This window comes from Pseudomonas sp. 1 R 17, from assembly GCF_900067035.1.
GTDB lineage: Bacteria > Pseudomonadota > Gammaproteobacteria > Pseudomonadales > Pseudomonadaceae > Aquipseudomonas > Aquipseudomonas marginalis.
In genome coordinates, this window is the sequence record NZ_FKLB01000066.1 from 1 (window position 1) to 165,630 (window position 165,630).

Below are 165,630 nucleotides of genomic sequence, written 5' to 3' on the forward strand. Positions count from 1 at the left end.
ACGCGCCTGCGCAACACCATCGCGCACCCGGCGCCGGCCAGCCTGCGCGCGCAGTTGCTGGCGTACCTGCGCCAGTTCGAAGAACGCGCCGAAGCCGCTGGCGTGGCCCGCAACGAGGTGCTGCTGGCGCGCTACGCGCTGTGCACCGCCCTCGATGAAGCGGTGTTGAGCACGCCGTGGGGCAGCACCAGCGATTGGGGCAAGCAGAGCCTGTTGATCACGGTGCACAACGAAGCCTGGGGGGGCGAAAAAGTCTTCCAGTTGCTCGACCACTGCCTGCAAAGTCCACGGGAGCGCCTGTACCTGCTGGAGCTGTTGTACCTGTGCATGTGCCTGGGGTTCGAAGGCCGTTACCGCGTGATGAACGACGGTCGCAGCCAATTGGAAGCCTTGCGTGAGCGCACGGCGGCGGCGATTCGCAGTGCTCGCGGTGACCACGAGCGCGAGCTGTCGCCCCATTGGCGCGGCGTCACCGTCGCGCGTGATCGGCTGGCGCAGTTCATGCCGCCGTGGATCGCCGTGGCGATTGGCCTGGCGTTGTTGCTGGCCTTGCTGTTCACCTTGCGCCTGCTGCTCGCGGCGCAGGCTGAACCGGTGTTCAAGAACATCCATGCCCTGGGCGAGATCCCGGTGCAGGCCATCGACCGTCCCGTGGCGCAACCCAAAGTGATCGAGCGTCCGCGTCTGGCCGGCTTCCTGGCGGAAGACATCAAGGCCGGTCGCGTCGCGGTGGAAGACAAGGTCGACCGCTCCGTGGTCACCATTCGTGGCGATGAGCTGTTTGCGTCCGCCAGTTCCAGCATCGTCGATGACTACCAGCCGCTGATGCTGCGCATCGCCGACGCCATCCGCAAGGTCAAGGGCCAGGTGCGCGTCACCGGGCACAGCGACAACCGCCCGATTGCCACGCTGCGTTTCCCATCCAACTGGGCGCTGTCCGAAGCTCGGGCCAAGTCGGTATTGGAGATCCTCGCGGCCAAGACCGGCCAGGCTGATCGCTTCAGTGCCGAGGGCCGCAGCGACACCGAGCCGTTGGCGACCAACGCAACTGCCGAAGGCCGTGCCCGCAATCGTCGGGTTGAAATCACCGTATTGGCGGAGGGCGTCGAGTGAAGGCGTTTTTCAGTTTCATGATTCGCTGGGTGATCCCCGTGCTGGGCCTGATCGCCCTGAGCCTGATCATCTGGTTTGTGGGGCCGTTGCTCGACGTGCTGGTGCCGGAAGGGCGCCGTTGGGCGCTGATCATCCTGGTGTTTGCGGTGTGGATCGCCTACCGCGTGTTCCGCATCATCCAGGCGCGGCGCCAAGCGGCCGAAGTGATGCGCAGCCTGGCGGCCGAAACCCCGGCCGACCCCAACAGCGTGGCGACCGCCGAAGAGCTCACCACCCTGCGCCAGCGCATGGACGAAGCCCTGGCGCTGCTGAAAAAGGCCAAGCTCGGTGGCGACGAACGCCGCAACCTCTACGAGCTGCCGTGGTACGTGATCATCGGCCCGCCGGGTTCGGGCAAGACCACGGCGCTGGTCAACTCCGGGCTGCACTTTCCGCTGGCGGCCCAGTTGGGCGCCGGGGCGGTGCGCGGTGTTGGCGGTACGCGTCACTGTGACTGGTGGTTTACCGACCAGGCGGTATTGCTCGACACCGCCGGCCGCTACACCACCCAGGACAGCAATTCCACGGTGGACAAAGCCGCCTGGCTGGGTTTTCTCGACCTGCTGAAAAAGCAGCGCTCGCGCCGCCCGATCGATGGCGCCTTTATCGCCATCAGCCTGTCGGACCTGCTGCTGGGCACCGATGCCGAACGCGCGGCCCACGCGGCGGCGATCCGCCTGCGTATCCAGGAGCTGTACACCCAATTGGGCGTGCGTTTCCCGATCTACCTGATGCTGACCAAGCTCGACCTGGTGCCGGGCTTCATGGAGTTCTTCGACAACCTGAGCAAGGAAGAGCGCGCCCAGGTCTGGGGCATGACCTTTGCCCTGGACGACGGCAAGAACAGCGACAGCCCCCTGGCGCACCTGCAAAGTGAATTCGCCGGCCTCGAGCAGCGCCTCAACGAACGCCTGGTGGAGCGCCTGCAACAGGAGCGCGACCCGGCGCGGCGCGACCTGATCTACGGTTTTCCGCAGCAGTTCGGCGCATTGAAGGACTGCCTGCAAAGCTTCCTCGAAGGCGTGTTCAAGCCCAATGCCTTTGAAGAGCGCGTGTTGCTGCGCGGCGTGTACTTCACCAGCGGCACCCAGGAAGGCAGCCCGATCGATCGCCTGATCGGCGCCATGGCCCAGAGCATGAACCTGGACCGCCAGCACCTGGCGCGCCAGAGCGGCACCGGGCGCAGTTACTTCATCGAAAAACTCTTCACCGCCGTGGCCTTTGCCGAACGAGGACTGGTGGGCGTTAACCCGAAAGTCGAGCGTCGGCGCACGTGGATCGCACGCGGTGTACTCGCGGCCACCGTGGCCTTGGTGATCGTGGTCAGCAGCCTGTGGTGGGTGAGTTATCGCGCCAACCAGGCGTATATCGCCCAGGTCGACCAAAGGGTCGCGCCACTGGGCCAGACCGTCCAGAACCTCAGCCCGGCGCAGCGTGAAGTGCTCGCGGTGCTGCCGCTGCTCAATGCGGTGAAGAACCTCGCGGGGGATTCGCCGAGCTGGTCCGAAGGCCTGGGGCTGTATCAGGGCGATATGCTCGAAGCCGAGTCCGCCAGCGTCTATCGCAAGCTGTTGATCGCCGTGTTCGCGCCGCGCCTGGTGACGCGCATCGAGGAGCAACTGCACGGCGGCGGCAACTCCGACTTCCTCTACGAAGGCCTCAAGGCCTACCTGATGCTCGCCGACAGCGAGCATTACGATCCGGACTTCATCAAGGCCTGGATCGCCCTCGACTGGGACCGTAACCTGCCGCGCGATCTGCCGGCCGATCAGCGCCAGGCGTTGACCGGGCACTTGCAGGCGCTGTTCGAGCGTCATCCGCCGAATGCGCGCCTTGACCCGCGCTTGATCGACGATCTGCGTCGCCAGTTGCAACAGCTGCCGGTGGCCCAGCGTGTCTACGACCGGGTCAAACGCCAGAAACTGCCTGAAGGTATCCCGGACTTCCGTATCAACGAAGCCGCTGGCCGCGATGCCGCGCTGGTGTTCAGCCGTAAAAGCGGCAAGCCGTTGGGCGAGCCGTTGAGTGGCTTTTTCACCGCCAAGGGCTATCGCCAGGCGTTTTTGCTCAGCAGCCTGAACCAGACCGGCACCCTGGCTGAAGAGCAATGGGTGCTGGGCCATGAGCAGGCCGATCAGCAGAACGTGGTCAGCCTGGCCGCCGATGTGCGTCGCCTGTATTTCCAGGACTATCAGCGCCAATGGGATGCGTTGCTCGCCGATATCGACTTTGTGCCCATCACCAGCGTGGCCCAGGCAGCCGATGTGCTGCGGGTGATTTCCGGCCCGAGTTCGCCGCTGAAAAAACTGCTGGTGGCAGTGGCCAAGGAAACCGATCTGCAAGCCGAAGAGCGCCAATTGGCCGCCAAAGGCGTGCCGGTGGAAGGTGGCGTCGACAAGCTCAAGGAGCGCCTCGGCAGCCTGCTCGGCCAGGAGCAACCGACGGCCAATGCGCCGGCTGCAGCGGATGATCCGGTGACCGCGCACTTTGCCGAACTCAACAGTATCGTCAGCAAGAACGAAGGCGAACCGGCGGCCATCGACGGCCTGTTGTCGGACATGAACGCGCTGTATGTGCAGGTCAGCGCCATGGTCGGGGCCAGCGGCGATGCCTTGCTTGGCGAGGCGAAGAACCAGGCGGCGGCTGCGGCCACACGGGTCAGCCTGAACGCCGAGCGCCAACCGCCGCTGGTGCAGGGCATGGTCAAGTCGGTGGTCAACTCCACCACCAACAGCATGATGGGCGGGGTGCGTAACCAACTGAACGCGGCGTGGGTCAGCGAAGTGGTCAACGTGTACCGCCAGTCCCTGGCCGGTCGTTACCCGATGTCGCCGGGCAGTGCGCGGGATGCGACCCTGGATGACTTCGGCCAGTTCTTCGGCGTGGGCGGGGTGATGGACAACTACTTCCGCAAATACCTGCAGCCGTACGTGGACACCTCGGCACAGACCTGGCGCTGGCAGCCGGGCGCGGCACAGAAACTCGGGATTGCGCCGGGCGTGCTGCAAACCTTCCAGCGCGCGGCGACGATCCGCGATGCGTTTTTCCGCTCCGGTGGCACCCAACCGATCGTGCGTTTTGAACTCAAACCGGTGTCGATGGACCCGACGATCACCCAGTTCCTGCTCGACCTCGACGGCCAGCAATTGAGCTACGACCACGGCCCCAGCCGCCCGGTGGCGATGCAATGGCCGAACCCCGGCAGCATTGGCGTGGTGCGTATCTCGATCATGCCGCCGTCGGCCAGTGGTCGCTCGGGCGTGACCCTCGACGGGCCGTGGGCCTGGTTCCGCCTGCTGGAGCAATCGGACCTCACCGCCGGCAACTCGCCGGACCGCTTCAACCTGCGCCTGCGGGTCGACGGTGCGAGCATCGCCTACGAGTTGCGTGCCAACAGCGCCTTCAACCCGTTCAAGAGCCGTGTGCTCAGTGGCTTCAGCCTGCCGGAGCGGCTATGACGACGCTGGGTTTCTACGGCAAGCTGGCCAGTCGCGGAGACTTCGTCAGCCGTGCCTTGCCCCAGAGCTTTATCGGCCCTTGGGACAGCTGGCTGGCGGCGGGGTTGCTCGCCAGCCAGAACAGCCTCGGCGCCGACTGGCTCAATGCGTACCTGGTCAGCCCTCTATGGCGCTTTGTGCTGGCGCCCGGCGTGTGCGGGCCGGATGCGGCGGCGGGCGTGGTGATGCCGAGCATTGACCGGGTCGGGCGCTATTTCCCGTTGGCGGTGGTCACCTTGCTCGATCACGACATCAACCCGGCGTCCCTGGTGGGCGGGCCGGACAGCTGGTTTGAGCAGGCCGAAGAGCTGTTGCTCAGCACCCTGGATGCCGGCGCCACGTTTGAACGCTTCAACGCTGGCCTCGATGACCTGGGCTTACCGGCGACCGAGCCGCGTGCGGTGGACAGCCGTTTCGCCGGCCTGCAGCGCGTGGCGGCCAGCGTGCCGCACCAGCGCATGACCGCGCTCGCCGAACAGGCCTGCGACGGTGCGAGCCTGTGGTGGGGGCGTGGTTCGCAGACGATTTCCCCTGGTTTATTGCGGTGTCAGGGCCTGCCTGCCGCCGGCGATTTTGCGCAGTTTCTGCTCGGACAAGAAGGTGTGGTGTAGATGGGGTCGACGTACAAATCCGCGAGCAAAAGCCATGTGGGCATGGTTCGCCAGGTCAACGAAGACGCGTGCCTGGACCTGCCGGAAAACCGCCTGTGGGTGGTGGCCGACGGCATGGGCGGGCACGCGGCGGGGGATTATGTCAGCAGCCTGATCGTCGACAGCCTGCGCAGCGTGCCGATGGGCCGTTCCCTCGACGAGTACTCGGCAGCCCTGCGCAATGACCTGACCCGCATCAACGCCGCCGTGCGTGAAGAAACCGCCAACCGTGGCGTGACCATGATGGGCAGCACGGTGGTGGTGCTCGCCGCGCGCGGTTTGCGCGGTGTGTGCCTGTGGGCCGGCGACAGCCGCCTGTACCGCCTGCGCGACGGCGTGCTCGAAGGCATCTCCCGCGACCACAGCTACGTCCAGGACCTGCAGGACAGCGGCCTGCTCAGCGAAGCCGATGCCCGCGTGCACCCGCGCGCCAACATCGTCACCCGCGCCATTGGCGTGGAAGCCCAGCTGGAACTGGCGGTGGTCGACCTGCTGATCGCCCCCGGCGACAGCTACCTGCTGTGCAGCGATGGCCTGAACAAGACCGTCGAAGACCATGAGATCCGCGAAGTGCTCAGCCACGACGCGCCGGATGAAATCGTGCGCAGCCTGGTGCACCTGGGGCTCAACCGTGGCGCGCCGGACAACATCACCGCCATCGTCGTGAAGGTATCGGCATGAACATTGTGATTCCGGGCTATGACATCGACGGCGAGATCGGCGAAGGCGCCATGGCCAGCGTGTACCTGGCGACCCAGCGCTCCCTGGAGCGCAAGGTGGCGCTGAAGGTGATGGCGGCGGCGCTGGCGGCCGACCCGAGCTTCTGCGAACGTTTCCTGCGCGAGGGCAAGACCCTGGCGCGGCTGTCCCACCCGCACACGGTGACCATCCATGACATCGGCAATGTCGGTGAGCTGTACTACATGGCCATGGAATACCTGCCCAACGGCACGCTCAAGGAGCGCATCGCCGCCGGCCTGACGCCGGAGCAGGGCATTACGCTGATCCGCCAGATCGCCTCGGCGCTGGGCTATGCCCATGCCCAGGGGCTGGTGCACCGCGACGTCAAGCCCGCAAACATCCTGTTCCGCGCCGATGGCACGGCGGTGCTGTCGGACTTTGGCATTGCCAAGTCCCTGGACGACCGCACCCAATTCACCCAGGCCGGTTTTGCCGTGGGCACGCCGAGCTACATGAGCCCGGAGCAGGCGCGGGGACAGGAGATCGATGGCCGTGCCGACCTCTACGCGCTGGGCGTGGTGCTGTATGAAATCCTCGTCGGCAAGCTGCCGTACAACGGCAACGATGCGCTGTCCACCGCGCTGGCGCACCTGACCGAACCCTTGCCGGAATTGCCGGTGCACCACGGGCGTTATCAGGGTGTGTTGCGCAAGCTGTTGGCCAAGGACCCGGCAGAGCGTTTCCCGGATGCGGCGGCGTTGCTGCAGGCGCTGGATAACCTGCCTGCGGAGTCGCCGGAGGCCACGCTGGTGCGGCCGTTGCCGATCCCGCTGAGTTTTGATCTGGCGGGCATGACCCCGGTCACCATCGACATCCCGACCGACAGACCCCAGCCGCAACCGGTGCGCCAGCCGGTGGTGACGCCGACCCAGCATAACGCCGTGTCCGAGCAGCGTCGTGGGCCGGTGCTGGCACTGGCCGCCGTGGCGGTGGCCGTCGCATTGGCCATTGGTGGCGGCAGTTACTGGTGGTTGAGCGGCAGTGATGAGCCGGCCAAGCCGCCGGCTGCCGTCGTGCCTCAGGCCAAGTCACCGGCGGCGGTCGCCGACGTGCCCCCGGCAACGCCCACTGCGGCCGCCGAAGTGGACGGCGGCCAACGGCCGTTGTTGATGGCCGGTAAGAAGACTTTGTTCCAGCGCGTGCTCAGCAAGCCCGGCGCCAAGCTGTCGGATGACGCCGGCAGCGCGCCTGGCAAGGCCCTGCCGGCGTTCTCCGTGCTGTATGTGTACCAGCGCAAAGACGTCGACGGCAGCCCGTGGGTGCGCGTCGGTGCCGCCACCGATGGCCGCAGCGACGGCTGGTTGCCGGCCGCCCAGGTCAGCGACTGGAAGCAAAGCCTCGTGCTCAAGTTCACCGAACGCTCCGGCCGGGCGCCGGTGATGTTCCTGCGCCAATCCGGCGAAGTGGAAAAGTTGCTCGCCGATCCAGCCGCCGCCAAAGGCGTGCTGGCCAAGGCGCAGAAGAACAGCGACGACAACGGCCAGGTCCTGGCCCTGGAGCCGGCCGCCAGCGCGGTGCCGCAGAACCAGTTCTACCTGTTGCCGATCTTCGACGCCAAGGAGAGCTTCGACGAAAACGGCCAGCCGGTGCAGTTGCTTAACGTCGCCTCCATCGACCCAGGCAGTAACGCGACGGCCAAGCCATCGACCCCGGTGATCAACGCCAATGCCGACGCCTTCCGCACTGCCGTGGTGCTGGTGGTGGACACCACGGTTTCCATGCAGCCCTACATCGACCAGATCCGCGATGTGGTGCACGAGCTGCAAACCCGTATCGCCGAGCGTGGCGAGCTGGACAGTGTCAGCTTCGGCATGGTCGGTTTCCGGAGCAGCATCAAGAAAACCCCAGGCCTGGAATACGTGGCCAAGACCCTGATCAGCCTCGACCAGGGCCGTGACCCGCAACGCTTCCTCGACATGGCGCGCCAGGTCAAGGCGTCCACCGTGTCCAGCCACTCCTTCAACGAGGACGCGTTTGCCGGGGTGATGCAGGCCGTGGACGGCATGGACTGGTCCGGCTACGGCGGTCGTATCATCCTGCTGGTCACCGATGCCGGGGCGTTGCGCAAGAACGACCCGTTTGCCGCCACCCAGATGAACGAAGCCGAAGTGCGCCAGGCCGCACTGGGCAAGCAGATCAAGATCTACGCGCTGCACCTGCGCACCGACGCCGGCAAGAAAACCCACGCCGGCGCCGAGAGCCAATACCGCACCCTCACCGCCGACGCCAACCCGCAGATCGGCGACCTGTACACGCCGGTGCCGGGTGGCGATGTGCGCAAGCTGGGCGAGCGTGTCGACGAGATCGGCAGCGTGTTCGCCAACCTCGTGCACCAGGTGCGCAGCAATACGCCGCAAGCGGTGCCGCTGCTGAGTGCCGCGCCGAGCCTGGCGGACAAATCCGCCGCGGTCGGCTATGCCATGCACATGGACTTCCTCGGTCGCCGGAACGCCAGCCAGGCGCCGCAACTGGTCAGTGCCTGGACCGCCGACCGCGACCTGACCAATCCCGCGCTGCCGGCGTTCCAGGTGTGCGTGATGCTGACCAAATTGCAGCTCAACGACCTGCAACAGTCGCTGAAACTGATCGTCGATGCGGCGCGCAAGACCCAGACCTCGCCCAAGGATTTCTTCCAGGAAATCGCCAGCGCCTCGGCCTATATGAGCCGCGACCCCCAAGCCCTGCGCAAGGGCGGCAACCTGGCCGACGGCGGCATTCTCGGCGAATACCTGGAAGGCCTGCCGTATCGCAGCAAGTCGCTGAACATGACCCAGGACCTGTGGTTGTCGTTGAGCGTGGCCGAGCAGGAAGACTTTATCGACGAGCTGGATTCGAAAATCCGCCTCTACGAAACCTTCCACAATGACCTGGCCAACTGGGTCCGTTTCGGCGATGCCGAACCGGGTGATGCGTTGTACCGCGTGCCGTTGTCGACACTGCCGTAATGCTGAACTTGAGCGCGGTGCACAAAAGCCGGGGTGTCGGCAGCCAGCGTTACAGCCTGGTGATCCCGGCGCTGCACCTGCGTGCCGGCGAGCAATTGGCAATTGTCGGGCCGAGCGGGTGCGGCAAGAGCACCTTGCTGGATCTGTTGGCGCTGGTACTGGCGCCGGATCAGGTGGGCCGGTTCGAATTCAACCGGCAGGACATTGGTGGACTGTGGCGCGCCGATCAGCAATCCACCCTGGCCGGGCTGCGCAGCCAGCACTTGGGCTATGTGCTGCAAACCGGCGGGCTGCTGGGCTTTCTGGATGTGCGCAGCAATATCGCGCTGTCCCGGCAACTGCTGGGGTTGAAAGACGATGGCAGCGTGACGCGCCTGGCGGAACAGCTGGAGATCAGCGACCAGTTGGCCAAGAAGCCGGCTGCGTTGTCGGTGGGCCAGCGCCAGCGTGTGAGCTGCGCCCGCGCCCTGGCCCATGCACCGCAACTGGTGCTGGCCGATGAACCGACGGCGTCCCTTGACCCGCTGAATGCCGAGCGCGTAATGCAGGCCCTGCTGGCCCAGGCCCGCGAGCACCGCGCCGGCTGTGTGATCGCCACCCATGACGAACCCTTGGCCCGTGCCAGTGGCTTGCAGGTGCGGCGCATCAGTTGCCGTCGCGATACCGATGGCGGCGTCACCGCGACCCTTGGGGAGGCGTGCTGATGCGCATCCCTTTGGTGGCGTCCCTGGCCTTTCAGGATTACCGCAACGATGCCTGGCTGTCGGCCTGTTCGGTGTTGGCGCTGGTGGCGGTGATTGCGCCGTTGCTGGTGTTGTTCGGCCTGAAATTTGGACTGGTTAGCAGTTTGACCGAACGTTTGGAGACCGATCCGGCCACCCGTGAAATTATTCCGCTGGGCGGTGGTCGATTCAGCAGCGCATTTGTCGAACAGCTCGGCCAGCGCAGCGATGTGGCGTTCGCCTTACCGCGCACGCGGCAGATTGCGGCGACGGCGCAGGTGGGCACGCTGACCCTGGAAATGCTGCCGACCGCTGCGGGTGATCCGCTGCTGAACGGCCTGCCGATGCCCAGGGGCCTGGACCGGATCGTGCTGAGCCACACCGCTGCCGAGAAGCTTGCGGCGCGGCCTGGGGATTGGCTGGAGACCCGCTTTGCGCGGCAAGTGGCGGGGCGTGTAGAAGCCCAGCGCACGCGCTTGCAGGTACTGGGGGTGCTGCCGCTGGAAGCCTTCGCCCGGGATGGGTTGTTTGCCGATTTGAGATTGCTGGAAGCGGCGGAAGATTACCGCGATGGCCGTGCGGTACCGGCGTTGGGTTGGGCCGGTGACGAGGTGGGTGTGAGCGAGCAGCGGGTGTATCCGGCGTTTCGCTTGTATGCGCGCAGCCTGGCCGATGTGGAGCCGCTGCGGGTATTTTTCGCCGGGCAGAATCTGTTGGTATCGACCCAGGCACAGACGATCGCCCAGGTGCAGTCGCTGAGTCGCAACCTGTCGATCGTCTTCTGGATCATCGCCGGGCTGGCCTTGGCGGGCGCGTTTGCGGCGATCTTCGCCGGGGCGTTGGCCGCTGTGGCACGCAAGCGCCGGGAATTGTCGGTGTTGCGTCTGTTGGGGTTTTCCACCGGCGCGCTGTTGCTGTTTGTGGTGCTGCAGGCGCTGTACAGCGCAGGGTTTGCCGCTTTACTCAGCGTTGGGCTGTATGGCCTGGCCGAGGCCGCGTTGAACAAGTTATTCGTGCAGGTGCCGGGCGAACACGCCAGCCACCTGCTGGCGCGTCACTATGGCCTGGCCCTGGTTGCAGTCCTTGGCGTCAGCGCCGTGGCGGCAGCCTGTGGTGGTTGGCGAGTGGCGCGTATCCAGGCTTCTGAAGGAATCAGAGATGTATAAGTTACTGGGCGCCGTTGTGGCGCTGAGCCTGGCCTCGCTGGCCATGGCCGATGAAGCGAGCGACAAGCTCGACAACCCCAAGCCGTTGCCCGACGACGTCAGCCTCCCGCTGCCGTGCGAAGGCACTATGGTGTTCCGCTACGCCTACGTGCTGGCCCAAGGGACCTTGGATGACCGCGAGATCAGTCTCGGCTACCCCTTCGCCGAAGGCGAGGCGGGTTACCAGCAGTCATTTATCTCCGGCTACCGCCGCGACTTTATCAACGGCCAGTTCACCCTCAAGGACTTGCCGAAAGACTGGAGCAAAGTCATTGCTCCGTTGATGCCGAAGACCGACGCCAAGACCCCGCTCAAGCCCATGCTGTACTTCATCGGCAAGTACGAAGTGACCGCCCGCCAGTACGCCCAGGTGATGGCCCAGGCGCAATCCCTGGCCAGTGGCGAACCGGCACCGGCGTGCGATGCGCCCACCGGCATGGCCGGGCGTTTGCCCAAGGTGAAGCTGTCGCGCTTTGAGGCTGAGCGCTTCTCGGCGGTGTACAGCGCCTGGCTGATGAAATACCACCGCGATTTGCTGCCGGTGAGCGGTCGTGGGTCGTCGGCGGAAGACGGCGGCCTGGGTTTCGTGCGCCTGCCCACTGAAGTGGAGTGGGAGTTCGCCGCACGCGGTGGCCAGGCGGTGAGTCGCCAGGACTTGGAAGGGCGCCTGTTTCCACGCCGCACCGAAGGCAGTGAAAGCGATGGCCCGCTGGGTGATTACGCGGTGTTCAACCAGGTCGCCGGCGGTACTGGCCAGGCCGCACGCTTGATGCCTATCGGTACCAAGCTGCCCAACCCCATCGGCATGTTCGACGTGATCGGCAACGCCGCGGAAATGGTCCAGGAGTCCTTCCAGCTGGTGCACGCCGGTCGTCGCCAGGGCACCTACGGCGGCTTTGTGGTCAAGGGCGGCAACTACCTCGAAGGCGAGGGCACGCTGTTTACCGGCATGCGCCGCGAATACCCGCTGTTCGCCGCCGACGGCACCGAGCAAAGCAACGAGACCACGGGATTCCGCGTGGCAATCGGGGCGTTGTCGGCGCCGCGCTCGCGTTACAAGGAGTTGTTTGCGCAGTGGCAGAAAGAAGGCCGCCTGGCCTCGCTGACCGACGCCATCGACGACGCCCAGGACCCGACCAAGCGCCTGGACAGCATCATCGCCGCCAGCGTCGACCCCAAGCTGCAGGCCGAGTTGGGGCTGGTCAATGAAGAACTCAAGCGCAATGTCTCGCTGATCGCCCAGCAACGCGAAGAAGCGGCGGGCAACCTGATTCAGTCGGCCGCGCTGGTGGCCGAGACCATCAGCAACTACAACATCCGCCTGGCCAACCTGCAGAAGAGTCGCCAGCAGGCCCTGGACAACAAGGAAGAGGCCAGCGCGGCACTGTTTGCCACGGCTATCGAGAACGGACGCAGCGCCCTCGATGGCGCGGTGGCGATCTATATCGACAACCTGGCCACCGGCACGCGTTACACCGATGCGGTGATCCAGGCGCAGTTTCAACGGATCAAGGAAGAGTTGGATCGCAAGCCCGTGCTCGGCAAGAGCCTGGTGACGCGCGCAACACTGTTCGTTCGCCATGTCGGCAACTACCGCAAGCAACAGCGGGCCGACCCGGCGACGATCTTGAAGGAATTGCTCGCAGCGAGCGGTCAGCGCTGATCGCTGGCTGTATGGCGAGCTTGGAAGGGACTCAGGCGGCAGTGGCCGCACTGGGCAAGTCAAACTTAGAAGAGAACACAACCTATGCTTTTTTCCCGTAAGGCGGTTTCCAAGCGTCACTTGCTGCTGATCGCGGCCGGTTTCAGCACTGTGCTGACCGGCTGCGCCACGTCGCCGGCCTCCAAGGTCGCGTCGAGCACCAAGGTCGAGTACTACCCCAACTGCTACGAGCCGGTGCAGCACTTGCGCGCCACCGATTCGAACATGACCAAGTCGGTGGTGACCGGTGCGGCCATCGGCGCGGCCGGCGGTGCCCTGCTCGGCGCCCTGACCGGCGACAAGGAAAAACGTGGCCGTAACGCCGCCATCGGCGCAGCGGGCGGGGCCCTGGCCGGCGGCGCAGCGGGGTACTACACCGAGCGTCAGAAGCAGATCGCCGACGACAACCAGCGCATTGCCTCGTATGCGGCTGACGTGAACAAAAGCGCCTCCGACATCGACCGCAGTACCGCGTACGCCAGGGCGTCCCAGCAGTGCTACCAGAGCGCATTCACCAAGTTGGTGGCTGATCGCAAAGCCAAGACCGTCAACGACACCGAAGGCCGCAAGCGCCTGGCGGAAATCGTCTCGGGCCTGAAGGAATCCAATGACCTGATCGTGGCGGTCAACGGCAAAGCCGCCGAAGACCTGAACAACTACACCCAGGCCTACGAGAAAGACCTGCAGCAGGTCGGCGTACAGCGTGCCGACGTGGTCACCGTGGCCAAGGCCGATGTAACGCCCGTTGTGACGCCGGGCAAGAAGAAAGGTACCGGCACCAAGCCACCGAAGAAGCCACCGCTTCCAACCGTACCAACAGAAGCCGTGAGCACCGAGAAAACCTTCCAGACCGCCCAGACCAAGCAGGATGAAAGCAAGAAGGTCGCCAGCGCCGGTAAAGCGCAGATCGAAGGCACTTGCCGCGATCCTAACCTGGTCGACTGGGCACCGGTGCCTTGCCCTAACGTTTAAGTAACATGCTGCTATAAGCGTCAAACGCCAGCCGATCTTCCGCTAATGCGCAAGATCGGTAGCGTTCTTTTTGCAATTGGTTAAACTGCTGCGGCCACTCAATAATTACACCGAGGCCGTGTGCATGAAATTTCGTCTTCTCCTGTGGGTGCTGGGCCTGATGATGGGCAAAGCCAGCCGCACCAATCCTGCCTTCCAGCAACAGCTGGGTGACAAAGACCTCGCGTTCCAGTTGCAGACCCTCGACGGCAAGGTTGCCCGTCACTTCATCGTCAAAGACCAACGCATCACCAGCCGCTCGGGCGTTCACCCGGCGCCGGCGTTCGCCATCGCGTTCAAGGATGCCGCCTACGGCTTCGCCACGATGCAGGCGAAGAACAAGCAACTGGCGTTCATGACGGGGATTCAGGACAAGTCGATCCAGATCAAGGGCAACCCGGCGCTGGTGATCTGGTTCCAGGGGTTGACCAAGTATTTGGGGCGTAAGCGCAGCTCCAAGCGATGAGCCACAAGCTGCAAGCTTGAAGCTGACTACTTGAAGCTTGCAGCTGCTGTTAAGCCTGGCTGAACTGCGAGGCCAATTCGCGCAACAGCACCTCGGCATCCAGCACCTTGGCCACGACTTCATCCGCTTTGTCACGGCTCAAGCCCAAACGCTCAAGCAGTTCGTCCGGGATGGTCTCGTCCGGCCCGGACCCAATCCCCCGGCTGCGCAGCAGGCGCACGGCCAGGCACACCAGGTTCGGGTATTCGGCGTATTGCCCATCGTAGGTCGGGTCGTGCTGGAAGCGCAGGGCAGTGGACAGCTCGTCCGGCATGTCCCAGTAGCGCATCAGCCAGGCGCCGATCTGCTCGCGGCTGATGCCCAGCAGGTGTTGCTCCACATAGCTGTGGCACAGGTGCGGGTTGACCTCCAGGTGGCGGCAGATCAGCGAGAAGTGCGGCGGGAACACATGGGCCAGCAACAGGTAGCCGAAGTTGTGCAGCAGGCCGGCGAGGTAGGTCAGGCCGGCTTCCGGGCGCTGAGCACGGGGCATGGCGCGGGTCAGGCCTTCGATCACGGCGGCGGTGTAGATGGACTGGTGCCAGTACGGTGTGGCCTGGTGCGGGTGGTCCTTGGGCAGGCTCAAGGTCTTGCCCAGGGCCAGGCCCAAGGCGAGGTTGATCACCAGGTCAAAACCCAGCACGCGCACGATGGCGTCTTCCACCGAGCGGATCTTGCCCGGCGATGCGTAGTACGGCGATGCGGCCCAGCTCACCACTTGGGCGGCCAGTGCCGGGTCGGTTTCGACCACGCCGGTGATGTCGTCGATGGTGGCATTGGGGTCGACGCGCAGCTTGATGATCTTCTGGGCGGTGTCGGCCAGCGGTGGAATCTCGATGGTCGCTTCCAGGCGTTGCTGGATGCGACGGGCGGTAAACGCCTGCATCGCCTGGGTGATTTCCTCACGGTCATCATTGGGGCGGTCGAGGTTCGGGCGGATGTTGCTCAGCGGTTCACCGAACTGGGCCGCGCTGGCCTTGGTGAGCATGGTCTTGAACGCGTCGCTGGCGATTTCCAGCAGCAGCCCGGCTTCGCCCGAATGCACCAGCAGGCTCGGCTCGTCGAGCAGGCTGCCTTCGTACAGGCACGGCGAACTGGTGAGTGCCGGCAGGCCCGGCAGCAGGCTCAGGTCGTGCTTGCCCAGCATGCGCGCGACGCGGTCCGGCGACACGGCCGTAAGGCGGCGACCCGTGAGTTCGGTAAGGCGGTTGAGGTCCAGCAGCTGGTTCTGCGGGAACAGCACCATCAGGGCGCCCACCGCGTCTTCCAGCAAGACGGCCTGGACTTTTTGCGCAGGATTCAGGCCCGGATGTTCGGTGACTTCCGTGTAGCTGATGGCGAGTTTTGCGAGCAAAGCCCGAATGACCGGTGGGGCGGTCAGTGGGGCTGTGGCGTGGGCAACTTCTGACATGGCCTGATCCAATTTCTTACAGTCACCGAAGTATAACCAGCTTGATACACCTGTAGGTCGGATAAGTGCGTCAGGCGTCACACTTGGCCGTATTGCTGCCCATGGCGCAGCCAGCGATCCAGCAGCGGGCTGACGTGATCCGGCCAGCGTTCCAGCAACGCCTGCGCCGCATCGCGTACGGCAGGCAGCAGGTCGGCGTCGCGCATCAGGTCGGCGACCTTGAACTGCAGCAGGCCGGTCTGGCGGGTGCCGAGCATTTCGCCGGGGCCGCGCAGTTCGAGGTCTTTCTCGGCGATGACAAAACCGTCGTTGGTCTCGCGCATGATGCCCAGGCGCTGGCGGCCGATCTGCGACAACGGAGGGTGGTAGAGCAGCACACAGTGACTGGCGGCGCTGCCTCGGCCCACACGGCCGCGCAATTGGTGCAGTTGCGCCAGGCCCAGGCGTTCGGGGTTTTCGATGATCATCAGGCTGGCGTTGGGCACGTCCACGCCCACTTCAATCACGGTGGTAGCGACCAGCAGCTGCAGGTTACCGGCCTTGAATTCAGCCATCACCGCGGCCTTTTCCGCGGGCTTCATGCGCCCATGGATCAGCCCGACCTTGAGTTCGCCCAGGGCGCTGGTGAGGTCTTCATAGGTGGTCTCGGCGGCCTGGCAGGTCAGCTCCTCGGACTCTTCGATCAGTGTGCACACCCAGTACGCCTGGCGGCCTTCGGCACAGGCGCCGCGCACACGTTCGATCACTTCGACGCGCCGGGTGTCGGTGACCAGCACGGTGTTGACCGGTGTGCGGCCGGGGGGCAGTTCGTCGAGGATCGAAGTGTCGAGGTCGGCGTAGGCGCTCATGGCCAGGGTGCGCGGGATCGGGGTGGCGGTCATGATCAACTGGTGCGGGTTCATGCGCCCGCCCACGCCTTTCTGGCGCAGGGCCAGGCGCTGTTGCACGCCGAAGCGGTGCTGTTCGTCGATGATCACCAGGGCCAGGTTCTTGAACTGCACTTCGTCCTGGAACAGCGCATGGGTACCCACCACCATCGGTGCACCGCCGGCGATCTGTTCCAGCGCGGCCGCGCGCGTCTTGCCCTTGAGCTTGCCGGCCAGCCACGCGACTTCCAGGCCCAGGGGCTCGAGCCAGCGCTTGAACGTGATGAAGTGCTGCTCGGCGAGGATCTCGGTGGGCGCCATCAGCGCCACCTGGTAACCGGCTTCCAGGGCTTGCAGAGCGGCGAGGGCGGCGACCACGGTCTTGCCCGCGCCCACGTCGCCCTGGATCAGGCGCAGCATCGGCTCGTGCTGGCTGAGGTCGTAGGCGATTTCATTGCCCACGCGCTGCTGGGCGCCGGTCGGCGCAAAGCCGAGGTTGGCCAGGTATTGCGCAGGCAAGCGCGTGGCCTTGGGCATGGCCGGCGCACGCAGGGAGCGCATGCTTTCGCGCAGGCGTTGCTGGGACAGTTGGTGAGTCAGCAGTTCTTCGAACGCCAGGCGGTGCTGGGCCCAGTGATGACCGAGGGCCAGTTCGTCGACATCGGCGTCCGCAGGGGGGTGATGCAGGTAGCGGATCGCATCGGCCAGTGGCGCCAGTTGGTAGTCGCGGGCCAGTTCCAGGGGCAGCCAGTCGGGCAGGCTCTGCGGGCCAAGCATGCTCAGGGTCTGCATGCACAATTGGCGCAGGCGCTGTTGGGTCAGGCCTTCGGTGAGCGGGTAGATCGGCGTGAGGGTGGTGTCCACCGGCGGCGGTTCGTCACCGGTAATGGCGCGGTATTCCGGGTGGTAGATCTCCAGGCCGGAGGCGCCGGGGCGCGCTTCGCCGTAGCAGCGCACGCGGGTGCCGCGCTTGAGGCCTTCTTTCTGTGCGTTACTGAAATGGTAGAAGCGCAGGCTCAGGCCGCCGGTGCCATCCTGCAGGCGCACCACCAGACTGCGGCGCTTGCCCATCACCACGTCGGCACCGCTGACGGTGCCTTCGACCACCGCATCCTGCCCAGGACGCAGTTGGCCGATGGGCACCACGCGAGTGCGATCCTGATAGCGCAGGGGCAGGTGGAACAGCACGTCCTGGAGGTTTTCCAGGCCGACCTTGGCCAGCTTCTCGGCCATGGCCTCGCCGACACCCTTGAGTGCCGTCACCGACACCTGCGACAGCTCAGTCATACGTTTACTTAGCTCGCAGCAGGCGGCTTGGCCACCGAACACAGGCGGATCGAATCGGCGAGGATCTCAATGGCTTTGGGCCGTGGGAAGCTGGCGCGCCAGGCAATCGCCACGGTACGGAACGGCACCGGTGGCGTGAGTGGGCGCACTTCGATCACGCCGGGGGCGTAGTGATGGCTGTCCACTGCCGACAGCGGCAGGATCGAGATGCCCAGGCCGGACGCGACCATATGCCGGATGGTTTCCAGGGAGCTGGATTCCACAGTGGTGTGCTTGGCGCCGTCGTTGCCTTTGGTCAGGGTCGGGCAGGCTTCCAGCACCTGGTCGCGGAAGCAGTGGCCTTCGCCGAGCAGCAGCAGGCTCTTGTCGTTGAGCAGGCCGGCGTCGATGGTGTCTTTTTGCGTCCACGGATGGGAGGCGGGCATCAGCACGTAGAACGGCTCGTCGTAGAGCGGCAGGGTCAACACATCCGCTTCGTTGAACGGCAGCGCGATGATGATCGCGTCCAGCTCGCCGTTGCGCAGTTTGTCGCGCAGCACGTGGGTAAAGTTTTCTTCGATATACAGCGGCATCTGCGGCGCGACGCGGTGCAGTTGCGGGATCAGGTGCGGGAACAGGTACGGGCCGACGGTATAGATGGCGCCGACTTTCAGCGGTGCGGTCAGCTGGTTCTTGCCGGCCTGGGCCAGTTCGCGAATGCTTTGCGCCTGTTCCAGCACCTTCTGGGCCTGGGCCACGATGCCTTCGCCCACCGGGGTGAGGCGCACGGCGCTTTTGCTGCGCTCGAAAATCAGCACACCGAGTTCGTCTTCAAGCTTCTTCACGCCCACCGACAGCGTCGGCTGGCTGACGTGGCAACGCTCGGCCGCGTGGCCAAAGTGTTGCTCTTGGGCGAGGGTGACGATGTAGCGTAATTCTGTAAGAGTCATAGCGGGCGTCCATGAGGTTGCGGGCCAAGCATACCGGCTGCAATCGATAGACGCACGTTATCAGAACTTTGCTGGGGATTGAGGGGGGAATGCGCGGGATTTTGCTGAGAGTGGCGAGGGGTGTCCCTCGCCATCATCATTTTCAGCGACGACGCTTCTCGATGTTGTACACGAACGGTGCAACGATCTCGATGCTGCCGCCCTTGAGCATATCGGCTGGCGGCTTGGGCAGCGGCTGGGCACGACGGATCATGTCCAGGGTGGCGCGGTCCAGGTCGGCGTTGCCGGAACGCCCCACCAACTCGTAGGACAGCACGTTACCGTCGCCATCCACCACGAACTTCAGGCGGTTCAGGCCTTCCTTGCCACGGGCCTGGGCACCTGGCGGGTACTTCTTGTACTTCTGCAAGTGTGCCAGCAGGGTGCCTTCCCAGGACGCTTTGGCGGCGATCTGTTGCGGCGACGGGCCAGGTACGGGCTGGGCCGATTTTTCAGCCGGTGCCTTGGTGGGCGGAGCGTCGCTCGGCGGGTCCTCGGAGGGTTTCTCCTTGGGCGGCTCGATCTTTTTCTCCACCGGCTTGGGCGGCTGCGGTTTAGGTTTTGGCTTGACCGGCTTGGGCACCTGGATCGTTGGCTTGGGAGCCTCGGCCAGTTTCGGCAGGGGCAGCTCTTCCACCGGTGCAGGCGGTTGCGGCGGCGTTACCACTTTCGGCGGCGCCGGAGGCGGCGGTGCTGGCATCGGGGCCAGGTCGATGACCATGGCTGCCGGCGGCAACTGCACCGTGCGCGGCGCTGACCAGTGGAGCGCGATGGCAATCGCGACGGCATGCACGCCCAGCACGACGGCGAGGCTGGTGCCATAACGCGTCAGTTTGTGGCGCGTCGTGATCATTTCTTGGCTGCCGTCTCAAGTCCGACCAGGCCTACCTTGAGGTAGCCGGCTGCCCGCAGGGCATCCATCACGCTCATCAGGTCGCCGTAGTCCACGCCCTTGTCGGCCTGGAAGAAGATCGTCGTGTCCTTCTTGCCTTGGGTCTTGGCATCGAGCACCGGCCCCAGGGTTTCGGTCTTGACCTCTTCTTCGCCCAGGAACAGGCGTTGGTCCGCCTTGACGCTGAGGAAGATCGGTTTCTCCGGCCGCGGCGCAGGCTTGGCGCTGGAGGCGGGCAGGTCAACCTTGATGTCCACGGTGGCCAATGGAGCGGCCACCATGAAGATGATCAGCAGCACGAGCATCACGTCGATAAACGGCGTGACGTTGATTTCGTGGTTCTCGACGAGTTCGTCGTCGCCTTGATTCAAATGCAGGCCCATGGCCGATTACCCCACTTTCACCATGTGCGGTTGCGAGCTGCGCTCGGTAGGCAGGTGATCGAGGTCGCGGCTGACCAGCAGCAGGACTTCTGCCGACGCGTCCGATACCTGGGCCTTGTAGCCGGCAATCGAACGGGCGAAGACGTTGTAGATCACTACCGCAGGAATCGCGGCGACCAGGCCCAGGGCGGTTGCCAGCAGGGCTTCGGCGATGCCGGGGGCGACGACGGCGAGGTTGGTGGTCTGGGTTTTGGCGATGCCGATGAAGCTGTTCATGATGCCCCAGACGGTACCGAACAGGCCGACGAACGGCGCGGTGGAGCCGATGGTCGCGAGCACGCCGGTGCCGCTGCTCATGTTACGGCCGCAGGCTGCAACCAGGCGTTCCAGGCGGAACGCCACGCGCTCCTTGATGCCTTCTTTTTCACGGGTGTTGGCCGACAGGCGCATTTCTTCCAGTGCGTCGTGCACCAGGGTGTTGGCCAGGGTGCCTTTCTTGGTCGCGCTTTCGCTGGCTTCCTTGAGGGTGGTGGCCTTCTTCAGGTGGACGATTTCAGTGCGCAGACGGCGCTTGGCACCCAGCAGCTCGAAGCCTTTGGCGATCCAGATGGTCCAGGTAATGATCGACGCGATGGCCAGGCCGATCATCACGGCTTTCACCACCACGTCAGCATTCTGGTACATGCCCCATGGCGACAGGTCGTGGGCCATGCCCAGGGTGTTGTCTTCTTCCAGCACGACACCGGTTTCGTCGGCGGCGGCTGGGACTGCAGCCTGGGCCGGGTCGGTGGCCGCAGCGGGTGCGGTTGGAGCCGCAGCATTGTGCTCGGCGGCGGCCGGGGTAGCCGGGGCGGTGGCATCAGCGAATGCGGCGGTCGGCGCCAGCAGTACGCTGAACAGCATCGCAGCAATCGCACGCCAGGCGCGGGATGGGCTGTGAAGCTTGGTTGGCGAAGCGGGGGTTGTATTACGTGTCATGCTGGCCGGACCTGAGAGAAGAAAATGACTGATCGTCCTTCCAGACCCAAAGGGGTCGAGGACAAATGGGCGGTTATTATTGCAAGTAATTCTTGTTAACAGAAGTAATACAGTAACTTTATTTGCCCTTTTTCTGGCCGCCGGTCTGCTGTGAGGGCTAATCTAGACCTTTAAGAACGGAGTTTTATGATGTCTGTGCCTTCGGTTGTGATTGCCGGATGTGGCGATGTGGGTAGTCGGCTGGCTAGCCAATTGCTGGCCTCGGAATGGGAGGTTCATGGCCTGCGGCGCGATATTTCACGCCTGCCCGACGGGGTGATCGGCATTGCCGGCGACCTGTTCAACAAGGATTGCCCTGACACCTGGCCGATCGGCGGGGTGGATTACCTGGTGTACTGCGCCGCCGCCACCGACCACGATGAGGCCGGTTATCGCGCCGCTTACGTGCAAGGGTTGCAGCATGTGCTGGAGTGGCTGAAGGATTATGGCCAGGAGCCCAGGCACCTGCTGTTTGTGTCCAGCAGCAGCGTATACGGGCAGCAGAATGGCGAGTGGGTCGACGAAACCTCCGAAACCCAGGCCAAGGGTTATTCCGGGCAAGTCATGCTGGAGGCCGAGCAGGTGGCACTTAACAGTGGCATTCCTGCGAGCGTCGTGCGGTTGACCGGCATTTACGGTCCTGGTCGCGAATGGCTGCTGACCCAGGTGCGCCAGGGGTACCGTGTAGCGCTTGATCCGCCTTTATACGGCAACCGTATACACGCCGATGATGCGGCGGGCTTGCTGGCATTTTTGCTACGCCACGTGGAGCAGGGCGGTTCGCTGGATAAGGTCTATATCGGCGTCGACGATGCACCGGCGCCCTTGGCCGAGGTGGTGGCCTGGCTGCGTGACTACCTGGGCGTCACTGAGTGGTCCGAGGACGCGAGTGTGCGGCGTGCGGGCAGCAAGCAATGCAGCAATGCCCGGATAAAGGCGCTGGGGTGGACGCCCACGTATGCGAGCTACCGCGAAGGGTACGCAGCCATTCTTAAAGGCTGAAATGCGGTTAAAGATGTGGGAGGGGGTAAGTCCCTCTCCCACATTTGGAGCTGGGTGATGACTGCTATTGTTTTTCAAGCAGCCATTGGCGCGGCCCGGGAGTGAACTGAGGCACTTCATCCGCTTGAGCGGTGTTGACCGCCTGGAAGATCTCCAACTGCTTGCCCTTGCGCACGAAGATCCACGGGTTACCCACGCCGTTGAGCTGCAGCCACATGCTGTCGTAGCCGCCGCTCATGGAGGCACAGTCACCGGCCAGGCACAGAGAGTACCGATCAACATTGGGCAAACCGGCGACCTTGCCGTCAGGCTGGAACTGGACAGTGGCACCGTTGCCGAAGCCGTCGGTGATCTTCCAGTCGCCGCCCATATAGGCTGCGTACAGGGCGCGTTCGAAGTTGGCACCCAGCGGCGCACCTTCCGGTGCAGGTTCCTTGGCGCGGGCAAAGAGCTGCTCGGGCTCGTTGTCGTTGGCCACTTGCAGCAGTTGCCTGCCTTTGCGCTTGAGTTCAGTGGCGGAGCTGCCGTAGAAGTCGACGCTCCAGGCGCCGGACTGTTCGCCGAGCAACTTGCCTTCCGCGACTTCAAAACCGTTGTAGTAACGTGCCTGCGAAGCCTTGGGGTTGACCTCCCATTCGAGGTTCGGGCCATAGCTTTGCAGCGCTTCACGCAAAGGGCCGCCCTTGGCTGCCGCATCGATGGCGACCTGGTTGATCCAGGTGCCGCTCACATCCTGGTTGGCAGGGTTGCTGGCGCAGCCGCCGAGCAACAGGGCGAGCAACGAAGAGGCTACAAGCGCTTTGCGCATCATGAAATCCTTTTAAAACGAAGTCGGCGCAGCCTATGGAGGCTGCGCCGGGTGTTTTACTCGATGACCAGAATTGCGTCCATCTCAACCTGTGCGCCCTTTGGCAGGGCGGCAACACCAATGGCGGCGCGGGCTGGGTAAGGTTGTTCGAAGTACTTGCCCATGATCTCGTTGACCTTGGCGAAGTGGCTCAGGTCGGTGAGGAAGATGTTCAGCTTGACGATGTCCTTGAACGAGCCGCCGGCAGCTTCGGCCACGGACTTTAGGTTTTCGAAGACCTGTACGGTCTGGGCTTCGAAGCCTTCCACCAGTTCCATGGTCTTTGGGTCCAGCGGGATCTGGCCGGACATGTAGACGGTGTTGCCCGCCTTGATGGCCTGGGAGTAAGTACCGATGGCGGCTGGGGCCTTGTCGCTGGTGATAACGGTCTTGGTCATGAATGACTCCTTGTAATGGATGGGCTACGCACGCATGCGGGTGATGCGGATCACACCGGTCAAGGCGCGCAGTTTCTTGATCACGCGGGCCAGGTGCACGCGGTCATGCACGCTGACCACCAGCTGGACCACGCTGATGCGACCATCGCGCTCGTCCATGCTGATTTTCTCGATATTGCCGTCGGCCGCGTTGACGCTGCTGGCCAGCAGGGCGATCAGGCCGCGCTGGTGTTCCAGCTCCACGCGCAGCTCGACGTTGAATTCGCCGGTGACATCCTTGGCCCACGAGAGCTGGATGCATTTTTCCGGGTTGTGACGGATCTCGGTGATGTTGCGGCAGTTGTCGAGGTGAACGACCATGCCCTTGCCAGCCGACAGGTGGCCGACAATCGGGTCGCCAGGGATCGGCGTGCAGCATTTGGCGTAGCTGAGCACCAGGCCCTCTGTGCCGCGAATCGCCAGCGGGCCTTCGGGGCTTGGCAACTGTTCGCCTTCGCCCAGCAGGCGGCGTGCGACCACGTAGGCCATGCGGTTGCCCAGGCCGATATCTTCCAGCAGGTCTTCGATGGTTTCCTGGCGGTACTCGTGGAGCATCGCTTGCACGCGCTCCTGCGCAATCTTGTCCAAGGCGCTGTCGAAGCCGTTGAGCACTTTGTTCAGCAGGCGTTCGCCCAGGCTGATGGACTCGGAGCGGCGCTGCAGTTTCAGCGCGTGGCGGATGTGTGTGCGGGCCTTGCCGGTGACCACGAAGTTGAGCCACGCCGGATTCGGGCGGGCTCCGGGTGCACTGACGATCTCGACCGTGGAGCCGCTTTGCAGCGGTTCGGACAGCGGCGCGAGACGGCGGTTGATCCGGCAGGCAATGCAGCTGTTGCCGACGTCGGTGTGCACCGCGTAGGCAAAGTCGACCGCAGTGGAGCCTTTGGGCAGCTCCATGATGCGGCCTTTGGGCGTGAATACGTAGACCTCGTCCGGGAACAGGTCGATCTTCACGCTTTCGATAAATTCCAGGGAGTTGCCGGCACGTTGCTGCATTTCCAGCACGCCCTTGACCCACTGGCGGGCGCGGGCATGGGTGCCTTTGGGCTGCTCGTCGCCGCTGGATTTGTACAGCCAATGGGCGGCGATGCCGTTGTTGGCCATCTCTTCCATTTCGCGGGTGCGGATCTGGATCTCGATCGGCACCCCGTGCATACCGAACAGTGTGGTATGCAGCGATTGATAGCCGTTGGCCTTGGGAATGGCGATGTAGTCCTTGAAGCGCCCCGGCAGGGGTTTGTACAAATTATGTACAGCACCGAGGACGCGGTAGCAGGTATCGACCTTGTCCACGATGATGCGGAACGCGTACACGTCCATGATCTCGTTGAAGGCCCGGCGCTTGCCGCGCATCTTCTTGTAGATGCCATAGATGTGCTTCTGCCGGCCGCTGACCTCGCCCTCGATCTCGTCGATCGCCAGGCAATGGCTCAGGGATTCTTCGATCTTGTTGACGATTTCCTTGCGGTTGCCCCGGGCGCGCTTGACGGCCTGGTAGATGCGCGCCGAACGCATCGGGTGCATGGCCTTGAAGCCGAGGTCTTCGAACTCGATACGAATGGCGTGCATACCCAGCCGGTTGGCAATGGGCGCGTAGATTTCCAGGGTTTCCTTGGCGATGCGCCGGCGTTTTTCGCCGGACAGCACTTCCAGCGTGCGCATGTTGTGCAGCCGGTCGGCCAGCTTGACCAGGATCACCCGGATGTCCCGGGCCATGGCCATGGCCATTTTCTGGAAGTTTTCCGCCTGGGCTTCGGCCTTGGTCTCGAAGTTCATCTGGGTCAGTTTGCTGACCCCGTCGACCAGTTCGGCCACGGTTTCGCCAAATTGCGCACTGAGCGCTTCCTTGGCAATGCCGGTGTCTTCGATCACGTCATGCAGCATCGCGGCCATCAGGCTCTGATGGTCCATGTGCATGTCGGCCAGGATATTCGCCACCGCAAGAGGATGGGTGACGTACGCCTCACCGCTTCGGCGGCGTTGCCCGTCGTGGGCCTGTTCGGCGTAGAAATACGCTCGGCGGACCAGGTTGACCTGGTCGGGGCCGAGGTAGGCCGATAAGCGATCGGCGAGGGCGTCTATGCTCGGCAAAGTGTGAACTCCTGCCGAAGGCTGTGACCCCGCGCCGTGCTACGTCGACCAGGCATAGGCTTAGACGGCCTCGTTGGACTCGTCCTCGAACGCTGCAAACAACGGTTCGTCTTCAACGATTTCAGCGTTGGCGATGAACTCGTAGCTCATCAGGCCTTCAGCGATTTCACGCAGGGCTACAACGGTAGGCTTGTCGTTTTCCCACTGGACCAGGGGCTCTTTGCCGCCAGTGGCCAGTTGACGGGCACGCTTGGTAGAGAGCATGACCAGCTCAAAGCGGTTTGCCACGTGGTCTAGGCAGTCTTCAACGGTTACGCGGGCCATGATATTCCTCGGAGCGAATGCAAGATGCGCGCTGCCCGGTTGGGCGAGCGGACTGAGCAGTTTAAAAAATCACCAGCGTTTAGGGAAGCGCTGATTTTTCGCAGGCTCTCGCAAAACCGCTGCAAGCGCCAATGTAAAGCCCTTGCAGCGGTTTTGGGAAGGGCCAATCAGCCGAGCAGTTCGGCTAGTAATTTGCCGAAACGCTGCTGTTGACGCTTTTGCTGGAGCTGATTGGCGCGGAAAATCGCCTTCAGGTCATCCAGCGCGTGGGAAAAATCGTCGTTAATGATCAGGTAGTCGTAGTCGACATAGTGGCTCATTTCGCTGACAGCTTCCCGCATGCGGCCTTCGATGATCTCGTCGCTGTCCTGGCCACGGTTGGTCAGGCGCTGGTGCAAGGCTTCGAGCGACGGCGGCAGGATAAAGATCGAGCGTGCCTTGGGCATCAGCTGGCGCACTTGCTCGGCGCCCTGCCAGTCGATTTCCAGGATCAGGTCGTGGCCTTCGTCCAGGGTCTGCTGCAGGTGGCTCTGCGAGGTGCCGTAGAGGTTGCCGAACACCTCGGCGCGCTCGAGGAAGTCGCCATGCTCGATCATCTTGACGAACTCGGTGCGCTCGACGAAGTGATAGTGCACGCCGTTCACCTCGCCCGGACGCATGGCGCGGGTGGTGTGGGAGATCGAGATGCGAATCTGCTCGTCAGCGTCGGTCAGGGCCTTGACCAGACTGCTCTTGCCCGCGCCCGAAGGGGCGGAAATGATGTACAGGGTGCCGGTGCTATGGGTCATGGAGGTTGCCTTACTCAATATTCTGTACTTGTTCGCGCATCTGCTCGATCAACACCTTGAGGTTGACCGCCGCCGTGGTGCTGCGCGGATCGAAAGCCTTGGAGCCCAGTGTATTGGCTTCGCGGTTGAGTTCCTGCATCAGGAAGTCCAGGCGCCGACCAGCGGCGCCGCCGGACTTGAGCACGCGGCGCACTTCGAGGATGTGGGTGTTCAGGCGATCCAGTTCTTCGGCGACATCGCTCTTCTGCGCGAGCAGCACCATTTCCTGCTCCAGGCGCACGGGGTCGAGGTCGGCCTTCATGTCGGTGAAGCGGTCGAGGACCTTCTGGCGTTGGGTGGCGAGCATCTGCGGTACCAGCTCGCGCAAGGTGACCACGTCTGCTTCGATCGACGTCAGGCGCTCGTTGATCAGTCGGGCCAGTTCGGCGCCTTCACGCTCGCGGCCAGCCTTGAGTTCCTTCAATCCCTGGGTGAACAGGGCGAGGGCTTCGGCGTTGAGGGCTTGCGGATCGGAGGCGTCGGCCACCAGCACACCGGGCCAGGCCAGTACTTCCAGAGGGTTCAGTGCGGCGGGCTGCTTGATCAGGCCGGCGACGGTTTCGGCCGCGGCGACCAGTTGCGCAGCGCGCTCGCGGTCTACCTGCAGCGGCTTGCCGGTGGTTTCTTCGGTAAAGCGCAGGGTGCATTCCAGCTTGCCGCGGGAGATGCCCTGGCGCAGTGCCTCACGCACGGCGCCTTCGAGGTCGCGGAAGGATTCCGGCAGGCGCAGGTGCGGCTCCAGGTAGCGGCTGTTGACCGAGCGCAGTTCCCAGCTCAGGGTGCCTTGGGCGCCGGCTTTTTCGACGCGGGCAAAGGCGGTCATGCTGTGCACCATGGAGGTACCTCGCGATGCAGTCCCGCGAAAGCGGGCTGATGGGTAAATTGAAGCCGACAGGCTGCGAAGGCGCGGGATTGTAGCGCAGTGGGGCGGGCGCGCCCAAACCCTGGGCATTCGTAACCAGATTTTTAGCAGTGCCCCGAATCGGCTCGCGGCTCTATAATGCTCGGCAGTTTTTCGTCCTCAGTACAGGTATCCCCTATGAAACGTCCAAGTGGTCGCGTTGCCGATCAGCTCCGCTCGATCCGCATCACCCGCAACTACACCAAACACGCCGAGGGATCCGTACTGGTCGAGTTTGGCGATACCAAGGTTATCTGCACCGTCAGCGTTGAAAATGGCGTGCCGCGCTTCCTCAAGGGCCAGGGCCAGGGTTGGCTGACCGCCGAATATGGCATGCTGCCACGCGCCACCGGCGAGCGTAACCAGCGTGAAGCCAGCCGTGGCAAGCAAGGCGGCCGTACCCTGGAAATCCAGCGCCTGATCGGGCGCTCCCTGCGTGCGGCCCTGGATATGACCAAGCTGGGCGACGTGACTCTCTACGTCGACTGCGACGTGATCCAGGCCGATGGCGGTACGCGCACCGCCTCCATCACCGGCGCCATGGTGGCGCTGGTCGACGCGCTTAAAGTCATCAAGAAGCGCGGCGGCCTGAAAGGCGGCGACCCACTGAAGCAGATGATCGCCGCCGTATCGGTGGGCATGTACCAGGGCGAGCCGGTGCTGGACCTGGATTACCTGGAAGACTCGGCTGCCGAGACCGATCTGAACGTAGTGATGACCAGCACCGGTGGTTTCATCGAAGTGCAGGGCACCGCCGAAGGTGCGCCATTCCAGCCGGCCGAGCTGAACGCCATGCTGGCCCTGGCCCAGAAAGGCATGACTGAGATCTTCGAACTGCAGAACGCCGCACTGGCTGACTGAGTACGCCTCAAGGAGAAGCGCCATGAATGACAGCCAAATGCCGGTGCCTACGCCTTCCTACGAGGTGCGTCAGGGGGCAATGTTGTGCCATCTTGCTGCGTTCCTGGGGTTTGTATTCCCCTTCGGCAGCGTCGTGGGGCCGCTGATCCTGTGGCAGATGAAAAAAGAAGTGGATCCGTTCATTGACGACCAGGGCAAGGAGGCACTGAATTTCCAGATCACCGTAGCCATCGCCTGGATCATTTGCATCGTGCTGGCCTTCGCGGTCATTGGGTTTTTCCTGATGACGGCCTTGGTCATCGCAAGCGTGGTGCTGACGATCATCGGCGCAATCAAAGCCAACAAAGGGATCGCCTATCGCTATCCCTTGACCTGGCGCCTGGTCAAATAATCGACACCCACAAAAAAACCGACAGCGATGTCGGTTTTTTTGTGCCTGGATAAAGACCCTAGATGGTCAGTGTCCAGTCGTAGTCCACGATCAGCGGCGCGTGCTGCGAGAAGCGCGGCTGGCGCGGCAGGCGTGCACTGCGAACGAACCGGCGCAGACCCGGGGTCAGCAACTGGTAGTCGAAGCGCCAGCCCAGGTTGAGCATCTCAGCCTGTTCATTGTCTGGCCACCAGCTGTACTGGTCACCTTCGCGGCTGACTTCGCGCAGCGCATCCACATAGCCCATGTTGCCGACAATCTCGTCCATCCAGGCCCGTTCCGGCGCCAGGAAGCCCGGGGATTGCTGGCTGTCACGCCAGTTCTTGATATCCAGCTTCTGTTGCGCCACGTACAGCGAGCCACAGTAAATGTACTCGCGACGTTTGCGTCGCTGTTTATCCAGGTAACGGGCGAAATCGTCCATTAGCTTGAACTTCTGGTTCAAGTCTTCATCGCCGTTCTGCCCCGAAGGAAGCAGCAAGGTCGCGATGCTGACCTTGTCGAAATCGGCTTGCAGGTAGCGCCCGTAGCGGTCGGCTGTCTCGAAGCCGAGGCCGCTGATGACCGCCTTGGGTTGCAACCGCGAGTACAAAGCCACGCCACCTTGGGTGGGCACTTCGGCATCGCAGGCATAAAGGAAGTAGCCATCCAGTTGGAAGGCTGGGTCGTCCAGTTCAAAGGCGGAGGCGCGGGTGTCCTGCAGGCAGATGACGTCGGCATTCTGAGCTTGCAGCCAACTGAGCAAACCACGCTCGACTGCAGCCTGAATACCATTAACGTTCACACTGATGATCCGCATAAATGGCCCCAAAAATCGCGTGCGTGTATGATACACGCCGTCTACCTAATTAGCTAAATCCGTGGTATCTGAGGCTTTTTTCATGCAGGCGTATCAACGCGATTTCATTCGTTTTGCCATCGATCGCGGGGTTTTGCGCTTCGGTGAGTTCACCCTCAAGTCCGGGCGCACCAGCCCGTATTTCTTCAATGCAGGCTTGTTCAACTCGGGCTCGGCCCTGGCTCAGTTGGGGCGCTTCTACGCGGCAGCCATCGTTGAAAGCGGTATTTCCTTCGACGTGCTGTTTGGCCCGGCCTACAAGGGCATCCCCCTGGCCGCTGCAACAGCCGTGGCCCTGGCGGAACATCATGGGCGCGATCTGCCATGGTGCTTCAACCGCAAGGAAGCCAAGGCCCATGGCGAAGGCGGCAGCCTGGTGGGCGCGCCGCTTACCGGCGATGTATTGATCATCGATGACGTGATCACGGCCGGTACGGCTATCCGTGAAGTGATGCAGATCATCGCGTCCCAGGACGGCGCCAAGGCCGCCGGTGTGCTGATCGCGCTGAACCGCCAGGAGCGTGGCAACGGTGAGTTGTCGGCGATCCAGGAAGTGGAGCGTGATTTCGGCATTCCAGTGGTCAGCATCGTGTCGTTGAACCAGGTGCTGCAGTTCCTGGAAGACGACCCGCAGCTCAAGCAGCACTTGCCGGCAGTTAAGGCGTATCGCGAGCAGTTCGGCGTTCAGTAATCGCCGAACCATAAAAAAGCCCCGCTCAACCAGGTTGAGCGGGGCTTTTTGTTTTCAGCGTTTTAAGGGCGCTTGCGATTACTGATCAGCGTGCCCACACCCGTATCGGTGAAGATTTCCAGCAGGATTGCATTCGGTACACGGCCATCCAGGATCAGCGAGCTGCCGACGCCGCCTTGCACCGCTTCCAGCGCGCAACGGATCTTCGGCAGCATGCCGCCGTAGATGGTGCCGTCGGCGATCAGTTCGTCCACTTGTTGAGTGGTCAAACCGGTCAGCACCTTGCCTTCCTTGTCCATCAGGCCGGCAATGTTGGTCAGCAGCATCAGCTTTTCAGCCTTCAATGCTTCGGCCACCTTGCCCGCCACCAGGTCGGCGTTGATGTTGTAGGACTCACCGTTGGCACCCACGCCGATCGGCGCGATCACCGGGATGAAGTCGCCCTTGACCAGCAGGTTCAGCAGGTCGGTGTTGATGCCGATCACTTCGCCTACCTGGCCGATATCGATGATTTCCGGCTGGGTCATTTCTGGCGTCTGACGGGTAACGGTCAGTTTTTTCGCGCGGATCAGCTCGGCGTCCTTGCCGGTCAGGCCAATGGCGCTGCCGCCATGACGGTTGATCAGGTTGACGATGTCTTTGTTCACCTGGCCGCCGAGGACCATCTCCACCACGTCCATGGTCTGCGCGTCAGTGACGCGCATGCCATCGATGAAGTGACTCTCGATCGACAAGCGCTTGAGCAGGTCGCCGATCTGCGGGCCGCCGCCGTGGACCACCACGGGGTTGATTCCCACGGCTTTCATCAACACGATGTCGCGGGCAAAGCCGGTTTTCAGCTCGTCGCTTTCCATGGCATTGCCGCCGTACTTGATCACCAGCGTCTTGCCGACGTAGCGTCGAATATAAGGCAACGCTTCGGACAGGACCTTGGCGGTGTTGGCAGCGGCTTCGCGTTCGAGGGTCATTCAGGGCTCCGGTAAAAATCAGAACGGTAATTGGAGATCAGGGGCAACACGTTTCAACTGGGCGTGGAACACGTCCTTGATGCGCTGCAACTCAGCCTCGGTATCCGCCTCGAAACGCAGCACCAGCACCGGTGTGGTGTTGGACGCGCGAACCAGGCCCCAGCCCTTGGCGTAATCGACTCGCACACCATCAATGGTGGTCAGGTGGGCGCCTTCACCCCATTGCGCATCGTGCAGTGCGTCAATGATGCTGAATTTGCTCTCCTCGGTCACATGGATATTGATCTCTGGCGTAGAAATATCATTCGGGAAGGTCTGAAACAGCGAATCGCAGGTGGATTTTTCCTTGCTGAGGATCTCCAGCAGACGGGCGGCGCTGTAAATGCCGTCGTCAAACCCGAACCAGCGCTCCTTGAAGAACACGTGGCCGCTCATTTCGCCGGCCAACAGCGCGCCGGTTTCCTTCATTTTCTTTTTGATCAACGAGTGACCGGTCTTCCACATTAGCGGACGGCCACCATATTCCTTGATCAGCGGGGTGAGGCGGCGGGTGCACTTCACGTCGAAAATGATCTCGGCACCCGGGTTGCGCGCCACCACATCGCGGGCGAACAGCATCAGCAGGCGGTCCGGGAATACGATCTCGCCGGTTTCGGTCACTACGCCTACACGGTCGCCGTCGCCGTCAAAGGCCAGGCCGACGTCAGCACCGGTTTCCTTGACCTTGGCGATCAGGTCCACCAGGTTTTCCGGTTTGCCTGGGTCCGGGTGGTGGTTGGGGAAGTTGCCGTCGACTTCGCAGAACAGCGGGATCACTTCGCAGTTCAAGGCTTCGAGCAGCTGCGGGGCGATCACGCCGGCCGCGCCGTTGCCGCAGTCCACCACCACTTTGAGGCGGCGTGCGAGTTTGACGTCGCCGGTGATTTCATCAGAGTAGCGCTGCAGGATGTCAACTTTGGTGATGCTGCCTTTGCCGCTGGTCAGGTCGTTGGTCTTCAGGCGGGTGTGCAGGGCCTGGATCTGTTCGTTGGCCAGGGTGTCGCCGGCGATGACGATCTTGAAGCCGTTGTAGTCCGACGGGTTATGGCTGCCGGTCAGCATTACCCCGGATTTGCCGGCCAGTACATTGGCGGCGTAGTACAGCGCGGGAGTGGGCACCAGGCCCACATCGCTGACATGGCAGCCGCTGTCGGCCAGGCCCTGGATCAGTTGTTCCACCAGTTCCGGACCGGACAGGCGACCGTCACGACCGACCGAGACGTTCGGCTCGTCCTGGGCCAGGCTCTGGGAACCAATGGCGCGGCCAATCCAGTAGGCGGTTTCGGCGGTCAGGGTCTTGGGGACTACGCCACGAATGTCATAGGCGCGAAAGATGCTGTCGGGGAATGTCGGGGCTACTCGGGCTGCGGTACTCATCGCGGGGGGAAACTCCATCTCAAGGGGGGCAAGGCTGGCCTTAATGTGGCTGACCGGCAGGCTCAAACTGAAGGGTATGACGGTGTTTTCGGCAGAGAGTTCGTGGTGCAAAAGTGCCATCGGAGCTTGGCCCCTGTCTTTATTCCTGCGTAATGCATTGATTTCAAATGGGAAATCTCGCTGATAAAGTCCGCGCATTCTTCATCCTGAAAAGCCTTGCGGGGGCATCGAGCCGGGCAAAAGCGCCCGGCCAGGTTCAGCGTAGTCAGTGACTGCCGGAATGCCCAAAACCGCCTGCGCCGCGTTGGGTTTCGTCGAAATCCTGCACCAGTTCGAAGCGCGCCTGCACCACCGGCACCAATACAAGCTGGGCAATGCGCTCGCCGACAACGATGTTGAACGCCGTCTGGCCACGATTCCAGCACGACACCATCAACTCGCCTTGGTAGTCCGAGTCGATCAGGCCTACCAGGTTACCCAGCACGATGCCGTGTTTGTGGCCCAGGCCGGAGCGCGGCAGGATCAGCGCGGCCAGGCCCGGGTCGCCGACATAGATCGACAGGCCGGTGGGAATCAGGACGGTCTGGCCCGGTTCAAGGACGGTGTCTTGCTTGAGCATGGCGCGCAGGTCCAGGCCGGCGGAACCTGGGGTGGCGTAGGCCGGCAGCGGGAATTCGGTGCCGATGCGGGGGTCGAGGATCTTGGCTTGCAAAGCGTGCATGGAAATTAAACCTGGTTCAGCCGTTGGGCGATAAAAGAGATCAGTTGGCGGGCAATCTTGCCTTTGCTGGTCTGGGCGAAAAGAGTGGCGTGCAGCTCGCGGTCGATCACGCTGCAGGCGTTTTCCTCGCTGTTGAAGCCGATGCTCGGGTTGGCGACATCATTGGCAACGATCAGGTCGAGGTTTTTGTCTTTCAGTTTGCGTGCGGCGTAGTCCAGCAGGTGCTCGGTCTCGGCGGCAAAGCCGACACTGAACGGGCGGTCCGGACGCGTGGCGATTGTGGCCAGGATGTCCGGGTTGCGCACCATTTGCAGGAGCAGCCCGTCACCGCTCGTAGGGTCTTTCTTGAGCTTTTGCGGGGCGACGACTTCAGGGCGGTAGTCTGCAACCGCTGCCGAAGCGATAAACAGGTCACAGGGAATGGCGGCCTCACAGGCGGCCAGCATGTCCCGGGCGCTGACTACGTCGATTCGCGTGACGCGATCGGGGGTCGGCAAGTGCACCGGACCGGTGATCAGGGTAACGCGTGCGCCTGCCTCGACCGCGGCTTCCGCCAAGGCAAAGCCCATTTTTCCTGAGCTATGGTTGGTGATGTAGCGTACCGGGTCGATGTTTTCCTGGGTCGGGCCGGCCGTAATCAGCACGTGCCGGCCGGTCAGGGCCAGGTGCTGGAAGCATTCGGCGGCGCACAATGCCAGGTCGGTGGCTTCGAGCATGCGGCCCATGCCGACATCGCCGCAGGCCTGGCTGCCGGAGGCCGGGCCGAACACCTTGAGGCCACGACTTTGCAGGAGCTGGGTGTTGGCCTGGGTCGCCGGGTCGCGCCACATGGCCTGATTCATGGCCGGGGCGATGGCGACGGTGGCGTCGGTGGCCAGTACCAGGGTGGTCAGCAGGTCATCGGCAATGCCTTGCGCCAGGCGCGCAATCAGGTCGGCGGTGGCTGGGGCGATCAGTACCAGGTCGGCCCACTTGGCAAGTTCGATATGACCCATGGCGGCTTCGGCTGCCGGGTCCAGCAGGTCCAGGTGAACCGGGTGTCCGGACAAGGCCTGCATGGTCAGCGGAGTAATGAACTCACTGCCGCCGCGGGTCATGACCACGCGCACTTCAGCGCCCTGGTCGAGAAGCCTGCGGACCAGCTCTGCGCTCTTGTAGGCGGCAATGCCGCCGCCGACGCCGAGAACGATGCGTTTCCGATACAGACGCTGCATTGGTTTGCCTTTCCAGTTCAGTGAAGCCAGTTCAGTGACGCCTGCGATGCCCCCTCCCCAGGTGAAATCGCACGCAAAAAAGAGGGCCTACGATAACACAGCGCCCGCCCCGCAACAGCGGCGCACATGCACAGGGAGGTGGAATGAGTATTCGTGATTGGCCGGCGGCAGAGCGGCCGCGAGAGAAGCTTTTGGAGTGGGGTGCTGCGAGTCTGTCCGATGCTGAATTGCTGGCGATCTTCCTGCGCACCGGGGTAACCGGCAGGAGCGCGGTGGACCTGGCGCGCCATCTGCTGGCGCAATTTGGCGGTTTGCGCCCGCTGCTGGAAGCCAGCCAGGCGGTGTTCAGCCAGCAATTGGGCTTGGGGCCGGCGAAGTTTGCGCAGTTGCAGGCGGTACTGGAAATGTCCCGGCGCCATATGGCCGAACGCCTGCGCAGCGATTCGGTGCTGGAAAGCCCGGTGGCCGTGCGCAATTACCTCAAGTCGCTGTTGCGCCATGAGCCCCATGAAGTTTTCGGCTGCCTGTTTCTCGATTCAAAGCATCGGGTGCTGGGGTTCGAAGTGTTGTCCGAGGGGACCATCGACGCTGCCGTGGTCTACCCGCGGCAAGTGGTCAAGCGCGCCCTGGCCTATAACGCGGCGGCGTTGATTCTGTGTCACAACCACCCTTCCGGGAGCGTGGAGCCCAGCGCGGCTGATCGAAAATTGACCAAGCTGCTGCAAAAGGCCCTGGAAGTGGTGGATGTGCGGGTACTGGATCACATCATCGTGGGGGACGGTGATCCGTTGTCGATGGCGGAATATGGCTGGATGTAAGCCCGCCCCCTGGGGGCGGGCCTGGTTCTCAGGGCTTGACGCTGACCTTCGAGAAATCCTGGCGCCCGAACGGGCTCACCTGGTAGCCCTCGACGCTCTTGCGCGCCAGGGCGAACGCCGTCGGGTGCGCCAGCGGCAACCACAGCGCCTGTTGCTGGATCTGCGCCTGGGCCTGCTGGTACAGCTTGCTGCGTACACCTTGTTCGCTGGTGGTCTTGCCGGCGCTGATCAGCTTGTCCAGCGTCGGGTCACAGTAGCGGGCGAAGTTGGTGCCGGATTTAACCGCCGCGCAGGAAAACTGTGGGGTCAGGAAGTTATCCGGGTCGCCGTTGTCGCCGGCCCAGCCCATGAACAGCAGGTCGTGTTCACCCGCTTTGGCGCGGCGAATCAGCTCGCCCCATTCGATCACGCGGATCTCGGCCTGGATGCCCACCTTGGCCAGGTCCGCCTGCAGCAGTTGCGCGCCGAGGTTCGGGTTAGGGTTCAGCAGGCTGCCGGTGGGGCGCGTCCAGAGGGTGGTCTTGAAGCCGTCCTTGAGGCCGGCACGGTCCAGCAAGGCCTTGGCCTTGGCGAGGTCCTGTGGATAACCCGGCAAGTCTTTGGCGTAGCTCCAGGTATTGGGCGGGTACGGGCCGTTGGCGGCTTCGGCGGTGCCTTCAAACACCGCCTTGAGGTAGCTGCCCTTGTCGAAGGCCAGGTTAATGGCCTGGCGCACCTCGGGCTTGTCCAACGGTGGGTGCTGGCTGTTGATGGCCACGAATGCGGTCATGAATGCTGCGGTTTTTTCTACCTTGAGTGCGGGGTCCTTTTCGGCCTCGCCCACATCCAGGGGCTTGGGCGACAGGGCGATCTGGCATTCGTTGCGATGCAGTTTCTGCAGGCGCACGTTGGCGTCCGGGGTAATGGCGAAGATCAAGTTATCCACAGCCGGTTTGCCGGCAAAATAGTCCGGGTTGGCCTTGTAGCGCACCACGGCATCTTTCTGGAAACGGCTGAAGATGAACGGCCCGGTGCCGATCGGCTGGCTGTTGAGCTTCTCCGGCGTGCCGGCCTTGAGCAGTTTGTCGGCGTATTCCGCCGGGTAGATCGAGGCAAAGCCCATGCTCAGGGCCGCGAGGAAGGTGGAGTCGGCGTGATCGAGGGTAAAGCGCACGGTCAGCGGGTCGAGGGCATCGATCTTCTTGACCAGCGTTGGCAATTGCAGGGACTGGGCGTGGGGGAAGCCGCTCTGGGCGATCTTGTGCCACGGGTTGGCCGGGTCGAGCATGCGTTCGAAGCTGAAGCGCACGTCTTCGGCGGTCAGGGTGCGGCTTGGGGTGAAATACTCGGTGCGATGGAATTTCACGTCCGGGTGCAGCTTGAAGGTATAGGTCAGGCCATCCGGCGAGACGTCCCAGCTGTCCGCCAGGCTGGGCACCAGTTTGCCGCTGGCCGCGTCGTAGTCCACCAGGCGATTCATCAGCACATCGGCCGAGGCGTTGGTGGTGGTCAGCGAGTTGTATTGCACCACATCGAACCCTTCGGGGCTGGCCTCGGTGCAGACGCTCAAGTTGCTGGCGGCAGAGGCCAGCGGCGCGATAAATAGAGGGGCTAGCAATAGCGGTAGGGCAGCGAGGCGCATGTTCGGTTTCCTTTGCAGATCGAAGGCCCATCTGCGAGTGCAGTCTGGAAAAGCCCTACCGTAGTGGTCTGGTTGATAAATGACTAGCCCATTTTTGCCTGTGCTTTTGCTTCAAATACTGTTTTGATGGCACCCCAGTGCGTTTCGCTGTGCGCTTTACTGCGCGCGCGAGTGCTGTAAATCATTCTGTGCGACGAGCGGTCGGCTGTTACAGCGGCCCCTCCTGGCAACGGTTCGGGCGTCTGTCGCCGAGATTTACGCCGGTAAAAATACACGGGCTGTTGTTGCACATGGGTCTTTCTGGTATAAAGCAGCGCTCTTTTCTAGGGGCCCGGTTCCTTCGCTTGTAGGTGTAGCCGGTAAGACCCTAAAGAAACGCGGCGCCTGGCGCCAAATGACTGAGAGATTAAGCGGCCAACCCATGCCGGGTTGGGCATGTGGTTTTAGAGGGCTGAGGCATGTCGAGAGTCTGTCAAGTTACCGGTAAGGGTCCGGTGACTGGGAATAACATTTCCCACGCAAATAACAAAACCCGTCGTCGTTTCCTGCCGAACCTGCAGCATCACCGCTTCTGGGTTGAAGAAGAGAAACGTTTTGTTCGCCTGCGTGTATCTGCCAAAGGCATGCGTATTATCGACAAGCGTGGCATCACTGTCGTGCTGGCCGAAATCCGCGCCGCTGGCAAGATCTAAGGAGCTCTATCATGCGTGAATTGATTCGAATGATCTCTAGCGCCGGTACTGGTCACTTCTACACTACCGACAAGAACAAGCGTACTACCCCGGACAAGCTCGAAAAGAAAATGTTCGACCCGCGCGTTCGCAAGCACGTGATCTACAAAGAAGGCAAAATCAAGTAATTGATTTTCCTCCTTGTGAAAAAAGCCCGTATCTCACGATACGGGCTTTTTTTTGCGTCGGATTTACTGATCAGGCCTTCTGCTCGAACACCACATAGATCTTGCGGCACGGCTCCAGCACTTCCCAGGTGCCGCTGAAGCCGGCGGGGATCACGAAGCGGTCGCCGGCACGCAAGGTCTTCGCATTGCCCTCGGCGTCGCGCAATACAGAGACGCCCTGCACGATCTCGCAATACTCATGCTCGCTGTAGTTGACCTGCCACTGCCCGACCTCACCTTCCCAGACCCCGGCGTTCATCTGGCCGCACGGGCTGTTGTAATGGTTGTACACCGTTTGTTCGGGATCGCCCTTGAGGATTTTTTCTGCGGCAGGGCGGTAGCGGTCTGGGGCGGTGTTGGCCTGGCTGAAGTCGACGATGTCCTGGATGCTCATGTGCGTGTCCCGTCTGGCCTGCGGTTGGAGAGCCCAAAGTCTATGTTTATTAAAATGAACATCGCAAGGGCGTTTACCGCGGTTATGTCAAATATATTGAAACATCCCTGGCCGCTGGTTTAGGGTGGCAGCTGCCTTTGAGCCGAACAGCTGGCTGGCGGGCAAGCATTCTTTGAGGCTGCCGGGGGACATCGCCTGGCCCTTGTATTCAATAAGAGGAGGACACTCGCATGACCACCCTGACCCGTGCCGACTGGGAACAACGCGCCAAGGATCTGAAGATCGAAGGCCGCGCCTACATCAATGGCGAATACACCGCTGCTGTTTCCGGCGACACCTTCGAATGCATCAGCCCGGTCGATGGCCGCCTGCTCACCAGCGTAGCCAGTTGTGACGCCGCCGACGCCCAGCGTGCTGTGGAAAACGCCCGCGCCACCTTCAGTTCCGGTGTCTGGTCGCGCCTGGCGCCGGCCAAACGCAAAGCCACCATGATCCGTTTCGCCGCGCTGCTCAAGGCCAATGCCGAAGAACTGGCGCTGCTCGAAACCCTGGACATGGGCAAGCCGATCAGTGACTCCCTGAACATTGACGTACCCGGCGCGGCAAATGCCCTGAGCTGGAGCGGCGAGGCAATCGACAAGATCTACGACGAAGTCGCAGCCACCCCGCACGATCAGTTGGGTCTGGTGACCCGCGAGCCGGTCGGCGTGGTGGGTGCCATCGTGCCGTGGAACTTCCCGCTGATGATGGCCTGCTGGAAACTCGGCCCGGCGCTGTCCACCGGTAACTCGGTGATCCTCAAGCCGTCCGAAAAATCTCCACTCACCGCCATCCGCATCGCGGCCCTGGCCGTTGAAGCCGGTATTCCGAAAGGCGTGTTCAACGTGCTGCCGGGCTACGGCCACACCGTCGGCAATGCGCTGGCGCTGCACATGGACGTCGACACACTGGTGTTCACCGGTTCGACCAAGATCGCCAAGCAACTGTTGATCCGCTCCGGCGAATCGAACATGAAGCGTGTATGGCTGGAAGCCGGCGGCAAGAGCCCGAACATCGTTTTTGCCGATGCTCCGAACCTGCAAGCCGCTGCCGAATCCGCTGCCAGCGCCATCGCCTTCAACCAGGGTGAAGTCTGCACTGCCGGTTCGCGCCTGCTGGTGGAACGTTCGATCAAGGACACCTTCCTGCCGCTGGTGATCGAGGCCCTCAAGGGCTGGAAGCCCGGCAACCCGCTGGACCCGGCGACCAACGTCGGTGCCCTGGTGGACACCCAGCAGATGAACACCGTGCTGTCGTACATCGAAGCCGGCCACACTGACGGCGCCAAGTTGGTGGCGGGTGGCAAGCGCATCCTGGAAGAGACGGGCGGCACCTACGTCGAGCCGACGATTTTCGACGGTGTAACCAACGCCATGAGAATCGCCCAGGAAGAGATCTTCGGCCCGGTGCTGTCGGTGATCACCTTTGACGGCGCCGAGGAAGCGATCAAGATCGCCAACGACACCCAATACGGCCTCGCCGCTGCGGTGTGGACGTCGGACATTTCCAAGGCGCACCTCACCGCCAAGGCTCTGCGTGCCGGTAGCGTGTGGGTCAACCAATACGACGGCGGCGACATGACCGCACCGTTTGGCGGCTTCAAGCAGTCGGGTAATGGTCGCGACAAGTCGCTGCATGCGTTCGACAAGTACACCGAGCTGAAGGCGACCTGGATCAAGCTGTAAGCAACACCGCAGGCAAATGTGGGAGGGGGCTTGCCCCGATAGCAGTGTGTCAGGCACTAACAGTGCTCAATGATCCACTGCAATCGGGAGCAAGCCCCCTCCCACACTGTTTTGTGTGAACCCATGATTATCCACAGGAGCGTGGCAATGCGTTGGGCGACCTATTTCGCCGTCCTGGCCTCGGTACTCAGTGTCGGCCTGGCCCTGGGTGTCAGCATGCCACTGGTCTCCCTGCGCCTTGAGGGCTGGGGCTACGGCAGTTTCGCGATTGGCGTTATGGCCGCCATGCCGGCCTTTGGCGTATTGCTCGGCGCCAAGGTCTCCAGCCGCCTGGCCGCCTGGCTCGGCACCGCGAATCTCATGCGTCTGTGCCTGTGGGCTGGCGCGGTGTCCATCGGTTTGCTGGCCATTCTGCCCAGCTACCCGATATGGCTGGCGTTGCGCCTGATGATCGGGGTGATCCTGACCATCGTGTTTATCCTCGGTGAAAGCTGGATCAACCAGTTGGTGGTGGAGCAGTGGCGTGGCCGGCTGGTGGCGCTGTATGGCTGCAGTTATGCCTTGAGCCAGCTCTCGGGCCCGTTGCTGCTGGGCCTGATCGGTACCGACCATGACTATGGTTTCTGGGTCGGCGTTGGCCTGCTGGTGGTGGCTCCGTTGGCATTGCTGGGTCGCTCTGGTGCGCCCAGTGCCGAATCGTTCAGCGTGACCTTCGCGGATTTGTGGCGCTTCTGCCTGAGCCTGCCGGCGATTGCCTGGGCGGTGGCGCTGTTCGCCGCGTTTGAGGCGATGATCCTGACGCTGCTGCCGGTGTATTGCCTGCAACAGGGCTTCACTGCCGAAATTGCCCTGGCGATGGTCAGCACGGTGGTGGTCGGGGACGCGCTGCTGCAACTGCCCATCGGGGCACTGGCGGATTATCTGCCACGACGCACGCTGTTTTTGAGTTGCGCACTGCTGTTGCTGGCATCGAGCCTGGCGGTTCCGTTGCTGATGCACACGCTGCTGATCTGGCCAATATGGGTGCTGTTCGGCGCCAGTGCCGGCGGGTTGTTCACGTTGTCGCTGATCCTGATCGGCGAGCGTTATCGTGACGATGCGCTGGTGCGTGCCAATGCCCACATCGCGCAGTTGTGGGGCATCGGTTGCCTGATCGGCCCGCTGGTGGCCGGCGCCGGCAGCCAATGGGTCAGCGGGCACGCGCTGCCGTGGCTGATGGCGGCCGGGGCATTGGGCTTGGTGGTGCTGTTGCTGCGCCAAGGCGCATTCGGTGCTGCTCAGCCGGCTTGATCCTCGCTGTTCCTAGAGCATGCGTTCCAGGCCGACCGAGGTGGCGAACCAGGCATTGAACCGTCGCCACCAACTGCCCGGTTCACGGGTCAGGGTGTGCAGTTGGCCGTTGTCCTCGGTCACCCATACCACGTTGCCGTCCTGCAGTTTCGCCTCGTAGCTCAGGGCCGGCGCCATGCCTTGCAGGGCGAGATTGCGCACGTGTTCCGCCAGTTCGGGGCTGTCCACCAGCACGCCGACCTCGGTGTTCCACAGCACGGAGCGCGGGTCGAAATTGAAAGAGCCGACAAACGATTTTTGCCGATCAAAGATCATCGCCTTGCTGTGCAGGCTCGAGTCCGAGCCGCGGAACGTGCCTCGACGAAACAGGTGCGGGCCGCTGCCGCCGCCGTCACCCGGTTGGCGGCGTAGCTCGTAGAGTTTTACCCCGTGCTCCAGCAGCGCCTTGCGGTACGGTGCATAGCCGCCATGTACGGCAGGCACGTCGGTGGCTTCAAGGGAGTTGGTCAACAAGCTCACCGATACGCCCGCGTCGGCGCGCCCCGTCAGGTACACCAGCCCGGGCTGTCCCGGCACGAAGTACGCCGAGATCATCATCAGTTCATGGTTGACGCCTTCCAGCTCCGGGGCCAGTTGCGTGGTCAGCAGCAGGTGCGGGTCCGGGTCGGCCTTGGACAGCACCTTGCTGGGTGCGTCCCACAACGCCTGGTTCCAGGCCCAGATCAGTTCGCGGCGCCAGATGTCCATGCGCGGCTGGGTCTGGTAGGTGCGCAGGCGCGCGTACAGCGCGTGCTTCTGCTGGCGCGATTCGGCCAGCGACGCCTCCAGGCTCAGGCGCGCGGCGGCCAGGTCACCTTTGGAGGGCGTATTGGAGACGAAATCATCAATGGGTTTGCTCAGGGCGCTGTTCCAGTACTGATCGAAACTGTGCCCGAGTTGCTCGGCCACCGGCCCCACGCTGAGCATGTCGATATCGGTGAAGTTCAGGTTGGGCTCGGCGTCGAAATACTCATCCCCCAGGTTGCGCCCACCGACGATGGCCACGCTGTTGTCCGCCAGCCACAGCTTGTTGTGCATGCGCCGGTGTTGCAGCGACAGGTTGAACAGGCGGCCCATGGCGCGCGTCACACCGGTGCTGCGTCCCAGGTGCAGGGGGTTGAACAGGCGAATCTCGATCTTGGGGTGGGCGGCGAGGGTGGCGATGATCTGGTCGAGGCCGTCGCTGGTGGTGTCATCCAGCAGGATGCGCACGCGCACGCCACGGTCGGCGGCCTTGAGCAGTTCATCCACCAGCATCCGCGTGCTGATGCCGTCGTGGACGATGTAGTACTGCAGGTCAAGGCTGGTCTGGGCATTGCGGATCAGCTCGGCGCGGGCCATGAAGGCTTCGCTGCTGTTGGGCAGCAGGCGAAAACCTGAACGGCCCTGGTAAGGCGCGGCCTGGGCCTGGATCGAGCGGCCGAACGACGATTGGGCGGCCGGCAGGGCATCGCTGGGTATGCGCGGGGTACTCACCGTGGCGCAGCCGCTCAGGGCCAGGGCTCCCAGCAGGAAAAACGGTAAAAGCCGTCGAATCATCAAGGGAGTCGTGTCCAGGTCAGGGCGGTTGTCGACATATGACGGCGATTTCTTGCGAAAGGTCAGTCCACCGTTTCGGCCAGCATCTTGATCGCGGCAGCGCCGACTGTGCGCACGGCCTCTTCAATCTGGGCGGTAGGCTTGGCAGCGTAGTTCATGCGCAGGCAGTTACGGTACTTGCCCGACGCGGAAAAGATGCTTCCCACAGCCACCTGTACGCCTTGTTCCACCAGTGCGCGGTTGAGCTTGAGGGTGTCGAAGCCTTCCGGCAGTTCTATCCACAGCATGAAGCTGCCTTGTGGGCGGCTGGCGCGGGTGCCGGCAGGGAAGTAGCGGCTGACCCAGTCGAGCATCAGGTCGCGATTACGCTGGTATTGTGTGCGCATCCGTCGCAAATGCGGTTCGAAATGACCCCCTTTGAGAAACTCGGCAATTGCGATCTGCGGCTGCGTGGCGGTGGAGCCGGTGCTGATGTACTTCATGTGCAGTACCCGCTCCAGGTACCGGCCCGGAGCGACCCAACCAATGCGCAGGCCTGGCGCCAGGGTCTTGGAGAACGAACTGCACAGCAGCACACGACCGTCTTCGTCGAAGGATTTGATGGTGCGCGGGCGTGGGTAGCTGTAGGCCAGTTCGCCATACACATCGTCTTCGATGATCGCGACGTCAAAGCGCTGGGCCAGGGTCAGCAATGCGCGTTTGCGCGCTTCCGGCATGATGTAGCCCAGCGGGTTATTGCAGTTGGGGGTCAGCTGGATGACCTTGATCGGCCACTGTTCCAGTGCCAGTTCCAGGGCTTCGAGGCTGATGCCGGTGATCGGGTCGGTGGGGATTTCCAGGGCTTTCATGCCCAGGCCCTTGAGGGTCTGCATGGCCCCGTGGAAGCTGGGCGAGTCCACCGCGACGATATCGCCCGGCTCGCAGATGGCGTGGATGCTGGCGGACAGCGCCTCGTGGCAGCCGGTGGTAACCACGATGTCCTCGGCCGTCAGTTGGCAGCCAGAATCCAATGACAGCCGGGCGATTTGCTCGCGTAGTTCCATACAGCCGAGAATATTGTCGTAATACAGCCCCGGCAGATCCTGGCGCCGGCTGACGCGGGCCAGGCTGCGCAGCAGGGGTTTGAGGGTGGGTGACAATACGTCCGGCATGCCGCGGCCCATCTGTATGACGTCTTTGCGCGGAACGGCGCGAATCAGTTCCAGCACCAGATCCCACTGGGAGATTTCCACCGGGCGCTGGGCCGGGCGGCCGACCTCGGGCAGCGCCGGCAACTCCCGGCCCACAGGTACAAAGTACCCAGACTTGGGCTTGGGCATCGCCAGGCCATTGTCTTCCAGCAACCGATACGCCTGCTGCACGGTGCTCAGGCTGACCCCGTGCTCCACGCTCAAGGCGCGTACGGACGGCAGTCGATCACCAGGGCGATAGAACCCCTGTTCGATGCGTGTGCCCAGCAATTCGGCGAGGTTGACGTAAAGCGTCATGGCGGTCGCTCCCAGGGGACCAGTACAGATAGGGGGAAAATACAGGATTCAGCCGCGCATAGGCAGTGTCTGTATGGATTTAATAAAGGTTGGTTGAATCTGTAATGGTTTTGTCTGCTCGCCCATTCTAGCCATTCATGGCAACAGGCAAATGAGGGGCAGCAAAATGAACGGCATGAGTGATGTGCGGCTGACGTTACACAGTCAGGAATTGCAGGCTGGGCAAGAGCGGGCGACGTCGCCGCGCGAGATCAGCCGCTGGAGCTTGTTCTGGCACCGCCGCCATACGCGCAAGGCCTTGCTGCACTTGACTCGCGAGCAATTGCGCGACGTTGGGTTGACCCTGGAGCAAGCCCGCCAGGAAGGCTTGAAACCCTTCTGGCGCGATTGATCAGACCAGCTCTTTGAGACGGTGCCAGAGCATTCCCAAGGCCAGCAGCGGCGAGCGCAGGTGCTTGCCGCCGGGGAAGGTGATGTGTGGCACCCGGGCGAACAGGTCGAAACGTCCCTGCTGCTGGCCGCTGATGGCTTCGGCCAGCAGTTTGCCCGCCAGGTGTGTGGCGTTGAGGCCGTGGCCTGCGTAGGCCTGGGCGTAATACACGTTGGGCTGATCCGCCAGGCGGCCGATCTGCGGCAGGCGGTTGGCGCCGATGCCGATCATGCCGCCCCATTGGTAATCGATCTTCACGTCGGCCAGCTGTGGGAACACCTGCAGCATCTTTGGCCGCATGTAGGCGCCGATGTCCTTGGGGTCGCGTCCGGAGTAGTGACAGGCGCCGCCGAATAACAGGCGACGGTCGGCGGACAGCCGGAAGTAATCCACCGTCACGCGCTGGTCACACACGGCCATGTTCTGCGGTAGCAGGTTGGCGGCTTGCGCCTGGCTCAACGGTTCGGTGGCGATGATGTAGCTGCCGGCGGGCAGCACCTTGCCGCTCAATTGCGGATTCAGTCCATTGAGATAGGCATTGCAAGCGAGTACCAGGGTCTTGCCGCGCACTGTGCCTTGGGCGGTGTGCACCTTGACCTCGGGGCCGTAGTCGATGCGCGTGACTTCCGACTGTTCGAACAACTGCACACCCCATTGCTGCGCGGCGGCGGCTTCGCCGAGAGCCAGGTTCAACGGGTGCAGGTGGCCGGAACCCATGTCGATCATGCCGCCCACATAGCGGTCGGAGCCGATGACGCTGCCCATGTCGCTCGCTTGCAGCAAGCGTACTTCGTGGCGATAGCCCAGGCTGCGCAGTTCTTCGGCGTCTTCGGCAAGGCCTTGCAGGTCGCGAGGCTTGTTGGCCAGGTCGCAGTAGCCCCAGGTCAGGTCGCAGGGGATCTGGTAGCGTTCGACACGTTCACGCACGATCTCCACGGCTTCCAGGCCCATCAGCTTCATCTGGCGCACGCCATCGGTGCCGATCACGTTGGTGAACTGCTCCAGGCCATGACCGACGCCGCGAATCAACTGGCCGCCATTGCGCCCGCTGGCGCCCCAGGCGATCTTGCGCGCCTCCAGCAGAACCACGCTGAAGCCGCGCTCAGCCAGCTCCAGGGCCGTGTTGAGCCCGGAGAAACCGCCGCCGATCACGCACACATCAGCGCCCACCTCGCCCGTCAACGCCGGGTAGTCGGGTTGCGGTACGCTGCTGGCGGCGTAGTAGGAAGCGGTGTGCCGGGCGCTGGCGGTCATGGGGAGCATCCCTGTTTGGAAAATTTGACGCAGGATACAGCGGTCGGACGAAGCTGTCTGCGCAGGGCGTTTTGCTTCAGAATCCACCTCTATTTGCCGTTCGGTACGTGTTTCGATGAGTTGCAACAGTCAGAAAATCAGCGCGCTGCGCCGTCAGATTCCTTCGTTCGAGTGCGTCCCCGGCTGCCACGACTGCTGTGGGCCGGTCACCACTTCGCCCGAGGAGATGTCGCGCCTGCCACGCAAGACCGCTGCCGAGCAGGACGCCGCAATGGACGAGCTGAACTGTGTGCACCTGGGCCCCCACGGCTGCACCGTGTATGACGAGCGGCCGCTGATCTGTCGGCTGTTCGGTACCACGAAGACCTTGCCATGCCCCAATGGGCGGGGGCCGGTGGAGCTGATTCATCCACGGGTGGAAAAGCAGATCCATGAATACATGGCGAGCACCCGGCAGGTGCTGGTTTAATCGGGAATAGGCAGGTTGAGGCTCTCCTTGACCTCTTCCATCACGATATAGCTCTTCGATTCCCGCACATGGGGCAACTTGAGCAGGATGTCGCCGAGCAATTTGCGGTACGAGGCCATCTCGGAAATCCGCGCTTTCACCAGGTAGTCGAAGTCCCCCGAGACCAGGTGGCATTCCAGCACATGGGGCAGTTTCAGCACGGCGCGGCGGAACTCTTCAAAGGTGTCGCCGGATTTGTAATCGAGGCTGATCTCGACAAATACCAGCAAACTTCCCTTCAAATGCTGGGGATTGAGCCGCGCGTTGTAACCCATGATGATCCCCTCGCGCTCCAGCCGTCGCACCCGCTCGGTACACGGCGTGGTGGAGAGCCCGACCTTTTCCCCCAGCTCGGTGAACGAAATTCGCCCATCGGTTTGCAGGATGCGCAGGATGTTGCGGTCGATCTTGTCCAGCTCCCGCTTGGTCTGGGTGTTGGTACGCATAGGGGATACGCCTCTGTAAAAAGGGTTTTTGCCGAGAATTGTCGCCAAATATAGGCATTTATATAGTGAAATGCACTGGCGATTGCTTTTTATACTGCGCCCATCATTGCTCGAATAACACACGTCAGCGGCCAAGCCCGCGATGAGGGTATAAAAATGCGCGTTCTGGTCTTGGGTAGCGGCGTCATTGGGGTGACCAGTGCCTACTATTTGGCGCGGGCTGGCTTTGAAGTGGTTGTGGTCGACCGTCAGCCGGCTGTTGCCATGGAAACCAGTTTCGCCAACGCCGGCCAGGTGTCCCCAGGCTACGCCTCGCCATGGGCTGCGCCGGGCGTGCCGCTCAAGGCCATCAAGTGGTTGCTGCAACGCCACGCGCCGTTGGCGATCAAGGCCACGGCGGATATTGACCAATACCTGTGGATGGCGCAGATGCTGCGCAACTGCACCGCCAGCCGTTATGCGGTGAACAAGGAGCGCATGGTGCGCCTGTCCGAGTACAGCCGTGACTGCCTCGACGAATTACGTGCGCAAACCGGTATCGCCTACGAAGGCCGCAGCCTCGGGACTACCCAGTTGTTCCGTACCCAGGCCCAGTTGGATGGCGCCGCCAAGGACATTGCCGTTTTGAAAGAGTCCGGTGTGCCGTTCGAGCTGCTCGACCGCGCCGGTATCGCCCGTGTTGAGCCGGCCCTGGCCAGCGTCACCGATATTCTCGCCGGTGCCCTGCGCCTGCCCAACGACCAGACCGGCGACTGCCAGATGTTCACCACCCGCCTTGCCGAGATGTGCAAGCAGTTGGGTGTGGAGTTTCGCTTCGAGCAGGACATCCAGCGTCTCGACTACGCCGGCGACCGCATCAACGGCGTATGGATCGACGGCAAGTTGGAAACCGCCGACCGCTACGTGCTGGCCCTCGGCAGCTACTCGCCGAAGCTGCTCAAGCCGCTGGGGATCAAGGCGCCGGTGTACCCGCTCAAGGGCTACTCGCTGACCGTGCCGATTACCAACTCGGCGATGGCGCCGACGTCGACCATTCTCGACGAGACCTACAAGGTCGCCATCACCCGTTTCGACAACCGCATCCGCGTCGGCGGCATGGCTGAAATAGCCGGTTTTGACCTGTCGCTTAACCCGCGTCGGCGTGAAACCCTGGAGATGATCGTCAACGACCTTTATCCTCAGGGCGGCGATCTGGCCGAAGCCACGTTCTGGACCGGCCTGCGCCCGACCACACCCGACGGCACGCCGATTGTCGGTGCCACGCCGTTCAAGAACCTGTTCCTCAACACCGGCCATGGCACTCTCGGTTGGACCATGGCGTGCGGCTCCGGTCGCCTGTTGGCCGACCTGATGGCGAAGAAAACGCCGCAGATCAGCGCCGAAGGCCTCGATATTTCCCGTTATGGCAACCACCAGGAGTCCGCAAAACATGTCAATCCAGCGCCAGCTCACCAATGAGCGCATGAGCCAGATCGTTGTTCACAGCGGTACCGTGTATCTGGCCGGGCAAGTCGGTGACGACATGAACGCCGGGATCGAACAGCAGACCCGTGAAACCCTGGCCAATATCGAACGTTTGCTGGACTTGGCCGGCACCGACAAAACCAAGCTGCTGTCGGTGACGATCTACCTGAAGGACATCGACGCCGATTTCGCCGGTATGAACGCGGTGTGGGACAAGTGGCTGCCCAAAGGCGTCGCCCCGGCCCGCGCCACGGTTGAAGCCAGGCTGTGCGAACCGGAAATCCTGGTAGAGCTGTCCGTCGTGGCCGCGCTGCCTTAAACAACGCTCCCTCTCCCGGTGCTGACGCTGTTGGTCGGCGCCGGTTTTTCTTCACTTTGCCGCCTAGAAGCCTGCCGCCATGCGTCCTGCCCGTGCCCTGATCGACCTCCAAGCCTTGCGCCATAACTACCAACTGGCCCGTGAAGTCACGGGGGCCAAGGCCCTCGCCGTGGTCAAGGCCGACGCCTACGGCCATGGTGCCGTACGCGTTGCCCAGGCGCTGGAAGCCGAGGCCGACGGGTTTGCCGTGGCGTGCATCGAGGAGGCGCTGGAGTTGCGCGCCGCTGGTATTCGCGCGCCAGTGCTGCTGCTGGAAGGCTTTTTCGAAGCCGACGAGTTGCCGCTGATCGTCGAGCATGATTTCTGGTGCGTGGTGCATTCGCTGTGGCAACTGGAGGCCATCGAACAGGCCCGGTTGAGCGCGCCGCTGACCATCTGGCTCAAGCTCGATTCGGGGATGCACCGCGTTGGCCTGCACCCCAAGGATTACCACGAGGCTTACCAGCGCCTGCTGGCCAGCGGCAAAGTCGCAAAGATTGTGTTGATGAGCCATTTTGCCCGTGCCGATGAACTCGATTGCGTCAGCAGCAACGAGCAAGTGGCGGTATTCGATGCGGCGCGCCAGGGCCTGGTGGCGGAGGTCAGCCTGCGCAACTCGCCGTCGGTCCTGGGCTGGCCGAGCGTATCCAGCGACTGGGTGCGTCCTGGCATTATGCTTTATGGCGCCACACCGTTTGGTGAGGACCAGGCCTTGGCCGCGCGTTTGCAGCCGGTGATGACCCTGGAATCGAAAGTGATCTGCGTGCGTGAACTGCCAGCCGGCGAGCCGGTGGGCTACGGCGCCCGGTTCATCACACCTAAACCGATGCGTATCGGCGTGGTTGCCACGGGCTATGCCGACGGCTACCCGCGCCATGCGCCCACCGGCACGCCGGTGCTGGTGGCGGGGCAGCGCAGCCAATTGCTGGGTCGCGTGTCCATGGACATGCTGTGTATCGACCTGACGGACGTCCCCGAGGCGGGTCTTGGTTCCACGGTGGAGCTGTGGGGCAAAAATATCCTCGCCAGTGACGTCGCCGCCGCTGCCGAGACCATCCCGTACCAGATCTTCTGCAACCTGCGTCGTGTGCCAAGGCTCTATTCCGGCGCTTGAGCGACAGGGACGAACACAGCTCCCTGGGATTTAGGCCCAAGTGTTGTAAATACTGAACGCTGTCGCCATGATAACGCTCAATTACAACAACGCCTGAATCCTAGGAGGCTCCCGCATTGGACGTCGGTGAACGACTGCAATCCATCCGTAAGCTGAAGGGTCTTTCCCAGCGTGAGCTCGCCAAGCGCGCGGGTGTCACCAACAGCACCATTTCGATGATCGAAAAAAACAGCGTCAGCCCCTCGATCAGTTCCTTGCGCAAGGTGCTGGGCGGCATCCCCATGTCCATGGTCGAGTTCTTTTCCGAGGAGATCCTCCAGGAAATACCGACGCAGATCGTCTATAAAGCCAATGAGCTGATCGACATCTCCGACGGCGCCGTCACCATGAAGCTGGTGGGCCGTGCGCACCCGAGCCGGGCAATTGCGTTTCTCAATGAAATCTACCCGCCTGGCGCCGATACAGGCGAAGAAATGCTCACCCACGAGGGCGAGGAAACCGGGATTCTGGTGGAAGGCCGTCTGGAGTTGGTGGTCGGTCTTGAAACTTTTGTGCTCGAAGCCGGCGATAGCTACTACTTTGAAAGCACCAAGCCTCATCGTTTCCGTAATCCGTTCGATGTGCCGGCGCGACTAATCAGCGCAGCCACACCCGCGAACTTTTAACAAAAGAGGCGTCCTGCCAGCGTTGCAGAGACCCCGAGCTGTATTCCGTGAGACCGAATCTCCCTTTATTTAATAGGGTTGTTTCGGCCAGGCGGGCTAACCGTTATACTTTCGCCGCCTGCGAAACCGTGGCCGCAGGCGTGAATAGCCACCATTGAGGGTGAACGCGTGAACCTAATTATGAAAATGCTGGCTGCACCAGCAACCGTACTGGCCCTATGGGCTGTGAGCGCACAAGCTGCGACCAATGATGACATTGCCAAGCGCCTGGAGCCCGTGGGCCAGGTCTGCGTCCAGGGCCAGGAATGCAAAGGCATGGAAGTCGCCGTGGCCGCAGGCGGCGGCGGCGGGGCGAAAACCCCTGACGAGATCATCGCCAAGCATTGCAACGCGTGCCATGGCACCGGCCTGCTGAACGCGCCGAAAATCGGCGACACCGCCGCCTGGAAAGAGCGCGCCGATCACCAGGGAGGCCTCGACGGCATCCTGGCCAAGGCGATCACCGGTATCAATGCCATGCCGCCAAAAGGCACCTGCGCAGATTGCTCGGATGACGACCTTAAAGGCGCGATTGAGAAAATGTCGGGATTGAAATAATAAATAGAAGGTTTATACGGAGGGGAAGGTCAATGAGTGAGCTACCCCTCGTATATTCGAAAGAGTGAATAATAGTAAGTCAAAGCAGAAAGGTCGCTAACAATCCGACAGCACCTAAAAGGAAACCTACTAGAGCCCCACGGCCTGGAAGTTCCTTTAGCATTGCGTAAATCACCAGCGGTTCCAGAACAAGCAGCAATGTCAGTGATGCTACTGTGACTACCCATATGTTTCCGGTTCCTTGGTAACCAAACCAATACGCAAATATCAGGCATATGCCAGCGACGCATATTAATATTATAGGCTTTACAAAAAGTTCAGGGTTTTGTATTGCCCTAGTGGAAAGTTTTGAGGCGTATATCTCGCTGTATATTGTTAGTATTTCGCCGAGTATCATGAGTACTATGGATAGGATTAAGTATTGGTTGCTTTTCATTTTTTAGCTCTTGTTATAATATCCAGTACTTCTTTCGCTGTAGATTCTGCAAAGTCGGTGCTGCCCAGTAGAAAGTGAGGGCCATCATGGTCGAGTAAAAATGTATTCTCGTATTGGCCACCTTCCAGCAGAATAAGATGTCTCAATGTGTTTTCAATTTTGTCAATGTCTGATAGGTGGTTTCGTCTTAGTAGTTTTACCGCGTTTGCAAAGTGCGTGGCCTCATCAGCGATTAGGTTGCTAATCCATGAATTAAATAGTGGGCTTCCAAATTCATTGTAGAAAGTGTCTTTTTTATAGGTTTTAACAGAGACGTACTCGTCGTAGGCGAATACGGTGAGCAAGTTTAACTCGTTTGAGAGCAATTGCTCAAATCGGTCAAAGTTGCTTGTTCTTGTTTTCAGTTTTTCTAAAATAGACTCTTCGCTCATATTGAATAAAAGTCGATTTAGCTCAAGGAAACCATCGGCATGGTTTTTTTCATCTGAAAACCAAAGATCTAGATATTGCACAAAATATGAGGATAGCTTTGGTCGCCTTTCATAAAGATAATGGTATAAATTTATCGAGTCATACTCTGCTAATAGATCGGCCCAGAAAAAATCTTTGTATTTTTCGTCTATGCCGGGGTTGATCCATCCGCTATTAGAGATCTCTTTGAAAATTGCCTTGGAACTCCAGTGCCGTTTATTAAGAAAAGTAGGTTTCATTTGTCGTATCCTCTAGTGAGATCAGTTGCGGTGTTAAGTTTTTTTATTATGGTTGGAATTATAGTTTTTTCGATATCTGTTCGGCTGATCGGATAGTCAAATGTGTTGTGGTCGAGCACAAAGGTTCCCGTGTAATGCTCTTTTTCGAAATCCAGCTCAAAAAGACTTTTTAGAATAGAAGGGGCCTCGAGGAGTCTGTGTGAGTACATTAGTTTGATTTTCTCTATGAATAGAAAAAAATGCTTGGATTCATCTTTCTTGGCTTTTCTGATCCATGTTGAAAGCTGTGGCGAATTAAAATGGTCATATTTTTTTATGCTGCGATGATAGACATGAGTGGTGATTATCTCGTCATAGGCAAGTAAAATTAATAGTTTCAATGGGTCGCTGATGAAAGAGTCTAGGCTGCTAAAGTCGGACTTTCGTGTTTCAACGCTCAAGGCAATTTCGTCAAGTGGCAAGCCTGTATAGGCTGAGTAAATTAAGGAGAACCCGTAGGCGTGATCAATTTCATCTTTGAGCCAAGGGTTTAGGGTGTCTTCTAGTTTTGTCATTAATTCTGGATTTTTAGCTTCTATACACCAATACAGTCGCCTTGCATCATATTCCGTGATTATTGAATCGAAGAATATAGCTTGCCATTCGGCCTTTTCTTCCTCGCTAAACTTTAGCGGTGGGAAGGAGAAGTCTTTGAGTATCTCAAAGGCATTGCTCGAATATTTTTTCATGTGATCGGTGTTTTCTACCAAAGCCATTATAAATTCCCCATTCGGATTTTTATTATGGAAAGTTAATTTCTGCTTATGAAATTTTTGAGTGATAGTGATCTGTCGGTATGGGAGGGCCTCCAATTTACCTGTTGCTTGACTATTGGCTCCCAATAGTCGGCAGTGAAGTCGTATATGTATTTCCAGTCCAAATTTTCAGACTCTACAATCCCCTCGCTTGGGGATTTTTCTGCCCACTTCATTCCCCCTATAATGCTGGACGCTACTTGAAGGCTTGTCGCATTATTGTATTTTGCTTGCTTTCTTGTTTTGCCAATTGATAAGTTTGAGCCAAGCCAGAACGCATCGTATTTGTTGCTGATAAGAAAGATGCCTAGTTCGTCCGCGCCAGATATGATTTCGTCTTTTAATATTGTTTTTTTAAAGTCATAATTTGTCTGGTGTTTGTCAAGAAGCATTATTGAAGCGAGTGTTTGATCGCAAGGTTCGTAAGCGTAATACACGGTTGGGCGGTACGTGGGGTTTTCGGGATCACCTAAGGTCAGGTATTCGGCAATTGAAAGTGCTTCGTTGTGAGTCAATAGAAAGGCGGAAAATTCTAAATAGTTAGGTGACCAGCTTTTTACTCTAACTTGATGTCCCGTCTCGCTCATTTCAATCGCGTAGCCGTTTTTTTTGGCTCCTAGGGGAAGCTCATTTTCATGGGTGCCCCAGCCTAGTTCTGCGGGCTGCCTGCACTCGGTAATTAGTCCGTCTGCAGACCATGTCGAGACAAAACCAAGAGGGTCGCGTGCTGTAGAGGTAGCCTGTGAGTCATGCTCGGAAATTTGTATAACTTGTATTTCAAGCTCTTTTGCCAGGCCTGCCCAATCTGCTTGGTGATTTGGCGCTGCCGATATATTGTTCAGGGCCGCCATCTCAAGAAGCGCTTTTTTTAAAAGTATTGAGATAAAACCTGGGTTTGCACCATGTGCCAAAATAGCCGTTGAGCCACTATTGCTTTGCTGGTGAGCCTTCATCGCTTCCCGTAACTCGAAGTTACTTGTGAGTGTTTTGTTATTTTTTGTTTCATAGCTCCAAGGTTCTATACATGTATCCAAGTAAAGTGAACCGTGCAGTTGTGCAAGACTCACGAGGGATAGACTCGATACAGACACCGCTAGATTAAGAAGAAAGACATTTTCATTAAGGTGTGGAGACAGCACATGGTCAAAATTTTTAGCAGTAATGTTCACGTTTTCCAAGCTTGCTAGAAATTCGTTGGCAATTTCTCTTTGAGAAGTTTGAAGGTTTTTTTCAAAAATAGTTACTGTTGCTTCAGCGTAATGTTTTGATAAAAGCGGCAGTAAGCCCTGAGCGATATTCCCAAAGCCTATGATGACTATATGATTTATTTTTTTCATGGGTTAGCCATATTTTTTATTGGTCATGAGGGTGGTGCAGCATTTTTATACTAGTCTGGGCGTTGGCTTTTTTTGTTTCTTGGATCCTAAAATGATGTAGGGCTCGATTCTATAACTCGTAGGCTTTTTCTTTTGATTTGTTTATTGAGTAAACTTTTTCAGTCTCTTTTTTATTAGTGGTTTTTTAAATTGAGGGCTGTTCTTTGCAGCAAACACCCGCCACTCTCTGTCCAACCCCTAATCACGGAATGTTCAGGAGGGTCGGATGGTGCAGTTGTGTTCAATCGAGCAAGCAGTTGACGACGTACTGGCGCGCTTGCCGGCGCATATCCACATGGGCATGCCCTTGGGGCTGGGCAAACCCAACCTGTTCGTCAATGCGCTGTACCGGCGCATCGCCAAGCTGCCGGAGCGGGCGCTGACGATCTACACCGCGCTCAGCCTGGGCCGCCCACCGCTGGGCGACGGCTTGCAGAAGCGTTTTCTCGAACCCTTTATCGCGCGGGTGTTTGGTGATTATCCCGAACTGGATTTCCTCGCCGACCTGCGCAAAGACAGCCTGCCAAAAAACATCCACGTGCAGCAGTTCTTCATGCAGCCCGGCAGCCTGCTCCATAGCACCTCGGCCCAGCAGGACTACGTGAGCAGCAACTACAGCCACGCCGCCCGCGATATCAATGCCGCCGGCCTGAACCTGGTGGCGCAACTGGTGGCCAGCAGCAGCGAACACCCCGATCGGCTGAGCCTGAGCTGCAACCCCGATATCACCCTCGACCTGTTGCCGATGATCGCCAAGCGCCGCGACGCGGGTGAAACCGTCCTGATCGTCGGCCAGGTTCACACCGATTTGCCCTACATGCCCGGCGATTCCGAGTTGGGCATGGACGCGTTCGACTACCTGATTGACGCAAAGGACAGCACCACACTGTTCTCCACACCGAACATGCCGGTGGGGTTCCAGGACCATTTCATCGGCTTGCATGCCAGCACCCTGGTGCGCGACGGGGGCACCTTGCAGATCGGCATCGGCTCCATGGGGGATGCGCTGACCGCCGCGTTGCTGGCGCGCCAGGCGGACAACGAAGCCTATCGACTGCTGCTGACGGACATCGATGTGTACCAGTGGGCCCCGCTGATCAGCCGGGAAGGCGGTGTCGAGCCCTTCGCCCGTGGCCTCTACGGTTGCAGCGAAATGTTCGTCAACGGCCTGTTGGTGCTGGCGGATGCGGGGATTATCCGGCGCAAGGTCTATCCGGATGTGGCTACCCAGGAGCAAGCCAATGCCGGTTTGCTGGACGATGCGGCGCAGCCCGACGGCGTTTCGATCCACGGCGGTTTCTTCCTGGGGCCGCGCAGTTTTTACCAGCGCCTGCAGGAGATGACCCACGCCAAGCGCCTGGAATTCAATATGACCCGCATCAGCTACATTAACGAGCTGTACGGCCAGGAAGAACTCAAGCGCCTGCAGCGCCAGGATGCACGGTTTATCAACAGCGCGATCACGGTGACGTTGCTGGGCGCAGGCGTGGCCGACCAGTTGGAGGACGGTCGCGTGCTCAGCGGCGTAGGCGGGCAATACAACTTTGTGGCTCAGGGGCATGCGCTGGAGGGCGCGCGCTCGATCCTGATCCTGCGCAGTTGGCGTGAGTCGGCGGGTGAGGTCAGTTCCACTATCGTCTGGGAGTATGGGCATTGCACCATTCCTCGGCACCTGCGGGACATCGTCATCACTGAGTACGGCATTGCCGACCTGCGTGGGCAGACGGATGCCAAGGTGATCGAGGCGTTGCTCAACATCACCGATTCACGCTTCCAGGCCGACTTGATCGAACAGGCGCAAAAGGCCGGCAAGTTGCCCAAGGATTTCCAGCTTGATCCCCGCTTCAGCGACAACACGCCGGAGCGGCTCCAGGGTATCCAGGCGCGGCATCGACGTTTGTTCCCGGAGTATCCGCTGGGCAGCGATTTCACGGACGAAGAGCGGGATCTGTTGCGCGCCTTGAACTGGCTCAAGAGCAAATTCAAGCTGACGGAGATTCTGGAGTTGGGCAAGGCGGCGCTGGATGCACCGGAGCCCCAGGCGTTTCCCGAGCATCTGAAGCGGATGGGGTTGGATTCGCCGGAGGGTTTGAAGGAGGATCTCTATCAGCGTCTATTGCTCGCTGGCTTACAAGCAACCGCACACTAAAAACCAACACAGATCAAAATGTGGGAGGGGGCTTGCCCCGATAGCGGTGTATCAGTCCCAAATGTGTTGGCTGACCCGCTGCTATCGGGGGCAAGCCCCCTCCCACCTGTTTAACCGCGTGCAGGCAACGATTATTCGATGAAGGTGACGACGCCACCTTCCAGCGACTTCACCCGCGCCAGCGACTCAACCCGATAACCCTGCGCATCCAACTCCGCACGGCCACCCTGGAACGACTTCTCGATCACAATCCCCAAGCCGGCAACGGTCGCACCGGCCTGCTTGATGATCGAAATCAGCGCCTGGGATGCCTTGCCGTTGGCCAGGAAGTCATCGATCACCAGTACGCGGTCGCTGCTGGTCAGGTGGCGCGGCGAGATCGCCACGGTGCTTTCGACTTTCTTGGTGAAGGAATACACCGTCGCCGACAGCAGGTTTTCGGTCAGGGTCAGGGACTGCTGCTTGCGGGCGAAAATCACCGGCACGCCGAGGTTCAGGCCCGTCATGATCGCCGGTGCGATGCCCGACGCTTCAATGGTGACGATCTTGGTGACGCCCGAGTCCTTGAACCGCGCGGCGAATTCGTCGCCGATCAGTTTCATCAGCGCCGGGTCGATCTGGTGATTCAGAAAGGCGTCGACCTTGAGTACCTGATCGGAAAGCACGATGCCTTCTTCGCGAATTTTCTTGTGCAGTGCTTCCACGGAAAGCTTCCTCTAATGGCGGGTTGTGCGCCGAAAGTAGATTGAAAAGTAGTCGATTCTAGCGCTTTAACATCGCGCGTATATCCGCCAGGGCGGTGTTGCCGCGAACGGCCTTCACCTCGGTCGGGGTGTCGTCATTGCCTTCCCAGGCCAGGTCATCCGGCGGCAGCTCGTCCAGGAAACGGCTGGGGGCACAATCGATGATTTCGCCGTATTGCTTGCGCTTGGCGGCAAAGGTGAAGGCCAGTGTCTGACGTGCGCGGGTAATGCCCACGTAGGCCAGGCGCCGTTCTTCCTCAATAGTGTCGGCTTCGATGCTGGAGCGGTGCGGGAGGATTTCCTCTTCCATGCCCATGATGAACACGTAGGGAAATTCCAGGCCCTTGGACGCATGCAAGGTCATCATCTGTACACCTTCGGCGCCGTCTTCCTCTTCCTGCTGACGCTCGAGCATGTCGCGCAGCACCAGCTTGCCGATGGCGTCCTCGACAGTCATTTCGCCGTCTTCGTCTTTTTCCAGGGTGTTCTTCAACGCTTCGATCAGGAACCAGACGTTGCCCATGCGGTAATCCGCGGCCTTGTCGCTGGAACTGTTGGTGCGCAGCCAGTTTTCATAGTCGATGTCCATGACCATGCTGCGCAGGGCGCTGATCGGGTCTTCGCCGGCGCACTGCTCACGTACCTTGTCCATGAAGCGCTTGAAGCGCGACAGGCGATCGGTGAAGCGCGTGTCCAGGTGTTCGCCCAGGCCGATTTCATCGGTGGCGGCGTACATCGAGATCTTGCGTTCGGTGGCGTAGTTGCCGAGCTTTTCCAGGGTGGTGGAACCAATCTCGCGGCGCGGCACGTTGATCACGCGCAGGAAGGCGTTGTCGTCGTCCGGGTTCACGATCAGGCGGAAGTAGGCCATCAGGTCCTTCACTTCCTGGCGTCCGAAAAAGCTGTTGCCGCCTGACAGCCGATACGGGACCTGGTGGTGCTGCAATTTCAGCTCGATCAGCTTGGCCTGGTAGTTGCCGCGATAAAGGATCGCGAAGTCGCTGTAGGGGCGGTCGGTGCGCAGGTGCAGGCTGAGGATTTCCACCGCCACGCGCTCGGCTTCGGCGTCTTCGTTGCGGCAGCGGATCACGCGGATCTCATCGCCGTGGCCCATCTCGCTCCACAGTTGTTTTTCAAACTCGTGGGGGTTGTTCGAGATCAGCACGTTGGCGCAACGCAGGATGCGGCTGGTGGAGCGGTAGTTCTGCTCCAGCATCACCACTTTCAGGGACGGGTAGTCGTCCTTGAGCAGCATCAGGTTTTCCGGGCGGGCGCCGCGCCAGGCGTAGATCGACTGGTCGTCGTCGCCCACCACGGTGAACTGGTTGCGCGTACCGATCAGCAACTTCACCAGCAGGTATTGGCTGGCGTTGGTGTCCTGGTATTCGTCCACCAGCAGGTAGCGCACCTTGTTCTGCCACTTTTCGAGGATGTCGGCGTGTTCCTGGAACAGCTTCACCGGCAGCAGGATCAGGTCGTCGAAGTCCACCGCGTTGAACGCCTTGAGCGTGCGCTGGTAGTGGGTGTAGACGATGGCGGCGGTCTGTTCCTTGGGGTTGCGCGCGTTTTCCAGGGCTTCGGGCGGCAGGATCAGGTCGTTTTTCCAGGCGCCGATCATGTTCTTGATCTCGTCGACGCCGTCGTCGCCTGCGTATTCCTTCTGCATGATGTCGGTCATCAGGGCCTTGACGTCGGTCTCGTCGAAGATCGAGAAGCCCGGCTTGTAGCCCAGCCGCACATGCTCCTTGCGGATGATGTTCAGGCCCAGGTTGTGGAAGGTACATACCGTGAGACCACGGCCTTCGCCACCCTTGAGCAGGGTGCCGACACGCTCTTTCATTTCCCGCGCGGCCTTGTTGGTAAAGGTCATGGCGACGATGTATTGGGCGCGGATGCCACAGTTCTGGATCAGGTGCGCGATCTTGCGGGTGATCACACTGGTCTTGCCGGAGCCTGCGCCGGCGAGCACCAATAGAGGGCCGCCGACGTAGTTCACGGCTTCTTGCTGCCGGGGATTGAGTCGGGACATACGGAATTCAGGGAGTCGTTGTTCAAAAGGGCGGGCATTTTAACAGGCTGGCAAGATTCTGCTGCCCTGGATCGACGGTGTGACGTACCACTCGATCTAAATTTGCCGGTTTTGCTACTTTGCCGCAGGATGTCTGGGTTTTTAAGACAATTGCTTACAGCCTGCGTATTTGATAACCACGATCATTGGTGATTATCAGGCCGCACGTCATAATGCCCGCCGCCAACGAATTTTTGCAGAGTCTAGGGAGCTAGCTTGTCTACGCCTGTCGAACCCTTGCGTTTGCTGCTACTGGCCGATACGCCTGAGTGGGCAGCGTTGTTGCGCGAGTGCCTGGCGCCGATGGGCGATGGGGCTGTGCTGATCAGCGCGCCAAACTGGGACTCGGTGAGTCGTCTGTTCGATGACGACGACAGCGCAGTGCTGTTGACCATGCCCAGCCTGCAACCCGGCCCTGGCCGTTGCAGCTTGCCGTGCGTGTTGTTGTTGGAGCAGGAGCCGCTGGTTCCGCCACTGGGCGTCAGTGACTGGCTGATCCGCAATGCGCTGGACGCCGACACGTTGCGTCGTTGCCTGCGCCATGTGCGTGAGCGGGGGGTGCTGGAAAACACCCTGCAACGCCTGGCCGAGCAGGACCCGCTCACCGGCATCGCCAACCGCCAGGGCTTCCAGACCCTGCTGGCCGCACGGTTGGCCGAGAACGAAGGTCGCGGCCTGGCCCTCGGTCACCTGGACCTCGATAATTTCCGCCATGCCAACGATGCCCTCGGCCACCAGGCCGGCGACCGCCTGATCCTGCAAGTGGTCTCGCGGCTCAAGAGCCAGCTGGAAGCCGGCGATCAACTGGCGCGCCTGGGCAGCGACGAATTCGCCCTGCTGATCGATACGCGCCGCGCGCCCCAGCGTGCGGAGTGGATGGCCGAGCGCATCACCGAAGCCATGGCCGAGCCGTATTGGGTGGATGGCGAAAGCCTGCTGATCGGCTGCAGCCTGGGCGTGGCCCATGCCCGCGCCCGTGCCGGCGCCGACCCGCTGATGTGGCACGCCCATATCGCCATGCAGCAAGCCAAGAGCACCCAGGGCTGTACCTTTCATATCTTCAACGAACGCATCAACCGCAACGCGCGCAGCCTGGCCGACCTGGAAAGCGAGCTGCGCCGTGCCTTGCGCCGTGATGAGCTGGAGCTGCATTACCAGCCGCGCCTCGACCTCGACGACGGGCATATCGTCGGCCTGGAAGCCCTGGTGCGCTGGCGCCACGGCGAGCGCGGCCTGTTGCCGCCGAGTGAATTCGTGCCCCTGGCCGAACAGAGCGGCCTGATTGTACCGTTGGGTTACTGGGTGATTTCCCGGGCCCTGCGTGACATGCAAGACCTGCGCGAACGCGGCCTGCCGCCGCTGCATATGGCGGTCAACCTGTCGTTTCGCCAGTTCCAGGACAGCCAGCTGCTTTCTACACTGAGCCGGCTGATCAGCGAGCGCGGCGTGGAAGCGCAATGGTTGGAGTTCGAACTGACCGAAACCGCCGTGATGCGCCGCAGTGACCTGGTCAAGCAGACCATGGACGCCCTTGGTCGCCTGGGTGTGCGGTTTTCCCTGGATGACTTCGGTACCGGTTTCTCGTCGTTTGTGCACCTCAACAGCCTGCCGATTGCCTTGTTGAAGATCGACAAAAGCTTTGTCGGCGGCATGGAGGAGCGCGAAGAGAACCGCAAACTGGTGCACGCGATGATCAACCTGGCGCACAACCTCAATCTGGAAGTGGTGGCCGAAGGTGTGGAAACCCCCGAGCAACTGGCGCTATTGCGGCTGTTCGGCTGCGACCAGGCCCAGGGTTACCTGATCAGCAAGCCGCTGCCGTTGCCGGAGCTGGTGGAATACCTGACCTTCGGCGACGGCAAGCACACCCGCGTGAGCGAGGGTCTCTAGTCGGCCTGTACCGCCTGAAAGCCGGTGTCGGCTTCGGGCGCCGGGCCTTCCCGGCGAATCATCCGCTTCATCTTCGCTTCAAACGCCCAGGTCAGGCTTATCGCGGCGCAGGCCAGTCCCAGTGCCAGGCCCCACCACACGCCGGTTGGCCCCCAGCCCAACGTGAAAGCCATCAGCCAGGCCGAGGGTGCGCCAATCAACCAGTAGCAGCCCGCACCGATCAGGAACGTGGTCTTGGCGTCCTTGAGCCCGCGAATGCAACCCATGGCGATGGTTTGCACGCCGTCGAACAGCTCGAACCACGCGGCGACGGCCAGCAGGCTCACGGCCAGGACGATCACGTCGTGGAACGCCGGGTTGTCGTGGTCGATCAGCAGTCCTATGAGCGGCTCGGAAAACAGCCACAGCACCGCCGCGAATCCCAGCATTATCGCCGCGCCAAAGCCTATGCCGACACGCCCGGCCATGCGTGCGTGCACCAACTGTCCGGCGCCATAATGCTGGCCGATGCGCATGGTCACCGCGTAGGACATCCCCGCCGGCACCATAAAGGCCACCGATACGATTTGCAGGGCGATCTGGTGCGCTGCCAACTGCGTGCTGCCCATGGTGCCCATGCACAGGGCTGCAAAGGCAAACAGCCCGACCTCCACCGCATAGGTGCCGCCGATCGGCAGGCCCAGGCGCCACAACTCGCGCAGATATTGGGTGTTGAGGTGCAGCAGCCCTGTACTCAGCGGGTAGGCGGCATAGGCCCGGTTGCTGCGGATGTACCACATCAACGCCAGCGCCATGCTGTTGGCGACAATCGCCGTGACCAGACCGATGCCCATCAAGCCGAGCTTGGGCAGGCCGAACATGCCTTCGATCAGTGCGTGGTTGAGCAGGTAGTTGACCACTGTACCGCCGAGGCTGATCACCATCACCGGAGTGGCTTTGCCGATGGCGCTGGTAAAGCCGCGCAGGGCCATGAAGCTCAGGTAGCCGGGCAGGGCAAACGGCAGCATGGTCAGAAATTGCCCGGCCGAATGTACGTTGGTCTCGGTCTGGCCGAACATCAGCAGCACCGGCTTGAGGTTCCACAGCAGCAGGGCCGCCGCCAGGGCCATCAGCCAGGCCAGCCACAGCCCGGCCTGGGTCAGGCGGGTGGCACCTTCGATATCGCCCGCGCCGTGGCGGATCGCAACCAAGGTGCCCACGGCGGCAATCACGCCGATACAGAAAATCGCGACGAACGAATAGCTTGCGGCACCCAGGCCGCCACCGGCCAGGGCTTCGGGGCTCAGGCGCGCCATCATCAGGGTGTCGGTCAACACCATCAGCATGTGCGCCAACTGCGAGGCAATCAACGGCCCTGACAGCCGCAGAATGGCCCAGAGTTCGGTACGTGCCGGATGCTGCATGATCATCACGCTCAAAAAGTCAGAGGGTTGGGGAAGGGCTGATTCTCGGCGCTCTCAGCCCATTGCACAAAGGGATAAATGCGATCGTTTGCATGATTAAAACTCATGCTTGATTGATTCTGGTAGGGTTTCAGTATTGCGCTGTCGGAGCTTTCCTCATGTCTCGTCGTCTTCCTCCTCTTTATGCCTTGCGCGCGTTTGAAGCGGCCTCCCGACACAGCTCTTTCACCCGCGCGGCCGAGGAGTTGTCGATCACCCAAAGTGCGGTGAGCCGACATATCCGCACGCTTGAAGAGCATTTCGCCTGCCGGCTGTTCCAGCGCAATGGCCGCACCTTGCAGCTCACTGAAGCGGCGCGTCTGTTGTTGCCCGGTGTGCGCGAAGGGTTCGCGGCGCTGGAGCGCGCCTGCCATACCTTGAATGCCGAAGATGACATCCTGCGCATGAAGGCCCCCTCCACATTGACCATGCGCTGGCTGCTGGCGCGACTCAGCCGCTTCCGGGCGCTGCAGCCGGGCAATGAGGTGCAACTGACCAGCGCCTGGATGAGCGTGGACGAGGTGGACTTCAACCAGGAGCCGTTCGATTGCGCGGTGTTATTGAGCTACGGGCATTTTCCAGCGGATTGGGAAGCCAGCTATCTGTTCCCCGAGCTGTTGATACCGGTGGGTGCACCGAACCTGTTGAACGACGGTCCTTGGGACGTGACCCGCCTAGCCGGCGCCGAGTTACTGCACCCCACACCCGACCGCCGGGACTGGCGCAATTGGCTGGAGCGCATGGGGCTATCGTCCCAGGTGTCGCTCAAAGGCGGGCAGGTGTTCGATACCTTGGAGCTGGGCATGATCGCCGCCGCCCGCGGTTATGGCGTGTCGATGGGCGACCTGCTGATGGTGGCCGAGGATGTGGCGCAGGGACGCTTGAGCTTGCCGTGGCCGACTGCGGTAGCGAGTGGGGAAAATTACTATTTGGTGTGGCCGAAAACCCGTCCAGGGGGTGAGCGCTTGCGGCGTCTGGCGGATTTCCTCCAGAGCGAGGTGCAGGCCATGGTTTTACCCGACGTCGAACGGCTCAATTGAGGGGTTTTGACTCAGCGACGCAACCGTTTGCGTGATACCCCTGCGATTCGCTCAAGTATTGCAAAACGCCGCCGAAGTAGGTGTGTTGGAACCATCGTGCACCAACGTTTCCCACCAGATAATTTGCCGAGCAGCGCTATGAGATCAGGATGATCCTGGCCTCGGCCAGGAGCTGTCATGTCTCAACCTCGCGCCCGGATTGCCTCCCAGTTAGGTCTCGCGTTAGCCGTGATTTTGGCTGTCGTCATCAGCGGCAGTACTGTTTTCGCCTTGCGTTCCCTCGATTCCGCCAACCTCGATACCCGCGAGGAGCACCTGGCCAGCGAGGCGCGCTTGCTTGCCGACCAACTCAATACCTTCCACAGCACGTTGCGCGAGAGCACCCAGCGTTTGAGCGGGCTGTTTGAAAAACGTTTCGGTGCCGGGTTGAGCGTGCATGTGGACCAACCCGTGAGCGTGGCCGGTGTTCAGACGCCCAGCCTGTACCTGGGCAACGAGGTGTTGAACAACAACTTTGATGAGGTGGACGAGTTCAAGCAAATGTCTGGCGGCGTGGCCACCGTATTTGTGCGCAGCGGCGACGACTTTATCCGTATCAGCACGTCCCTGACCAAGCAGGATGGCAACCGCGCCATCGGCACCGTCCTCGACCGTCAGGGCCCGGCCTACCAGCGCGTTGTGGGTGGGCAGACCTACATCGGCAGGGCGGTGTTGTTCGATCGTTCCTACATGACCCAGTACAGCCCGGTGCGTGACAGCGGCGGTAAGGTTATCGCCGTGCTGTTCATCGGTTTTGACTACACCGATGCGCAGAATGCCCAATTCGAAAACCTCAAGCGCTTCCGAATTGGCCAGACCGGCTCCCTTGCACTGCTGGATGAGCAAAAGCACTGGCTAGTGGCACCCGCCGGCGTGCAGGCGTTGGATCAATCGGTGCCGGTGATGCTGGACCTGGCCAAGACCCCGGGCAAAGGTCGCTTCTGGAGCGACAAGAACGAAGATTTCTATAGCGTTTCGGTACCGTTCGAAGGCGGCCCGTGGGCCGTGGTCGCGAGCATGCCGAAAGCTGAAATCCGCGCGGTGACCTGGGCCGTGGGGATTCGCCTGGTGATCGGCAGCGTGCTGGCGATGTTGCTGGCGGTGGGCGCCACGGTCTGGCTGCTGCGCAGCAAGCTGCAACCGCTGAGTGACTTGGTACACCAGGCCGAAGCCTTGGGTGCGGGCGACTTGAGCGCACGCCTCAACGTATCCAGCCATGACGAAATCGGCCAACTGGCGCGCAGCTTCAATCAGATGGGTGAAGCGCTGTCGACGATGGTTTCCCATATCCGCAAGGCGGCCGAGGAGGTCAATAGTCGGGCCCAGGCGTTGTCCGGTCTGTCCGGTGGGGCCTATGACGGCATGGAGCAGCAGTCCGGCGAAATCACCAGCATGGCCGGCGCGGTGGAAGAGTTCAGTGCCACCTCGCTGAACATTGCCGACAACATGGGCAACACCGAGCGCCTGGCCCAAGAAAATGCCCAGCAAACCCGCATTGGTCGCAATTCGATGCAGGAGGCGTCGTCGTCGCTGGAACATATCGCGACCGCGCTGAACAGCACGGCCACAGTGATCAATACCCTGGGCCAGCGCTCCCAGGAAATCGGCGGCATCGTCGGTGTGATCACGTCCATCGCCGAACAGACCAACCTGTTGGCGCTCAACGCGGCCATCGAGGCTGCACGCGCCGGTGAACAGGGCCGTGGGTTTGCCGTGGTGGCTGATGAAGTACGCAACCTGGCATCGCGCACCCGCGAAGCCACCGATGAAATTTCCGGGATGATCCAGAGCATCCAGCGGGAAACCGGTAACGCCATCAGCACTATGGAACACGGCAACACGCTGATGCAGGAAGGCTTGTCGCGCAACGCCGACGTGGCCTCGGCCCTGGCGCGCATTGATGAGCAGAGCCGATCGGCCGGCCAGCAATTCGCCGCGATCACCACCGCCACCCAAGAGCAGAGCAGCACCGCGACCTTGCTCAGCAGCAACTTGCAGAGCATCGCGCTGGCTAACAGCGAGCAGCGTGAGGTGGTGTCGAACCTGGCGATTACTGCCAAGGAACTGGAGACGTTGGCGGCGAGCCTGCGCCATGAGGTGGATCGCTTTCGCTGAGCCACCGTTTTCCAAGATGTGGGAGGCTTGCCCCTCCCACATTTGGCGCTGCGCCAAGCTTAAGTGATCGCCGCCGGGCGGTATTGCAGGGCCTCTTTCAGGTGGTCGCGGGTGATGGTCTCTACCTGATCCAGATCCGCCAGGGTGCGCGCCACCTTGAGCAGTCGATGGGCCGCGCGCAGCGATAGGGTCAGTCGTTCACAGGCCGTTTCCAGCCAGTTTTCATCCACCTTCGTGAGCTTGCAGTGCTCGCGCAGCCCCGGCAGATCAAGAAAGGCATTCGCACAGCCCTGGCGCTTTTGCTGATGCTCGCGAGCCTGGGCGACCCGCGCTGAGGCATGGGCGGTATCCTCGCCCGCCTGTTGGATCGGGTTCAGTGCCGTCGTTTCCCTCGCCACGGTCAGGTGCAAGTCAATCCGGTCCAGCAGCGGCCCCGAGAGCTTGTTGCGATACCGCTGAATCTGCTCCGGCGTACAACGACAGCGCCCGCTGGGTTCGCCCATATAGCCGCAAGGGCAGGGGTTCATCGCCGCCACCAGTTGAAAGCGTGCCGGGAAACTTACGCGGTCGCGGGCGCGGGAAATCACGATATGCCCCGACTCCAGCGGTTCGCGCAAAACCTCCAGCACCTTGCGATCAAACTCCGGCAGCTCATCCAGGAACAGCACGCCATGGTGAGCCAGGGTGATTTCCCCAGGCTGTGGTTTCGAGCCGCCGCCCACCAGCGCCGGCCCTGACGCAGAGTGGTGTGGCTGGCGAAACGGCCGGTGTGGCCAATGGCTCAGCGGCGCGAGGCTGACGACGGACTGGATCGCCGCCACCTCAAGAGCTTCCTGTTCGCTCAAGGGGGGCAACAGGCCGGGCAGGCGACTGGCGAGCAAGGTCTTGCCGGTGCCCGGTGGGCCGCTGAACAACAGGTTATGCGCACCCGCTGCGGCGATCAGCAGGGCGCGCTTTGCCGACAGTTGGCCCTGCACTTCGCTCAAGTCTGGGTAGGGTTTGTTCAGGTACAGCAAACCATCGGACTTGTAGGGCTCAATCGGCACGTGCCCATTGAGGTGCGCCACCACTTGCAACAAGTGGTCTACCGCAATCACCTTCAACCCCGACGCCAGGCACGCCTCCTCGGCATTCGCCCGAGGCACTATCACGGTGCGCCCGGCCTTGCGCGCCGCCAAAGCCGCCGGTAGCACGCCTTTCACCGCACGCACTTCACCGGACAACGCCAACTCACCCAGGCATTCAATGTCATCGAGCATCAACGCTGGCACCTGCACGCTGGCGGCGAGGATCCCCAGGGCAATCGCCAGGTCAAAACGCCCGCCGTCCTTGGGCAGGTCGGCGGGCGCGAGGTTGAGGGTGATGCGGCGCGCGGGGTATTGCAGGGCCGAGTTGAGGATGGCGCTGCGCACGCGGTCTTTGCTTTCCTTGACGGCGGTTTCGGGCAAACCCACCAGTGTGAGGGACGGCAAGCCATTGGCCATATGCACTTCAACGGTGACGGCATGGGCTTCGACGCCGATCTGGGCGCGGCTGTGGACGATGGCGAGGGACATGCTCGTTCCTTGAAATGGGCGGCCGCTTCCTGCGGTTTTTCAAGGGTAGACGAGGTAGGGAAGAGCGAGGCGGGGAGGTTTTACAGAACGTATCCAGAGCAAAAGGTAGAGCGAATGTGGGAGGGGGCTTGCTCCCGATAGCGGGGGGGGCAGTCAGCATTGATACCGGCTGATACACCGCCATCGGGAGCAAGCCCCCTCCCACACTGATCGCATTTATTCGGCTGGAGGGGTCAACCGCGCTTCCAGTTCTGCGACTTTCGCTTCCAGGCTCTCCAGCCGCGCACGGGTGCGGGCGAGCACCACCATCTGGCTATCAAACTCTTCCCGGCTCACCAGGTCGAGCTTGCTGAAACCGCTTTGCAGCAAGGCCTTGAACTGGCTTTCGATTTCATTGCGGGGCAGCGGGGTGTCGCCGCTGAACAGGCGAGAGGCGTGGCCGCTCAGGGCGTCGAGGAGGTCTTTGGGCGCGAGCATGGGAAATATTCCGGAAAACTGTTGGCGGGCAGTGTATCACGCAGCGTCTATAGTCTTTTTCACGGCCTGGGTCGCACGCTTTTCGCGCATCAGGCTGGGCGGCTATGCACCGTTTTCGTGCGCATTGCAGGCGCCGGATGGCCCCGTTGGTGGGCCTAGGTGAGCAAAGGACTGATTTCAGTGATTTTTACGGAGCTGGCAAGGTTTCTGCTTAGACGATCATGACCCATGCACTGATGCAGTCGCTGTGACGAATGCAGTGCGCCGACGGATCAGGGGTACAGGTTTCGTCACCAGTGGTTCGCTGGCGTCGCAATGGCAACTGCCCTTGCGACGATGCGTTACAAAGCCAGGCACTGCGCTTAGACTTGAGACGGGTTTGTTTTCCTGGGGCAAGTCCACCAATTCGGGAGAGAGTTTTCATGAAGCTAGTCACTGCCATCATCAAGCCGTTCAAGTTGGACGATGTACGCGAGTCGTTGTCCGAGATCGGCGTGCAGGGCATTACCGTTACTGAGGTCAAGGGCTTCGGTCGGCAGAAGGGTCACACCGAGCTGTATCGCGGCGCGGAATATGTAGTGGATTTCCTGCCGAAGGTGAAGATTGATGTCGCCATTGACGACAAGGATCTTGACCGGGTTATCGAGGCGATAACCAAGGCCGCCAACACCGGCAAGATCGGTGACGGCAAGATCTTCGTGGTCAATCTGGAACAGGCTATTCGCATCCGTACCGGCGAAACCGATACCGACGCAATCTAAGCCGCCAAACCCCAACGCCCCAGGAGAAAACAATATGACTCTGCGTAAATTCGCAGGGCTCGGAGCCCTGTTGTCCATCGTAATGCCAAGCCTGGCCATGGCGGCAGACGAAGTGGCTGCTCCAGTCCTCAACTCCGGTGACACCGCCTGGATGCTCACATCCACCGCGCTGGTGCTGTTCATGACCATTCCAGGCCTGGCGCTGTTCTACGGCGGCATGGTGCGCTCCAAAAATATTCTGTCGGTGATGATGCAGTGCTTCGCCATCACCGGCCTGATCAGCATCCTGTGGGTTGTCTACGGCTACAGCATCGCGTTCGATACCACCGGTATGGAACAGGGTGTGGTCAACTTCAACTCCTTCTTCGGCGGCATGGGCAAGGCGTTCCTGGCGGGTGTGACCCCGGCCAGCATCACCGGGCCGGCTGCGCTGTTCCCGGAAGCCGTGTTCATCACCTTCCAGATGACCTTCGCCATCATCACCCCGGCGCTGATCGTCGGTGCGTTCGCCGAACGCATGAAGTTCTCCGCCATGCTGATCTTCATGGCTATCTGGTTCACTCTGGTCTATGCGCCAATCGCCCACATGGTGTGGAGCGGCAACGGTGGCCTGCTGTGGGACTGGGGCGTGCTGGACTTCGCCGGCGGCACCGTGGTGCACATCAATGCCGGTGTCGCTGGCCTGGTGGCGTGCATCGTGCTCGGCAAGCGTAAAGGCTTCCCGACCACTCCAATGGCGCCTCACAACCTGGGTTACACCCTGGTGGGTGCGGCCATGCTGTGGGTCGGCTGGTTCGGCTTCAACGCCGGCTCTGCGGCTGCGGCCAACGGCACCGCCGGCATGGCGATGCTGGTGACTCAGATTGCTACCGCTGCTGCAGCCCTGGGCTGGATGTTCGCCGAGTGGATTACTCACGGTAAGCCAAGCGCACTGGGCATCGCCTCGGGTGTAGTGGCTGGCCTGGTCGCCGTTACACCGGCCGCCGGCACTGTTGGTCCGATGGGCGCCCTGGTGATCGGCCTGGTGGCCGGTGTGATCTGCTTCTTCTGCGCCACCAGCCTCAAGCGCAAGCTGGGCTACGACGACTCCCTGGACGCATTCGGCGTGCACGGTATCGGCGGTATCGTCGGTGCGATCCTCACCGGTGTGTTTGCAGCCCCTGCATTGGGCGGCTTCGGCACCGTGACTGACATCGCAGCTCAAGTCTGGATCCAGTGCAAAGGTGTCGGCTTCACCGTGATCTATACCGCCATCGTCACCTTCATCATCCTCAAGGTGCTGGACGCGGTCATGGGCCTGCGGGTTACCGAAGAGGAAGAGGCTGTCGGCCTCGACCTGGCGCAACACAACGAACGCGGCTACAACCTGTAAGTACGCGAAAAAAAGATGCCCGGCTTGCCGGGCATTTTTTTGCCTGGCGTTTGTCAGTCATAACAAGCTGTGCCGGTTTTTGCGCAGAGTTTGTCATGCACTTTCCAGCGTGCGAATGTCTTACAGGCACGTAGGCGTATTCGGCACTTTGTTTTTTCCCAGAGCGCGCTAGAATGCGCGCCGATGGGCGGAGAACTGTATGTGGCAACAGACCCTGATTACCCTGCGGGCCAAGCCCCGGGGCTTTCACCTGGTGACTGACGAGTTGCTTGCCGGCTTGCCTGAGCTGAAGGCCTGCCGCGTGGGCCTGTTGCACCTGTGGCTGCAGCACACCTCGGCCTCGTTGACGGTCAACGAGAATGCCGATCCGGCGGTTCGTCGTGACTTCGAGCGTTTTTTCAACTCGCTGGTGCCGCAAGGTTACGCCGGGTTCGAACACAACGACGAAGGTCCGGATGATCTGCCGGCGCACTTCAAGGCCAGTCTCCTGGGCTGCCAGCTGAGTTTGCCGGTCAAGGCCGGCCGCTTGGCGATGGGGACCTGGCAAGGTGTTTATCTGGGCGAGCACCGTGATCATGGCGGTGCTCGTAAAGTCCTCGCCACCTTGCACGGTGATGGGGCATAAGCCACTGGTTATCCGGTGGATGTGATTTTTTTCCGGCAACCTCGACAGAGGGCGAAGCTGGGCTATAACTAATCTGCTTTTCGCAAGTCATGAGGTAGAACATGAGCGACGATGATCTGGAAAACGACGAACTCGAAGTAGGTGACGAAGACGACACCGAAGAAGGTCTTGAAGCGGCGGCGGAAGACGTTGCTGAGGACGACGGTGGTGATGACGCTCCTGTTCCAGCTGCCAAGGGCAAAGCCAAGGCTGCTGTTTCGGTAGATGAATTGCCGAGCGTTGAGGCCAAGAACAAAGAGCGCGATGCCCTGGCCCGTGCGATGGAAGAGTTTCTTGCCAAAGGCGGCAAAGTGGTCGAAGTCGAGCCCAATGTGGTTGCTGACCCGCCCAAGAAGCCGGATAACAAGTACGGCAGCCGACCTATCTAAGGTCAGCCACCTGCTTGTAAGAAAAAGCCCGCCGTCGCTGCGGGTTTTTTCATGCCTGTAATAACCGGCTACAGGTTACCCCCAATCAAGTGTGGGAGGGGGCTTGCTCCCGATTACAGTAGGTCAGTCAATACATCTGGAGACTGGTACACCGCTATCGGGAGCAAGCCCCCTCCCACATTTTTCTCACCCGTGTTACTGCCAGCTGCGAAGTAACTCCGGCAACTCCGTCAGGCTGCGAATCTGTGCATCCGGGAGTTTATCCCCTTCCCACAACTTGCCCGACGGGTTGAACCACACGGCCCGCAGCCCCGCCTGCTGAGCCCCGGCAATGTCGTCCCCGGGGTGGTCGCCAACATGCACCGCCGCACTGGCATCTACTCCGCCGCGCTGCAGCGCTTCCTGGAACAGCCGCGCATCCGGCTTGGCGATGCCAATATCTTCAGCGCGTAGCGCAAAGTGAAAGTAGTCCGCCAGGCCAACACGCTGCACATCGGCATTGCCATTGGTGATCACACCCAGCAGAAAGTGCTGGCGCAGCGCTTGCAGCATCGGCTCGGCCTCAGGGAAAGGCGTGAGCTGATGGCGGGCGTGAATGAACGCTTCGAAACACACATCGGCCATTTCCGTGGCCTCAGGCTGTGGATAACCGGCCTCTTCAAACGCATGTATCAACACCCGATGGCGCAGGATACTGATGCGGTGTTTGAGTTCGGGATGCCGTTGCAGCACCTGTTGGCGCAGGCTGGCGAAATGCTCCAGGGGCAGGTCGCCCACCTTGGCGGCATGGGTGGCCAGCCATTCGCGCATCGACGCTTCGGCGCTGATGATGACGGGTACGTTGTCCCAGAGCGTGTCGTCCAGGTCGAAGGTGATCAGCTTGATGTTCATGAGTCGCCGTCCTTGATGCGTTTGGCCCGTGGATGGGCGCTGTCGTAGACCGTTGCCAGGTGCTGGAAGTCCAGATGGGTATAGATCTGCGTGGTCTTGATGTCGGAATGGCCAAGCAGTTCCTGCACGGCGCGCAGGTCCTGGGACGATTCCAGCATATGGCTGGCAAAGGAGTGCCGCAGCATATGTGGATGCAGGTTCTGCCCCAGCTCGCGCTCGCCGGCAGCCTTGACCCGTACCTGGATGGCGCGCGGCCCCAGGCGCCGCCCTTGCTGGCTGATAAACACCGCGTCGTCCACCGGGTTGGCCAGGGCGCGCAGCGGCAGCCACAGTTGCAGGGCTTCGCGGGCTTTCCTGCCTACCGGCAGCACCCGAGTCTTGCTGCCTTTGCCGAGCACTTGCACCAGGCCGTCGGCCAGGTCCAGTTGATCGAGGTTCAGGCCCGTCAGCTCCGATAGGCGCAGGCCTGAAGAGTAGAACAGTTCGAGGATCGCCTGGTCGCGATGGGCGAGGAAATCGTCCTCCACGGCGCCATCGAGCAATTGCAGGGCACGGTCGGTGTCCAGGGTCTTGGGCAGGCGTCGTTCGCCTTTCGGCGGGGACAGGCCGCTGGCCGGGTCGTGGTCGCAGAGGCCTTCGCGATTGAGGTAGTGATACAGGCCGCGCACCGCCGACAGCAGGCGCGACAGACTGCGCGAGGACTGGCCCGCCTGGTGCAGCCGTGCGATCAGGCTGCGCAGGCCCTGGATATCCAGGGTCTTCCAGCTGGTGACCTGCTGTTTTTCGCAATACGCCAGGACCTTGTTCAAGTCCCGTCGGTAAGCCTCCAGGGTATGGGGTGACACCTGGCGCTCGTTACGCAGGTGAGCGCAGTAAGCGTCCAGTTGCCGTTCCATGGCTAGCGCACCGCGCGCAGGGCGGTGGTGTGGCGCGGAAGGACGCGGCCCAGTACTTCGGCGATATAGGTGAGGAACAAAGTGCCCACCGAGCTCTTGTAGTGCGCGGGATCGCGGCTGGCGATGGCCAGGACGCCGTGCAGGCCTTGATGGCTGAGAGCGACGACGGCGGTAGAGCCGATCTGCTTGCGCTGTTCGGCGCCGAACAGGAAGTCCAGCTCGTGCTCGCGCAGGGTGCCGCTGATGGTCTTGCCTTCGGAAAGCAGGCCGCCGATCGCGGTTTGCGCGTCGCCGCCACTGACCCAGCGACCCACCGGCATCGGGTTGTCGCTGAACAGGATCAGGCTGACAAACGGCACCTGGAAGTCCTGGCGCAGGCTGTCTTCCACGGCAATCACCGTTTCTTCCAGGCTGCCGGCGTCCATCAGGGTAAGAATCAGGCGGCGGGTTTTCTCGAACAGACGGTCGTTGTCGCGGGCGACATCCATCAGGTGCGAGAGCTTGTGGCGCATTTCGATATTGCGCTCGCGCAGGATCTTCATCTGTCGCTCCACCAACGACACGGTGTCGCCGCGCTGGTGGGGGATGCGCAGGGCCGGGAGCAGTTCTTCGTGTTCGACGAAGAAGTCCGGATTAGCCTCAAGGTACGCCGCGACGGCAGCGGCCTCCAGACTTTCGCTCGGGGTAGTTGCTTGTGCGGGTACTTGAGGCTTATCGGTCATTGGCTTGGCTCACTCATAGACGGACCTGTCCTTCGTATACGCGCGAGGCCGGCCCGGTCATCATCACCGGGTGGCCAGGGCCTGCCCACTCGATGGACAGGCGTCCACCGGGCAGGTCGATCAACAGGGGCGAATCCATCCACCCCTGGCTGATCGCGGCCACGGCAGCGGCGCAAGCACCGGTACCGCAGGCCTGGGTTTCGCCGGCGCCGCGTTCCCACACGCGCAATTGCGCGCGGGAACGGTCGATCACCTGCAGGAAACCCACATTGACCCGCGCCGGAAAGCGCGGGTGGTGTTCGATCTTCGGCCCCAGTTCATGCACGGGGGCAGTGTTGATGTCGTTGACCCGTAGCACCGCATGGGGGTTGCCCATGGACACGGCAGCGATGTCGACGGTCTGGCCGTCAACGTCCAGCGGGTAGCTGGCGGCCTGCTCGGTCGCCTGGAACGGAATATCCGCCGGCACCAGGCGCGGCGCGCCCATGTTGACGCTGATCTGGCCGTCGCTGCGGATATCCAGCTCGATCACGCCGCTCTTGGTCTCGACGCGAATCTGCCGCTTGGCGGTCAGGCGCTTGTCCAGCACAAAGCGTGCAAAGCAGCGCGCACCGTTGCCGCACTGTTCCACTTCGGAGCCGTCGGAGTTGAAGATCCGATAACGGAAATCCACCTCCGGGTTGCTTGGCGCCTCGACGATCAGCAATTGGTCGAAGCCAATCCCGGTATGCCGGTCGCCCCACTGTTTAGCGTGCTTGGGCAGGATGTGCGCGTGCTGGCTGACCAGGTCGAGGACCATGAAATCATTGCCCAGCCCGTGCATCTTGGTAAAACGCAGCAGCATGGCTTACTCCGGCAGCAGGCTTTCGCCAGCATACAACTCGGCTACCGTCTCGCGGCGACGCACTTCCAACGCTTGATCACCGTCCACCAACACCTCGGCGGTACGTCCGCGGGTGTTGTAGTTGGAACTCATGACAAACCCGTAGGCACCGGCCGAATGCACGGCCAGCAGGTCGCCTTCTTCCAGGGCCAGTTGACGATCCTTGGCCAGGAAGTCGCCGGTCTCGCAGATCGGGCCGACGATGTCATAGGCGCGTGCTTCGCTGTTGCGAGGCGTCACCGCGGTGACATTCATCCAGGCCTGGTACAGCGCCGGGCGGATCAGGTCGTTCATCGCTGCATCGACGATGGCGAAGTCCTTGTGCTCGGTGTGCTTGAGGTACTCGACCTGGGTCAGCAGCACGCCGGCATTGGCGACGATATAGCGGCCCGGCTCGAACATCAGCGTCAGGTCGCGGCCTTCGATGCGCTCGCGCACGGCCTGGATATAGTCGGCGATCGCCGGTGGCTCTTCATCGCGATAACGCACGCCCACGCCACCACCGAGGTCGATGTGGTGCAGGTAGATGCCGCATTCGCCCAGGCGGTCGATCAATGCCAGCAGGCGGTCGAGGGCATCCAGGAACGGCGGCAGTGTGGTCAGTTGCGAGCCGATATGGCAGTCGACACCCAGCACTTCCAGGTTCGGCAGCTGGGCGGCACGGATGTACACGTCTTCGGCGTCGGCAATGGCGATGCCGAACTTGTTCTCTTTGAGACCGGTGGAAATGTACGGGTGGGTGCCGGCATCGACGTCCGGGTTGACGCGCAGTGAGATCGGCGCACGAACACCCATCTCGGCGGCGACGACTTGCAGGCGTTCCAGCTCGTCGGTGGACTCTACGTTGAAGCAATGTACGCCGACTTCCAGGGCTCGGCGCATGTCTTCGCGGCTCTTGCCTACGCCGGAGAACACGATCTTGTCAGCCTGGCCGCCGGCGGCCAGGACCCGTTCCAGCTCGCCACGGGAGACGATGTCGAAACCGGCGCCCAGACGCGCCAGGACATTCAGTACACCCAGGTTGGAGTTGGCCTTGACGGCGTAGCACACCAGGTGCGGTACGCCATCGAGAGGGTCGGTGAACGAGCGGTATTGGGCTTCGATATGCGCACGGGAGTACACGTAGGTCGGGGTACCAAAGCGCTGGGCAATCGCGGACAACGCCACGCCTTCCGCGAACAGCTCGCCGTCCCGGTAGTTAAAAGCGTCCATGGAGCTCCCTTATTCGTAGGTGTCGTGCTTATGCGCTTTGGAGGGCTTTTGCGACGATTGCGCCTGTTCATTCGGGTCTTTGCTGTCATCGGGCAGGTACAGCGGGCCTTTTTGACCACAGGCACTAACGAGGCAAGCGACCGCGACGAGCGCAGCAAGGGAAGAGATCAGGCGCTTCATGGCGAAATCCTTGAATATGCATTAATTGCGCCCGAGTATACCGACCACCCGCCAGCTTGCCTATGCGCTGAAATACCCGTCCGGCGGGGGTTTGCCGAGATGGTCGGGAAGCGGACTACGCTGGTTGAGGATATTTCACACCGTCAATCGTGTTGAAATCGGTATCCTTTGCAATCGGCGGGGCTCGCCCGTATCGTGCGGCGCTTGAGCAAAACCAGACACTTTCGAGGTTGCCACAATGAGTTTGACCGAAGCCCGTTTTCACGACCTGGTGGATGCCACCCAAGAGAAGCTGGAAGATATTTTCGACGACAGCGACCTGGATGTGGATCTGGAAAACTCGGCCGGTGTGCTGACCGTCAAGTTCGAGAGTGGCCAGCAACTGATCTTCAGCCGCCAGGAGCCGCTGCGTCAGCTGTGGCTGGCGGCGCGCTCCGGTGGCGTCCACTTCGACTACGACGAAGAAAGCGGCAAATGGCAGTGTGACAAGAGTGAAGAGTTGCTGGGCGAGATGCTCGCGCGCCTGGTCCACGAATATACCGGCGCCGAGCTGGATTTCGACGAGATCTGACCGTGACCCAGCCTGCGCCTGTACGCCCGCCCAAGCCGCTGTTCAGTAATGTCAGCCCGGCGGTGCCGTCACCTTGTATCAGTTTGTGTCGCCTGGACGAGCAAAAAGTCTGCCTCGGCTGCTTCCGCCATGTGGAAGACATCCGTGAATGGCGCTCCGCCGATGATCAGCGGCGCCGAGTGATCGTGGCCCAGGCCGAGCAACGCAAGGCCGCGCCTTGAGCCCGTCTTGTTTATTTACGGTGCTGTGGTAGTGTCCGGATACGCCTCAACTCATCGAGGCCCGTGAGAACCCCGCCTTTTCCTGGCGGGGTTTTGCTTTTTTGTGCAGAAAAAAGGAGTCTGCCTGAATCATGACCGCACCTTCCATCATCCTCACCCGTCTTGATGTGCAGCGTCTTGAGCAATTGATCGACCGTATGGACGAGACGCAGCCGGGCGTTATTGCACTGCAAGCCGAACTCGACCGCGCCGAAGAAGTGGTTGGCCACGATGAAGTGCCTGCAACGGTCGTGACCATGAACTCCAGTGTGCATTGCCGTGAGCAAGGCAGCGGCAAGGACTACCACCTGACCCTGGTCTACCCGAAAGATGCGAATGCCGATGAAGGCAAGATTTCGGTCCTGGCCCCGGTGGGCAGTGCCTTGCTTGGCCTGCAGGTAGGGCAGCACATCGATTGGCCGGCACCGGGCGGCAAGACCCTCAAGCTTGAGCTGCTCAGTGTTGAGGGTCAGCCCAAGGATGGCGGCGCCTTCCCTCTCTAGACCTGGCTCAGCGCCTCATTCAGCGCGAGCTCCAGCTCGGCCTTGTAGCGCAGGTACAAATTGCTTGGGCTTTGCACATCACCGAGCAGCCCCGACAGGTCGAGGTCGGTGATGTAGCAGCGGTAGCGCTCGGTTTCCCGGCGTTGCCCGACGATTTCCTGGGCGACCACTGCAAACAGTTGGTCGCCAAACTCCAGCTCGGAAAACTCCCGCTGATTGCAGTACAGGGTTATGCCCACCTGGCCCGGCGCCGCCTTGCCGATAATCGCCTGCACGTCATAAAACGGTTTGTTCGCGGGGTTCTGTGGGGCTGGCCGCGGCTCCACCCCACGCGCGCGCGTGCTGCCTGACGGCAGCAGTTGGTAGTACAAGATTTGCACCTCACCCAACGGTTGTTGCGTGTCCAGGGGCGACAGTGCTTCCCGGCGATAGATGATCGACTGCAAAAAGCGCTGCAACGGCGCCAACAGGCTCTGCTCATCATGAAACGGCAAGCGTTGCTGCCAGAGCGCGTTGAATTCATCCAGCACATACAGCTCGGCGAAGCCTTCGTTGACCCGGTAGAACACTTGCACGCAATCGGCCATGCCCATGGGCAGCAACAGCGCCAGGTCGTGGTCTTCCAGGGCCATGGCATCCAGGTGCAGCGGGCTGTAGCTGGCCAATTCTTCGCTGAGGTAGGCGACCAGCGCATCCTGGGTCGCCAGTGATACGTGGGAGGCCTGGCCGGGCATCAACTCCATCACGTGATAGTGCTGCTGTACCTGGAGCAAGTAGCGGTGATTGCCCTGACCCAGCAGCAGGTTCTGTGCGGTGTCGAAGATTTCTTCCACTCGCTGGGCAATGAACTGCGCGCGGTTGTGACAGAAGCAGCGCACCCGCAGCCGAGGCAGATGATCCGACGGCAGTTGATTGAGGTAGTCGCGCAGGCAATCGAGCAGGGCGTGGGGGCCGTCGTAGCGGCTGACCATCACCTCGTTCCAGCTGTTGAGCGTGACCTGATCGAGGGTCAGTACCAGGTTGTCTCGCACACCGGCATAGCTAAGGGAGTCGGTGCGCTCGGTGGTCATCAGGATATTCAGGTCGCGATGATGCTTGAGCGGGTCGACGCCGACGTTGATCAGCAGCAACACTTCCTCGGGCACCGCCGAGCGCAGCAGGCGCGCTTCATCAACGCTGGCCAGGGGTAGGGCGATAGCCTGCTGCAGGCTGCCCAGCAGGTTGAACAGCTCGAATTCGGTCATGTCGCTGGTGCCGGGGTGCAGCGCCAGGCGCGTGCTGCTGTCGATGACGCCGTTGCGGTGGCACCAGGTGAGCATTTCCAACAGGTCGCGGCTGCGCTTGATCGGCGCGAAGTGCTCCCATTCCAGGGCTGTGAGATTACCGTTGTACAGGCCCCAGTGGTGCTGGCCGGGCTCCTTGCGGTTGGGCGATTGCACCAGGGTCAGGGTGTCTTCGGCCAGGTCCGGGGCGATGCCGGGGTTGATGAATTCAACCTTGCCGGCCTTGCGTTCAAAGGCGGCATACAGGCGCCGTCCCAGCACATTGAGGTCGCGCTTGTTGATCAGGCTGACCGTCTGTTCGGTCCGGGCGAACTGGGTCAGGAAGCGATAGCTGTAGTTCAGCTCGCTGACCAGGGCACGGCGCTCGGAGGCCACCTGGCGTACTTTCCACTGGCTGCGGCTGTCCAGCAGCGCCAGTTGGCGTTGGTCCCAGCCCCACTCGTGGGCCAGGCGCTCCAGCAACAGCCGCTGCCAACTGGTGCTGCGCTGACCGGCGCTGAGCTTGCGGTTGACCTTCAGGTACAGGGCGCGACGCACCAGCTCCAGGCGCTCCGGCTCGTTGCGTGCCTTGAGATATTCCTCGATACGGCGGTACACCACGATGTACGGGTCCAGCTCATCCAGGTCCATCTGGTTGGCGAACACCGCGCGCTTGAAGCGCAGGCTCAGGCAGTGCACGTTCGGGTGCTCGCTGGCGTAGACCTCGGTCAATAGCAGCTTGAGCACCGACTTGTAGGGCGACTCGATGCCCTTGAACAGTTGCCACAGCCCGGCACCGATGAATTCACCGGGAGGGATACGCGCCAGGTGGCCGAGGTCGAGGGTTTCATCGGCGCGGATAAAACGCTTGGAGATCAGTGTGTGGGTGAATTCCGCATAGCGGGTCTCTTCATACACCGGCACCAGCCACCAGATCGGCGTACGCCCGGCCAGCCAGATGGCTGTGCGGTAAAACTCGTCCAGCAACAGGTAATGCTGGGTCGTGCCGCAGTCGTCGGAGCTGAGTTGGGTGTCGCGCTCGCCGAGTACAAAGCGCGTCGGCTCAATCAGGAAGAAGTGCGCTTCTGCGCCCATGCCCAGGGCCCAGGCTTCCAGCAGTTGGCATTTTTTACGCAGCTCCGCGAGCTCGTTTTCGCCCAGGTCGGGTGCGTGGCACACCCACACATCCATGTCGCTCTGGTCGGCCTGGGCGAGGGTGCCGAGGCTGCCCATCAGGAACAGACCGTGGATCGGTTTGGGTTGATTGACTGGACGCGGCTTATAAGAGAACGAGCGGGTCAGGCGCTGGGCTTCCGTGAGTGCCTGGGCGTCGGGCTCGAAGTTCGACAGCCCGGCCGGCGTACTGCCCGATACATACCCCGGCAACAGTGGGTGATTGACGTGAAAAAACAGCGGCAGCAGGGTCAGCACGCTTTGCTGGCGCGGCGTCAGCCCTTCGACGGCACGAGCCATGCGACCTTCATTGAGGGCCATGAAGCGCGCACGCAATTGGGCCAGCACCTTGCGGTCGATGCCTTCGTCCAGGTCAGGGCGGATTTCATGGGTGCGGGTCATGTCGAACTCGGTGGCTCGCAGGGCCCGACGCGGGCGGCCATGTAGGAGTTTACAGCCAGTCGCGTAGGAGGTTTAGAGGGAAATGGTTTTTGACGTCAAAAAGCGGGCCGTTGCACAACAGTGCCCTCGGAGTCCGCAAGAGCCGGACTCCATGGGCGGTATACGGATCAGGCGGCTTCTTTGGTGTTGGCGGTGCTCAGGATGGTCAGCAGGGTTTGGGCCTGCTCTGCAGCGTCCCGGCCAAGGCTGGTCAGGTAGCCTCCGTCCGGTTGATCGATAAGTCCTTTCGCATGGAGGCGCTTGGCAGCGGCGATGGCAGAGGGAGCGGCGGTCTGATGGACTTTCAGACCTTCCTTGGTGCTGTCCAAGGGGAAGAGTACAAGGATTTCCAGTTCGGCAACCAACTCAGGGGTATACGACATAAGGACTCCAGACTTTCTAAAATTTATTAGAGGCTAGCAGGCCATAAGGTGAACGCACTTTGCCGAACTGTCCAGCGTGTTGCGGTGTGCCGGGATTATTCCTTTTCGGGCGGCAGCTCAGGCAGTGCCCGCAGCGCTGTTTCATACCATTCGGTATTGAATGCGCGGTCATCATCCAGCATCGCGTCGATCTCGAAAGCCAACACATGAGCCATGAGATTCAGGATCTCTTCACGTTCATAGCCCACCAGGGTCAGTTTATTGAAAGTGGCCTTGGCTGCGGGCGGATTGTCGCTTTCGATCTGGTTTTCGATCGCTTCGATCAAGGTGTTTTCGGTGAACGCTTCTTCGTCGCTGTCGATATCGGTCGGCTCGCTCATGGCAGGCTCCTCAAGGAAAGGGCGCCAGTCTACCCCCATTCAGGCAGGTGATGCTGCTGGTCAGGACCGGCCCTGGGATCTATAACTCCTGCAGCCAACCCCGCACACGGCCTGGAGGCTTTGCGATGCTCAAGCTTTACGGATTCTCGGTCAGCAACTACTACAACATGGTGAAACTGGCACTGCTGGAGAAAGGCCTGGCTTTTGAGGAGGTGCCCTTTTATGCCGGGCAAACCCCTGAAGCCCTGGCGGTCAGCCCGCGTGGCAAGGTGCCGGTGCTGGGCGTGAAGCAGGGGTTTATCAACGAAACCAGTGTGATCCTCGAATACATCGAGCACTCCCAGGAAGGCCCGTCGCTGTTGCCGGCCGACCCGTTCCAGCGTGCCCAAGTGCTGGCGTTGTGCAGGGAAATCGAGCTGTACATCGAATTGCCCGCCCGCGCGTGTTTTGCCGAGGCGTTTTTCGGTATGCCGGTGCCGGAGGCGATCAAGGCGAAATCCAGGGCTGAGTTGCTGCTGGGGATCGGCTCTTTAGGCCGTCACGGCAAGTTCGCGCCTTATGTGGCGGGGGAGGGCTTTACGATTGCGGATCTGTATTTCATGTACAGCGTGAACCTCGCCTGTGCGGTGAGCGAGAAGCTGTTTGGCCTGGACCTGTTGGCTGAATTGCCGGCGGCCAGAGCGTTGCTGGAGCGACTGCATGCCATGCCTAATGCGCAGAAGGTGGCGGCGGACAGGGAGGCCGCGATGCCGGCGTTCATGGCGATGGTTGCGGCCAAAAAATGATCAAATGTGGGAGGGGGTTGCCCCCTCCCACCTTTTTCAGCGGCTGGCGAGCAGGGCCTGGCCGCGAGCGACTGCAGCCTTCACCTGTGCCGGCGCGGTACCGCCCACGTGGTTACGGGCATTCACCGAGCCTTCCAGGGTCAACACGGCAAACACGTCCTGTTCGATCTGGTCACTGAACTGGCGCAGCTCTTCCAGGCTCATTTCCGCCAGGTCCTTGCCGGTGTCGACGCCGTATTTCACCGCATGGCCAACGATCTCGTGACAGTCGCGGAACGGCAGGCCACGGCGTACCAGGTAGTCCGCCAGGTCAGTCGCCGTGGAGAAACCGCGCAGGGCCGCTTCACGCATGATCGCGTGCTTGGGCTTGATCGCCGGGATCATGTCGGCAAACGCGCGCAGCGAGTCGCGCAGGGTGTCGGCGGCATCGAACAGCGGTTCCTTGTCTTCCTGGTTGTCCTTGTTGTAGGCCAAAGGCTGGCCTTTCATCAGGGTCAGCAGGCCCATCAGTGCGCCGAATACACGGCCGCTCTTGCCACGCACCAGTTCGGGCACGTCGGGGTTTTTCTTTTGCGGCATGATCGAGCTGCCGGTGCAGAAGCGATCCGGCAGGTCGATGAACTGGAATTGCGCACTGGTCCACAGCACCAGCTCTTCGGAGAACCGCGACAGGTGCATCATCGCGATGCTGGCGGCGGCGCAGAATTCGATGGCGAAGTCGCGGTCGGACACGCCGTCCAGGGAATTGCCGCCGACGGCGTCGAAACCCAGCAGTTGTGCGGTGTACTCACGGTCGATCGGGTAGGTGGTGCCGGCCAGGGCTGCGCTGCCGAGCGGCATGCGGTTGGCGCGCTTGCGGCAATCCACCAGGCGCTCGTAGTCGCGGCTGAGCATCTCGAACCAGGCCAGCAGGTGGTGGCCGAAGGTCACGGGTTGTGCGGTTTGCAGGTGGGTGAAGCCAGGCATGATGGTGTCCGCCTCACGCTCGGCCTGCTCCAGCAAGCCTTTCTGCAAGCGGGTGATTTCGGCCAGGATCAGGTCGATTTCATCGCGCAGCCACAGGCGGATGTCGGTGGCCACCTGGTCGTTACGGCTACGACCGGTGTGCAGTTTCTTGCCGGTCACACCGATACGGTCGGTGAGACGGGCCTCGATGTTCATGTGCACGTCTTCCAGGTCGACACGCCAGTCGAACGTACCGGCTTCGATCTCACCACGGATGGTGGTCAGGCCATCGATGATGCTGTCGCGCTCGGCGTCGGTCAGCACGCCGACCTTGGCCAGCATTGTCGCGTGGGCTATGGAGCCCATGATGTCGTGGCGGTACAGGCGCTGGTCAAAGGTGACGGAGGCGGTGAAGCGGGCGACGAAGGCGTCGACGGGTTCACTGAAGCGGCCGCCCCAGGACTGGTTGGTCTTGTCGGTGCTCATGGGTTCGCTCGTGGTCTGCTTATTAAGAGGCATGAAAGTGTGCCGGCGATAATAACAGGGTTGCCCTTGGAGGCGGTGCCGCGGGTCGTCGGCATTTTTATTTGTGCAAAGGATGGCTAAGTGCCTTGCCGCCGACCGCGTCCGGGACGAGACTGGAGACAGGTGCTTATTGATACGATATTTGACGATTGAGCAATATCGTCTCGGCGAGCGTCTACAGTGGACTGATAGTGTGTGAATGCACCAAAGTCGGGTAATGCGGTCAGAGCCTGACTATCCATTTAAAAGGGGGGTATTCGGATTGTGTATCAGCAAACCCTACGACGATGCCCGAAGGCAGCAGGTCTTGGGCGCTATTGAACAGGTCCGGGTAAATATGGGTGCCGCTGTCAGGGCACTTTTTGCCGCTCGCGCTAGTCTTAGCGTGGATCGCTGTGACGCAAGTCACCGCACCTGTCTACGCTATCCTTGTGCGAGACTCACGCAGGAATCCAGCGCTATATGAATGTCCTGATCGTTGATGACGAACCCCAAGCCCGCGAGCGACTGAGCCGTTTGGTCAGTGAACTCGAGGGTTATACAGTCCTTGAACCGAGTGCCACCAGCGGCGAGGAGGCGTTGACGTTGATCGACAGCCTCAAGCCGGACGTGGTGTTGCTCGATATCCGCATGCCGGGCCTCGATGGCCTGCAAGTTGCTGCCCGCCTGAGTGAGCGCGAATCGCCACCTGCCGTGGTGTTGTGTGCCGCGCAAGAAGAGTTTGCCGCGCAGACACTGGAAGCCAGTGGTGTCAGCTTCGTAGTCAAGCCAGTGACTGCCGAGGCCTTGCTCAGGGCCCTGAAGAAAGCCGAACGTCCCAACCGCGCCCAACTCGCTGCCCTGACCCAGCCAGCCGCCCAAAGCGGCAACGGGCCGCGCAGCCATATCAGCGCCCGCACACGCAAAGGCATCGAGTTGATCCCCTTGGACCAGGTGGTCTACTTCATTGCCGATCACAAGTACGTGACCCTGCGGCATGAGGCTGGCGAAGTGTTGCTCGATGAGCCGCTCAAGGCCCTTGAGGATGAGTTCGGTGACCGCTTCGTGCGAATCCACCGGAACGCGCTGGTGGCCCGTGAGCGAATCGAGCGCCTGCAGCGCACGCCCCTCGGGCACTTTCAGTTATTCCTCAAAGGGCTTAACGGGGATGCGTTGATCGTCAGCCGGCGCCATGTCGCCGGCGTGCGCAAGATGATGCAGCAGCTTTAGCCCGAGGGTTTTGGCAAGCCTGCATTCATTATCCCGGTGCGACGTGGCCAGGGAGGCCCCGCACTTGCTGATTCAAATCAAAGCGTATTTGCCTGAGCTGTTATTATCTGCCGTATCTATTCAGTACGGATTGATCCATGTCCTCTCGCGAAATCCGCATCGCCACCCGTAAAAGCGCCCTGGCCTTGTGGCAGGCCGAATACGTCAAAGCACGCCTTGAACAGGCCCATCCCGGCCTCAAGGTGACCCTGGTGCCCATGGTCAGTCGCGGCGACAAGCTGCTCGACTCGCCGCTGTCGAAGATCGGCGGCAAGGGCCTGTTCGTCAAGGAACTGGAAACCGCGCTGCTGGAAAACGAAGCCGACATCGCTGTGCACTCAATGAAAGACGTGCCCATGGACTTCCCCGAAGGCCTGGGCCTGTTTTGCATCTGTGAGCGTGAAGACCCGCGTGACGCCTTCGTTTCCAATACCTTTGCGTCTTTGGATGACCTGCCCCTGGGCAGCATTGTCGGTACCTCCAGCCTGCGTCGCCAGGCACAGCTGTTGACCCGTCGTCCGGACCTGCAGATTCGCTTCCTGCGCGGCAACGTCAACACCCGCCTGGCCAAGCTCGATGCCGGTGAGTATGACGCGATCATCCTCGCCGCCGCCGGCCTGATCCGTTTGGGCTTCGAAGACCGCATCACCTCGGCCATCAGCGTCGAAGACAGCCTGCCTGCTGGCGGGCAAGGCGCCGTGGGCATCGAATGCCGCACTGCCGACCGTGAAATCCACGCGTTGCTCAACCCCCTGGATCACTACGAGACCGAAGTGCGTGTCACGGCCGAACGCGCCCTGAACAAGCACCTCAACGGTGGCTGCCAGGTGCCGATCGCCTGCTACGCCGTGCTCGAAGGTGAAAACCTGTGGCTGCGTGGCCTGGTTGGGGATCCGGATGGGGGCACTCTGCTGACTGCTGAAATCCGTGGTCCGCAGCGTGACGCCATCGCCCTGGGTGTCCAGGTGGCTGAAGAGCTGCTGGACAAGGGCGCTGGCGCCATTCTGCAAAAAGTCTACGGCGAGGCCGGCCCGCAGTGACCGGTTGGCGCGTGCTGCTGACACGGCCTGCCGAGGAGTCGGCGGCCCTGGCGGCGGCGTTGTCCGAAGCCGGTATCTTCAGCAGCAGCTTGCCTTTGCTGGACATCGAACCGTTACCCGTTACCCCCGAACAACAGGCCGTCTTCGGTGATCTTGGCCGCTACTGTGCAGTGATCGTGGTGAGCAAACCGGCCGCGCGGCTTGCCGTGCAGCAGTTGGATCAAGCCTGGCCGCAACTGCCGTGGTTCAGCGTCGGTGCGGCCACCGCGCAGGTCCTGGCTGATCACGGCCTTCCCGTTCACTATCCCCAAACCGGCGACGACAGCGAGGCCTTGCTTCAATTGCCTGCGTTGCGCGAGGCTATCGCACGGCCCGGTGCGCGGGTGTTGATCCTGCGCGGCGAGGGGGGGCGGGAGCTGCTGGCTGAGCGTTTGCGCGAGCAAGGTGCTAGTGTCGACTACTTGGAGTTGTATCGTCGTTTCCTTCCGGCCTACGACACCGGTGTACTGACCCGGCGCATCCAGTTGGAACGCTTGAACGGCCTGGTGGTCAGCAGTGGGCAGGGTTTTTTGCACCTGCAGGTCCTGGCCGGATCCGATTGGCCACAGGTGGCGCAGCTGCCGTTGTTCGTGCCCAGCCCGCGAGTCGCCGAGATGGCGCGGGCCGCTGGCGCAGAAAAAGTTGTGGATTGTCGCGGCGCGAGTGCCGCGGCTTTGTTAGTGGCGTTACGGAGTCATGCCGTTCCCACTCTCTGATACGCAAAGGACGGATACGTGAGCGAAACAGCCTTGCCTAAAGATGAAACCCAACCCGCACTTGATGCGCCGGTTGAGTCACCGGTCACCGCGCCGCGCCGCGGCAATGGCCTGGCAGTTGTCGCCCTGCTGCTTGGCGCTGCGGGTGTTGCCGCCGGCGGTTGGGGTCTCTGGCAGGTTCGTGCCCTGCAAGCCAGCAGCCAGCACCAACTGGGTCAAGTGCAGACCCTGGATGACCAATCCCAGGCCCTCAAGCAAAGCCAGCAACAACTGGCTGCACGCCTGGCGCAACTGCCGGGTGCGGATGAGCTTGAGGAGCGCCGTCGGCTGGTGGCCCAGTTGCAGGGTGACCAGCAGCGCTTGAGCCAGCGCCTGGAAACCGTGCTGGGTGCCAGCCGCAAGGATTGGCGCCTGGCTGAGGCCGAGCACCTGATTCGCCTGGCGAGTTTGCGCTTGTCTGCCTTGCAAGACATCAACAGCGCCCAGGCCCTCGTCCAGGGCGCCGACGAGATTCTTCGCGAGCAAAGCGATCCGGGCTCCTACGCTGCCCGCGAGCAGCTGGCCAAGAGCCTTGCCGCGTTGCGCAGTACTGAGCAGCCGGATCGCACCGGGCTGTATCTGCAATTGGCGGCCTTGCGTGATCAGGTCGTGCAACTGGCGGCCATTGCCCCTGAGTATCAACTGACCGAGCCCGCATCCCAGGGGCGTCCGAGCACCGATACGGACAGCCGTTGGAGCCAGTGGTGGGAGCAGATTTCCCGTTACTTCCGCATCGACTTCAACCCCGACGACAACATTCGTCCACTGCTCGCCGGTCAAGGCCTGAACCAGGTACGCCTGGCCCTCAGCCTGGCCCTGGAGCAAGCACAATGGGCGGCGCTCAATGGTGAATCGGCGGTGTACAGCCGCTCCCTGGGTGAGGCTCGCAGCGTGTTGCAGGACAACTTCAACCAGGACAACCCGCAGAGCAAGGCGATGCTGGCGCGTATCGCCGAGCTTGAGCCCAAGGCTGTCTCGGTGGTGACCCCGGACCTGGCGGCGAGCCTGGCTGCGGTGCAGGCGTACCTCGAACGTCGTCATCTGTCTGCTGACGAAGCCAAGGCGGCATCCACGCCGGCGGCCACGTCGGCGAAGCAGGAGTAGAGCCGATGAAGCGTTTCTATGTGATCCTGGTGCTGGCGATTGCAATCGCCCTGGCACTGGCCGTGGGCATTTCGAAACACACCGGCTACGTGCTGATTACCTATCCTCATGTGCTGCACTACGAGTCGAGCCTATGGGCTACCGTGGTGGCGGTGTTTGTCTTCGCCCTGGCTATCTACTTGATCCGCGTATTGCTGAGCCTGGTCACCACCTCGGGTGGCGTGGTCAACCCGTGGTCACGACGTAACCGCAGTCGCCGCGTGCAGATCGCCATTGAACAGGGCCAGATGGACCTCGCCGAAGGCCGTTGGGCCAGTGCCGAACGTCACCTGCACCGTGCCGCCGAAGCCGAGCGCCAGCCATTGCTGTACTACCTGGGCGCGGCCCGGGCGGCGAATGAGCAGGGCCGTTATGAAGAGTCGGACGGTTTGCTCGAGCGCGCCCTGGAGCGTCAGCCCCAGGCCGAGCTGGCGGTTGCCTTGAGCCATGCGCAGTTGCAATTGGACCGTGGCGATACTGACGGCGCGCTCACCACCTTGCAGGCCATGCACGAGCGTCATCCCCACAACGGCCAAGTGTTGCGCCAATTGCAGCGTCTGCACCAGCAGCGTGGCGACTGGTCGTCGGTAATCCGCCTGTTGCCGGAGCTGCGCAAGGATAAGGTACTGCCCGCCGGCGAATTGGCCGAATTGGAGCGGCGTGCCTGGGGGGAGAACCTGAGCCTGGCGGCCCAGCGCGAAGAGCAGGGCGAAGCCGGCCTGCAGTCTCTTGAGCGGGCCTGGCAACAGCTCACTTCCGCCCAGCGCCAGGAGCCGCAACTGGTCCTGGCCTATGCCGAGCAACTGCGTCAATTGGGCGCCGATGCCAAGGCGGAGGAGGCGTTGCGCGGTGCCATCAAGCGCGGCTACGACAGCCACCTGATTCGTCTCTACGGCCTGCTGCGCGGCAGTGATCCTGCCCGGCAATTGAAGTTTGCCGAGGGCTGGCTAAAGGACCACCCGGGCGATGCCAGCCTGTTGTTGACATTGGGTCGTCTGTGCCTGCAAAACAGCCTGTGGGGCAAGGCGCGTGATTACCTGGAAAGCAGCCTGCAGGTGCAACGTAATCCCGAGGCCTGTGCCGAACTGGCGCGGCTGTTGGCGCAGTTGGGCGACACCGAGCGCAGCAACCAGTTGTTCCAGGAAGGCCTGGGCTTATTGGATAACCGCTTGCTGGCGTCTCCGCTGCCAGTTCCTGCCCGAGTTTGATGCAGGAAGAAGTCTAGGGTTGGCTCAGATATTTCTGATGACCAGCCCTTCAATGCTGCGCATATGCCGGCCCTGAGGGGCTTTGAAGCAAACTCCTACGTTCATGCGCTTCAAGTCTTCCATTCTCTGACGGGATGTCCCTACGTTCTCACGGAATCGTCTGCTCTGGCGCGTATTGAAAGGGGTCAGGCCTTTCCTCTAACGTAACGACCTATCTCTCGCGATGCGGATAAAGCATGTCTTTGGCCCCTTCACGCTCCTTGTTTTTCCTTGCGTTCATGGCGGGTGCGCTGACGTTGGGTGCGTCCTTCTATCTTGAGTTCGGTGCCTCGTTACGCCCTTGTTTCCTGTGCCAGATGCAACGGGCCTTTCTGGCTGCCTTCACGCTGATCAATCTGGTCGCCGCTATCCACAACCCCAGGCGTTCCACTTTTTACTTGTACGGGTTTACGAGCATGGTCTGTGCGTTGCTGGGTGCCATCACCGCCGTACGCCAGGTGCTGCTGCAAAATGCCGCAGCGGATCAGGCCGCCGATTGCTGGCCCAGTCTCAGTCACATGCTCGAGAACCTGTCGCTGTGGCAGGCGTTGCAATTGACGGTCGAAGGCACGGTCGATTGTATGGAAATAAGCTGGACGCTATTTGACCTGAGCCTTCCCGAGTGGAGCCTGTTGTTCTTCCTGGGCATGTTGATCCTCGGTGTCATGCAGTTTTCCCGACTGTTCTTGAGCCGTCCGTTGCGCTCAGCGGGCCACTGATCGGAGGCCGCAGTTTGTAGGACGGGATTAAACACTTGTATGAACTTTCTCTCCTGCGTACCTTGAAGCCATAGTCATGGGGGCATAATCTGGCCCGCACGCGTTATTGAAACCGTTTGTCAGACGCGGCCTTGTCCCGCTGCTGTTTTATCCTTGAAGTGTTGCGCGGGCATCAGGCGGCAGCGCCCCTATAGGGAAGAGAGATCATCATGCTGGAAAGTTGTCAGAATGCTCAGGAACGCTGGGGTGGGGTGCACAAGCTGATCGACAGCTGGTTGAAGGCACGTCACGAACTGGTTCGCGCCTTTGATGCTCTCGGCGCCAAGCCCGAGGCCCTGGCTGAGAATCGCAAGCCGTTGCAGGAGTTCTGTGAAGTGTTGGTGGACTATGTGTCTGCTGGCCATTTCGGTGTCTACGAGCAGTTGACCAAAGAGGCGGAAGCCTTCGATGATAAGCGTGGTCTGGAACTGGCCGAGACCCTTTACCCGCGTATCGATGTCATCACTGAGAAACTGCTGGCGTTCACCGACCTGTGTGATGCCGGCCAGTGCGTTGCTGAGAAATTCAAGGAGTTGGGTGGCCTGCTCCATGAGCGTTTCGAACTGGAAGATTGCCTGATCGAAGTGCTCCACAACGCCCATAAGGAAGAAGCTGTCCCCCAGGCCTGACCTTTGCGGGCGAGATAAGAACGGTGCGCATGGCGCACCGTTTTTTATTGGCTCAATGACGGGTGCCGAGTAATTCGATCTCGAATACCAGTGGCGTATACGGCGGGATCAGCTCGCCGGCACCGTCGCCTCCATAGGCTTGGGCCGATGGGATCACGAGGCGCCATTTGGCCCCGACCGGCATCTGCTGCAACGCGCTGCTCCAGCCGCTGATCACACTGTCCAGGCGAAACCACTGGGGTTGTGTGCTCTGATCGAAGACCGTGCCATCGGGCAATCGTCCAACGTAGTTCACCTGGACCTGATCATTCGCGCCAGGCTTGTTACCAGTGCCGGGTGTCAGTTCCGTGAGCAGGATGCCATCGGCCAACTCGCGCACCCCTTTCACGGCTTTTTCCCTGGTTAAAAACTGCTGCTCGGCGGCGAGCGCCTTTTCGCTTTTAGGCGCTTGGGCGTCGGCTTCGGCCTGCGCTTCGTGCTCGGCAAGAATCTGTTCGATGCGCGTGTTATCCAACGCCAGCGGCTTGCCTTGATAGGCTTGCTTGAGGCCGTCGATCAAGGCCTGGATCTGCAGGTCCGGGACTTCCTGGCGCAGGCGCTCACCGAGGCTGGCGCCCAGGCTGTAGGCGAGGTCGTGCTGGTCTTGGGGCGTGGTTTTTGACGGTGATTGCTCGCTCGCATTGGCCGTGGAAATCGCCAGGCCCAGCACAAGGAAAAGGTAACGCGACATGGGCATTCTCCTGCCGAAAGTGCGACGGATTATGCCAGTGCGAGTGCGTAAAAAGTGCCGCGTGTTTTCGTTATATCGATAAGAATTTTCGCACGTTGCAACGCAACGCAAACGATACTGTCAACATGCCCTAGCGGCGGTAAGAGCAGAGGGCTAGTATGAGCCGCACCCACGTCAGCCAGGAGGTAAACCATGTCGGCCAAACAGAAGCCTGTAAATACCCCGTTGCATTTACTCCAACAATTGTCGGGCAGCTTGCTCGAACATCTGGAAAGCGCATGTTCCCAAGCGTTGGCCGATGCAGAAAAACTGCTCGCCAAGCTGGAAAAACAACGCGGTAAAGCGCAAGAAAAGCTGCACAAATCCCGCACCAAACTGCAAGACGCCGCCACTGCCGGCAAGGCCAAGGCACAAGCCAAAGCCAAAGACGCGGTAAAAGAACTCGAAGACCTGCTGGATGCTCTCAAGGATCGTCAAGCTGAAACCCGCACCTACATTTCCCAACTCAAAAAAGATGCTCAAGAAAGCCTGAAACTGGCCCAGGGCGTTGGTCGTGTGAAGGAAGCCGTAGCTAAAGTGCTGGGTGCCCGTGCTCCGGCTAAAGCGCCAGCCAAGCCAGCGGCTAAAACCGCTGTTGCAAAACCAGCCGTGAAGCCAGCGACCAAAACTGCTGCTGCAAAGCCAGCCGTGAAGCCAGCGACCAAAACTGCTGCTGCAAAGCCAGCCGCGAAGCCAGTTGCTAAAACCGCTGCTGCGAAACCAGCCGCGAAGCCAGTTGCTAAAACCGCTGCTGCGAAACCAGCCGCGAAGCCAGTTGCTAAAACCGCTGCTGCGAAACCAGCCGCGAAGCCAGCGGCTAAAACCGCTGCTGCGAAACCAGCCGCGAAGCCAGTTGCTAAAACCGCTGCTGCGAAACCAGCCGCGAAGCCAGCGGCTAAAACCGCTACTGCGAAACCAGCCGCGAAGCCAGTTGCTAAAACCACTGCCGCCAAACCAGCCGCCAAACCTACTGCTGCAAAACCGGCTGCAAAGCCAGCCGCCAAGCCAGTTGCAAAGCCTGCTGCTGCGAAACCAGCACCGGCCAAGCCAGCAGCACCTGCTGCCACCCCGGCAGCGACCACCGCTCCAACCGCATCGGCCAGCAGCACCCCTGCACCGGTAGCGCCAAGCACCACCCCAACCAGCGCTTCCTAAGTGCCGGTGATCATGACGCGCAGCTGCTGCAGCGCGTCATGGTCAAGGTTGGCGGCATCCTCAGCCGCCAGTCCTTCCAACCACCGCGGTTGAGTCATCTCCCCTTTCGGCCATGCCTGCGTCAACGCTTCCAGGCGCGTCAGCAATTGCCGTTCGGCATCCAGTTCCAGGGCTTTGACCCGCTCGCGCAGCGCCGCCAGTTGCTCATCCTGCTGCACCTTGGCACGCCATTGCACACGCAACTGCCGCAAGGGTTCGATCACCTGCGCCTGCCACGGCCGGGCCAGCTGTTGCAGGGTGCGCATACGCTCCGGCTCAAGTGCCACGCCCCGCTGTTCCAGCCACGCGCCGCAGAGCAACAGGCACACGTCCGCCCCTTGCTCCTGCAAGCGCAGGCAGGCGGCTTCGACGCCCGGACGGGCGTAAGTCGAGAGAGCAAAGCTCCACAGGTCAGCGTTCATATTCACACCCAAGCCAGCGGCCAACGAAGCTGGTAGACTCCGCCGCCATTATGATCCGACTTCAAAGCCTAACATTACAGCGTGGCCCGCAACGTCTTCTCGAAGACGCCGAGCTGACCCTGCACGCCGGTCACAAAGCCGGCCTGATCGGTGCCAACGGCGCCGGCAAATCCACGTTGTTCGCCCTGTTGCTGGGTGAGCTGACCCCGGATTCCGGGGACTGCTTGCTGCCGGCCGACTGGCGCATCGCCCATATGCGCCAGGAGATCGACACCCTGGACCGCATCGCGATCGACTACGTGCTCGATGGCGACCTGCGCCTGCGCCAGGTGCAGCACGACCTGGCCGAGGCCGAGAAAGCCCAGGACGGCGCCGCCCAGGCCCGCCTGCACGCGGAACTCGACAGCGCCGACGGCTACACCGCCGACGCCCGCGCCCGCAAGATGCTTGCCGGTCTTGGCTTCACCAACGAACAGATGGATCGTCCGGTCGCCGACTTCTCCGGTGGCTGGCGCATGCGCCTTAATCTGGCCCAGGCGCTGATGTGCCCCTCGGACCTGCTGCTGCTCGACGAACCGACCAACCACTTGGACCTCGATGCGATCCTGTGGCTGGAGGACTTCCTCAAGAGCTATCAGGGCACCTTGCTGCTGATTTCCCACGACCGGGACTTCCTCGACGCCGTGGTCGACAACATTGCCCACGTCGAACAGAAGAAGATCACGCTCTACCGTGGCGGCTACACCGCGTTCGAACGGGCGCGTGCCGAGCGCCTGGCCCAGCAGCAGCAGGCGTTCGAGAAGCAGCAGGCGCAGCGCGCGCACATGGAAAGCTACATCGCCCGGTTCAAGGCCCAGGCCACCAAGGCCCGCCAGGCCCAGAGCCGGATCAAGGCCCTGGAGCGCATGGAAGAACTGTCGGCGGCCCACGTCGATTCGCCGTTCGACTTTGTGTTCCGCGAATCGGTGAAAATCTCCAGCCCGTTGCTGGACCTCTCGGATGCCCGCCTGGGGTATGGCGAGAAAACCATCCTGGAGAAGGTCAAGCTGCAGCTCACCCCAGGTGCGCGCATCGGTTTGCTCGGCCCGAACGGCGCGGGCAAGTCGACGCTGATCAAGAACCTGTCGGGCGAGCTGCAACCCCTGGCCGGTCGTTTGACCCGTGGCGAGAACCTGGTGGTGGGCTACTTCGCCCAGCATCAGTTGGACTCCCTCGACGCCAAGGCCAGCCCGTTGCTGCACCTGCAACGCCTGGCGCCGACCGAGCGCGAGCAAACCCTGCGCGACTTCCTCGGTGGCTTTGACTTCCGTGGCGCGCGCATCGATGAGCCGGTGCTGAACTTCTCCGGCGGCGAAAAAGCCCGCCTGGCCCTGGCGTTGATTGCCTGGGACCGCCCGAACCTGCTGCTGCTCGACGAACCGACCAACCACCTCGACCTGGAAATGCGCCTGGCGCTGACCATGGCCTTGCAGGAGTTCAGCGGTGCGGTCCTGGTGGTGTCTCACGATCGCCACTTGCTCAAGAGCACCACCGACAACTTCCTGCTGGTAGCGGATGGCAAGGTCGAAGAGTTCGACGGCGACCTGGACGACTACGCCCGCTGGCTCACGGACTACCGCCTGCGCAATGCGCCGGTCAGCAACACCCCGGTCAACCCGGACAAGACCGATAAGAAAGCCCAGCGCCAGGCCGCTGCCGCACTGCGCCAGCAGTTGGCGCCGCACAAGCGCGAAGCCGACAAGCTTGAGGCCGAGTTGGGCAAAGTGCACGAGCGCCTGGCCAAGATCGAAGCCAGCCTGGGCGACAGCGCCGTGTACGAGGCTGCGCGCAAGGATGAGCTGCGCGACCTGCTGGCCGAACAGGCCAGGCTCAAGGTGCGCGAAGGGCAATTGGAGGAAACCTGGATGGAAGCCCTCGAACTGCTGGAAACCCTGCAAGCGGAGCTGGAGGCGCTGTCCTGATGGAAGCCTTGCAACTGCCGTTGCCTGCGCAATGGATCGAGCCTGTATGGATCGGCGTGCAAATCCTGCTGATCCTGCTGGCCGGCTACCTCGCCCAGCGGTTTGTCGCCAAGGGCCTGACGCGCCTGGGTGAGCGCTACCCGTTTCCGCCACAACTGCTGATGCCCCTGCGTGGCGGATTGCGCTGGTTGATCATGGGCAGTGCGTTGATCTTTGTGCTGGGCCGGCTGGGTGTGTCCGCCACGGTGTTGTGGACCGCGCTGTCGGGGTTTGTCGCAGTGGCGGCAGTGGCGTTCTTCGCCATGTGGTCGGTGTTGTCCAACCTGCTGTGTGCGATCCTGATCTTTACCGTCGGACCGTTTCGCCTCGGTGACATCGTCGAGTTGGTGGATACCGTCGACAAGCCCGGCGTGAAGGGCAGGGTAGTGGCGATCAACTTGCTCTACACCACACTGATCGAAGTGGAAGCGGCAGGCACCGACAGCGCCATCGTACAGGTGCCTAACAGCCTGTTCTTCCAGCGCTCGGTGCGGCGTTGGCCCGGCACCCATGTGTTCCCTGGCGACCGCTAGCATTTACCGCGTGTAAAAATCTATAGCCAGCCTCTGCTCGGCGGAGTTAGCTTAAGGCCCGACAATCGCTGACTCTTCCCCGAGGTGTGCTATGGCACTCGACACGTGGCTGGCCTTTTTCCTGGCCAGTTGGATCATCTCCCTTTCCCCTGGCGCCGGCGCCATCGCTTCGATGTCCAGCGGCCTGCAATACGGCTTCCTGCGCGGTTACTGGAACGCCATTGGCCTGCAACTGGGCCTGGCCATGCAGATTGCCGTGGTAGCGGGCGGTTTGGGTGCCATTCTGGCGGCGTCGTCGACCGCGTTCTATGCGATCAAGTGGTTTGGCGTGGCGTACCTGGTGTACCTGGCCGTCAAGCAATGGCGTGCCTTGCCCATGGACATGGCCGATGACGCGGCGATACGCCCGCTCGGCAAGCCAATGGCGATGATGTTCCGTGGTTTCCTGGTCAACGCCAGCAACCCCAAGGCCCTGGTGTTCATGCTGGCGGTGCTGCCGCAGTTCGTGAATCCCCAGGCGCCGTTGCTGGTCCAGTACCTGATCATCGGTGCGACGATGATCAGCGTCGATATGATCGTGATGGCGGGGTATACGGGGTTGGCGTCCAAAGTCCTGCGGCTGTTGCGCACGCCCAAGCAGCAGAAGCGCGTAAACCGTACGTTTGCCGGGTTGTTCGTGGGGGCTGCGGGTTTCCTGGCCAGCTTGCATCGCGCAACGGCGTAAACCTCGGTACCTCTGAAGAAACCGAGTTAAAAGTGTGGGAGGGGGCTTGCTCCCGATGGCGGTGTCTCAGTTACAGCTAAGCTGACTGACACCCTGCTATCGGGAGCAAGCCCCCTCCCACATGGGTTGTGTGTTTCCAAAGGATTACCCTTCAGCGCAGGATCTTCGGCGCTTCATCCCTTGGCAGGTTATTGCGCAACACCGGCTGGCCAGGCTCTTGATAGCCGCCGCCTAACTGTTCCGCCAGTTGCCGTGCCACGTCCTCACCCAGCGCCTTCGACACTTCCTTCACCACCCGCGGCCGGTTCAGGCTCACGCGTATGTCGCGGCTGTTCACCAGCTTGGTGTCCTGGCCTTCGCCCATGGCGGTAAACGCCGAGGTGATTTCGTAGGTGCGGGTGTTGATCAGGCTGAAATCCGCCACCAGCGTCAGGCCCAGCACCGCCGAGTAGCTGTTGGTGTGGTCCAGGGCGTTGATGTCCTGGGTGAAGTCGATGTCTGACAGCGTACCGAACAGCACATAGTCCGCGCCCTTGAAGTGACCGGCCTTTATGCGCTTGATCACGTCATAGACGTCACCCTTGGCATCGGCGGTGTAGGGCGTGCCCTGCACCAGCTGGAACTGGCGGGACTTGAGAATCTCCCCCTTGATATCACCGCTGAACTTGCGCAGCTCGGTTTGTTCGATGTAGCTGCTACGGCTCTCGTACTCGCTGTAGTTCGATGCACCGCTGGCGTTGTAGCTGCTTGCCTGGAAGTTGTTGCTGGCCGAAACCTGGTGGATGTACTCCTCGACCTGCGCCTGGTAGGCCAGGTCGGTCACCGCAATCTTGGGTGCAGCCGAGGCGCCAAAGGCGCACAACAGGCCGATCAAACCGATCCATGCACGCATTGCCTAGCGCTCCGTGGTCTTGCGGATTTCTTTTTCGTCCATCCATTCGGCCAGGCCGCTCTCGACGTCGATCAGCTGCAGGCTGAACTTGTAGAACACGTCCTTGTAGTCCGAGCTGCGCTTGACGATGGAACTGATGGAGCCTTCCAGGCGGTACTTGGCGGCGACCATGTTGCCGGTCTTGCTGACGCTGGACTTCTTGTACAAGCCGCTCTGGTTCTGCAGCTTGAGCTGGTCGACCTGGCTTTGCATGTCGGTGTTGTCACTGGCGAAGCGTGCGGTGCCGGTCTTCATCAGCTGGGTCTTGATCGACGTGGTGATCTCACGGGTGTCGATGTACTCGCTGGTCTTGTTCTTCACGTCATACACCTGCACCACCGGGCGGCCTTGCAGGATGCCGGACTGGGCGAGGGAGCGGGTCATGCTTTCGGCGATCATCTGCAGGTCGGTGGAGCCGAACTCGTTGGTCACCAGTTCCACGGCCTTGGTGTCGCCGTAGCTGATGTTTTTACCACCCAGTACCGGGGAGGTATTCGCGCAGCCGCTGGCCAGGACGGCAACCACGGCGAGAATCGAGAAGCGTGCAAGCATGGGGAAATCTCTCAGCAGCAAAAAGAATGAACGGCTCAAGGGGTTTTGACTTCAAGGCGGAAGTCCGCGGCCTGGGGCACATTGGCAATGGCGGGCAGGAAGGTCGCCTGGTTGGCGTACAGGTTCAGCACTTTCCAGGTCTCTTCATCGCCCACCGGGAAACCATCGGCGCCCAGCCAGGCGAAGCGGTAATACATCATCTGGTTACTGCTGGTGATATTGCTCAGTTGCACCTTGGCGGTGAGGAAGCCGTTCTCGCGGGCCACACGAATGGCGCCGACCGCGATGCCCTTGAACTTGCCCATCACCACGATCTTGCTCGCGGCGCTGCCAGGCTCCGGTGGTGGCGGGGTGGCGCAGCCGGCAAGCAGGACCAGCGCCAGTGCGCCGAGGATAAAGTGACGCATAGGGTGCTCCTTAAGGTTGTTTGAGGGCGATGGCCTGGGTTGTCGTGCCGGGCAGCACATGGGCGGCGAGGCCACCGGCGAACACTTGGTTGCCGACCACGCGCAGGGTGATCACCTGGTAGCGCTGGTCGGCCTTGATCGTTACCAGCGTGCCACCCAGGGCGTTGGGCAGGCTGACCTGGTGTTCACCACGCTTGAGGCGCAGACGCGTGACTTGGGTCATGTCCGGCAGGGTGCGCCAGGTGCGGGTGTCGGCGCCTTCGGTCACGGCCGAGGCGATACCCAGTACCAGGCCTGCCATGGGGTTGGTCTTGTTCAGGTTGTTCTGCGCCACACCACGGCTTACCGCACGCACGGTAGTGCGCAGGATGATGCCTGGCATGTCGTCACGCAGGGCGCGGCGGGACATGGCCGTGGTGCTGTTGAGCGCCGTGAGGTTCTGTTGCTGGCCGTCGACACCGATCTGGGCAAAGGTCGCTGTGGAGGTGTCGGCCTTGATCACCGGGAACGACAGCGGGGTGATCACCAGATTGCCATTGATCGGGATCGGCAGCGGCAGGCGTATCGAGTCGCGGGCGGGTGCGAGGCCGCTCTGCACTACGATCAGCACGTCGGTTTCGTCACTGCCGACCTTGGATTTATCCAGGTCGAGCAGCGCTTTTTCCAGCAGTGGTGTGTTAGGGCGCAGCTCGACGGCCTTGCGATAACCGGGGGCTGCCAGGTCTTTTTCGCCCAGGGCTTCGTAGACGAAGCCGGCCAGGTAATGGCTGAACGCACTCTGGTAGCTGTTCTTCAGGCCGACCACCTCCGGCGCGTCGAGGGCCTGCACCGGGTAGCCGTGCAGGTCCTTGATCTGGGTGGTCACGCCCTGTTGCTCGGCTTCGTCTTCGCGCTTGAGGTATTCCTTGTCGCGCAGGTCGGCGATCACCGCTTCGCGTTCGTGGGTCTTCTTGATTTCGGTGCGTGCACCGTCGAAGTCGTTCAAGGCCAGCAGGTTCAGGGCCATCTGCGTGGTCAGCATGACTTTTTCGTAGTCATAGCCTTCGTAGCGACGCACCTTGTCATTGGCCAGGAAGCTGCCGAACTGGGAAAGGTATTTTGCGCTGTCGAACTTGACCGACTCTTCCCACTTGTAGACTTGCAGGTCGGCGCTGCGCCAGGCGGTCTGGCTGCCGGTCAGGTCGCCCTTGGCCCGCAGCAACTCGCCCTTTTCGAAGAAATACAGCAGGTCTTTGTCTTCGCCGGTGTTGTTCTTTTCCAGCAGGGTCAGGGCGGCGTCGACATTGCCGGTGGCGAGTTGCTGGTTGGTGGCTTGCAGCTCGGCGTCGTAGCTGCGGAACATTGAACAGCCGCTGAGCAAAGTGACTGCCGCGAGCGCGAGCGGAGGTAAGGCGCGAAAAACCATGTCACTTCTTCCCTGAAAGTAGTCAACCAATATGGTTATTCCTCATAAAACCGAGGAACGAAATTCCCTTTCGCACTAACAGGGCGCGGCATTATAAGCATCGTTACTGGCAAAACAATGGCTTTTTGCCTCGATTGAGCTGACAGCGATGCCAGTAACCCATCTCCAAAATGCCCCGTCCGCCCACACGACAAATCACTAACGCCTTGAGTCAAACCCTTTAACGCTTAACAATGTGTTACTTCGTATTTCCACTTGAGATTCATTCATGACTGGCCCCTTCCGTTTTCTCGCCTGGCTGCTGTTGCCGGCATTGATGTCGTGCAGCTTCAACCTGCTGGCCGCGACTGCCGAGGGCGCTCCACAAGCCCTGCATCTGCTGGACTACATTGGCGCCGACTACCCACCGACGGTAGAGGCGGGCAAGGTGGTGGATGATTCGGAATACCGCGAGCAGGTGGAGTTTCTTGGGGTCTTGCAGGGGTTGGTGGCGGATTTGCCGCAAAAGCCTGAGCGCGCGGAACTGGTGAAGGGGGTCGAGGAACTGCTGGCGGCTGTCACCGCTCATGCAGACGGCGCGACCGTCGCTCGCCAGGCCCGCCAGTTGGGCGCCAAGCTGGCAGTCGCGTATGAAGTCAGCCAAGCCCCGGCCATCACGCCCGACCCGACGCGCGGCGCACCGCTCTACGCCCAGCACTGTTCGGTGTGCCACGGCACTGCCGGTGCCGGCGATGGTCCGGCCGGCGTGGGGATGACGCCGCCTCCGGCCAACTTGACGGATGCTGCGCGCCTGGATCGCCTGAGCCTTTACGCGATCTACAACACCCTGGGCCTGGGTGTCGAAGGCACTGACATGCCGTCCTTTGCTGACCAACTGGACGACCGCCAGCGTTGGGACCTGGCCACCTACATCGCCGGCTTCACCGCCGACCCGGCTGCGGCGAAAAGCGAGCAGCCCTTCAACCTCGCCGACCTGGCCCGCCAGACGCCTAATGAAGTGCTGGCCGCAAACGGCCCAACCGCTGCCGCGACCTTCCGCGCCCAGCGTGCGCAACCGCCGCAGGTCAAGCGTGGCCCGGCGCAGTTGCTCGATTACACCGCCAGCACCCTGGACAAGAGCCTCGCAGCGTTCCGTAACGGTGACCACGAGCAAGCCTATGATTTGTCGGTGGCGGCGTACCTGGAAGGCTTTGAGCTGGTGGAAAGCTCACTGGATAACGTCGATGCCAACGTGCGTAAGGACACCGAGAAGGCCCTGATGGCTTACCGGCAGTCGTTACAGGATGGTCTGCCGATCGAGCAGGTGCAGCAGCGCCTGGACGTGGCCAAGGGCAAGCTCACCGAGTCCGCAGGCTTGCTGGGCAGCGATGGCTTGAGCTGGTCGTTGAGCTACATTTCCGGTCTGCTGATCCTGCTGCGTGAAGGCCTGGAAGCCATCCTGGTGCTGGCGGCGATCCTGGCGTTCCTGCGCAACACCGGCCAGCAATCGGCGGTGCGCAGCGTCAACATCGGCTGGGGCCTGGCACTATTGGCCGGCTTGGCCACCTGGGCATTGGCGGCGTATGTGATTGATGTCAGCGGCGCCCAGCGCGAATTGCTCGAAGGCTGCACGGCGCTGTTCGCCAGTGTGATGGTGCTGTGGCTTGGCGTGTGGATGCACGACCGCCGCCATGCCGCGGCGTGGCAGGACTACATCAAGAGCAGCCTGGTGGGCGGCGGTGGGCGTTTCGGTTTTGCGATATTGGCGTTCTTCTCGGTCTACCGCGAGCTGTTCGAAGTGATCCTGTTCTACGAAACCCTGTGGCTGCAAGCGGGCCCGGCCGGGCACAACGCGGTGCTGGCGGGTGGTGCCACGGCGTTGGTGCTGCTGGTGGGCCTGGCCTGGGTGATCCTGCGCGGTTCGGCGAAACTGCCGCTGGCGCTGTTTTTCGGCATCAATGCGGGGCTGCTGTGCGCGTTGTCGGTGGTGTTCGCCGGGCATGGCGTCAAGGCGTTGCAGGAAGCCGGCATCTTCGGCACGCGGCCAGTGGCGTTCTTTGACTTCGACTGGCTGGGCATCCACGCCGATGCGTACTCGTTGAGCGCACAGGCCGTGGCGATCCTGGCCATTGTGGTGCTCTATGGCCGCAGCCGGCTGGCAGAAAAGCAGCGAGTGGCGGCATAACATGCGCGTATGGATCGATGCAGACGCCTGCCCCCGGGCCGCCAAGGAGCAGGTGGTGAAGTTCGCCCTCAAGCGCCAGTTCGAGGTCGTCCTGGTGGCCGGCCAAAGCCAGATCAAGCCGAGCTTCTCGTGCGTGAAGTTGATCGTGGTGCCCAGCGGCCCGGACGCAGCAGATGACTATCTGGTGGAGCACGCAGTGCCCGGCGAACTGGTGATCTGCAGCGATGTGCCCCTGGCCGACCGCCTGGTGAAGAAGGGCGTCACGGCCCTCGACCCTCGGGGCAAGGAGTTCAGCCCGGCGAACATGAGTGAGCGATTGGCGGTGCGCAACCTGTTTACCGACCTGCGCGAGCAGGGCCAGATGGGCGGTGGACCACCGCCCCATGGGGAGAAGGACAAGCAGGCATTTGCCAACTCACTCGACAGGATACTGACGCGGTTAATGCGCCAGTCCTGATCCGTTGGAGAGGGAGCCCGGCATCCCCACTAATCGTTCTCGTGGGTCAGCTCCAGCACCCGGTCCACCAGCTTGTTGATGCCTGAGGCCACTTCACTGATGCTCTTGCCGAGCATATAGGCGGGCGTACTGACCAACTTGCGTGCGGTGTCCTCGACAATGTCTTCCACGCTGCATTCCTGGTGGGTGGCGCCCATCTTGTCCAGGGCCGCGGCAGTGTCGGTGTCGTTGCCGATGGTGCAGGTCACGCCCGGGCCGTAGATCTTCGCGGCCAGGGCCGGCGAGATGCAGATCAGCCCCACCGGCTTGCCCGCTTCGGCAAAGGCTTCGGCCAGTTCCAGCACGTGCGGGTTGACGCTGCAACCCGCGCCCTCGACGGCAAAGTTGGACAAGTTCTTCGCCGCACCGAACCCACCGGGTACGATCAGCGCATCGAACTCGTCGGCGTTGGCGTCTCGAATATCCTTGATCTCGCCCCGGGCAATGCGGGCCGACTCCACGAGCACGTTGCGCGACTCGGGCATTTCCTCGCCGGTCAGATGGTTGATCACATGCAACTGGGCGATATCGGGTGCAAAACACTGGACCTGAGCACCGCGCTGATCCAGGCGCAGCAGGGTGATCACGCTTTCGTGGATCTCTGCGCCGTCGTACACGCCGCAGCCGGAAAGGATCACTGCAATCTTTTTGCTCATGGGCATTTCTCCTGGAGTCTTGGCGTTAAATGTCTACTAATTTGTCACCTGTTGCCAATGGGATCTCGCGCTGCTGCACCTAATCTTGATGTAACAAAAATAGACCGGACCAGACCATGGACTTCGTGCCTTACGCGGTACCGTTTTTCATTGCCTTGATTGTGGTGGAGCTGCTCGCCGACCGTTGGCGTGGCCAGCGCAACTACCGGGTGGCGGACGCCATCAACAGCCTCAGCACCGGCGTGCTGTCCACCACCACCGGGCTGTTGACCAAGGGTATGGGGCTGCTGACCTACGCGTTCGCCCTCAAGCACCTGGCGTTGATCGAACTGCCTGCCCACAGCGTCTGGACCTGGGTATTCGCCTTTGTGTTCTACGACTTCTGCTACTACTGGCTGCACCGGATGGGGCACGAGCGCAATATCCTGTGGGCCGCGCACTCGGTGCATCACCAGAGCGAGGACTACAACCTCAGCACCGCCCTGCGCCAGACCAGCACCGGCTTCCTGCTGAGCTGGATCTTCTACCTGCCCCTGGCCGTGCTTGGCGTGCCGCTGGTGGTGTTTATCAGCGTGGCGTCCCTCAACCTGTTGTATCAATTCTGGGTGCATACCCGGCACGTGCCCAAGCTTGGCTGGTTCGAGTGGTTTTTCGTCACGCCCTCCAATCATCGGGCCCACCATGCACAGAACGCTCTCTACATGGATCGCAACTACGGCGGTGTGTTCATTCTTTGGGACCGGCTGTTCGGCACCTTCCAGGAAGAGGACGACAACGAGCCGGTGATTTTCGGCGTGACCACACCCTTGGCCAGCTGGAATCCGTTATGGGCCAACCTGCAGTTTTATGCACAGCTTTGGCGTGATGCACGGCGTACCGAAAGTAAGTGGGACAAGCTGCGCATCTGGTTCATGCGCACCGGTTGGCGCCCGGCGGACGTGAAGGCCAAATACCCCGTGGCCAAGCCGGATTTGAGCCAGTTCCGCAAATTCGACGTGCCGCTGGGCGCGCGCCAACAGGTCTACATCGCCCTGCAGTTCGCGGCGTATGTGGGGTTTGGCAGCTATTTGATGAATGTCGGCGAGGGTCTGCCCAGCGCAGCGCTGATTGTCGGCTGGGGGGCGATGGCGCTTGGATTGTTCACCCTGGGGGTAGCCCTGGAGAATCGCCCGTGGGCGTTAAAGGCAGAGCTGATACGCCTGGCGCTGAATGTGCCGTTGGTGTGGCTGGCGCCGGTGGTCGGGCTGTGGCCGGCCAGCAACCTGGGCTGGCTGGGCCTGGTGAGCTACAGCCTGCTCAGCGTGATTGGCCTCTACTGTTGCAGGGGCCGGCTTACTCGACTGGTGTCTTAGGCGCTTCTACCGGGACGGGCTCGGTGGCGGCGAGCCGCGCCTTGGCATCGGCACAGGCCTGGCGGGCGATACGGGCGTTCTTGAAGCGGCGGCGCAGCCACAGGCCAAAGCCCAGCAGCAGCAAGGCGCCCAGTACCCATAGCTCGTATTTCTTGACGCTGCCCAGCATGCCTTCCAGTACCGCGCCGAAATGATAAGCCGCAGCGCCCAGGGCCGCCGCCCAGATTGCAGCACCTATACCGTTGAGGATCAGGTAGCGCAGTGGCGGGTAGCCTGACAGACCGATCGCAACAGGCATTACCGTGCGTAAGCCGTAGACAAAGCGGAAGCTCAGCACCCAGATATCCGGGTGCTTACGGATATGTTCCAGGGCCTTGTCGCCCATCAATTGCCAGCGCGGCTTGCGCGCCAACAGTTTGCGGCCGTGCTTGCGCCCCATGTAATACCAAAGCTGGTCGCCGGCGTAGCTGCCGAAGAAGGCAACGACCACCACCAGGTTGATATCCATGTACCCACGGAACGCCAGGAAGCCTGCGAGAACCAGGATGGTTTCGCCTTCGAAGAACGTGCCTAGGAAGAGGGCAAAGTAGCCGAAGTCATGCAGAAATTGTTGAAGCATGGTCTGGGTGCTGGCGAAATGAACGCGCAGCCTACGCCTTCGTGAACATTCATGAAAGTATCGAGATGTGTCACGAAGTGAACAATTCCTACATTAACCGACGAATGCGACTACAGGTCGCATCGTTAAGCACAACTGTCATACCTTCGTCATAATGCCCGCTTATAACTGCAACGCTCGCCCGTGAACCCGGGCTCAGGAGTCTGTCGTGAGCTTTACCCCTGCCAATCGCCTGTTCCCTGCTACCCGCCTGCGCCGTAATCGCCGTGATGATTTTTCTCGCCGCCTGGTTCGTGAAAACGTACTGACGACGGATGATCTGATCCTGCCGGTGTTTGTACTCGACGGTGAAAATCGCCGGGAATCGGTAGCGTCGATGCCGGGTGTAGAGCGTCTGACCATTGATCTGCTGCTTGAAGAGGCGGCGGGCTGGGTCGACCTGGGGATTCCGGCGTTGGCGTTGTTTCCGGTCACGCCGTCTGAACTCAAGTCCCTTGATGCTGCCGAAGCCTGGAACCCGGACGGTATCGCCCAGCGCGCCACCCGCGCCCTGCGCGAGCGTTTCCCGGAGCTGGGGGTGATCACCGACGTGGCGTTGGACCCGTTCACCACCCACGGGCAGGATGGCATTCTTGACGAAGACGGCTATGTTCAGAACGACATTACCGTCGACGCGCTGGTCAAGCAGGCCTTGTCCCATGCGGCAGCAGGCGCCCAGGTGGTTGCGCCGTCGGACATGATGGATGGCCGCATCCAGGCGATTCGCGAAGCCCTGGAACTGGCCGGCCACGTCAATGTGCGGATCATGGCCTACTCGGCCAAGTACGCCAGCGCCTACTACGGCCCGTTTCGCGATGCGGTGGGCTCGGCGCTGAACCTGGGCAAGGCCAACAAGGCTTCGTACCAGATGGACCCGGCCAACAGCCATGAAGCCTTGCACGAAGTGGCGGCGGATTTGGCCGAAGGTGCCGACATGGTGATGGTCAAGCCGGGGATGCCGTACCTGGACATCCTTTACCGAGTCAAAGAGGAATTCAAAGTGCCGACCTTTGTGTATCAGGTCAGTGGCGAATACGCCATGCACATGGCTGCAATCCAAAATGGCTGGTTGAGTGAAGGGGTAATCCTAGAATCCTTGACGGCCTTTAAACGTGCCGGGGCTGATGGCATCCTGACCTATTTCGCCGCCCGCGCCGCCCAATTGCTTAGAGAGCAACAATAGCCCTCACAGGAACATTCGATGAATACCGAAGGACTCTCCGAAGTTGCCGTAAAAGACGCTCACCCGGTGGTGGAACAAGTCACCGAGACCCCGCCGGAGCACGAGCCGGCCGCGCCTGTGGTGGTAGCCGAAGCGCCAGCCCCGGCCCCGGTGGCCGCCGTAGTGACCAATCTGGATGACAGCAGCCTGTACATCCACCGCGAGCTGTCACAACTGCAATTCAACATCCGCGTGCTTGAACAGGCACTGGATGAGTCCTACCCGTTGCTGGAACGCCTGAAGTTCCTGCTGATTTTCTCCAGCAACCTGGATGAATTCTTCGAGATCCGCGTCGCCGGCCTCAAGAAACAGATCACCTTCGCCCGTGAACAAGCTGGCGCGGACGGCCTGCAGCCGCACCAGGCGCTGGCGCGCATCAGCGAGCTGGTGCACGGTCATGTGGATCGCCAGTACGCGATCCTCAATGACATCCTGTTGCCGGAACTGGAAAAGCATCAGGTTCGCTTCATCCGTCGCCGCCACTGGACTACCAAGATCAAGACCTGGGTGCGTCGCTACTTCCGCGACGAAATCGCGCCGATCATCACCCCGATCGGCCTGGACCCGACGCACCCGTTCCCACTGCTGGTGAACAAGAGCCTGAACTTTATCGTCGAGCTGGAAGGTATCGACGCTTTCGGTCGCGATTCGGGCCTGGCGATCATCCCGGCGCCGCGCTTGCTGCCACGGATCATCAAGGTACCCGAAGAGGTGGGGGGCGCTGGCGACAACTATGTATTCCTGTCGTCGATGATCCATGCCCACGCCGATGACCTGTTCCAAGGCATGAAGGTCAAGGGCTGCTACCAGTTCCGCCTGACCCGTAACGCCGATCTGGCGCTGGATTCCGAAGACGTCGAAGACTTGGCCCGCGCCCTGCGCGGCGAGCTGTTCTCGCGGCGCTACGGTGATGCGGTGCGCCTGGAAGTGGCCGACACCTGCCCGAAACACCTGTCGGACTACCTGCTCAAGCAGTTCAACCTGGGCGAGACCGAGCTGTACCAGGTCAATGGCCCGGTGAACCTCACGCGCCTGTTCAGCATCACTGGCCTGGACAGCCATCCGGAGCTGCAATACACCCCGTTCACCCCGCAGATCCCGAAACTGCTGCAAAACAGCGAGAACATCTTCAGCGTCGTGAGCAAGCAGGACATCCTGCTGCTGCACCCGTTCGAGTCCTTCACCCCGGTGGTCGACCTGCTGCGCCAGGCTGCCAAGGACCCGCACGTATTGGCCGTGCGCCAGACCCTGTACCGTTCCGGTGCCAACTCGGAAATCGTCGACGCGCTGGTAGACGCCGCGCGCAACGGCAAGGAAGTCACTGCGGTGATCGAGTTGCGCGCGCGCTTTGACGAAGAGTCGAACCTGCAATTGGCCAGCCGCCTGCAAGCGGCCGGCGCGGTAGTGATCTACGGCGTGGTGGGCTTCAAGACCCACGCCAAGATGATGCTGATCCTGCGCCGTGAAGCCGGTGAAATCGTGCGTTACGCCCACCTGGGCACCGGCAACTACCACGCCGGCAACGCCAAGCTCTATACCGACTACAGCCTGCTGACTTCCGACGACGCCTTGTGTGAAGACGTCGGCAAGTTGTTCAGCCAGTTGATCGGCATGGGCAAGACGTTGCGCATGAAGAAGCTGCTGCACGCGCCGTTCACCCTCAAGAAGGGCATGCTCGACATGATTGCCCGCGAGACCCAGTTCGCCCTCGAGGGCAAACCGGCGCACATCATCGCCAAGTTCAACTCGCTGACCGATCCGAAGATCATCCGCGCGCTGTACAAGGCCAGCCAGTCCGGGGTGCGTATCGACCTGGTGGTGCGTGGCATGTGCTGCCTGCGTCCGGGCATTGTCGGCGTGTCGCATAACATCCATGTGCGCTCGATCATCGGCCGCTTCCTGGAACACACGCGGGTGTTCTACTTCCTTAACGGCGGCGAGGAGCAGATGTTCCTCTCCAGTGCCGACTGGATGGAGCGCAACCTCGACAAGCGTGTGGAGACCTGCTTCCCGGTCGAGGGCAAGAAGCTGATCATGCGGGTCAAGAAGGAGCTGGAAAGCTACCTCACCGATAACACCCACAGCTGGAGCCTGCAGTCGGATGGCCGTTACGTGCGTAACACGCCGACTGGCAACCAGAATCCGCGCAGCGCCCAGGCGACGTTGCTGGAAAAGTTGGGTAGCCCGATTCTGTCGGTGAACTAACAGACAACACGCTCTGAAAATGTGGGAGGGGCGGTGCGACGACTCGACTTGCTCCCGATTGCGGTGGTTCAGTCAAAGTATTCGCGACTGACACACCGTAATCGGGAGCAAGTCGAGTCGTCGCACCGCCCCTCCCACATTTGTTTTTGCAGTGTTCATGAGATCGGGTTAGCGCAGGTTCAGGCTGAACCCCACCCGCGTCAGCCACTCCGCTTCCTGGGCGAAGTCCGCCTGGGTCAGCTGGTTCTCATCCAGCCAGCCTTTGGGGAATACGACATCCAGGCTGTCGCCATTGGCACGCAGGGTTACCTGGGGCATCTGCTGGGTGCCACGAATGTGGTGGAACAGGATCGCGAAGCGCAGCAGCACGCACAGGCGGATCAGCTTGATGCCTTCATCGCCGAACTCGGCAAACTTGTCCTTGGGAATATTGCGACGATGGCCGCGCACCAGCAGCGCGAGCATCTGCTGGTCTTCCCGGGAGAAACCCGCCAGGTCGGAGTGCTCGATCAGGTAGGCGCCGTGCTTGTGGTAGTGGTAGTGGGCGATATCCAGGCCCACTTCATGCACCTTGGCCGCCCAGCCGAGCAGTTCGCGCCATACGCCGTCTTCCAGGTCCCAGTCTTCGGCGACCTGATCGAACGCATGCAGGGCTTTACGCTCCACGCGGGCTGCCTGCTCCTGATCGACGTGATAGCGCTCCATCAGCGAAGTGAGCGTGCGCTCTCGTACGTCTTCATGATGATGGCGGCCCAGCAGGTCATACAGCACGCCTTCGCGCAGGGCGCCGTCACAGTGGTCCATGCGTTGCAGTTCGAGGGCGTCGAAGATCGCCTCGAGAATCGCCAGGCCGGCCGGGAAGATGGTGCGACGGTCGGGCTTGATGCCGTCGAAGTCGATCTTCTCGGCATCCCCCAGCTTGAACAGCTTGCGCTTGAGCCAGGCCAGGCCTTCGGCGTTGACCTCGCCGGTGCCATGGCCGCCGGCCTTGAGCGCCAGGCCGATGGCACGGATGGTGCCGGACGAGCCGATGGCTTCATCCCAGGTCAGGCGGTGCAAGGCGTGCTCGATGCTCATGATCTCCAAACGCGCTGCCGTATAGGCCTGGGCGTAGCGCGCCGGGGTGATCTTGCCATCCTTGAAATAGCGTTGGGTATAACTGACACAGCCCATCTGCAGGCTTTCGCGCAGCAGCGGTTCGAAGCGCTGGCCGATGATGAACTCGGTACTGCCGCCGCCGATGTCCGCCACCAGGCGCTTGCCGGGGGTATCTGCGAGTGTATGGGACACGCCGAGGTAGATCAGGCGCGCTTCTTCGCGGCCGGAGATGACTTCTACGGGGTGGCCGAGGATTTCCTCGGCGCGACGGATGAATTCGCCCCGGTTACGGGCTTCGCGCAGGGCGTTGGTGCCGACGATTCGCACGGCGCCCAGGGGCATGCCGTTGATCAGCTGTGCAAAACGCTTGAGGCAGTCGAGCCCGCGTTGCATGGATTCTTCATTGAGCTGGCGCTCATCGTCGATCCCGGCAGCCAGTTGCACTTTCTCTCCGAGCCGCTCAAGGATGCGGATTTCGCCGTTCTGGGCCTTGGCCACGACCATGTGAAAGCTGTTGGAGCCCAGGTCGATGGCGGCGATCAGGGACAGATTCTTGGCTTGGGATTGCGGCATGGTTTGGGGGTCTCGGTCGATAACCTTGCCATCGTGCCACGATCGATCGCTGGAGCCAACGCGTAGTAACAGAGGATTTTTCCTCGTATACCTATAAGTGCTTTCTGCGTGGCACGTAGGACCGGCCCACAAATGATGTATTACAAAGCCAGAAAGCACTGGATTTTGTACTGGCTATTCTTGGTTTTATTGAGTGTGTCGATAAGTCTTACGCCGTTTTATGTTTGTCCTAACTTGCTGTGTCCCTGTTCGTATACATGGGGTTGTTTTTTAGAGTGGAGATAGGGATCACTCTTACATGAGGTGTCATTTTTTCCGGTTTTATTATTCTCTTGGAATATGAATACTCACGTTCGGCACCTGTCCCGGGTGGTGTTTATAGGTCGGAGCTTCAAGGACGAGATATTCATATGCGCACCAGGCGTGACGCAGGGGAGGTGTTCTGATCATTCAATAACTGGCCAGCCTATGGTCATTGCTATGGATGGAAGTTAGATGAAGAAGAATTACCCAGTAGTGGCGGGCCTATGCCTCGTCGTTGCGAGCCTGACTGTCCAGGCTGCCGATGTACGTGTAAAAGGCGCGATCGCTCCAGCCAGTTGCAGTTTTACACTCACCCGCTCGGTCATTGACTATGGAACTATTCACCCGAGCAGCCTGAGTCCGACAAGTTATACCAAGCTGGATAAGAAGAGTGTTCCCTATACGGTGAGGTGCAGTGGTCAGTCTAAAATAAAAGTGGGTATCAAGAGCGTTGATAATCGAGCTGGCTCGAGAATACCAGGCATGATGCTGGGGCAGTTTGGCGGGAACTATAAGGATCTCTACAATTTTGGTCTGGGGGCCACTTCCAGGGGGCAGAAAATCGGAGGTTATGTAGTGCATCTTCGAAATTCTGTAGCTGACGGCAAGTCGGTAGGGATTGTTAGCTCGGAAAATAACGGCGTACGATGGGAACCAAACAGTACCCAAGCAGTAGGCCACACTGCCAATATAGCCAGTTGGCGTGCGGGGAATGTGTATGCGCCGATATTGGTTAATGCTGTTTCCGGCAATGTTGAAGTTCAAGCCGTCATAAACAAGACGTCCGAACTTGATATGAGCAACCAGATCAACCTGGACGGCCATTTCACCCTGGAGTTGCGCTACCTCTAGGCTTCTCCACACAGGTATCCATGGCGTGCTGACTATGAAGTGTCAATCAGCACGTGTCTCTTTGGCTATTGTCGATGATTGCTATGAAGAAGATTATTTCGTTATCAGGTATGTTTCTCGCTATGCTGGGTTTGAGTGCGCAAGCTGCGGACTTACGAGTGAGAGGCTCCATTGCGCCTGCCAGTTGCAGTTTTACTATTGTTAATTCAACGATAGATTACGGTCGGATTGATCCTAGGTCACTGAGTGCTACTAACTACACCAAACTGGCCAAAAAGGGGACGCCTTACACCGTCAGGTGTGCATCGCCCACGTTTGTTGGTATTAAGGCACAGGATAACCGCGCGTCCAGCAAGGTGCGCGGCATGATGGTGAGTCAGTACAATATTACTTATAACGATGATTTCAATTATGGTCTTGGGTTTACCTCGAAGAATGAAAAAATCGGCGGCTACGTGGTTTTCATGGAAAACAACATTGCCGATGGTAAAACTGTACGGGCTGCGCGGTCTAATAATAATGGCGCGAGTTGGGGGATCACCGATCCTGTCTTGGGGCAGTCAGCCAACGTTGGAAGTTGGCGTACGAGCGCCAGCTATTCGCCGATTAAAATAACCGTCGTCTCGGGGAATTTGAATGTTCAACCAGTGATCAATAAAACCTCTGCGCTGAGCATGAATAACGAAATAAAACTTGATGGCCATACAACCCTGGAATTGGTCTATCTCTAAAAGCTTCCAGGCGATTCAGGTCGGCTTGCAGTCTCTTTGGCGGCAGCCCACCTGATTCGGCGTGTTTCGTTATTGCTGTGAAGGAAGTGTTGATGCTTGTTTCTACAAGAAAAAAATCTATTCTGGCCGGTTGTTTGTGTCTCGGTTTTGTTTTCTGCCGTGCCGCGTATGCAGACGGCATGGAACCGGAAACAACAGTTGTCATTCTCAATGAGGCGGATGGTGAAGTCAGCATCAATGTCACCAATACGGACCCAAGTCCTGCCCTGCTTCATTCAGTTATCGAAGATATACCGGAAGACCCGGAGCCTTTAGCCGTCATTACTCAGCCCGTTGCGCGTGTCGATAGCGGTGAGCGGCAAATGGTCAGGGTTATGGCAATCAATAAGGAGCCTCTCAAAACCCAACGTTTGAAGCGCATTACGTTTGAAGGTATTCCCCAGGCACAACCCGGCTCGGGCGCGACAATTGGTATCAGCCTACGGCAAAACCTGCCGCTCATTCTCCACCCCAAAGGTTTACCCCAACATCATGCACCGTGGGAACTGCTGACCTGGAGCCTTCACGGCAATACCTTGAGCGCACGCAACAACAGCCCCTATGTGGTGCGCCTGGCGGCTGAGGTGGTCTTGAACCCGCAGAAGGTGAATGCGCTTTTGCCGCGTACCTATATCTTGCCGGGCGAAACCCTCAGCGTTGCCGTGGAAAAACGTTCTGCAGCCACGTCGGTCACCCTTATGCCGGCCACGCTCTATGGGTTTTCCGTCGATAGCTACGAGGCTTTGCTCGTAGCGAATCAGCCGTGACCTGCCATGGGAAAAAAAGCCAGCAGGTTTTGTAGCGCCGTACGTGGGCAGCCATCCCGGGCGCCAATAAAACCTGAGGAGGCTTTCAGGCGAAGCGGAATCAGCCTTTCGGTTTGGGCGGTGGTGGTGTCGGGAATGGCCGCTGACGTTTACGCCGCGCCGGCGGCGGTGCTCGGATTTGACCTTGCCACCTTGCAGGCGCGTGGTATCGACCCTTCAGTTGCGCGCTACTTTCAGCAAGCCCCTCGGTTCAGCGAGGGCACGCGCGTCGTCGATTTGACGGTCAACGGTAATCCCATCGGGTTGACTGACGCGCGGTTTAACCATGAAGGCGCGCTGTGTTTCAACCGTGGGCTATTGGATCGGGCGGGGCTGCAGATTCCCTCCACGGTGATCGATAAGCAAGTCTCTGCCGCCCAGGCCTGTCATGACTTTATTGCCGAGTATCCGAAAACGGTAGTGACCTTGCGCCCAGGGCGTGAGGAGGTTGTGCTGGTCGTCCCGACCCAGGCGCTGCGCGACATGCAACAAAGCACTGGTCATTACGCCCGGGGAGGTGCAGCGGCGCTGGTCAACTACGATGTCCAAGGCGTCAATGCCCACTCGCGGGGGGATCGAGGGCGCTTTTTATCCGCTTCAACGGAAATGGGTTTCAATGTGGGCAATTGGATCGTCCGCAGTCGTCAGCTCTATCTCTCCAACGATGAGCGTTCGGCGACTGAGCATCTGTATGCATACGCGCAGCGCGATATCGCTCCCTTGGCTTCGACATTTCAGGCAGGCCAGATATCGGCTGATAGCCCCGTGTTCGGTGGTGTTCAACTGATCGGTGCACAGCTGTTTCCTGACGGAATGGAAAACCGCACCAGCAGCAATGGCGTTTTGGTTGAAGGGCGGGCGCGGAGTCAGTCGCGGGTGGAGGTCCGGCAGTCCGGCGCATTGATTTATACCACTCTCGTCCCGGAAGGGCCTTTCACCTTGCGCAATTTGCCACTGCTCAATGGCACCAGCGACCTCGACGTCAGGGTTATCGAAATCAAGGGGGGGCAACACAGTTTTATCGTGCCGGCCGCCTCGTTCCGTGGATCGGTTCCGATTAAATCGGGATATACCGCTGCAATAGGAAAGGTGCGTGATGTGGATCGAAGGGGCGCCGCCGAACCTCTGTTGGCCATGGCCAGCGGAACGTGGGCGTTAGGGGAGGATACGGCCCTCAGTTCGGGAGTTCAGGGCACGGACAACTACCACTCGGTGGGCCTGGCGTTGGACAGTAGCTTTGACCAGCGGTTTTCACTGGGATTGCGCAATAACCTTTCCCATGACCGTAAGCAAAAGGCACGCGGTTCGCGTAGCGGCGTTTCGTTTGGCAGTACGCTGCCGGGCAACGTCCAGATGAACTTGAGCGCCACTCGCCAGACGTCGGGTTACCGGGATGTGCTCGAAGCTGTTGGCGGCGAGCCCGGCGAGGTACAGGGTGCGCGCGCCAGGCACCAGTACACGGCAGGCTTCAGTTGGTCAGACCCTCAATTGGGTGGCTTCGCTGTCGGTTATTCCCGTTCGACTCATTTCGACAATCGTACTTCCCAGCATATCTACGGCGCGTGGAACAAAAACTTCAGGCACGCCAATGTTGCGGTGAGCATTGACTCCCAGGTAGGTGCGTCAGGCGACTCCAGAGACAAAAATGATGGCTTGGGCATGCGCTTGCAGATCACTGTTCCACTGGGCAGTGACCGCTCCGTGACCTCGACGGTTCGACGCCAAGGGCGTCATGCCGGTATCGGTACAGCCTACAGCGAGCGCGTGAATGACACCCTGAACTACGAGTTAAGGGGCGAACGCGACCTGAGAGGTACCAGCGATCAGTCGGTGGGTGGAACGCTCAACGCGACGTCTCGTTATACCCAGCTCGGCCTGGGGCTCAATCGAGACTCGTCCAGCACGATCTATAGCGTGCAGCTACAAGGCGCCGTGGTTGCTCACGAGCGAGGCCTGACACTGTCTCCCTACCGTGTCGAGGACACTTTCGGTGTGGCGTCGGTGGGGAATATTCCGGGGGCTCGCATCAGTACCCCTCAGGGGCCCGTCTGGACCGACCGCTGGGGAATGGCCGTGATTCCCGGCTTACCCGCTTATCAGGGCAGCCTTGTCGAGGTGGACGGTAAAAGCTTGCCACGCCAGGTTGATCTCAATAATGGCACGAAGATGCTGGAGGTCGGGCGAGGCTCGTTCAGTACGGTCGAGTTTGAGGTCTCGAAGGTTCGCCGGATGCTGGTGCGTGTCAGCGACCCAAGCGGGCAGCCGTTGCCCAAGGGGACGTCGGTGCTTGCCGCCGATAACACGTTCCTGACCACGGTGGTGGGGGACGGAATGATCTTCCTCAACAATATTGAGCATTCCCAGGTACTGACCTTGTCGTCGCCGAATGCGACTCCCTGCAAACTGCAACTCGATCTGGCGGAGCCCAGCTATGACGGCCAACTGTATGAAACCTCCTCGGCAGTCTGTCGTTAAGGCTGCCCTTGCCTCGGGACGCTTTCCAGGCGGGGTGGGATTACTGGCGGGTCTCTTGATGATTGCTGACGTTTCGGCGTCGGAATGCCACCTGTCATTGAGCCGGCCGCAGATCGACTACGGGCCGTTGCGCGTCGACACACAGCCCGGACCCCACGGTGTTTCCATCGGTAGACGCACGGTGCACCTCAGCGTGGTTTGCCCTGAGGCGGCGGTGATTGCGCTGCGTTTCCGCGGTGCGCCAGCCGATGCGCAGGGTTTCAGTTTTGGCCATCACGGGCGCTTTGATCTGAGCCTTCGGCAGGCATTGCTGGATGGCCAGGCCGTCGAACTGGTGTCGATGCACAACCGCACTGAACGAGACGGGCAGCTGCGCCCCGGCGGTGTGCTGGTGCCACTGAGGGCCGGGCAGCCAATCGCCGGTCGAGTCTTTTCGGCTCAGGTGCAGGTCGATACCTATCTAGCGGGCACCCACCCCGCCGTGCGCGATAAAACCCTGCTGGAGGGGGGAGGCCGTTTCGAAATGGTGCCCGATGGCTGGGCGATCAGGCGTGCGCTTCGGTAGTGCCGATGAAGTTCGCCAACTCAGCAGTCTGCGGGTTGGCAAACAATACCTTCGGATCGCCGACTTCATGCACCTTGCCCTGGTGCATGAACACCAGCTTGTCGCCGACTTCCCGGGCGAAGCGCATTTCGTGCGTCACCATGATCAAGGTCATGCCGTCCTTGGCCAGTTGGCGCACCACGCTGAGTACTTCATTGACCAGCTCCGGGTCCAGGGCCGAGGTGATTTCATCGCACAGCAGCACCTTGGGCGACATGGCCAGGGCGCGGGCGATGGCAACGCGTTGCTGCTGGCCGCCGGACAGGCGATCGGGGAACGCGTCGAATTTCTCACCCAACCCCACGCGTTCCAGCATTTGCCTGGCCAGTTGTGCTGCCTTGGCCTTAGGCACTTTCTGCACCACTTGCGGTGCGAGCATGACGTTTTCGCCCACGGTCAGGTGCGGGAACAGGTTGAACTGCTGGAACACCATGCCGACTTTCTGCCGCAGGCTGCGCAGGTCGGCGCGGGCGGCGTCGAGGTATTCGCCATCCACCTCGATCACGCCGTCGTTGATCGATTCCAGGCCATTGAGGGTCCGTAGCAAGGTGGACTTGCCCGAGCCGCTGCGGCCGATGATTGCCACGACCTGGCCTTCTTCAACGGTCAGGTCGATGCCCTTGAGGACGTGGTGATCGCCGTAATACTTATGCAGGGCGGAAATTCTAAGCAGAGGCATGCAATCTCCTTTCCAGGTAGCGCGCACTGAGGGACAAGGGGTAGCAGAGCAGGAAGTAACCGAGGGCCACCAGGCCGTAGACCATGAAGGGCTCGAAGGTGGCGTTGGCGAGCATGCCGCCGGTCTTGGTCAGTTCGGTAAAGCCGATGATTGAAGTGACGGCGGTGCCTTTGACCACCTGCACCGAGAAGCCCACGGTAGGCGCCACGGCGATCCGCAGGGCCTGGGGCAGGATCACGTAGCGCAGTTGTTCAAGCGGGTTCAACGCCAGGCTGGCCGATGCTTCCCACTGGCCATGGGCGATGGAGTCGACGCAGCCGCGCCAGATTTCGGCGAGGTAGGCGCTGGTAAACAGCGTCAAGGCGATCGCGGCCGCCAGCCAGGGCGAAATATCCACGCCGAGCAGGGCAATGCCGAAAAAAACCAGGAACAGCTGCATCAACAACGGGGTGCCCTGGAACAGTTCGATATAGGTGCGCGCAACATTGCGCGCGAATGCCTTGCGGCTGATGCGCATGGTCATCACCAGCAAACCGATCAGGCCGCCGCCGATAAACGCCACGATCGACAGCAACAGCGTCCACTGCAGGCCCGTAAGCAGGTTGCGCACGATGTCCCAGAAGGAAAAATCACTCATCGGCTATTCCTCATCACAAAGCGGCGGCCGATCCAGTTGAGCAACTGGCGAATCATCAACGCCATGCACAGGTACACCAGGGTGGTCAGGGCATAGGTTTCGAACGCGCGGAAATTGCGCGACTGGATAAAGTTGGCGGCAAAGCTCAGCTCCTCGGTGGCGATCTGCGAACACACCGCCGAACCGAGCATCACGATGATGATCTGGCTGCTCAGGGCAGGCCACACCTTGCCCAGCGCCGGCAGCAGCACCACATGGCGAAACGCTTCGAAACGCGTCATCGCCAGCGCGGCGGCGGCTTCCAGTTGCCCGCGCGGGATGGCCTGGATGCCGGCGCGGATGATCTCCGTGGAGTAGGCCCCCAGGTTGATCACCATCGCCAATACGGCTGCTTGCCACTCGGTGATTTTCAATCCCAGGGAGGGCAGGCCGAAGAAGATGAAGAACAACTGCACCAGGAACGGCGTGTTGCGGATCAACTCGACATACACACCGAAGAACCAGGCAAAGGGCTGGATCTTCCACGCCCGCACCACGGCGCCGACAGTGCCCAGGGCGACGCCCAGGATTGCGCCGATGGCCGTCAGCTCAAGGGTGAACAGCGCGCCGCGCAACAGCAGATCGGTATTGGCCAGCACCGGCACAAAGTCGAATTGATAGGCCATCAATCAGCTCCGCTTCAGAGATCAGCAGGCAATGGCTCTTTGAGCCACTGCATCGCGTTCTTTTCCAGGCTGCCATCGGCCTTGGCCGCCACCAGGATCTGGTTGACCTTCTCCAGAAGCGCCGGCTCGTTCTTGTTCACGCCCACGTACACCGGCGAGTCCTTGAGCTTCACTTTCAGCGCCGGCACGCGTTTCGGGCTGCGTTCGCTGATCGCCACCATGACCACGTTGCCGCTGGCGATCAGGTCGACCTGGCCGGCCAGGTAGGCTGCGATGGTGGAGTTGTTGTCTTCGAAGCGCTTGATGGTGGCTTCCTTCGGCGCTACGGCGGTCAGCTCGATGTCTTCGATGGCGCCACGGGTCACGCTGATGGTCTTGCCCTTGAGGTCGTCGGTGCTGCTGATGGCGGCATCAGGCGGGCCGAATACGGCCAGGTAGAACGGTGCGTAGGCCTTGGAGAAGTCGATGACCTTTTCGCGCTCGGGGTTCTTGCCCAGGCTGGAGATCACCAGGTCGACCTTGCCGGTGGTGAGGAACGGGATGCGGTTGGTGCTGTTGACCGGGGTCAGCTCCAGCTTGACCTTGAGTTGGTCGGCCAGCAGTTTGGCGGTGTCGATGTCCAGGCCACGGGGCTTCATGTCGGGGCCCACCGAGCCGAACGGCGGGAAGTCCTGGGGCACGGCGACCTTGAGGGTGCCACGGGCGACGATATCGTCCAGACCGTTGGCCTGGGCGGGTGCCTGGCTCAGCATCAGGCTGGCAAACAGGGCAGTGAGCAGGGCGCTGCAGCGCTTGGTCATGGCAACTCTCCGAGAAGGGCGAAGGAATTTTCTGGATTTGCTCAGTGCACAGCCCATGCCAGTACGGCGCAGATCGTCTGCGAGGCGCGAGTTTGTTGAGCTTTGGTGGTCTTACTGGTCTGAACAGTTGTGCGCGTTTTCGCACCCTTTTCGAGCGTCGGTAAAACTGCGCGAGCCCCTTTGGGGCGTGGCTTGCCGTGGTCCACGAATAGCTTTACAACTAGCCGTTCTGTTGACAAAAACCTCGAGTTTTTTATGAATTCCATCGCCCAAGCCGTACCGGAAGCGGCCCTGCAGGCCATCCGCAAACTGATCAAGGAGCAAGGCTTCGGGCCTGGCGATGTACTGCCGTCCCAGCGCGACCTGGCGGTGCAGTTGGGCGTCAGCCGGGCGTCGCTGCGCGAGGCGCTGTCGTCCTTGAGCGCCTTGGGTGTGGTCAGTGTGCAGCCGGGCAAAGGTGTGTTCGTGCAGGCGGTGGAGGATGCGCCGGGCTTTGCCTGGCCTTTTGCAGCCCAGGCCACGCCGCTCGATATCTTCCAGTTGCGCTATGCGCTGGAAGGGTTTGCGGCGGGTTTGGCGGCGGTCACGTTGACGATCGATGAGCTGGACAGCCTGGAAGACAACGTCGAGGCCATGCGCAAGGTGCTCAAGGCCGGCGACTTCGAGGCGGCCGCACGGCTGGACTTCGAATTCCACCAGCGCATCCTGCTGGCCAGCGGCAACCAGGCGATGGTGAGCATCCTGAGTGCCAGTGCCGAGGTGTTTCTGGAAAGCCAGAAACTACCGTTCATCCGGCCGGAGCGGGCCATGGAAACCTGGCAGGAACATCGCAAAATCCTGCGCGCCCTGGCCCGGCGGGCCAGTGCGTCGGCGCAGAAAACCATGCAGGAGCACGTACGCAACGCGGCGTTGCGCACGGGGATTGCCTTCGTGACTCCCGTGACGCCCTGAGTTGGGCTATGCGCAAACTCATGCGCCATCATAGGAAGACTCAATCAGAGGCGGCTTCCTGAACGGGGGAAGGGCGGCTATGATGGGCAACGTTTTTTTTGCTTACAATCCGGAGACATCCATGAGCAACGATCTTATCAAGCACGTCACCGACGCGACCTTTGAGGCCGAAGTACTCAAGGCTGCTGGCCCGGTGCTGGTTGACTACTGGGCTGAATGGTGCGGCCCTTGCAAAATGATCGCTCCGGTCCTGGACGACATTGCAACCACCTACGAAGGCAAGCTGACCATTGCCAAGCTGAACATCGACGACAACCAGGAAACCCCGGCCAAGCATGGCGTGCGCGGTATTCCTACGCTGATGCTGTTCAAGAACGGCAACGTCGAGGCCACCAAGGTGGGTGCGCTGTCGAAGTCCCAGCTGCAAGCTTTCCTCGACGCCAACATCTAAGCGTCGTCAAAAAGCCCCGCAAATAGCGGGGCTTTTTCGTGAAACAGGGCTAGACGCTCCGAAACTCAGGTGGTACATTCGGCCCCGCACTGGTTTCTCCACTGCCCCCTGCAAGCCGTCGCCGACGCATTCCTTTTCGATTAGTACGCGATCCTGTCGCCTTCTCCGCGGCGCGGCCTCATTAAGCCAAAAGCTTAATTTCCCCCCCTCCATAAATGATTACGTCATTCCTATATGAATCTGACTGAACTCAAGCAAAAGCCGATTACCGACCTGCTCCAACTGGCCGAAGAAATGGGCATAGAAAATATGGCCCGTTCGCGCAAGCAGGACGTGATTTTCTCCCTGCTGAAAAAGCACGCGAAAAGCGGCGAGGAAATCTCCGGTGATGGCGTGCTGGAGATTCTCCAGGACGGCTTCGGCTTCCTCCGCTCTGCAGACGCCTCCTATCTCGCCGGCCCAGACGACATCTATGTCTCGCCGAGCCAGATCCGTCGCTTCAACTTGCGCACCGGTGACACCATCGTTGGCAAGATCCGCCCACCGAAGGAAGGCGAGCGTTACTTCGCCCTGCTCAAGGTCGACACGATCAACTTCGATCGTCCCGAGAACGCGAAAAACAAGATTCTCTTCGAGAACCTGACGCCGCTGTTCCCGACCGTGCGCATGAAGATGGAAGCCGGTAACGGTTCCACCGAAGACCTGACCGGTCGCGTGATCGACCTGTGCGCCCCGATCGGCAAAGGCCAGCGTGGCCTGATCGTCGCACCGCCGAAAGCCGGTAAGACGATCATGCTGCAGAACATTGCAGCGAACATCGCACGTAACAATCCTGAAGTTCACCTGATCGTATTGCTGATCGATGAGCGTCCGGAAGAAGTCACCGAAATGCAGCGCACCGTGCGCGGCGAAGTGGTTGCCTCGACGTTCGATGAGCCGCCGACCCGCCACGTGCAGGTTGCCGAAATGGTGATCGAGAAGGCCAAGCGCCTGGTCGAACACAAGAAGGATGTGGTGATCCTGCTCGACTCCATCACCCGTCTGGCCCGTGCCTACAACACCGTGATCCCGAGCTCCGGCAAGGTCCTCACCGGTGGTGTCGATGCCCACGCCCTGGAGAAACCGAAGCGTTTCTTCGGCGCCGCGCGGAACATCGAAGAAGGCGGCTCGCTGACCATTATCGCCACCGCACTGGTTGAAACCGGTTCGAAGATGGACGAAGTGATCTACGAAGAGTTCAAGGGTACCGGCAACATGGAACTGCCCCTGGACCGTCGCATCGCGGAAAAACGCGTGTTCCCGGCGATCAACATCAACCGCTCCGGCACCCGCCGCGAAGAGTTGCTGACCGCCGACGACGAACTGCAGCGCATGTGGATCCTGCGCAAGCTGCTGCACCCGATGGACGAAGTGGCAGCCATCGAGTTCCTGATCGACAAGTTGAAAACCACCAAGACCAACGACGAGTTCTTCCTGTCGATGAAACGTAAGTAATAACGACGTTTCAGGTCCGAAAAAATGGCGCCCCCAGGGGCGCCATTTTTTTTGTGTCGGTTTTTCGGTCCCTGCAACGGCCAAATGCATCTCGATAAGCTGCCAGCAGCCCTCAGAGCAGGTAGGATGTACGCCTATTTTACGGGTGGCATGGTTAATGAAATTCAAGGATCTTCGGGATTTCGTGCAGCAACTTGAGCAGCGCGGAGAGTTGAAACGTATCCAGATGCCGATTTCACCGGTGCTGGAAATGACTGAGATTTGCGACCGCACCTTGCGTAACAAGGGCCCGGCGCTGCTGTTCGAGAACCCGACCGGTTTTGACATACCGGTGCTCGGCAACCTGTTCGGTACTCCCGAGCGTGTGGCCTTTGGCATGGGCGCCGAGGCGGTCAGCGAATTGCGCGAGATCGGCAAGCTGCTGGCGTTCCTCAAGGAACCCGAGCCGCCCAAGGGCTTGAAGGATGCCTGGTCGAAGCTGCCGATCTTCCGCAAGATCATTGCCATGGCACCCAAGGTGGTCAAGGACGCGGTGTGCCAGGAAGTGGTCATCGAAGGGGATGACGTCGACCTCGCCATGCTCCCCGTGCAAACCTGCTGGCCCGGCGACGTCGGCCCGCTGATCACCTGGGGCCTGACCGTCACCAAAGGCCCGAACAAAGACCGCCAGAACCTGGGGATCTACCGCCAGCAAGTGATCGGCCGCAACAAGGTGATCATGCGTTGGCTGAGCCACCGTGGCGGTGCCTTGGACTTCCGTGAATGGTGCGAGAAGCACCCCGGCAAGCCGTTCCCGGTGTCTGTGGCCCTGGGCGCCGACCCTGCGACCATCCTCGGCGCCGTGACCCCGGTGCCCGACAGCCTGTCCGAATACGCCTTCGCCGGCCTGTTGCGTGGCAACCGCACCGAACTGGTGAAGTGCCGTGGCAATGACCTGCAAGTGCCGGCCACCGCTGAAATCATCCTCGAAGGCGTGATTCACCCCGGCGAGATGGCCGATGAAGGCCCGTACGGCGACCACACCGGCTATTACAACGAAGTCGACAGCTTCCCGGTGTTCACCGTCGAGCGCATCACCCATCGGATCAAGCCGATCTACCACAGCACCTACACCGGCCGTCCGCCAGATGAGCCGGCGATTCTGGGGGTGGCGCTGAACGAAGTGTTCGTGCCGATCCTGCAGAAGCAATTCCCGGAAATCACCGACTTCTACCTGCCGCCGGAAGGCTGTTCGTATCGCATGGCCATCGTGACCATGAAGAAGTCGTATCCCGGCCATGCCAAGCGGGTCATGCTGGGTGTGTGGTCGTTTTTGCGACAGTTCATGTACACCAAGTTCGTTATCGTCACCGACGACGACATCAATGCCCGGGACTGGAACGATGTGATCTGGGCCATCACCACGCGCATGGACCCCAAGCGCGACACGGTGATGATCGATAACACGCCGATCGACTACCTCGACTTCGCGTCGCCGGTGTCGGGGCTGGGCTCGAAGATGGGCCTGGACGCTACCCACAAATGGCCGGGTGAAACGACCCGCGAGTGGGGCCGGGTGATCGTCAAGGATGAGGCCGTCACGGCACGTGTCGATGCGATTTGGAAAGAATTGGGAATAGATTGATGCGTGTAACCCTGCAACCTTCCGGCGCCGTGCTGGAGCTGGTCCCCGGCGAGCGAATCCTCGAAGGCGCGCGCCGCCTGGGCTACGAATGCCCCCAGGCGTGTCGCAATGGCGTGTGCCACGTGTGCGCCGCACTGCTGGTGGAGGGCCGGGTGCAGCAAGCCGGTGAAGTGCGCGACCATGGCGAGTTCTACACCTGCATCGCCGAGCCGCTGGAAGATTGCGTTGTGTTGTGGGATGGCGTGCTGGCGCCGGGAGAGTTGCCGTTGCGCAAGTTGTCGTGCCAATTGAGCGAGTGCGTGGAAGTGGGCGGCGATGTGTGGCGTGTGCGCCTGCGGGCCCCGGCCGGCAAGGCGGTGCGCTACCACGCCGGGCAATACCTGATGATCGAGCGGGAGAATGGCGAGAAGTCGGCATTTTCCCTGGCGTCGGCGCCCCACGCCGGTCGCGAGCTGGAACTGCATGTACTGGCCCGCGAGGACAGCGCGCGCAACTTGCTGGAGCAATTGCAGCGCAACCAGATGGCGCGCATCGAGCTGCCCTTTGGCGACACCCACCTGGCCGAGCTGCCGGACGGGCCATTGGTGCTGATCGCCGCCGGGACCGGCATGGCGCAGATGCACAGCCTGATCGAGCATTGCCGCGCGTCCGGCTTCAAGCACCCGGTGCACCTGTACTGGGGCGTGCGTCGCCCGGAAGATTTCTACGAGATCGAGCACTGGGACCAATGGTTGCAACTGCCCAACCTGTTCCTGCACAAGGTGGTCAGCGACCTGTGTGGCTGGGAAGGGCGCTGCGGCCTGCTGCATGAAGCGGTGTGCGAAGACATTGCCGACCTCAAGGCGGTGCATGTCTACGCCAGCGGTTCACCGGCGATGATCTACGGCACGCTGGATGCACTGGTCGATGCCGGCATGGATGCGCACCAGATGCGCGCCGACGTATTCGCCTACGCCCCGCGGCCCTGACGCAACCGAACTGTGGAGCGGGGCTTGCGCTCGCTCAGAATCGCACTCCGGTCGTGACCATTGCCGCATTGAACCCCAGCAGCACCAGTTCCGCTGCCACCGGCCCGTAATGGGTGCCTACCGACGGGATGATCACCGGCGCCACACCGAAACGGTTGAGGGGGATCTTGTCACGGTATTTGCCGCGATAGCCCTGGATCGCCCCGCCTGTGACCTTCAGGTACACCGCAGAGTCGGTTATCTCATAGCGCTTGCCTGCGTAGACGTAGTAGGAGCGCTGGCTGAAAGAGTTGCGAAACGTCGCCCCGCCATACACCAATCCTGATGCCTCATTGCGCTCCAGGCCGATCAGGTCCTGGTTGTTGTTGTGGTCTTTGTCCGGCGCGAAGTGCCGGGTATAGACGCTGGTCTGCGCGTACCAGAAGCCTTTGTCGTCCTCGGCAGGCGGTGTTTCGCCAGCCAGTGCGGTGGTGGCCTGGGCCAGGAACAGCAGGCCAGGCAGTCGAAATTTCTTCATGGGTGCGACCTCGATAGGCGGTTTGATGGGCGGCTAGGTGGGTCGTGGACGTGCGCGCCAGTTTGACGGCTTGGCGTGCTCCCAGGCTGAACCGGGGCTGAAAGTAGCCGGATTGCCCTGTGCAATCCTGACGAAAGGGCGTCGGGCTTATGCATTCGCTTATGCTTTAAAGGTATTTAATTTGTTACATAAATATCTTTAAGCTATATCTCAACGGACTACCGATTTTCTTCCAATAACCATTAACTGACCGCCACCGCCCGCCAGCCGGATCGATCTTGCGAACTCAGAACACTGACGTTCTGATTCTTGATTCAAAGGGGAGCGGTATGGGGAGCTACACGCAACACGCGCTGTACACAGCGATTTTGTCGGCTAATTTGCTGGCCGCTGTGGGCTTCAATCCTGTCCTGGCGGCCGAAGCGCCCGCCACCGATGCACCCAAACTCGACACCGTGATCGTCACCGGCACCCGCGCCCAGGAGCGTACCGCCAGTGCTTCGCTGTCTCCGATCGATGTGATTTCCGGCGATAGCCTGCGCAGCACGGGCTCTGATGAGTTGGGGGCGGTGCTGGCGCGCCTGATTCCGTCGATCAACTTCCCGCGCCCAAGCCTGGTGGATGGTGCCGAACTGGTGCGCCCTGCGCAGTTGCGCGGCCTGTCACCCGATCAGGTGCTGGTGCTGGTCAACGGCAAGCGCCGCCACACCAGTGCCTTCGTCAACCTGGGCGGTGCGGTGGGCCGTGGGTCGGCACCGGCGGACCTGAACGCGATCCCGCTGTCGGCGGTGGACCATATCGAAGTGCTGCGTGACGGTGCGTCCGCCCGCTACGGCTCGGATGCGATTGCCGGGGTGATCAACGTGATCCTCAAGCACGCCGACCATGGCGGTTCGATCTCCACCAAGTTCGGCGAATACAAGAAGGGCGATGGTATCCAGCGCAATGTCAGCGGCAATACCGGCCTGGCACTGGGCGACAACGGTTTTATCAACCTGTCGGCCGAAGGGGCCGATAACGATTACACCAACCGTGCCGGTAAAGACTTCCGGCCTGGCAGCGTTGGCTCTACCACTTACGGCCAGCAGGTGTTCCGCCAGGGTGAGCCGGCCACCAATGAAGGCAAGTTCCAGTTCAACTCCGAATATTCCTTCAACGATGCGGCCGAGTTCTACACCTTTGGCGGCTACAGCAAGCGGCGCGGCGAGACGGCGGCGTTCTACCGGGCGAGTAATGCGTCCAACAACATCCCGGCGCTCAACCCCAACGGTTACCTGCCGCTGATCAAGGGCAACCTTGAAGACACCTCATTGGTGGTGGGCCTGCGCGGTTTGCTGGCCTACGACTGGCATTACGACCTGTCGGCCAACTATGGCAAGAACGAGTACGCACTCAGCACCGAAACCATCAACACCTCCCTGGGCCTGGCCACGCCGCGCAAGTTTGACAATGGCACCCTGAGCAACGACCAGAAGCAAGTCAGCCTGGACCTGTCCCGCGAGTTCGACGTGGGCTGGCTGCCTTACCCGGTGTCCGTGGCGTTTGGCGGTGAATACCTGCACCAGGGTTATGAAATCGAGGCGGGCGAGCCGGCCTCCTACTTCCAGACCGGCAGTTCCGGACTGGGTGGTTTCCGTGATGCCGACGCGGGCACCAGCACGCGCCACAACTGGGCCCAGTACCTGGACCTGGAAACCAACTTCACCGAAAAACTCAGTGCCTCGGCGGCGGTGCGCCATGAGGACTACAGCGATTTTGGCTCGAATGTCAGCGGCTCGCTGTCGGCCCGTTATGACTTCACCCCGCAGGTGGCTGTGCGCGGCAGTGTTTCCAACGGTTTCCGCGCGCCGTCCCTGGCCCAGCAGAACTTTGCCTACACCTCATCGCAGTTGATCGGCAGCACCATCCAGGAAGCCGGCACCTTCCCGGCCAACAGCCAGGTGGCGCGTTTACTCGGCGCCGAAGACCTCAAGGCCGAGAAGTCGCGCAACTACAGCCTTGGGCTGGTGCTGGAGCCGGCCGATGACCTGACGGTGACGGTGGATGTGTACCGCATCGACATCCGTGACCGTATCAGCCTGTCGTCCAACCTCGGCATAAACGCGGCGACGCGCGCCTATTTGCAGGCCAACGGTGTCGGCAATATCGACTACACCACCGCCCGCTACTTCACTAACGCCACCGACACCAGCACCGACGGCGTCGACCTGGTCGCCAACTATCGCTATCAGTTCGACAGCGGCATCCGCTGGAACAGCACCGTGGGCTACAACTACAACCACACCAAGGTGACGGATGTGAAGGCCAACCCGGCCATCCTCGACAGCCTGGGCGCGAACCTGGTGCGCGTGGACCGCCGCGAGCGCATCGGTTTGCTGGGGGATACCACGCCGCAGCACAAGCTGAGCCTGGGTAACGACTTCACTTACGGCCATTGGGCCCTGCACAGCAACCTGGTGCGCTATGGTGAATTCACCAGCTACCAGGCGGACAAGGTCAACGACCAGACCTTCAAGGCGGCCTGGGTGCTGGACCTGTCGGCGGACTACAGGCTGAAGAATTGGACCTTCACCCTGGGCGGCGACAACGTCACCGATAAATACCCGGAGAAGGTCAACGCCTTCGCCAGCAGTGGTGGCAATCTGGCCTATAGCACTTTTTCGCCGTACGGTTACAGCGGCGCGTTTTATTACGGTAAAGTTGCTTACAACTGGTAACACACAGGAGGCGTACCGCTTTTCGCCATGACCGCCATTGAATCCGATCTTCTGCAATTGGCTTACCCTCCGCGGCTCGATCTGGGGCCGCAACTCACTCACGAACAGTTAATGAGCTCGATGCAGGCCACCATGGGCCGGCACAAGGGTGGCCCGGTCTGGCTATTTGCGTATGGTTCGCTGATTTGGCGCCCGGAATGTTCGTCGACTGAGCGGGTGCGGGCACGGGTCCACGGTTATCACCGGGGCCTGTACCTGTGGTCCCACGAGCATCGGGGCACGCCGGAGTTGCCGGGCCTGGTCTTTGGCCTGGATCGCGGAGGCTCGTGCAGCGGCTTTGCCTATCGCTTGCCGGAAGATCAACTGGAGGCTTCGCTTTACGCCTTGTGGCAGCGCGAGATGCCTTACCCGTCCTACCGGCCGCACTGGCTCAGTTGCCGCCTTGAAGATGGCAGCCAGGTGCAGGCGTTGGGGTTTGTGTTGGAGCGGCACTTGCCCAGCTACGCCGGCAACCTGCCCGATATCGTGCTGAACCACGTGCTGCAAAGCGCTTGCGGGCGTTACGGCACCACTCGCGATTATGTCGAGCAGACCGTCAACGCCCTGCGTAGCCACGCCATGCCAGATAAAAACCTGGAGGCGCGGCTCAAGCGTTGTGCCAAGGATTGCTCAGGCGATTAACGCGCCGAGCTGACGCTGTTGGTGTGCCACAGCGTTGGGATCAGGAACGCGATGGCCAGCAGGCATGCGCCGATCAGCAGCACGAAACCACCGTCCCAGCCGAAATGGTCCACGGTGTAGCCCATGGCCGCACTGGCTGCCACCGAACCGCCCAGGTAGCCGAACAGACCGGTGAAGCCCGCAGCCGTACCGGCGGCTTTCTTCGGTGCCAGTTCCAGCGCCTGCAGGCCGATCAGCATCACCGGGCCGTAGATCAAAAAGCCGATCGAGAACAGCGCGATCATGTCGACCATCGGGTTGCCCGGCGGGTTGAGCCAGTACACCAGGGTCGCCACGGTCACCAGCGCCATGAACACGATGCCGGTCAGGCCACGGTTGCCACGGAAGATCTTGTCCGACATCCAGCCGCACAACAGCGTGCCCGGAATACCTGCCCACTCGTAGAAGAAGTACGCCCAGGACGATTTATCCACCGTGAAGTGCTTGGCTTCCTTGAGGTAGGTCGGTGCCCAATCCAATACGCCGTAACGCAGCAGGTAGACGAACACGTTGGCGAAGGCGATGTACCAGAGCATTTTGTTGCGCAGCACGTACTTGACGAAGATTTCCTTGGCGCTGAATTCGTCTTCGTGGCTGGCGTCGTAGCCTTCCGGGTAATCATTCTTGTACTGCTCGATCGGCGGCAGGCCCACCGATTGCGGGGTGTCGCGCATGGTGATGAAGGCAAACGCCGCCACCGCCAAGGCCACCGTGGCCGGTACATAGAACGCCGCATGCCAGTCGTTGAACCAGGCCATGCCCAGCAGGAACAACGGGCCGATCAGGCCGCCGCCGACGTTGTGCGCCACGTTCCACACCGACACCACGCCGCCGCGTTCTTTCTGCGACCACCAGTGCACCATGGTCCGGCCGCTGGGCGGCCAGCCCATGCCCTGGGCCCAGCCGTTGATGAACAGCAAAATGAACATCATGGTCACGCTGGACGTCGCCCAAGGCGCGAAACCGAAAATGAACATTACCCCGGCCGATACCAGCAGGCCGAAGGGCAGGAAGTAACGCGGGTTGGAGCGGTCGGACACCAGGCCCATGAGGAACTTGGACAGGCCATAGGCGATCGCAATGGCCGACATCGCCAGGCCCAGCTCACCTCGGGTGTAACCCTCGTCGATCAGGTAGGGCATGGCCAGGGAGAAGTTCTTGCGCAGCAGGTAATACCCGGCATAACCGAAGAAAATACCGGCGAAGATCTGCCAGCGCAGCCGTCGGTAGGTACTGTCGATTTTTTCTTCAGGCAGAGGCGCCTGGTGTGCGGCAGGACGAAAGAAAGCAAACATTCAAGAGCTCCAAATTTCTTGTTTTGACTGCGGATGCGAATGTTACAGTTTCGTTACCGAAAATAGCATTGCCTCTTATGCGCAAACACAGGAAATGAGAGCAATTGCATGTTCTCTTATGAACATGTCGTAAATGGATACGTGTGGGTCGTTATCGATTTTAAGACCGCAGGAGAACAAATGTGGGAGGGGGCTTGCCCCCTCCCACATTTGATTGCATTTCAGATCGGTTAGCGGGTCTGGACGACGACCTTGCCGACGGCCTTGCGCTGGCCGAGGTCATTGATCGCCTGGGCAGCCTGCTCCAGCGGATACACCTGCGACACCAACGGCTTGAGCTTGCCCTCACCGAACCAAGTGAACAGTTGCTGGAAGTTCGCCGCATTGTCCTGGGGCTGGCGCTGGGCGAACGAGCCCCAGAACACCCCGACCACCGCCGCACCCTTGAGCAGCGCCAGGTTCACCGGCAGCTCCGGGATGCGCCCGCTGGCAAAACCCACCACCAGCAGGCGGCCGTTCCAGGCAATCGCGCGAATGGCTTGGTCAAACAGGTCGCCGCCCACCGGGTCGTAGATCACATCGGCGCCGTTGCCGTCGGTCAGGCGCTTGATCTCGTCCTTGAGGTTGGCTTCGTTGTAGTTGATCAACTCATCGGCGCCGGCGGCCTTGGCCACGGCGAGTTTGTCGGCGCTGCTCGCGGCGGCGATCACCCGCGCGCCCATGGCCTTGGCGATTTCCACGGCGGCCAGGCCCACGCCGCCGGAAGCGCCGAGGACCAGCAGGGTTTCGCCGGGTTGCAGGTTGGCGCGTTGTTTGAGCGCGTGCATCGAGGTGCCGTAGGTCATGCTGAAGGCGGCGGCGGTGTTGAAGTCCATGCTCGGCGGGATCGGCAGCACGTTGTAGCCTGGCACCGCGACCTGTTCGGCGAAGCTGCCCCAGCCAGTGAGCGCCATGACCCGGTCACCGACTTTCAGGTGGCTGACCTTTTCCCCCACTTCGCTGACCACCCCCGACGCCTCGCCACCCGGCGAGAACGGGAAGGGCGGCTTGAACTGGTATTTGCCCTCGATGATCAGGGTATCGGGGAAGTTGACCCCGGCGGCATGCACGTCGAGCAGGATTTCGTTCTTCTTGATCGTGGGGCTCGCGACGTCTTCCAGCACCAGGGTTTCGGCGGGGCCGAAGGCTTTGCACAGCACAGCTTTCATCGGGCTATTCCTTTTGGTGTCGTGGCCGATAAGTGTAGGAGGGTAGGCCTGCGGGTCAACGAGCATGCTCGGCCCTGATAAGTCGCCATAAGCTTGTGCTCTGCCTTGCTAGCGTTATGCTACCCGGCAACCGAATGTGAGGAATGAACTGTGAAAGCGTGGATCCTATTGATGCTGGCCCTGACCTTGCCGATGGCAGCCCAGGCCGAAGAAGCCAAAGAAGGCGAGGCGCCGAAGGTCAGTTACATCAGCCTGAGCCCACCGTTCGTGGGTAACTACGGCCTGGATGGCACAGCCAAGCTCAAAGTGTTCAAGGCCGACATCGCCCTGCGCGTGACCGGCGAAGAAGCCGCCAAAGCGGTCAAGGCCAACGACGCATTGATCCGTAACCAGTTGGTCGCGCTGTTCACCCAGCAGACCAACGAGGCCATGAGCACGGTCGACGGTAAGGAGAAGCTGCGCCAGGAAGCCCTCAAGCAAACCCAGCAAGTGATGAACGACGAGACGGGCAAGCCCATGGTGGAAGATCTGCTGTTCAATAACCTGATCATTCAGTAACGCGCTGCCCCGTAGCAGCTGCCGAACGCAAGCGAGGCTGCGTAGGGCGCGACTCGGTCCTGAATCGGCAGCGCGGCCGACGTAGCCTCGCTTGCGCTCGGCAGCTGCTACGGGGGCTTCGTCAGGAAGCCAGGCTCTTCCTGAACCGCGCCAACGCCACCGCAAAAAACAACAGCCCGATCCCCGCCAGCGCCAGCAAGTCCGGCCACACCACACTCACCCCCGCGTCGCGAAACAAAATCGCTGCGCTCAGGCTCACAAAGTGCGTCGACGGCGAGCCCTGCATCACCCACTGCAACCACTCGGGCATGCTGTCCAGCGGCGTGCTGCCGCCTGACAACAGCAGCATCGGGATAATCACCGGAATCGCCAGCAAGCCGAACTGCGGCGTCGAGCGGGCGAGGGTGGCGAGGAAGATCCCCAGTGCCGTACTGGCAAACAGATACAGGGCAGTCACAAACAGGAACAACCCCAGCGACCCGGCCAGCGGCACGCCGAGCAGCCCTTTGACCACCACCTCCAGCGATAGCCAGGTGCACAGCACCACCACCAGCATATTGCTCCAGATTTTCGCCAGCATGATTTCCAGTGCGGTCAGCGGCAGTACCAGCAGGTGGTCGAGGGTGCCGTGCTCGCGCTCGCGCAACAGCGCGGTGCCGGTGAGCACGATGGCCAGGATGGTGATGTTGTTGACGATCTGGATCACGGCCAGGAACCAGCCGCCCTCCAGATTGGTGTTGAACAGTGCTCGGGTCGTGAGCAGCGCGGGCGCCTGGCGGGTGGCGTCGGTTTGCCCGCTGTAGTTGAGCAATTCGCGCTGGAAGATCCGCCCGATATAGCCCGCGCCCATGAACGCCTGGCTCATCGCCGTGGCATCGACGTTCACCTGCACGCCAGGCTGGCGACCGGCCAACAGGTCGGCCTGGAAGTTGGCCGGTACGTTGATCACGAAGGTGTACTGGCCGCTGTCCATCACCTTGTCCAACTGGTCATAGGCCAACGGTGCCGGTGCTTGGAACTCGGGCGGTTGCAGCGCCTCGGCCATCTGCCGTGAGAGCGCGCTGTGGTCTTCATCGACAAACGCTACGCTGGCGTTGTGCACGCCGATCACCGAGCCGGCGGCGGGCATGTAGATGGCGACGGTGAAGGCGTAGAACAGAAACAGCAGCAAGACGCTGTCGTGGCGCAGGCTGGTGAGTTCCTTGATGCCCAGCCGGAAGATGTGTGCGAGCTTGTGCATCAGGCCTCCTGCTTCTTGAGCATGACCAGGCTCAACCCGGTGAACCCGATAAAGAAGCCGAACAGCGCCAGGCATTGCGGCCACAACTGGCGCAGGTCCAAGGCCTTGGTGAAGGTACCCACGGCAATATCCAAAAAGTGCCCGGCCGGAAACAGTGCGCCCATCAAGGCGGCGGCGCCTTCCAGGGACGAGCGCGGCACGATCAGCCCGGAAAACTGGATGGTTGGCAGGCTGGTGATGATCATGGTGCCGAGGATCGCCGCGATCTGGGTACGGGTGAACGCGGAAATCAGCAGGCCCATGCTGGTGGTGGCCAGCACATACAGCAGCCCGCCAAACGCCAGCGTCAGGCCGCTGCCCTTGAACGGCACACCGAACAGCCAGCGATTCATCGCCACCAGCAGCGCCAGGTTGACCAGGCTCACGGCCAGGTAAGGCGCCTGTTTACCGAGCAGGAATTCCAGGCGCGTCAGGGGTGTGGCGTAGAAGTTGGTGATCGAACCCAGTTCTTTCTCGCGCACGATGCCCAGGGCGGTGAGCATCGCCGGGATAAACGCCAGGATCAGTGCCATCACGCCGGGGCCGATGGCATTCACGCTGACCACGTCCTGGTTATAGCGAAAACGGGTTTCCAGTTTGGCGACTGCCTGGGTGCTGCGCGGCAGGCTGCTCAGTTCGGCCAGTTGCTGCAGGTTGCCTTGGTGCACGGCTTCGACATAGTTGCGGCTGGTTTCCGCACGAAACGGCATGCCGCCATCGAGCCACGCGGCCACGGTGGGTTGGCGCCCGGCATAGAGATCGCGACCAAAGCCGGGTGGGATCTCCAGGGCCAGTTTGATTTCCGAGCGTTGCAGGCGTCGGTGTAATTCATTGGCATCCTGGATCGGCGCCTGCTCGGCGAAGTAGCGCGAGCTGCGGAAGGCTTCCAGATAGGCGCGGCTTTGTGGCGTCTGGTCCTGGTCGTAGACGGCGAAGGCGAGGTTTTCCACGTCCAGGGAAATGCCGTAGCCGAAGATCACCATCATGAACATCGCACCGAGCAGGGCGAAGGCCATGCGCACTTTGTCGCGCAGCAGTTCCTTGCCTTCGCGGCTGGCCACGGCCAGCAGGCGAGACAGGCTGAAACCACGCTTGCTGATGGGCGGCGCATGGGTTTCGCTGACGGTTTTGGCCGACGTGGCGGGTTCGGCATCGCCTTGGGCTTGCTCAAGGCAGGTGACGAACGCGGCTTCCAGGGTGTCGCCGTTGAACTGCCGTTGCAGTGCATCCGGTGTGTCGCAGGCCAGTACCTTGCCGGCATGCATCAAGGAGATGCGGTCGCAGCGCTGGGCTTCATTCATGAAGTGGGTAGACAGGAAGATCGTTACCCCTTGTTCACGGGACAACTCGATCAACAGTCGCCAGAAATCATCCCGGGCTGCCGGGTCGACGCCCGAGGTGGGCTCATCGAGGATCAACACTTCCGGCCGATGCAGCACCGCCACGGCCAATGACAAGCGTTGGCGCAGGCCGAGGGGCAGCTCCCCGGAGGGCTGCTCGGCCACCTCACCGAGGTCGAAACGCTTGATCAGCTCATCGATGCGCGGGCCGCTGTCGGCCTTGGGCAAATCGAACAGTTGCGCGTGCAACACCAGGTTCTGGCGCACGCTCAGCTCGCCATACAGCGAGAAGCTTTGCGACATGAACCCTACGCGCTTGCGGGTGGCCAGGTCCTTGGCGTTCACCGGGTGGCCCAGCAGCGTGGCGCTGCCTTCGGTGGCCGGCATCAGCCCGGTGAGGACTTTCATGGTGGTGGTCTTGCCGCAGCCGTTGGAGCCGAGGAAGCCGAAGATCTCGCCACGGCCGATGGCAAAGCTGACCTTGTTCACCGCCGTGAAGTCGCCGAAGCGCAGGGTCAGGTCGTGGGCTTCGATGGCGATATCGGTGTTGGCGTTTTCCCTGGGCGGGATCACCAGCGGTTGGTTGTCATGGGCGCTGTCGCCCTGGAAGTGGGTGAAGGCCTCATCCAGTTTGCCGCTGGGGGTCGCTGCCGCCAGTTCGCTGCTGAGCCCGTCGGCGATCAGCTTGCCACGGTCGAGCATCATGCAATGTTCGAATTGCTCGGCCTCCTCCATATAGGCCGTGGCCACCAGCAGCGTCAGTTGCGGACGCTCGCTGCGTACGGTCTCGACCAGTTCCCAGAAGCGCCGCCGCGACAGCGGGTCGACGCCGGTGGTGGGTTCGTCGAGGATCAACAAGTCCGGGTCGTGGATCAGCGCGCAGCACAGGCCGAGCTTCTGCTTCATGCCGCCGGAGAGCTTGCCGGCCGGGCGCTCGGCAAAGCGTGCAAGGTCGGTGGCCAACAGCAGGTTGTGCATGCGCTGGTCGCAGTCGGCTTTGGACAGGCCGAACAGCGTGGCGAAGAAGCGGATGTTTTCGCGGATGGACAGTTCGGGGTACAGGTTGCCGCCCAGGCCCTGGGGCATGAAGGCGATGCGTGGGTACAGGCTGTTGCGGTGACGACGGTTGGCGATTGAGCCGCCGAGCACCTCCAGTTGGCCGTCCTGGAGCTTTTTAACCCCGGCGATCAATCCCAACAGGCTCGACTTGCCGGCCCCATCCGGGCCGATCAGACCGCAGCGCGTGCCGGTGGGCAGGCTGAAGGCGATGTCGATCAAGGCCTGCTGCTTGCCGTAACGGTGGTTGATGGCGGTGGCGTGCAGCGCCAGGCCGGTCATTGCAGGTTGGCCGGCCAGTCGATGTCAGCCATGCGCACGTAGCCGGCGCCGGGCATGCCCGGTTTGGCCTGGGGCACGGCGCTGGGTTGGGTCAGGCGCAGCTTGACGCGAAACACCAGTTTCTGGCGTTCGTCGCGGGTTTCGACTTCCTTGGGGGTGAACTGCGATTTGGCCGCGACAAAGCTGATCTTGGCCGGCAACGGTTGCTGGGGCAGGGCATCGAGCAGGATGCGTGCGTCGCTGCCAACCGTCAGGCGGCCGGTGACGGAGGCGGGCAGGTAGAGGTTCATGTACTGATCCTCGGGATCGATCAGCAACAGCACGCGTCCGCCGGCACCGAGGACCTCGCCGGGCTCGGCCAGGCGCAGCTGGATAATGCCGTCGATGGGCGCGCGCAGGCTGCTGTCGTCGATTTCGCTGGTCAACTGGGCGACTTGGGCCTGGGCGGCACCAATGGCGGCCTTTACCGAATTGACCTGGGCTTGCGCGGCGATCACGGCGGCGTTGCCGGTGTTCTGGCGGGCCTGTTGCTGGTCGATCAACTGGCTGCTGGCAAAGCCGCGCTTGTACAGTTCCTGGGTACGCTTGAGTTCCTGGTTGGCCAGCAGTTGCTCGCTTTGACGCAGTTGCACATTGGCCTCGGCGGCGGCGAAGTTTTCCCTGGCGCGCAGCACTTCGGCTTCGGCCTGGGCGCGCTGGGCTTCCAGGGTGCGGGTGTCCATGCGCGCCAGCAACTGGCCCTTGAGCACCTTGTCACCTTCATCCACCCGCACCTCGGCCAGGCGACCGGGGATCTTGGCGGCGATCTGCACTTCGGTGGACTCCAGGCGACCGTTGCCCATGCCCAAGCCTTCGGGCAGGCGATCCTGGGTGGACTTCCAGTAACCGAAGCCGCCGGCGGCGAGCAACAAGGCAATCAACAAAGCGGCAAACAGGTGGGAGGAGCGGGGGGTGATCGACATGGGTGCATCCTGCGGCGTTAGCGTCCTAGTTTGACCGAGGCAGCCCGAGGGGCGTTGATGCCGGTCAAATGAAGCGCAAGCCTAACCCGGTTCAGGTGCAGATGCATGCGCCGGGAGCGTGACCGCAGGGTTCTGGTCAGCGCAGTGCCAGCACCGCCGCCCATTGCTCTGCCGTGACCGGCATCACGGACAAGCGACTGCCTTTTTGTACCAGGGGCAATTCGGCGAGGGCGGTTTGCTGTTTCAGGTAGCCCAGGCCCAGCACCTTGGGAAAGGTCTGGACGTGCGCGACATTGATCGCGCTCCACGGGTTTTTCTCCGGGGTGGCCTTGGCGTCGAAGTAGTGGCTGTCCGGCTCCAGTGCGGTAGGGTCCGGATAGGCGGCCGCGATGATCTTGCCGATGCCGGCAATGCCGGGCTCGGGGCAACTGGAGTGGTAGAAGAAAAATTGGTCACCCACTGCCATGGCGCGCAGAAAGTTGCGTGCCTGGTAGTTGCGGACCCCGTCCCAGCGCGCTTCGCCCAGCGTTTCCAGGCCGTTGATGGAGAGTTCTTCGGGCTCGGATTTCATCAGCCAGTAGGCCATTTTTGCGCTCCTGAAAAAGCAGTGGGCAAGTTGTCAGGCAATTTGATGACAAACCGACAGTCGGTTGGCGTCAAGGTTTGCGTGTTGGTTCACGTTATCGCAGAATGCCGGGATTTTAAGCTTGACGCAGCTGCAACGGACTACTTGGAACGTTGTTGTCATCGTGTACGAGATGCCTGAAGGGGGGCAATCGATGCAACGTAAACCGGATTTACTATGGATATTGGTGATTTTGTTTGGTCTGGGCGTCGTGACCACCGGGTATGCGCAAAGCTTGTGGTCGAACAAGACCGATGCGCCAGTTGAACTGACTCAGCAGCAGCCGCAACCCTTCAAGCGCTGACCCTTCTTCAAGGCGCCGTAGCTTCCTGCGGCGTTTCTGCGACATACCACTGCCTGTCGGTAACGGTGCCAGCCAACGGCACATCCCAGCTGGCCTGTGCCAATCGATCGACCTTCTGACATTCATGGGCCAGGCCCAGCAGTGTCGGCTTGCGCCAGCCCTGGCGACGCGCCAGGTAGGCGAGGCTGCGGTCGTAGAAACCGCCGCCCATGCCCAAGCGTCCACCGGCATCATCGAACCCCACCAACGGCAGCAACACCAGATCCAGCGCCCACACCTTGCGCTGGCGCCTGGCATTGACCCGTGGCTCCAGAATGCGAAAGCGATTGGGCAGCAGCGTTTCCCCAGGCTTCACGCGCTGGAACACCATCTTGGTCCGTGGCCAGGCGCTGAGCACCGGCAGGTAAGTGACCTTGCCCCGGCGCTGGGCGGCGCGCAGCAGCAGGCGCGGATCGATTTCACCGTCCGTCGGTAGATACAGGGAAATATGTTTGGCCCGGCGAAACAGCGGGTGCTGTGCCAGTTGCCGATACAGGCCATGGGCGGCCTGGCGCTGCTCGCTCGGCGTGAGGGCGCGGCGGGCTTTGCGCAACATGCGTCGAAGGTGCGGACGGGAAAGCGGCGCAGGTTCGTTCATGGTTTTTCGGCTCATAAAACAATGCCAGTCCGGGGACTGGCATTGAGTTCTGGAATTCAGGCTCCCCGACAGAGCCGCTGTCGACTCAGCCCTTGAACCCGAAAGTTCAAGGTGGAAGAAGCAGTAGGCTTTAAGGCTTTCCGTCTAGCGGACATGCACACCAGCCCAACGTGCAACTTCCAGGGTAGTGCGAATCGGCTCCGGGACATCGCCGACTGGCAAGCACGCCAGGGAGTGGGGCGAGTATACCTTAAACAGTCGCGGCAATCAGCCCTTGGGTTGCTCTGTGTCGCTGGAAAGCACCAGGTCCACGCGTTCGAGCAGGTCGCGCACCTGCTCACGTGTCGAGCCGCTGGCCTGTACGTCAGGGCGTTCCTGCTTATGCAGCAGGTCGTGGGTAATGTTCAGGGCGGCCATTACGGCGATGCGGTCGGCACCAATGACTTTGCCGCTGCTGCGGATTTCGCGCATCTTGCCGTCCAGGTAGCGGGCGGCGCTCACCAGGTTGTTGCGCTCTTCCTGGGGGCAGATGATCGAATATTCTTTGTCGAGGATCTGCACGGTGACGCTATTGCTTGAACTCATGAGTCTTGCTCCAGGGCCTTCAGGCGCGAAATCATCGATTCGACCTTACGCCGGGCGATTTCGTTTTTTTCAATGAGGTGAGCGCGTTCCTCGCGCCAGGTCTTTTCCTGAGCTAATAGGAGTCCGTTTTGACTCTTAAGTTGCTCGACCCGAGTAATTAGCAATTCGAGTCTGGCCATCAGCGCTTGCAGGTCGGTGTCTTCCATTGGGTTCCACTGGATTTGTCTGATGAATGGCAACTGCAGGATAAACGATCTGACGCCCTCGATAGTCTTGGTGCGTCTGCCGGTGCTAGGATACAGCGCTCCATTCTAGACATTGCGCCGTCTGGCGCCTAGCTCACCATGCCCATTCAGAACTCCCCGTACGATGCTTTTTCCAAACTGCTGAGCACCAGCGGCCATCCTTGCTCGCCCGCCGAGCTGCATGGCGTGCTGCTCGGCCGCAGTTGCACCGGTGTTGGCTTTGATGCCGACAACTGGCTGGCCGATGTGGCCGAGCTGCTGGAAACCGAACCGACCGACAACGTGCGTAACGCGCTTATCGGCCTGCAAGAGATGGTCAAGGGCGAGCTGACCGGTGATGACGTCACCGTGGTCCTGCTGCTGCCGACCGACGATGCACCGCTCACTGAGCGCGCCGCCGCACTCGGCCAATGGTGCCAGGGCTTCCTCCACGGTTTCGGCGTGAACGCCAGCGGCCTGGAACTGAGCACCGACGCCAAGGAAGTGCTGCAGGACCTGGCGGCCATCTCCCAGGTGCAAGATGCCCTGGAAGAGTCCGAAGACGGCGAAGGCGACTACATGGAAGTCATGGAATACCTGCGCGTCGCGCCGTTGCTGCTGTTCACCGAGACCAGGAAGTCCGCTGAGCCTGCTGCACCCAAGCCTTCGCTGCACTAAAAGAGAAAGGAAGCCAATCTGCCCATGATCCATATCCCCAAAGCGGAATACACCCGGCGTCGCAAGGCGCTCATGGCGCAGATGGAACCCAACAGCATCGCGATCCTGCCGGCTGCCGCCGTGGCGATCCGCAATCGCGATGTGGAGCACGTCTATCGCCAGGACAGCGACTTCCAGTACCTGAGCGGTTTCCCCGAGCCGGAAGCGGTGATCGTGCTGATGCCCGGTCGCCAGCATGGCGAGTACGTGCTGTTCTGCCGCGAACGCAATGCCGAGCGCGAATTGTGGGACGGCCTGCGTGCCGGTACCGAAGGCGCCATCCGTGACTTTGGCGCCGACGATGCCTTCCCCATCACCGATATCGACGACATCCTGCCCGGCCTGATCGAAGGCCGCGACCGGGTGTATTCGGCCATGGGCAGCAACGCCGAATTCGATCGGCACCTGATGGAGTGGATCAACGTCATCCGCTCCAAAGCGCACCTTGGCGCCCAGCCACCGAACGAGTTTGTTGCCCTGGATCATCTGCTCCACGACATGCGCCTGTATAAATCGGCGGCGGAAGTGAAGGTGATGCGCGAGGCAGCGCGCATTTCCTGCGCGGCCCATGTGAAGGCCATGCAGGCCAGTCGCGCCGGCTTGCATGAGTTCAGCCTGGAAGCCGAGCTGGATTACGAATTCCGCAAGGGCGGCGCGAAGATGCCGGCCTATGGCTCCATCGTCGCCACCGGGCGCAACAGCTGCATCCTGCATTACCAGCAGAATGACGCCGTGCTCAAGGATGGTGACCTGGTGCTGATCGATGCCGGTTGCGAAATCGACTGCTACGCCAGCGACATCACGCGCACCTGGCCGGTCAATGGCAAATTTTCGCCGGAACAGAAGGCGATCTATGAAATCGTGCTGGCTTCCCAGGAGGCCGCCTTTGCCGAGATCGCGCCGAACAAGCATTGGAACCAGGCCCACGAGGCGACGGTGCAGGTCATCACTGCCGGGCTGGTGAGTCTGGGGTTGCTGAAGGGCGACGTCGACGAACTGATCGCCAGTGAAGCCTACAAACCCTTTTATATGCATCGCGCTGGCCATTGGCTGGGGATGGATGTGCATGACGTCGGCGAGTACAAGGTGGGTGGCGAATGGCGAGTGCTGGAAGTCGGCATGGCACTGACCGTGGAGCCAGGCATCTACATCTCGCCGGATAACCAGACCGTAGCGAAGAAATGGCGTGGCATTGGCGTGCGCATCGAGGACGACGTGGTGGTGACCAAGCAAGGCTGTGAAATCCTGACCGGCGGCGCCCCCAAGAGCGTCGTTGAAATCGAAGCCCTGATGGCGGCCGCCCGATGAGCCGGGTCAACCTGGCGATTATCGGCGGCGGCCTGGTGGGCGCGAGCCTGGCGCTTGCGTTGCAGGCCGGTGCCAAGGCGCGTGGCTGGAAGATCGTGCTGATCGAACCCTTCGCGCCCGGCGACAGCTACCAGCCGAGCTACGATGCGCGGTCTTCGGCGCTGTCCTACGGCGCCCGGCAGATTTATCAGCGCCTGGGCCTGTGGCAGCAGATCTCGCGCCGCGCCGAGCCGATCAAGCAGATCCATGTGTCGGACCGTGGGCGCTTCTCCACCGCGCGACTGTCCGCCATGGAGGAGGGCGTGCCAGCCCTCGGTTACGTGGTGGAAAACGCCTGGCTCGGTCAATGCCTGTGGCAAGGCCTGGACAAGGACGTGGTGAGTTGGCGCTGCCCGGCGGAAGTCACACGCATGGAGCCGCTGCCCGATGGCTACCGCCTGACCCTCAACGATGAAACCGTGCTGGAATGCGACCTCGCGGTGCTCGCCGACGGCGGCCGCTCCGGCCTGCGCGAGCAACTGGGCATTGGCGTGAAAACCCGTCCGTACAACCAGAGCGCGCTGATCGCCAACATCACCCCGAGCGAAGCCCACAACGGCGAAGCGTTCGAGCGTTTCACCGATGAAGGCCCGATGGCCCTGCTGCCGCTGCCGGACAACCGTTGCGCACTGGTATGGACCCGTATCGGCATGGACGCACAGCGCCTGGCCAGTCTCGATGAACGCAGCTTCCTGAGCGAGTTGCAGGGCGTGTTCGGCTACCGCCTGGGCACCCTCAAGCAAGTCGGCGCCCGTCATCTGTATCCGTTGACCCTGGTGGAAGCCGAAGAACAAGTGCGCTCGCACCTGGCGATCCTCGGCAATGCCGCCCACAGCCTGCACCCGATTGCCGGGCAGGGGTTCAACCTGTCCCTGCGTGATGCGCACGCCTTGGCCGAGGCCTTGCTGGCCGGGCCGGCGGTGCCGGGCGACCTGGCGACGTTGCAGGCTTATCGCGAGCGTCAGCGCATGGATCAGAAGTTGACCGTGGGTTTCTCCGACCAGGTCACGCGGCTGTTTGGCAGCGCGCAACCGCTGGTCGCCCTGGGCCGCAATATGGGCCTGCTGGGCCTGGACCTGCTGCCACCGGCCAAGCGTTGGTTCGCCCGTCAGGCCATGGGCCTGGGTACCCGTCCCGATGCGTGAGACTTATCAATCCTTTTACGTGCGGTGCAAGCCGCCAGCGAGACAGGCTTAAAGCATGGACATGCGCGCAGATGTGCTGATTGTCGGGGCCGGAATGGTCGGAAGCGCCCTGGCGCTGGCATTGCAAGGCAGCGGCCTGCAAGTGTTGCTGCTCGACGGCAGCCCGCTGAGCGTCAAGCCGTTCGACCGCGCGGCGGCCTTCGAACCCCGTGTGAGTGCCTTGTCGGCGGCCAGCCAGCGCATCCTCGGGCGCCTCGGTGTGTGGGATGGCATCGTTGAACGACGCGCCAGCCCGTACGGCGAGATGCAGGTGTGGGACGGCAGCGGCACCGGGCAGATTCACTTTTCGGCGGCCAGTGTGCATGCCGAAGTGCTCGGGCATATTGTCGAGAACCGTGTGGTCCAGGATGCCTTGCTCGAGCGTCTGCACGACTGCGACCTGGGCCTGCTGGCGAATGCGCGCCTGGAGCAGATGCGCCGTTCCGGCGATGACTGGCTGCTGACCCTGGCCGATGGCCGCACATTGCGCGCGCCGCTGGTGGTGGCCGCCGATGGCGCCAACTCCGCCGTGCGCCGCCTGACCGGCACCGCGACCCGTGAATGGGACTACCTGCATAACGCCATCGTTACCAGCGTGCGCAGCAGCCAGCCGCACCAGCGCACGGCCTGGCAACGCTTTACCGACACCGGCCCGCTGGCGTTTTTGCCGCTGGAGCGGGACGGGCAGCAAGATTGGTGCTCGATCGTCTGGTCGACTACGCCGGTTGAATCCGAACGCCTGATGGCGCTGGATGATGAAAGCTTCTGCCGTGAACTGGAGCGCGCCTTTGAAGGGCGCCTCGGTAGCGTGGTCAGCGCCGATCCGCGTGTGTGCGTACCCTTGCGTCAGCGCCACGCCAAACGCTATGTGGCCGAGGGCCTGGCATTGATCGGCGACGCCGCCCATGTCATCCATCCATTGGCCGGGCAGGGCGTCAACCTGGGTTTCCTCGATGCGGCGGTGCTGGCCGAAGTGTTGTTGTCGGCCACCGAGCGCGGTGAACGTCTGGCCGATGTGAAGGTGCTCAGCCGTTACGAGCGCCGACGAATGCCCCATAACCTGGCCCTGATGGCGGCGATGGAAGGCTTTGAGCGCCTGTTCCAGGCCGATCAACTGCCGCTGCGCTGGTTGCGTAATGCCGGGTTGAAGATGGTCGACCAGATGCCCGATGCCAAGGCCGTGTTTGTGCGCCAGGCCCTCGGGTTGAGCGGGGATCTGCCGGACCTGGCCAAGCCCTGACAGGTTTGTGCAACATTTGGTAACGGCTCCGCCGAGCGTTACCAAATGTGAGTCCCTATCATTTGCGCTTATTTTGCAAATGAGAGACCGCCCCCATGTTGGCACCCAAGCGCCTCCTGACTGCCCTGGCACTCACCCTGATCGGCAGCACCACCGTGCAGGCAGCCGACGAAGTGGTGGTCTACTCCTCGCGTATCGACGAACTGATCAAACCGGTGTTCGACGCCTACACCCAAAAGACCGGTGTCCAGGTGAAGTTCATCACCGACAAGGAAGCCCCGCTGATGCAGCGCATCAAGGCCGAGGGCGAAAACGCCACCGCCGACCTGCTGCTCACCGTGGATGCCGGCAACCTCTGGCAGGCCGAGCAAATGGGCATTCTGCAACCGTTCACCTCGCCGGTAATCGACAAGAACATTCCCCTGCAATACCGCTCTTCGGCGCATGCCTGGACCGGTTTGAGCCTGCGCGCGCGGACCATCGCGTACTCCACCGATCGGGTCAAACCGGGTGACCTGACCACCTACGAGGCTCTGGCCGACAAACAGTGGGAAGGCCGCCTGTGCCTGCGCACGGCGAAAAAGGTCTACAACCAATCGCTGACCGCCACCCTGATCGAAACCCACGGCGCGGCCAAGACCGAAGAAATCGTCAAGGGCTGGGTGAATAACCTGTCCACCGACGTGTTCTCGGATGACATTGCGGTGCTGGAGGCAATCAACGCCGGGCAATGCGATGTGGGTATCGTCAATACCTACTACTACGGCCGTCTGCACAAGCAGAAGCCGGACCTGGCGGTGAAGCTGTTCTGGCCGAACCAGGGCGACCGTGGCGTGCATGTGAACCTGTCGGGCATCGGCTTGACCAAACACGCGCCACACCCGGAAGCCGCCAAGGCATTGGTGGAGTGGATGACCACGCCTGAGGCGCAGAAGATTTTTGCCGACGTGAACCAGGAATTCCCGGCCAATCCGGCGGTACCGCCGTCGGCTGAAGTGGCGACTTGGGGCAAGTTCGTGGCGGATACATTGCCGGTGGAAGTGGCGGGCAAGCGCCAGGCTGAAGCCATTCGCCTGATGGATCGGGCGGGCTGGAACTAAGTACAATTTGTAGGACGCCGCAGATCCAAATGTGGAGGGGCTTGCCCCCGATGTCGGAGTGTCAGTCTACTCATCGTGGACTGACACTCCGACATCGGGGGCAAGCCCCTCCCACATTGGATTGTGGTGATTTGAAGATTTCATTATTGAGAACCCACCCTTGGCCCACCCCGCCCAACGCCGCTGGTACCTGCCGGTCTTCAGCGTCGCCGCCCTGGTGCTGCTGCCCCTGAGCGTGCTGTTGCTGTCCTGGCAAAGCATCGACGCGCAAATCTGGTCCCACCTGTGGGAAACCCAGATGCCGCGGTTGCTGGGCAACACCCTGACCCTGGGGCTGGGGGTCGGCGTCGGTGTAACCCTGTTGGGGGTCAGCCTCGCCTGGCTCACCAGCCTCTGCGAATTCCCCGGCCGGCGTTGGCTCGACTGGGCGTTGATGCTGCCCTTTGCCATTCCCGCCTATGTGCTGGCTTTCGTGTTTGTCGGCCTGCTGGATTTTTCAGGCCCCGTGCAGACCCTGCTGCGCGAAGGGTTCGGCACCGGCTTGCGTCTGCCACGGGTGCGCTCCACCAGCGGCGTGATCATTGTGCTGGTGCTGGTGTTCTATCCCTACGTGTACCTGTTGGCGCGCAGCGCATTCCTCGCCCAGGGCAAGGGCCTGATGGAGGCGGCACGGGTGCTGGGACAGTCGCCCTTGCAGGCATTCTGGCATGTGGCCCTGCCCATGGCGCGGCCGGCGATAGGGGCCGGGGTGGCGTTGGCACTGATGGAGACCCTGGCGGATTTCGGTGCGGTGTCGGTGTTCAACTTCGATACCTTCACCACCGCTATCTACAAGACCTGGTACGGCTTTTTCAGTCTGTCCAGCGCGGCCCAACTGGCCAGCCTGTTGCTGTTGGTGGTGATGCTGGTGCTGTATGGCGAACGGCGTGCCCGGGGCGCCAGTCGGGCTAGCAATGAACGGCCACGGGGCAAGGCGCTGTACCACTTGCGCGGGTTCAAGGCGGCGGCTGCCACTGCCTGGTGTGGATTGGTGTTTGCCTGTGCCTTTGTCATCCCGATGCTGCAATTGGTCGCCTGGTTCTGGCAGCGCGGCCGGTTCGACCTGGATGAGCGCTATTCGGGCCTGATCGTCCATACCCTTTACCTGGGCGGCATTGCCGCGCTGATCACGGTCAGCGTGGCGCTGGTACTGGCCTTCGCCAACCGCCTGGCGCCGACCCGGGCGATTCGCTCCGGTATCAGCCTGGCCAATGTCGGCTATGCCTTGCCGGGCTCGGTGCTGGCGGTGTCGATCATGCTGGCGTTCAGTTACCTGGACCGTGAGCTGGTGGTACCGCTGTCCGGCTGGCTCGGCGGGGCGGGCAAGCCATTGTTGCTGGGCAGTCTGTCGGCGCTGGTGCTGGCGTATCTGGTGCGCTTTCTGGCCGTGGCCTACGGGCCGCTGGAAAACAGCCTGGCGCGCATCCGGCCTTCGTTGCCGGAAGCAGCGCGTAGTTTGGGCGTGAGTGGGCCGCGACTGTTTTGCAAAGTGTATCTGCCGCTGTTGCTGCCCGGCACCCTGAGTGCAGCACTGCTGGTGTTCGTAGACGTGCTCAAGGAAATGCCCGCAACCCTGCTGATGCGCCCGTTCGGCTGGGACACCCTGGCGGTGCGGATCTTTGAAATGACCAGCGAAGGCGAGTGGGCGCGGGCTTCTCTGCCAGCGTTGACGCTGGTGCTGGTGGGGCTGCTGCCGGTCATCGGGCTGATCCGACGCTCCGCCCGACCAATCGGTTAGGTGCCAGTCCTACGGCTTGCGGCTACAATGCGCGGCATTCGGTGCGGTCCGTCCTTCGGATCGAGTCGCTGTACGTGGCTGCAGGCCTTGTCATTCAAGGTGTCCGGCACGGGCAACGACGCTGCGCACCTTCGCCAAGCCCGGAAGGAGAAACCCATGGGACAGCGTACGCCTCTGTATGACCTGCATCTCGCCCTCGGCGCGAAAATGGTCGATTTTGGCGGTTGGGATATGCCTTTGCACTACGGCTCGCAAGTTGAGGAGCACCATCAGGTGCGGCGCGACTGCGGGGTGTTCGATGTATCTCATATGACCGTGATCGATGTCACCGGCCCCCAGGCCAAGGAATGGCTCCAGCACCTGCTGGCCAATGATGTCGAGCGTTTGCATGGCTGTGGCCGTGCGTTGTACAGCGCCATGCTCAATGAGCAGGGTGGCGTGGTGGACGACATGATCGTCTACCGCACCGAGATCGGATACCGGCTGGTGGTCAACGCCGCCACCCGTGACCAGGACATGGCCTGGATCCAGGCACAACTTGGCAGCTATCAGGTGCACCTGCATGAGCGGCCCGAGTTGGCCATGCTCGCCATTCAAGGTCCCCATGCCCGGCAGAAGATTGCCGAGCTGGTCACCCAGTCTCGCGGCACCCTGATCCACCAGCTCAAGCCCTTTGAAGGGCATGCCGACGGCGATTGGTTTATCGCACGCACGGGTTACACCGGTGAAGACGGCCTGGAAATTGTCCTGCCTGCCGATCAGGCGCCGGGTTTTTTCAACGATCTGGTCGGTGCGGGGATTTCCCCCATAGGCCTCGGCGCGCGGGACACCCTGCGGCTGGAAGCCGGCATGAACCTGTACGGCCAGGACATCCATCAGAACGTTTCGCCCCTGGCGGCCAACATGGCCTGGAGCATCGCCTGGGAACCTGCCGAGCGCAATTTCATCGGGCGAGCGGCGCTGGAAGCAGAGTTGGCCGCGGGTGTGCAGTTCAAACTGGTCGGGCTGGTACTGGAAGAACGTGGGGTTTTACGTGCTCACCAGGTGGTTCGCATCGCCAATGTTGGCGAAGGGGAGATCACCAGTGGTAGTTTCTCACCTACGCTGAGCAAATCCATTGCCCTGGCGCGTGTACCGACGGCGACTGCCGATCGGGCCGAAGTGGAAATCCGCGGCAAGTGGTACCCGGTTCGAGTGGTCAAACCGACCTTCGTGCGCCATGGCAAAACCTTGATCTAACTATTTCCGGCAGGCCAATGGCTGCTGACATTTCTTCTTGAGGACACAGACTATGAGCGATATCCCTGCCGACCTGCGTTTTGCCGAAAGTCACGAATGGGCCCGTCTGGAAGCTGACGGTACGGTGACCGTCGGGATCTCCGACCATGCTCAGGAAGCTTTGGGTGATGTGGTGTTTGTTGAGTTGGCCGAAGTCGGCGCTACGTTTGAAGCCGAAGGCCAGGCGGGTGTGGTTGAGTCGGTGAAGGCTGCTTCGGATATCTACGCCCCGGTTGCCGGTGAAGTGATTGCCGTCAACGAGGAGCTGGGTGGCAGCCCTGAGCTGCTGAACTCCGACCCTTACGGCGCGTGGATCTTCAAGCTCAAGCCAAGCAACCCGGCTGATCTGGAAAAACTGCTGGATGCGGCTGGCTACAAAGCCGCCATCGGCGAGTAACCGCAAGACCCATGTGGGAGGGAGCAAGCTCCCTCCCACATTCAATCGTCGTGAGCCGTGAGTGTTCAGTTCGCTTTCAGGACTGCCTTTACCGCCGCCACCGACCGCTCCACATCTGCCTCTGTCATCGCCGTGAACATCGGCAACGACACGATCAAACGTCCAACCTTTTCCGCTACCGGGAACATCCCTTCCTTGAACCCCTGTGCCCGATAAAGGCTCAGCAGGTGAATCGGCGGGTAGTGATAGCCAATGCCAACACCCTGTGCCTGCATTTTCTCCATGAAGGTTGCGCGGGCCGGCAGGCCATCGTGACGCTCCGGCAGCACCAACTGGAACAGGTGCCAGTTGCTGTTTTCGAAGTCAGCCGGCGGCAGTTGCGCGCCGTACTTTTCTTCGAAATCACTGCCGAAACATTTGAAGTAGTGCTGTGCCAGGTGCTGGCGATGGGCGGTGATCTTCTCGATGTGGGCAAACTGCCCCAGGCCGATGGCCGCAGCGATGTCGGTCATGTTGAACTTGCCGCCCAGTACATCCACGTCCAGGCCGTCGAAGCCGGTGCGGGTGACGCCCTGCAGGCGGTATTTTTCCGCCAGGCGGGCTTCTTCGGCATTGTTCAACACCAGGCAACCGCCCTCGGAAGAGGTGATGTTCTTGTTGGCCTGGAAGCTGAACGATACAAAGTCCCCGGTGGAGCCGATGCGCTCGCCATCCCAGCTGGAGCCCAGGGCCTGGGCGGCGTCTTCGACGATGCGCAGGTTGTACTTGTTGGCCAGTGCGTACAGCATCGGCATGTCCAAGGGCAGGCCGGCCAGGTACACCGGGATGATCGCCTTGGTGCGCGGGGTGATTGCGGCTTCCACCTGGGCCAGGTCGATATTGCGGGTGACCGGGTCGATGTCGGCGAATACCGGCGTGGCACCTACTTCCAGGATCACGTTGGCTGTTGCGACCCAGGAGATTGGTGTGGTGATGACTTCATCGCCGGGCCCGATACCGGCGATACGCAAGGCGATCTCCATGGTGCAAGTGCCCGAGTTGAAGGTGCGCACCGGCCGGCCGCCAAAGTATTCCGACAGCTGTGCTTCGAACGCCTGCACTTTCGGCCCGCTGGTGATCCAGCCCGAGCGCAGTACATCGCCGACCGCCGAGATGGTGGCTTCATCGATGGTAGGTTTGGAGAACGGCAGAAAGGGCTGTTGGCTCATGACGACGAAGGCATCCGTTTCAGATTGGCGATGAGTAAGCGAGGGTTCAGTCCCGGCATGGTGGCACGGTTAGACTGAATATAGCCTGTCGCCTGTGAATGAATCGTCATGCCACGGACACGGAAGTGCCGCTTGAACGGCGGCATTTCCTGTTGCCGGTCAGAAGTACACACGGGTTTCAAAGAACACACTCTGCTCCTTGAGCTTGCCCTTGAGCTGTTCATCACGAGCGTTTATCCGGTTGGTGAAGGTGTTGTAGCCGGTCTCGATACGGCCCATGTCCACGTAGCGCCAACCTGTGCCAAAGGAAATGCGGTCGTTGACCTTGGCATCCAGGCCCAAGCCTACGCTGTAGGCAAAATTATATTGGCGGTGGCTGGCAAAGCGACGGGTGTCATTGCTCTGAAAACCCTCGGCATCAATTTGTGCGACGCCCATCCCCGCCATGCCGTAGAACGACAGCCAATGGGTGAGCGGTATGTTTTTATAGCCGTTGACCATCACGCGCTGACTGTCCGCTTCAAGACGGTTGACGTTGGCATTGAAGGGCGACCAGAAGGAGTCGAAGGTCGAGCTGCCGGAGAGGGTGTATTCCCCTTCCGCGCGCCAGCCATTGGCGAAGGCATAACCTACTGCGTAGGATCCGGTGAATGTTTTAGTGCTATCAGGCGCTTCCACTCGTTCGGTGACGCGCGGGCTGGTCAACAGTGCACTGGATAGATTCTGGCGTGCACTGTTAAATTTTGCCGCGCCGTACCAGGCCTCTGCCTGTGCATAAGGCGTTGCAATAGCAGTGAGGAACAGAAAGGAAGATAGTTTTCGCATGGTTATCGATTCACTGAGGGGAAGGGTGGAATCGATAGCTTGTCGCCGGGTGAGCGCAGTGATCGAGAGGACTTCTCCTGTTCAATCGTCAACTCATCAGTCTTTGCTGTAGGAAGAAAAGCGGCACAAAAAAGCCGCTCCCAGGGAGCGGCTGTTTTAACCGGCGGTTTTACTCGGCGGCGATAGCGTTTTTCGCCAGGATAGCGTTGGCCAGCTCCATATCCGTGGCCTGCAGGCCAGGGTTATCGGCGCGGACTTTTTGCATGGCGGCTTCCAGGTACGGGCCGCGGATACCGCCGTCGCTGGCAACGAAGCTGCCTGCGTCGTCTTGTGCGGCAACCACCAGCTTGTGGTCCTTGAAGGTCAGGTAGGTCGAGCCGGTAGTGGCGCCCGACGAGATGACATTGCGCCAGAAACTGTCGGCCATGGCTGAACCGACAGGAAGGGAAAGCACAGCGAGGGTAGCGACAGCATATTTAAGACGCATGATGGGTGACTCCGGGTGGGTGATCTGTACCGTTTGATTGCAGTTAGCCCAGCCGAGTTCCATCACAGACTAAACAGTTTCTACCTTCAAGATCACGCCATCGAGGCCCACCACACGCACTTGAGCGCCTACTGGGCTGTCAGGCCCGGTCACCATCCAGACGCCATCACCGACTTTTACCTTGCCCCGACCCTCCACAATCGCCTGATGCACCACGAACACGCGGCCGATCAGCTCCGAGCCACGCTCGTTGAGCCCCGGCTGGTCACTGGCTTTGGCACTGCTGCGCTGGCGTTTCCACCAGTACACCGCCGTCAATATCGACAGCACAGCGAACAGCAACAGTTGCCACTCCAGCCCGAGCGGCGGCACCAGAAACTTGATCACGCCCACGGCTGCCGCAGCTATGCCCATCCACAGCAGGTAGCCACCGGCGCCGAATACTTCAAGAATCAATAGCACTGTACCCAGTGCGAGCCAATCCCAGAACGAAAGATGCTGCAGGAAATCCCACATGGCGATCGCCTCAGGCTTTCTTGTTGTCGAAGGTTGCCTTGACGATTTCGCCGATGCCGCCGACAGCGCCGATCACCTGGCTGGCTTCCAGCGGCATCAGGATCACTTTGCTGTTATTGGCCGACGCCAATTTGCCAAGGGCATCGATGTATTTCTGCGCGACGAAGTAGTTGATGGCCTGTACGTTGCCGGTGGCAATCGCTTCGGAAACCACCTGGGTCGCGCGGGCCTCAGCCTCTGCCTGACGCTCACGGGCTTCAGACTCCAGGAACGCGGCCTGGCGTCCACCTTCGGCTTCAAGAATCTGTGCCTGCTTCTTGCCTTCGGCCGTCAGGATCGCCGACGCCCGCAGGCCTTCGGCTTCCAGGATCTGTGCGCGCTTGATCCGCTCGGCTTTCATCTGGCCGGACATGGCGGCCATCAGGTCGGCGGGCGGGCTGATGTCCTTGATTTCGATCCGGGTGATCTTGATGCCCCACGGCGCCGTGGCTTCATCGACGGTGCGCAGCAGTTTTTCGTTGATGCCGTCGCGCTGGCTGAGCATGGCATCCAGCTCCATGGAGCCGAGCACGGTACGGATATTGGTTTGCAGCAGGTTGCGGATAGCGTGTTCGAGGTTGTTGACCTCGTAGGCGGCCTGGGCGGTATTGACCACCTGGAAGAAGCACACGGCGTCGATCTGCACGGTGGCGTTGTCGGCGGTGATGACTTCCTGGGGCGGGATATCCAGCACGCTTTCCATCACGTTGATCTTGCGGCCGATGCGGTCCATGACCGGGATGATGATGTTCAGACCCGGCTTGAGGGTGTTGGTGTACCGGCCGAAGCGCTCGACGGTCCACTGATAGCCCTGGGGTACCACCTTGAAGCCCATGAACAGGATGGCGATGGCCAGGCCCACGAAAAGAAGCAGTACGGTTCCGATCTGCATAGCGATTCCCTATCTGTTGGTGTCAGTTAAACGACGTTCGGCGGATTGTAACGGTCTTGTCACCGATAAGGACGGTTTCAGCACGGGGTAATCAACGCATTTGTTACCGAATCCCCAGGCGTCACTCGCAATACCTCGGCCATTGTGGTCAGCCCCGCCTTGACTTTACCCACGCCGGCCATGCGCAGGCCGCACATGCCTTGCGCCACCGCCTCCCTGCGCAGGGACTGCGCGTCGGCGCCTGGCGTGATCAGCGCCTTGAGCGAGTCATTCAGCACCATGATCTCGTAGACCCCGGCGCGCCCGCGAAACCCGCTGTTTCGGCATTCTGCACACCCTACCGCTTCGTGAGCATCGCCCGCCACCCGCTTGCAATGAGGGCACAGCAAGCGCACCAAGCGCTGCGCCATTACGCCCAATAACGTCGCCTTGATCAAATAATGAGGAATGCCCAGTTCCTGCAAGCGGCTGATGGCGCTGGGCGCATCGTTGGTGTGCAGCGTCGAGAGCACCAAATGCCCGGTCAATGCGGCCTGGATCGCCATCTCGGCGGTTTCCTGGTCGCGGATCTCGCCGATCATGATGATGTCCGGGTCCTGGCGAAGCAGGGCTCGGATGCCGTTGGCGAACGTCAGGTCGATATTGGGCTGTACCTGCATTTGATTAAACGCCGGCTCGACCATCTCGATCGGGTCTTCCACGGTGCAAAGATTGACCTCCTGGGTCGCCAAGTGTTTGAGCGTGGTGTAGAGGGTGCTGGTCTTGCCTGAACCGGTAGGCCCCGTGACCAGGATGATGCCGTTGGTGTGGCGCGTCATGTCGTGCCATCGCTGCTGGTCCTCGGCCGACAAGCCCAGCTCGTCAAAGTCCTTGAGCAGCACCTGCGGGTCGAAAATCCGCATCACCAGTTTCTCGCCAAAGGCGGTGGGCAAGGTCGACAGCCGCAACTCGACTTCTGTGCCGGCAGGGCTTTTGGTCTTGACCCGACCGTCCTGGGGTTTGCGTTTTTCCGCCACGTTCATCCGCCCGAGGCTTTTCAGGCGGCTGACCACCGCCATCGTCACTTGGGGTGGAAATTGATAGACGTCGTGCAGCAGCCCATCAATGCGAAAGCGCACGCGTCCTTGCTCACGGCACGGCTCGATATGAATATCACTGGCCCGCTGGGCGAACGCGTATTGCAACAGCCAGTCGACGATATTGACGATATGCGCGTCGTTGGCGTCCGGCTCCTGGTCGCTGGCGCCGAGGTTGAGCAACTCGACGTTGCCAGGCCCCGCCACCTTTTGATCCGCACCGCTGACGGACTTCGCCAGCCGGTAGAATTCGCTGATACAACGCTGAATGTCCTGGGGGTTGGCAACCACGCGCCTGATCGAGCGCTGGAGCACTTGTGCCAGTCCCGATTCCCAACTGGTGACATGGGGCTGGGCGCTGGCAACGGTGACGGTCTGCGCGTCCACGGCCACCGCAAGAATGGCGTGGCGTTGGGCAAATGCGTGGGACATCAGCGGCACGACCGTGGCGACATCGATCTTCAGCGGGTCGATGCGCCAATAAGGTTGCCCCACATGTTGGGCAAGCCACTGGGTCAGCGTTTCCAGGGAAGGCCCATGGGCGGCGATGCACTCCAACGGATGCTGGGCGTTGCCGGCGGGCAGCGCTGATAAGCGCTTCGCGATGTCGGGAGCAATCACCCCTCCCTCGACCAGCGCCGGGAGCAACTGATGCAGTTCCAATCGGTGATCAGCAGGCATGAAGGTGTTCCTGGGTAGCCTCGGACGAAATTTCAGGCTAGCCAGCCGCCGAATATCTTCCTCCCCGCGTATGTTGCAGGCCTTTACCGAGCTGCTGCCGCCACGGCCGCAGGCCCCACGGAATCAGCGCGCCACACGTGCAGCGTGCACACGCTGATCAGGTTTCGAATCTTTTCGGCGATCACTTGGGCGCGATGCCAGCTCAGGCTATCCATCACGATATCGATGTTCAGCAGGTCTTCCTGGCGGCTCACGTTGACCTGGCTCGGTGTCAGGAACTGCAACGCAAAATAATTGAGTACCCGACACAACACATCGGGCTCCGCCTCGGCGACGATCCGGTAATGCGCCTGGCAATGGGCGCTGCTGGCAGCCCACACATCGACACGGGTCAGGGGGTGAGTGGTTTCGACGGCATGCATGCTGATTCTCCAGATTCGACTGGAGAAATTTTTACATTCGCGTCGGGAGATTTCTTATCTAAGATGAGCCTGATTTGCGTTTTATTGAATAAATCAATTCATAAATTCCATACATAAAGGTATTTTTATGCACAGCGAATTGGACGCCTACGACCGCCGCATCCTGGCCCTGCTGCAAGAGGACGCCTCGCTGTCCAGCGCGCAGATCGCCGAACAGGTCGGACTGTCCCAGTCGCCGTGCTGGCGACGCATCCAGCGGCTCAAGGAGGAAGGAGTGATTCGCGGCCAGGTCACTCTGCTGGATCGCAAGAAGATCGGCCTGAATACGCAGATCTTTGCCGAGGTCAAACTCAACGCCCACGGCCGATCCAACTTCACCGAGTTCACCGACGCGATTCGTGGGTTTCCGGAAGTGCTGGAGTGCTATGTGCTGATGGGGGCGGTGGATTTTCTGCTGCGCATCGTGACGTCGGACATTGAGGCGTACGAGCGGTTTTTCTTCGAGAAGTTATCGATGGTGCCGGGGATTCAGGAGGTCAACTCGATCGTGGCGCTGTCCGAGATCAAATCGACCACCAGCCTGCCAGTATTGCGCTGACAGGATCGGCCTCATCGGGGGCTAGGCCCCCGATGGCGATATTACAGGCGCAGCAGGGTCTTCCAGGCACGGTTCTGATACACCGCAATCGCCTGATGCATGCGCGCATCCAGCGACTCGTCGGTGATCGGCTGGTTGGCCAGTTGCGCCAGCTTGTTCAGCTCGCCGTACAAACGATCCAGTTCCGCAATGTCCACCACGTTACGCGCATGGTGCAGCCAGGCCTGGATGCGTTCGATGCGCGGCAGTTGCTCGGCCAGGTCTTCCGGTTGCTGCTGGTAGCGCGGCAGTTGCAGGGCGACGGCATCGTCGGCCAGCAGGCGCGGCAGCCAGTTGGTGATTTGCGCGGCGCCCTGGCGGTTGCCGCGCACGTTGCGGTCGGCAGTCCAGGTGCGGGCCATCAGCCAGCGTGACATGTTCAGCGAGAACAAGCCCCAGCGCACGTCGTCCAATTCTTCGGCAAACTGCTCGGGTGCGGCTTTGCGGATGTCTTCGTCGTCGTCACCGGCCTGGACCAGCGGGCGCCAGTCTTCCAGCAGTGCATCGAGTGCGCTGCGCAGTTCGCTGGTGGATTGACGCGGCGCGGCCTGGCCGAGGCTGCCGATCAGGGCGCGCAGTTCGCCGAGGTTTTCGACCCAGTCCTGCAGCAGACGCCAGTGGCCATTGAAGCGGTATTGCTCGGCCAGGCGCTGGCTGCTGCCGAGCAGGTGCCACATGATTGCGGCGAAGGCGTCGTCCAGCGGCATTTCGGCGTGGATCTGCGGCGCCGGCAGGCTCAGGGAGTAGCTGCTGGCGTCGTACAGGCGGTAGCCGCGCTCGGCCTTGCTGATGTCACACGGCATCAGTGCGAGGGTGGCGGCCAGCTCGGCGGCCAACTCCAGCAGCGCAGCCGGCTCGCCTTCGCGCAGTTCCAGTTCCAGCTCGCAGATTTCTTCTTTCTGCTTACCCACGACCACATGGCCCAGGTCCAGGGCGGCTTCGATCACCACCTTGGCCTTGCCACGGCCCCAGGCGATTTCGGCGCGCTCGCGCACGAAGTCGGTGGTGAAGATCGGCTTGAGGGTCTTTTTGTCCAGCTCGGCCAGTTGCTCGGGCCAGCAGTCGCCGTCGAGTTTCTTCACGTCGAGCTTGGCCTTGGGCAGGTCCCAGTTGTACTCATTGCGTTCCGACAGGCCGGCGACGCTTTGGCCACGGGTCTTGAGGGTCTGGATAATCTCGTCACCGTCCTTGCGCAGGCGCAGGGCGACTTTGGCCTGGGCCAGGTCACGCTCGGGGGTGTCGAAGTACTGGTTCATCAACTCACGGCGTTCCCAGCCACTTTTGTTGCGTTTTTTCAGTAGCGGGTGCTCACGCAGCGCGGCGAGTGTTTCGCGGCTGACGCGGAGCTTGATTTCGGTTTCTTTCTGCATGGCCGGAAAATCCAGGATCGGGAGCGCAGCCGGGGAAAAGAGTGGCTGCCAAGGTCGTGCAGTGTACAGGACTGAGCCCGGCAACGCGCCGCAACGGTTTATTGTCTCGTGCAGATGCCTCTATAGTGGGGCTCATCCGGGAAGTAGGGAGACCGCGTATGCCGTTACCGTCCATGAAAGAGCAGTTCGCCGCGCTGATTGCCGCGCCTTCGGTGAGTTGCACCCAAGTGTCTCTCGACCAGACCAACCGCCCGGTGATCGATTTGCTCGCCGGTTGGTTGGGCGACCTGGGGTTCTCCATTGACATCCAACCGGTCAGCCCCGGCAAATTCAACCTGCTGGCCAGCTTTGGCACAGGCCCCGGCGGCCTGGTATTGGCCGGCCATAGCGACACCGTTCCTTATGACGCTGCGTTGTGGAAGACCGATCCGCTCAAGCTGACGGAAGTCGACGGCCGCTGGGTAGGATTGGGCAGTTGCGACATGAAGGGTTTTTTCGCGCTGGCGATTGAAGCGGTGTTGCCGCTGCTGGACCAACCGTTCAAGCAACCGTTGCTGATCCTCGCCACCTGCGATGAAGAAAGCTCCATGTCCGGTGCCCGGGCATTGGCCGAAGCCGGGCGCCCGTTGGGTCGCGCGGCGGTGATCGGTGAACCGACCGGCCTCAAGCCGATCCGCCTGCACAAAGGCGTGATGATGGAGCGTATCGACATTCTGGGCCAAAGCGGCCATTCGTCGGACCCAAGCCTGGGACACAGCGCCCTGGAAGCCATGCATGACGCCATCGGCGAGCTGCGCGGCCTGCGCCTGGCCTGGCAGCGCGAGTACCGCAACCCACAATTCAGCGTGCCGCAACCGACCATGAACTTCGGCTGTATCCATGGTGGCGACAACCCCAACCGTATCTGCGGCCAGTGCTCCCTGGAATTCGACCTGCGGCCCTTGCCGGGCATGGATCCCGAAGTGCTGCGTGCGGCTATCCGGCAAAAGCTCGAACCCCTGGCCGAGCGCCATAAGGTCAAGATCGACTACGCGCCGTTATTCCCCGCAGTGCCGCCGTTCGAACAGGTCGAAGACGCCGAGTTGGTGCGGGTCGCGGAACGATTGACCGGGCATCGTGCCGAAGCAGTAGCGTTCGGCACCGAAGCGCCTTATCTTCAGCGCCTTGGTTGTGAAACCCTGGTGCTCGGCCCTGGCGACATCGCCTGTGCCCATCAACCGGGCGAGTACCTCGAAATGTCACGCTTGACGCCTACAGTGCGTCTATTGCGGGAACTGATCGAACATTACTGCCTGAAACCTGCGTAAATTAACCCCTGTCCATTCGTACATAAGGAGAGCGAGCGTGTCGCCAAGCCTGTTCCGACGATAACCATCAGCCCGCTGTGCGTTTTCACGACTCATCCTTTTTCGGCTGCTTTTTATTACAGGCCCAGGTTCCATGCCCGACTACGTTAATTGGCTTCGTCACGCTTCGCCCTACATCAACGCCCACCGCGACTGCACCTTTGTGGTCATGTTGCCCGGCGACGGTGTGGATCATCCGAACTTCGGCAATATCGTCCACGACCTGGTGCTGCTCCACAGCCTGGGCGTGCGCCTGGTGCTGGTGCACGGTTCGCGCCCACAGATCGAAGCGCGCCTTGAAGCGCGCGGCCTGGTCCCGACTTACCATGAAGGCATGCGCATCACCGATGCCGCGACGCTGGAGTGTGTGATCGACGCGGTCGGCCACCTGCGTATCGCCATCGAAGCGCGCCTGTCGATGGACATGGCCTCGTCGCCGATGCAGGGCTCGCGCCTGCGGGTGGCCAGCGGCAACCTGGTGACGGCGCGGCCTATCGGTGTGCTTGAAGGCGTGGATTACCACCACACCGGCGAAGTGCGCCGGGTCGATCGCAAGGGCATCAATCGCCTGCTGGATGAGCGCTCCATTGTGCTGCTGTCGCCCCTGGGCTATTCGCCGACGGGGGAGATCTTCAACCTGGCCTGCGAAGACGTCGCCACCCGCGCCGCCATCGACCTGGGGGCGGACAAGCTGCTGCTGTTCGGCGCTGATCTCGGCCTGATCGATGAAAATGGCCGCCTCGTCCGCGAACTGCGGCCGCAACAAGTACCGGCACACCTGCAACGCCTGGGCAGCAGCAACTACCAGTCCGAATTGCTCGATGCGGCGGCCGAGGCCTGTCGTGGCGGGGTAGGGCGCAGCCACATCGTCAGCTACGCCGAAGACGGCGCCTTGCTCACCGAACTGTTCACCCGCGATGGCGGCGGCACGCTGGTAGCCCAGGAGCAATTCGAACGGGTGCGCGAGGCGGCGATTGAAGACGTCGGCGGCTTGCTCGACCTGATCAGCCCCCTGGAAGAACAGGGCATCCTGGTGCGCCGTTCGCGGGAAGTGCTCGAGCGTGAGATCGAGCAGTTCAGCGTGGTGGAGCGCGAAGGCATGATCATCGCGTGTGCGGCGTTGTATCAGATCGCCGATTCGGACGCGGGTGAACTGGCTTGCCTGGCGGTGAACCCGGAGTACCGCCACGGCGGGCGGGGTGACGAGCTGCTGGAGCGTATCGAAACCCGTGCCCGGGCCCAGGGGTTGAAGACGCTGTTCGTACTTACCACGCGGACTGCCCACTGGTTCCGTGAGCGCGGCTTTGTGCCGAGCAGCGTGGATCGCCTGCCCTCGGCGCGGGCTTCGCTGTACAACTACCAGCGTAACTCGAAGATTTTCGAGAAGGCCTTGTAGAACCCTATCCCCAAGTCACCGGGCAGGCTCGTGCAAGAGCCTGCCGTCACGCACGACTAAAGTTTAAGCATTCTTGATCTGACGCCGATAACAGGTGGGCGGCTATGGATAGAGTGTGGACGCTCGCAACACCTGGACCTTCGAATGGGCGGCTTGGACAGCAAAAGAAACGATTAGTGACACAAAAACTGTAACAAATTGACGGGAGGATGTGCCTTTGGCCATGATGGCGTCGCCTTTTTGATCGTGGGTGACGTATGCAACAGCGCGGCCACACTAATCGATCTAAAAAGCTCTAACAAATACCCTTTAGGAATTAGCTTGTGTGGCGAGTGGTCTATGCTGGCCTGCCCACGTCACGGAAAGTCTTATTCCTGAATCGTATGAAAAAGAATGAAATAATTCTTTTTGGGTGTATGAAAAACTCATTACCCTGCAGGGACCAAATCAACGGTGGTTAGACGAAGGTAGTAGACACACAAGGTTACGATTGACTTGTCAGTCACTATCCGGTGCTAATCGCGCATCTGTGGATCGAGGGCGTCAGACCCGAGACCAAAGAAATACAAAAATTAGAAACGAGAGGAGCGGTACATGAAGAAGTCCACCTTGGCACTGTCTGTAGCTTTGGGCGTAATCGCTCAGCAAGCAGGCGCTGCCGGTTTCATCGAAGACAGCAAGGCCACACTGGGTCTGCGTAACTTCTACATCAACACTGATAACCGTGATGGCGCCCCTGGTGCCACCACCCGCAGCAAGAACGCCGAGTGGGGCCAAGGCTTCGATCTGCGTTTCATCTCGGGTTACACCCAAGGTACTGTTCAGTTCGGCGTTGATGCAATTGGCCTGTATGGCGTGCGTCTGGATTCAAGCCGTGCAGAACATGGTAACTACAGTGGCACCGCTTCCGGTGGCACCGTGTTCCCAAGTGACGGCAATACCGCTGTCAACGATTACGCCAGCCTGGGCGTGACCGGCAAGGTCAAGATCTCCCAAACCGAGCTGAAGCTGGGCACCCTGCAGCCTAAGCTGCCCGTTATCGTGACCAACGATGGTCGTCTGCTGCCGCAAACCTTCCAAGGTGGCCAGATCACTACCAACGACATCAAGGATTTGACCTTGGTTGCTGGTCAGATCGAGCATGCCAAGGGCCGTAACTCCAGCAACAACGAAGGCTTGTCGCTGGGCGGCGCCAACGGTAGCTCCAACTACAACACAGGCACTTTCGTTAACAAGTTCTACTATGCGGGTGGTGACTACAAAATCACCAAAGACCTGACTGCCCAGTACTACTACGGCAACCTGGAAGACTTCTACAAGCAGCACTTCCTCGGCCTGACGCACAACTGGGCAATCGGCCCGGGCGTTTTGAAGTCTGACCTGCGTTATTTCAACAGCTCTGACGATGGTAAAAACGGCAACACCCCTGCTTACTACACCAACGGTAACTACAACGGCTTCAACGCCGGCAAGGGTAAGGTCGACAACAACCTGTACAGCGGCCTGTTCCTGTACACCGTTGCCGGTCACACCTTCGGTGGTGGTTATCAGGTCAGCAACGGCAGCAGCGACTTCCCTTGGCTGAACCAGGGTGACGGTTCGTCGGCTTACCTGACGACCGACATGCAGATCCAAAAGTTCGCCCGTGCCGGCGAACGTACCTGGCAAGCTCGCTACGCGTATGACTTCGCCAAAGTTGGCGTACCTGGCCTGACGGCGGGTGTTGTTTACCTGAAAGGTAGCGACATCGACACTATCGCCAACAACAACGGTCGTGCTGAAACCACCGGCCAGTCCGAGTGGGAACGCGACATCACCGTTGCCTACGTGATTCCAGAAGGTCCGCTGAAAAACCTCGGCGTTGCCTGGAAAAACGCTATGTGGCGCACCGACCTGGCGAACACCCGTTCCCAGGACGAAAACCGCCTGATCGTCAGCTACTCGCTGCCACTGTTCTAGTAGCGTAAAGCTGTTGTAAGACTGTAAACCTTGCCCGGCGCACGCCGGGCAAGGTGTCTTGCTTTTCAAGTCGGGCTAAACCCCCGCAAGCCCTTCCTGAACCCCTCTTTGTACAGCGTCTCAAGGCCTTCTCGAACCTTGGAAACGATGTTGCGCCTCGCCCTTTCCCGCGTCCAATGAACAGATTTTTAATATTCCTTTATCGTCTAGATAAATCGATATTTATTCTTTTTAAATAATCCGCAATCCATGCACAGTGGGCTCCATAAGCACTCACCAGGAGCCACACCATGAGCCTAAGACTGGGCGATATCGCCCCCGACTTCGAACAGGATTCCAGCGCCGGCAAGATTCGTTTCCACGAATGGCTGGGCGACAGCTGGGGTGTGTTGTTTTCCCACCCGGCGGACTTCACCCCGGTGTGCACCACTGAGCTGGGCTTCACCGCCAAGCTCAAGGACGAGTTCGCCAAGCGCGGCGTCAAGGCCATCGCCCTGTCGGTGGACCCGGTGGATTCGCACCACAAGTGGATCGAAGACATCAACGAAACCCAGGCCACCGTCGTCAACTTCCCGATCCTGGCTGACGCGGACCGCAAGGTTTCGGACCTCTACGACCTGATCCACCCGAATGCCAGTGACACCCTCACCGTGCGTTCCTTGTTCGTGATCGACCCGCACAAGAAGATCCGCCTGACCATCACCTACCCGGCCAGCACCGGCCGTAACTTCCATGAAATCCTGCGGGTCATCGACTCGCTGCAACTGACCGACAACTACAAAGTCGCCACCCCCGCCAACTGGCAGGACGGTGATGAAGTGGTGATCGTGCCGTCGCTCAAGGATGAGGAAGAGATCAAGAAGCGCTTTCCGAAGGGGTATCGGGCGGTGAAGCCGTATTTGCGGCTTACTCCACAGCCCAATCGTTGAAACTGAATCACAGCAGGGGTTTTCAGGCCGTTTCGACGGCCTTTTTTTTCGCCTGGCGGTTTATAAATCTTATATGCATTTAAAGAATAAACAAATGAAAAAATAAGATTTATAGATATATGAATCTGCTGATAAGGTCTGTTCCATCTTGGCGCCATCGCCACACAGCGAACCGCCGGCACTTGCTCAAGGAATTCCTGCATGTTGGTCGTAACACTTGGAGGCAGTCCCAGCCAGCGTTCCCGCTCCGGGGTCTTGCTGGAAAAAACCCGTCAGTGGTTGCAAGACAAAGGCGTTGAAGTGGTGAGTTACCAGATACGGGACTTCCCGGCTGAAGACTTGCTGCATGCACGCTTCGACAGCCCCAAGGTCATTGACCTGCTGCAACAGGTGGCTAACGCGGATGGCCTGGTGATCGCCACGCCGGTGTACAAGGCTTCGTTCTCCGGGGCGTTGAAAACCGTGCTCGACCTGCTGCCCGAGCGCGCCCTGGCCCACAAGGTTGTGCTGCCGATGGCGACCGGCGGCAGCATCGCCCACATGCTGGCGGTGGATTACGCCCTGAAGCCGGTATTGTCGGCCCTCAAAGCCCAGGAGCTGCTCCACGGCATCTTTGCCGAAGACAGCCAGATCGCCTACGGCGAAGGCAGTGCCCAGGCACAACTGGTACCGGTCCTCGAACACCGTTTGCACGAGGCCCTGGAGACGCTTTATGGCGCCATGGCCCGTCGTCCGAAACCGTTGGACCCGCATGTGTTGAATGAACGTTTGTTGAGTGCTCGCTGGAGCATTTAAGTCAGCCTCACCGCTATATAGATGTACTCACCTTACTCAGCCGCCAACGGCCAAGCAGGTGCAGCCAACCCCCTCATCGCATTATTTGGAGAGAGCGCCATGCGCACTGTCATCTTGCGTCGTGGTCTGGTCGCACTGTTTGCTGCGGCTGTGTCCTTCGGCGCCATTGTTCAGGCTCAAGCTGCCGAGACCCTGCGGATCGGTTACCAGAAATACGGCACCCTGGTGCTGCTAAAGGCCAAGGGTACCCTGGAAAAACGCCTGGCCGCCCAAGGTGTGCAGGTGCAATGGACCGAGTTTCCCGGCGGTCCGCAACTGCTCGAAGGCCTGAACGTGGGTTCCATCGACTTCGGTGTCACCGGCGAAACCCCGCCGGTCTTCGCCCAGGCCGCCGGTGCCGACCTGCTCTACGTGGCCTACGAGCCGCCAGCGCCCACCAGCGAAGCGATCCTGGTGCCGAAAGACTCGACGATCAAATCGGTGGCCGAGCTCAAGGGCAAGAAAATCGTGCTCAACAAAGGCTCCAACGTGCACTACCTGCTGGTGCGTGCCCTGGAAGACGCCGGCCTGAAATACACCGACGTGCAGACCGTGTTCCTGCCGCCCGCCGATGCCCGTGCCGCCTTCGAGCGTGGCAGCGTGGATGCGTGGGTGATCTGGGACCCGTACCAGGCCGCCGCCGAGAAGCAACTGCAAGCGCGCACCCTGCGTGACGGCACCGGCATCGCCGACAACCACCAGTTCTACCTGGCCACCAAGCCGTACGCCGAAAAACACCCTGAAGTGGTCAAGGCGCTGATCGAAGAAGTGCGCGCGGTGGGCGAGTGGTCCAAGGCCAACCCCCAGGAAGTGACCGAACAGGTCGCGCCGCTGCTGGGCCTGCCGGCAGACATCACCCTGACCTCGGTAAAACGCCAGGGCTACGGCGCGCTGTTCCTGACCCCGGAAGTGGTGGCGGCCCAGCAGAAAATCGCCGATAGCTTCTACCAACTCAAATTGATCCCCAAGCCCTTGAACATCAAGGACGTGATCTGGACGCCACCGGCTGCCGTGGCTAAAGCGCCGTAATCCGATTTCTTCAGGAGACAACTCCATGAGCCTCACTATTTTCTGGTTCCTGCCTACCCACGGCGACGGCCATTACCTTGGCACCGCCGAAGGCGCTCGCGCCGTTGATCACGGTTATCTGCAGCAAGTGGCCCAGGCCGCTGACCGCCTGGGATTCGGCGGGGTACTGATCCCCACCGGCCGTTCCTGCGAAGACTCCTGGCTGGTGGCCGCCTCGCTGATCCCGGTGACCCAGCGTTTGAAATTCCTTGTCGCGCTGCGCCCCGGGATCATTTCCCCGACGGTGGCCGCGCGTCAGGCCGCGACCCTGGATCGCCTGTCCGGCGGCCGTGCGTTGTTCAACCTGGTAACCGGTGGTGACCCGGAAGAGCTGGCCGGCGATGGCTTGTTCCTCAGTCACGAGGAGCGTTATCAGGCTTCGGTGGAATTCACCCGCATCTGGCGTCGTGTGCTGGAAGGCGAAACCGTGGACTACGACGGCGAGCACATCAGCGTCAAAGGCGCCAAGTTGCTCTACCCGCCGATCCAGCAACCGCGCCCGCCGCTGTACTTCGGCGGTTCCTCCGAAGCGGCCCAGGAACTCGCCGCCGAACAAGTGGAGATGGTGCTGACCTGGGGCGAGCCACCGGCCGCGGTCGCCGAGAAGATCGAGCAGGTGCGGGCCAAGGCAGCGAAACTCGGGCGCACCGTGCGCTTCGGCATTCGTCTGCATGTGATCGTGCGCGAAACCAACGAAGAAGCCTGGAAAGCCGCCGACAAACTGATCTCCCATCTCGACGACGACACCATCGCCCGTGCCCAGGCTTCCCTGGCGCGCTTCGATTCCGTCGGCCAGCAGCGCATGGCGGCCTTGCATGGCGGCAACCGCGACAACCTGGAAGTCAGCCCCAACCTGTGGGCCGGCGTCGGCCTGGTGCGTGGCGGTGCGGGCACCGCGCTGGTGGGCGATGGCCCGACGGTTGCAGAACGGGTCAAGGAGTACGCCGCGCTGGGCATCGACACCTTTATCTTCTCCGGTTATCCACACCTGGAAGAGTCCTATCGGGTCGCCGAGCTGCTGTTCCCGCACCTGGATATCGAACGTCCGGAGTTGCCGAAAAGCGCCGGTTACGTGAGCCCGTTCGGTGAGATGGTCGCCAACGATATCCTTCCCAAAGCTGCGTCACAGAGCTGAGGCGGCGCCATGACTTTTGAAAAATTGAGCCATCGCGTGGCGCCCTGGGTGCTGCCGATTCTATTGCTGGCGGTGTGGCAGTTGTCGGTGTCGGCGGGCTGGTTGTCGACACGCATCCTGCCGGCGCCCAGTGCGGTGATTGAGGCTGGGGTCAACCTGGTGCGCAGCGGCGAAATCTGGACGCACCTGGCTATCAGTGGCTGGCGTGCCGGCCTGGGCTTTGTGATCGGTGGCAGCATCGGCCTGGCGCTGGGGTTTATCACCGGCCTGTCGACGTGGGGCGAACGCCTGCTGGACAGCTCGGTGCAGATGATCCGCAACGTGCCGCACCTGGCGCTGATTCCGCTGGTGATCCTATGGTTCGGCATCGACGAGACCGCGAAGATTTTCCTGGTGGCCCTCGGCACGCTGTTCCCGATCTACCTCAACACCTACCACGGCATCCGCAACGTCGACCCGGCGCTGGTGGAAATGTCGCGCAGCTACGGTTTGTCCGGTTTCAGCCTGTTCTGGCAAGTGATCCTGCCGGGTGCGCTGCCGTCGATCCTGGTGGGTGTGCGCTTTGCCCTTGGCTTTATGTGGCTGACGCTGATCGTGGCGGAAACCATTTCCGCCAGCTCGGGTATCGGCTACCTGGCGATGAACGCCCGCGAATTCCTGCAAACCGACGTGGTGGTGTTGGCCATCGTGATGTACGCCATCCTCGGCAAGCTGGCCGACCTGGCCGCGCGCGGTCTGGAACGTGTTTGGCTGCGTTGGCACCCGGCGTATCAAGTCAATAAAGGAGGTGCGGCATGACGGCTCAACAACCTCCGCGGCTGCTGAAGGGGATTCCCCTGGCGGTGCGCAAATTACGCAAGGCCTTCGGTGCGCGGGAAGTGCTCAAGGAAATCGATCTGCACATTCCGGCGGGCCAGTTCGTGGCCGTGGTCGGTCGCAGTGGCTGCGGTAAGAGTACGTTGCTGCGCCTGTTGGCCGGCCTGGACAAAGCCAGCGGCGGCGAGCTGCTGGCCGGTTCGGCGCCGCTGAGCGAGTCGATTGAAGACACGCGCTTGATGTTCCAGGAAGCGCGCCTGCTGCCGTGGAAAAAGATCATCGACAACGTCGGCCTGGGCCTCAAAGGCAACTGGCGCCCTAAAGCCTTGGAAGCCCTGGAAGCGGTCGGCCTGGCCGAGCGTGCCAATGAGTGGCCGGCGGCATTGTCCGGTGGCCAGAAGCAGCGTGTGGCCCTGGCTCGTGCCTTGATTCACCAGCCGCGCCTGCTGCTGCTCGACGAACCGCTGGGCGCCCTGGACGCCCTCACCCGTATCGAGATGCAGCAACTGATCGAAAACCTCTGGCAAAAACACGGTTTCACCGTGTTGCTGGTGACCCATGACGTCAGCGAAGCCGTGGCCATTGCCGACCGGGTGATCCTGATCGAAGACGGCGAAATCGGCCTCGACCTGATCGTCGATCTGCCGCGCCCACGGGCCCGAGGCTCACATCGCCTGGCCGCACTGGAAGCGCAAGTACTCAACCGTGTGCTGTCGTTGCCCGGCACACCGCCGGAACCCGAACCTGTTTCACCGCTGCCTACGCAACTGCGTTGGGCTCAATAACTCATAGAGGAACACCATCATGACTATCAAAGCCATCAACGTGCGTAACCAGTTCAAAGGCACCATCAAGGAAATCGTGGTCGGCGACGTGCTGTCGGAAATCGATGTGCAGACCGCCTCCGGTATCGTCACTTCCGTGATCACCACGCGCTCCGTCAAAGAGCTGGAGCTGGTGATTGGCAGTGAAGTGATTGCCTTTGTGAAGTCGACTGAGGTGTCGATCGCCAAGTTGTGATTTGCGTCGCTCTTGAGGCCGTCATCGGGGGCTTGCCCCCGATGAGCATAGGTATCTACACAACTCTTAAAGGCTGACACATAACTCTGTGGTGAGCGGGCTTGCCCCGCGCTGGGCTGCGAAGC

159 protein-coding genes, 1 other RNA gene and 1 pseudogene are annotated in these 165,630 nt (G+C 61.2%); 87 read left to right on the top strand and 74 right to left on the bottom strand.

Going from position 1 to position 165,630, the window contains the following annotated elements; genetic code table 11:
- The 10 genes from BFP99_RS27845 to BFP99_RS27890 all read left to right on the top strand — a co-directional run.
- Positions 1-1,113 (top strand): DotU family type VI secretion system protein (locus BFP99_RS27845; protein WP_065948730.1); only part of this gene is annotated, 1,113 nt, incomplete at its 5' end.
- Positions 1,110-4,610, top strand: a complete 3,501-nt coding sequence (gene tssM / locus BFP99_RS27850; protein WP_065926727.1) for a type VI secretion system membrane subunit TssM — start codon at positions 1,110-1,112, stop codon at positions 4,608-4,610. The genes BFP99_RS27845 and tssM, both read left to right, overlap by 4 nt.
- The gene (gene tagF, locus BFP99_RS27855) at positions 4,607-5,260 is read left to right on the top strand and encodes a type VI secretion system-associated protein TagF (RefSeq protein ID WP_065926726.1); all 654 of its coding nucleotides are present in this window, start codon (positions 4,607-4,609) and stop codon (positions 5,258-5,260) included. The genes tssM and tagF overlap by 4 nt, the downstream gene beginning before the upstream one ends.
- Positions 5,261-5,980, top strand: a complete 720-nt coding sequence (locus BFP99_RS27860) for a PP2C family protein-serine/threonine phosphatase (protein ID WP_027608272.1) — start codon at positions 5,261-5,263, stop codon at positions 5,978-5,980. It begins immediately after the preceding gene.
- Complete coding sequence (locus BFP99_RS27865) at positions 5,977-8,985, top strand: serine/threonine-protein kinase (protein ID WP_065948731.1); 3,009 nt, start codon at positions 5,977-5,979, stop codon at positions 8,983-8,985. Before BFP99_RS27860 ends, BFP99_RS27865 begins: the two co-directional genes overlap by 4 nt.
- Positions 8,985-9,689 (top strand): ABC transporter ATP-binding protein, encoded by a 705-nt coding sequence (locus tag BFP99_RS27870; protein WP_065926723.1) that lies wholly within the window; start codon positions 8,985-8,987, stop codon positions 9,687-9,689. Before BFP99_RS27865 ends, BFP99_RS27870 begins: the two co-directional genes overlap by 1 nt.
- Positions 9,689-10,873: an FtsX-like permease family protein gene (locus BFP99_RS27875; RefSeq protein ID WP_065948732.1), complete on the top strand. Its 1,185-nt coding sequence runs from the start codon at positions 9,689-9,691 to the stop codon at positions 10,871-10,873. Before BFP99_RS27870 ends, BFP99_RS27875 begins: the two co-directional genes overlap by 1 nt.
- A gap of 43 nt (positions 10,874-10,916) precedes the next feature.
- Positions 10,917-12,575, top strand: coding sequence for a formylglycine-generating enzyme family protein (locus tag BFP99_RS27880; protein ID WP_242001056.1), 1,659 nt, complete (start codon positions 10,917-10,919; stop codon positions 12,573-12,575).
- Positions 12,576-12,659: 84 nt separating this feature from the next.
- On the top strand, positions 12,660-13,586 hold the full coding sequence (tagQ, locus tag BFP99_RS27885) for a type VI secretion system-associated lipoprotein TagQ (RefSeq protein ID WP_027608277.1): 927 nt from the start codon (positions 12,660-12,662) through the stop codon (positions 13,584-13,586).
- Between the two features lie 124 nt (positions 13,587-13,710).
- On the top strand, positions 13,711-14,091 hold the full coding sequence (locus tag BFP99_RS27890) for a helicase (RefSeq protein WP_065948786.1): 381 nt from the start codon (positions 13,711-13,713) through the stop codon (positions 14,089-14,091).
- A gap of 49 nt (positions 14,092-14,140) precedes the next feature.
- Here the strand turns inward: BFP99_RS27890 and BFP99_RS27895 are convergent, their stop codons facing one another.
- The 6 genes from BFP99_RS27895 to exbB all read right to left on the bottom strand — a co-directional run bounded on the left by BFP99_RS27895 (position 14,141) and on the right by exbB (position 20,915).
- On the bottom strand, positions 14,141-15,541 hold the full coding sequence (locus BFP99_RS27895; protein ID WP_065926720.1) for an aminoacyl-tRNA deacylase and HDOD domain-containing protein: 1,401 nt from the start codon (positions 15,539-15,541) through the stop codon (positions 14,141-14,143).
- A 77-nt stretch (positions 15,542-15,618) separates the two neighbouring features.
- Positions 15,619-17,694: an ATP-dependent DNA helicase RecG gene (gene recG / locus BFP99_RS27900; RefSeq protein WP_065926719.1), complete on the bottom strand. Its 2,076-nt coding sequence runs from the start codon at positions 17,692-17,694 to the stop codon at positions 15,619-15,621.
- An 8-nt stretch (positions 17,695-17,702) separates the two neighbouring features.
- On the bottom strand, positions 17,703-18,623 hold the full coding sequence (locus BFP99_RS27905) for a hydrogen peroxide-inducible genes activator (RefSeq protein ID WP_015886540.1): 921 nt from the start codon (positions 18,621-18,623) through the stop codon (positions 17,703-17,705).
- Between the two features lie 142 nt (positions 18,624-18,765).
- Positions 18,766-19,515 (bottom strand): TonB family protein, encoded by a 750-nt coding sequence (locus BFP99_RS27910; protein ID WP_027608280.1) that lies wholly within the window; start codon positions 19,513-19,515, stop codon positions 18,766-18,768.
- Complete coding sequence (gene exbD, locus BFP99_RS27915) at positions 19,512-19,937, bottom strand: TonB system transport protein ExbD (RefSeq protein ID WP_017526806.1); 426 nt, start codon at positions 19,935-19,937, stop codon at positions 19,512-19,514. The genes BFP99_RS27910 and exbD overlap by 4 nt, the downstream gene beginning before the upstream one ends.
- Positions 19,938-19,943: 6 nt before the next feature.
- Positions 19,944-20,915 (bottom strand): tonB-system energizer ExbB, encoded by a 972-nt coding sequence (gene exbB, locus BFP99_RS27920; RefSeq protein WP_065926717.1) that lies wholly within the window; start codon positions 20,913-20,915, stop codon positions 19,944-19,946.
- 189 nt (positions 20,916-21,104) lie between these two features.
- Between exbB and BFP99_RS27925 the strand changes: the two genes are divergently transcribed.
- Complete coding sequence (locus BFP99_RS27925; protein WP_065926716.1) at positions 21,105-21,956, top strand: SDR family oxidoreductase; 852 nt, start codon at positions 21,105-21,107, stop codon at positions 21,954-21,956.
- Between the two features lie 64 nt (positions 21,957-22,020).
- Here BFP99_RS27925 and BFP99_RS27930 read toward each other — a convergent pair whose 3' ends face one another.
- From BFP99_RS27930 to BFP99_RS27955, 6 genes are all read right to left on the bottom strand, one after another.
- On the bottom strand, positions 22,021-22,764 hold the full coding sequence (locus BFP99_RS27930; protein ID WP_065926715.1) for a hypothetical protein: 744 nt from the start codon (positions 22,762-22,764) through the stop codon (positions 22,021-22,023).
- Positions 22,765-22,820: 56 nt separating this feature from the next.
- Complete coding sequence (locus BFP99_RS27935; protein ID WP_003176922.1) at positions 22,821-23,201, bottom strand: RidA family protein; 381 nt, start codon at positions 23,199-23,201, stop codon at positions 22,821-22,823.
- Positions 23,202-23,225: 24 nt separating this feature from the next.
- Positions 23,226-25,331 carry a bifunctional GTP diphosphokinase/guanosine-3',5'-bis pyrophosphate 3'-pyrophosphohydrolase gene (gene spoT / locus BFP99_RS27940; RefSeq protein ID WP_005792489.1) on the bottom strand — a complete coding sequence of 702 codons (2,106 nt, stop codon included), beginning with the start codon at positions 25,329-25,331 and terminating at the stop codon, positions 23,226-23,228.
- Between the two features lie 60 nt (positions 25,332-25,391).
- The gene (gene rpoZ, locus BFP99_RS27945; RefSeq protein ID WP_017735757.1) at positions 25,392-25,655 is read right to left on the bottom strand and encodes a DNA-directed RNA polymerase subunit omega; all 264 of its coding nucleotides are present in this window, start codon (positions 25,653-25,655) and stop codon (positions 25,392-25,394) included.
- Between the two features lie 167 nt (positions 25,656-25,822).
- The gene (gene gmk / locus BFP99_RS27950; RefSeq protein ID WP_027608284.1) at positions 25,823-26,443 is read right to left on the bottom strand and encodes a guanylate kinase; all 621 of its coding nucleotides are present in this window, start codon (positions 26,441-26,443) and stop codon (positions 25,823-25,825) included.
- A 10-nt stretch (positions 26,444-26,453) separates the two neighbouring features.
- The gene (locus BFP99_RS27955) at positions 26,454-27,317 is read right to left on the bottom strand and encodes a YicC/YloC family endoribonuclease (RefSeq protein WP_065948733.1); all 864 of its coding nucleotides are present in this window, start codon (positions 27,315-27,317) and stop codon (positions 26,454-26,456) included.
- Positions 27,318-27,521: 204 nt separating this feature from the next.
- On the opposite strand from BFP99_RS27955, the gene rph reads away from it, so the two are divergent.
- Complete coding sequence (rph, locus tag BFP99_RS27960) at positions 27,522-28,244, top strand: ribonuclease PH (RefSeq protein ID WP_027608286.1); 723 nt, start codon at positions 27,522-27,524, stop codon at positions 28,242-28,244.
- A 22-nt stretch (positions 28,245-28,266) separates the two neighbouring features.
- Complete coding sequence (locus tag BFP99_RS27965; RefSeq protein WP_027608287.1) at positions 28,267-28,635, top strand: DUF4870 domain-containing protein; 369 nt, start codon at positions 28,267-28,269, stop codon at positions 28,633-28,635.
- 58 nt (positions 28,636-28,693) lie between these two features.
- Here the strand turns inward: BFP99_RS27965 and BFP99_RS27970 are convergent, their stop codons facing one another.
- Positions 28,694-29,473, bottom strand: a complete 780-nt coding sequence (locus BFP99_RS27970; RefSeq protein ID WP_003195493.1) for an exodeoxyribonuclease III — start codon at positions 29,471-29,473, stop codon at positions 28,694-28,696.
- Positions 29,474-29,555: 82 nt separating this feature from the next.
- On the opposite strand from BFP99_RS27970, the gene pyrE reads away from it, so the two are divergent.
- Entirely contained in the window at positions 29,556-30,203 is a 648-nt protein-coding gene (gene pyrE / locus BFP99_RS27975; RefSeq protein WP_027608288.1) for an orotate phosphoribosyltransferase, read from the top strand.
- A gap of 62 nt (positions 30,204-30,265) precedes the next feature.
- On the opposite strand, the gene argB is transcribed toward pyrE, so the two are convergent.
- The 4 genes and pseudogenes from argB to coaBC all read right to left on the bottom strand — a co-directional run bounded on the left by argB (position 30,266) and on the right by coaBC (position 34,522).
- Positions 30,266-31,171: an acetylglutamate kinase gene (argB, locus tag BFP99_RS27980; protein ID WP_015886532.1), complete on the bottom strand. Its 906-nt coding sequence runs from the start codon at positions 31,169-31,171 to the stop codon at positions 30,266-30,268.
- An 18-nt stretch (positions 31,172-31,189) separates the two neighbouring features.
- Positions 31,190-32,611, bottom strand: a pseudogene (locus tag BFP99_RS27985) (phosphomannomutase/phosphoglucomutase); the annotation flags it as partial.
- A 241-nt stretch (positions 32,612-32,852) separates the two neighbouring features.
- Entirely contained in the window at positions 32,853-33,308 is a 456-nt protein-coding gene (dut, locus tag BFP99_RS27990) for a dUTP diphosphatase (RefSeq protein ID WP_065926712.1), read from the bottom strand.
- Between the two features lie 5 nt (positions 33,309-33,313).
- A complete protein-coding gene (coaBC, locus tag BFP99_RS27995; RefSeq protein ID WP_027608291.1) occupies positions 33,314-34,522 on the bottom strand; it encodes a bifunctional phosphopantothenoylcysteine decarboxylase/phosphopantothenate--cysteine ligase CoaBC in 1,209 nt (402 codons plus the stop codon).
- Positions 34,523-34,665: 143 nt separating this feature from the next.
- On the opposite strand from coaBC, the gene radC reads away from it, so the two are divergent.
- Positions 34,666-35,340 carry a RadC family protein gene (gene radC / locus BFP99_RS28000; protein ID WP_065926711.1) on the top strand — a complete coding sequence of 225 codons (675 nt, stop codon included), beginning with the start codon at positions 34,666-34,668 and terminating at the stop codon, positions 35,338-35,340.
- A 28-nt stretch (positions 35,341-35,368) separates the two neighbouring features.
- Here the strand turns inward: radC and BFP99_RS28005 are convergent, their stop codons facing one another.
- On the bottom strand, positions 35,369-36,961 hold the full coding sequence (locus BFP99_RS28005) for an ABC transporter substrate-binding protein (RefSeq protein ID WP_065926710.1): 1,593 nt from the start codon (positions 36,959-36,961) through the stop codon (positions 35,369-35,371).
- A 458-nt stretch (positions 36,962-37,419) separates the two neighbouring features.
- Here BFP99_RS28005 and rpmB point away from each other — a divergent pair, with 458 nt between their 5' ends.
- Both rpmB and rpmG read left to right on the top strand, forming a co-directional pair.
- Positions 37,420-37,653: a 50S ribosomal protein L28 gene (rpmB, locus tag BFP99_RS28010; RefSeq protein ID WP_003176907.1), complete on the top strand. Its 234-nt coding sequence runs from the start codon at positions 37,420-37,422 to the stop codon at positions 37,651-37,653.
- Positions 37,654-37,664: 11 nt separating this feature from the next.
- On the top strand, positions 37,665-37,820 hold the full coding sequence (gene rpmG / locus BFP99_RS28015) for a 50S ribosomal protein L33 (RefSeq protein ID WP_003176906.1): 156 nt from the start codon (positions 37,665-37,667) through the stop codon (positions 37,818-37,820).
- 70 nt (positions 37,821-37,890) lie between these two features.
- On the opposite strand, the gene BFP99_RS28020 is transcribed toward rpmG, so the two are convergent.
- Positions 37,891-38,253, bottom strand: coding sequence for a cupin domain-containing protein (locus BFP99_RS28020; protein WP_027608294.1), 363 nt, complete (start codon positions 38,251-38,253; stop codon positions 37,891-37,893).
- Between the two features lie 230 nt (positions 38,254-38,483).
- Between BFP99_RS28020 and BFP99_RS28025 the strand changes: the two genes are divergently transcribed.
- Positions 38,484-39,977, top strand: coding sequence for an aldehyde dehydrogenase (locus tag BFP99_RS28025; RefSeq protein ID WP_065948734.1), 1,494 nt, complete (start codon positions 38,484-38,486; stop codon positions 39,975-39,977).
- Between the two features lie 147 nt (positions 39,978-40,124).
- Positions 40,125-41,267, top strand: a complete 1,143-nt coding sequence (locus BFP99_RS28030; protein WP_065948735.1) for an MFS transporter — start codon at positions 40,125-40,127, stop codon at positions 41,265-41,267.
- Between the two features lie 12 nt (positions 41,268-41,279).
- On the opposite strand, the gene BFP99_RS28035 is transcribed toward BFP99_RS28030, so the two are convergent.
- Positions 41,280-42,845, bottom strand: a complete 1,566-nt coding sequence (locus BFP99_RS28035; protein ID WP_065926708.1) for a phospholipase D family protein — start codon at positions 42,843-42,845, stop codon at positions 41,280-41,282.
- A gap of 62 nt (positions 42,846-42,907) precedes the next feature.
- Positions 42,908-44,332: an aminotransferase-like domain-containing protein gene (locus BFP99_RS28040; protein WP_065948736.1), complete on the bottom strand. Its 1,425-nt coding sequence runs from the start codon at positions 44,330-44,332 to the stop codon at positions 42,908-42,910.
- 166 nt (positions 44,333-44,498) lie between these two features.
- Here BFP99_RS28040 and BFP99_RS28045 point away from each other — a divergent pair, with 166 nt between their 5' ends.
- Positions 44,499-44,723 (top strand): DUF1127 domain-containing protein, encoded by a 225-nt coding sequence (locus BFP99_RS28045; RefSeq protein WP_065926706.1) that lies wholly within the window; start codon positions 44,499-44,501, stop codon positions 44,721-44,723.
- On the opposite strand, the gene BFP99_RS28050 is transcribed toward BFP99_RS28045, so the two are convergent.
- Positions 44,724-46,016, bottom strand: a complete 1,293-nt coding sequence (locus BFP99_RS28050; protein ID WP_065948737.1) for an NAD(P)/FAD-dependent oxidoreductase — start codon at positions 46,014-46,016, stop codon at positions 44,724-44,726. It lies immediately after the preceding gene.
- 115 nt (positions 46,017-46,131) lie between these two features.
- On the opposite strand from BFP99_RS28050, the gene BFP99_RS28055 reads away from it, so the two are divergent.
- Complete coding sequence (locus tag BFP99_RS28055) at positions 46,132-46,485, top strand: YkgJ family cysteine cluster protein (RefSeq protein ID WP_065926704.1); 354 nt, start codon at positions 46,132-46,134, stop codon at positions 46,483-46,485.
- Here BFP99_RS28055 and BFP99_RS28060 read toward each other — a convergent pair.
- Positions 46,482-46,970, bottom strand: coding sequence for an Lrp/AsnC ligand binding domain-containing protein (locus BFP99_RS28060; RefSeq protein WP_003176896.1), 489 nt, complete (start codon positions 46,968-46,970; stop codon positions 46,482-46,484). The two genes, BFP99_RS28055 and BFP99_RS28060, sit on opposite strands and share 4 nt — an antisense overlap.
- Before the next feature lie 156 nt (positions 46,971-47,126).
- On the opposite strand from BFP99_RS28060, the gene dadA reads away from it, so the two are divergent.
- From dadA to BFP99_RS28085, 5 genes are all read left to right on the top strand, one after another.
- The gene (gene dadA / locus BFP99_RS28065; RefSeq protein ID WP_065948738.1) at positions 47,127-48,428 is read left to right on the top strand and encodes a D-amino acid dehydrogenase; all 1,302 of its coding nucleotides are present in this window, start codon (positions 47,127-47,129) and stop codon (positions 48,426-48,428) included.
- Positions 48,400-48,753, top strand: coding sequence for a RidA family protein (locus BFP99_RS28070; protein ID WP_065926702.1), 354 nt, complete (start codon positions 48,400-48,402; stop codon positions 48,751-48,753). The genes dadA and BFP99_RS28070 overlap by 29 nt, the downstream gene beginning before the upstream one ends.
- Before the next feature lie 79 nt (positions 48,754-48,832).
- Positions 48,833-49,906, top strand: a complete 1,074-nt coding sequence (gene alr / locus BFP99_RS28075; RefSeq protein WP_065948739.1) for an alanine racemase — start codon at positions 48,833-48,835, stop codon at positions 49,904-49,906.
- A 116-nt stretch (positions 49,907-50,022) separates the two neighbouring features.
- Positions 50,023-50,571: a cupin domain-containing protein gene (locus BFP99_RS28080; protein ID WP_003176893.1), complete on the top strand. Its 549-nt coding sequence runs from the start codon at positions 50,023-50,025 to the stop codon at positions 50,569-50,571.
- A 180-nt stretch (positions 50,572-50,751) separates the two neighbouring features.
- Positions 50,752-51,168, top strand: coding sequence for a c-type cytochrome (locus BFP99_RS28085; protein ID WP_065926700.1), 417 nt, complete (start codon positions 50,752-50,754; stop codon positions 51,166-51,168).
- 79 nt (positions 51,169-51,247) lie between these two features.
- On the opposite strand, the gene BFP99_RS28090 is transcribed toward BFP99_RS28085, so the two are convergent.
- From BFP99_RS28090 to BFP99_RS28105, 4 genes are read right to left on the bottom strand one after another with little or no spacing between them, the layout of a single operon-like run.
- The gene (locus BFP99_RS28090) at positions 51,248-51,604 is read right to left on the bottom strand and encodes a hypothetical protein (RefSeq protein WP_065948740.1); all 357 of its coding nucleotides are present in this window, start codon (positions 51,602-51,604) and stop codon (positions 51,248-51,250) included.
- Entirely contained in the window at positions 51,601-52,314 is a 714-nt protein-coding gene (locus tag BFP99_RS28095) for a hypothetical protein (protein WP_065926698.1), read from the bottom strand. The genes BFP99_RS28090 and BFP99_RS28095 overlap by 4 nt, the downstream gene beginning before the upstream one ends.
- Positions 52,311-53,069, bottom strand: a complete 759-nt coding sequence (locus tag BFP99_RS28100) for a ferritin-like domain-containing protein (RefSeq protein WP_256097767.1) — start codon at positions 53,067-53,069, stop codon at positions 52,311-52,313. Before BFP99_RS28100 ends, BFP99_RS28095 begins: the two co-directional genes overlap by 4 nt.
- A gap of 35 nt (positions 53,070-53,104) precedes the next feature.
- On the bottom strand, positions 53,105-54,445 hold the full coding sequence (locus tag BFP99_RS28105) for a saccharopine dehydrogenase NADP-binding domain-containing protein (protein WP_065926697.1): 1,341 nt from the start codon (positions 54,443-54,445) through the stop codon (positions 53,105-53,107).
- 265 nt (positions 54,446-54,710) lie between these two features.
- On the opposite strand from BFP99_RS28105, the gene BFP99_RS28110 reads away from it, so the two are divergent.
- A complete protein-coding gene (locus BFP99_RS28110) occupies positions 54,711-56,633 on the top strand; it encodes an acetyl-CoA hydrolase/transferase C-terminal domain-containing protein (protein WP_065948741.1) in 1,923 nt (640 codons plus the stop codon).
- 131 nt (positions 56,634-56,764) lie between these two features.
- Here the strand turns inward: BFP99_RS28110 and BFP99_RS28115 are convergent, their stop codons facing one another.
- Both BFP99_RS28115 and rep read right to left on the bottom strand, forming a co-directional pair.
- Complete coding sequence (locus BFP99_RS28115; protein ID WP_065948742.1) at positions 56,765-57,337, bottom strand: xanthine phosphoribosyltransferase; 573 nt, start codon at positions 57,335-57,337, stop codon at positions 56,765-56,767.
- Positions 57,338-57,395: 58 nt separating this feature from the next.
- Positions 57,396-59,405, bottom strand: coding sequence for a DNA helicase Rep (gene rep / locus BFP99_RS28120; RefSeq protein ID WP_027608306.1), 2,010 nt, complete (start codon positions 59,403-59,405; stop codon positions 57,396-57,398).
- Positions 59,406-59,660: 255 nt separating this feature from the next.
- On the opposite strand from rep, the gene BFP99_RS28125 reads away from it, so the two are divergent.
- Positions 59,661-61,334 carry a putative bifunctional diguanylate cyclase/phosphodiesterase gene (locus BFP99_RS28125; protein WP_065926694.1) on the top strand — a complete coding sequence of 558 codons (1,674 nt, stop codon included), beginning with the start codon at positions 59,661-59,663 and terminating at the stop codon, positions 61,332-61,334.
- Here BFP99_RS28125 and BFP99_RS28130 read toward each other — a convergent pair.
- Positions 61,331-62,743: a NorM family multidrug efflux MATE transporter gene (locus tag BFP99_RS28130; RefSeq protein WP_065926693.1), complete on the bottom strand. Its 1,413-nt coding sequence runs from the start codon at positions 62,741-62,743 to the stop codon at positions 61,331-61,333. The two genes, BFP99_RS28125 and BFP99_RS28130, sit on opposite strands and share 4 nt — an antisense overlap.
- A 152-nt stretch (positions 62,744-62,895) precedes the next feature.
- Here BFP99_RS28130 and BFP99_RS28135 point away from each other — a divergent pair, with 152 nt between their 5' ends.
- Positions 62,896-63,816 (top strand): LysR substrate-binding domain-containing protein, encoded by a 921-nt coding sequence (locus BFP99_RS28135; protein WP_065926692.1) that lies wholly within the window; start codon positions 62,896-62,898, stop codon positions 63,814-63,816.
- A 177-nt stretch (positions 63,817-63,993) separates the two neighbouring features.
- The gene (locus BFP99_RS28140; protein ID WP_065926691.1) at positions 63,994-65,970 is read left to right on the top strand and encodes a methyl-accepting chemotaxis protein; all 1,977 of its coding nucleotides are present in this window, start codon (positions 63,994-63,996) and stop codon (positions 65,968-65,970) included.
- A gap of 59 nt (positions 65,971-66,029) precedes the next feature.
- On the opposite strand, the gene BFP99_RS28145 is transcribed toward BFP99_RS28140, so the two are convergent.
- The gene (locus tag BFP99_RS28145; RefSeq protein ID WP_065948743.1) at positions 66,030-67,526 is read right to left on the bottom strand and encodes a YifB family Mg chelatase-like AAA ATPase; all 1,497 of its coding nucleotides are present in this window, start codon (positions 67,524-67,526) and stop codon (positions 66,030-66,032) included.
- Positions 67,527-67,742: 216 nt separating this feature from the next.
- Entirely contained in the window at positions 67,743-68,003 is a 261-nt protein-coding gene (locus BFP99_RS28150; RefSeq protein WP_027608312.1) for an accessory factor UbiK family protein, read from the bottom strand.
- A gap of 422 nt (positions 68,004-68,425) precedes the next feature.
- Between BFP99_RS28150 and glnK the strand changes: the two genes are divergently transcribed.
- From glnK to sutA, 4 genes are all read left to right on the top strand, one after another.
- Positions 68,426-68,764, top strand: coding sequence for a P-II family nitrogen regulator (gene glnK, locus BFP99_RS28155; protein WP_002555808.1), 339 nt, complete (start codon positions 68,426-68,428; stop codon positions 68,762-68,764).
- A gap of 34 nt (positions 68,765-68,798) precedes the next feature.
- Positions 68,799-70,136, top strand: a complete 1,338-nt coding sequence (locus BFP99_RS28160) for an ammonium transporter (protein WP_027608313.1) — start codon at positions 68,799-68,801, stop codon at positions 70,134-70,136.
- A gap of 199 nt (positions 70,137-70,335) precedes the next feature.
- On the top strand, positions 70,336-70,761 hold the full coding sequence (locus BFP99_RS28165; RefSeq protein ID WP_065926688.1) for a secondary thiamine-phosphate synthase enzyme YjbQ: 426 nt from the start codon (positions 70,336-70,338) through the stop codon (positions 70,759-70,761).
- A gap of 101 nt (positions 70,762-70,862) precedes the next feature.
- Positions 70,863-71,189: a transcriptional regulator SutA gene (sutA, locus tag BFP99_RS28170; protein ID WP_027608315.1), complete on the top strand. Its 327-nt coding sequence runs from the start codon at positions 70,863-70,865 to the stop codon at positions 71,187-71,189.
- Between the two features lie 195 nt (positions 71,190-71,384).
- Here the strand turns inward: sutA and BFP99_RS28175 are convergent, their stop codons facing one another.
- Genes BFP99_RS28175 through BFP99_RS32490 form a run of 6 tightly spaced genes read right to left on the bottom strand, consistent with a single transcriptional unit; the run spans position 71,385 to position 75,973 of the window.
- Positions 71,385-72,080: an HAD family hydrolase gene (locus tag BFP99_RS28175; protein ID WP_065948744.1), complete on the bottom strand. Its 696-nt coding sequence runs from the start codon at positions 72,078-72,080 to the stop codon at positions 71,385-71,387.
- Positions 72,077-72,976 (bottom strand): tyrosine recombinase XerC, encoded by a 900-nt coding sequence (gene xerC, locus BFP99_RS28180; protein ID WP_065926686.1) that lies wholly within the window; start codon positions 72,974-72,976, stop codon positions 72,077-72,079. Before xerC ends, BFP99_RS28175 begins: the two co-directional genes overlap by 4 nt.
- Before the next feature lie 2 nt (positions 72,977-72,978).
- The gene (locus BFP99_RS28185; protein WP_065948745.1) at positions 72,979-73,698 is read right to left on the bottom strand and encodes a DUF484 family protein; all 720 of its coding nucleotides are present in this window, start codon (positions 73,696-73,698) and stop codon (positions 72,979-72,981) included.
- A gap of 13 nt (positions 73,699-73,711) precedes the next feature.
- The gene (gene dapF, locus BFP99_RS28190; RefSeq protein WP_065926685.1) at positions 73,712-74,542 is read right to left on the bottom strand and encodes a diaminopimelate epimerase; all 831 of its coding nucleotides are present in this window, start codon (positions 74,540-74,542) and stop codon (positions 73,712-73,714) included.
- Positions 74,543-74,545: 3 nt separating this feature from the next.
- Positions 74,546-75,793 carry a diaminopimelate decarboxylase gene (lysA, locus tag BFP99_RS28195; protein ID WP_065926684.1) on the bottom strand — a complete coding sequence of 416 codons (1,248 nt, stop codon included), beginning with the start codon at positions 75,791-75,793 and terminating at the stop codon, positions 74,546-74,548.
- 9 nt (positions 75,794-75,802) lie between these two features.
- The gene (locus BFP99_RS32490; protein ID WP_010207449.1) at positions 75,803-75,973 is read right to left on the bottom strand and encodes an LPS translocon maturation chaperone LptM; all 171 of its coding nucleotides are present in this window, start codon (positions 75,971-75,973) and stop codon (positions 75,803-75,805) included.
- A 238-nt stretch (positions 75,974-76,211) separates the two neighbouring features.
- On the opposite strand from BFP99_RS32490, the gene cyaY reads away from it, so the two are divergent.
- The 3 genes from cyaY to rnk all read left to right on the top strand — a co-directional run bounded on the left by cyaY (position 76,212) and on the right by rnk (position 77,307).
- A complete protein-coding gene (gene cyaY, locus BFP99_RS28200) occupies positions 76,212-76,544 on the top strand; it encodes an iron donor protein CyaY (RefSeq protein WP_065926683.1) in 333 nt (110 codons plus the stop codon).
- A 2-nt stretch (positions 76,545-76,546) separates the two neighbouring features.
- Positions 76,547-76,765 carry a DUF1289 domain-containing protein gene (locus tag BFP99_RS28205; protein ID WP_027608322.1) on the top strand — a complete coding sequence of 73 codons (219 nt, stop codon included), beginning with the start codon at positions 76,547-76,549 and terminating at the stop codon, positions 76,763-76,765.
- Positions 76,766-76,896: 131 nt separating this feature from the next.
- Positions 76,897-77,307, top strand: coding sequence for a nucleoside diphosphate kinase regulator (gene rnk / locus BFP99_RS28210; protein WP_065948746.1), 411 nt, complete (start codon positions 76,897-76,899; stop codon positions 77,305-77,307).
- Here the strand turns inward: rnk and BFP99_RS28215 are convergent.
- From BFP99_RS28215 to BFP99_RS28225, 3 genes are all read right to left on the bottom strand, one after another.
- Positions 77,304-80,144: a class I adenylate cyclase gene (locus BFP99_RS28215; protein WP_065948747.1), complete on the bottom strand. Its 2,841-nt coding sequence runs from the start codon at positions 80,142-80,144 to the stop codon at positions 77,304-77,306. The genes rnk and BFP99_RS28215 overlap by 4 nt on opposite strands.
- A gap of 167 nt (positions 80,145-80,311) precedes the next feature.
- Positions 80,312-80,566, bottom strand: a complete 255-nt coding sequence (locus BFP99_RS28220; RefSeq protein ID WP_027608325.1) for a TIGR02647 family protein — start codon at positions 80,564-80,566, stop codon at positions 80,312-80,314.
- Positions 80,567-80,661: 95 nt separating this feature from the next.
- Entirely contained in the window at positions 80,662-80,946 is a 285-nt protein-coding gene (locus BFP99_RS28225) for a hypothetical protein (RefSeq protein WP_065948748.1), read from the bottom strand.
- 125 nt (positions 80,947-81,071) lie between these two features.
- On the opposite strand from BFP99_RS28225, the gene BFP99_RS28230 reads away from it, so the two are divergent.
- Positions 81,072-81,731 carry a glutathione S-transferase family protein gene (locus tag BFP99_RS28230; protein ID WP_065948749.1) on the top strand — a complete coding sequence of 220 codons (660 nt, stop codon included), beginning with the start codon at positions 81,072-81,074 and terminating at the stop codon, positions 81,729-81,731.
- 36 nt (positions 81,732-81,767) lie between these two features.
- Here BFP99_RS28230 and argH read toward each other — a convergent pair whose 3' ends face one another.
- On the bottom strand, positions 81,768-83,162 hold the full coding sequence (gene argH, locus BFP99_RS28235; protein ID WP_065926679.1) for an argininosuccinate lyase: 1,395 nt from the start codon (positions 83,160-83,162) through the stop codon (positions 81,768-81,770).
- A 501-nt stretch (positions 83,163-83,663) separates the two neighbouring features.
- On the opposite strand from argH, the gene BFP99_RS28240 reads away from it, so the two are divergent.
- From BFP99_RS28240 to BFP99_RS28270, 7 genes are all read left to right on the top strand, one after another.
- On the top strand, positions 83,664-84,410 hold the full coding sequence (locus tag BFP99_RS28240; protein ID WP_065926678.1) for a LytR/AlgR family response regulator transcription factor: 747 nt from the start codon (positions 83,664-83,666) through the stop codon (positions 84,408-84,410).
- A 137-nt stretch (positions 84,411-84,547) separates the two neighbouring features.
- Positions 84,548-85,489, top strand: a complete 942-nt coding sequence (hemC, locus tag BFP99_RS28245) for a hydroxymethylbilane synthase (RefSeq protein ID WP_065926677.1) — start codon at positions 84,548-84,550, stop codon at positions 85,487-85,489.
- Positions 85,486-86,244: a uroporphyrinogen-III synthase gene (locus BFP99_RS28250; RefSeq protein WP_065948750.1), complete on the top strand. Its 759-nt coding sequence runs from the start codon at positions 85,486-85,488 to the stop codon at positions 86,242-86,244. Before hemC ends, BFP99_RS28250 begins: the two co-directional genes overlap by 4 nt.
- Before the next feature lie 18 nt (positions 86,245-86,262).
- The gene (locus BFP99_RS28255; protein WP_065948751.1) at positions 86,263-87,387 is read left to right on the top strand and encodes a uroporphyrinogen-III C-methyltransferase; all 1,125 of its coding nucleotides are present in this window, start codon (positions 86,263-86,265) and stop codon (positions 87,385-87,387) included.
- Positions 87,388-87,392: 5 nt separating this feature from the next.
- On the top strand, positions 87,393-88,634 hold the full coding sequence (locus BFP99_RS28260) for a heme biosynthesis protein HemY (RefSeq protein ID WP_065926674.1): 1,242 nt from the start codon (positions 87,393-87,395) through the stop codon (positions 88,632-88,634).
- Positions 88,635-88,870: 236 nt separating this feature from the next.
- Positions 88,871-89,392, top strand: a complete 522-nt coding sequence (locus BFP99_RS28265; protein ID WP_065926673.1) for a disulfide bond formation protein B — start codon at positions 88,871-88,873, stop codon at positions 89,390-89,392.
- 209 nt (positions 89,393-89,601) lie between these two features.
- Complete coding sequence (locus tag BFP99_RS28270) at positions 89,602-90,060, top strand: Rsd/AlgQ family anti-sigma factor (RefSeq protein ID WP_027608335.1); 459 nt, start codon at positions 89,602-89,604, stop codon at positions 90,058-90,060.
- A gap of 52 nt (positions 90,061-90,112) precedes the next feature.
- Here the strand turns inward: BFP99_RS28270 and BFP99_RS28275 are convergent, their stop codons facing one another.
- Positions 90,113-90,790: an FKBP-type peptidyl-prolyl cis-trans isomerase gene (locus tag BFP99_RS28275; RefSeq protein ID WP_065926672.1), complete on the bottom strand. Its 678-nt coding sequence runs from the start codon at positions 90,788-90,790 to the stop codon at positions 90,113-90,115.
- Between the two features lie 192 nt (positions 90,791-90,982).
- Between BFP99_RS28275 and BFP99_RS32500 the strand changes: the two genes are divergently transcribed.
- The gene (locus BFP99_RS32500; RefSeq protein ID WP_083221266.1) at positions 90,983-91,984 is read left to right on the top strand and encodes an AlgP family protein; all 1,002 of its coding nucleotides are present in this window, start codon (positions 90,983-90,985) and stop codon (positions 91,982-91,984) included.
- Here the strand turns inward: BFP99_RS32500 and BFP99_RS28285 are convergent.
- A complete protein-coding gene (locus tag BFP99_RS28285) occupies positions 91,981-92,445 on the bottom strand; it encodes a TIGR02444 family protein (RefSeq protein ID WP_065926671.1) in 465 nt (154 codons plus the stop codon). The two genes, BFP99_RS32500 and BFP99_RS28285, sit on opposite strands and share 4 nt — an antisense overlap.
- Before the next feature lie 50 nt (positions 92,446-92,495).
- Between BFP99_RS28285 and BFP99_RS28290 the strand changes: the two genes are divergently transcribed.
- From BFP99_RS28290 to BFP99_RS28300, 3 genes are all read left to right on the top strand, one after another.
- The gene (locus BFP99_RS28290) at positions 92,496-94,406 is read left to right on the top strand and encodes an ATP-binding cassette domain-containing protein (RefSeq protein ID WP_065926670.1); all 1,911 of its coding nucleotides are present in this window, start codon (positions 92,496-92,498) and stop codon (positions 94,404-94,406) included.
- Positions 94,406-94,978: a mechanosensitive ion channel family protein gene (locus tag BFP99_RS28295; RefSeq protein WP_003176850.1), complete on the top strand. Its 573-nt coding sequence runs from the start codon at positions 94,406-94,408 to the stop codon at positions 94,976-94,978. The genes BFP99_RS28290 and BFP99_RS28295 overlap by 1 nt, the downstream gene beginning before the upstream one ends.
- 91 nt (positions 94,979-95,069) lie before the next feature.
- Positions 95,070-95,702: a LysE family transporter gene (locus BFP99_RS28300; RefSeq protein WP_027608340.1), complete on the top strand. Its 633-nt coding sequence runs from the start codon at positions 95,070-95,072 to the stop codon at positions 95,700-95,702.
- Between the two features lie 151 nt (positions 95,703-95,853).
- Here BFP99_RS28300 and BFP99_RS28305 read toward each other — a convergent pair whose 3' ends face one another.
- The 4 genes from BFP99_RS28305 to BFP99_RS28320 are packed head-to-tail and all read right to left on the bottom strand — an operon-like array spanning position 95,854 to position 98,997.
- Positions 95,854-96,594, bottom strand: coding sequence for a penicillin-binding protein activator LpoB (locus BFP99_RS28305; RefSeq protein ID WP_065926669.1), 741 nt, complete (start codon positions 96,592-96,594; stop codon positions 95,854-95,856).
- Between the two features lie 3 nt (positions 96,595-96,597).
- Positions 96,598-97,185 carry a penicillin-binding protein activator LpoB gene (gene lpoB / locus BFP99_RS28310; protein WP_027608342.1) on the bottom strand — a complete coding sequence of 196 codons (588 nt, stop codon included), beginning with the start codon at positions 97,183-97,185 and terminating at the stop codon, positions 96,598-96,600.
- 35 nt (positions 97,186-97,220) lie between these two features.
- On the bottom strand, positions 97,221-97,592 hold the full coding sequence (locus BFP99_RS28315; RefSeq protein ID WP_015886478.1) for a YcfL family protein: 372 nt from the start codon (positions 97,590-97,592) through the stop codon (positions 97,221-97,223).
- Positions 97,593-97,602: 10 nt separating this feature from the next.
- Positions 97,603-98,997: a COG3014 family protein gene (locus tag BFP99_RS28320; RefSeq protein WP_065926668.1), complete on the bottom strand. Its 1,395-nt coding sequence runs from the start codon at positions 98,995-98,997 to the stop codon at positions 97,603-97,605.
- Positions 98,998-99,265: 268 nt separating this feature from the next.
- On the opposite strand from BFP99_RS28320, the gene BFP99_RS28325 reads away from it, so the two are divergent.
- Both BFP99_RS28325 and BFP99_RS28330 read left to right on the top strand, forming a co-directional pair.
- Positions 99,266-101,161 carry a cytochrome c/FTR1 family iron permease gene (locus tag BFP99_RS28325; RefSeq protein WP_065926667.1) on the top strand — a complete coding sequence of 632 codons (1,896 nt, stop codon included), beginning with the start codon at positions 99,266-99,268 and terminating at the stop codon, positions 101,159-101,161.
- A gap of 1 nt (position 101,162) precedes the next feature.
- Complete coding sequence (locus BFP99_RS28330) at positions 101,163-101,618, top strand: YaiI/YqxD family protein (RefSeq protein WP_065926879.1); 456 nt, start codon at positions 101,163-101,165, stop codon at positions 101,616-101,618.
- A gap of 29 nt (positions 101,619-101,647) precedes the next feature.
- On the opposite strand, the gene elbB is transcribed toward BFP99_RS28330, so the two are convergent.
- Positions 101,648-102,313: an isoprenoid biosynthesis glyoxalase ElbB gene (gene elbB, locus BFP99_RS28335; RefSeq protein ID WP_065948752.1), complete on the bottom strand. Its 666-nt coding sequence runs from the start codon at positions 102,311-102,313 to the stop codon at positions 101,648-101,650.
- Positions 102,314-102,429: 116 nt separating this feature from the next.
- Here elbB and BFP99_RS28340 point away from each other — a divergent pair, with 116 nt between their 5' ends.
- Complete coding sequence (locus BFP99_RS28340; RefSeq protein ID WP_065948753.1) at positions 102,430-103,665, top strand: sterol desaturase family protein; 1,236 nt, start codon at positions 102,430-102,432, stop codon at positions 103,663-103,665.
- On the opposite strand, the gene BFP99_RS28345 is transcribed toward BFP99_RS28340, so the two are convergent.
- Positions 103,646-104,284 (bottom strand): DedA family protein, encoded by a 639-nt coding sequence (locus BFP99_RS28345; RefSeq protein ID WP_065926664.1) that lies wholly within the window; start codon positions 104,282-104,284, stop codon positions 103,646-103,648. The two genes, BFP99_RS28340 and BFP99_RS28345, sit on opposite strands and share 20 nt — an antisense overlap.
- A 208-nt stretch (positions 104,285-104,492) precedes the next feature.
- Between BFP99_RS28345 and hemB the strand changes: the two genes are divergently transcribed.
- Positions 104,493-105,506: a porphobilinogen synthase gene (gene hemB, locus BFP99_RS28350; RefSeq protein WP_065948754.1), complete on the top strand. Its 1,014-nt coding sequence runs from the start codon at positions 104,493-104,495 to the stop codon at positions 105,504-105,506.
- A gap of 18 nt (positions 105,507-105,524) precedes the next feature.
- A complete protein-coding gene (gene ppk1, locus BFP99_RS28355) occupies positions 105,525-107,750 on the top strand; it encodes a polyphosphate kinase 1 (RefSeq protein WP_027608351.1) in 2,226 nt (741 codons plus the stop codon).
- A 168-nt stretch (positions 107,751-107,918) separates the two neighbouring features.
- Here the strand turns inward: ppk1 and ppx are convergent, their stop codons facing one another.
- Positions 107,919-109,421, bottom strand: coding sequence for an exopolyphosphatase (gene ppx, locus BFP99_RS28360; RefSeq protein ID WP_027608352.1), 1,503 nt, complete (start codon positions 109,419-109,421; stop codon positions 107,919-107,921).
- Positions 109,422-109,916: 495 nt separating this feature from the next.
- On the opposite strand from ppx, the gene BFP99_RS28365 reads away from it, so the two are divergent.
- The 5 genes from BFP99_RS28365 to BFP99_RS28385 all read left to right on the top strand — a co-directional run bounded on the left by BFP99_RS28365 (position 109,917) and on the right by BFP99_RS28385 (position 115,192).
- Positions 109,917-110,576 carry a DUF1120 domain-containing protein gene (locus BFP99_RS28365; RefSeq protein ID WP_065926662.1) on the top strand — a complete coding sequence of 220 codons (660 nt, stop codon included), beginning with the start codon at positions 109,917-109,919 and terminating at the stop codon, positions 110,574-110,576.
- An 83-nt stretch (positions 110,577-110,659) separates the two neighbouring features.
- Positions 110,660-111,307, top strand: coding sequence for a DUF1120 domain-containing protein (locus BFP99_RS28370; protein WP_161985716.1), 648 nt, complete (start codon positions 110,660-110,662; stop codon positions 111,305-111,307).
- A 92-nt stretch (positions 111,308-111,399) separates the two neighbouring features.
- The gene (locus BFP99_RS28375) at positions 111,400-112,113 is read left to right on the top strand and encodes a fimbria/pilus chaperone family protein (protein ID WP_074847951.1); all 714 of its coding nucleotides are present in this window, start codon (positions 111,400-111,402) and stop codon (positions 112,111-112,113) included.
- Between the two features lie 135 nt (positions 112,114-112,248).
- Positions 112,249-114,627: a fimbria/pilus outer membrane usher protein gene (locus BFP99_RS28380; RefSeq protein WP_065948756.1), complete on the top strand. Its 2,379-nt coding sequence runs from the start codon at positions 112,249-112,251 to the stop codon at positions 114,625-114,627.
- Positions 114,628-114,685: 58 nt separating this feature from the next.
- Positions 114,686-115,192, top strand: a complete 507-nt coding sequence (locus BFP99_RS28385; RefSeq protein ID WP_083221267.1) for a hypothetical protein — start codon at positions 114,686-114,688, stop codon at positions 115,190-115,192.
- On the opposite strand, the gene BFP99_RS28390 is transcribed toward BFP99_RS28385, so the two are convergent.
- From BFP99_RS28390 to BFP99_RS28405, 4 genes are read right to left on the bottom strand one after another with little or no spacing between them, the layout of a single operon-like run.
- Positions 115,173-115,910, bottom strand: a complete 738-nt coding sequence (locus BFP99_RS28390) for an amino acid ABC transporter ATP-binding protein (RefSeq protein ID WP_027608358.1) — start codon at positions 115,908-115,910, stop codon at positions 115,173-115,175. The two genes, BFP99_RS28385 and BFP99_RS28390, sit on opposite strands and share 20 nt — an antisense overlap.
- The gene (locus BFP99_RS28395) at positions 115,897-116,547 is read right to left on the bottom strand and encodes an amino acid ABC transporter permease (protein WP_065926657.1); all 651 of its coding nucleotides are present in this window, start codon (positions 116,545-116,547) and stop codon (positions 115,897-115,899) included. Before BFP99_RS28395 ends, BFP99_RS28390 begins: the two co-directional genes overlap by 14 nt.
- On the bottom strand, positions 116,544-117,212 hold the full coding sequence (locus tag BFP99_RS28400; protein WP_017736949.1) for an amino acid ABC transporter permease: 669 nt from the start codon (positions 117,210-117,212) through the stop codon (positions 116,544-116,546). The genes BFP99_RS28395 and BFP99_RS28400 overlap by 4 nt, the downstream gene beginning before the upstream one ends.
- Positions 117,213-117,226: 14 nt before the next feature.
- Entirely contained in the window at positions 117,227-118,012 is a 786-nt protein-coding gene (locus tag BFP99_RS28405) for a transporter substrate-binding domain-containing protein (protein ID WP_027608360.1), read from the bottom strand.
- A gap of 255 nt (positions 118,013-118,267) precedes the next feature.
- Between BFP99_RS28405 and BFP99_RS28410 the strand changes: the two genes are divergently transcribed.
- The 5 genes from BFP99_RS28410 to BFP99_RS28430 all read left to right on the top strand — a co-directional run bounded on the left by BFP99_RS28410 (position 118,268) and on the right by BFP99_RS28430 (position 123,500).
- A complete protein-coding gene (locus BFP99_RS28410) occupies positions 118,268-118,963 on the top strand; it encodes a FadR/GntR family transcriptional regulator (protein WP_065926656.1) in 696 nt (231 codons plus the stop codon).
- Between the two features lie 121 nt (positions 118,964-119,084).
- On the top strand, positions 119,085-119,414 hold the full coding sequence (trxA, locus tag BFP99_RS28415) for a thioredoxin TrxA (protein ID WP_015886460.1): 330 nt from the start codon (positions 119,085-119,087) through the stop codon (positions 119,412-119,414).
- A gap of 234 nt (positions 119,415-119,648) precedes the next feature.
- Positions 119,649-120,908, top strand: a complete 1,260-nt coding sequence (gene rho, locus BFP99_RS28420; protein WP_003176825.1) for a transcription termination factor Rho — start codon at positions 119,649-119,651, stop codon at positions 120,906-120,908.
- 157 nt (positions 120,909-121,065) lie between these two features.
- Entirely contained in the window at positions 121,066-122,532 is a 1,467-nt protein-coding gene (gene ubiD, locus BFP99_RS28425) for a 4-hydroxy-3-polyprenylbenzoate decarboxylase (RefSeq protein ID WP_027608362.1), read from the top strand.
- Positions 122,532-123,500, top strand: a complete 969-nt coding sequence (locus BFP99_RS28430; RefSeq protein ID WP_065926655.1) for a CDP-6-deoxy-delta-3,4-glucoseen reductase — start codon at positions 122,532-122,534, stop codon at positions 123,498-123,500. The genes ubiD and BFP99_RS28430 overlap by 1 nt, the downstream gene beginning before the upstream one ends.
- A 34-nt stretch (positions 123,501-123,534) precedes the next feature.
- Here BFP99_RS28430 and BFP99_RS28435 read toward each other — a convergent pair whose 3' ends face one another.
- Complete coding sequence (locus tag BFP99_RS28435) at positions 123,535-124,017, bottom strand: sn-glycerol-3-phosphate transporter (protein ID WP_065926654.1); 483 nt, start codon at positions 124,015-124,017, stop codon at positions 123,535-123,537.
- Positions 124,018-124,346: 329 nt separating this feature from the next.
- On the opposite strand from BFP99_RS28435, the gene BFP99_RS28440 reads away from it, so the two are divergent.
- Both BFP99_RS28440 and BFP99_RS28445 read left to right on the top strand, forming a co-directional pair.
- A complete protein-coding gene (locus tag BFP99_RS28440) occupies positions 124,347-126,734 on the top strand; it encodes a TonB-dependent receptor plug domain-containing protein (protein WP_065926653.1) in 2,388 nt (795 codons plus the stop codon).
- Positions 126,735-126,761: 27 nt separating this feature from the next.
- Positions 126,762-127,415, top strand: coding sequence for a gamma-glutamylcyclotransferase (locus BFP99_RS28445; protein ID WP_065926652.1), 654 nt, complete (start codon positions 126,762-126,764; stop codon positions 127,413-127,415).
- On the opposite strand, the gene glpT is transcribed toward BFP99_RS28445, so the two are convergent.
- Together glpT and BFP99_RS28455 are read right to left on the bottom strand one after the other, a co-directional pair.
- Entirely contained in the window at positions 127,412-128,749 is a 1,338-nt protein-coding gene (gene glpT, locus BFP99_RS28450; protein ID WP_065926651.1) for a glycerol-3-phosphate transporter, read from the bottom strand. The genes BFP99_RS28445 and glpT overlap by 4 nt on opposite strands.
- A gap of 230 nt (positions 128,750-128,979) precedes the next feature.
- Positions 128,980-129,957: an NADPH:quinone oxidoreductase family protein gene (locus BFP99_RS28455; protein ID WP_065926650.1), complete on the bottom strand. Its 978-nt coding sequence runs from the start codon at positions 129,955-129,957 to the stop codon at positions 128,980-128,982.
- Between the two features lie 150 nt (positions 129,958-130,107).
- Between BFP99_RS28455 and BFP99_RS28460 the strand changes: the two genes are divergently transcribed.
- Positions 130,108-130,515, top strand: coding sequence for a flagellar basal body-associated protein FliL (locus tag BFP99_RS28460; RefSeq protein WP_027608369.1), 408 nt, complete (start codon positions 130,108-130,110; stop codon positions 130,513-130,515).
- 121 nt (positions 130,516-130,636) lie between these two features.
- On the opposite strand, the gene BFP99_RS28465 is transcribed toward BFP99_RS28460, so the two are convergent.
- From BFP99_RS28465 to BFP99_RS28480, 4 genes are all read right to left on the bottom strand, one after another.
- Positions 130,637-131,755, bottom strand: a complete 1,119-nt coding sequence (locus BFP99_RS28465) for an ABC transporter permease (protein WP_065926649.1) — start codon at positions 131,753-131,755, stop codon at positions 130,637-130,639.
- Complete coding sequence (rbbA, locus tag BFP99_RS28470) at positions 131,755-134,472, bottom strand: ribosome-associated ATPase/putative transporter RbbA (RefSeq protein ID WP_065948757.1); 2,718 nt, start codon at positions 134,470-134,472, stop codon at positions 131,755-131,757. Before rbbA ends, BFP99_RS28465 begins: the two co-directional genes overlap by 1 nt.
- Positions 134,469-135,434, bottom strand: a complete 966-nt coding sequence (locus tag BFP99_RS28475) for an HlyD family secretion protein (RefSeq protein ID WP_027608372.1) — start codon at positions 135,432-135,434, stop codon at positions 134,469-134,471. The genes rbbA and BFP99_RS28475 overlap by 4 nt, the downstream gene beginning before the upstream one ends.
- Positions 135,435-135,570: 136 nt before the next feature.
- Positions 135,571-136,020 carry an EVE domain-containing protein gene (locus BFP99_RS28480; protein ID WP_065948758.1) on the bottom strand — a complete coding sequence of 150 codons (450 nt, stop codon included), beginning with the start codon at positions 136,018-136,020 and terminating at the stop codon, positions 135,571-135,573.
- Positions 136,021-136,141: 121 nt separating this feature from the next.
- On the opposite strand from BFP99_RS28480, the gene BFP99_RS33095 reads away from it, so the two are divergent.
- On the top strand, positions 136,142-136,363 hold the full coding sequence (locus BFP99_RS33095) for a hypothetical protein (RefSeq protein ID WP_162556796.1): 222 nt from the start codon (positions 136,142-136,144) through the stop codon (positions 136,361-136,363).
- Between the two features lie 7 nt (positions 136,364-136,370).
- Here the strand turns inward: BFP99_RS33095 and BFP99_RS28485 are convergent, their stop codons facing one another.
- The 4 genes from BFP99_RS28485 to BFP99_RS28500 all read right to left on the bottom strand — a co-directional run bounded on the left by BFP99_RS28485 (position 136,371) and on the right by BFP99_RS28500 (position 137,791).
- Positions 136,371-137,000, bottom strand: a complete 630-nt coding sequence (locus BFP99_RS28485) for a 5-formyltetrahydrofolate cyclo-ligase (protein WP_065948759.1) — start codon at positions 136,998-137,000, stop codon at positions 136,371-136,373.
- 58 nt (positions 137,001-137,058) lie between these two features.
- Positions 137,059-137,237: non-coding RNA, 6S RNA (ssrS, locus tag BFP99_RS28490), on the bottom strand.
- A 30-nt stretch (positions 137,238-137,267) separates the two neighbouring features.
- Positions 137,268-137,585 carry a cell division protein ZapA gene (locus BFP99_RS28495; protein WP_027608375.1) on the bottom strand — a complete coding sequence of 106 codons (318 nt, stop codon included), beginning with the start codon at positions 137,583-137,585 and terminating at the stop codon, positions 137,268-137,270.
- Positions 137,582-137,791 (bottom strand): TIGR02449 family protein, encoded by a 210-nt coding sequence (locus BFP99_RS28500; protein WP_007982902.1) that lies wholly within the window; start codon positions 137,789-137,791, stop codon positions 137,582-137,584. The genes BFP99_RS28495 and BFP99_RS28500 overlap by 4 nt, the downstream gene beginning before the upstream one ends.
- 138 nt (positions 137,792-137,929) lie before the next feature.
- On the opposite strand from BFP99_RS28500, the gene BFP99_RS28505 reads away from it, so the two are divergent.
- From BFP99_RS28505 to gcvH, 8 genes are all read left to right on the top strand, one after another.
- A complete protein-coding gene (locus tag BFP99_RS28505) occupies positions 137,930-138,487 on the top strand; it encodes a YecA/YgfB family protein (RefSeq protein WP_065948760.1) in 558 nt (185 codons plus the stop codon).
- A 24-nt stretch (positions 138,488-138,511) separates the two neighbouring features.
- Positions 138,512-139,834: a Xaa-Pro aminopeptidase gene (gene pepP, locus BFP99_RS28510; RefSeq protein ID WP_065926645.1), complete on the top strand. Its 1,323-nt coding sequence runs from the start codon at positions 138,512-138,514 to the stop codon at positions 139,832-139,834.
- Positions 139,831-141,018, top strand: a complete 1,188-nt coding sequence (gene ubiH / locus BFP99_RS28515) for a 2-octaprenyl-6-methoxyphenyl hydroxylase (RefSeq protein WP_065948761.1) — start codon at positions 139,831-139,833, stop codon at positions 141,016-141,018. The genes pepP and ubiH overlap by 4 nt, the downstream gene beginning before the upstream one ends.
- 61 nt (positions 141,019-141,079) lie before the next feature.
- Complete coding sequence (locus BFP99_RS28520) at positions 141,080-142,297, top strand: 2-octaprenyl-3-methyl-6-methoxy-1,4-benzoquinol hydroxylase (RefSeq protein ID WP_176719709.1); 1,218 nt, start codon at positions 141,080-141,082, stop codon at positions 142,295-142,297.
- Between the two features lie 95 nt (positions 142,298-142,392).
- Positions 142,393-143,397 carry an extracellular solute-binding protein gene (locus BFP99_RS28525; protein WP_053127831.1) on the top strand — a complete coding sequence of 335 codons (1,005 nt, stop codon included), beginning with the start codon at positions 142,393-142,395 and terminating at the stop codon, positions 143,395-143,397.
- 160 nt (positions 143,398-143,557) lie between these two features.
- Positions 143,558-145,174: an ABC transporter permease gene (locus BFP99_RS28530; protein ID WP_065948763.1), complete on the top strand. Its 1,617-nt coding sequence runs from the start codon at positions 143,558-143,560 to the stop codon at positions 145,172-145,174.
- A 156-nt stretch (positions 145,175-145,330) separates the two neighbouring features.
- Positions 145,331-146,413 carry a glycine cleavage system aminomethyltransferase GcvT gene (gcvT, locus tag BFP99_RS28535; protein ID WP_065926641.1) on the top strand — a complete coding sequence of 361 codons (1,083 nt, stop codon included), beginning with the start codon at positions 145,331-145,333 and terminating at the stop codon, positions 146,411-146,413.
- Positions 146,414-146,465: 52 nt separating this feature from the next.
- A complete protein-coding gene (gene gcvH, locus BFP99_RS28540; protein WP_065926640.1) occupies positions 146,466-146,849 on the top strand; it encodes a glycine cleavage system protein GcvH in 384 nt (127 codons plus the stop codon).
- 65 nt (positions 146,850-146,914) lie between these two features.
- Here the strand turns inward: gcvH and BFP99_RS28545 are convergent, their stop codons facing one another.
- The 7 genes from BFP99_RS28545 to BFP99_RS28575 form a co-directional block, all read right to left on the bottom strand.
- On the bottom strand, positions 146,915-148,057 hold the full coding sequence (locus tag BFP99_RS28545; RefSeq protein ID WP_065926639.1) for a DegT/DnrJ/EryC1/StrS family aminotransferase: 1,143 nt from the start codon (positions 148,055-148,057) through the stop codon (positions 146,915-146,917).
- Between the two features lie 159 nt (positions 148,058-148,216).
- Positions 148,217-148,888: an outer membrane protein gene (locus BFP99_RS28550; RefSeq protein WP_083221268.1), complete on the bottom strand. Its 672-nt coding sequence runs from the start codon at positions 148,886-148,888 to the stop codon at positions 148,217-148,219.
- A 163-nt stretch (positions 148,889-149,051) separates the two neighbouring features.
- Positions 149,052-149,369, bottom strand: a complete 318-nt coding sequence (locus tag BFP99_RS28555) for a DUF2388 domain-containing protein (protein ID WP_027608386.1) — start codon at positions 149,367-149,369, stop codon at positions 149,052-149,054.
- Between the two features lie 69 nt (positions 149,370-149,438).
- Positions 149,439-149,885, bottom strand: a complete 447-nt coding sequence (locus tag BFP99_RS28560; RefSeq protein WP_027608387.1) for an NfeD family protein — start codon at positions 149,883-149,885, stop codon at positions 149,439-149,441.
- Between the two features lie 10 nt (positions 149,886-149,895).
- The gene (locus BFP99_RS28565) at positions 149,896-150,816 is read right to left on the bottom strand and encodes an SPFH domain-containing protein (protein ID WP_027608388.1); all 921 of its coding nucleotides are present in this window, start codon (positions 150,814-150,816) and stop codon (positions 149,896-149,898) included.
- Between the two features lie 77 nt (positions 150,817-150,893).
- A complete protein-coding gene (locus BFP99_RS28570) occupies positions 150,894-152,573 on the bottom strand; it encodes a GspE/PulE family protein (RefSeq protein ID WP_065948764.1) in 1,680 nt (559 codons plus the stop codon).
- Positions 152,574-152,656: 83 nt separating this feature from the next.
- On the bottom strand, positions 152,657-152,995 hold the full coding sequence (locus tag BFP99_RS28575; protein WP_065926636.1) for a hypothetical protein: 339 nt from the start codon (positions 152,993-152,995) through the stop codon (positions 152,657-152,659).
- A gap of 127 nt (positions 152,996-153,122) precedes the next feature.
- Between BFP99_RS28575 and BFP99_RS28580 the strand changes: the two genes are divergently transcribed.
- Entirely contained in the window at positions 153,123-153,593 is a 471-nt protein-coding gene (locus BFP99_RS28580; protein ID WP_010207358.1) for an Lrp/AsnC family transcriptional regulator, read from the top strand.
- A gap of 41 nt (positions 153,594-153,634) precedes the next feature.
- Here the strand turns inward: BFP99_RS28580 and BFP99_RS28585 are convergent, their stop codons facing one another.
- Entirely contained in the window at positions 153,635-155,002 is a 1,368-nt protein-coding gene (locus BFP99_RS28585; protein ID WP_065948765.1) for a CYTH domain-containing protein, read from the bottom strand.
- 158 nt (positions 155,003-155,160) lie between these two features.
- Between BFP99_RS28585 and argE the strand changes: the two genes are divergently transcribed.
- The 10 genes from argE to BFP99_RS28635 all read left to right on the top strand — a co-directional run bounded on the left by argE (position 155,161) and on the right by BFP99_RS28635 (position 165,505).
- Complete coding sequence (gene argE, locus BFP99_RS28590; RefSeq protein ID WP_065948766.1) at positions 155,161-156,309, top strand: acetylornithine deacetylase; 1,149 nt, start codon at positions 155,161-155,163, stop codon at positions 156,307-156,309.
- 133 nt (positions 156,310-156,442) lie between these two features.
- On the top strand, positions 156,443-157,744 hold the full coding sequence (gene argA, locus BFP99_RS28595; protein WP_027608393.1) for an amino-acid N-acetyltransferase: 1,302 nt from the start codon (positions 156,443-156,445) through the stop codon (positions 157,742-157,744).
- A gap of 594 nt (positions 157,745-158,338) precedes the next feature.
- On the top strand, positions 158,339-159,703 hold the full coding sequence (locus BFP99_RS28600) for an OprD family porin (protein ID WP_065948767.1): 1,365 nt from the start codon (positions 158,339-158,341) through the stop codon (positions 159,701-159,703).
- Between the two features lie 290 nt (positions 159,704-159,993).
- Entirely contained in the window at positions 159,994-160,632 is a 639-nt protein-coding gene (locus BFP99_RS28605) for a peroxiredoxin (RefSeq protein ID WP_065948768.1), read from the top strand.
- Between the two features lie 201 nt (positions 160,633-160,833).
- The gene (gene ssuE, locus BFP99_RS28610; RefSeq protein ID WP_027608396.1) at positions 160,834-161,427 is read left to right on the top strand and encodes an NADPH-dependent FMN reductase; all 594 of its coding nucleotides are present in this window, start codon (positions 160,834-160,836) and stop codon (positions 161,425-161,427) included.
- 99 nt (positions 161,428-161,526) lie between these two features.
- On the top strand, positions 161,527-162,495 hold the full coding sequence (locus BFP99_RS28615) for a sulfonate ABC transporter substrate-binding protein (RefSeq protein ID WP_065948769.1): 969 nt from the start codon (positions 161,527-161,529) through the stop codon (positions 162,493-162,495).
- A 25-nt stretch (positions 162,496-162,520) separates the two neighbouring features.
- A complete protein-coding gene (gene ssuD, locus BFP99_RS28620) occupies positions 162,521-163,669 on the top strand; it encodes an FMNH2-dependent alkanesulfonate monooxygenase (RefSeq protein ID WP_065948770.1) in 1,149 nt (382 codons plus the stop codon).
- Between the two features lie 9 nt (positions 163,670-163,678).
- Positions 163,679-164,467, top strand: coding sequence for an aliphatic sulfonate ABC transporter permease SsuC (gene ssuC, locus BFP99_RS28625; protein ID WP_065924365.1), 789 nt, complete (start codon positions 163,679-163,681; stop codon positions 164,465-164,467).
- Entirely contained in the window at positions 164,464-165,270 is an 807-nt protein-coding gene (gene ssuB, locus BFP99_RS28630) for an aliphatic sulfonates ABC transporter ATP-binding protein (protein ID WP_065948771.1), read from the top strand. Before ssuC ends, ssuB begins: the two co-directional genes overlap by 4 nt.
- 19 nt (positions 165,271-165,289) lie before the next feature.
- On the top strand, positions 165,290-165,505 hold the full coding sequence (locus BFP99_RS28635; RefSeq protein WP_003176783.1) for a TOBE domain-containing protein: 216 nt from the start codon (positions 165,290-165,292) through the stop codon (positions 165,503-165,505).
- Positions 165,506-165,630 lie beyond the last annotated feature (125 nt).

Coding starts and splice junctions, on each gene's coding strand:
- tagF (WP_065926726.1), top strand. CDS start 4,607: ATGACGACGCTGGGTTTCTACGGCAAGCTGGCCAGTCGCGGAGACTTC.
- BFP99_RS27860 (WP_027608272.1), top strand. CDS start 5,261: ATGGGGTCGACGTACAAATCCGCGAGCAAAAGCCATGTGGGCATGGTT.
- BFP99_RS27865 (WP_065948731.1), top strand. CDS start 5,977: ATGAACATTGTGATTCCGGGCTATGACATCGACGGCGAGATCGGCGAA.
- BFP99_RS27870 (WP_065926723.1), top strand. CDS start 8,985: ATGCTGAACTTGAGCGCGGTGCACAAAAGCCGGGGTGTCGGCAGCCAG.
- BFP99_RS27875 (WP_065948732.1), top strand. CDS start 9,689: ATGCGCATCCCTTTGGTGGCGTCCCTGGCCTTTCAGGATTACCGCAAC.
- BFP99_RS27880 (WP_242001056.1), top strand. CDS start 10,917: ATGGCCGATGAAGCGAGCGACAAGCTCGACAACCCCAAGCCGTTGCCC.
- tagQ (WP_027608277.1), top strand. CDS start 12,660: ATGCTTTTTTCCCGTAAGGCGGTTTCCAAGCGTCACTTGCTGCTGATC.
- BFP99_RS27890 (WP_065948786.1), top strand. CDS start 13,711: ATGAAATTTCGTCTTCTCCTGTGGGTGCTGGGCCTGATGATGGGCAAA.
- BFP99_RS27895 (WP_065926720.1), bottom strand. CDS start 15,541: ATGTCAGAAGTTGCCCACGCCACAGCCCCACTGACCGCCCCACCGGTC.
- recG (WP_065926719.1), bottom strand. CDS start 17,694: ATGACTGAGCTGTCGCAGGTGTCGGTGACGGCACTCAAGGGTGTCGGC.
- BFP99_RS27905 (WP_015886540.1), bottom strand. CDS start 18,623: ATGACTCTTACAGAATTACGCTACATCGTCACCCTCGCCCAAGAGCAA.
- BFP99_RS27910 (WP_027608280.1), bottom strand. CDS start 19,515: ATGATCACGACGCGCCACAAACTGACGCGTTATGGCACCAGCCTCGCC.
- exbD (WP_017526806.1), bottom strand. CDS start 19,937: ATGGGCCTGCATTTGAATCAAGGCGACGACGAACTCGTCGAGAACCAC.
- exbB (WP_065926717.1), bottom strand. CDS start 20,915: ATGACACGTAATACAACCCCCGCTTCGCCAACCAAGCTTCACAGCCCA.
- BFP99_RS27925 (WP_065926716.1), top strand. CDS start 21,105: ATGTCTGTGCCTTCGGTTGTGATTGCCGGATGTGGCGATGTGGGTAGT.
- BFP99_RS27930 (WP_065926715.1), bottom strand. CDS start 22,764: ATGCGCAAAGCGCTTGTAGCCTCTTCGTTGCTCGCCCTGTTGCTCGGC.
- BFP99_RS27935 (WP_003176922.1), bottom strand. CDS start 23,201: ATGACCAAGACCGTTATCACCAGCGACAAGGCCCCAGCCGCCATCGGT.
- rpoZ (WP_017735757.1), bottom strand. CDS start 25,655: ATGGCCCGCGTAACCGTTGAAGACTGCCTAGACCACGTGGCAAACCGC.
- gmk (WP_027608284.1), bottom strand. CDS start 26,443: ATGACCCATAGCACCGGCACCCTGTACATCATTTCCGCCCCTTCGGGC.
- BFP99_RS27955 (WP_065948733.1), bottom strand. CDS start 27,317: ATGGTGCACAGCATGACCGCCTTTGCCCGCGTCGAAAAAGCCGGCGCC.
- rph (WP_027608286.1), top strand. CDS start 27,522: ATGAAACGTCCAAGTGGTCGCGTTGCCGATCAGCTCCGCTCGATCCGC.
- BFP99_RS27965 (WP_027608287.1), top strand. CDS start 28,267: ATGAATGACAGCCAAATGCCGGTGCCTACGCCTTCCTACGAGGTGCGT.
- BFP99_RS27970 (WP_003195493.1), bottom strand. CDS start 29,473: ATGCGGATCATCAGTGTGAACGTTAATGGTATTCAGGCTGCAGTCGAG.
- pyrE (WP_027608288.1), top strand. CDS start 29,556: ATGCAGGCGTATCAACGCGATTTCATTCGTTTTGCCATCGATCGCGGG.
- argB (WP_015886532.1), bottom strand. CDS start 31,171: ATGACCCTCGAACGCGAAGCCGCTGCCAACACCGCCAAGGTCCTGTCC.
- dut (WP_065926712.1), bottom strand. CDS start 33,308: ATGCACGCTTTGCAAGCCAAGATCCTCGACCCCCGCATCGGCACCGAA.
- coaBC (WP_027608291.1), bottom strand. CDS start 34,522: ATGCAGCGTCTGTATCGGAAACGCATCGTTCTCGGCGTCGGCGGCGGC.
- radC (WP_065926711.1), top strand. CDS start 34,666: ATGAGTATTCGTGATTGGCCGGCGGCAGAGCGGCCGCGAGAGAAGCTT.
- BFP99_RS28005 (WP_065926710.1), bottom strand. CDS start 36,961: ATGCGCCTCGCTGCCCTACCGCTATTGCTAGCCCCTCTATTTATCGCG.
- rpmB (WP_003176907.1), top strand. CDS start 37,420: ATGTCGAGAGTCTGTCAAGTTACCGGTAAGGGTCCGGTGACTGGGAAT.
- rpmG (WP_003176906.1), top strand. CDS start 37,665: ATGCGTGAATTGATTCGAATGATCTCTAGCGCCGGTACTGGTCACTTC.
- BFP99_RS28020 (WP_027608294.1), bottom strand. CDS start 38,253: ATGAGCATCCAGGACATCGTCGACTTCAGCCAGGCCAACACCGCCCCA.
- BFP99_RS28025 (WP_065948734.1), top strand. CDS start 38,484: ATGACCACCCTGACCCGTGCCGACTGGGAACAACGCGCCAAGGATCTG.
- BFP99_RS28030 (WP_065948735.1), top strand. CDS start 40,125: ATGCGTTGGGCGACCTATTTCGCCGTCCTGGCCTCGGTACTCAGTGTC.
- BFP99_RS28035 (WP_065926708.1), bottom strand. CDS start 42,845: ATGATTCGACGGCTTTTACCGTTTTTCCTGCTGGGAGCCCTGGCCCTG.
- BFP99_RS28040 (WP_065948736.1), bottom strand. CDS start 44,332: ATGACGCTTTACGTCAACCTCGCCGAATTGCTGGGCACACGCATCGAA.
- BFP99_RS28045 (WP_065926706.1), top strand. CDS start 44,499: ATGAACGGCATGAGTGATGTGCGGCTGACGTTACACAGTCAGGAATTG.
- BFP99_RS28050 (WP_065948737.1), bottom strand. CDS start 46,016: ATGACCGCCAGCGCCCGGCACACCGCTTCCTACTACGCCGCCAGCAGC.
- BFP99_RS28055 (WP_065926704.1), top strand. CDS start 46,132: ATGAGTTGCAACAGTCAGAAAATCAGCGCGCTGCGCCGTCAGATTCCT.
- BFP99_RS28060 (WP_003176896.1), bottom strand. CDS start 46,970: ATGCGTACCAACACCCAGACCAAGCGGGAGCTGGACAAGATCGACCGC.
- dadA (WP_065948738.1), top strand. CDS start 47,127: ATGCGCGTTCTGGTCTTGGGTAGCGGCGTCATTGGGGTGACCAGTGCC.
- BFP99_RS28070 (WP_065926702.1), top strand. CDS start 48,400: ATGTCAATCCAGCGCCAGCTCACCAATGAGCGCATGAGCCAGATCGTT.
- alr (WP_065948739.1), top strand. CDS start 48,833: ATGCGTCCTGCCCGTGCCCTGATCGACCTCCAAGCCTTGCGCCATAAC.
- BFP99_RS28085 (WP_065926700.1), top strand. CDS start 50,752: ATGAAAATGCTGGCTGCACCAGCAACCGTACTGGCCCTATGGGCTGTG.
- BFP99_RS28090 (WP_065948740.1), bottom strand. CDS start 51,604: ATGAAAAGCAACCAATACTTAATCCTATCCATAGTACTCATGATACTC.
- BFP99_RS28095 (WP_065926698.1), bottom strand. CDS start 52,314: ATGAAACCTACTTTTCTTAATAAACGGCACTGGAGTTCCAAGGCAATT.
- BFP99_RS28100 (WP_256097767.1), bottom strand. CDS start 53,069: ATGGCTTTGGTAGAAAACACCGATCACATGAAAAAATATTCGAGCAAT.
- BFP99_RS28105 (WP_065926697.1), bottom strand. CDS start 54,445: ATGAAAAAAATAAATCATATAGTCATCATAGGCTTTGGGAATATCGCT.
- BFP99_RS28110 (WP_065948741.1), top strand. CDS start 54,711: ATGGTGCAGTTGTGTTCAATCGAGCAAGCAGTTGACGACGTACTGGCG.
- rep (WP_027608306.1), bottom strand. CDS start 59,405: ATGTCCCGACTCAATCCCCGGCAGCAAGAAGCCGTGAACTACGTCGGC.
- BFP99_RS28130 (WP_065926693.1), bottom strand. CDS start 62,743: ATGATCATGCAGCATCCGGCACGTACCGAACTCTGGGCCATTCTGCGG.
- BFP99_RS28135 (WP_065926692.1), top strand. CDS start 62,896: ATGTCTCGTCGTCTTCCTCCTCTTTATGCCTTGCGCGCGTTTGAAGCG.
- BFP99_RS28140 (WP_065926691.1), top strand. CDS start 63,994: ATGTCTCAACCTCGCGCCCGGATTGCCTCCCAGTTAGGTCTCGCGTTA.
- BFP99_RS28145 (WP_065948743.1), bottom strand. CDS start 67,526: ATGTCCCTCGCCATCGTCCACAGCCGCGCCCAGATCGGCGTCGAAGCC.
- BFP99_RS28150 (WP_027608312.1), bottom strand. CDS start 68,003: ATGCTCGCGCCCAAAGACCTCCTCGACGCCCTGAGCGGCCACGCCTCT.
- glnK (WP_002555808.1), top strand. CDS start 68,426: ATGAAGCTAGTCACTGCCATCATCAAGCCGTTCAAGTTGGACGATGTA.
- BFP99_RS28160 (WP_027608313.1), top strand. CDS start 68,799: ATGACTCTGCGTAAATTCGCAGGGCTCGGAGCCCTGTTGTCCATCGTA.
- BFP99_RS28165 (WP_065926688.1), top strand. CDS start 70,336: ATGTGGCAACAGACCCTGATTACCCTGCGGGCCAAGCCCCGGGGCTTT.
- sutA (WP_027608315.1), top strand. CDS start 70,863: ATGAGCGACGATGATCTGGAAAACGACGAACTCGAAGTAGGTGACGAA.
- BFP99_RS28175 (WP_065948744.1), bottom strand. CDS start 72,080: ATGAACATCAAGCTGATCACCTTCGACCTGGACGACACGCTCTGGGAC.
- xerC (WP_065926686.1), bottom strand. CDS start 72,976: ATGGAACGGCAACTGGACGCTTACTGCGCTCACCTGCGTAACGAGCGC.
- BFP99_RS28185 (WP_065948745.1), bottom strand. CDS start 73,698: ATGACCGATAAGCCTCAAGTACCCGCACAAGCAACTACCCCGAGCGAA.
- dapF (WP_065926685.1), bottom strand. CDS start 74,542: ATGCTGCTGCGTTTTACCAAGATGCACGGGCTGGGCAATGATTTCATG.
- lysA (WP_065926684.1), bottom strand. CDS start 75,793: ATGGACGCTTTTAACTACCGGGACGGCGAGCTGTTCGCGGAAGGCGTG.
- BFP99_RS32490 (WP_010207449.1), bottom strand. CDS start 75,973: ATGAAGCGCCTGATCTCTTCCCTTGCTGCGCTCGTCGCGGTCGCTTGC.
- cyaY (WP_065926683.1), top strand. CDS start 76,212: ATGAGTTTGACCGAAGCCCGTTTTCACGACCTGGTGGATGCCACCCAA.
- rnk (WP_065948746.1), top strand. CDS start 76,897: ATGACCGCACCTTCCATCATCCTCACCCGTCTTGATGTGCAGCGTCTT.
- BFP99_RS28215 (WP_065948747.1), bottom strand. CDS start 80,144: ATGACCCGCACCCATGAAATCCGCCCTGACCTGGACGAAGGCATCGAC.
- BFP99_RS28220 (WP_027608325.1), bottom strand. CDS start 80,566: ATGTCGTATACCCCTGAGTTGGTTGCCGAACTGGAAATCCTTGTACTC.
- BFP99_RS28225 (WP_065948748.1), bottom strand. CDS start 80,946: ATGAGCGAGCCGACCGATATCGACAGCGACGAAGAAGCGTTCACCGAA.
- BFP99_RS28230 (WP_065948749.1), top strand. CDS start 81,072: ATGCTCAAGCTTTACGGATTCTCGGTCAGCAACTACTACAACATGGTG.
- argH (WP_065926679.1), bottom strand. CDS start 83,162: ATGAGCACCGACAAGACCAACCAGTCCTGGGGCGGCCGCTTCAGTGAA.
- BFP99_RS28240 (WP_065926678.1), top strand. CDS start 83,664: ATGAATGTCCTGATCGTTGATGACGAACCCCAAGCCCGCGAGCGACTG.
- hemC (WP_065926677.1), top strand. CDS start 84,548: ATGTCCTCTCGCGAAATCCGCATCGCCACCCGTAAAAGCGCCCTGGCC.
- BFP99_RS28260 (WP_065926674.1), top strand. CDS start 87,393: ATGAAGCGTTTCTATGTGATCCTGGTGCTGGCGATTGCAATCGCCCTG.
- BFP99_RS28265 (WP_065926673.1), top strand. CDS start 88,871: ATGTCTTTGGCCCCTTCACGCTCCTTGTTTTTCCTTGCGTTCATGGCG.
- BFP99_RS28270 (WP_027608335.1), top strand. CDS start 89,602: ATGCTGGAAAGTTGTCAGAATGCTCAGGAACGCTGGGGTGGGGTGCAC.
- BFP99_RS28275 (WP_065926672.1), bottom strand. CDS start 90,790: ATGTCGCGTTACCTTTTCCTTGTGCTGGGCCTGGCGATTTCCACGGCC.
- BFP99_RS32500 (WP_083221266.1), top strand. CDS start 90,983: ATGTCGGCCAAACAGAAGCCTGTAAATACCCCGTTGCATTTACTCCAA.
- BFP99_RS28285 (WP_065926671.1), bottom strand. CDS start 92,445: ATGAACGCTGACCTGTGGAGCTTTGCTCTCTCGACTTACGCCCGTCCG.
- BFP99_RS28290 (WP_065926670.1), top strand. CDS start 92,496: ATGATCCGACTTCAAAGCCTAACATTACAGCGTGGCCCGCAACGTCTT.
- BFP99_RS28295 (WP_003176850.1), top strand. CDS start 94,406: ATGGAAGCCTTGCAACTGCCGTTGCCTGCGCAATGGATCGAGCCTGTA.
- BFP99_RS28300 (WP_027608340.1), top strand. CDS start 95,070: ATGGCACTCGACACGTGGCTGGCCTTTTTCCTGGCCAGTTGGATCATC.
- BFP99_RS28305 (WP_065926669.1), bottom strand. CDS start 96,594: ATGCGTGCATGGATCGGTTTGATCGGCCTGTTGTGCGCCTTTGGCGCC.
- lpoB (WP_027608342.1), bottom strand. CDS start 97,185: ATGCTTGCACGCTTCTCGATTCTCGCCGTGGTTGCCGTCCTGGCCAGC.
- BFP99_RS28315 (WP_015886478.1), bottom strand. CDS start 97,592: ATGCGTCACTTTATCCTCGGCGCACTGGCGCTGGTCCTGCTTGCCGGC.
- BFP99_RS28320 (WP_065926668.1), bottom strand. CDS start 98,997: ATGGTTTTTCGCGCCTTACCTCCGCTCGCGCTCGCGGCAGTCACTTTG.
- BFP99_RS28325 (WP_065926667.1), top strand. CDS start 99,266: ATGACTGGCCCCTTCCGTTTTCTCGCCTGGCTGCTGTTGCCGGCATTG.
- BFP99_RS28330 (WP_065926879.1), top strand. CDS start 101,163: ATGCGCGTATGGATCGATGCAGACGCCTGCCCCCGGGCCGCCAAGGAG.
- elbB (WP_065948752.1), bottom strand. CDS start 102,313: ATGAGCAAAAAGATTGCAGTGATCCTTTCCGGCTGCGGCGTGTACGAC.
- BFP99_RS28340 (WP_065948753.1), top strand. CDS start 102,430: ATGGACTTCGTGCCTTACGCGGTACCGTTTTTCATTGCCTTGATTGTG.
- BFP99_RS28345 (WP_065926664.1), bottom strand. CDS start 104,284: ATGCTTCAACAATTTCTGCATGACTTCGGCTACTTTGCCCTCTTCCTA.
- ppk1 (WP_027608351.1), top strand. CDS start 105,525: ATGAATACCGAAGGACTCTCCGAAGTTGCCGTAAAAGACGCTCACCCG.
- ppx (WP_027608352.1), bottom strand. CDS start 109,421: ATGCCGCAATCCCAAGCCAAGAATCTGTCCCTGATCGCCGCCATCGAC.
- BFP99_RS28365 (WP_065926662.1), top strand. CDS start 109,917: ATGAAGAAGAATTACCCAGTAGTGGCGGGCCTATGCCTCGTCGTTGCG.
- BFP99_RS28370 (WP_161985716.1), top strand. CDS start 110,660: ATGAAGAAGATTATTTCGTTATCAGGTATGTTTCTCGCTATGCTGGGT.
- BFP99_RS28375 (WP_074847951.1), top strand. CDS start 111,400: ATGCTTGTTTCTACAAGAAAAAAATCTATTCTGGCCGGTTGTTTGTGT.
- BFP99_RS28380 (WP_065948756.1), top strand. CDS start 112,249: ATGGCCGCTGACGTTTACGCCGCGCCGGCGGCGGTGCTCGGATTTGAC.
- BFP99_RS28385 (WP_083221267.1), top strand. CDS start 114,686: ATGATTGCTGACGTTTCGGCGTCGGAATGCCACCTGTCATTGAGCCGG.
- BFP99_RS28390 (WP_027608358.1), bottom strand. CDS start 115,910: ATGCCTCTGCTTAGAATTTCCGCCCTGCATAAGTATTACGGCGATCAC.
- BFP99_RS28395 (WP_065926657.1), bottom strand. CDS start 116,547: ATGAGTGATTTTTCCTTCTGGGACATCGTGCGCAACCTGCTTACGGGC.
- BFP99_RS28400 (WP_017736949.1), bottom strand. CDS start 117,212: ATGGCCTATCAATTCGACTTTGTGCCGGTGCTGGCCAATACCGATCTG.
- BFP99_RS28405 (WP_027608360.1), bottom strand. CDS start 118,012: ATGACCAAGCGCTGCAGCGCCCTGCTCACTGCCCTGTTTGCCAGCCTG.
- BFP99_RS28410 (WP_065926656.1), top strand. CDS start 118,268: ATGAATTCCATCGCCCAAGCCGTACCGGAAGCGGCCCTGCAGGCCATC.
- trxA (WP_015886460.1), top strand. CDS start 119,085: ATGAGCAACGATCTTATCAAGCACGTCACCGACGCGACCTTTGAGGCC.
- rho (WP_003176825.1), top strand. CDS start 119,649: ATGAATCTGACTGAACTCAAGCAAAAGCCGATTACCGACCTGCTCCAA.
- ubiD (WP_027608362.1), top strand. CDS start 121,066: ATGAAATTCAAGGATCTTCGGGATTTCGTGCAGCAACTTGAGCAGCGC.
- BFP99_RS28430 (WP_065926655.1), top strand. CDS start 122,532: ATGCGTGTAACCCTGCAACCTTCCGGCGCCGTGCTGGAGCTGGTCCCC.
- BFP99_RS28435 (WP_065926654.1), bottom strand. CDS start 124,017: ATGAAGAAATTTCGACTGCCTGGCCTGCTGTTCCTGGCCCAGGCCACC.
- BFP99_RS28440 (WP_065926653.1), top strand. CDS start 124,347: ATGGGGAGCTACACGCAACACGCGCTGTACACAGCGATTTTGTCGGCT.
- BFP99_RS28445 (WP_065926652.1), top strand. CDS start 126,762: ATGACCGCCATTGAATCCGATCTTCTGCAATTGGCTTACCCTCCGCGG.
- glpT (WP_065926651.1), bottom strand. CDS start 128,749: ATGTTTGCTTTCTTTCGTCCTGCCGCACACCAGGCGCCTCTGCCTGAA.
- BFP99_RS28455 (WP_065926650.1), bottom strand. CDS start 129,957: ATGAAAGCTGTGCTGTGCAAAGCCTTCGGCCCCGCCGAAACCCTGGTG.
- BFP99_RS28465 (WP_065926649.1), bottom strand. CDS start 131,755: ATGCACAAGCTCGCACACATCTTCCGGCTGGGCATCAAGGAACTCACC.
- rbbA (WP_065948757.1), bottom strand. CDS start 134,472: ATGACCGGCCTGGCGCTGCACGCCACCGCCATCAACCACCGTTACGGC.
- BFP99_RS28475 (WP_027608372.1), bottom strand. CDS start 135,434: ATGTCGATCACCCCCCGCTCCTCCCACCTGTTTGCCGCTTTGTTGATT.
- BFP99_RS28480 (WP_065948758.1), bottom strand. CDS start 136,020: ATGGCCTACTGGCTGATGAAATCCGAGCCCGAAGAACTCTCCATCAAC.
- BFP99_RS28485 (WP_065948759.1), bottom strand. CDS start 137,000: ATGAACGAACCTGCGCCGCTTTCCCGTCCGCACCTTCGACGCATGTTG.
- BFP99_RS28495 (WP_027608375.1), bottom strand. CDS start 137,585: ATGAGTTCAAGCAATAGCGTCACCGTGCAGATCCTCGACAAAGAATAT.
- BFP99_RS28500 (WP_007982902.1), bottom strand. CDS start 137,791: ATGGAAGACACCGACCTGCAAGCGCTGATGGCCAGACTCGAATTGCTA.
- BFP99_RS28505 (WP_065948760.1), top strand. CDS start 137,930: ATGCCCATTCAGAACTCCCCGTACGATGCTTTTTCCAAACTGCTGAGC.
- pepP (WP_065926645.1), top strand. CDS start 138,512: ATGATCCATATCCCCAAAGCGGAATACACCCGGCGTCGCAAGGCGCTC.
- ubiH (WP_065948761.1), top strand. CDS start 139,831: ATGAGCCGGGTCAACCTGGCGATTATCGGCGGCGGCCTGGTGGGCGCG.
- BFP99_RS28520 (WP_176719709.1), top strand. CDS start 141,080: ATGCGCGCAGATGTGCTGATTGTCGGGGCCGGAATGGTCGGAAGCGCC.
- BFP99_RS28525 (WP_053127831.1), top strand. CDS start 142,393: ATGTTGGCACCCAAGCGCCTCCTGACTGCCCTGGCACTCACCCTGATC.
- gcvT (WP_065926641.1), top strand. CDS start 145,331: ATGGGACAGCGTACGCCTCTGTATGACCTGCATCTCGCCCTCGGCGCG.
- gcvH (WP_065926640.1), top strand. CDS start 146,466: ATGAGCGATATCCCTGCCGACCTGCGTTTTGCCGAAAGTCACGAATGG.
- BFP99_RS28545 (WP_065926639.1), bottom strand. CDS start 148,057: ATGAGCCAACAGCCCTTTCTGCCGTTCTCCAAACCTACCATCGATGAA.
- BFP99_RS28555 (WP_027608386.1), bottom strand. CDS start 149,369: ATGCGTCTTAAATATGCTGTCGCTACCCTCGCTGTGCTTTCCCTTCCT.
- BFP99_RS28560 (WP_027608387.1), bottom strand. CDS start 149,885: ATGTGGGATTTCCTGCAGCATCTTTCGTTCTGGGATTGGCTCGCACTG.
- BFP99_RS28565 (WP_027608388.1), bottom strand. CDS start 150,816: ATGCAGATCGGAACCGTACTGCTTCTTTTCGTGGGCCTGGCCATCGCC.
- BFP99_RS28570 (WP_065948764.1), bottom strand. CDS start 152,573: ATGCCTGCTGATCACCGATTGGAACTGCATCAGTTGCTCCCGGCGCTG.
- BFP99_RS28575 (WP_065926636.1), bottom strand. CDS start 152,995: ATGCATGCCGTCGAAACCACTCACCCCCTGACCCGTGTCGATGTGTGG.
- BFP99_RS28580 (WP_010207358.1), top strand. CDS start 153,123: ATGCACAGCGAATTGGACGCCTACGACCGCCGCATCCTGGCCCTGCTG.
- BFP99_RS28585 (WP_065948765.1), bottom strand. CDS start 155,002: ATGCAGAAAGAAACCGAAATCAAGCTCCGCGTCAGCCGCGAAACACTC.
- argE (WP_065948766.1), top strand. CDS start 155,161: ATGCCGTTACCGTCCATGAAAGAGCAGTTCGCCGCGCTGATTGCCGCG.
- argA (WP_027608393.1), top strand. CDS start 156,443: ATGCCCGACTACGTTAATTGGCTTCGTCACGCTTCGCCCTACATCAAC.
- BFP99_RS28600 (WP_065948767.1), top strand. CDS start 158,339: ATGAAGAAGTCCACCTTGGCACTGTCTGTAGCTTTGGGCGTAATCGCT.
- BFP99_RS28605 (WP_065948768.1), top strand. CDS start 159,994: ATGAGCCTAAGACTGGGCGATATCGCCCCCGACTTCGAACAGGATTCC.
- ssuE (WP_027608396.1), top strand. CDS start 160,834: ATGTTGGTCGTAACACTTGGAGGCAGTCCCAGCCAGCGTTCCCGCTCC.
- BFP99_RS28615 (WP_065948769.1), top strand. CDS start 161,527: ATGCGCACTGTCATCTTGCGTCGTGGTCTGGTCGCACTGTTTGCTGCG.
- ssuD (WP_065948770.1), top strand. CDS start 162,521: ATGAGCCTCACTATTTTCTGGTTCCTGCCTACCCACGGCGACGGCCAT.
- ssuC (WP_065924365.1), top strand. CDS start 163,679: ATGACTTTTGAAAAATTGAGCCATCGCGTGGCGCCCTGGGTGCTGCCG.
- ssuB (WP_065948771.1), top strand. CDS start 164,464: ATGACGGCTCAACAACCTCCGCGGCTGCTGAAGGGGATTCCCCTGGCG.
- BFP99_RS28635 (WP_003176783.1), top strand. CDS start 165,290: ATGACTATCAAAGCCATCAACGTGCGTAACCAGTTCAAAGGCACCATC.